The organism is Pseudomonas sp. Q1, from assembly GCF_009935975.1.
GTDB lineage: Bacteria > Pseudomonadota > Gammaproteobacteria > Pseudomonadales > Pseudomonadaceae > Aquipseudomonas > Aquipseudomonas palleroniana.
In genome coordinates, this window is record NZ_QODI01000009.1 from 113176 (window position 1) to 306880 (window position 193705).

Here is a 193705-nt window from a genome sequence, read left to right on the forward strand (position 1 = left end):
CCAGACGTTCCGCGACTTGCTCAAAGCCCAGCTCAACCAGGCCTGAAAATCATGTCCAGACCCCAATGTTCCTGTTGCCTCAGGCCCGTCACCCATTGCCTGTGCCCGTTGATTCCCTGCCTCGACAGTCGCACGCGAGTGTTGCTGTTGCAGCACCCGAGCGAGGTCAACCATGCGCTGAATACCGCACGCTTGGCGGCGTTGGGGTTGAACAATGCGCAGTTCGTAGTGGGCGAGGTGTTTGCAGATTTGCCGACTTTACTGAACCCGCCCGGTTATCGGGCGCGGTTATTGTTCCCGGCGGATGATGCCCAGCCTTTGCAGGCCTATGCGCCGGACGAGCAGCCCTTGTTGTTGGTAGTGCCCGATGGCACCTGGCGCAAGGCGCGTAAACTGTTGCACCTCAATCCGTTGTTGGCGGCGTTGCCGAGGGTGACACTGGCCGAGGGCGGTGTTTCGCGTTACCGGCTGCGCAAGGCGCCGGGGCCGGGGGCGCTGTCGACGCTGGAGGCGATTGTTCAAGCGCTGCAGGTGCTGGAGGCACCGGTATCGTTCGAACCGTTGCTCAAACCCTTTGAAGCGCTGATCGAGGGGCAGATTGCGGCGATGGGTGAGGAGGTGTTTCAGAGAAATCATGGTGATGGGCAGTCGGGTTAGCCCGGAGATCGAGGTGCGGCTATCGGGAGCAAGCCCCCTCCCACAGATGACCGCATTCCAATGGTGTCACTCGATCCTCTGTGGGAGGGGGCTTGCTCCCGATAGCGGTGGCACAGGCGCCCATTAATCCACATATTCCAATAAGTAATAAACACCACACTTTGCGTGATATGGCCCGCCGACCTTTCCCGGTATGATGTTCGCCCCCGCAGTCTGGATTGCGAATACGCCATGACCTTGCAGTACCCAACAATCGCCGATTGCGTCGGCAACACGCCCCTGGTCCGCTTGCAACGCATGGCGGGTGAAACCAGCAATACCCTGTTGCTCAAGCTCGAAGGGAACAACCCGGCCGGCTCGGTCAAAGACCGCCCGGCGCTGTCGATGATCACCCGCGCCGAGTTGCGCGGGCAGATCAAGCCTGGCGACACCCTGATCGAAGCCACCTCCGGCAACACCGGGATCGCCCTGGCCATGGCTGCCGCGATCAAGGGCTACAAGATGATCCTGATCATGCCCGACAACGGCAGCGCCGAACGCAAGGCGGCGATGACCGCCTATGGCGCCCAGTTGATCCTGGTCACCCAGGAAGAAGGCATGGAAGGCGCGCGTGACCTCGCCGAGCGCATGGCCGCCGAAGGTCGTGGCCTGGTACTGGACCAGTTCGCCAATGGCGATAACCCAGAGGCGCACTACACCAGCACCGGCCCGGAAATCTGGCGCCAGACCCAGGGCACCATCAGCCATTTCGTCAGCTCCATGGGCACCACCGGCACCATCATGGGCAACTCGCGTTATCTCAAGGAGCAGAACCCGGCGATCCAGATCGTCGGCCTGCAACCGATGGAGGGCGCGTCGATCCCGGGTATCCGCCGTTGGCCCGAAGAGTACTTGCCGAAGATCTACAGCGCGACGCGCGTAGACCGCATCATCGACATGGCTCAGCGTGAAGCCGAAGACACCACCCGCCGTCTGGCCCGTGAAGAAGGCATCTTCTGCGGCGTGTCTTCCGGTGGCGCGGTGGCGGGCATGCTGCGCTTGTCCAGGGAAGTGGAAAACGCGGTGATCGTCGCGATCATCTGTGACCGAGGCGACCGTTACCTGTCGACCGGCATTTTCGACGAACCCAACTGATGGCCAAGCACGAAAGAGGCCTGCGCTTCCAACCGACGGGCGGTAGTCGGGCCCCGCAGATTCCGGTGGGCAAGAAACAACGCCTGACCATCGAGCGCCTGGCCAATGACGGCCGTGGCATTGTGTACTTTGAAGGCCGTACCTGGTTCGTCAATGGCGCCCTGGCCGGTGAGGACGTGGAAGCGCGGGTGTTGGGCGCTCATGGCAAGATCGTCGAGGCGCGCACCGAGCGCGTATTCACCGCCAGCGAACTGCGGCGCCCGGCACCCTGTGCCCACGTGGGGCGTTGTGGTGGCTGCAGCGTGCAGCACTTGCCCCATGCCGAACAACTTGCCCTGAAACAGCGCATGCTCGCCGAGCAATTGTCGCGTGTGGCCGGTGTTGAGCCGCAGGAATGGGCGGCGCCCTTGAGCGGCCCGGAATTTGGCTACCGTCGCCGCGCCCGCGTGGCCGTGCGCTGGGATGCCAAGGCGAAAAAACTTGAAGTGGGTTTTCGCGCCGTGGCCAGCCAGGACATCGTCGCCATCGATGATTGCCCGGTGCTGGTACAGGCCTTGCAGCCGATCATGCAGCGCTTGCCGAACCTGTTGCGCCGGCTGAGCAAACCGCAGGCCCTGGGGCATGTCGAGTTGTTCAGTGGTACCTCCATCGCCGTGTTGCTGCGGCATATGGCGCCGTTGTCGGAAGCGGACCTGCAGCTCTTGAAAGAATTTTGTGCCTTCCATGAAGCCCAGCTGTGGCTGCATGGCGAAGGACAGCCGGAGCCGGTCGAAGCCGATGCCGTCTTGGGGTTTCGATTGGAACAGTGGGATCTGGAGCTGGCTTACCGGCCTGGCGATTTCGTCCAGGTCAACGCCGCAGTCAACGCGGCGATGGTCGCCCAGGCCCTGGAATGGCTGGCGCCACAACCCGACGAGCGGGTGCTGGACTTGTTTTGCGGGCTTGGCAACTTCGCCCTGCCACTGGCGCGTCAGGTGCGTGAAGTGGTGGCGGTGGAAGGTGTGCAGGCCATGGTGGACCGGGCGGCCGCCAATGCCGTCAGCAATAATTTGCATAACGCACAGTTTTTTCAGGCCGATTTGTCCCAGCCTTTGACTGACACAGAATGGGCCAAACAAGGCTTTTCTGCGGTACTCTTGGACCCACCCCGTGACGGTGCCCTGGAAGTTGTGCGCAAGCTTGCGACCTTCAAGGCCAGGCGTCTGGTGTATGTGTCCTGCAACCCGGCCACGCTGGCGCGGGACACCGTTGAGTTGGTCAAGCAAGGCTACCGGCTAAAGCGTGCCGGGATCCTCGACATGTTTCCGCAAACCGCGCATGTCGAGGCCATGGCGTTATTTGAAGCGGGCTAGGATGCCCGTTTAATCCGACCGGCCTTGTAGTCTCCAGGGCCTGTGACCTGCCGGGGAGAGTGCAGTACAAGGTCGGCGATGATTTTTGACGCATCGAAGGTGCGTCGTAGGGAAGGTAAGCAAGATGGTACAGGTGAGAGCACACCAGCCGATCAACACCGACGGCAGTATCAATCTCGAGGCATGGCTGGATCATGCCGTCAGTGTCGACCCGGCACTGGACCGTGAAGCCTTGAAGGCCGCTTGCGAGTTCGCTCGTGAGTCCGAGCAGCAAAACAATGCGGCCAAGAACCTGTGGGCCGAGGGCACTTCGAGCTTTCGTACCGGGCTTGAGATCGCCGAGATCCTCGCCGATCTCAAGCTCGACCAGGATTCGCTGATCGCCGCCGTGCTCTATCGCGGTGTGCGTGAAGGGCATATCCAACTGGCCACCGTCAGCCAGCGCTTTGGCGCCTTGGTCGCCAAGCTCATCGACGGCGTGGCCCGCATGGCCGCCATCAGTGCCAGCCTCAGCCCGCGCCAATCGATGGTGATGGGCACCCAGGGCCAGGTGGAAAACCTGCGCAAGATGCTGGTGGCGATGGTCGACGACGTGCGCGTCGCCCTGATCAAGCTGGCCGAGCGTACCTGCGCGATCCGGGCGGTGAAGACGGCCGATGATGAAAAGCGCAACCGCGTTGCGCGCGAAGTCTTTGATATCTATGCGCCGCTGGCGCATCGCCTGGGTATCGGCCATATCAAGTGGGAGCTGGAGGACTTGTCCTTCCGCTACCTTGAGCCCGAACAATACAAGCAGATCGCTACGCTGCTGCATGAGCGGCGGCTCGACCGCGAGCGCTTTATCTCCGACGTGATGAATCAGCTGCGCTCGGAGTTGCAGGCCACCGGCGTCGAAGCCGATATCAGCGGCCGCGCCAAGCACATCTATTCGATCTGGCGCAAAATGCAGCGCAAGGGCCTGGCCTTCAGCCAGATCTACGATGTGCGCGCCGTGCGCGTGCTGGTGCCGGAAATGCGCGACTGCTACACCGCGCTGGGCATTGTCCACACCTTGTGGCGGCACATTCCCAAGGAGTTCGACGACTACATCGCCAACCCCAAGGAAAACGGCTACCGCTCGCTGCACACTGCGGTAATCGGCCCCGAGGGCAAGGTGCTGGAAGTGCAGATCCGCACCCACGCCATGCACGAAGAGGCGGAGCTGGGCGTGTGCGCGCACTGGCGCTACAAGGGCACCGACGTCAAGGCCGGGTCCAACCAGTACGAAGAGAAGATCTCCTGGCTGCGCCAAGTGCTGGAGTGGCACGAAGAACTGGGCGACATCGGCGGCCTGGCCGAACAGCTGCGCGTGGATATCGAACCGGACCGGGTCTATATCTTCACCCCCGACGGCCATGCCATCGACTTGCCCAAGGGCGCCACGCCGTTGGACTTCGCCTACCGCGTACACACTGAAATCGGCCACAACTGCCGCGGCGCCAAGATCAATGGGCGGATCGTGCCGCTCAACTACACCCTGCAGACCGGTGAACAGGTCGAGATCATCACCAGCAAGCATGGTACGCCGAGCCGTGACTGGCTGAACCCGAACCTGGGCTACATCACCACGTCGCGGGCGCGGGCGAAGATCGTGCACTGGTTCAAATTGCAGGCGCGCGACCAGAACGTCGCGGCCGGTAAAACCTTGCTTGAACGCGAACTGGCGCGCCTGGGTTTGCCGCAGGTGGACTTCGACAAGCTGGCCGAAAAGGCCAACATGAAGATTGCCGAAGACATGTTTGCCGCCCTGGGCGCTGGCGACCTGCGCCTGGCGCAACTGGTCAACCTGGCCCAGCAGTTGGTCGAGCCGGAGCGCGGCAGCGAACAGCTGGAACTCATTCCACGCAAAGCCGCCGGCTACAAGCCCGGCAAGCGTGGCGATATCCAGATCCAGGGTGTGGGCAACCTGATGACGCAAATGGCCGGCTGCTGCCAGCCGTTGCCGGGGGACGCCATCGTCGGCTACATCACCCAGGGCCGTGGTGTCAGCATTCACCGGCAGGACTGTGCCTCGGTGCTGCAGTTGGCCGGGCGCGAGCCTGAACGGATCATCCAGGTCAGTTGGGGGCCGGTGCCGGTGCTCACCTATCCGGTGGACATCGTGATTCGTGCGTACGACCGTTCCGGCCTGCTGCGTGATGTGTCCCAGGTGCTGCTCAACGAGCGGATCAACGTGTTGGCGGTCAACACCCGTTCGAACAAGGAGGACAACACTGCGTTGATGTCCCTGACGATCGAGATCCCGGGCCTGGATGCGCTGGGGCGGTTGTTGGGGCGTATTTCCCAGTTGCCGAACATCATCGAGACCCGGCGCAACCGCACACCATGAATGGATCAGCACCATCTGAAATGTGGGAGGGGGCTTGCCCCCGATGAGGACAGGTCAGTCGGCATCTATGTTGGCTGACCCACCGCTATCGGGGGCAAGCCCCCTCCCACATTTGATCTTCAGCGGATAGAGATCAATGTATTCACTAGACGACTTGCTGTACCTGATGAACCGCCTGCGGGACCCGCAATACGGGTGCCCTTGGGACATCAGGCAAACCTACGCGACCATTGTCCCGCACACTTTGGAGGAGGCTTATGAAGTCGCCGACGCCATCGAGCGCGGCGACTTCGACCATCTGCAAGGTGAGCTGGGCAACCTGTTGTTCCAGGTGGTGTATTACAGCCAGTTGGCACGGGAGGAGGGGCGTTTCGAATTTGCCGGCGTGATCGACGGCATCACGCGCAAATTGATTCGTCGCCATCCTCACGTGTTCCCGACGGGCGATCTGTATGCGCCGTTGGATGTTCCGCGGTTGAGCGAAGAGCAGGTCAAGGAGCGTTGGGAGCAGATCAAGGCTGAGGAGCGCGCAGAAAAGTCCGATACACCGCTGCAGCTTTCCCTGCTGGACGATGTGCCCACGGCACTGCCATCGTTGTCCCGTGCCGCCAAATTGCAAAAGCGCGCCAGCCAGGTCGGCTTCGACTGGCCCGCCGCCTTGCCGGTGGTGGATAACGTGCGCGAAGAGCTGGATGAAGTGCTTGAAGCCATGGCTGATAACGACTCGGCCGCGATCGCGGATGAAGTCGGCGACCTGCTGTTTGCAGCGGTCAACCTCGCCCGGCATCTCAAGGTTGACCCGGAAACCGCGCTGCGCAGCGCCAATGCCAAGTTTGAACGACGTTTCCGATTTATCGAACAGGCATTGCGCGATACCCAGCGTCCCATAGAAGATTGCACCCTCGAAGAGTTGGACGCCCTGTGGGGCGAAGCCAAACGTCAGGAAAAGAACGTGTCCAACTGCGGTTGAGCAGTTGCCTAAGTGAGTAAGCACCATGAGCCTTTCCCTTCGCGACCAGTTGCTCAAAGCAGGTCTGGTCAACCAAAAGCAGGCCAAGCAGGTCGGCAAAGAGAAACAGAAGCAGCAGCGCCTGGTCCACAAAGGCCAGGCCGAGGCCGATGACACCCAGGCCCGCCTGGCTGCCGAGGCGAAAGCCGAGAAGGTCAAGCGCGACCAGGAATTGAACCGCCAGCAGCAGGAAAAAGCCGAGGCCAAGGCCCGCACCGCGCAGGTCAAGCAGTTGATCGAGACGTCGCGCCTGCCGAAGCTGACCACCGAGGATTACTATAACTTCGTGGATGACAAGAAGGTCAAGCGCCTGTCGGTCAACACCTTGATGCGCAACAAGCTGAGCAACGGCTCCCTGGCGATCGTCCACCACGGTGGCGGTTATGAGGTAATCCCGCGTGAAGCGGCGCTGAAGATCCAGGAGCGCGCACCGGAGCGTATCGTGCAGCTCAACATCCTGACTGAAAGCCAGGTGCCGGATGAGGATGATCCGTACGCCGCCTACCAGATCCCGGATGATCTGATGTGGTAAAGCCCTAGAAACAACAAACCCCGCTCAAAAGGCGGGGTTTGTGTTTTCAGCCAAGCGTATTACCAATCCACGGCGTAACTCACGCTGAAGGTACGACCCTCGGCATTCGGGTACGGCGCACGCGCGTTGGCCTGGGCGAACATGTTCTGGTAGTTGCGGTTGCTGAGGTTATAGATGGCCCCTTCCAGGCGACCCACCGGCAGCCTGACCGAACCCAGCAGGTCGACCAGGGTGTAACCCTGGATATCGCGACCGTTGTTGTCCTTGAACGCGGCATCATAGTCGTCCAGGCGCATGGCTTGCAGGCGCAGGCTGTAATCGTCGTGGTTATAGCCGACAAAGGCGGTGGTCTTGGCCGGGGAGATGCGTGTGGCAGGCAGGTCGATCCATTTACCGTTCTGCTGGGTCTCGCCTTTTGCATAGGCGTACGTGCCGCCGACGGACCACTGATCAGTGACGTTGTAGGTCAGGCTGGTTTCGATACCGCGTACACGTTCTTTCTGGTTGATCAGGCGCAATACGCGGTCATTCGCGTCATAGAACTGGGTGACGTCCGAGGTGTTTTCGTATGCCGTGACGCTGGCCAGCCACTTGTCCCAGTTGCCGCGCCAGCCCAGTTCATAGCTGTCGACCTTGAGCGCTTGGGCATTGAGTTTCTGGATGTCGTACTTGCTGTTGACGTCCCGCAGGAAACGCTGGATATCCGGCAGGGAAAAGCCCTGGCTGAAGTTGACGAACACATCCTGGTTTTCGCTCAGGTGGTACACTGCACCGAGGTTGTAGAGGGTATCGTCATATTTCAGGGTGCCGCCCGGCAAGGTTGCCCGGTTGCCGGTCTGAACGATTTCTCCATAGGCGATGCTGTCGGCAACGTTACTTTCGATCCACTCGCGCCGGACGCCGCCGCGCAGGGTCCAGTCGTCGATGTCGTAGGACAGCTGACCAAAAATCGCCTTGGTGGTGGTCGTGATGTCCGGCCCCAGCTCGAAGGTGGTGCCGGTCTTGGTGTAGGTCAGGCCATTGACCCGGTATTGATCGCCACGCTGGCGTGAGGTTTCGTGGTCATAGTCAGCGCCCCAGACCAGGTTGCCGGTCGCTGGGCCGATGTCGGGCATCTGTGTGTCGATGGCTGCACGCAAGCCGTAGACGTCCTGCACGCTGTTGTTATCGGAAACACCGGCGCGGCCCCGCGACAGGTCCGGGAAGAACAGCGCGTCGGCACGGCGCCAGTAACTTTCGACTTGCAGGCCCTGGCCGTAGAAATCCCTGTCGGTGTAATTGAGGTTGACCGCCTGGTTGTGGGTGAACGGTTGGTCGTCCAGGTCCAGGCCTTTTACTGCAACGGCGGTGTTGCTGTTGCGTGGGTCTTTGGTGTAACGGGTGTCCTGTTCATCTTTATAGTCTTGCAGCGACAGGCTGATCTTCTTGTCGTCATCCAGCTCGTAGCCGAAGCGGCCTTGAAGGTCGTAGGTATCGGTGTCCATGTTGCTGCCCTGGGACGTGTCCTGGGGGATGCGCTTGCCGTTGCCATCGAACTGGTCGTTGCGTTGTACGCCGTTGGCCGACACGTACCAGTCCACGGGACCCTTGCGCCCCGTGGCACTTTGGAACGCCTCGTAGGCGAATCCCTTGTGGCTTAGATTGTTACCGGCGGTCATGCCGATCTTGCTGCTGAACGCGAGGTCTTCACCTTGGTTGCGCTTGGTGATGATATTGATGATGCCGCCCGAAGCTCCGGCCCCGTAGACGCTGCTCGCGCCGGAGATCACTTCGATGCGCTCGATGCTTTCCGGTGCCACGCTGTTGAGTTGGCGGAAGTTGTCGCGTGTCGCGTTCTGGGATACGCCGTCGATCAGGATCAGCGTGTTACGCCCGCGAAGGGTCTGGCCGAAGTTGCTCATACCGCCGCTGGACGGCGAAATGCCGGGTACCAATTGCCCGAGGATATCCGCAACCCGTCGCCCTGCGCCCGCTTGCTGGCGGATCTGGGCTTCATCGATCACCTGCACCGAGCCTGGGATCGCGGCAATGCTGGTTTCACTGCGCGTAGCCGAGACGACGGTGGCCTGTAATTGCAGGTTAGTGGGCGCAGCTTCGGATGAGTCGGCCCAAGCGGGTGTACTGATGGAGCCGATCAGAGGCAACAGTGCTGCCCATTGCGATTTTTTCATTACCATGCCTTTCAATTATTAGAAGTATTGACAGAAAAAACGGATATCACGGGTGTGCGGGTGTACGAGCGGATGGCGCGGATACCCAGGGCGGCCAGCGCGTAGGTGAGCGCGACCAGCCAGAAGCTGTGGGCCAGGCCGACCATTCCCATGCCGATGCCGCCCAGCAAGGCGCCGCACAGGGCACCCGCCTTGGCGGCGCTGTTACCCAGGCCCAGGGCAAAACCTTGTTGCGCGGGCGCGACGGTGTTGGCGATCAATGTGTAGGCAACCGGCAACAGCGCGCCTTGCCACAGGCCCCAGAGCAACCGGCTGGCGAGGAAGCCGAACCATTCGCTGGCGATTGCGGTGCACGCCAGGGTCAAGGCACAGGCCCATGTGACCCATTCGATGATGCGCAGCGTGTATGCCGGTGGGTGCCGGTCAAACAGGCGGCCCCACAGGGGCGCCGACAGCGCCAGGGTCAATGCGCTGGCGGCATAGCTGGCACCAATCAACCAGGCCGGTGCGTGTAAGACATCGGCGACGTACAAGGCATAAAACGGCTGGGGCATCATCTTGGCGGCCTGGATCAGCACGATGATCCCCAGCATCGCCCCAAGCCAGCCTTTGGGCAGGGCGGTGGGCGTGGACTTGTGTTTCGAGCGCACGCGCCGGGTATCGCCGGGCAAGAACAGGCTGACCACCGCACACGACAGGCAAACGGCCGTGGCGCTGTAGCAGAGCAGGGCGAACCCCGAGACATCCATCAGCCAGCCGCCCAATACAGGACCGGCCAATGAACCCACGGCGGTCGCCGACTGCAGGCGCGCCATGATGTGACCGCGCCCGCTGTCGCCACAGCAGGCCAATGCGTAGGCTTGAGCCGCCGCGATAAAGCCGGCCAGCGCGCCCTGCGCCACACGAATGGCCACCAACAGCCAGGGATCGAAGGTGATCGCGGCCAGCGCCTGGCAGGCCGCTAGTGCGAGCAGGGCCCGAATGATCATGGGCTTATGGCCGGTACGGTCACCCAAGCGCCCCCACAGGGGCGTCAGGATCATCGCCGCCATCATCGGCCCGGCATACACCAGCGACGAAAGCAGGCCGGTGTAGTGGGCATTGGCGTCGCCGAGCAACTTCTGGATCTGCAGGGGCCAGAAAGGGCCACTCATTTCCATGGCCCCCATCGATACCAGCTGGATCACTACCAGCAGCCTCAGCGCAGTGCTGTTAGTGGGCATGTGTGTCGGCACTCAGCGGGTTCGGCAGGCGCCCGACGATATCCGCGTGGCTTTCCAGCAAACGCATGCGCATGAAGGACTTGGCGGGCCATGCCTGCTCCAGCAGCGCTTTGCGTTCGGTTTCCCAGCGTTGAGGGGCGACGACGTCGCGCAATTGGTCAAAGCACTGGCTGACTTGGGCCGCCAGTTCGTTCCAGAGCAGCGCCTGGGGCATATCGAAATAACGCGCGCTGAGCAGCACCAGTTCGCCCAAGTGGCACATGAAGACGGTGTGCAACAGTTTGTCGCGTACAAAGCCCGCATCGTCGTACAGGGTCATCTTGGGATCATGCAGCTCGATGTCCAGGCCTTGGGCGTGCAAGGTCTGGCGGTCGATGCGGATATCGCCGAAATCACGCAGTAGCAGGCGGCTCAACTGCCCGTCCGCAGCCATGACCATGAAGGAGTTCTGCTGGTGGGCCTCGAATGCAACGCCATAGCGCAGGTACATGCCGAGCAGGGCTGGCACGGCGATTGAGGCGTAGTCGCGAAAGAACCCGAGCATGGCGTCGGCGTCGTCCCGGCCTTTGCTCAGGCGTACCCACTGCCTCAGCAGTGGCTGCCCGTGTTGGTCGATGGCAAACAGGCTGCCTACCGGAATGGCCAGCTCCCCCGGTTGAAGCTGACTCAGGGGGTTGTCACGGTAGAGCACGGCCAGATGGCGGGAATGTTCGTCATTGGCTGGTTGAGGCTTGAAATGCACACCGATCCGCTCGGGCACGATGCTCAGCACTTTTTGAATCGCGGGCTCGCGTGCCAGGATCGTCAGCAGCAACTGGCTGATGCGCGGGCCCATGCGCGCCGAACGCGGCGACACCGTGCGCTGTACGCTGGTCAGGCGCAGCGAAACAGGAAGCTTGACCATAGGGGCGTCAGGCCGGCCTTCAGGCAAGACCGTCCGGAAGGACATGGTGGGGTGGGCGGCGAACGCGACGATGTCGGTTAGCACCAGCAGACGGTCACCTATCTCGTTGGCGAACAACTGGGGAAGCTCCTGGCGAGCTTGCCAAGGGTGGGCGGGCAGCGGCAGATAGTCGCTGGCTTCAAGGCCCTGGGCGGTGAGTTCGGTCACTAATTGTTGCGCAGCGTGGGGAAACTGGGTTTGCCACCACTGCCAGTAATCCGCGGTACCCGCCAGCGTTTCGACGTGGGCGTACTGGCGGTGCAACGCACAGAGGATGACCGGGAAACGCGCTTCGAACTCGGGTGAGAAATCAATCACTTGATCGGTGCCCAGGCCCAGTTTGGTTTTGTAGTTGGGGTGCCAGGGGTGACCCAGCGTGCCCCACTGTTCAAGCACGGAAGTCGGGTTGGCAACGCTGGGTTCGTCCTTGAGGTAGCGCAGCAGGTTGGCCTGATGGGCCGCGCTCATCGAGGCGTGCAGCCTGAGGCTCCATTGCTCGTGAAACGCTAGGCACAGCGTGTCGTTGACGAAACTGTCGTCGATCTCGGTATTGAGGCGGTTCAGAACCTGCGTGTCGGCAGGCGTCTCGAGGGCGTCGTTAAGCAACGTCAGCAACTGCGAGGGGAATTGGATCTTCTGGTCCGCCAGATTGACTTGGCAAAGCGTGATCGGGCCACGCAGGTCCCAACTGGCCATGCGACCTGGGCGCAAGTGCTCGAAATGCAGATGGGCGTGATCGGACAGTGGTAGTCGGCAGTGACCTTGCTGGTCATAGCTGAGTGCGTTGGAGTCCAGCAACCCTTCACGAAACAGGGCCTGGATCAGGCGTTGAAAGCTGCGTTGCGCTGCGGGTACGAGGGTGTCGATCAGTGTGTCGAGAGTTATACGATGAGCCAGAAATTGCGGAGTAGCCAGGGCTTCCCCCCAGCGTTTAAGCAATGATTGCTCCGGTGCACTGCTGTATTCATTCGACATGATGAACTCCCTTTGGTCATGTGGCGGCTGAAAAGTGCGCGAATATTATCGAGAATCATTACCAGTTGTCTATTTGTTGCTGCATACAACTGAATCGTTATGCGCGATGCCGATGACCAAAACGAAAAACCCCGCTCGAGGGCGGGGTTTTTGGGCGGTAGGGGCCTCAGCTGCGTGGGCTGGGGGCCTACTCGAATTTCAGAGTTTCAGGAGCTTTGTGCCTGGCGTTTCATTTCGAGAATTTCGAGCTCGTTTTTATAATTGTTGGCATCGCTCTCGTTGTGAAACATACCGACCAATACGTCTTGCTGATGGACATCCCAGATGTGAATCCCGTGAGCTACCGCTTCGTGGGACATATGTTCGTCGTCGCGTTCAGTTACTTTTACAGTCATCTGCTTGCTCCAATCTCTGGTTGATCTGCGGCAAGTCGTCGCAGGCCTTTGTTATATGTTTTGTTAGCTTGCTAAGTAAACTGATTTTGCGCGCAACAATTAATTGCAGAAACTGCAACAGTCCTGCAGGCCGCGCAAATAGCGACATTGCGTCGCAGAGGCTGGTGATTTATGACAGAAGTTTCATGTTGGCATCCGCCCATTGGCTAATCGACAGGCGAAAAAAAGCCCCGCATTCGCGAGGCTCTTCGTCTTGTCGTTCGGTCAGTTGCCTTTGACAGGCTTGCCGTCAACGGTGCCGTCCAACAGCATGATGTTGTATTCCTTGCCGTCGGTTTCGACCTGACGCAGGGCAACCAGGATGCCGCCCCAGTCCTTGGCGAACCACATTTGGGTGATGCGTTTGGTCTGCGACGGATCGCGCACGCGCTCAACCTTGATTGCATCAATCGAGCCGGCCTTGGTCTGGACTTTTTCCGGGCCAATCACGCGGAAGTCGTAGGTGTCGGTGTCGGTGCCCTCAGCCACGCGGTAGCTCATGCTTTTTTTGCCGGCAGCCACATCGCGTTGCAAGGCCAACTGATAGGTCGACTTGTCGAGCATGCCGCTTTCGAGGGTGACGTTGACCGGGTCTTTGTTTTCGAAGCCGGTGATTTTGTTGGTCGAGTAGTCGAAGTCCAGGTTGATCTTCTTCGCCTTACCCAGGCCGCCGCGTTCGAAGGTGTAGCTCTTGGGTTGCAGAGCATCCTTCTCAACCTTGATCACGCTGGTTTCGGTGAGACTGGCGATCATCATGGACGCCTTGAAGTTCAAGGTCCAGGTGCCATCGCTGTTGTGGGTCAGGCTGCGTTCAGCCGAACCACTCATGGGCAACTGTTTCCAGTCGGCGGTGTAGCTGGCGGAGAAAGGGTGTAAATCTGCTGCTTGCACGGCTGGCAAAGCAAACAGCGCAAAAGCGAAGAGCAAGGCGCGACGCATAAAATCTCCTAGGTTCGAATCAAGTGGCCGCTGGCCGCAAGTAACTGGCCGTCCAATAATGCACCCTGCGCACCAAGAATCAACCGACCCTCGGCAAACCAGCGAACTGCCAGCGGGTAAATCTTGTGTTCCTGGGCGTGAACCCGTTGCGCAAGCGTCTGCGCTGAGTCTGTCGACTCTACCGGAACCACTGCCTGTACGACCAGAGGTCCGCCATCGAGTTCCTCGGTAACGAAGTGCACGCTGCAGCCATGCTCGGTGTCGCCGGCGTCGAGCGCGCGCTGATGGGTGTGCATGCCTTTGTACTTGGGCAGCAGGGAAGGGTGGATATTGAGCAGGCGCCCTTCATAGTGGCGCACGAAGCCAGCGCTGAGAATGCGCATGAAGCCGGCAAGGACCACGAGTTTGGGGTTGAAGGCGTCGATGAGTTCGATCAAGGCGCTGTCGAAGGCTTCGCGGCCGTCGAAAGCCTTGTGATCCAGGTCTCGGGTTTCAATACCCGCGTCCCTGGCGCGTTGCAGGCCGTAGGCGTCGCTGCGGTTGGAAATCACCGCAGCGATGCGCACCGGGCTGTCGCCGGTGCGCGTGCTGTCGATCAGGGCCTGCAAGTTACTGCCGGTGCCGGAAAGCAGCACCACGACATCACAGGTCTGAGACATCAATGGGCCTTGAGGTTCTTCAGTTCAACCTGAGCCGCGCCTTCCGGGGCGGTTGCGATCTGGCCGATGACCCAAGGCTGCTCGCCGGCTTCGCGCAGTACGTTCAGCGCGGTTTCAACCTGGTCCTGTGCCACGCAGATGACCATGCCGACGCCGCAGTTCAGCACGCGGTGCATCTCGGTTTCGTCGACGTTGCCTTTTTCTTGCAGCCAGTCGAATACCGCAGGACGCTGCCAACTGGCCACGTCGACGATCGCCTGGGCGCCTTTTGGCAGAACGCGTGGAATGTTGTCCAGCAGGCCGCCGCCGGTGATGTGCGCCATGGCCTTGACTGCGCCGGTGTCCTTGATCAGTTTGAGCAGTGGCTTGACGTAGATGCGCGTCGGGGCCATCAGCAGATCGGTCAATGGCTTGCCGTCGAGCTGGGTGTTTTCGATGTCGGCGCCGGACACTTCGATGATCTTGCGGATCAGCGAGTAACCGTTGGAGTGCGGGCCGGACGATGGCAGTGCCAGCAGGGCGTCACCGGCGGCGACTTTGGAGCCGTCGATGATCTCGGCTTTTTCCACGACGCCAACGCAGAAGCCGGCCAGGTCGTAGTCTTCGCCTTCGTACATGCCTGGCATTTCAGCGGTTTCGCCGCCGACCAGGGAGCAACCCGACAGTTCGCAACCGGCGCCGATACCGGTGACAACTTGCGCGGCGGTATCCACGTTCAGCTTGCCGGTGGCGTAGTAGTCGAGGAAGAACAGGGGCTCGGCACCGCAGACCACCAGGTCGTTGACGCACATGGCAACCAGGTCGATGCCGATGCTGTCGTGCTTGTTCAGGTTCAGGGCCAGGCGCAGCTTGGTGCCCACGCCGTCGGTGCCGGAGACCAGCACAGGCTGCTTGTAGCCGGCCGGGATTTCGCAGAGGGCACCAAAACCGCCCAGGCCGCCCATGACTTCAGGGCGCGCAGTGCGCTTGGCGACGCTCTTGATGCGTTCGACCAATGCTTCACCGGCGTCGATGTCTACACCGGCGTCCTTGTAGCTCAGGGAGGGTTGCTTGCTCATGATCCAGGCCTTTAGGGGGGATTCAGGGGTAACGACCGAGCGGCCAGGGGCTTTTGGTAAAAGGCCCAGCCATTGACGGTCTGCGAAGGCGCGCGATTTTATCAGGCTTGAGGGGCAGCGGCCATCCTCGCGCCGACGGGCAGGGCTATAAAGGTTAAAAAACGCGGTTAAAAATGCTAATCGCCGCTCTCGTCGTGTGTATTAAGGTATAGCCTTAACCCGCTATCGTTATGACAGTACGAAAACTTGCCGGGCTCCTGTGAATGTTTTGTCGGTCGGTGTGGTCACAGCCTTGCCGAGCCGAGTTCAGGCGGCCTGTTCTACCCGTTAATTTTGTCGTTCGGGAATCTTCCATGCGTTTGTGTAAATTCTTTTTTGCAGGCTGTTTGTCGTTGGTCAGCCTGGCGAGTCATGCCGAAACCCTCAATGGCCTCTACCAAGTACTTGAACCTGTCAGCAGCCAGTCGCCCCAAGAACGCGACCAGGCGACCCAGCGCGCCGTGCAGACCCTGGTGATCCGCCTGACCGGCGACGCCAAGGCCGCCGATGGCCCGGGCCTGGCGGCGATTCGCAAAGACCCGCAGCAGATCATTACCCAGTACGGCTACGACGCCGGCCCGCCGGAAAGCCTGCAGGTGGATTTCGACCCGGTCAGCACCGATCGCGCGTTGCGACAGGCTGGCTTGGCAATCTGGGGCAGCAACCGGCCGTCGATTCTCGGCTGGTGGCTCAACGATTCCACGGACGGCAGCAGCCTGGTCGGCGATGGTCAAGCCGTTGCCCAGGCCCTGCGCCGGGCCGCGCAGCATCGTGGCTTGCCGTTGCGTCTGCCGCTGGGCGACCTGGATGAGCAGGTGGTCGCCACCGCTCCCAATCTTGAAAGCGCGGATGCCACGCCACTGCGCGCAGCCTCCGAGCGTTACGGCGCCGATGCATTGCTGGCGGTGCACGCCCGCCAGGATGGCAATCAGTGGCAGGCCAAATGGCGCCTGTGGCTGGGTGACAAAAGCGAGCAGGGCACCGCCCAGGGGGCCGATACCGGAGCGGTAGCCGATGCCGTCATGTTGGCCGTCAGCGAAAAGCTGGCGCCACGGTTTGCCGTCAAGCCCGGTGTCAGTACCGAGCAGTTGCTGGAAGTGCAGGGCATGAACCTGGAGCGCTACGCAGCCCTGGGCCATCTTCTGGAGCCCTTTGGGGGCCAGCCGCTGCTCGTGGATGGCAGCCGTATTGTGTATCGAGTCAATGGCAGTGCCGATCAGCTGCGTACTCAGTTGAGCCTGGCCAAGTTGCAGGAAGTGCCTGCCGGTCAGGCGCCGGCCCAGCAACCGGTGGCAGACGGCACCCAGGCGCCCGCAACTCCCGAGCCGCAGGCGCAACTACGTTTTCATTGGTAAATAATCGTCCTTCTTCTATATAGAGGAAGGCAGTCACTGACAGATGGAGTGGTGTATGGCGGATACGCGTCGTTGGGTGTGGCTTGGCGGGATTGTCCTGCTATGCGTTTTTGTATTCCTGCTGCATTCGATCCTGACGCCGTTCCTGGTCGCGTTGCTGCTCGCTTACCTGTTCGATCCCGTGGTGGATCGCCTGGAGAAAGTCGGCATGTCACGCACCTGGGGTGTGGTGACGGTGTTTGTCCTGTTTACCTTGATCATCACCACATTGGTGCTGGTGCTGGTGCCGATGCTGGCCAAGCAGTTGTTTCGCTTGTATGAACTGGCGCCGCAAATGCTCGACTGGTTGCAGCACACGGCGATGCCGTGGGCCCAGGCCAAGTTGGGGCTGGCGGATGGCTTCTGGAAGTTCGACAAGGTCAAGGCGGCAATCAGTGAGCATATGGGGCAGACCACCGATATTGTCGGTGCGGTGCTCAGCCAGGCCACGGCCTCCAGCCTTGCGCTGATTGGTTGGCTGACCAACCTGGTGCTGATCCCGGTGGTGGCGTTTTACTTGCTGCGCGACTGGGACATCATGATGGCCAAGATCCGCAGCCTGCTGCCGCGTGATCGTGAGGAACGCATTGTGTCCCTGGCGAACGAGTGCCATGAGGTGCTTGGCGCGTTCGTGCGCGGTCAGTTGTTGGTGATGCTCGCGCTCGGAATCATCTACGCCGCCGGTTTGATGGCGATTGGTCTGGAGCTCGGCCTGTTGATCGGCTTGATCGCCGGGTTGGCGGCTATCGTGCCGTACATGGGGTTTGTGATCGGAATTGGTTCGGCGCTGGTGGCAGGGCTGTTCCAATTTGGCGGTGACTTGTACCCGATGCTGGGGATTGTCGCGGTGTTCATGGTGGGTCAGGCGTTGGAAGGCATGGTGTTGACGCCATTGCTGGTAGGCGACCGGATCGGCCTGCATCCGGTGGCGGTGATCTTCGCGATCCTGGCGGGCGGTGAGCTGTTCGGCTTCACCGGCATCCTGCTGGCGCTGCCGGTGGCGGCGGTGATCATGGTGCTGGTGCGTCATGTGCACGATCTATACAAGGATTCCGATGTGTACACGGGGGTCGAAGATCCTGAGCTGTAACCTCTACATGACAAACCCGGCCTTGGCCGGGTTTGTCATTTCTGGGAGGCAGGGTGTCAAACAATTTGCGCAAACAGCCCCAGGCTGACGCAAACCTTTGATTTTGCTTGTTGTCTGCTGCATTGTGCGCCTGGCGTCACGGGTATAAACTTTGCAAACTTTACACAGAGGCCACTCACGGTTCGTTTGGAGCCGTTCAGTCAGCATGAAACCGATTCAGCTGCCCCTAGGGGTGCGTCTGCGTGATGACGCCACCTTTATCAACTACTACCCAGGCGCCAATGCCGCTGCACTCGGCTATGTCGAGCGGCTCTGCGAAGCCGACGCCGGGTGGACTGAAAGCCTGATCTATCTGTGGGGCAAGCACGGCGTGGGGCGTACTCACCTGTTGCAGGCCGCGTGCCTGCGTTTCGAGCAGATGGGGGAGCCGGCGGTGTACCTGCCGTTGGCTGAGTTGATGGACCGTGGTATCGGGATCTTCGACCATCTTGAGCAATACGAGCTGGTGTGTCTGGATGATCTGCAAGCGATCGCCGGCAAGGCGGACTGGGAAGAGGCGTTGTTTCACCTGTTCAACCGCTTGCGCGACAGTGGTCGGCGCTTGTTGATTGCCGCCTCTACATCGCCGCGTGAATTGCCGGTCAAGCTGGCCGACCTTAAATCACGCCTGACCCTGGCGCTGATTTTCCAGATGCGCCCCTTGTCCGACGAAGACAAGCTGCGGGCCTTGCAACTGCGTGCATCCCGTCGCGGCCTGCACCTCACCGACGAAGTCGGGCACTTCATCCTCACTCGTGGCACCCGCAGCATGAGCGCGTTGTTCGATTTGCTCGAACAGCTCGATCAAGCCTCTTTGCAAGCCCAGCGCAAGCTGACCATCCCCTTCCTCAAAGAAACCCTTGGCTGGTAGCCAGCCCAGTCATTTCGGTGCTTTCGGCATATTTCAGTCGCCAGAAAACCTGCGTCTTGGCCACTTTGGCCGCGCAAAAGGCAGGTATGGGGTGTTAAGGGCTTAGATGTCATGGTCAAAACAAGAAGTCACATAGAGCACGATTGAATTTGCAAATCGATGTGATAGAAGGCATAGTCTCGACTTCTTTACACATCAGCCACGGTCGTGCCCATGCTAAATCGCTTCGCACCCCTCGTGCCCCTCGCACTTGTTACCCTGTTGTTTGGTTGCGCCTCCCACCCTCAACAAGTGGCTGAGCAGCACAAAACCCAACAGCAGTCCCAGGCAAAATTCGTTGCTTCCCAGTCTTCGACTGTCTATGAAGAAGAAGTGGCAACCGAAAAGGAACTGGCCGACTTCGCCGGCAACAAGCCTTACCAGCTCCCAGTTCTGGCCGACAGCATTCTTGAACGCGGCATGTCCCTGATCGGTACCCGTTACCGTTTCGGCGGTACCTCTGAAGCCGGTTTCGATTGCAGCGGCTTCATCGGCTATCTGTTTCGTGAAGAAGCCGGCATGAACCTGCCACGCTCGACGCGCGAAATGATCAACGTGAATGCACCGTTGGTCGCACGCAACAACCTCAAGCCGGGTGATCTGCTTTTCTTTAGCACAGCGGGTCGTGGTCGTGTCAGCCACGCCGGTATCTACTTGGGCGATAACCAGTTTATTCACTCCAGCAGCCGTCGCAGCGGTGGTGTTCGCGTCGACAGCCTGGGTGACAGCTACTGGAGCAAAACCTTCATCGAAGCCAAGCGCGCACTCGCGATGGCCCCGACTACGGTTACCGCTAGCAAGTAAAGTTAAAGTGATACTTGAAGTTTGACGTGTAAGCGCTAGAATCCCTGGATATTGTTGGAATCCGTTCGCGCAAGCTTTGCTTGCGCGTTCTGGTTTTCAGCGTTCGGCAGCGAAAAGCCGCATCCAGACCAGGATTGTTCTGCCCATGTCGACCTCAGCCCGCCTCATTCTGCTTGTTTGTGCCGCGCTCCTCAGCGCCTGCGCAAGCCGCCCACCACCCGCTCCAGTGGCCGTCAAGCCCAAGCCGGTGTTCAATTACTCCACACAGAGTTTCTCGCCAGCTGCCGAAGACGTGCTCTTCCGTGCGCTGGGCCTGGTCGGCACGCCTTATCGTTGGGGCGGCAACACGCCGGATTCCGGGTTTGATTGCAGTGGCCTGATCGGTTTCGTCTACCGTGATGCGGCGGGCATCTCGTTGCCGCGTACCACCCGCGAATTGATCGTGATGCGTGCGCAGAATGTCAGTGAGGAAAACCTGCAAACCGGTGACCTGCTGTTTTTCGCCACGGGTGGCGGTTCGCAGGTCAGCCACGCCGGCATCTATGTGGGTGAGGGGCGTTTTGTACACGCCCCACAGACTGGCGGTACGGTGAAGCTGGATACGTTGGCCAAAGCGTATTGGCAGAATGCCTACTTGAGTGCCAAGCGCGTGCTGCCGGCAAACCTGGCTCGTAATCCATAAACACCGCCTAACGCTGCAACAAGCGGGTGCAATGCCCGCTTGCCGCTTTGGCTTGTCCGGCCAGCTTTAATTGACGCTCCACCCCCAACCCACTAACCTTCGCGGCTTGTTCCAGGTGCTCTGTGACCTAGGGGTCGACAGGGTGAAACAGGGAAGCCGGTGAGTGAGCGCACTTGTACACAGTGCTGCCGCGATCCCGGCGCTGCCCCCGCAACGGTAAATGAGTCAAGACGCTGCCTTTTGCCACTGTATCGCCCCGCGATATGGGAAGGCGCAACGTCGGCTTGCTCTTTTGTAGAGCGCCACTCATGAGCCCGGAGACCGGCCTGAAACATCCAACAGCATCACGGTGGGCGATGCTTGGCTGTCTGTTTGGTCTTTTTTCTGCCCGCCGTTTTTGTTCAGCCCCAACGGAGAGCTGCCATGACTGATTCCCCTGACCGCGATGAACGCCACCTGGCGCGCATGCTGCGCAAAAAAGCCGTCATCGATGAGCGGATTGCCAATTCCCCCAACGAATGCGGATTGCTGCTGGTGCTGACCGGCAACGGCAAAGGCAAAAGCAGTTCGGCGTTCGGCATGCTCGCTCGCGCCATGGGCCACGGCATGCAATGCGGTGTGGTGCAGTTCATCAAGGGGCGTAACAGCACCGGCGAGGAATTGTTCTTCCGCCGCTTCCCCGAACAAGTGCGTTTTCATGTGATGGGCGAAGGCTTTACCTGGGAAACCCAGGACCGTCAGCGCGACATCGCCGCTGCCGAGGCTGCCTGGGCGGTTTCCCGCGCAATGCTGCAAGACCCGAGCATTGGCCTGGTGGTGCTGGATGAGTTGAACATTGCCCTCAAGCACGGCTACCTCGACCTGGATCAGGTACTGAGCGACCTGCAAGCCCGCCCGCCGATGCAGCATGTGGTCGTGACGGGGCGCGGTGCCAAGCCTGAACTGATCGAAATGGGCGACACCGTCACCGAAATGGGCATGCTCAAGCACGCGTTCCAGGCCGGTATCAAGGCACAGAAGGGCGTCGAACTTTGAATCAGCCCCGTCATTGCCCGGCCGTGTTGATTGCCGCACCGGCGTCCGGCCAGGGCAAAACCACCGTCACCGCCGCGCTCGCCCGTTTGCACCGCAACCTGGGGCGCAAGGTACGCGTGTTCAAGTGCGGGCCGGACTTTCTCGACCCGATGATCCACGAGCGTGCCAGCGGTGCGCCGGTCTATCAGTTGGACATGTGGATGGTCGGCGAGCAGGAAAGTCGTCGTCTACTGTGGGAGGCTGCGGGGGAGGCCGACCTGATCCTGATCGAAGGCGTGATGGGCCTGTTCGACGGCACCCCGTCCAGCGCCGACCTGGCCCGTCACTTCGGCGTGCCTGTCCTGGGCGTGATTGACGGCACCGCCATGGCTCAGACCTTTGGTGCCCTGGCCCTGGGCCTGGCGCGTTACCAGCCGGACTTGCCGTTCGCCGGCGTGCTGGCCAACCGCGTGGGAACCCTGCGCCATGCGCAACTGCTTGAAGGAAGTCTCACTGAGGGCCTGCGCTGGTACGGCGCACTCTCCCGGGAAACCGGGATCGAGTTGCCCAGCCGTCACCTGGGGCTGGTGCAAGCCAGCGAATTGAATGACCTGGATGTACGCCTGGATGCTGCCGCCCAGGCCTTGGGCAGCAGCTGCGAGGTGGCTCTGCCGCCGCCGGTGAGCTTTGCCGCCCCGGAGCTGATCGAGGCCGAACCGCTGCTCGCCGGCGTACGTATTGCCGTGGCGCGCGACGAAGCGTTCGCCTTCACCTATGGCGCCAGCCTTGACGTGCTGCGGGCGATGGGCGCCGAGCTACGCTTCTTTTCGCCGATTCACGATCGTGAATTGCCTGACGTCGACAGCCTCTACTTGCCCGGCGGTTACCCGGAGCTGCACCACCGCGCGCTGTCGGACAACACACCGATGCTCGACGCCATCCGCGCCCACCACGCTGCCGGCAAGCCTTTGCTCGCCGAATGCGGCGGGATGCTCTACCTGCTGGACTCGCTCACGGACGTTGAGGGCACCCGCGCCGAACTGGTCGGCCTGCTGCAGGGTGACGCAGTGATGCAAAAGAAACTCGCCGCCCTGGCCCTGCAAAGTGTCGACTTGCCGGAGGGGGTGCTGCGCGGCCACACCTATCACCATTCCCTGACCAGCACCCAGTGGCAGCCGATTGCCCGAGGCTTGAGCCCCAATGGTGGGCGCGGCGCCGAAGCGGTTTATCGTCAGGGGCGGATGACCGCTTCGTACGTACACTTCTACTTTCCGTCCAACCCCCAAGCCGTTGCCGCGCTGTTTGCGCCCGATGTCGAGGTCGCAACCACACCATGAGTGACAACGCTTTCCCCCAGGCCGATCGCGACGCGGTCTACCGCGTTATCGCCGAACGTCGCGACATGCGTCACTTCAGCGGCGGCACGGTCGCCCCTGAGTTGTTGCACCGCTTGCTCCAGGCCGCGCACCAGGCGCCCAGTGTCGGGCTGATGCAACCTTGGCGGTTTATTCGCATCAGCGACCGCTCCCTGCGTGGGCAGATTCAACAACTGGTGGAGGACGAACGCGTGCGCACCGCCGAAGCCCTCGGTGAGCGCTCCGACGAATTCATGAAGCTCAAGGTCGAAGGCATCCACGACTGCGCCGAAGTCTTGGTGGCAGCGTTGATGGATGACCGCGAGCGGCATATTTTCGGGCGTCGCACCTTGCCGGAAATGGACATGGCGTCGTTGTCCTGCGCGATCCAGAACCTGTGGCTGGCGGCCCGCGTCGAAGGGTTGGGCATGGGCTGGGTCTCGCTGTTCGAGCCCCAGGCCCTGGCCGAGCTGCTGGGCCTGCCGCCCGGCGCGAAACCCTTGGCGGTGCTGTGCCTGGGGCCGGTGACCGAGTTCTACCCGGCGCCGATGTTGCAGCTCGAAGGCTGGACCGAACCACGGCCGCTGAGTGACATGCTGTATGAAAATGTGTGGGGAGTGAGTCAATGAGTGTGGCCTTGCTGTGTGTCGCCGCGGTGGCGCTGGATGCGTTGCTGGGCGAGCCGAGGCGTTGGCATCCGCTGGTGGCGTTCGGCAATTTCGCCGGGCGCATCGAGCAGCGCTTCAATACCGGTGGCCGTGGCTGGCGCAGCCATGGCGTGACCGCGTGGTGTCTCGCAGTGGTGCCGCTGACCGTGCTGGCCACGGCGTTGTCCTGGGCGCCCTACATGGGTTGGGTGCTGGAGATTCTCGCGTTGTACTGTGCACTGGGCATGCGCAGCCTTGGCGAGCATGTGATGCCGGTGGCCCAGGCGTTGCGCAGTGATGACCTGGAACAGGCGCGTACACGCGTGAGTTACCTGGTGAGCCGTCAGACCAGTGAGCTGGACTCCACCGCAGTCGCCCGCGCCGCCACCGAGTCGGTGCTGGAAAACGGCAGTGACGCGGTGTTCGCCGCGTTGTTCTGGTTCGTGGTGGCCGGTGTGCCGGGCGTGGTGCTCTACCGTTTGAGCAATACCCTGGATGCCATGTGGGGCTATCGCAACGAACGCTTCGAGCGCTTCGGCTGGGCGGCCGCAAAGATCGATGATGTACTCAACTATATTCCCGCACGCCTGGTGGCACTGACTTACGCCGCGCTGGGCAAAACCCGTCTGGCGCTGAAATGCTGGCGCACCCAGGGCCGAACCTGGGACAGCCCCAATGCGGGGCCCGTGATGGCGGCCGGTGCGGGGGCATTGGGTGTCGAACTGGGCGGCGCGGCGATTTATCACGGCGAGTTGCATCAGCGTCCACCGTTGGGCGAAGGCCCGGCGGCCGATGCCGATTCCATCGAGCGTGGCTGGCAACTGGTGCAGCGCGGCGTATGGTTATGGCTGCTGATTCTCTGCGCGGGGGCGCAATTCTATGCTTGAGCACGGTGGTCGGCTGCGTAAGGCAGCGATTCAGTACGGAATTGCCGAAGCCGATTGGCTCGACCTGTCCAGTGGCCTGGCGCCCTGGCCGTGGCCGATCCCGGAGATCCCGCTGCGGGCCTGGGCGCGGTTGCCGGAAACCGATGATGGCCTGGAAGCGGCGGCCAGTGAGTACTACGGCACCACGCATGTCCTGCCGGTGGCGGGTTCCCAGGCGGCGATCCAATTGCTGCCGCGCCTGCGTCGCACCGGTAAGGTCGGCGTGCTGTCGCCGTGTTATGCCGAGCACGCCGAAGCCTGGCGCCGCGCCGGGTATGTGGTGCGCGAGGTGCAGGAGCAGGAAGTCGACTTTTTCCTGGATGCCCTCGACGTGCTGGTGGTGGTCAATCCGAACAATCCCACCGGCCTGAGCCTGGCCCCACAACGCTTGCTGGACTGGCATTCACGCCTGGCCCAGCGCGGCGGTTGGCTAGTGGTGGACGAAGCGTTCATGGACGTTACCCCGCAACTGAGCCTGGCGGGGCAGGCCGATCAGGTTGGCCTGATTGTGTTGCGCTCGTTCGGCAAGTTCTTTGGTTTGGCCGGTGTGCGCCTGGGCTTCGTACTGGCCGAACGCAAGTTGCTCAAGTTGTTGGCCGAGCAACTTGGCCCCTGGACGGTCAGCGGGCCCACACGCGTGCTGGGCCAGGTGTGCCTGCGTGACAGCGCCGGGCACGCGCGTCAGCGTCAACGGTGCATCGACGCCGGCCGACGTTTGTATGAGCTGCTTGAGCGTCATGGTTTTCAGCCGCACGGCGGCTGCGCGTTGTTCCAGTGGTTGATCACACCGCACGCAGAACGCCTGCATGCGTTCATGGCTCATCGCGGCATCTTGTTGCGCCTGTTTGTCCACGACAGCAGCCTGCGTTTCGGCCTGCCTGACACCGATGCGGATTGGCTGCGACTCGATGCTGCCCTGACGGCCTACAAGGAAGCCGCATGAGTACGCTGATGGTGCAAGGCACCACTTCCGATGCCGGGAAAAGTACGCTGGTGACCGCGCTGTGCCGCTGGCTGGTACGCCAGGGCGTGGCGGTGGCACCCTTCAAACCACAGAACATGGCGCTCAACAGCGCGGTGACGGCCGAAGGCGGCGAGATCGGTCGCGCGCAGGCAGTGCAGGCCCAGGCCGCCCACCTGGCACCGCACACGGACATGAACCCGGTGCTGCTCAAACCCAATAGCGACACCGGCTCCCAAGTGATCATCCAGGGGCGCGCCGTGACCAGCATGAATGCAGTGGCCTATCACGACTACAAAGCCATCGCGATGCAAGCGGTGCTGGCCTCTCACGCACGGTTGAGCGCCGCCTACCCGGTGGTGATGGTGGAAGGCGCCGGCTCCCCGGCGGAGATCAACCTGCGGGCGAATGACATCGCCAACATGGGCTTTGCCGAAGCGGTGGATTGCCCGGTGCTGTTGATCGCCGACATCAACCGCGGCGGTGTGTTCGCCCATCTGGTCGGCACCCTGGAACTGCTGTCGCCCACCGAGCAGGCCCGGGTCAAGGGTTTTGTCATCAACCGTTTTCGCGGCGACATCGCGTTGTTGCAGCCCGGGCTGGATTGGCTGGAAGCGCGCACCGGCAAGCCGGTCGTGGGCGTGCTGCCCTACGTGATGGACCTGCACCTGGAAGCCGAGGATGGCATTGATTCGCGCCAGATCGACAAGGCGGCCCAAGTGCTCAAGGTGGTGGTGCCGGTATTGCCGCGCATCAGCAACCATACGGATTTCGACCCCCTGCGCCTGCACCCTCAGGTGGACTTGCAATTTGTCGGGCCGGGCCAGCCGATCCCGGCGGCCGACCTGATCATCCTGCCGGGCTCCAAAAGCGTGCGTAGCGACCTGGCGTATCTGCGCGCCAATGGGTGGGACACTGCCGTGGCCCGGCATCTGCGCTACGGCGGCAAGGTGTTGGGGATTTGCGGCGGTCTGCAGATGCTCGGCGAGCAGGTGCATGACCCGCTCGGGCTGGAAGGGCCGGCCGGGTCCAGCGAGGGCTTGGGGCTGTTGGCGTTCAGCACGACGCTGGCAGCCGAGAAGCAATTGCGCAACGTGCGCGGGCGCTTGTTGCTGGAAGACGCCGAGGTCAGTGGTTATGAAATTCATGCGGGGGTGACGTCCGGCGATGCGCTGTCGAAAGCGGCCGTGTTGCTGGACGATGGTCGTCATGACGGTGCCCAGAGTGCGGACGGGCAGATTCTCGGCACCTATCTGCATGGCCTGTTCGAGACGCCCGCCGCGTGTAGTGCCTTGCTGCGCTGGGCCGGTCAGGTCGACGTGCAAGCCGTGGATTACCACGCCCTGCGCGAGCGCGATATCGAGCGTCTGGCGGATTTAGTAGAGCAGCATCTGGATACCGATTTATTGCGCACTTTGTGTGGAGTGGCAGCATGCACCAACTGATTATCGGCGGTGCCCGTTCCGGCAAAAGCCGCCTTGCTGAAAAGCTCGCCACCGACAGTCGATTGTCCGTCATCTATATTGCCACCAGCCAACCGCTGGACGGCGAAATGAGCGAGCGCGTCGCCCAGCATCGCCAGCGGCGGCCCGAGCACTGGGGTTTGATCGAGGAGCCTGTCGAGCTGGCGCGGGTGTTGCGCGAAAACGCCGCGCCCGGGCGTTGCCTGCTGGTGGATTGCCTGACGCTGTGGCTCACCAACCTTTTGATGCTCGAAGATGCCGAGCGCTTGCTGCATGAGCGCGAACAGTTGCTGGAAACCCTGGCGTCTCTGTCGGGGGAAATCATTTTTGTCAGCAACGAGACCGGTCTGGGTGTCGTGCCGCTGGGCGAATTGACTCGCCGCTATGTGGATGAAGCCGGTTGGCTGCATCAAGCCTTGGCCGAGCGGTGTCAGCGCGTTGTCCTGACGGTTGCCGGCTTGCCCCTGACGTTGAAAGGTACTGCGTTATGACTGACACCTGGTGGCTCAACCCCTGCAAGGCCGTCGATGCCTCTGCGCATGAACAAGCGCTGGCGCGCCAGCAGCAATTGACCAAGCCGGCCGGTTCCCTCGGCCAATTGGAGGCTGTGGCGGTGCAGTTGGCCGGCCTGCAAGGCCAGCTCAAACCCTCGGTGGATCACGTGTGGATCGCCATCTTCGCCGGTGACCATGGCGTGGTAGCCGAAGGCGTGTCGGCGTTCCCGCAGGCAGTGACTGGGCAGATGTTGCACAACTTCGTCACCGGCGGCGCGGCAATCAGCGTGCTGGCGCGGCAGTTGGATGCGCAGCTGGAAGTGATCGACCTCGGCACCGTGACGCCCTCGCTGAATTTGCCCGGCGTGCGCCACCTGAACATTGGTGCGGGCACGGCCAATTTCGTCAGCGGCCCGGCGATGACTCAAGCGCAAGGTCGCCTGGCCCTGCAAGCGGGTCGTGACAGCGCCCGGCGTGCCTTGGAAGGCGGTGCACAACTGTTTATCGGTGGCGAAATGGGCATCGGCAATACCACCGCCGCCAGCGCTTTGGCGTGCGCCTTGCTCGATTGCCGGGTGAGTGACCTGACAGGCCCGGGCACCGGTCTGAATGCCCAAGGGGTCAGCCATAAAGTCGCCGTCATCGAGCGTGCACTCGCATTGCATGCCGATCAGCGTGACGATGCATTGCAGACCCTGTTCAACCTCGGCGGGTTTGAAATTGCAGCGTTGGTCGGTGCCTATCTGGCCTGTGCCCAGGAGGGCGTGGCGGTGCTGGTGGATGGGTTTATCTGCACGGTTGCCGCATTGGTCGCCACGCGCCTGAACCCGGCGTGCCGGGAGTGGCTGGTGTTCGGCCATGGGGGGGCGGAGCCGGGCCATCGGCCGGTGCTGCAAAGCCTCGCGGCACAACCGTTGCTGGCGCTGGGTCTGCGCTTGGGCGAAGGCAGCGGCGCGGCGCTGGCGGTGCCGTTGTTGCGCCTGGCTTGCGCGCTGCATGGGCAGATGGCGACCTTCGCCGAAGCGGCTGTGGCAGACCGTCCGGCATGACCTTGTACCTGGACCTGCTGCGCCACGGCGAAACCGAGTTGGGCGGTGGCCTGCGCGGTAGCCTGGACGACGCGCTGACCGCCAAGGGCTGGGAGCAGATGCGCAGCGCCGTGGTGGAGCGGGGCCCATGGGATCGGTTGATCAGTTCCCCATTGCAGCGTTGCGCGCTGTTCGCGCAGGAGCTGGGCGCACGCCTCAATCTGCCGGTGAGTCTGGAAAAGGATCTGCAAGAGTTGCACTTCGGCGCCTGGGAAGGGCAGAGCGCGGCGGCGCTGATGCAAACCGATGCCGAAGGGCTGGGCCTGTTCTGGGCCGACCCGTACCGCTTCACGCCGCCTGAGGGCGAGCCGGTCAGCGACTTTTCCAAGCGGGTGCTCGGCGCCGTCTCACGCCTGCATCAGGCGTATGCCGGCGAACGCGTATTGCTGATCAGCCACGGCGGTGTGATGCGCCTGCTGTTGGCGCGGGCGCGCGGTTTGCCTCGGGAGCAGTTGTTGAATGTCGAGGTCGGCCACGCTGGATTGTTCAGCCTGCAGGTGGCGGCCGATGGCGTGTTGACGGAAGGAGCCTGACGATGCTGCCGTTCTGGATCGCTCTGCAATTTCTGAGCAGCATGCCGATTCGTTTGCCAGGCATGCCGCAGCCTCAGGAGCTGGGGCGTTCGCTGCTGTTTTATCCATTGGTGGGCTTACTGTTCGGGTTGCTGTTGTGGGGCCTGAATATCGCGCTGATGGGCGCGCCGCTGTTACTGCACGCCGCGCTTTTGCTGACGGCCTGGGTGTTGCTCAGTGGCGGCTTGCACTTGGACGGCCTGGCCGACAGCGCAGATGCCTGGCTCGGTGGCTTCGGCGACCGCGAGCGCACGCTGACCATCATGAAGGATCCACGCAGCGGCCCGATTGCTGTGGTGACGCTGGGCCTGGTGCTGCTGCTCAAGTTCACCGCCTTGGTGGCCTTGATTGAGCAGCGCAATGGCGTGGCGCTGATCCTCGCGCCGTTGATCGGGCGGGCTTCGATGCTGGCGTTGTTCCTGACCACGCGTTATGTGCGTGCGGGCGGTCTGGGGCAGGCGCTGGCGGATCATTTACCGCGGATCGTCGGCCAGCAAGTACTTATCCTGAGTGGCTTGGCCTGCCTGCTGATCGGCGGCTTCAGCGGCGGTGTCGCCGTTTTAATCGCTGCGCTGAGCTTTTTCGGCTTGCGCCAATTGATGGTCAACCGGCTGGGCGGCACCACTGGCGACACCGCCGGGGCGCTGCTGGAGCTACTGGAAATGACCGTTCTGATCGCGCTGGTGCTGTAACACTTTCTTGCATTTTCTTAATCCCGGGTATATACACGCTCTATGCTTGCCTCCCAGTGTTTATGCACCAACCTGCGACGTGCCGCCCGTGGCGTCAGCAGGCATTACGACGGCGCTCTCGACGGCTTCGGGATCAACGTCGCCCAGTATTCTTTGCTGTGTAACCTGCAACGTCTCGACCAGCCGAGTATTTCCAGCCTGGCCGAGGCCATGGGGCTGGATCGCAGCACCTTGGGGCGCAATCTCCGAGTGCTGGAAGGGGAAGGGCTGGTGCAGTTGGTCGAGGGCGATGACCTGCGCAACCGCCTGGTGCTGCTGACTGCGGCGGGTGAGGAACGACTGGCCGCCGCCTTGCCGGCCTGGGAGGCGGCGCAGCAGAAACTGATCGATCGACTGGGTGCGCAGAAACGCGAAACCTTGTTGGCCTTGCTGGACGAACTCGCTTGAAAGCGAGTTTGTTCGAATACAAGCGGGTATATACCCGCGAGCGGAGAATAAGAAATGACCACGATGTGGCGCACCAGTGGCTGGGTTTTGTTGGGGAGTGCGCTGATCCTGGCGTTGTCCCTGGGTGTACGGCATGGCTTCGGCCTGTTCCTGGGGCCGATGAGCACCGAATTCGGCTGGGGGCGTGAGACGTTCGCCTTCGCTATCGCCCTGCAAAACCTGATCTGGGGCATTGCGCAACCCTTTACCGGAGCCTTGGCCGACCGTTTTGGGGCGACGAAGGCGGTGTTTGTCGGTGGCGTGTTATACGCCGTCGGCCTGGTGCTGATGGGCATGTCCGATTCGGCGTGGTCGTTGTCCCTGAGTGCGGGGTTGTTGATCGGTATCGGGCTGTCGGGCACTTCGTTCTCGGTGATTCTGGGAGTGGTGGGACGCGCCGTGCCACCGGAAAAACGCAGTATGGCCATGGGCATTGCGAGCGCCGCAGGTTCCTTTGGCCAATTCGCCATGGTGCCGGGCACCTTGGGTTTGATCGGCTGGCTGGGCTGGTCGGCCGCCTTGCTGACGCTGGGCATGATGGTGGCGCTGATCCTGCCGTTGGTCGCGATGCTCAAGGACAAACCGCTGCCCACCCTGGCCGGCCAGCAAACGATGCGCGAAGCCTTGAGTGAAGCCTGCTCCCATTCCGGCTTCTGGCTGCTGGCCTTCGGCTTCTTTGTCTGTGGGTTCCAGGTGGTCTTTATCGGCGTGCACCTGCCGGCCTATCTGGTGGATCAGCACTTGCCGGCGACCGTAGGCACCACGGTGCTGGCGCTGATTGGCCTGTTCAACGTATTTGGCACCTACACCGCCGGTTGGCTAGGTGGGCGCATGTCCAAGCCGCGCTTGCTCACTGGGTTGTATTTGCTGCGTGCGGTGGTCATCGTGCTGTTCCTGTGGGCGCCGGTGACTCAGGTCACGGCTTACCTGTTTGGCATGGCCATGGGCTTCCTGTGGTTGTCGACCGTGCCGCTGACCAATGGCACGGTAGCGACGCTATTTGGTGTGCGAAATCTGTCGATGCTCGGCGGGATTGTGTTCCTGTTCCATCAGCTCGGCTCGTTCCTCGGTGGCTGGTTGGGCGGCGTGGTCTATGATCGGACGGGCAACTACGATTTGATCTGGCAGGTGGCTATCCTGTTGAGCCTGCTCGCTGCGGCCCTGAACTGGCCGGTCCGTGAACGGCCGGTGGCGCGGCTGGAAGCACAAATGGGGACAGCATGAGTGTAACGGCGCGGTGTCTGGCAGTGGCGGCAGGTGTATTCCTGCTGTTGCTGGCCTGGTGGGGCTGGCAGAACGGTGGCTTGGCGTTGATGCAGTTAGGCATGGCGATCTGTTAAGTTCGGTGTCTGAACTGAACAAGGACCTTCGACATGTTGATGCGCTGGCTCGCTATACCCGTTCTGATGGCTGTTGGCAGTGTGGCCATGGCCGCCGATTGCCCGGCGCTGCTTGAGGGGCAATTGCCCAAGTTGCGGGCCAAGGAGTCCATCGATTTGTGCCAGCGCTTTGCTGGTAAACCCCTGGTGATCGTCAATACCGCCAGCTTCTGCGGGTTCGCCCCGCAATTCAAAGGGCTCGAAGCCTTGTACCAACGCTATAAGGGCCAAGGGCTGGAAGTGATTGGCGTGCCCTCCGACGATTTCAAGCAGGAAGCCAAGACCGGCGAAGAGACCGCCAAGGTCTGCTACGTGAACTACGGCGTGACCTTTACCATGACCGAACCGCAGACAGTCAAAGGCCCGGATGCGGTGCACCTGTTCAAGATCCTGGCGCAACAGAGCAGCGCGCCGAAGTGGAATTTCTATAAGTACGTGGTCGACCGGCAAGGCAAGGTGATCGGCAACTTTTCCAGTTTGACCAAGCCGGACAGCTCGGATCTGATCAAGGCGGTTGAGCAGGCGCTGGCGTCCAAACCCTGATCTTCGGCCACGAAAAAGCCCCGCCTCCTTTACGGGAGAGCGGGGCTTTTTTGTATTCAACTGGCGAGCCTGTGAGCTCGCAGTGAATCAGAACTTGTAGGTTGCACCCAAGCCGTAACCCCAAGCGCTGTTTTTATACTCGGAGTTGTAGGCGTTGCCTTTACCGGTACGGTTGACGTTGACTTCTTCTTCCCACAAGTAGGAAAGAGCTGCGTCGATAGTCCAATCTTCGTTAGGGCTGAAGCCCGCACCGAAACTGACGGCCTTACGGTCGCCAGTTGGGATGCGCACCGAGCGGTCAGTATTGTTGGTCGGCGATTGGTCAACCGAGAAGCCGGTACGCAGGACCCACTGTTTGTTGACCTGGAACGAAGCGCCAATGGCCGAAGCCCAGGTGTCATGCCAGTTTTGTGGCTCGTTGATTCGACCAATTGGGCCGGCCGCTCCTCCGAGGGCTGGCGAAACTCCTTGGTTGTTGACGGTGATTTCTTTTAGGCGGCTCCACCGAGTCCATGTGGTACCAGCATACAAGGTCCACTGGTCATCCAGCTTATGTGTGACCGAAAGGTCGTACGATTCTGGCGTGGTAATGTTCAACGATGCATCAAAGCGACCACCGTTGAAAGGACCGAACCCTACACCGGAAATATCGGTGTGGCCTGTGAGGTTATAAGAAACTTTGGAAGTATAGGTCAGGCCGATGTTCGTGCTCGCCCATGGCGTCACCAATATGCCTACCTTATAACCCCACGCAGTGTCATCACCCTTGATGTCGACCAGTCCGTCATTGCGGCCGAAGGTTGGAGCAAAAGGGGTGGCCGAGGTCAGATTGCCGCTGATCTTGTTGAAGGTTGGGCCAACACCTACCGACACGTACTCGTTGAAGGCGTAGCTGACAGTGGGCTGGATGGTGACGACCTTCACATCACTCTTCTTGCCGTAATAGCGGCTGGCAGAGGTGTTTTCGTAGTTGGTGATCAGGCCGAAGGGAGCGTATACACCCAAGCCGAAGGCCAGATCATCGGTCGCTTTTTTCACGGCAAACAGCATCGGGACTTTGGTAAATGGAACCATATCGCCGTCGCTGGTGCCGCCAGGTGGGCCACCGCTGGTATTTTTGATATCGGTTTTGGCGTCGATCGCTGCGACACCGGCAGTGATTTGATCGCGCTTCAAGCGCGACATACCAGCAGGGTTGCCGGCGACAGTACTTGCATCATCGGCAGATGAGGAGCGCCCCGCAAAACCTGTGCCCATCCCACTGATGCTTTGCTCGTTCAAGGCAAAGCCGCTTGCGAACAGTTGGGAAGATGCCATGGTAACGGCGAGGCTAAGTGTGGTCTTGAGCATTACTTTTTTCATTATTAGAACTCCGTGGTGATCACCGCTGCGGAAAGTAGCAATAAATTTGAGTTAGCGCTATAGGCCGTAAATCAGGAGATAGAGCGGTTTTGTAGGACAATCCGACCAGATTCGCCGTTTTTAGCCGAATCTTGCAAAACGCCTGATCAACAAGTCACCTGATTCATGGGTGAAACACAGGTTTGCCACGCACGGGTGAAATCCCGCAGCCGGCCTTGAGGGTGAAATATTTCTTTCCAGATACGCGCCATCGCCAATACATCACCTGGCGGGGGTAGGGCTGGGCTGTGTTGTTCCACCAGTAACCAGGCGATTGCCGTGGCGTAGCGCAAGTTCACCGTCAGCTCCAGCTGCGGGGCGCTCAGGAATGCATGTTGGCTGGCCAGCCCACGCACGAGGCTGGCACGTTCGGGGTCGAGTGCCAGGTAGTCGTCCCAGAGGGCGCGGTGCCGAGGTTCGGTGATGCTGTATAGGCCGTGGCCGCGCCGATCATGCAGGGCGGAACCCAGTTCCGATTGGCTGGCGGCGATGCCCAGCAGCAGGGATTCGGCTGTCGGATCATGGCGGCCGAGGTACATCAAGGTCGGCCGGATCACATAACGACACAATTCGCTGGCGGCGATACCCATACAAGCCTCAATCCATGAAAGTGGATGACGAGGCCTGAGAGAGGAGGGCTTGGCAGCGGTGAATTGGATCTCAGGCCCCGTCGGAAGCGGATCATGCCGCCTGAGTTGAAGTGTAGTGTCATATTTGCGATGTAAAGGACTGTTTTTAAAATATTTCCTTCATTTAGTTATAACGTTTATATCTATTTGAACTTAGTATAAAAGCTCAACTACCGAATTTCAGGCAATAAAAAACCCTGCCGTCAGACAGGGTTTTTGTATTTCAGCGACCTGGGTCGATCAGGCAGTCAATGCCTGACGGGTGCGATCGATCACAGCCTGCAGCGGTTCGGCGCTGGAGTATTGATCGGGGTACAGGCGTTCGCTGTGACGTGCGATGCCGTGTTCGTTGACCAGAGTGAAGCTGAAGCAGCCTTTGCGAGCAGCCATGATCAGGCAGTTCATTGGGGCAAAAGCGTTAGTGAGGGTGCGAATGGCATCCTGAGTGTGGATTTGAGCGTTCATATTATTGGTGTTCCTACAAATGACACGGATAAGAACCGTGCAACGTTAAAACGTTCCAGTAACGCTGATCACCATTGACCAAGCGAAGAACCCGACTGGAACAAAGCAGCCAGTTGAAGCGCTGATAAGTTTGGCGCGCTTGGGCTGGCAGGTAGGTACTTAGGAGGGCAGGCGACACAACAAGGGCAAAGGTTCTGGGCCCGGGGTGAAGATCCTGATCAATTTGCAGGTTGGTTCGGTCAGAGTATTGAAACTTGGCGGCACCCTTTGCTTGTTCAAAGGCAGTGTCGTCGCAAGTGATACCTGGAAACCATCGAGGTGGTCGATCCCGTGCTTTTCAGGGGACTTGTTCGACCAGAATTGACTTTCAGCTTGGTACTAACGCCGCGGATAGTAACGGATTGAAACAAGGAAGGGAAGTGTGCTAGCTGAAAAACTTCAATCAGGCACCGAGCAGGCCACGATAGACCAGTACGGTCAGGGATGCGGCCAGCGCACAGCCCAGGCCGTAAGCCGCGATTGTCAGGCGTAGGGACTGGCCGGCTTCGATCACCTTCATCACGTCGCGCATGTCACTGATCCTGCCTTCGCCCAGTTCGATGCACAGGCTGGTCGCGGTAAAGGCGGCCGATAGCAGGATGGCGCCGGCAAACAGCGCGCCGTCGGGTGAAGGCAGTACTGCATTGATTCCCAACGAGGTCGCGCATACCGCCAGCAACAGCACGGCGAATAACAGAATGCCTTTCATGGATGCTTTCACGGTTGCGTTGTCGGTGGGCAGTGTGGCGAGGCGGGACGGATTTGAAAAGTCCCTGGCTCTGCCTTGTCGGTAACATTTTCAGGCGGTGTGGGACCAAAAAGCTCCCTTGATATAACCATTGGAAGGGGACTTGTGCACATTAGTTGCGGAGTGTGTAACCGGTTTGTCAACCGTCCGCAAGGGGCTTCGTTAGCCTGTATTGGAAATTTAAGTCAATGAAAAATCTCGCTTTTTTTTATTGGTGAAAAAATCGTCAGTTTGACTGCGGCCCCCATTCCATGGGCCTTTGGGAGAGTTAAAGAGAGGTTGTCCACTGAGTTATCCACAGCTTCTGTGGATTGTCCCAAGCGCTTGCTCTAGAACGGGCCGGCAGGTTTTTTTCAGCTTTACCTGTACGAAAAAAAGAGTAGAGTGGCGCGCCCTCCGTTCTGTCCCACAGTGCTTTATGAAGTTTCGCTCAGTATCACCCACTGTTACCGATACCCCTCAAACTGTTACCGCACCCAAGCGCTTCTCCTTGAAGGTCGCTTTGTGGCTGCTCGATAGCCCGCGCCTGGGGCAGAGCACCAACATCAAGCACTTCGCTGGGCGCTTGCTCAAGCAGCCGGCCCGTGAAGGCGTGGTCGCCGCACAAAGCCGCCTGGGGCAATTGATGTGCCGTGAATGCGGCAACGCCCGCGACCGCCGCATCGGCCACGACCTGTTGCGCCTGGCGGCTCGCGCCGGTGACCGGCGTGCTCAACGCGAACTGGGTCAAGTCGAAGACTGAGCTGTCTTCCTGCCCTGTGCTTGGTTAACCTTGCTCTATTTCGGTGAAGGCAGAAATGGCTATGGTTTTAGACTGGACCAGTATTGCCTTGGGTCTTGCTGGTGCAGCAGTGCCGTTATTGGCGCTGTGCTGGCAGATTCAGCGGCGGCTGACGGCGCGCATGGCCGGCTGGGAATTGCTCGAAGAGCGCTTGGCGAACGCACAATTGGCCCAAGAAGGAATTGCCGCCCAGCTGGATGCGAGCCGTGATGAGATCAGTGACCTGAGCCAGGCGAATGCCGCCAAGCAAGCCGAGCTCGCCGCCGTGCGCCGCGAAGTCGAGCTGTTGCAGATCGACCGTGATAATGCCCGCGACGCCGCTCACGCGTGGAACCTCGACCGCAATGCCAAGGACACCGAACTGCGTCGTCTCGACGCACTTTCGGCGGCGCTGCGTGCCGAGCTGCGTGAGCAACAGGACAGCCATCAACAACGCCTCGCGGATCTGCAAGGTTCGCGCGATGAACTGCGCGCGCAATTCGCTGAACTTGCCGGCAAGATTTTCGACGAGCGTGAACAGCGCTTTGCCGAAACCAGCCAGGAGCGCCTGGGTCAATTACTCGACCCCCTCAAGGAGCGCATCCAATCCTTTGAAAAGCGCGTGGAAGAAAGCTACCAGAACGAAGCCCGCGAGCGCTTTTCCCTGGCTAAAGAGCTGGAGCGCCTGCAGCAACTGAACCTGCGCCTGTCGGATGAAGCCACCAACCTGACCCGTGCGCTCAAGGGCCAGAAAACCCAGGGCAACTGGGGCGAACTGATCCTGGAGCGCGTGCTGGAACATGCAGGGCTGGAAAAGGGCCGCGAATACCAGACCCAGGTCAGCCTCAAAGGCCCGGATGGCGAGCGTTTCCAGCCGGACGTGCTGATCATGTTGCCTGGCGACAAACAGGTGGTGGTGGATTCCAAGGTCAGCCTGACCGCCTATCAACAGTATGTGGCGGCAGATGACGAGGTGATCCGCCAAGCGGCGTTGAAGCAGCATGTACTGTCCCTGCGCAATCACGTAAAAGGCTTGGCCGACAAGGACTACAAGCGCCTGGAAGGCTTGCACAGCCTGGATTTCGTGTTGCTGTTCGTGCCCATCGAGGCGGCATTTTCCGCCGCATTGCAGGCCGAACCGAACCTGTTCCAGGAGGCCTTCGACCGTCATATCGTAATTGTCAGCCCCACGACGCTCTTGGCCACCTTGCGCGTGATCGACAGCCTCTGGAAGCAGGAGCGCCAAAGCCAGAACGCACGGGAGATTGCCGAGCGTGCCGGTTGGCTCTACGACAAGTTCGTGCTGTTTATCCAGGACCTGGATGAAGTGGGCAACCGTTTGCAACAGTTGGACAAAGCTTACAGTGCGGCACGAAACAAGCTGACGGATGGACGAGGAAATCTGGTCAGCCGTACCGAGCAATTAAAACTGCTCGGCGCGCGTGCGAGTAAAAGCCTGCCGGCGGATTTGCTCGAGAGGGCGATGACCGATGCCGATGGTGTGGTGCATTTACCTGAGTAAGCGCACGGCCTCTGCCGCCTGATTACAGGGGCAGATGCCGGCTCAGTAGCGCCCGCAACGCCGCCGGCTTGACCGGCTTGGCCAGGTAATCCAAGCCTGCTGCATGCACCTCGGCCACCGTTTCTGGCCGCCCGTCGGCGCTGATCACGACTCCGGAGATGGGCTCTGCCATTTGTGCGCGCAGCCATCTCATCAGTTCGGTGCCGGTTTCGCCGCGGTCCAGGTGGTAATCCACCAGCGCCAGTTGCGGGCGCACACCGTCAGCCAGAAGGGCCGCGCATTGCGCCTGGTCGGTGGCAGTCCACACCTCGCAACCCCATCGCGTCAGCAGGCTGCGCATGCCGATCAGGATGCTTTCTTCGTTGTCCACACACAGGACCTGCGCGCCGCTTAACGGTTGCCCATTGTCTTGCGTGGCCTTGAGCTGCGGGCTGGCCTGGTTGCGCGCCAAGGGCACGCGCACGCTGAATACACTGCCCTTGCCCGGCCACGAACGCACACTCAGGGTATGGCCCAGCACACGGCACAAGCCATCGGCAATCGCCAGGCCCAGGCCCAGCCCCTTTTCGGCACGTGTCTGATGGCTGTCGAGGCGCTTGAACTCTTCGAAGATCACCTTTTGCTTGTCCTGTGGAATGCCGGGGCCGCGGTCCCAGACTTCCAGGCACAGCTCGCCCTGGCGTCTGCGTACGCCAAGCAGCACCGGGCCGTCGGCGTAGCGGAACGCGTTGGTGAGAAAGTTCTGCAAAATCCGCCGTAGCAGCTTGATGTCGCTGTCGATCCGCAACCGGCTTCCGCGCAGCCGGAAACGCAGGCCTTGTTCCTGGGCCAGCGCCTTGAATTCAGCGCCCAGGGCGTCGAACAGTTCGTTGAGGACAAAGGGCTGACGCTGCGGATTGATCTTGCCGTTTTCCAGGCGAGAGATATCCAGCAGGTCGCTGATCAAGTCCTCGGCGGAACGTAGCGAGCTGTCCAGGTGTTGCACCAATTGCCGGGCTTCGGTGGACAGGCCGTCGTGCTGGTGGGAGAGGGCGGCGGAGAACAGTCGTGCCGCGTTCAGCGGCTGCATCAGGTCATGGCTCACCGCAGCCAGGAAGCGGGTCTTCGACTGGCTGGCGGATTCCGCCACACTCTTGGCATCTGTAAGCGCGACATTGAGCTGCGATAGCTCATGGGTGCGCTCGGTCACCCGCTGCTCCAGGCCCTCGTTGGCTTCGGTCAAGGCTTGCTCGGCTTCGCGGAATGCAGTGATGTCGGTGAAACTCATGACAAACCCACCGCCGGGCATCGGATTGCCGATCAGCTCGATCACCCGACCATTGGGGAACAGGCGTTCGGACGTATGCGCGCGGCCCTGGCGCATCCAGTGCAGGCGTCGAGCCACATGCACTTCCGCTTCGCCGGGGCCGCACAGGCCACGTTCGGCGTTGTAGCGAATGATGTCGGCAATGGGCCGGCCGACGCTGATCAAGCCCTCGGGGTAGTTGAACAGCTCCAGGTAACGGCGGTTCCAGGCCACCAGCTTCAGCGACTGGTCGACCACGCTGATGCCCTGGGTGATGTTTTCAATCGCGCCTTGCAGCAATGCCCGGTTGAATTGCAGGACCTCGGAGGCTTCGTCAGCGATGCGTACGACGTCTTCCAGCTGCATTTCTCGGCCTTCAATCGCAGCCTTTACTACGGCGCGCGTCGAAGAGGCGCCGAGCACACCCGCCAACAGGCGTTCGGTATGAGCGATCCAGTCATTGTCGGCGTTCTGGTTAGGGTTGAAGCCTTTGCCCTGACGATAGGCAAAGCGAATAAAACTTTGCTGGGCACGTTCTTCACCGACAAAACGTGCAGCGAGGCTGAGCAGGTCGCTGATCTGCACCGACAACATGGAGCGAGCGCTGGCGCGCTGGTGGATTTCCTGGCCAATAAATCGCCCGGCCTGCCAATGCTCGGAGACCCGTGTGCGCGACAGCATCGAGACCCACACGAACAACGTGAAGTTACCCGCCAGGGAAAACACGGTACCCAGGGTCAGCGACGTGACGGACAAGCCGAGCGGGTGGGAATGCATCCACGTCAGCCCTGGGAAAAGGCTGAGCGACCACCCCAGGCTCTTCGCGGTAACCGGTAGGACCAAGGTGTAAAACCACAGGAATGTGCCCGCTGCCAACCCGGCAAACACGCCACGACGGTTGGCCTGCTTCCAGTACAGCGCGCCGAGCATCGCCGGGGCCAGTTGGGTGACGGCCGCAAAAGCGATCTGGCCGATGGTGGCCAGGCTCGCGGTGGAGCCGAGCAGGCGATAACTCACGTAGGCCAGCAACAGGATGAGCACAATACTGACCCGACGTACCGACAGCATCCAATGACGGAACACTTCGAATGGCCGTTCGGCGCTGGAGCGTCGCAGCAGCCACGGCAGCAGCATGTCGTTGGAAACCATGGTCGACAAGGCGATGCTGGCGACGATCACCATGCCGGTGGCGGCTGATGCACCGCCGATAAACGCCAGTACCGCGAGGGCCGGATGGGCTTCGGCCATGGGCAGGCTGATCACGTAGGAGTCTGGCAATACCGAGCCGGGCAACAGCATTTTGCCGCCCAGGGCGATGGGAATCACGAACAATGCGGCGAGGATCAAGTAAGCCGGAAACACCCACTTGGCCAGGCGCAGATCCTGGGGATCGATATTCTCCACCACCGTGACATGGAACTGCCGGGGCAGGCAGATAATCGCCATCATGGCTACGCCGGTCTGCACCACCATTGACGGCCAGTTGATCGTCTCTTTCCAGTACTCCTCCAGGCGTGGGGCGAGTACCGCCTGGGTGAACAGGTCGCCGAAACCGTCGTACAGGCCGTAGGTTACAAACGCGCCAACCGCGAGAAACGCGAACAGCTTGACCAGGGATTCAAATGCAATCGCCAGCACCATGCCACGGTGGTGCTCGGTGGCATCGAGGTTGCGCGTACCGAACACAATGGTGAACAGCGCCAGCACCAGTGATACGACCAAGGCCGTGTCCTGGGCGCGAGTGCCCGTGGTGTCAGGGCCGGAACCGATCAACAGGTTCACGCCCAGCACAATGCCTTTGAGCTGCAGGGCGATATAGGGCAGTACACCGACCAGGCAAATCAGTGCGACAACCACGGCCAGGGATTGGGACTTGCCGTAGCGGGCGGCGATAAAGTCGGCAATGGAGGTGATGTTTTCCTGCTTGCTGATCAGAATCATCTTCTGCAGCACCCAGGGTGCCAGCACCAGCAGTAGCACTGGCCCCAGATAAATCGCTAAAAACGCCCACAATTGTTCGGCGGCCTGGCCTACGGCGCCGAAGAAGGTCCAACTGGTGCAGTAAACGGCCAGCGACAGGCTGTACACCCAGGCACGCATGCGCGGCGGCAACGGCGCGTGGCGGCGATCGCCGTAAAAAGCGATGGCAAACATAATGGCCATATAGGCCAGGGCAACGGCGGCGATCAGCCCGCTGGACAGCGTCATGGTAACTCCGAAACTGAGAACACCCGGGCATTCCAGGCCCGGCTGGACAGTCTCGCATGATGTTTGGGGTTAGTCAGTGTCGACCAAGGTCTGAGCGCGACTTGGTGTCGCGGGGTGGCAGGGTCTTCTGGCGCAGAATATAGATCGTTACCAGCACCGCGCTGGTCAGCATGAAGCCACGTGCCCAGGGCAAAGGGACGAGGTAGCAGGAAAAACCGATGCTCAGCCACATCAAGCCGATGGCGTAGACCTTGCCCTTGAGCGGAATGCCATTGCCGTCCAGGTAGTCACGAATCCATGGGCTCAGGCGCGGGTGTTCCACCAGCCACTGATAGAAACGCGGGGAGCTTCGGGCGAAGCAGGCGGCGGCGAGGAGCAGGAAGGGGGTGGTCGGCAACACCGGCAGGAAGATACCGATCACTCCCAGCGCTACGCTGAGCCAGCCGATGGCCAGCAGTGCGTAGCGCAGGAGCAGCGAGCGATTGCCCATGGGGGGCATGGGCAAACGACTCAGTGGTGACGTGGCTTGAGGATCGCCGGTTTTTCGTCAGGCGCGTTGCACAGCAGGTACAGGGCGGTCAGGGCTTCCGGGATCTGTACGATCATGTCGTCCATCAGGTTGGCGTCGGCGGCGATATCGGAAAACTCGGCTTCTTCTTCAAACAGCCCGGAACCGACCATGATCGGCAGCAGCATTTCGCTGACTTCTTCCTCGGCGGTCTCGAACCATGCGGCTTCGCGCAGGAACACGCCTTCCATGAACCCGATGCACCAGCCGCGCAGGTCGGAGTCATCCGGCTCATCGCCCAGGTCCAGGTCGCATGGCAGCTCGAACTCTTCGTCGGAGGCCAGTTGGCGGCTGATGTGGGCCTTGAGGGCGATCAGCGTGGATTCGATTTCCTCGCGTTGGGCGGCATCCTTGTAGTGCGGCTCTTCGGCGAACAGCGCGTCGATCCATTCACGGTCAGGCACGACATCGGCGCAGATCGACAGGGCGGTCAGGTAACCGTGGGCGGCCACGTAGTCCAGCGCCTCGTCATGCAGCTCATCGGCGTCGAGGAAGGCTTGCAGGCGGGTTAGTTGCTCAGCGAAGGACATTGAAGGACTACCTTGGGAATAAACGATGCTGAATTCTAGGCCTTCTTGAGCGCCCAGGCCAGCCGCAACACCACATTTACCGGGTTTGGCTGCCGGGGTAGAGCGATGGGACTATTCGTCAGACGCCCCCTTTGCCGGATAACGCTCGGGTATACTGCCGCGTTTTGTGATGCCCCGCAGGCCAAGCGCCCCTCCGAGAAAACTTCGCTTACGGATTATTTTCCGTGAAATCGTCTTTTCTCGGCCAGCCTGTACAGAGGGATTTCGGCACTATTTTGGAGTTTTACATGCTCGAGCAGGCTCAACGCGTCCTCAAGGACATCTTCGGCTACGAAAGTTTTCGTGGCCGCCAGGGTGCGATCATTGAGCGCGTGGCCAGTGGCGGCGACGCCCTGGTGCTGATGCCTACCGGTGGCGGCAAATCATTGTGCTTCCAGGTGCCGGCCTTGTTGCGCAACGGCCTGGCGGTGGTGGTGTCGCCGTTGATCGCCTTGATGGATGACCAGGTCGCCACGCTCGAAGAACTCGGCGTCGCCGCCGCGTCCTTGAACTCCACCCTCAGCGCCGAACAGCAGCGCGACCTGGCGGCTCGTATCCGGCGTGGCGAAGTGAAGATGCTCTACCTGGCTCCCGAGCGGCTGGTGCAGCCGCGCATGCTGGCCTTCCTGCAGAGCCTGGAAATTGCCCTGTTCGCCATCGATGAAGCTCACTGCGTGTCGCAATGGGGTCATGATTTTCGCCGTGAATATTTGCAGTTGGGCCAATTGGCCGAGCTGTTCCCCGACGTGCCGCGTATCGCCCTGACCGCCACCGCCGATAAACGTACCCGCGAAGAAATCGTCGAGCGTCTGCACCTGCAGAACGCCGAGCGTTTCCTGTCGAGTTTCGATCGGCCGAATATTTTCTACCGCATCGTGCCCAAGGAGCAGCCGCGCAAGCAACTGCTGGCATTCCTGTCCGAGCGGCGCAGCGATGCGGGCATTGTCTACTGCCTGTCGCGCAAAAAAGTCGATGAGGTGGCGGCGTTCCTGTGTGAGCAAGGCTACCCGGCGCTGCCGTACCACGCCGGCCTGCCCAACGATTTGCGGGCTTACCACCAGAAGCGCTTCCTCAACGAGGAAGGCCTGATCATGGTGGCAACCATCGCGTTCGGCATGGGCATCGACAAATCCAACGTGCGCTTCGTGGCTCATATGGACCTGCCCAAATCCCTCGAGGCGTATTACCAGGAAACCGGTCGTGCCGGCCGTGATGGCCTGCCGGCGGATGCCTGGATGGCCTACGGTCTGCAAGATGTGGTGATGCTCAAGCAGATGCTGCAGAACTCCGAAGGCGATGAGCGCCACAAGCGCCTGGAGCAGCACAAGCTCGACGCCATGCTGTCGCTGTGTGAAGAGACCCGCTGCCGCCGCCAGACGCTGCTCGCCTATTTCGACGAAGACATGCCGCAGCCGTGCGGCCATTGCGACAATTGCGTGGATGGGGTGCAGACCTGGGATGCTACCGAGCCGGCGCGTCAGGGCCTGTCCGCCATCTACCGAACCGGCCAGCGTTATGGCGTGGGCCATCTGGTGGATGTATTGCTGGGCAAGGACAACGAAAAGATACGCAGCTTCGGGCACGAGAAACTTTCGGTCTACGGTGTCGGCAAGGCGCGTGCCGAAGGCGAGTGGCGTTCGTTGTTTCGTCAGATGGTTGCGCGTGGCCTGGTGGATATCGACATTGAGGGTTTCGGCGGCCTGCGTTTGAACGACAGCTGCCGGCCGTTGCTCAAGGGCGAAGTGAGCCTGGAGCTGCGCCGCGACCTCAAGCCGCAGGCCACTGCCAAGAGCAGTACCAGCCAGGCCAGCCAACTGGTGCGTGGCGAGGAGCGCGAGCAATGGGAAGCCTTGCGCACCCTGCGCCGCAAACTGGCGCAGGAACACAGCGTGCCGCCTTATGTCATTTTCCCCGACTCCACGTTGCTGGAAATGCTGCGTGAGCAACCCACCACCCTGGCCGAAATGGCGAGGGTCAGCGGCGTCGGTGCGCGCAAGCTGGAACGTTATGGCCAGGCTTTCCTGGAAGTGCTCGGTGGCGAGGCCGAAGCACCGAAGGAAGTCACCGATATTCGTCATGAGCTGATCAGCCTGGCCCGTGCCGGGATGACCCCGATTCAGATCGCCGGGCAGTTGCAGTGTTCGGAAAAGAACGTCTATACCTTGCTCGCCGAGTCCATCGGCAAGCAGCAATTGTCGTTGGAGCAGGCCCTTGATTTGCCGGAAGATTTGCTCGGTGAAATCCAGGATGCGTTCCTGGACGGTGAAGGCGAGTTGCCATCGGTTGCTGAAATTGCGCCGCTGTTTATCGGGCGTGTACCGGAGGGTGTTCTGTACTGTGTGCGTGCCGCTTTGCAGTCTGAATTCGAGATTTAGTGTGCCAATTGCGACAATGTAACGAATCAGTACATAGCGAGGCTTGCCTACTGGCATGGCTCATGCTTAGCTGACTAATAATTAGCCACACTTTATTTTCAGTCTAAATTATGAGTTTTTTATGCCGTTAACCGATCAACACCGTTTTGGCATGCAGTTGGCGCAAATGTCCCGAGGTTGGCGCGCCGAACTGGACCGTCGCCTGGCGGGGCTGGGCTTGTCCCAGGCGCGTTGGCTGGTGCTGTTGCACCTGGCCCGTTTTGAAGAAGCTCCCACCCAGCGTGAGCTGGCACAAAGCGTCGGGGTAGAAGGGCCGACCCTGGCGCGCCTGCTCGACAGCCTGGAAAGCCAGGGCCTGGTCCAGCGCCAGGCGGTGCTGGAAGACCGCCGCGCCAAGCGCATCTTGTTGTGCGATAGCGCCCGGCCGCTGATCGATCAGATCGAAACCATCGCCACGGCCTTGCGCCATGAACTGTTTGTGGGCGTGGATGAAGAGGACATGCGCGTGTGCATGCGTGTACATGGGCACATCCTGGCGAACCTGGAAAAGTCCTGACCCGGCTGTAGTGAGCGGGCTTGCTCTATGCCAGTCAGTTAAGCGATAGAACGGACGATGAATAACTTGTGGGAGGGGGCTTGCTCCCGATGAGGGTGTGCCAGTCAGCAGTTTATCGACTGACCCACCGCTATCGGGAGCAAGCCCCCTCCCACAGTGACAGCGTTAAGCCTTAACTGACTGGCATTAGGGCAAGCCCGCTCACTACCAAGCTAGAAGGTCTGCCCCAGGTTCAGGTACACCGCCTGCTGCTTGTCATCATTGAACCCATAGCTGAAATTCAGGGGCCCCAGCGGTGTATCAAACCCGAGGAAAACGCTCGCGGCGTTGATGTACCCGCTGTCGAACTGGTTGTCGTTGTTCCACGCCCGCCCGCGTTCCACTGACGCGCCGAGGTACAGCGGGAAGTCCAGCGGCAGGTACGAACGCGGCGTCAGGCGGCGGAAGTACACTGCCCGCATCAGGGCGATGTTCTGGCCCGAGATAGCATCCTCGCGAAAGCCCGACAGTTGTCGTGCGCCACCGAGCAGGAAGCTGGAAATCACTACATCGGATTTATCCAGGGTGCGTCCATAACGCCCGCCCAGTATCAGCGTGTCCGGGCCGTGGCTCATGGCTTTGTCCAGCTTGAATTCCCATTGGCGGTAGCGTTGGTCCGAACCCAGGCCGGGCTCGAATTCGCGGATGGCCAGGCCGATGTCTTCGCCGGAGTGGGGGAAGTACACGTTATCCAGGGAGTCGAACGAGTACTTCAGTTCATAGAAGCCTTCGCTGAAACTTACGCTCGGCAGGTCCCGGTCACCGATGCGCACGTCCGCCTTGCCCCAGGCTTCCCCGACGCCGAAGCGGATCTCGCCGCTGTTGCCGATCTGCCGCCCTACGTTCAGGCCGAAACCGTAACGCTCCAGGCGATATTCGGAGATGGGGTCGTTGTCCAGAATCAGTTCAACGTTCTGCGCCTGGGCCCTGACATAAGGCGCGATGAAATAGCGTGAGCCGGTGTCCATTGGCTGGTAGAACTCGCTGTACAACTCTTGGCGATCGCCGATCTGTACCCGTGTCAGCCATTCGGCGCCAAGCCGGTTGATGCCATTCATGCGGTAGCTGGCGCCGAGGTTGAAGGCACTGTCACCGCGTAGGTCATCCGACAGGTTCAAGCCCAGGCGCAAGTAGTCGGTGCCGCTGCGCTTGCCCCGTGCGCTGATCACCAGGGTGTTGTCGTGACCTTTCTTGACCACGCGGTATTGCACCTGCTCGAAGTAGTCCAGGCCGTACAAAGTGCCCATGTCCGCTTGCAGGCGACCCAGGTTCAGCGGTTCACCCAAGGCTTGGCGGATGTAGTAGCGAATCACGTCATCGCTGATTTTCGAGTCGTTCTCCACTTGGATCGCGGTGATGATCGGCGTGCGTTCGCCCGGTGTGCGGGCACTCACCAGTTGCGGGTCCACGGGGGCTGCGGGGCGCAGGTGGGCCAGACGGACGTCGAGGGCACGAGTGGCGCGGTAGCCGGCATCGATCATGTCCCTGGCGCGACCGAAATCCGTCACCCCGTAGGCCGCCAGCGGCGGCTGGATCAGTACATCCTTGGGATGCAGGGCCTTGAGTTGCTCTTCGGAGTTTCGCCGAGTCATCAGGGTGATGGATTGGTTGAGTACATCTACCACCGTCGCCAGTTGCTTGCGTGAGCGTAGCGGGGTGCCAATGTCCACCACGATGGCAATGTCGACGCCCATTTCTCGCGCCACATCCAGCGGGATGTTGTCGGTCATGCCGCCGTCCACCAGCAGCCGGCCGTCCAGTTCCACGGGGGCGAACACCGCAGGGATCGACATGCTGGCGCGTATCACCTGAGGCAGGTGGCCTTTGTTGAACACCACTTTCTCGCCGGTGGTGATGTCGGTGGCCACGGCACGGAAAGGAATGGGCAGTTTGTCGAAATTGCGGATGTTGCTGGTGTGGGCAAACATGCTTTCCAGCAACAACGCCAGGTTCTGGCCCTGGATCACGCCCAGTGGCAGGCCAAGGCTGCCGTCGTCGCGAAAACTGAGCTTCTGCTTGACCAGGAAGTCGCGATCATCCTGTTTGCGGCGAAACGGCACATCTTCCCGTGGGGGTGCATCGGACAGTGCCTGTTGCCAATCGATATCGAGCGCGAGTTTTTCCAGCTCATCGATTTTATAGCCTGATGCGTAAAGCCCACCAATCACTGCGCCCATGCTGGTGCCGGCAATCGCATCGATCTGGATACCCTGCTCCTCCAGTGCCTTGAGCACGCCGATATGCGCCAGACCACGGGCGGCACCGCCGGACAACACCAGGCCGATCTTGGGGCGGGGCGTCTCAACGGCGTTGGCGAGGAGGGGGAGCAGACATAGAAACAGACAAGACAGCAGGCGGCGCATCATGAATCTCAAGGCTGGGCGATAAAGGTCGGTATTATAGCCACTCGATCTTCCGAGCCCGTTACGTCAGGAACCTCTCAAATTATGTCTGCAAGCAAACCCGAGATCGTCATCACCTATTGCACCCAGTGTCAGTGGCTGTTGCGCGCGGCATGGCTGGCCCAGGAGTTGTTGAGCACCTTTGCCGACGACCTGGGGCGTGTAGTACTGGAGCCGGCCACCGGCGGCGTTTTTCGCATCACCTGTGAGGGCGTGCAGATCTGGGAGCGCAAGGTGGATGGGGGCTTCCCGGAGGCCAAGGTACTCAAGCAGCGCGTACGCGACCAGATCGACCCACAACGCGACCTGGGCCATAACGATCGGGCATCCTGAATACCGAGGTCACCGCCACCTACGAACGGTGACCCCGCGTGGCGCTGCTATTTGGCAGCCATTTTGTTCTTGATGAAACCGATGATAAACGTCAGCACCAGGCCGCCGAAGCCACTCCCGACGATGTTGCTGCCGAGCGCCGCAACGTTCAGTGCGTCGCCTGCCGGTGCGCCAAGCAGCCAGGAGAGCAACTGGCCTAGTACCAGCCCGCCCAAGCCGCCAACCATTGAGTTGAGCCCGGTACTGCCGAGGCTCTGGTGGGTCATGCCGGCCAGGTTGCCGCCGATGGCACCGCTGATGATCTGAACCAATAAACTGATGAACATTTCCATGGTGAAACCCCTGCATCGCGTAAAGGGAGTGACCACTCGCGTGCAGCAACTTCAGAAACGGCCATGGCTGTCGTCGAGGTGTCTTTTATCCGTTGAACGACTACCGACTGTTGCGGATGTTTGAAGTATAGATCAGGCCGTAGCCGCGGGCTGCTTGGCCTGGCTGGCGCTGCCCATCAAGCCGGAGAGCACGATGGCGGCGATGATCAGCGCACCGCCCAGCAGCATGCGCAGCGTTGGGGTCTCGGCAAACAGCAACCAGGCCACGGTGATGCCGTAGACCGGCTCCATGGCGAATACCACCGAGGCGGTGCGCGCCTTGATGACGGCGAGGCTGGCGACGAACAGGCTGTGGGCCAGGCCGGTACAGAACACGCCCAGCAGTCCGATCCAGAGCCAGTCGATGGCTCGCACATCCGCCAGCCCTGGCGCGGCCACGGGCAACAGGCAGGCGGCTACCACCATGTTTTGGCACAGCGCCGCCTGTACCGCAGGAATCCGCCCGGAACTGGCGCGGTTGTTCAGTGACAACAGGGAAAACAGCAGGCCGGAGGCGATGCCCCACAGCAACCCGCCCGTGGCTTCGCTGGCGAGGTTGAAGTCCGGCGTCACCAGCACCAGGCCAACGCTGACCAGCGCGACCAGCAGCCATTCACTGGGGCGAATGCGCTCGCGGAAGATCAACCCTTCGAGGATCACTGTAAACGCCGGGAATGCGGTAAACCCCAAGGTCGCCACGGCGACCCCCGCCACCTTGACCGCCATGAAAAAGGTCACCCAATGCGCCGCCAGCAGCACGCCGCTGACCAGCAAGCGACGCCAGTCGCGCAGCTCCAGGCTTTTCCAGGCCGTGTTGCTGGCAAGCCGCGCGAAGAGGGCCAGGGCGATCACGGCAAACACGGCACGGCCAAACACGATGATGGCCGGCGAGGCGGCCGCCAGTTTGCCGAAAACACCGGTGAGGCCAAACATCAATGCGCCAATATGCAGGGCGCCGAGGGCTGAGCGGGGAGTCATTGCGATCCTTTGAACCGACGGGTAACAGAAACGCAGTCTAGAGGGTTGCCGAGGGGGGCGTCTGTCGTGCGGCTCGCGATTTTTATCGCAAGGCTCTTCCCTAGGATGAGCGACGCAACCTGCCGGGCGATGCGCCGAACTCCCGCAGCATCGCGGCGGCAAACGCACTTTGTGAGCTGTAGCCGACGCAATCAGCGATTTCTCCGATAGGCAGCACGGTCTCGCGCAGCAGCTTCAACGCCTTCTGCAGGCGGCGGGTGCGAATGTAGTCCATCGGCGTCTGCCCGCATTCGGCCATGAAGCGCGCATGCAGGCGCGCCACCGACAGCTCGGCAATTCGCGCAAGGTCCGCCACTTGCAGGGGATGCGCGACGTGCCGCTCGATATGCGCATTGAACGCTGCATACGGCAGGCGTCGGCCAGGCAAGGGCTGGGCCTGCGGATGATTGAGGCTGGCGAGCAGCAACACGGCGCCTTGCTGGACAATCAACGGGTCTTCCACCGGGCTGTGGGCCAGCCATTGCACCAACTGGTTTTGCCGGGCATCCAGCGCCAGGCGCGTCGGCTGATCCAGCAGGCGGCGGCTGGCATCGGCGTGTTCGCCCAGAGATTGCAGCAGCCAGTGCTCAGTCGGCACATCCAGCACCAGGCAGCGGCTGCCGTCGCGACTGCCGCAGGCATGATGGGCGTTGAAGGGCAGCACCATCACGCTGCTTTCGTGCACCTGGCTGCCACGGCCATCCACCTCCAGGTCCAAATGCCCGGACAGGCCGAACACCAATTGCGCATGGTCATGGCTGTGGGCGAGGGGGGCTTCGACGTAGTGGCGCAGCGTGAGGGACGGTCTCATCGCGGTCTCCAGAGCAACAAGTGCGCAGTCTACAACGCTTCGCAGGTGCCCGGCGCTGTCATCGCACTGACGCAAAGCTGTCATGGGCTATTAATCGCGAGGGCGCAAGCTCGCGAAAACACCGTCGAGGGATGCCCATGACCAGTGCCGAGTTCGCCAGACCCAGCCGCAAACAACGGGTTCGTACCCTATGGATTTCCGACGTGCACCTGGGCACCCGGGATTGCCAGGCCGAACACCTGTCGCAGTTCCTCAAGGGGTACCACGCCGATAAGGTGTACCTGGTCGGCGACATCATCGACGGCTGGAAGATGCGCGGCGGCATGTATTGGCCCCAGGCCCATACCAATGTGATCCGGCGCCTGCTGACCATGGCCAAGCGCGGCACCGAGGTGATTTACGTCACCGGCAACCACGACGAATTCCTGCGCCGCTATTCCAAGCTGATCCTGGGCAATATCCAACTGGTGGATGAAGCGGTGCATGTGACCGCTGATGGTCGCCATCTGCTGGTGATCCACGGCGATCAGTTTGACGTGATCACCCGTTACCACCGCTGGCTGGCGTTCCTCGGCGACTCGGCCTACGAATTTACCCTGACCCTGAACCGCTGGCTCAACCACTGGCGCGCGCGGTATGGCTATGGCTACTGGTCGCTGTCGGCCTACCTCAAGCATAAGGTCAAGACGGCGGTGAGTTTTATCAGCGATTTCGAAGAAGCGATTGCCCACGAAGTGACCCGGCGCGAGCTGCATGGCGTGGTGTGCGGGCATATTCATCATGCCGAAATTCGCAAGGTGGGCGAGGTGGACTACCTCAACTGCGGGGACTGGGTAGAGTCGTGCACGGCGTTGATCGAGCACTGGGATGGGAGTATCGAGTTGTACCGCTTGGCGGATGCGCAGGCGAAAGAGGCGCAGCTCAAAGCCGAGATGGTTGCCGGCTAGTGTTCAACCCTGTCCGAATGTGGGAGGGGGCTTGCCCCCGATAGCTCTGTGTCAGTCAGCACTTCAGTTGCTGAAAGACAGCCATCGGGAGCAAGCCCCACATTTTCAGTCCGGGTTTCTTCAGTTGGAAACGTCGGCGATGGCCTGGGCCAACAGGGTCAGCCGCTTGGCATCAATCCCTGCAACGCTGGCACGCCCCGAACTCACCATGTACACGCTGTGCTTCTCGCGCAGTTGTTTCACCTGTTCGGCATTCAAGCCGGTATAGGAAAACATCCCGCGCTGCGCGCCGATATGCGCAAACCGCTCGGCCAAGCCATGGGGCGCCAATGCCTCGACCAAGCCCGCGCGCAAATGGGCAATCCGCGAGCGCATGGCTTCGACTTCGTCGCTCCACACCTTTTTAAGTTGAGCGTCACCCAGGATAGTCGCGACCACTGCCGCACCATGATCCGGCGGCGTCGACCATAGGTTGCGTGCGATATTCGCCAGTTGGCTGCGCACATCCGTGAGTTTCTCGGCGTCTGCCGTGCACACGATCAAGGCGCCGACACGGTCGCGATACAGGCCGAAGTTCTTCGAGCAGGAACTGGTGATCAGTACCTCAGGCAGCTCGGCGGTAAACAGCCGCACTGCCCAGGCGTCCTGCTCCAGGCCGTCGCCGAAGCCCTGGTAGGCGAAGTCGATCAGTGGCAGCAAGTGGCGCTCGCGCACGATCTGCAGCACCTGGCGCCAATCCTCCTGGGACAGGTCGAACCCGGTCGGGTTATGGCAGCAGGCGTGCAGCAGCACGACGTCGCCCTTGGGCACAGTCGACAGGGTGGCGAGCATCGCCTGCACATCCAGGCGATTGTCAGTGCCCACATAGGGGTAATGGCTGACCTTGATCCCGGCCTTGGCGAAGATCGTTTCGTGGATCGGCCAGGTCGGGTTGCTCAGCCACACGCCGCGACCGGGCAGGCTGTGGGCGATAAAGTCGGCGCTCAAGCGCAGGGCACCGGTGCCACCAGGGGTCTGGGTGGCGCCGGCACGGCGTTCACGGATCAGCGGGGAATCGGCGCCCAGCACCAGCTCGCTGATCAGGCTGCCGAACGCAGGGTTGCCGTGCCCGCCGATGTAGGTCTTGGTGGTCTGCGTGTCCACCAGGCGTTGCTCGGCCAGCTTGACCGAATGAGGGATCGGCGTCAGGCCCTGGTCGTCCTTATAGACGCCCACGCCCAGGTCGAACTTGTTCGGGTGGGTGTCCTGGGCGTACAGGTCCATCAGTCCGAGGATCGGGTCGCCGGGCACGCGGCCAATGGCATCGAAGTGCATTACTTGCGGCCCTCGGCAGTCTTGGCCACTTCGTCAGTGCGTGCGGCCATGATGAAGTCGTTGCGGTGCAGGCCCTTGATGGAGTGGCTCCACCAGGTCACGGTGACTTTGCCCCACTCGGTAAGCAAGCCTGGGTGATGGCCTTCGGCTTCGGAGATTTCACCCATGGCATTGGTGAAGGCGAGGGCGAACTTGAAGTTCTTGAACAGGAAAACCTTTTCCAGCTGCATCACACCGTCGCGGACTTCGATGTTCCAGTCGGGGATCTGCTTGATCAGTACCGGCAGCTCTTCATCGCTGACTTGCGGGGCGTCGGCGCGGCAGGCTTCGCAGTGGGCTTGGTTCAAGTTGGTCATGGGGGTGTCCTGAATTCGAATGTTTGAAGGTCAGTAGCGTCACCCTAAAGCAACGCGGGGCCAGGGAACAGACTCACCTGGCCTTAATCGATGAGGTTCACGCAGCCTTGGGCTTGGGCGGGAATTTCGGCGCATGCAGGCCCAACTGCATCCCGCGCTCGACCATGGCCATGATGTCTTCCTGCGCCACTTCGAACAGGCGCTTGAGCTCAGGCAGTACGAAATACAGCGGTTGCAGGATGTCGATACGGTAGGGGGTGCGCATGGCCTCCAGCGGGTCGAAGGCTTGATGCTCGGGCTCGTCCGACAGGCTGTACACCGTCTCCTTGGGCGAAGACAGAATGCCACCCCCGTAGATGCGTCGGCCTTGCGGCGTGTCTACCAGGCCGAACTCGATGGTCATCCAGTACAGGCGCGCCAGGTATACCCGTTGCTCTTTGGTGGCCGCCAGGCCGAGCTTGCCGTAGGTGTGGGTGAATTCGGCGAACCAGGGGTTGGTCAGCAGCGGGCAGTGGCCGAAGATCTCGTGGAAGATATCCGGCTCTTGCAGGTAGTCCAGTTCTTCACGGGTACGAATAAAGGTCGCCACTGGAAACTGCTTGCTGGCGAGCAGTTCGAAGAAGGTCTGGAAGGGGATCAATGCCGGTACGCGGGCGACTTGCCAGCCGGTGGTTGCGGCCAGCACTTGGTTGATCTCACCCAGTTGCGGGATGCGATCCAGCGGAAGGCCGAGCTTGTCGATGCCGTCCAGGTATTCCTGGCAGGCGCGGCCCTCGATCACTTTCAACTGGCGCGTGATCAGGGTGTTCCACACCGCGTGTTCTTCCGGCGGGTAGTGGATAAAACCTTGCGCATCGGGCTCGCGGGCCACGTATTGCGTCTGCTTCATACGGCTCTCCTGCTAGGCATTCGTTCTTGTTATGTCCTGCGATGAGCTATTGATAACCCGCTGGGCGTTGGATTCCACCTACCTTCAGCGGTGATGCGTAGGAAAATATACCGATTTTCGTAAAATATTCGTTACAGCTGTAGGGCTAATCTTTGCGCTGGGCTGTGAAACGTGCGCAAGGTGTCACATAATCTTGACGAATATCTGCGCACAGTGACAAAAAGACGCGGCGCCTTCCCACTTTTCGAGCCCTTTCATGCGTATCAAAGTGCACTGCCAGAACCGTATCGGCATCCTGCGGGACATTCTCAACCTGCTGGTAGAGTACGGCGTCAACGTCGCCAAGGGCGAAGTCGGCGGTGAGCATGGCAACGCGATCTATCTGTTTTGCCCCAACCTTGTGAACATGCAATTCCAGGCGCTGCGCCCGCAATTCGAGGCGATTGCCGGGGTGTTCGGGGTCAAGCGAGTCGGGCTGATGCCCAGCGAACGGCGGCACATGGAACTCAACGCGCTGCTCGGCGCCCTGGAGTTTCCGGTGTTGTCGATCGACATGGGCGGTTCCATCGTTGCCGCCAACCGTGCCGCCGCGCAGTTGCTCGGGGTGCGGGTGGACGAGGTGCCGGGGATTCCGTTGTCGCGTTATGCCGAAGACTTCGATCTGCCGGAGTTGGTGCGCGCCAGCAAGTCGCGGATCAACGGCCTGCGGGTCAAGGTCAAGGGTGACGTGTTTCTGGCGGACATCGCACCGCTGCAATCGTCCGAGCACGATGACAGCGAGGCCATGGCCGGTGCGGTGCTGACTTTGCACCGTGCCGACCGCGTCGGTGAACGCATCTACAACGTGCGCAAGCAGGAACTGCGCGGCTTCGACAGTATTTTCCAGAGCTCCAAGGTCATGGCTGCGGTGGTGCGTGAAGCCCGGCGCATGGCACCGTTGGATGCGCCGCTATTAATAGAAGGGGAAACCGGCACCGGTAAAGAACTGCTGGCCCGTGCTTGCCACCTCGCGAGCCCGCGTGGGCAGTCGCCGTTGATGGCGCTTAATTGCGCAGGCCTGCCGGAGTCGATGGCCGAGACCGAGCTGTTCGGCTACGGGCCTGGTGCGTTTGAAGGCGCACGGGCCGAAGGTAAGTTGGGGCTGTTGGAGTTGACGGCCGGCGGTACGCTGTTTCTCGACGGGGTGGGGGAAATGAGTGCGCGCTTGCAGGTGAAGTTGCTGCGGTTTTTGCAGGATGGTTGCTTCCGCCGCGTAGGCAGTGACGAGGAGGTGTACCTGGATGTGCGCGTGATCTGCGCCACCCAGGTGGACTTGTCCGAGTTGTGCGCGCGCGGCGAGTTCCGCCAGGACCTTTACCACCGTCTCAACGTGCTGTCCCTGCACATCCCCCCCTTGCGCGAATGCCTTGATGGCCTGGCGCCGTTGGTCGAGCACTTCCTCGATCAGGCCAGCCGGCAAATCGGCTGCGCATTGCCTAAGTTGGCGCCGGCTGCCATGGATCGCCTCAGTCACTACCATTGGCCGGGTAATGTGCGGCAGCTGGAAAACGTGTTGTTCCAGGCGGTGTCGTTGTGTGATGGCGGCACGGTCAAGGCCGAGCACATTCGTTTGCCGGACTACGGCGTGCGTCAACCGCTTGGCGATTTTTCCCTGGACGGCGGCCTGGAAGAGATCGTCGGGCGGTTCGAGAAGGCGGTGCTGGAAAGCCTGTACGCCGAGCACCCCAGCAGCCGGCAATTGGGCAAGCGTCTGGGGGTGTCTCACACCACCATCGCCAATAAGCTGCGTGATTACGAAATCCTGAAGACAGATAAATAACCTGCCTGACTCAGCGCGGTTAAAACTGTGGGAGCGGGCTTGCTCGCGAATGCGGTGGACCAGTTACACATGTGCTGACTGACACTCCGCATTCGCGAGCAAGCCCGCTCCCACATTTGATCTCTATCGCCGATAAGACCGGCGCTTGCCGCAGGCGGCATAAGTCCGCCGTTTTTCCGACTACTCCCTGATCCTGAATTTTAAAGACACCCCCGAAAACCCCCGCCCCGCCTGGACTTCAGGTTCTTTTTAAAAGTTGGTTCGCAAATTGCTTAAGCCTCGTCAGTACAGCGGTGGGCGGCAAGCGTCCGTCAGAAAGAGGAAAGAGCGTGGACAAGTACCTTTATGTGGCAATGACCGGCGCCAGCCAGAATGCACTGGCGCAGAAGGCCCATGCCAACAACCTGGCGAACATTTCCACCAATGGTTTCCAACGTGACCTGGAGCAGGCGCGTTCGATGCCGGTGTTCGGTGACAGCTTTCCCGCACGGGCATTTGCGATGACCGAGCGGCCTGCCACCGACTTTTCCCCGGGCGCCATGATCGAAACCGGCCGCGACCTGGATGTGGCCGTCAGCGGCGACGGCTGGATGGCCGTGCAAACCCCGGATGGCGGCGAAGCCTACGTGCGCAGCGCCAGCATGAATGTGGATGCGCTGGGCGTGCTGCGGGCCGGCAACGGTATGCCGATCATGGGCAACGGTGGCCCGATTGCCGTGCCGCCCCAACAGAAAATCGAAGTGGGCGCCGATGGCACCATCAGTATCCGCGCCATGGGCGAAGGCCCACGGGTGATGGCGGAAGTAGACCGTATCAAGATGGTTCAGCCCGACCTCAAGAACATGACCAAGGCCCTCGATGGCACCATCCACACCAAGGACGGCAAGCCGGCGCAGGCCGACGCGAATGTCAGGCTGACCTCGGGTTTCCTGCAGGCGAGCAACGTCAATGCGGTGGAAGAGATGACCTCGGTGCTGGCGCTTTCCAAACAATTCGAGCTGCACATCAAGATGATGAACAGCGCCAAGGAAGACGACCAGGCCATGACTCGCGTTCTATCGATGAGCTGAAGCCGGCGACGACTGACGACTAATTTTGCAACGCGGCGCCAACAAACAGGCGCACGAAGGAGAACAACATGCTTCCGGCTCTATGGGTTGCCAAAACAGGCCTGTCCGCCCAGGACACCAACCTGACCACCATTTCCAACAACCTGGCCAACGTGTCGACCACGGGTTTCAAGCGTGATCGCGCCGAGTTCCAGGACTTGCTCTACCAGATCAAGCGCCAGCCAGGTGCTCAATCGACCCAGGACAGCGAGCTGCCGTCGGGCCTGCAATTGGGTACCGGTGTGCAGATCGTCGGCACCCAGAAGAACTTCAATGCCGGTAACCTGCAACAAACCGGTCAGCCACTGGATATGGCCATCAATGGCCGTGGGTTCTTCCAGATCCTGCAGCCGGACGGCACTACGTCGTACACCCGTGATGGTACGTTCCACCTCGATTCCAACGGCCAGATCGTCACCGCCAACGGTTTCGCGCTGGAGCCGGCCGTGGTGGTTCCCGCCAACGCCAAGACCTTCACCGTGGGCAATGACGGCACCGTGTCCATCACCGTGGCCGGTAACCCGGCGTCGCAAGTGATCGGCAACCTGCAAACCGCGGACTTCATCAACCCCGCCGGCTTGCAAGCCATGGGTAACAACCTGTTCCTGGAAACCGCTTCCAGCGGCGCGCCGCAAATCGGCACCCCGGGCCTGAACGGTTTTGGTACCACCCTGCAAAGCACTCTGGAAACCTCCAACGTCAGCACGGTTGAGGAGATGGTCAACATGATCACCACCCAGCGCGCCTACGAGATGAACTCCAAGGTGATTTCCACTGCCGACCAGATGCTCTCGTTCGTCACGCAGAATCTGTAATCAAGTCTATGGGGCGCTCTTGAGGGCGCCTGCAACACCGTGAGGTAAGGGTCATGAATCGCTATGTTTCTGTTCTGGCATTGAGTGGGATCGCCGTGCTCGCGGGCTGTGTCGCCCCGACGCCGAAACCCAATGACCCGTACTACGCGCCGGTGTTGCCTCGTACACCGTTGCCGGCGGCGGCCAACAATGGCTCGATCTACCAGGCCGGTTTTGAACAGAACCTGTACAGCGACCGCAAGGCATTCCGGGTGGGGGACATCATCACCATCACCCTGAACGAGAAGACCCAGGCCAGCAAGAACGCCAACTCGCAGGTCGGCAAGACCAGCAAGACCAGCATCGGCCTGACCTCGTTGTTCGGGGGTGTGCCCAATACCAACAACCCACTGGGCAGCGGTGACCTGAGCCTGAACGCTGGTTATTCCGGTGACCGCGCCACCAACGGCAAGAGTGCGGCGGGGCAGGGCAACAGCTTGACCGGTTCGATCACTGTGACCGTGGCCGACGTATTGCCCAACGGCATCATCGCCATACGCGGCGAGAAATGGATGACCCTCAACACCGGTGACGAGCTGGTGCGTATTGCGGGCATGGTGCGGGCCGATGATATTTCCACCGACAACACCGTGTCGTCGACGCGGATTGCCGATGCGCGCATTACCTACTCGGGCACGGGTTCGTTTGCCGATGCGAGTCAGCCGGGCTGGTTCGACCGTTTCTTCCTTAGCCCGCTGTTCCCTTTCTAGGTGGTCATTGTGAAACTCAAACAGCTGATGGCGGCAGCACTGTTGCTGTCCCTGAGCGCAGTCGCCCAGGCCGAGCGACTGAAAGACATCGCCAGTATCTCCGGCGTGCGCTCCAACCAGTTGATCGGTTACGGCCTGGTGGTCGGGCTCAATGGCACGGGTGACCAGACCACCCAGACGCCGTTCACCCTGCAGACCTTCAACAACATGCTCTCGCAGTTCGGCATCAAGGTGCCGCCGGGCTCGGGCAACGTGCAATTGAAGAACGTGGCGGCGGTGTCCATCAGCGCCGACCTGCCGGCGTTTTCCAAGCCGGGGCAGGTGGTCGACATTACCGTATCGTCCATCGGTAACTCGAAAAGCCTGCGCGGCGGCACTTTGCTGATGACGCCGCTCAAGGGTATCGATGGCAACGTCTACGCCATCGCCCAGGGCAACCTGGTGGTGGGCGGCTTTGACGCCGAGGGCCGCGACGGCTCAAAGATCACCGTCAACGTGCCGTCGGCCGGGCGCATCCCTGGCGGCGCCACGGTGGAACGTACCGTGCCGAGCGGCTTCAACCAGGGCAACAGCCTGACCCTGAACCTCAACCGCTCCGACTTCACCACGGCCAAGCGCGTGGTCGACAAGATCAACGACATGCTCGGCCCTGGCGTGGCCCAGGCCATCGACGGTGGTTCGATCCGTGTGACCGCGCCGCTGGACCCGAGCCAGCGCGTGGATTACCTGTCGATCCTGGAAAACCTGGAAGTCGACCCGGGCCAGGCGGTGGCCAAAGTCATCATCAACTCGCGTACCGGCACCATCGTGATCGGTCAGAACGTCAAGGTGTCGCCGGCGGCGGTGACCCATGGCAGCCTGACCGTGACCATCACCGAAGACCCGATCGTCAGCCAGCCTGGGCCGTTGTCCAATGGCCAGACGGCGGTGGTGCCCCGTTCTCGGGTCAATGCCCAGCAAGAAGCCAAGCCGATGTTCAAGTTCGGCCCCGGCACCACCCTGGACGAGATTGTCCGTGCGGTGAACCAGGTGGGCGCAGCGCCCGGCGACTTGATGGCAATCCTTGAAGCTCTGAAACAGGCCGGCGCCCTGCAAGCCGACCTGATCGTGATCTGAGGCCATGGCCATGGATATGCGCAAGAGTGGGATCAGCAGCACGGCGGATTCGGGGGCTTACTCCGACCTGAACCGGCTTAACCAGCTCAAGGTGGGCGATAAGAACAGCGACGGCAACATGCGCAAAGTCGCGCAGGAGTTCGAGTCGCTGTTCTTGAACGAGATGCTCAAGTCCATGCGCTCGGCCACCGACGCCCTGGGCAAGGACAACCCGATGAACACCCCGGCCGCCAAGCAGTATCAGGAAATGTACGACCAGCAACTGGCGGTCTCGCTGTCGCGCGAGGGTGGCGGTATCGGCCTGGCCGACGTGCTCATGCGCCAGATGCAGAAGAACAAACCGGTGGACGCCCAGGCGGCCACCTTGCAAGGCCCGGCAGCGGATGCGCCGGTCAAGAAAGTCGATGTGCCGACTGAAATTGCCGCAGGCACGCAAGCCGAAGGCCCATTGGGGCGTTCCAATGGCCAGCGTCCTTTGTGGGCTTACCGTGTGGCGGTGCCGGAGGGCAGCAATGCCCACGCCAATGATATGGAGCTGATGAACCAGCGCCGTATTGCCTTGCCGAGCAAGCTGACCGATCGCTTGCTGGCGGGCATCGTGCCGAGTACGGAGGTCGCCGCCGTCGCCAAGACTGCGCCGCTGCGCAACAGCGCTGCCGATGACAACGTGGTCAACAGTGCCGCCCATAGCTTCGCCGTACCGAGCGGGCGCATGCAGGTGTATGGCCGTGCCATCGCCCAGCCGCCACTGGCGCCGGCGAAGAAAGCCTTCAGTTCGCAGGATGAGTTCGTCGCCACCATGTTGCCGATGGCCAAGGCGGCGGCGGCGCGTATCGGTATCGATCCGAAGTACCTGGTGGCGCAGGCCGCCCTGGAAACCGGTTGGGGTAAATCGGTGATGCGCGCCGAAGACGGCAGCAGCAGCCATAACCTGTTCGGTATCAAGGCCGGCCAGAGTTGGCAGGGTGGCCAGGCACGCGCGATTACCAGCGAGTTTCGCAATGGCGCGATGGTCAAGGAAACGGCGCAGTTCCGTTCCTATAACTCCTACCAGGACAGCTTCCATGACCTCGTGACATTGCTGCAAAGCAATGATCGCTATAAAGAAGTTGTGAAATCAGCCGACAACCCGGAGCGGTTTGTACGCGAGTTGCAAAAAGCCGGATATGCAACCGACCCGGACTACGCCAGCAAGATTTCGCAGATCGCTAAAACGATGAACAGTTACCAGAATTACGCTGCCGCGGGCGCGACCACACATTTATAAGGTCTGAATCATGAGTTTGCTCAGTATCGGGATGTCAGGGCTTAACGCCTCTCAAGGATCGTTGTCGGTCCTGAGTAACAACATTGCCAACGTCAATACTCCGGGATACTCGCGCCAGCAGACCACCCAGAACGCCAGCGCCAACAACCAGTACGGTGGGGTGTTCATCGGCAGCGGTACGACCCTGGCGGACGTGCGCCGCATTTATAACGATTTTCTGGGAGCCGCCTACCAGAGCAGTACCGCGCTCAACAGCGATGCCACCGCGTACGCGGGCCAGGCCGCGGCGATCGACAAAACCCTGTCGGACAAATCCACGGGTATGTCCGCCGCGCTCAGCGCATTCTTTTCATCCCTGCAAACCGCCGCCGCCACGCCGAGCGATGTTTCCGCGCGGCAACTGCTGGTGACCAGCGCGCAGACCTTGAGCAACCGCTTCAACTCGATTTCCACACAGTTGACCCAGCAGAAAGAAGGCATCAACAGCCAACTGGGTACGCTGAGTGATCAGGTCAACAAGCTGACGTCGTCGATCGCCTCGCTCAACAACCAGATCACAACCGCCCAGGGATCATCGACCAGCGCGCCGGCCAACCTGCTGGATGCACGTAACGAGGCGGTGCGTTCGCTCAATGAGCTGATTGGCGTCACTGCCACCGAGAAGAACGGCCAGTTCAGTATCACCACCGGCACCGGGCAGTCGCTGGTGGAGGGCAATATTGCCAATACCATTTCAGCGGTACCGAGCAAGACCGATAACAGCCAGTACACCATCCAGCTCAACATGGGCGATACGAAGATGGACATCGGCTCGGTGATTTCCGGCGGCAGTATCGGCGGCCTGTTGCGCTATCGCAGTGATGTGCTGATGCCGGCCATCAACGATTTGGGACGCATCGCCATTGCTACCGCCGACAGCGTCAACGCCCAGTTGGGGCAGGGCCTGGACCTGAACAGTGATTTCGGCTCCTCGCTGTTCAGTGATATCAACACTGCGGCCACCATTGCCCAGCGCAGCCAGGCGGCTGCGGGTAACAGTGCAGGCTCCGGCAATCTGAATGTGACGATTACCGACACCAGCAAGCTGTCGACCTTCGACTACAAGGTCACCTTCACCAGCGGCAACCTGTACAACGTGGTGCGTTCGGACGGCAAGGCGATGGGCTCGTTCGACACCACGACCACGCCGCCGCCGGTGATTGATGGTTTTACCCTGGCGTTGAACGGCGCCGGTCCCGTAGCGGCCGGTGACAGTTTCAAAGTCAGCCCGACGGCCACGGGTGCCAGTAATATCGGCGTCCAACTCAAGGATCCGAACAAGCTCGCATTTGCGGCACCCTTGGCTGGTAATGCCAGCAAGACCAACACTGGCGCCGGCACGTTCACACCGCCTACCTTGACCGTGCCCATTGATATCAACGGTGGTGCCGCGACCGCGCAATTGCGCACCGGGATCGAAAACTCGATGCCGGTGAAGATGGTCTTCGGCAAGCCGGCGGCGGACGGTACCCAGCCATATACCGTCAGCGATGCACAAGGCAACCCGATCGGCACCGGCAGCATCATCCCGGGCCAGGGCAACAAGATCAGCATCAATGTGCCCATGCGCGATGCCACCGGGGCGCTGATTCCGGGCAAGAGCTTCAACTTCGATACCACGGTGGCCGGCACGCCGGCCAATGGCGACAGCACGACCTTTTCTTTCAACAGCGGCGCCACCTCCGATGGTCGCAACGCCCAGCAGTTGTTGGGTTTGCAGACCAAGGCGACGGTGGGTGCGGTGGATGGCAACGCGGGCGTGAGCCTGGTCAGCGCCAATAGCCGGCTGGTGTCCCAGGTGGGCTCCAAGGCCGCCCAGGCCAACACCGACACCACCGCCACCGGCGCCTTGCTGGCGGCGAACAAGGCGGCCAGCAACTCGGTGTCCCAGGTCAACCTGGACGAGGAGGCGGGCGACATGATCAAGTTCCAGCAGTACTACACCGCGTCGTCGCAGATCATCAAGGCCGCGCAAGAAACCTTCAGCACGCTGATCAACGCCCTTTAAAGGAGTCTGGAACGATGCGTATCTCTACACAGCAGTATTTCGACACCAGCTCCAGCAAGTACCAGGATAACTATTCGGGCGTGGTGAAGGCTCAGGACCAGGCCAGTTCCGGTATTCGCGTGCAAACTGCCTCGGATGATCCGGTGGCGGCCGCCCAATTGCTGATGTTGCAGCAGCAAAAGGACATGCTGGGCCAGTTCAACGGCAACATCACCACCTTGCAGAACTCGCTCGGTAACGAAGAAACGGTACTGCAGAGCATCAACCTTGCGTTGCAGTCGGCCAGTGAGCTGGCGCTGCAGGCCGGTAACCAGCGCCTCAGCGATGACGACCGCAAGGCGCTGGCCAGCAAGGTCGGCGCGCTTGAAGACCACGTGCTGGGCCTGCTCAACAGCAAGGACTCCAGTGGCAACTACATGTTCTCCGGGTCCAAGACCGACACGCCGCCCTATACGCGCAACAACGACGGCACCTACACCTACCAGGGTGATGAGACGCCGCTGAGCCTGCAGGTATCGAGCAACCTGTCGATCGCCATGGGCGATACCGGCAAGGCACTGCTCGAAAGTTCGTCCAACACCGGTCGTACCCAGACCACGTTGTTGCCGCCGGCGGTCAATGACGGCAAGGTGGCGATTTCGGCGGGCCTGGTCACCTCCAGCACCAATTACATCAAGAGCTTTGCCGACGGCCAGCCGTATAAGCTGACCTTCGCCAGCAGCACCCAATACAGCGTGACCGACAAGGACGGTAACGACGTGACGTCCGAGATCCCCGGTAACGGCACGTTTGACGCGACCAAGGAGGGCGCTTCCAGCGTCAACCTGCGTGGGGTCAAGTTCGACATCTCGCTGAACCTGGGGGCGAGTGTCGCGCCCGGTGCCGCTTCGGATGCGCTGGTAGCGGGCAAGGTGTTCACCCTGGAAAGCAAGCCGGATACGTTCAGTGTCTCGCGCACGGCCAGCAACCCGTCCACGGCGCAGCTGACCGGCGGCAGTGTGACGGACCAGGCGGCGTATGCCAGCACCTTTCCCAACTCGGGTGCGGTGATCAAGTTCACCAGTGGTACCGATTACCAGGTGTTCGCCCAGCCTTACAGCACTGACAGCAAGGCGATTACCAGTGGCACCATCGCCGCCGGTGCCACTTCGGTCACCACGGCCGGGGTGACCTTCGGCATCAGTGGCACGCCGGGTGCCGGCGACCAGTTTTCGGTCGGCGCCACCAGTAACAAGAACATGAATGCCCTGGATACCCTGGGCCAGTTGCGCAAGGCCCTGGAAACGCCGTCGGATGGCAGCCAGGTGGCGATGAATCAGCTCAAGGACGTGGTCAATACCAGCATCGCCAACCTGGCGAATGCGACCGCGCAGATCGACCAGGTACGTGGCTCCATCGGTGCGCGTAACAATGCCCTGGATATCCAGAGCCAGGAAAACACCAGCCTGGGCCTGGCCAACACCACCACCATGTCGTCACTGGCGAACGTGGACATGGGGCAGGCGGCCATTGACCTGACCTTGCAGCAGACCATGTTGCAAGCCTCGCAGCTGGCCTTCGTGAAAATCTCGCAGTTGAGCCTGTTCAGCCGCATGTAATCGGCGTCCAGACCAACGGCCCACCCTGGCAACAGGGTGGGCCGTTGTCGTTTCGGGTGTCAGGAACGTTGCGCGGTTTTGCACAAAGCGAACAAAATTGAGTGACCTGTGAGTCATTAAGCGCATCTTCACTGTATCGTGTGAAAAGGATAAGTCGTCACAGGGTCCTTGCGGGGCGGCTTTCAGCGAGTTTTTTACGGGGTTTTCCCCTTTATTGTCAGCACTCCGGGCGCAGTCCCTGGGGTGTTCTCCAGCTATTTAGTATTGGGAAGCCACAATGATTGGCATAAAAAGCATCGCCAGTTACGTGCCGGCAGACGGGGTGGATAACTACGCCCAGGGCGCCAAATTCGCCAAGGATGAAGATTTCATCATTGGCAAGATCGGTTCGGCGTTCCTGCCGCGCAAGGATGTTGCGCAGGAAACCTCCGACCTGTGCGTCGAGGCGGTCAACGCTCTGTTTGCCAACAACCCGCAGTTGAAGCGCGAATCCATCGACGCGCTGATCGTCGTGACCCAGAACGGCGACGAGGAAGGCTTGCCGCACACGGCTGCCATCGTCCAGGACAAATTGGGCCTGCCGACCCACGTGGCCGCGTTCGATATCTCCCTGGGCTGCTCCGGCTACGTCTACGGCATCTATGCGATGAAGGGCTTCATGGAAGCCACTGGCCTGAAAAACGGCCTGCTGATCACCGCCGACCCGTATTCGAAGATCGTCGACCCGGAAGACCGCAACACCACCATGCTCTTTGGCGATGCTGCCACCGCCACCTGGATGGGCGAAGACGCGCCGTGGTTACTGGGCAAGTCGAAGTTCGGCACCGATGGCTCCGGTGCGCCACACCTGAAGGTCAGCGACGGCGTGTTCTTCATGAATGGTCGCCAGGTGTTCAATTTTGCCTTGCTCAAGGTGCCGGCGCATTTGCACGAGTTGCTCGACGAGTCGAACCTTGCGCCTGACCAGATCGATGCCTTCTGCATTCACCAGGGCAGTGCGGCGATTGTCGACGCGGTGGCCCGGCGTTTCGAAGATGCACCGGTTGAGAAGTTCATCAAGGACATGGTCGAGACCGGTAACACCGTGTCGTCGAGTATTCCGCTGTTGCTGGAAAAGCACATGCTGGACGGTAGCTGGAAACGTGTCGCCATCAGCGGCTTTGGAGTGGGGTTGTCGTGGGGTTCGGCGATTCTCTATCGTTCGTGATGCCCTGATAGCACCGCACACTAAAACGCCCAGGCTTGAAAAAAGCCTGGGCGTTTTTTATTTGACGTCAGAAAACCTGGTAATTACGGGCGATTGGGCTAGCGTAAATGCTTGAATTACAAGGGGTGGCATCGTGCTAGTAAAAAAAATCAAAAAAGTCCTCAAGCAACCTGACTTCACGACGATAACTATTACGAAGGTTCTCTAGGCACACCCGGCGGTTGCCAGGGCCGGAAGCCGCAGTACACCACCCACGAGGATTTCGTCATGGCATTAACAGTAAACACCAACCTTGCGTCGCTGACTGTTCAGAAGAACCTGAACAACGCCTCCACTTCTCTGCAAACCTCCATGCAGCGCCTGTCCTCCGGCCTGCGTATCAACAGCGCCAAAGACGATGCGGCCGGCCTGCAGATCTCCAACCGTCTGACCAGCCAGATCAACGGCCTGGGCGTTGCGATCAAGAACGCCAACGATGGTAGCTCGATTGCCCAGACCGCTGAAGGCGCGATGCAGCAGTCCACCAACATCCTGCAAAGCATGCGTACCCTGGCTCTGCAATCCGCCAACGGCTCGCCAAGCGCTGAAGACCGTAAGTCGAACCAGGCTCAATACGCGGCTCTGACTGCTGAATTGACCCGTATTGCAACCACCACCACCTTCGGTGGCAAGAACCTGCTGGACGGTTCTTTCGGTACCACTTCGTTCCAGGTCGGCGCCAACGCCAACCAGACCATCGACATGACCATCGGTAACGTAGCGGCCAACAACATCGGTTCGCAACAGCTGAAAACCCAGGCCCTGACGCCATCCGCAACCGGCGTCGCTGGTGGTGCTATCACCGTTACCGGTGGTGGCCAGACTGCTAACGTGACCATCGCTGCCGGTGCTTCCGCCAAGCAGATCGCTGCTCAAATGAACGGCGCTGTCGGCGGCCTGAGCGCTACCGCCAGCACTGAAGCCCAGTTCACTGTGAACGCGGCTACCATTGCTGCTGCTACTCCTCCGAACGCCAACTTCACTCTGCAAGTGGGCAGCGGTACCGCAGTTCAGTTCACTGGCGTGACCAGCACTTCCGACCTGGCTGACCAACTGAAGTCCAACGCTGCCAAGCTGGGCATCAGCGTTAACTACGATTCGTCGACCAACGCTCTGTCGGTCAAGTCCGACACCGGTGAGAACCTGACCTTCAACGCTGGTGACGGCGGTGCTGCAGGTATCTCGGTCGCTACCAAAGGTGGTAACGGCACATTCGGTACTGCTACTGCCTTGGCCGCTACCGCGATCATCGCAACTGGCCAGGTTTCGCTGAACTCCTCCAACAGCTACGCCCTGAACGGCGCTGGTGTAACGGGCGTGTTCGCCGCAGCCGGTACTGCTGCCAACTCCGCGAAAACCACCGTCAACAACACTGACGTAACCACCTCTACCAACGCGCAAAACGCGATTGACGTGATCACCCAGGCGATCTCCGACATCGACTCCCAGCGTGCAGGTCTCGGTGCTGTACAAAACCGTTTCGACAACACCGTGGCCAACCTGACCAGCATCGCCGACAACTCCACTGCCGCTCGCGGTCAGATCCAGGACGTTGACTACGCTGCTGAAACCGCTCAGTTGACCAAGCAACAAACCCTGCAACAGGCTTCCACTGCGATCCTGTCCCAGGCCAACCAACTGCCTTCCGCTGTACTGAAGCTGCTTCAGTAATAGCCATGGGTAGATGACTGACGGAAGGGCGCGTTTACGTGCCCTTTTGTCTTTTGCGTGATGAGGTGACTGGACATGGACATGAGCGTCAAGTTGAACCTGTCTTATCCTGCGGCGCCGCCGCAGAGCGCGCCTGCCCCTGTGAGCAACGACTCGCAGACAACCAAGGTCAAGCCTGCGGTTGTCGCGGTCGAAACCCAGCAGGACTCGAAACCGTCCGACCTTAAACAGGCGGTGGCGGATATTCGCAAATTTGTTCAGGATGCCCAGCGCAACCTGGAATTTTCAATCGACGACTCTACCCATCAAGTGGTGGTCAAAGTCATTGCGACCGACAGCGGTGAAGTGATCCGTCAGATCCCTTCGGAAGCCGCATTGAAGCTTGCGCAAAGCCTACACGACGCCAGTAGCGTGCTGTTTGACGCGAAAGTCTGAGCTGGCATGAATTTTGTTGCTGTCGCTACTTGAGGCGTCGTCCGTCAAGAAAGCGCCAGCCCCCGGATCAGGAGAACAGTCATGGGTGATATATCGGTTAGCGGCCCAGTTACGAACATCGATACCCAAGCTATCGTGACGGCATTGGTGAACGCGGAACAGGCACCCAAGCAGTCGCAGATCAACAAGCAGACGCAGACGTCGACTGCCCAGTTGTCCTCGATCGGCAAAATTCAAGCGGCGCTCGATGCTTTTCGTGGTGCCATGGACAACATGGCCAAGGACGCCAGTATTGGCGGCCTGACGGCAACCACATCGGATGCCACTGTTTCCAGCGTTACCTTGGGTGCGGGTGCCTCTGCGGGTAGTTATCAGTTGGTGGTCAACCAATTGGCGACGGCCTCGAAGATTGCGACCCAGACTTACGCTGGCGGTGCGAAGACGGTCGTCAATAAAGGCACCACAGCCACGTCGCTGACGATTTCGCAGTCGGGCCAGAACTACGCTGTCAGCGTGCCACCGGGCGCCACCTTGCAGCAGGTGCGGGACTCGATCAACGCACAACTGAGCAGTTCGGGCTTGAGTGCCAACATCCTGACTGACTCCACCGGCTCTCGTATGGTGCTTACGTCGACCAATACTGGCGTCGGTACTGACATTACAGTAGGGGGCAACTCTGGACTGGAAGCCGGTACGTCGGTCGTCGGTAGCGCTCCACAGAACGCGAAGTACACCATTGACGGTACGGCTCAGGAGTCAAAGAGTAATACCCTGACCGATGCGATCAGTGGTGTGAGCATCAAGTTGACGGCAGTGTCGCCGTTGCCGGCGGGTGTCACGGATCCGAGTACTCCCGGAGTTCAGCGTGTAGCGTCGACCATTACCGTCGCAAGGAGCAACGACACCCTCAAGAGTTCGGTCAAAGGGTTTGTCGATACCTACAACGCGTTGATGACGGCAATCAACACTGAAACCGCCGTGACCACCAACGCCGACGGATCCACAACGTCTTCTGCGTTGACGGGCGATGCCACCATGCGCACTTTGCAGTCGGCCATCCGTACTGAGCTGAACGCAATGGGCGGGACAGGGGCGTTGAAATCCCTGGCCCAGTTCGGTGTGAACACGGATCAGAAAACCGGCAAGCTGAGTATTGATGACAAGATCTTCAACGCGGCAGTGCTGACCAACCCTACCGACATCGGCGGTATCTTCAACGGTGACAAGGGTTTGCTTGCGCGCATGAAGACCGCAACCGACAGCTATGCGCTGAGTGGTACCGGGATTCTGGCTACGCGTTCGACGACGTTGTCGAGCAACATCAAGGATCTGCAGACCCAGCAGGATACTTTGACCGCGCGTATGGCTGCCCTGAAAAAGACCCTGACCGACAAATACACCACCATGAACAACCTGGTGGCTCAGCTTACCAGTCAGCGCTCCAGTGTCATGACCACACTTAACGCACTGAATAATCCGAAGACCAGTTGATCCTCACTGAGGTCGCCCGGCAAGGTGATCACCTTGTTCGGGCGTGCCCTTCGCCAGACCGTCGGCTTAAAGTTTTTTGCAACGCTGTCGACATAATAATCAGAGCCCATTCTTTTTAGCTGTTGCCTGTCACGAGGTAGAAACATGAATCCCATGAGAGCCCTTCGCCAATACCAGAAGGTCAATTCCCATGCCCAAATCTCCGAAGCCAGCCCGCATCGCTTGGTGCAGATGCTGATGGAAGGCGCGTTGGATCGCATGGCTCAGGCCAAAGGCGCCATGGCTCGTGGTGATATCGCGCAAAAAGGCCTGCTGTTGGGCAAGGCGATCGACATTCTGATCGGTTTGCGTGACGGCCTGAACCCGGAGAAAACCGACGATCCGGCCGCGTTGCAGCAACTTGATAATCTGTATGCCTATATGACTACGCGCCTGCTGGAAGCCAACAGCAAGAACGATGTCACCATGATCGACGAAGTAGCCGGCCTGATGATTACGCTCAAGGAAGGCTGGGACGGTATTGCAACACTGTAGGCCCTTGGGCCTGAGGATGATGTCATGAGCCACGCCCTGCAACGGATTGACGAGACCCGCGACGCTTTGGTCGATGCCCTGGCTGAGCGCAACTGGGATGCCATTGGTGAGCTGGATCTGGGTTGCCGTGCGGTAATCGATGAGGCGCTCAACAATGTGCCGGTTGACGAAGATGCCTTGCGGGAAAAGCTGGAAAGCCTGCTGGCGGTTTATCAGCAGTTGCTTGAGGTGACGACTGGCGAACGCCAGGCGATTTTCGAAGAGATGTCGCAGATCAATCGAGCGGAAAGTGCGTCGAAGGTTTACCATCTGTTCGGCTGAACGGGCTCTGTTGGTCCGAACGGTGCGTCATATATTTGACTGTGCCAGCATTTTTGACTTAACTAGTGCTGTTTTCAGATTTCAGACGTCTATAGGGTAAGAAGTCTTACAGCCGTCTAGATTGCCCTCACTTTGGGGCAGGAAGTTTTACTAGGGAAGTTGCTATTGCATGTGGCGTGAAACCAAAATTCTGCTGATTGATGACGATAGCGTCCGTCGCCGCGATTTAGCGGTGATTTTAAATTTTCTTGGTGAAGAAAATTTGCCCTGCGGCAGCCATGATTGGCAGCAGGTGGTCAGCTCGCTGTCGTCGAGCCGTGAAGTCATTTGTGTGCTGATCGGGACGGTAAACGCTCCTGGCGCTGTTTTGGGCTTGTTAAAGACACTGTCAACCTGGGATGAGTTCCTTCCCGTGTTGCTGATGGGCGATATTTCTTCCGTGGACCTGCCGGAAGACCAGCGCCGCCGTGTGCTTTCCAACCTGGAAATGCCGCCCAGCTACAGCAAATTGCTTGATTCCCTGCACCGCGCCCAGGTCTATCGCGAGATGTACGACCAAGCCCGTGAGCGTGGCCGTCACCGCGAACCCAACCTGTTCCGCAGCCTGGTGGGTACCAGCCGTGCGATCCAGCACGTGCGCCAGATGATGCAGCAAGTGGCAGACACCGATGCCAGCGTGCTGATCCTCGGTGAGTCCGGCACCGGCAAGGAAGTGGTCGCACGCAACCTGCACTACCATTCCAAGCGCCGCGACGGGCCCTTCGTGCCGGTCAACTGCGGGGCGATCCCGGCGGAGCTGCTTGAAAGCGAATTGTTCGGCCACGAGAAGGGCGCTTTCACCGGAGCAATCACCAGCCGTGCCGGGCGTTTCGAACTGGCCAATGGCGGCACTCTGTTCCTCGACGAAATCGGCGATATGCCGCTGCCGATGCAGGTCAAATTGCTGCGCGTGTTGCAGGAGCGCACCTTCGAGCGCGTGGGCAGCAACAAGACCCAGAGCGTCGATGTACGCATCATCGCGGCCACCCACAAGAACCTCGAAAGCATGATCGAGGTGGGCAGCTTCCGCGAAGACCTGTACTACCGCCTCAATGTTTTCCCGATCGAGATGGCCCCGCTGCGTGAGCGCGTCGAGGATATCCCGTTGCTGATGAACGAACTGATCTCGCGCATGGAGCACGAAAAGCGCGGTTCGATTCGCTTCAACTCTGCTGCGATCATGTCCCTGTGCCGCCACGGCTGGCCGGGCAACGTGCGTGAACTGGCCAACCTGGTCGAGCGCATGGCGATCATGCACCCCTACGGTGTGATCGGCGTGGTCGAGTTGCCGAAAAAATTCCGCTACGTCGACGACGAAGACGAGCAGTTGGTGGACAGCCTGCGCTGCGACATGGAAGAGCGCGTGGCCATCAATGGCCATACCCCGGACTTCGGCGCCACAGCCATGCTGCCGCCGGAAGGTCTGGACCTGAAGGATTACCTCGGCAACCTCGAGCAAGGCTTGATCCAGCAAGCCCTGGACGACGCCAATGGCATCGTCGCGCGGGCCGCCGAGCGCCTGCGCATTCGTCGTACCACCCTGGTGGAGAAGATGCGCAAGTACGGTATGAGTCGCAAAGAAGGTGACGAACAGGCGGATGATTGACGCCTGTTTTTTAAACTACTGATATTCCAGTAGTTTTTTTTCGGCACGGGTATTGCTACAGCCCTCGCAACGTTCCGTTTAACTGACGGTCAGCCAGCGAGAGAGCATGATGCCCCACGCCGCCCAACTATCTTCGTCCCCCGATCTTGCGGGGGGCGCCCCATCTGTAGAGCAGCAGAGCCGGCAGGGCCTGGAGCAGGCGTTTTCGCTGTTCAGCCAGATGTCCAGCCAACTGACCGACTCCTACAGCCTGCTGGAAGCCCGGGTTTCCGAGCTTAAGGGCGAGCTGGCGGTGGTCAGCGCCCAGCGCATGGAAGAGTTGGCGGAAAAAGAGCGCCTGGCCAACCGTCTGCAAAACCTCCTCGACCTGTTGCCCGGTGGCGTGATCGTCATCGACGACCAAGGGCGTGTGCGCGAAGCCAACCCGGCCGCCTGCGACATGCTCGGCCTGCCGCTGGAAGGCGAGTTGTGGCGAGAAGTCATCACCCGCTGCTTTGCCCCGCGTGAAGATGACGGCCACGAAATTTCCCTGAAAGACGGGCGCCGCCTGTCCATTGCCACCCGCTCCCTGGACGCCGAGCCCGGACAGTTGGTGCTGCTCAACGACCTGACGGAAACCCGTCACCTGCAAGACCAGCTGGCCCGTCATGAACGCTTGTCGTCACTGGGCAGGATGGTCGCTTCTTTGGCGCATCAGATCCGCACGCCCTTGTCGGCGGCGCTGATCTACGCCAGTCATTTGACTGATGAGCAGTTGCCGGCTGCCACCCACCAGCGATTTGCCGGGCGCCTCAAGGAGCGCCTGCATGAGTTGGAGCATCAAGTGCGCGACATGCTGGTGTTTGCCCGTGGCGAATTGCCGCTGACCGACCGCGTCACGCCGGCAGAGCTGATGCAATCGCTGCAATCGGCGGCTGCCACCCATATCCAGGACGTCAATGTGCGCTGGCAGTGCGATAGCCATCTCGGCGAATTGCTGTGCAATCGCGACACCTTGGTGGGTGCCTTGCTCAACCTGATTGAAAACGCCATCCAGGCCAGCGGCGCGGATGCGCGGCTCAAGGTGCATCTCTACCCGCGCGGGCAAAACCTGCGGCTGTGCATCAGCGACAGCGGCAGCGGCATCGACCCTGTGGTGCTGCAACGGATGGGCGAACCGTTTTTTACCACCAAGACCAACGGTACCGGCCTCGGCCTGACCGTAGTCAAGGCGGTGGCACGTGCCCATCAGGGAGAATTGCACCTGCACTCCCGATTGGGGCGTGGCACCTGTGCATTGATGACCTTGCCGCTGTTTACCAGCCCGGCAAGCGCGGAGTAACGAAGCTATGGCTATCAAGGTTTTATTGGTGGAAGACGATCGCGCCCTGCGTGAAGCATTGGCTGACACGCTGCTGTTGGCGGGCCATGACTACCGGGCGGTCGGTTCTGCCGAGGAAGCCTTGGAGGCGGTCGAGCAAGAGGCTTTCAGCCTGGTGGTCAGCGACGTCAACATGCCGGGCATGGACGGTCATCAGTTGCTCGGCCTGCTGCGCGCGCGTCAGCCGCAGTTGCCGGTATTGCTGATGACCGCTCATGGCGCGGTGGAGCGCGCGGTGGACGCCATGCGTCAGGGCGCGGCTGATTACCTGGTCAAGCCCTTCGAGCCCAAAGCCTTGATGGAACTGGTTGCCCGGCATGCCCTGGGGGTGATGCCTGCCGTCGAAAGCGAAGGCCCGATTGCCTTTGAACCGGCCAGTGCTCAATTGCTGGAGCTGGCCGCACGGGTGGCGCGCAGCGACTCCACCGTGTTGATTTCCGGCGAGTCCGGCACCGGCAAGGAGGTGTTGGCGCGTTATATCCACCAGCAGTCCAGTCGTGCCAAGCAACCCTTTATTGCGATCAACTGCGCGGCCATCCCCGACAACATGCTCGAAGCCACCCTGTTCGGTCATGAAAAGGGCTCGTTCACCGGCGCCATCGCGGCCCAGGCCGGCAAGTTCGAACAGGCCGATGGCGGCACTATCTTGCTCGACGAGATTTCCGAAATGCCTCTGGGCCTGCAAGCCAAACTGCTGCGGGTGTTGCAGGAGCGTGAGGTGGAGCGGGTCGGTGCGCGCAAGCCGATCCAGCTGGATATCCGCGTGGTGGCCACGACCAACCGCGACCTGGCGGGCGAAGTGGCGGCGGGGCGGTTCCGGGAAGACTTGTTCTATCGGCTCTCGGTCTTTCCGCTGGCCTGGCGCCCGTTGCGTGAGCGTCCGGCCGATATCATCCCGCTGGCCGAGCGCCTGCTGAATAACCACGTCAAAAAAATGAAGCATGCCCAGGCGCGGCTGTCGGCTGAAGCCCAGGCTTGCCTGATCGGCTATCCATGGCCCGGTAATGTGCGGGAGTTGGACAACGCGATCCAGCGTGCGCTGATTTTGCAGCAGGGCGGGCTGATCCAGCCGCAAGACTTCTGCCTGGCCATGGGCAGTGCGGCGGCACCGTTGCCCACCCTGGCGCTCGCGCCGGTGGTCGCTGAAGCCGAAACCGGCGGTGCCCTGGGGGATGATCTGCGGCGCCGCGAATTCCAGATGATCATCGACACCTTGCGTACCGAGCGTGGCCGTCGCAAAGAGGCCGCCGAGCGCTTGGGCATCAGCCCGCGCACCTTGCGCTACAAGCTGGCACAGATGCGTGACGCCGGCATGGATGTGGAAGCGTATCTTTTCGCTACCTGACAAATACTTGGGCTGACATGGCTTGTCGCCTTTTCTTACGAGTCGCCACGGATCTGGCACCCTTGTTGCTACCACCTGTAGTAACCGCTGCGTAGTGTCAAAAAATTGCGGGTCGTCAGAGAGAGAAGGTCATGAGCCAGGGTATTGAGTTCAATCGGTTGATGTTGGATATGCGCTCCATGCAAATGGATGCCATGGCTCAACCGAAATCCGTCGCGCCCGCGCCGGAATTGGGCCAAAGCAGTTTTGCCGACATGCTCGGTCAGGCAATCAACAAAGTCAGTGATACCCAGCAAGCGTCGAACCAGTTGGCCACCGCCTTTGAAATCGGTAAAAGCGGCGTGGACCTCACCGATGTGATGGTCGCCTCGCAAAAGGCCAGTGTTTCCTTCCAGGCCTTGACCCAAGTGCGTAACAAGCTGGTTCAAGCTTATCAAGACATCATGCAGATGCCGGTTTAAGGACGAGATTTAAGTCATGGCAGAAGCAGTCGTGGACAACGCACCCGCCAAGGCAGACGGCAAGCCGCCGCTGTTTGGCCTGTCGTTCCTGGAAAACCTTTCCGAAATGACCATGTTGCGTCAGGTGGGCCTGTTGGTCGGCCTGGCAGCCAGCGTGGCGATTGGTTTTGCCGTGGTGTTGTGGTCGCAGCAACCCGATTACCGGCCGCTGTACGGCAGCCTGGCGGGCATGGATTCCAAGCAGATCATGGAAACCCTCGCCGCCGCCGACATCGCCTACACCGTGGAACCCAACTCCGGCGCCTTGCTGGTCAAGGCCGACGACGTCGCCCGCGCGCGCATGAAGCTGGCTGCCGCCGGCGTGACGCCGTCTGACGCCAACATCGGTTTTGAGATCCTCGACAAGGACCAGGGCCTGGGCACCAGCCAGTTCATGGAAGCCACTCGCTACCGTCGCGGCCTGGAAGGCGAGCTGGCGCGTACCATCTCCAGCCTGAACAACGTCAAGGGTGCCCGCGTGCACCTGGCGATCCCAAAAAGCTCGGTGTTCGTGCGTGACGAACGCAAGCCAAGCGCCTCGGTACTGGTCGAACTGTTTGCCGGTCGCTCCCTGGAGCCGGGTCAGGTCCTGGCGATCATCAATCTGGTGGCCACCAGCGTTCCAGAATTGAGCAAGTCGCAAATTACCGTGGTGGACCAGAAGGGCAACCTGCTGTCCGACCAGGCCGAGAACTCGGCGTTGACCCAGGCCGGCAAGCAGTTCGACTACAGCCGCCGCATGGAAAGCATGCTCACCCAGCGTGTGCACAATATCCTGCAACCGGTGCTGGGCAATGACCGCTACAAGGCTGAAGTGTCCGCCGATGTGGACTTCAGTGCCGTCGAGTCGACCTCCGAACAGTTCAACCCCGACCAGCCCGCCTTGCGCAGCGAGCAGTCCACCAGCGAACAACGCACCGCCAGCAATGGCCCGCAAGGGGTGCCGGGCGCCTTGAGCAACCAGCCTCCGGCCCCGGCGTCGGCACCGCAAACCACCGGTGGCGCTGCCGCGACTGCCGGCGCGATTCAGCCTGGCCAGCCGCTGCTGGACGCCAATGGTCAGCAGATCATGGACCCGGCCACCGGCCAGCCGATGCTCGCCCCGTACCCGGCGGACAAGCGTAACCAGTCCACCAAGAACTTCGAGCTCGACCGTTCCATCAGCCACACCAAGCAGCAACAGGGCAAAATCAACCGCCTGTCGGTGTCGGTGGTGGTCGATGACCAGGTCAAGGTCAACCCGGCTGACGGCGCGGTGACCCGCGCGCCCTGGAGCGCCGACGAATTGGCGCGCTTTACCCGCCTGGTGCAGGACGCTGTCGGTTTCGACGCCAGCCGCGGTGACAGCGTCAGCGTGATCAATATGCCGTTCTCCGCCGAACGGGGAGAGGTGATCGCCGATCCTGCGTTCTATACTCAGCCGTGGTTCTGGGACATCGTCAAGCAAGTGCTGGGCGTGTTGTTCATCCTGGTGCTGGTGTTTGGCGTGCTGCGTCCGGTGCTCAACAACATTACCGGCAACGGCAAGAAACAACTGGCGGCCTTCGGTGGCAGTGACGTCGAGTTGGGTGGCATGGGCGGCCTGGATGGCGAACTGGCCAACGACCGCGTCAGCCTGGGCGGCCCGCAAAGCATCCTGTTGCCAAGCCCGAGCGAAGGCTATGACGCTCAGTTGAACGCAATCAAAAGTCTGGTGGCAGAAGATCCGGGTCGTGTGGCCCAGGTCGTGAAAGAGTGGATCAACGCAGATGAGTGATAATCGAGCCGCTGTTGCCAAGCTCACCCGGGTCGATAAAGCGGCGGTATTGCTGCTGTCCCTGGGTGAAACCGACGCCGCCCAAGTGCTGCGCCACATGGGGCCCAAAGAGGTTCAGCGCGTCGGCGTGGCCATGGCGCAGATGCGTAACGTGCACCGCGAGCAAGTCGAGCAGGTGATGAGCGAGTTCGTCGAGATCGTCGGCGACCAGACCAGCCTGGGCGTCGGCTCCGACAGCTACATCCGCAAGATGCTGACCTCGGCGCTGGGCGAAGACAAGGCCAACGGCCTGATCGACCGCATCCTGCTCGGCGGCAACACCAGCGGCCTCGACAGCCTGAAATGGATGGAGCCGCGTGCCGTTGCCGACGTGATCCGCTACGAACACCCGCAGATCCAGGCGATTGTCGTGGCTTACCTCGACCCGGACCAGGCCGGTGAAGTCCTCGGCCACTTCGACCATAAAGTGCGCCTGGACATCATCCTGCGCGTGTCGTCGCTGAACACCGTGCAGCCGGCGGCATTGAAAGAACTCAACACGATTCTGGAGAAGCAGTTCTCGGGCAACTCCAACGCCTCGCGCACCACCTTGGGCGGTATCAAGCGTGCGGCCGACATCATGAACTTCCTCGACAGCTCGATGGAAGGCCAGTTGATGGACTCGATCCGCGAGATCGACGACACCCTGTCCGGCCAGATCGAAGACCTCATGTTCGTGTTCAACAACCTCTCCGATGTCGACGACCGTGGCATCCAGGCGTTGCTGCGCGAAGTGTCCTCGGACGTTCTGGTGCTGGCGCTCAAGGGCTCCGACGACAACGTCAAAGAGAAGATCTTCAAGAACATGTCCAAGCGTGCGTCCGAACTGTTGCGCGACGACCTGGAAGCCAAAGGCCCGGTACGCGTCAGCGACGTGGAAACCGCCCAGAAGGAAGTCCTCACCATTGCCCGCCGTATGGCCGAAGCCGGAGAAATCGTTCTCGGCGGGAAGGGCGGCGAAGAAATGATCTAAGGCGCGTCCCATGTCGAGCAAAGATGAGGCGCCCAGCGATCTGATTCGCGCGCGGGACGTCGGCGGGTTCGATATCTGGTCGTTGCCCAGTTTCGATCCGCATGTACCGGAACCCGAGCCTGAGCCGGTCGAAGAGCCCCCAGTGCAAATGGAAGAAGTGCCGCTGGAGGAAGTCCAGCCACTGACGCTCGAAGAGTTGGAGGCCATCCGCCAGGAAGCCTACAACGAGGGCTTCGCGGCGGGGGAAAAAGACGGTTTTCGCAGTACCACTCTCAAAGTCCGCCAGGAAGCCGAGGCGGCGCTGAGCGTCCAGCTCGCCAGCCTGGAGCGCTTGATGAGCAGCCTGTTCGACCCGATCGCCGAGCAGGATTCCCAGCTTGAAAAAGCCATGGTCCGCCTGGTGGAGCACATGACCCGCCAAGTGATCCAGCGCGAACTGGTGCTTGACTCCAGCCATATCGAAAGCGTGATGCGCGAAGCCCTCAAGCTGCTGCCGTTGGGCGTCGGCAATGTGCGGCTGTACATCAACCCGCAGGATTTCGAGCAGGTCAAAGCCTTGCGCGAGCGCCATGAAGAAACCTGGCGCATCGTTGAAGACGCGACGTTGCAGCCTGGCGGTTGCCGGGTCGAGACTGAGCACAGCCGCATCGACGCGACGGTGGAAACCCGTATCACCCAGATCATGGCCAAGCTCTTCGATCAGCTCCATGAGCAGGCTCTGCATCCGGCCGAACCTGACCTGAGCGTAGACCTGGACGCCCCTGATGCGCCTTGATCGCACCAGCTTCGCCAAGCGCCTGGGCAGCTACGCCGAGGCCACCGAGTTGCCCGGCCAGCCGATCCTCGAAGGGCGCCTGTTGCGCATGGTGGGCCTGACCCTCGAAGCCGAGGGCCTGCGCGCCGCCATGGGCAGCCGCTGCATGGTGATCAACGACGACAGCTACCACCCGGTGCAAGTGGAAGCGGAAGTCATGGGGTTCTCCGGCAGCAAGATTTTCCTGATGCCGGTCGGCAGCCTGGCGGGCATTGCCCCGGGCGCCCGCGTGGTGCCTCTGGCTGACACCGGGCGCCTGCCGATGGGTATGGGCATGCTCGGTCGCGTGCTCGATGGCGCCGGACGCGCCCTGGACGGCAAGGGTGGCATGAAGGCCGAAGACTGGGTGCCGATGGATGGCCCCACCATCAACCCGCTCAATCGCAACCCCATCAGCGTGCCGCTGGACGTGGGCATTCGCAGCATCAACGGTTTATTGACGGTCGGCCGCGGCCAGCGTCTGGGCCTGTTCGCCGGTACGGGTGTGGGTAAATCGGTCCTGCTGGGCATGATGACGCGCTTTACCGAGGCCGACATTATCGTGGTCGGGTTGATCGGCGAGCGGGGCCGCGAGGTGAAGGAGTTCATCGAGCACAGCCTGGGTGAAGAGGGCCTCAAGCGCTCGGTGGTCGTGGCGTCTCCAGCGGATGATGCGCCCTTGATGCGTCTGCGTGCCGCCATGTATTGCACGCGCATCGCCGAGTATTTTCGCGACAAGGGCAAGAACGTCCTGTTGCTGATGGATTCGCTCACTCGTTTCGCCCAGGCCCAGCGGGAAATCGCCCTGGCCATCGGCGAGCCGCCAGCCACCAAGGGTTATCCGCCGTCGGTGTTCGCCAAGCTGCCCAAGCTGGTCGAGCGTGCCGGTAACGCCGAGGCGGGCGGTGGTTCGATCACCGCGTTCTATACCGTGTTGTCCGAAGGCGATGACCAGCAGGACCCGATCGCCGACTCGGCGCGAGGCGTGCTCGACGGCCACATCGTGCTGTCGCGGCGCCTGGCGGAGGAGGGGCACTACCCGGCCATCGACATCGAAGCCTCGATCAGCCGGGTGATGCCGGCGGTGGTCACGCCGGAGCACATGGCCCGCGCGCAGCATTTCAAGCAGTTGTGGTCGCGCTATCAACAGAGCCGCGACCTGATCAGCGTCGGCGCCTATGTGGCCGGCGGGGATCGCGAGACCGACCTGGCGATCGCCCTGCAACCGCAGTTGGTGACCTACCTGCGCCAGGGGCTCAACGACAAAATCAGCATGGGTGAAAGCGAAGCGCACCTCGGCTCGATCTTCGCCCCGGCGCCAGGCGGCTAAGCCATGGCGAGCACCCGCTCTTCACGCCTGGCGCCGGTGGTGGACATGGCCGAAAAGGCCGAAAAGACCGCCGCCCAGCGCCTGGGCTATTTTCAAGGCCAGGTCCGCCTGGCGGAAAGCAAGCTGGGCGACCTGGAGCGCTTTCGCGGCGAATACCAGCAACAGTGGATCGAGCGCGGCAGCCAGGGGGTGTCCGGCCAGTGGTTGATGGGCTATCAGGGCTTTCTCAATCAGCTGGAGACGGCGGTCGCCCAGCAGCGCCAGAGCCTGGCCTGGCACCAGAACAACCTTGAGAAGGCCCGCGAAAGCTGGCAGCAGGCGTTTGCCCGGGTCGAGGGCCTGCGCAAGCTGGTGCAGCGCTATATCGACGAAGCACGGGCGATTGAGGACAAGCGCGAGCAAAAGTTGCTGGATGAGCTGTCACAACGTCTGCCCCGTCAGTCGCAGTATTAGGTGTGGGGCTGCTCCTGCATTTGCCGAGATCGGGTTCGCCTGCTAAACCTTGTTACACATGGCCAATGACAAGGAAGCAGTCGTATGTCGGTGACATCAGAAGTATCCCTGGATGGGAAGCAGTTGACGATCGCAATCAAGGGCCGATTCGATTTCGGCAGCCACCAGCATTTTCGTGAGGCTTACGAGCGTTTCTACAAGGTCCCCGACGCCTACACCGTCGATCTGAAAGAAGCCACCTACCTGGACAGTTCGGCCTTGGGCATGCTGCTGTTGTTGCGTGACCACGCAGGCGGTGACGACTCGCAGGTCACGCTGATCAACTGCAGTCCCGACGTGCGCAAGATCCTCGCCATCTCTAACTTCGACAAGCTGTTCGACATCAATTGAGAGTCCTGGCCCCGATGTCCGAGCCGCTGACTGTCCTGATCGCCGAGGACAGCGATACCGACCGGCTGCTGCTGGCGACTATCTTGCGGCGCCAGGGGCATCACGTGCTCACCGCAGCCAATGGTGAGGAAGCCGTTGAGGTGTTTGCGCGTGAGCGACCTCAACTGGTGTTGATGGACGCGATGATGCCGGTGATGGACGGTTTCCTGGCTGCGCGGTGGATCAAGCAATTGGCGGGGGAAGCGCTGGTCCCCGTGATCTTTCTTACGTCCCTCAGCGAAAGCGCCGACCTGGCCGAGTGCCTGGATGCCGGCGGGGATGATTTTCTGCCCAAACCCTACAACCCACTGATCCTGGCCGCCAAGATCAATGCCATGGACCGTTTGCGGCGCCTGCAGGCCACGGTCCTTCAGCAGCGCGATCAGATCGCCCGGCATCACGAGTACCTGCTGCAAGAGCAGCGGGTGGCCAAGGCGGTGTTCGACAAGGTCGCCCATTCGGGATGCATCAACCACGCGCCGAACATTCGCTACCTGCAATCACCCTATGCGCTGTTCAATGGCGACCTGTTGCTGGCGGCGTACACGCCGTCTGGCGACATGCACGTGCTGCTCGGCGATTTTACCGGCCATGGCCTGCCTGCCGCCGTGGGTGCCATGCCCCTGGCGGAAGTGTTCTACGGCATGACTGCCAAGGGTTACGAGTTGGTGCAGATCCTGCGGGAGATGAATGCCAAGCTCAAACGCATCCTGCCGGTGGACATGTTCTGTTGCGCCACCCTGTTGTGCCTGAGCGCACAGCGGCGCGTGGTCGAGGTGTGGAATGGCGGCATGCCGGAAGGTTATGTGCATGAGGTCGCGACGGGCAGGCGCACGCCGTTGATGTCGCGGCACCTGCCGTTGGGTGTGCTGTCGGTGGAGACGTTCGATGACCGCATTGAGGTCTTGCCCATGGCCCTCGGCGACCGGGTGTTTTTGCTCTCCGATGGCGTATTGGATACTGCCGACGCCAACGACCAATTGTTCGGCGCGGAGCGCCTGCAGCAGGTATTCGCCGCCAACCGCGAGCCCGACCGCCTGTTCGAAGAGATTGAACAGGCCCTGGCAGCCTTTCGTGGTGAAGCGCGCGATGATGTCAGCATGGTGGAAATCACCTTGCAGCCCGGCCAGCCGTTGCGTGCGGCCGAGCCCATATACGCCGACAGCAACCAGCCATGCCCCCTGGATTGGTCGGTGAGCTTCGAATTTCGCGTCCAGACCCTCAAATGCTACAACCCCTTGCCTTACCTGTTGCAGCTGCTGCTGGAGATTCAAGGGCTGCGTGAGCAGAGCGGGGCACTCTACAGCGTGATGGCCGAGCTGTATTCCAACGCGTTGGAGCACGGCGTGCTGGGCCTGGACTCGCAGCTCAAGCGCGACGCCCAGGGATTCGCCGACTACTACCGACAGCGCAATGAGCGCCTGGCGCAACTGGACAGCGGTCATGTGCGGGTACATATGCAAGTGATGCCGACCGCCACGGGCGGCAAGCTGATCCTGCGCGTCGAAGACAGTGGCCCAGGCTTCGACGTGGATCAGGTGCTGAAGCGGCCCCTGGATTTGGACCGTCTGTCTGGTCGAGGCTTGAGCCTGGTGCGCCAGCTGAGCAGCGATGTACGCTGGACGGACGGCGGGCGCAGTGTCTGCGTGGAGTTTTGCTGGAAGGCTCTGGCATAATCCGCCGATTCTTGATCAAGGAGCGAGCAAGTGGCTGAGATTCATCTGGACCCTGAAGTGCTGTCGGGTTTGCAGGACGTCATGGAGAGCGAGTACCCCAAGTTGCTCGACACCTTCCTTGACGACTCGCAGAAGCGCGTCGAAGCCCTGCGCAAGGCGCGCGATGACGCCAAGGCGCTGGGGCGAATCGCCCATAGTTTCAAGGGCAGCAGCGGCAACCTCGGGGCGGTACGGTTGGCGCAGCTGTGCCAGCGGCTGGAAGTGGAGTCGGTTGGGGCGACGGCGGACCTGGGGGCGCTGGTGGATCAGATTGACCGTGAGTTTGCTCTGGTTCGGCCTATGTATGAGTCGGAGAAGCAGCGGTTTGGGCTTTAGCTGTTAAAGAAGCGTAAGTCGACGTCCTGCGCACGCACAGACACGAACCTGGCCCGACTCTTGCTCTACCTCCTGGCACAGCATCCCCGACCCCTGTGCAGTGGAGACCTTTACCTATGCCAGTCGCCCCCAACTCGCTCCTCCAGGCTGCCCCCGCAGCCAAGCCTCAAGCGCCCGCCGCTACACCTGTGGCAGCTGCTGCGGCCCCGCAGGACAAGGGCCCTGGCTTTGCTCAAGTGTTCGCCAGCCAAGGTTCGAAGTCGTCGGTGAAGACCGGCGACACCCCGACCCAATCCACCCGTGACAAGCCTTCGGTTAACAGCGCCTCATCGGTGGATAGCAACGACAAGCCTGCCGCCAGCAAGCCAGCGGTTGCCGATAGCGGCAATCCCTTGCCTGCCAACCCGCCGGCCAAGTCCGATGACAGCGCCGGCAGTGACGACGCCAAGCCCACCGACCCGTCCCTGGTCCAGCAACCTCCCGTTGACCCCGTGGTCGACCCGGCGGTGATTGCCGCCGTCACCCCGGTGGTAGCTGTGCCTGTTCCTGTGGAAACCCCGGCCCCTGCTGCCGCGGCCAAGGATGACAAGGCCCAGCCGGTGGTTGCCGCACCCGTCGCGGCGACGGATGACACCCCGCAGCCGGCGTTCGATCCGTCGGCCGACCCACTGGACTCGATGCCGACCGTGCGTTTGGCAATGGAGCAGGGCGGGCACGTGTCGGCCAGCAGCCAGGCGCCGCAGAAAACCCCATCGGCGCCGACCCAGGACCAACCGACCGCTGCGCAGAGTTTCGCGGCCGGCCTGGCGACAATGGTCGATCAACAGGCCACCAAGGACAGCACCGATGGCGGTGAAAAAGCCTTCAGCGGGCTGATAGACAGTGGCCTCAAGGATTTGAAAGAGGCCAGCAGCGATACCCGCGTCGATGACTTCGCCAACCGCCTGGCCGCGCTGACCCAGGCCGCCACGCCGAAAACGGCTAACGCCTTGCCGCCGGTGGCCAATGCGCCGCTGGCCATGCACCAGAGCGGCTGGACCGAAGAAGTGGTCAACCGCGTGATGTACCTGTCCAGCGCCGGCCTCAAGTCGGCCGAGATCCAATTGCAGCCGGCAGAGCTGGGGCGCCTGGATATCAAGGTCAACATGACGCCGGACCAACAGGCTCAGGTCCAGTTCATGAGCGGCCATGCCGTGGTGCGCGAGGCCCTGGAAAGCCAGTCCGGACGTTTGCGGGAGATGTTTGCCCAGCAGGGCATGGGGCAGGTGGACGTCAACGTTTCCGACCAGTCCCGTGGCCAGGAGCAGCAGCAACAAGCTCAGGCTCAGGCCCAGGCCGGCTTGAGTGGCAGTGGCAGGCGCGGGGACAGCGGCGAGAGTAGTGGGCACATCGACGTGGCTGAAACAGCGGCGCCCGTCATTTCCAGCGTGATCGGGTCCAGCGCGGTTGATTACTACGCCTGATTCGTAACCAACTGTGGGAGGGGCTTGCTCCCACTTTGATGTGCTGGGCCTGCATGGCAGACAACTCTGGCATAACACTTGCTCTTGCCTTTCCGTAGATCTATGAATCCCCGAATAGTGACGGATTATTGGCATGGCGAAGAGCGACGACGCAGCAACTCCACCCGCAGGCAAAGGCAAGCTCAAGCTGATCCTGGTGATTGTGCTGGGCCTGCTCCTGGCCATTGGCGCCTCTGTTGGCGGCACGTGGTACATCATGCACAGCAGTGCCAGCAAACCGGCCCCCGCCGCCGAAACCGCCACTAACGTCAAGCAACCGGCAATCTTCGAGCCGATGCTTCCGGCCTTTGTCGCCAACTTCAATCAGAACGGTCATCAACGCTACCTGCAGGTGAGCATCACCTTGCTGGCGCGTAACCAGGCAGATCTGGACGCCCTCAAGGTGCATATGCCGGTGATCCGCAACAACCTGGTGATGCTGTTCTCCGGGCAGAGCTTCGACACCCTGGCCACCCCTGTGGGCCAGGAAATGCTGCGTCAGAAGGTCACTGCCAGTGTGCAGGAAGTGGCCCAGAAAGAGCTCGGCAAAGTCGTGGTCGAGCAGGCGCTCTTCACTAACTTCGTATTGCAGTAGGATCACGACATGGCCGTGCAAGACCTGCTGTCCCAGGATGAAATCGATGCGCTGTTGCATGGCGTCGACGATGGTCTGGTACAGACCGACATGGCTGCCGAGCCCGGCAGCATCAAAAGCTACGACCTGACCAGCCAGGATCGCATCGTCCGTGGACGCATGCCGACCCTGGAAATGATCAATGAGCGTTTTGCCCGCTACACTCGTATCAGCATGTTCAACATGCTGCGCCGCTCGGCGGATGTGGCGGTGGGCGGCGTGCAGGTGATGAAGTTCGGCGAGTACGTGCACTCGCTGTACGTGCCCACCAGCCTCAACCTGGTCAAGATCAAGCCGTTGCGCGGCACCGCGTTGTTCATCCTTGACGCTAAATTGGTGTTCAAGCTGGTGGATAACTTCTTCGGTGGCGACGGCCGTCACGCCAAGATCGAAGGCCGTGAATTCACCCCGACTGAATTGCGTGTGGTGCGCATGGTGCTGGAGCAAGCCTTTATCGACTTGAAGGAAGCCTGGCAGGCGATCATGGAAGTCAATTTCGAGTACATCAACTCGGAAGTGAACCCGGCCATGGCCAACATCGTCGGCCCCAGCGAGGCCATTGTGGTCTCCACTTTCCACATCGAACTCGATGGCGGTGGCGGCGACCTGCACGTGACCATGCCGTATTCGATGATCGAGCCGGTGCGTGAAATGCTCGACGCCGGTTTCCAGTCCGACCTGGACGACCAGGACGAGCGTTGGGTCAAGGCCCTGCGCGAAGACCTGCTGGATGTCGACGTGCCGCTGAACGCCACCGTCGCCCGTCGCCAGTTGCGTCTGCGCGACATTTTGCACATGCAGCCGGGGGACGTCATTCCGGTGGACTTGCCCGAAGAAATGATCATGCGGGCCAATGGTGTGCCATCGTTCAAGGTCAAGCTCGGTTCCCACAAGGGCAACCTGGCGTTGCAAGTGATCGAACCGATCAACCGCCGCTGACCCGCCCTAATTTATTGATGAATGTTTGCTTCGCCGAGGACATGTAATGGCTACCGAACACGAAAACACTTCCGCCGAAGACCAGGCTCTGGCTGACGAATGGGCGGCAGCCCTGGAAGAGACCGGCGATGTAGGCCAGGACGATATCGACGCGCTGCTGGCCGCCGACGCCGCCAGCTCATCCGCCGGCGCTCGCCTGCCCATGGAAGAATTCGGCAGCATGCCGAAAAACAACAACCCGGTGAGCCTCGACGGGCCGAACCTGGACGTGATCCTCGACATCCCGGTGTCGATTTCCATGGAAGTGGGCAGTACCGAAATCAACATCCGCAACCTGCTGCAACTCAACCAGGGTTCGGTGATCGAGCTCGACCGCCTGGCCGGTGAGCCGCTGGACGTGCTGGTCAACGGGACATTGATTGCCCACGGCGAAGTGGTGGTGGTCAACGAGAAGTTCGGTATCCGCCTGACCGACGTGATCAGCCCGAGCGAACGCATCAAGAAGTTGCGCTGATATGAAGTCTTCGATGGCGGGACTGTTACTGGCGCTGCCATTGAGCGCCCTGGCGGCGGAGCCGGTCGCGCAAGTGGCGGCGGCTCCTGTGGTCAGCAGTGGCATCGGCGGCCAGTTGACCCAGCTGGTGCTGGGGTTGTTGCTGGTGGTCGGCTTGATTTTCGTGCTGGCCTGGTTGATGCGTCGTGTGCAGCGCATCGGCCCGGGCAATGGTCAGGTCATCGAGATGATCGGCTCGCGGGCCCTAGGCCCGCGTGATCGCCTGGTGCTGGTGCAGGTCGGCGAGGAGCAGATCCTGCTGGGTATCACACCGGGCCGCATCACTGCGCTGCATGTGCTCAAGACGCCGGTGGAAGCGGCCAAGACCGAGGCCGCCACGCCAGAATTCGCCCAGCGCCTGATGGAGTTGCTGGGCAAGGATCAGAAGGATAAGAAGTAATGCGCGTTTTATTGACGCTCATGCTGTTGCTGGCTGCACCATTGGCGTGGGCCGCCGACCCGTTGTCGATCCCGGCAATCACGCTGGGCACCAATGCCGCCGGGGCGCAGGAGTATTCGGTCAGCCTGCAGATCCTGTTGATCATGACCGCGCTGAGTTTTATCCCGGCGTTTGTCATGCTGATGACCAGCTTCACGCGGATCATCATTGTCTTCTCGATCCTGCGCCAGGCCCTGGGCCTGCAGCAGACGCCGTCGAACCAGATCCTCACCGGCATGGCCTTGTTCCTGACGCTGTTCATCATGGCGCCGGTGTTCGACAAGGTGAACCAGCAAGCCCTGCAACCGTACCTGGCGGAAAAGCTCACCGCCCAGGACGCGATCGACAAGGCCCAGGGGCCGATCAAGGACTTCATGCTCTCGCAGACGCGCTCCAGCGACCTTGAGCTGTTCATGCGTTTGTCCAAGCGTACCGACATCGCCACCCCGGATCAGGCCCCGTTGACCATCCTGGTGCCGGCGTTCGTCACGTCCGAATTGAAGACCGCGTTCCAGATCGGCTTCATGATCTTCATCCCGTTCCTGATCATCGACCTGGTGGTAGCGAGTGTGTTGATGGCCATGGGGATGATGATGTTGTCGCCGCTGATCATCTCGTTGCCGTTCAAGATCATGCTGTTTGTGCTGGTGGACGGCTGGGCGCTGATTATCGGCACCTTGGCCGGCAGTTTCGGAGGGGTATAGCGCGATGACTCCAGAAGTTGCGGTCGACCTGTTCCGTGAAGCGCTGTGGCTGACCACCATGATGGTCGCCGTGCTGGTGGTGCCGAGCCTGTTGGTCGGCCTGCTGGTGGCGATGTTCCAGGCCGCGACCCAGATCAACGAACAGACCTTGAGCTTCTTGCCACGCCTGCTGGTGATGCTGGTCACCCTGATTGTCGCCGGCCCGTGGCTGGTGCGCACTTTCATGGAATACATCCTGCAGTTGTACGGCAGTATTCCGCAGTTGATCGGCTGACCCGCCCATGCAATCCGTGTTGGCTTTGACCGACACCCAGATCAGTACCTGGGTGGCGTCTTTCATCTTGCCGATGTTTCGCGTGACGGCGGTGCTGATGACCATGCCGGTGTTCGGCACCACCTTGGTCCCGCGACGTATCCGCCTGTATTTCGCCGTTGCCATTACCGTGGTGATTGTCCCCGGGCTGCCGCCGATGCCGCCGGTGAATGCCCTGGACCTCAGCGCGTTGTTGCTGATTGCCGAGCAGATCCTGATCGGCGCATTGCTGGGCTTTTCGCTGACCCTGTTCTTCCAGGCGTTTGTGATCGCCGGGCAAATTATCTCGATCCAGATGGGCATGGGCTTCGCGTCCATGGTCGACCCCACCAACGGCGTGTCGGCAGCGGTGATCGGGCAGTTCCTGACCATGCTGGTGACGTTGCTGTTCCTGTCGATGAATGGCCATCTGGTGGTGTTCGAGGTCATGACTGAGAGCTTCACCACCTTGCCGGTGGGCTCGGGGTTGGTGGTCAACCATTTCTGGGAGTTGGTCGGTCGCCTGACTTGGGTGCTGGGCGCTTCGCTGTTGCTGGTGCTGCCGGCAATCACCGCGCTGCTGGTGGTCAACATCGCGTTTGGGGTGATGACCCGTGCGGCGCCGCAGTTGAATATCTTCTCGATCGGTTTCCCCCTGACCCTGGTGCTGGGCATGGGGATTTTCTGGGTCGGCATGGCTGACATTCTCAATCAGTATCAACCGCTGGCGACCGACGCCTTGCAGTTTTTACGTGATCTGGCACGGGCGCGCTGAGCCATGGCCGAGAGCGAGAGTGGTCAGGACAAAACAGAAGACCCCACGGAGAAACGTAAGAAGGAGTCCCGGGAAAAGGGCGAGATTGCCCGCTCCAAAGAGCTCAACACACTCGCCGTGATGCTGGCCGGCGCCGGTGGCCTGTTGATCTACGGCGGCGGCCTGGCGCTGGACCTGATGGAGCTGATGAAGCTCAACTTCGCCTTGCCCCGTGAGGTGTTGCTGAGTCCCGGCGCCATGGGCCTGTACCTGCTGCACTCGGGCAAGATCGCCCTGCTGGCGGTGCAGCCGGTGCTGATCACGCTGCTGCTGGCGGCGTTGATCGGCCCGGTGTCCTTGGGGGGCTGGTTGTTTGCCGCCGGCAGCATGGCGCCCAAGTTCAGCCGGATGAACCCGGGGCCGGGGCTCAAGCGTATGTTTTCCGGCAAGGCACTGGTTGAGTTGCTCAAGGCGCTGGCCAAATTCATCCTGATTCTGTTCGTGGCGCTGACGGTATTGTCGTCCGATATCGACGACTTGCTGCGCATCGCCCACGAGCCGTTGGAGTCAGCCATCATCCACAGCGTACAAGTGGTGGGCTGGAGTGCGCTGTGGATGGCCTGCGGGCTGATCATCATTGCGGCGGTGGATGCGCCGATCCAGCTGTGGGAAAGCCACAAGAAACTGCTGATGACCAAGCAGGAAGTGCGCGACGAGCACAAGGACCAGGAAGGACGCCCCGAGGTCAAGCAGCGTATCCGGCAACTGCAACGCGAAATGTCCCAGCGCAAGATGATGGCGGCGGTGCCCGATGCCGATGTGGTCATCACCAACCCGACTCACTACGCCGTGGCGCTCAAGTACGACCCGGAGAAGGGCGGCGCGCCGATGCTGCTGGCCAAGGGCAGCGACTTCACGGCCCTGAAAATCCGCGAAATCGCCGTGGCCAACGACATCCTGCTGCTTGAGTCGCCGGCGCTTGCGCGGTCGATCTTCTATTCCACCGATCTCGATCAAGAGATTCCCGCCGGGTTGTACCTGGCCGTGGCCCAGGTGCTGGCGTATGTCTATCAGATCCGCCAATACCGAGCGGGCAAGGGCAAGCGTCCGGACCCGCTGAAGGATCTGCCGATTCCGCCGGAATTGCGTCGGGATTCCTGAAAGCCACGCTAATGCGCCAAATCATGTAGGAGCGAGCTTGCTCGCGAAAAACTCAAAGACCCCTCGTATTTCCAGCTTTCCCGCGTCTTCGTTGACGTCCTTCGCGAGCAAGCTTGCTCCTACAGAGAGAGCGGGCTCATACCACTCGTCGTGAATGCCCGCCACCTGTCAACTTTGACAGTAGTCAGCAAAGCCCCCTCGCGGTTCTATTGCCTCAAGCACTGCGCGCAGGCTGTAAACGAGATGCAGGGAGAATGGTTTTGAAACTACTCAGAGGCAAGGTCAAATCTTATGACCCGCACTCCGGAAAAGGTTTGATTGCCCTGAAAGGTGAGGACGACGTGAAAGTGGATCTCATCGGTTCGCGCTGCATTCGGCTCGCGGTGGGCCAGCACGTGGAGTTTCAGGGGATACACCGACCCGATGGTATTTATGCAGTCGGCGTCAGGGTTATCCCGCGAGTTCTTGAGTGATAAGTCAGGAGAACGGCGATGGCAACAGGCACTGTGAAATGGTTTAACGCGGAAAAAGGCTTCGGCTTTATCACTCCGGAGGGTGGCGGGGCTGACGTTTTTGTCCACTATTCCGCGATTCGAGGTGAAGGATTCAAAACCGTTGGCGAAGGTGAAAAAGTGGAGTTTGAAATAACCCAGGGGCAAAAAGGTCCTCAGGCGGAAGACGTGCGTCCCGCGTAAATCCGGCAACATGCCCTTGCTGAGGGCGATCTGTCCCTTGGAGCAAAAGTTGGAAGGCTTCTTGCAACCCGGCCTGCAGGACGCCTCCCGGCGTCAAAACTTTGCTTCAAGGGACACGAGGAATACCGGTGGATCGCTCTCAAATGCTCAGCACGGCCCGTGGCACCCTGACTGACCTCTCGCGGGGCAATCTGGGTGTGCCATTGTTGTTGCTGGTGATGCTGGCAATGATGATGTTGCCGATGCCGCCGTTCTTGCTGGACGTGTTCTTCACTTTCAACATTGCCCTGTCGGTCGTGGTGCTGCTGGTGTGCGTCTACGCCCTGCGGCCCCTGGACTTCGCGGTTTTCCCCACCATCCTGCTGGTTGCCACGCTGTTGCGCCTGGCACTGAACGTGGCGTCTACCCGGGTGGTGATGCTGCACGGCCAGGACGGCCACGCCGCCGCCGGTAAGGTGATTCAGGCCTTCGGTGAGGTGGTGATCGGCGGTAACTACGTGGTCGGTATCGTCGTGTTCGCGATCCTGATGATCATCAACTTCGTGGTGGTGACCAAGGGTGCCGGACGAATTTCCGAGGTAAGCGCGCGGTTTACCCTCGATGCAATGCCTGGCAAACAGATGGCTATCGACGCCGACCTCAACGCTGGTCTGATCGACCAGGGCCAGGCCAAGGCGCGGCGTGCGGAAGTCGCCCAGGAAGCCGAGTTTTACGGTTCCATGGACGGTGCCAGCAAATTCGTGCGCGGTGACGCCATTGCCGGCTTGCTGATTCTGTTCATCAACCTGATCGGCGGCATGGCGGTCGGTATCTTCCAGCACGGCATGACGTTCGGTGATGCGGGCAAGGTCTACGCCTTGCTGACCATTGGTGACGGTTTAGTGGCGCAATTGCCATCACTGTTGTTATCCACAGCCGCAGCCATCATGGTGACCCGTGCTTCGGGTTCCGAAGACATGGGCAAGCAGATCAGCCGCCAGATGTTCGCCTCGCCGAAGGCGCTGGCGGTGGCGGCAGCGATTATGGCGATCATGGGCATTGTGCCGGGTATGCCGCATGTGTCGTTCCTCAGCATGGCGGCCATGGCGGCCGGCGCTGCCTACCTGTTCTGGCGCAAGCAAAACCAGGTGAAAGTGCTGGCTCAGCAGGAAATCGCCCGTCAGCAGGAACTGTTGCCATCGCCGGCCCGCGCCCAGGAAACCAAGGAGCTTGGCTGGGACGACGTGACCCCGATCGACATGATCGGCCTGGAAGTGGGCTACCGCCTGATCCCTCTGGTGGACCGTAACCAGGGCGGCCAGTTGCTTGCGCGCATCAAGGGGGTCCGCAAGAAGTTGTCCCAGGACCTGGGCTTCCTGATGCCGACCGTACACATCCGCGACAACCTCGACCTGGCCCCCAGTGCCTACCGCCTGACCCTGATGGGTGTGATCCTGGCCGAAGCCGAGATCTACCCGGACCGCGAACTGGCGATCAACCCCGGCCAGGTGTTCGGTACGCTCAATGGCATTACCGCCAAAGATCCGGCTTTCGGCCTGGATGCGGTGTGGGTCGAAGTCAGCCAGCGCAGCCAGGCGCAATCCCTCGGATATACGGTGGTGGACGCCAGCACGGTGGTTGCCACCCACCTTAACCAGATTCTGTACAAGCACTCCCATGAGCTGATCGGCCATGAGGAAGTCCAGCAATTGATGGGGTTGCTGGCCAAAGCCTCGCCAAAACTGGCCGAAGAGCTGGTGCCGGGGGTGCTGTCGCTGTCGCAGTTGCTCAAAGTGCTGCAGGCGTTGCTCGCCGAGCAAGTGCCGGTGCGCGACATTCGCAGCATCGCGGAAGCCATCGCCAACAATGCCGCCAAGAGTCAAGATACTGCCGCTCTGGTGGCCGCCGTGCGCGTCGGCTTGTCCCGTGCCATCGTGCAAAGCATTGTAGGCATTGAGTCTGAGCTGCCTGTGATCACCTTGGAGCCCAGGTTGGAACAAATATTGCTCAATAGTATCCAGAAGGCCGGACAAGGCCAGGAAGAGGGCGTTCTGCTGGAGCCGAGCATGGCTGAAAAACTCCAGCGTTCGTTGATCGAAGCGGCGCAGCGCCAGGAAATGGCGGGCCATCCGGTGATTCTGCTGGTGGCGGGGCCGGTTCGAGCGATGTTGTCGCGGTTCGGACGCCTGGCAGTACCGAATTTGCACGTTTTGGCTTATCAGGAAATTCCTGACAACAAGCAAGTGACTATCGTCGCGACAGTAGGGCCCAACGGCTGAGGGTAGTGGGTTATGCAAGTTAAGCGTTTTTTCGCCGCCGATATGCGTCAGGCCATGAAACTGGTCCGTGATGAGCTGGGCGCCGATGCCGCGATTATCGGTAACCGTCGCATTGCCGGCGGTGTCGAGCTGACGGCTGCCCTGGATTACACCCCCCAGGCGTTGGCGCCGCGCGTGCCGAACATGGAACTCGAAGACGAGTTGCGCAAGACCGCCTCGCGCATTGTGTCGGCCCAGGCCGAGCTGAGCATGCGTGGCGACAGCGACGCTACCACCAATCGCCAATTGTTCGCCGGCCTGCCGCTGACGGCCGCCGAGCCGCTGGTCGAGCCGACCTTCGTTGAACCGCCACGTCCCGCAGCGCCGGCCCCGGCGGCTGCGGTCGACCAGCGCGTGTTCGACTCGATGCGCTCTGAACTCAATGGCCTGCGTGAACTGCTCGAAGTGCAGTTGGGTTCGTTGGCCTGGACACAGTTGCAAGGCAGCAAGCCGCACCAGGCCAACCTGTGGCGTCGCTTGCAGCGTATCGGCCTGTCCGGCCCGCTGTCCCGCGACCTGCTGGCGCTGACCACCGAGGTCGAAGAGCCCCGCCAGGCGTGGCGTATGTTGCTGGCCCACTTGGCCCGCATGATCGTCACCCCGGAGCTCGAACCGCTGGAAGAGGGCGGCGTGATCGCCATGGTCGGCCCGGCCGGCATGGGCAAGACCACCACCCTGGCCAAGCTGGCCGCCCGGTATGTGCTCAAGTACGGCGCGTCGAGTATCGCGCTGGTGAGCATGGACAGTTATCGTATCGGCGCCCAGGAACAGCTCAAGACCCTGGGGCGCATCCTCAATGTGCCGGTGACCCACGTCGACCCGGGCCAGTCCCTGGCCAATGCCCTTGACCCGCTGTTGCGCAAGCGCGTGGTGTTGATCGACACCGCCGGCCTGCAAGCCAGCGATCCGGCGCTGCGCATGCAGTTGGAAAGCCTGGCCGGGCGTGGCATCAAGGCGAAAAATTACCTGGTGCTTGCAACCACCAGCCAGAAACAGGTTCTTACCGCTGCGTACCACAGCTACAAACGTTGCGGCCTGGCGGGTTGCATCCTCACCAAACTAGACGAAACTGCAAACTTGGGTGAGGTGTTGAGCCTGGCTATCGGTCATGAATTACCGGTTGCCTACCTGACCGATGGCCCGCGGATTCCAGATGATTTGCATCTGCCGCGTCGTCATCAGTTGGTCAGCCGTGCTGTCAGCGTGCAAATGCAAGAAGAGCCTAGCGAGGAAGCGATGGCTGATATGTTCGCCGACCTTTACCACAACCCGGCAAAACGGGTGGGGTGAGGCAGGATGAGCACTGTGAAATGTATCTACATTGATGGTCTGCAAGCGATTCACGCGACCAAGCCGTGTAGCCTGCGTCTAAGCAAGACAAGGTAAAGAAATAAAATGGGCAGCATGCATCCTGTACAGGTGATCGCGGTGACCGGCGGCAAAGGTGGCGTCGGGAAAACTAACGTGTCGGTGAATTTGTCCCTGGCCCTGGCAGAACTTGGCCGTCGCGTCATGCTGCTGGATGCTGACCTGGGCCTGGCGAACGTGGACGTTCTGCTGGGGCTGACACCCAAACACACCCTCGCCGATGTGATCGAGGGCCGTTGCGAGCTGCGCGATGTGCTGCTGCAAGGCCCCGGAGGCATTCGTATCGTGCCTGCCGCCTCGGGCACCCAGAGCATGGTGCACCTGAGCCCGGCGCAGCACGCCGGCCTGATCCAGGCGTTCAGCGATATCGGCGACAACCTCGATGTGCTGGTGATCGACACCGCCGCCGGGATCGGCGAATCCGTGGTCAGCTTCGTGCGCGCCGCGCAAGAAGTGTTGCTGGTGGTCTGCGACGAACCCACCTCGATCACCGACGCCTATGCTCTGATCAAACTGCTTAACCGTGACTACGGCATGAACCGCTTCCGCGTGCTGGCCAACATGGCCCAAAGTCCGCAGGAAGGCCGGAATCTGTTCGCCAAGTTGACCAAGGTCACGGACCGTTTTCTCGATGTCGCCTTACAATACGTTGGCGCAGTTCCCTATGACGAGTGTGTGCGCAAGGCCGTGCAAAAGCAGCGCGCGGTCTATGAAGCGTTCCCTCGTTCCAAATGCGCGTTGGCGTTCAAGGCTATTGCCCAGAAGGTCGATACCTGGCCGTTGCCTGCCAACCCGCGGGGGCATCTGGAGTTTTTCGTCGAGCGATTGGTGCATCAGACGAGCGCAGGACCGGTGCTATGACAGCCAGCGGCTATAACCTTTACAAGAAATCGGCACGTGACAGCCAGGGCGAATTGATCGAGCGTTATGCGCCCTTGGTCAAGCGCATTGCCTACCACTTGCTGGCGCGCCTGCCGGCCAGTGTGCAGGTGGAAGACCTGATCCAGGCCGGCATGATCGGCTTGCTCGAAGTGTCGACCAAATATGACGCGAGCAAGGGTGCGAGTTTCGAGACGTATGCGGGTATCCGTATCCGTGGCGCGATGCTCGATGAGGTCCGTAAAGGGGATTGGGCGCCGCGTTCGGTACACCGCAACACGCGAATGGTCAGTGATGCCATTCGCGCAATTGAAGCAAAAACCGGTCGTGACGCTAAAGATCATGAAGTTGCGGCCGAACTCCAATTGAGTCTCGATGATTATTACGGGATTTTGAACGATACCTTGGGCAGCCGCCTGTTCAGTTTCGACGACCTGTTGCAGGACGGCGAACACGAAGGGCTGCACGAGGACGGCGCGAGTGCACATCTCGAACCGTCGCGTGACCTGGAAGATGAGCGTTTCCAGAGGGCGTTGGCGGACGCGATTGCCAATTTGCCGGAGCGTGAGCGACTGGTGTTGGCGCTGTACTACGACGAAGAGCTGAACCTCAAGGAAATTGGTGAGGTCCTGGGGGTCAGCGAATCGCGTGTCAGCCAGCTGCATAGCCAGTGCGCAGCCCGCTTGCGGGGGCGGTTGGGGGAGTGGCGCGCGCGCTGACAGGCAGTGTGGGGACACTGTAGACGCGCCGCGAAAGTCGAAGGCTTTTGCGGGGTCGTGCCGTGGTGCCCTGGGCAGTCCTTTGTTGTGTAACGCCTGTTGATTGAAATGGCGCGTCCAGGTGCTGGGCGCGTTTAAGACTGCTTGGAGGTCGAATTGGACAAGAACATGAAAATCCTCATCGTTGATGACTTCTCAACGATGCGGCGGATCATAAAAAATCTGTTGCGTGACCTTGGGTTCACCAACACGGTCGAGGCGGATGACGGCCTTACGGCGATCCCGATCCTCAACAGTGGGAGCATCGACTTCCTGGTAACAGACTGGAACATGCCGGGCATGACCGGTATCGACTTGTTGCGCCACGTGCGCGCCGACGAAAAATTGCGCAGCCTTCCCGTGTTGATGGTGACCGCCGAAGCCAAGCGTGAACAGATCATCGAAGCCGCCCAGGCTGGGGTCAACGGTTACGTGGTCAAGCCATTCACTGCACAGGCGTTGAAAGAGAAGATCGAAAAAATCTTCGAGCGCATCCACGGCTAACGCCATCGCAGGGGGAGCTATGGAGCATACAGAATCATCACAGAAAGACTTTGAGTCGACTCTGAAAAAACATGCCCACCAGTTGGTCGAAAGCCTGGAAAAAGGTCAGTTCGGCGACGCGGTGCAGTTGATCCATGAGCTCAATCAGACGCGTGACCGCGGCCTGTATCAGGAAGTGGGCAAGCTGACACGTGAGCTGCACAGTGCGATCGTCAATTTTCAGATTGACCCGCACATGCCCCAGGCCGAAGAAATTTCGCAAATCACCGATGCCACCGAACGCTTGTCCTATGTGGTCAGGCTGACTGAGGCGGCGGCCAACCGCACCATGGACCTGGTGGAAAACGCCACGCCGCTGGTCAACGGCATGGCCAACGAAGCCCAGGCCCTCAGCGTTGACTGGGGCCGCTTCATGCGCCGCGAAGTGGGCGCCGAAGAGTTTCGTGAATTGGCGCGTCGGGTTGAAGGTTTCCTGTCGCGCAGTGAGCAGGACAACCGTACGGTTTCCAGCAACCTCAACGACATTTTGCTGGCCCAGGATTACCAGGACCTCACCGGTCAAGTGATCAAGCGTGTGACCCAGTTGGTCACCGAAGTGGAAAGCAACCTGCTCAAATTGGTGCTGATGGCCGGCCAGGTCGACCGCTTTGCCGGTATCGAACATGACCGCGCAGCGATCCTTTCGGAAAAAGATCCACAAAAACATCTCGCCAAGGGTGAAGGTCCGCAGATTCATGCCGATAAACGTGAAGACGTCGTATCCGGTCAAGATGACGTAGACGATTTGCTGTCCAGTTTAGGCTTCTAAGGAGCACCCACATGAGCTTCGGCGCCGATGAAGAGATCCTTCAGGATTTCCTTGTAGAGGCCGGCGAAATTTTAGAGCAACTGTCCGAGCAACTGGTCGAGCTGGAAAGCCGCCCGGATGATGCGAACCTGCTCAATGCAATTTTTCGCGGTTTTCACACTGTAAAAGGGGGCGCCGGCTTCCTCCAGCTCCATGAGCTGGTGGAGTGCTGCCACATCGCCGAGAACGTGTTCGACATCCTGCGCAAGGGTGAGCGTCACGTTGATTCGGAATTGATGGACGTGATTCTCGAAGCCCTGGATGCGGTCAATGGCATGTTCAGCCAGGTCCGTGAACGCGCGCCGATCACGGCCGCCACGCCCGAGCTGCTGGCCGCCCTGGCGCGCTACGCAGAGCCTGCCGATACCTCGGCCGCGCCGGCGGTGGAAGCCGCCCCGGAACCGGAACCGGTTGCCGAACCTGAGCCGGATGTGACCGATAGCGAGTTCGAGCAACTGCTCAACTCCCTCAGTGCGGCGAAGGCCGAAGCCGAAGCTCCGGCGGCACCTGCTGCCGTGCCGACCAGCGAAGACATCACCGACGCCGAATTTGAATCCTTGCTCGACCAGTTGCATGGCAAGGGCCAGTTCGCCGCCGATGCCGTGGCGCCTGCTGCAGCTTCCGAAGCGCCTGCGGCCCCGGCCAGCACCGACATTACCGACGACGAATTCGAAGCGTTGCTCGACCAACTGCACGGCAAAGGCACGTTCGCGGCCGAAGCCCTGCCGGAAGTTGCCGCGACAGCGGCTGCGCCGACGGCTGCCAAGCCGCCTGTTACGCCGCCTGCCAGTGCGCAGCCAGCCGGCGACGGGCTGATTTCCGAGCACGAATTCGAAGCCTTGCTCGACGAATTGCACGGCAAGGGCAAGTTCAGTGAAGTACCCCCGGCGGCGGCTGCGACCGCTACCCCGGTAGCGGCGAAACCTGCACCTGCACCTGCTGCTGCACCTGCTGCCGCCAAGCCGGCTCCTGCTGCTGCGCCGGCCGCTGCAGCGCCTGCACCGGCGCGTGCCGCCGCTGCACCAGTGGCCGAAAAGCCGGCCAGCGAAGCTGAAACCACGGTGCGCGTGGACACGGCGCGGCTGGACGACATCATGAACATGGTCGGCGAGCTGGTGTTGGTGCGTAACCGCCTGGTACGCCTGGGCCTGAGCAGTGGCGACGAGTCGATGCAGAAGGCCGTGTCGAACCTCGACGTGGTCACCGCCGACCTGCAGACCGCTGTGATGAAAACGCGGATGCAGCCGATCAAGAAAGTCTTCGGCCGCTTCCCGCGCCTGGTTCGTGACCTGGCGCGCCAGCTCAAGAAAGAGATCAACCTGGAGCTGGTGGGGGAAGAAACCGACCTCGACAAAAACCTGGTCGAGGCCCTGGCTGACCCGCTGGTCCACTTGGTGCGCAACGCAGTCGACCACGGCGTCGAAACCCCTGAAGAACGTGAAGCCTCGGGCAAGTCCCGCGGCGGCAAGGTGATTCTGGCGGCCGAGCAAGAAGGCGACCATATCCTGTTGTCGATCACCGATGACGGCAAGGGCATGGACCCGACCATCCTGCGCAACATTGCAGTCAAGCGCGGTGTGATGGACAAGGATGCCGCCGACCGTCTGACCGACACCGAGTGCTACAACCTGATCTTCGCCCCGGGCTTCTCGACCAAGACCGAGATTTCCGACGTGTCTGGTCGTGGCGTCGGCATGGACGTGGTGAAGACCAAGATCAGCCAGCTCAACGGCTCGATCAATATCTACTCGACCAAGGGCCAGGGCTCGAAGATCGTGATCAAGGTGCCGTTGACCTTGGCGATCATGCCGACCCTGATGGTGATGCTGGGCAACCAGGCGTTCGCGTTCCCGCTGGTCAACGTCAACGAGATCTTCCACCTCGACCTGTCGCGCACCAATGTGGTGGATGGCCAGGAAGTGGTGATCGTGCGTGACAAGGCGCTGCCGCTGTTCTACCTCAAGCGCTGGCTGGTTGCGTCTGCTGCCCATGAAGAGCAGCGCGAAGGCCACGTGGTGATCCTGTCCGTGGGCACCCAGCGTATCGGCTTTGTGGTCGATCAACTGGTGGGCCAGGAAGAAGTGGTCATCAAGCCTTTGGGCAAAATGCTGCAGGGAACCCCGGGCATGTCGGGTGCGACCATCACCGGTGACGGTCGGATCGCGCTGATTCTCGATGTTCCGAGCATGCTCAAGCGTTACGCCGCTCGGCGTATTTGATTCTGGTGGGGGTTGGGCAATCGTGCCCGCCCCACCTAACGGAGTGTTTATGGCAGTCAAGGTCCTGGTGGTGGACGATTCGGGTTTCTTCCGCCGCCGCGTCTCGGAAATTCTTTCCGCCGATCCGACCATTCAGGTGGTCGGCACGGCCACCAACGGTAAAGAGGCGATTGATCAGGCCATTGCGTTGAAGCCGGACGTGATCACCATGGACTACGAGATGCCGATGATGGATGGCATCACGGCAGTTCGCCACATCATGCAACGCTGCCCGACCCCGGTATTGATGTTCTCGTCGCTGACCCATGAAGGTGCCCGGGTAACCCTGGATGCGCTGGACGCGGGTGCGGTGGACTTCCTGCCGAAGAATTTCGAAGACATCTCGCGCAACCCCGAGAAGGTCAAGCAGATGCTGTGCGAGAAGGTGCACAGCATTTCCCGCAGCAACCGCCGCAGCCTGTTCAGCACGCCTGCACCTGCACCTGCACCTGCGCCAGTGGCGGCACCTGCGCCGACCAGTTCCTCATTCGCGCGTCCGGCGCCTGCGCCAGTGGCGCGGCCCGCCGTGGCTCCCGTCCGTGCTTCGGCGCCGAGCGCTCATTCGCCCGCGCCCAAGCGCAAAGCCTACAAGCTAGTGGCTATCGGTACCTCAACCGGCGGCCCGGTCGCCCTGCAACGCGTATTGACCCAACTGCCGGCCAACTTTCCGGCGCCGATAGTGCTGGTGCAGCATATGCCCGCCGCGTTTACCAAAGCCTTCGCCGAACGTCTGGACAAGCTGTGCCGCATCAGCGTCAAGGAAGCCGAAGACGGCGACATCCTGCGTCCTGGCCTGGCGTTGCTGGCGCCGGGTGGCAAGCAGATGATGGTGGATGGCCGTGGCGCGGTGAAAATCCTGCCGGGCGATGAACGCCTTAACTACAAGCCGTGCGTGGATATCACCTTCGGTTCGGCGGCCAAGTCCTACGGCGACAAAGTTCTGGCGGTGGTGCTCACCGGCATGGGCGCCGACGGCCGTGAAGGTGCACGCCTGCTCAAGCAGGGGGGCAGCACGGTCTGGGCCCAGGATGAGGCCAGCTGCGTGATCTATGGCATGCCCATGGCCATCGTCAAGGCCGACCTGGCCGACGCCGTGTACAGCCTGGACGACATCGGCAAGCATCTGGCGGAGGCCTGCCTCTGATGGATGTGTTGAGCTTGATCGGTATCACCCTGGCGTTTGTCGCGATCATCGGCGGCAACTTCCTCGAAGGCGGCCACCTCGGCGCCTTGGCCAACGGCCCGGCGGCGTTGATCGTGATCGGCGGCACCGTGGGCGCAGCCTTGCTGCAATCGCCCCTGAGCTCGTTCAAGCGTGCCATGCAGATTCTGGTGTGGATCATTTTTCCACCGCGTATCGACCTGCTCGGTGGCATCGATCGTGTGGTCAACTGGAGCCTCACCGCGCGCAAGGAGGGCCTGCTGGGTCTGGAAGGCGTGGCCGATGCCGAGCCCGACAGCTACGCACGCAAAGGCTTGCAGCTGCTGGTGGACGGCGCCGAGCCGGAAGCGATCCGCAGCATCCTCGAAGTGGATTTCTACACACAGGAAAGCCGTGACATCAACGCGGCCAAAGTCTTTGAAAGCATGGGCGGCTACGCGCCGACCATTGGCATCATCGGTGCGGTGATGGGCCTGATTCACGTCATGGGCAACCTGGCCGATCCGTCGCAATTGGGCAGCGGCATTGCCGTGGCATTTGTCGCCACCATCTATGGCGTGGCCAGTGCCAACCTGGTGCTGTTGCCGGTGGCCAGCAAGCTCAAGTTGATCGCCATGCGTCAGTCACGTTACCGGGAGATGCTGCTGGAAGGTTTGCTGTCGATTGCCGAGGGCGAGAACCCGCGCTCCATCGAATTGAAGCTCCAGGGCTTCATGGATTGATGGCGATGGCTATCAACCTGTGGCGAGCGAGCTTGCTCGCGCTGGGCTGCGAAGCAGCCCCAATACAGCCTACCTATTTCTTCAGATGGAGCGCGTCGCCTGGTTTTGGGGCCGCTTCGCGTCCCAGCGCGAGCAAGCTCGCTCGCCACAATCACAATGAAGCGGTCAATCTTGGTCAGAGAGGTGTCTGCCTGTGAGCCGTCGCCGTCGCGAGCCTGAAGAACACGTCAATCATGAGCGCTGGCTGGTGTCCTACGCGGACTTCATCACCTTGCTGTTCGCGTTTTTCGTGGTGATGTATTCCATCTCGTCGATCAACGAAGGCAAGTACAAGGTCATTTCCCAGGCGCTGATCGGGGTGTTCAACGACACTGATCGCTCGATCAAGCCGATTCCCATCGGTGATGAACGACCCAAGACCGTGACCCCGGCCAAGCCGCTGGTCAACGACAGCGATGAAGTCGCCGCCGGTATCGGCGGCACCAGCGACCCGCTCAAAAGCATCGCCGACGATATCAGCGCCGCGTTCGGTGACCTGATCAAGTCCAACCAGATGACCGTGCGCGGCAATGAGCTGTGGGTGGAGATCGAGCTTAATTCCAGCCTGCTGTTCGCCAGTGCCGATGCCATGCCCAGCGATCAGGCGTTCACCATCATCGACAAGGTGGCGGCGATTCTCAAACCGTTTGAAAACCCGATCCATGTCGAAGGCTTTACCGACAATTTCCCCATCAACACCGCGCAGTACCCGACCAACTGGGAGCTCTCATCCGCCCGCGCCGCCAGTATCGTGCGCATGCTGGCGATGCAGGGTGTGAACCCTGAGCGCTTGGCGTCGGTGGGCTATGGTGAGTTCCAGCCGGTGGCCAATAATGCGACCGCCGAAGGCCGCGCACGTAACCGCCGTGTGGTATTGGTGGTGTCGCGCAACCTCGATGTACGCCGTAGCCTGACGGGTACGGGAACGGCTAATGCAACACCGGATGCGGCATTGAGGCGGGCTGGCACACAAACTGCACCGCCTGTGGTCAAGCCGCCGGTTCGGCAGGGGAGCGTCAATTCCCCGTCACTGGCTCAATAACTGATGCAATGTCTCGGTCGCGCTTTTGCCCACCGGGAGGAACCAACCGAATGAGAGTCTGGGCAGTTGCCAATCAAAAGGGTGGAGTCGGCAAGACCACCACCTCCATCGCCTTAGCCGGCTTGCTGGCCGAAGCGGGCAAGCGTGTGGTCGTGGTCGACCTCGACCCCCATGGCTCCATGACCAGCTATTTCGGCTACGACCCGGATGCGCTGGAGCACAGTTGCTACGACCTGTTCCTGCACAAGGGCAGCGTACCCAGCGACTTGCCGGGGCAATTGCTGCTGCCCACCAGTAACGAAAGCATTTCCCTGCTGCCCTCCAGCACCGCGCTGGCGACCCTTGAGCGCCAGTCGCCGGGGCAGAGCGGGCTGGGCCTGGTGATCGCCAAGACCCTGGCGCAGCTGTGGCAGGACTTCGACTACGCCATTATCGACAGCCCGCCGTTGCTCGGCGTGCTGATGGTCAACGCCTTGGCGGCCAGCCAGCAACTGGTGATCCCGGTGCAGACCGAGCACTTGGCCGTCAAAGGCCTGGAGCGCATGGTCAGCACCCTGGCGATGATCAACCGCTCGCGTAAACAGGCGCTGCCGTTCTGCATTGTGCCGACCTTGTTCGACCGCCGTACCCAAGCGTCCCTCGGCACCTTGCGGGTATTACGCGATGCCTACCCGGACACCATCTGGAATGGCTACATCCCGGTCGACACGCGCTTGCGTGACGCCAGCCGCGCGGGCCTGACGCCCTCGCAGTTCGATGGCAAAAGCCGTGGCGTGCTGGCTTATCGTGCGTTGCTCAAGCACCTGCTGGCCCAGCAGCTTGTAGCGCAGGTGGCTTGATGAACCGTCCTGTCAAACTCAAGACCCGGCCGCAATTGGCACTGGAGTCCTACCTGGACGCCTTGCTGCAGGATGCGACCGAGGAACCCTTGCCGGAGCCGGTGCTGGAACTTGAACCGGCCATCGCCGCAGACACTATGCTGGATGAATTCCAGCTGGCCGTATTGGAAGAGCAGGCGCGTGACGCCCATGTCGTGGTCGCCCCTGTGGTGGTGCCGGTCGTGGCGGCAGTGCCGGTTGTGGCGCCGGTCGAGCCGGTCGTGGTTGAGCCCGTTGCAGACGTGCACCTGCCACCGAGCATCACACCGCCGCCGGACACCGGTGACGGCCGCCCATCCTGGGCCGCCGAGCCCTTCGAATGCCTGTTATTCGATGTCGCCGGGCTGACCCTGGCGGTGCCGTTGGTGTGCCTGGGTTCGATCTATTCTCTGGAAGGCCAGGAACTGACACCGTTGTTCGGGCAACCGGATTGGTTCCTCGGCATCCTGCCCAGCCAGGCCGGTAATCTTAAAGTGCTGGATACCGCCCGTTGGGTGATGCCCGACCGCTACCGCGACGATTTTCGCCAGGGCTTGCAATACGTGATCTCGGTGCAGGGCTACGAATGGGGGTTGGCGGTGCATCAAGTCAGCCGCTCGTTGCGCCTGGACCCGAACGAAATCAAATGGCGCAGCCACCGTGGCCAACGACCCTGGCTGGCAGGCACCGTGATCGAACATATGTGCGCATTGCTCGACGTCGCCGAACTGGCCGAATTGATCGCCAGCGGTGCCGTCAAGTCGATGCCTGCGCACCCGCGCAGTTGATTGAACAATAAGGCCCGCATGCGAATGCGGTTAGCGAAGCACACACGCCGGTTGAGCCGGCATTGAAGGGGTTCTAAGCATGAACAAATCAGCGTCCGCACAAGGTTCGGAAGATCCAATCCTGCAATGGGTTACCTTCAAACTGGACAACGAAACCTACGGTATCAACGTGATGCGCGTGCAGGAAGTGCTGCGCTACACCGAGATCGCTCCGGTTCCGGGGGCGCCAAGCTATGTGCTGGGCATCATCAACCTGCGCGGCAACGTGGTGACGGTGATCGACACCCGCCAGCGTTTTGGCCTGGACACGGTCGAAGTCAGCGACAACACGCGTATCGTGATCATCGAAGCCGACAAGCAAGTGGTCGGGATCATGGTCGACAGCGTGGCGGAAGTGGTTTACCTGCGCCAGTCGGAAGTGGAAACCGCGCCGAACGTGGGCAATGAAGAATCCGCCAAGTTTATCCAGGGCGTATGCAACAAGAACAACGAGCTGCTGATTCTGGTTGAGCTGGACAAGATGATGAGCGAAGAAGAATGGTCGGAACTGGAGAGCATCTGATTGTTCTTCGAGGCGGCGGTGATTGTCCTGGCCCTGTTGTGGGCCGGGACTTTGGCTTTCCTGCTGCGCTACCTGCGCCAGCAACGGGAATTGGCCCAGCAGCAGGCTGAGCGCGATGCCTTGCGTGACCGACGCATCATCGATCTGGTCAAGCGTGTTGATCACTTCCAGCAAACGACGGTGAAGGTGGGGGATGAGGTGCATGAACTGCGCGCCATCCTCGGGCCATTGCCGGACAAGCTGGCGCAGATTGAACAGCGTGACCCGACGAGCTTGTCGTTCGCCCAGGCGGCGAAGTTGGTCGGCATGGGCGCTACGGTGGATGAGCTGACGCAGTCGTGTGGGTTGACCCAGGCGGAGGCGCAGTTGATGAGCAAGCTTCACAAGAGCTGAGTGGGTCCTTACCTGTGGGAGGGGGCTTGCTCCCGATTGCAGTGGGTCAGGCACCCGATTCATCCACTGGCCCACCCTCATCGGCAGCCCCCTCGTACAGTGTCGTTGTTCGGGCCCAACGAATTAATTTCCCTCACCCAATGACTTTTTCCCCCTCACCGAATGTCCACATCCTTCAGGAACCCTCAACCCCTGGAGTCACCCACCCATGACCAGCCCCAAAGCTCTATTGATCCTTCACGGCAAACAAGCCTTGAACGAGGACGTGCGCGCGGCCGTACAGGCTCGGCGCGAGCAGGGTGATGAGTTGGCCGTGCGGGTCACATGGGAAGGCGGCGACGCCCAACGCCTGGTCAATGAAGCCCTGGCTGACGGCTACACCCACATCATCGCCGGTGGCGGCGACGGTACGCTGCGTGACGTCGCCGAAGCCATGGCCCGGGCCAAGACCGACGCCAGCCTGGTCCTGATGCCCCTGGGCACCGCCAACGACTTTGCCCGCGCCGCCGGCGTGCCGCTGGAACCTGCACAGGCATTGGCACTGCTGGACGTGCCACCTCGGGCCATCGACCTCGGCCAGGCCGGCGGGCAAATCTTCCTCAACATGGCCACTGGCGGCTTCGGCAGCCAGGTCACCGCCAATACCTCGGAAGACCTGAAAAAGGTCCTGGGCGGCGCCGCCTACCTGTTCACCGGCCTGACCCGATTCAGCGAATTGAAGGCGGCCTATGGTGAGCTGGAAGGCCCCGGCTTTCACTGGAAAGGTGATCTGCTCGCGCTCGGTATCGGCAACGGTCGCCAAGCGGGCGGTGGGCATGTGTTGTGCCCGGGCGCGTTGGCCGATGATGGCTTGCTGGATATCAGCATTCTGCCGGCGCCCCAGGAAGTGGTCGGCACTTTGCTGACCCTGATGAGTGACGGCTGGGGCCTGGACAATATGTTTGTGCGGGCACGCTTGCCCTGGGTCGAAATCAAGGTGGCCGAAGGGTTGTATATCAACCTGGATGGCGAACCGCTGCAGGGCGACGATTTGCGTTTCAGTGCGTTGCCCAAGGCCTTGCGCGTGCACTTGCCGCTGGGCTCGCCCCTAGTCGTCCAGGCTGATGATCTGCTCGCGAACGGCGAATAACACCAGGCCGGCGACGTCATAGATCTGCAGGCGCTTCATGATCTGCGAGCGATGGGCTTCCACCGTCTTGATGCTCAAGCCCAGCCCCTGGGCGATTTCCCGGGTGGATTTGCCGCGCACGATCAAGCGCAGGATCTCCAGCTGGCGTGCCGTGAGGGTGTGGTTGTGGGCGACGGGGGAGGCCGGCCCCTGGCTGCGGATCAATGCCTGGTTGATCACGGTGTGGGCAATGGCGGGACTCAGGTAGCGCTCATTGTTGCGCAGGGCCAGCAAGGCGTGTTCCAGCTCGTTGGCCGTGGTGTCCTTGAGCAGGTAGCCGTGGGCGCCGGACTCCAGCGCGCGCATGATCAACTCGGGGTCGGTGTGCATCGACAGGATCAGCACCTTGCTCTTGGGGTAGGCCGCTTTGAGCTGCTGCAAGGCATCCAGGCCACCGGTGTGTTTCATCGACAGGTCCAGCAGCACGATGTCCGGCTGCAAGGTGCTGAAGGCCTCCAGCACTTGCGCGCCATCGTCGGCTTCGCCAATCACGGTGTAGCCGGGGATATCCTGGATCAGCGCGCGCACGCCGGCCCGGATCAGAGCGTGGTCATCCACCAGGAGTAGTGTGCAAGTCACTCAAGAGCCTTAGGGGCGCTGGCCCGTTCGAGGGCGCGGGGCGCCCAGGGGAAAAGTGCGTCGATCCGTGTGCCCTGGCCGGGTTGGCTGTTGACGGACAAAGAGCCTCCCAGTTGATCGATCCGTTCGACCATGCCGGCCATGCCCCGCTGGCCCATCAGGCCCGGGTTGGGCGCGGGTGAAAAGCCACGGCCGTCATCGCAGATCATCAGCGACAAGCCTTCGGGCAGGCGCTGCAGGCGCACCCGCAGGTTCTGCGCCTGGGCGTGGCGGAGCATGTTGGTCACCGCTTCCTGGGTGATGCGAAAGGCGGCAACGGCCATTTCTTCGGGGATGCCGGTCAACCGTTGCTGGCATTCCAGGCTCCAGTGGATCGGGGTGTTTTCCAGGGTCTTGAGCAGGTGCGCGCGCAGGCTGGCTTCCAGGCCCAGGCTGGCCAACTGGCGCGGGTTGAGAATCGCCGATACGTCACGCACTTTGGCCAGGGTCTCATTCAGGGTATTGCATAGCACCGTGCATTGGCTTTGCAGGTCGTCCGGCAGTCGGCGCTTGAGCCATTCGCTTTGCAGTTTGGCGGCGGTCAGCAATTGGCCGATGTCATCGTGCAGGTCGCGGCTGAGCCGGTGGCGTTCGTTTTCCTGGACTTGCAGCAGGCGGTCGGCCAGTTCCTGGGGCTGGAACTTGATGGATTTGCGCGAGTGCCATTGCTGAACGCCCACCACGATCAAGGTGATGAGGTTGAGCAGAAGGATCGAGAGCGGCAGGGGGGCGTTGTGGCTATAGGCCCACAGGCTGACCAGCAACGAGCACAGGCACAAGGCGAGGACCAGGCGGCGGGCATTGCTGCGGGACACGGACCTTGTGATGAGTGACTTGAGGCTGGCGTACATAGCGGATGGAGCCAATGAAGGTTCGCTGCGGGAAAGCCGGTCATGGGGGGTGACAGGCCTTTGTTTGGAATACGGTGCCGAATCGTTTTTGGACATGATGAAGTTGAGTCACTTCGAGCGGGGCATAGTACCACCACTATTACCGTCGGTCGCCTGGCGCCTCGCTCGATTGGCTTATTAACCAAGCCAATACCCTGAGTGGTAATCCCAGAGTTCAAAGTGAGTGAGTAGTTGTATTAATGAACCGGGTTGCAGACATGGCTAATTGATATATCGGCCGCGCAAGATCGCCTCGACCGACTAACCCAAGGTCGTTTTTAGATAACTAACCGATTAAATACGACCTGGTCATTGCTCAAACCGTGTGGTGCGAACGTGATTGTGGCTTATTGCCGAAGTCTTTTTGTGGGATTTGCAAGGTGACCGTCGCAATCAGCGTTGTTTGTTCGCTTTCATCCAGCGCCAGTTCGCCGGTGCGCGTGTCGATCAACTCCAGTTGCCAGGCCAGCAGCGTCAGGCAGTCGTGCAGGGCGTCAAGTGCCTGATCATGCAATTGCATGGGGTTCACGGCGTTGGCAATCAGGCATTGCAGATGCCTGGAGAATTCACTGATCGCCTGCAATGCCAGACCTTCGGCTTTTTCCGCCAGCTTGGCGAGGCTGGCTTTCATGCAGTCGATGGCATCGCTGTCGTTGCGAATCAAATGCAGGTGGCTCAAGCACTCTTCCGATTTGGCCAGCAGCATTTCGGCTTCCAGCAGGAACTCGGGAAGTGTGGTTTGCCATTCGTTTGCGCTATTCATCATGTAAGTCTCCGCAACATAAGGTCGGGTGATGAGATGTCGCACCGGGTGAATGGCGTAAAACTACTGCTGAAATATGACTGGAATCTGTAGGTCGGTTCTGAGATTGCAGTAGGAACGTTATTGAATTGACCACAAAAGCCGCGCGTGGCCCTCGCTGTCCGGGGCGATTGCACAACTTTAGTTGCCGCCGACAGAGTGCCTGGAAGACCCGTGGGATGTGGGCTTGGTGTGGCAAACAAAAGCCTGACTCCATTCATGCAATGAGAATGGCGTCACATTAATGGCTATTAGATATCGCGAATATCAGGTTGGACCTGATTGTGTATAGGGGAATCCCTTATACGATGGAACCCTACGTCGATTCGGGTGTCGCGCGACGTTGCGGCAATGCCGGATGAAGGCGCAATTCAGTAAACCATGATGTCAGTGTGACATCAACTGATTTACGTGGCATTTTACTGGGGTCAAGGTCTGGCGATTGCCGCCGATAACTAGTCTTAACTGAGTTGCACAATTTCTCAGCGTGAATTCAACGCGCACATCAGGAGCTTTTAATGGCCGGCATTCTCGACACCGTAGATCAACGCACGCAGCTGGTGGGTGAGAATCGCCTGGAGATTCTCATGTTTCGCCTGGCCGGGCGGCAGTTGTTCGCGATCAATGTGTTCAAGGTGCAGGAAGTCCTGCAACTGCCCAAGCTGACCCTGATGCCCCAGCGCCATCCATTCGTGTGTGGCGTGGTCAACCTGCGGGGCCAGACCCTGCCGGTGATCGACCTGTCCCAGGCCATCGGCATGCGCCCGCTGGTGCCGGGGCCCGACAGCACCATTATCGTCACCGAGTACAACCGCTCGGTACAGGCGTTCCTGGTGGGGGGCGTGGACCGCATCGTCAACATGAACTGGGAAGCCATCCTGCCACCGCCGACCAGCGCCGGGCGTCAGCATTACCTGACCGCCATCAGCAAGGTCGATGATCAGTTGGTGGAAATCATCGACGTGGAAAAAGTCCTCGCCGAGATCGTGCCGTATAACGCCAAGGTCTCCCGGGAAAAACTCGAAGACCCGGTGCTGGAGCGCGCCCGTGGCCGCGAAGTACTGCTGGTGGATGACTCCAATGTCGCCCTGGCGCAACTGCGCGACACCCTCGGGCAGCTCGGCGTGAAGATGCACATCGCCAGCGACGGCCTCAAGGCCCTGAATATGCTCAAGACCTGGGCCGACAGCGGCCAGGTGATGACCGACAAACTGCTGATGATCTTCACCGACGCCGAAATGCCTGAGATGGACGGCTATCGCCTGACCACCGAGATCCGCAACGATCCACGCTTGCGCGGGCTCTATGTGGTGCTGCACACCTCGCTGTCGGGCAGCTTCAACGAGTCGATGGTCAAGAAGGTCGGCTGCGACAACTTCCTGTCCAAGTTCCAGCCGGACAAACTGGTGGACGTAGTCCGCCAACGCCTGACGCTGGATCTGTAGTGAGCGGGCTTGCCCCGCGCTGGGGGGCGCAGCCGCCCCAACAGGGACGCCGCGGTGTATCAGAAAAACCGAGGTGCCTGGATTTGGGGCGGCTGCGCCCCCCAGCGCGGGGCGAGCCCGCTCACTACAAGGGTGGTTTTGATTCTGGGGGGCGGCTCGTATAGGGTGGCGCTTTATCCTCCAGGAAAGCAGGCTCATGCTTCGTCTCAGCGCGTTGTACCGTTACCCTTTGAAGTCCGGCAAGGCCGAGGTCTTGCAGCGGATCGGCCTGGATAAACTGGGGCTGGAAGGGGACCGACGCTGGATGCTGGTGGACGAGGCCAGTGGGCGTTTCCTGACGCAACGAGCGGTGGCGAAGATGAGCCAGCTATCGGCGCTGTGGAACGCAGCCGGTGGCTTGACCCTCAGCACCCCAGGCGTTGCGTCGCTGGAAGTGGCCTTGCCTGGCAGTGACGCCGAGCTGCGCGGCGTGACCATCTGGCGCGACACCTTGCGCGTGCCGGATGCCGGGGATGCGGCCGCCGCCTGGGTCAGTGAGTTTATCGGCAAGCCCACGCGGCTGGTGCAGATGCCGCTGGCCCGCGCCCGTACCACCGAGGCGGGGTTCGGCAACGACGACGATCAAGTGGCGTTTGCCGACGGCTACCCGTTGTTGCTGATCGGCCAGGGCTCTCTGGACGATCTTTCGCGGCACGTTGGCCGCCCGATGGAGATGCTGCGTTTTCGTCCCAACCTGGTGATCGAAGGGGGGGAAGCCTTTGCCGAAGACGGCTGGAAGCGCCTGCGCATTGGCGACGTCGAGTTGCGCGTGGTCAAGCCGTGTTCACGCTGCATTCTCACCACGATCGACCCCGCCACCGGCGAGCGTAGTGCCGATCGCGAACCTTTCGCCACGCTCGATAGCTATCGCAAGACGGAAAGTGGCGCGATGTTCGGCCAGAACCTGGTCAACGATGGCATCGGCCATCTCGAAGTCGGCATGCCGGTCACGATCCTGGAATAAAAAATGCCCGTCTCCTGCGAGACGGGCATTTTTTTGTCGGGCTGAAACTCAGCCGCGGTATTCGCACAGGTAAGCGGTGTCCACCGCGACCTTCAGCTGGAACTTGCTGTTGGCCGGTACGTTGAACTGGCTGCCGGCGGCGAAGGTTTCCCACTCGCTGGCTTCCGGCAGTTTGACGGTCAGTGCGCCGGATACCACGTGCATGATTTCACGCTGGGCGGTGCCGAACTCGTATTCACCCGGGGCCATCACGCCGATAGTCGCCGGACCCTCTGCGGTGCCGAAAGCGATCGACTTGACGGTGCCGTCGAAGTACTCATTGACTTTAAACATGGGTGAATCCTCGGAAAAGGGTCTGGAAAGGTCGGCCAGTATGCCCAAGCCCGGAGGAGCTGCCTAGACCGGCAAAATCAACGGCAGCAGGCGCGCGGTGTTGCGTGCATCTTCCAGCGCGCGATGTTGCTGGCCATGGAACTGCATCCCCGCCAATTGCAGGGCGCCATTGAGCCCCAGCGGCTTGTCCAGGCGCCGGGCCTTGGCGAAGCGCTGCTTGAGATTGACGTGGGTCGTTTGCGCCAGGACGCTGGTCAGGTCATTGCGCTGCCATTCCAGTTCCAGTTGCACACGATCGTAGTCGCCCCAGCTGGCCCAGCCTTCCAGGCGTGTCTGATGCTGGCCCAGCCAGCGCTCGAACAGTGGCCACACCTCGCTGAGCGGGGCGGCAGCATCGATATTGGCCTGGGTGATATGGGTCAGTTGGCGGCAGAAGGGCGTCAGCAAGGGGCGACGCAGCGGCCGCACAAAGCGCTGGAAATGATCCAGTTCACGGCCCTGGCGGTTGACCAGGCTGGCGCCGATCTCGATGACTTCCATCTCCGTCACGGGCCAGCCGCCTTCATCCGTTGTGGCTTCAAGGTCAATAATCAGCCAATGAGGCATCGCGCAGGTTCCCGTACTCTTTGTTTCCTGATGGGGATAGAGCGTAGCGTGACCTTGTAGTTCCGCGCTGTTTTTTCATCGAGGCCCGAGGCCGCCGCTATTCGATCTCCAGCAGCACCTGGCGATTGCGCACCTGATCGCCGGTCATCACCTGCACGCCTTTGATGACCCCATCGATGCCGGCGGTGAGCGGATGCTCCATTTTCATCGCTTCGAGCACCAGCAGCAGTTGGCCTTTGGTGACGGTTTGCCCGGCGCTCACGCGGATGTCGACAATGGCACCGTCCATCGGCGCTTTGACCGTGCCGCTGCCGGCGCTCGTCTGGCGGCCGGCGACTGGCTGGGTGCAGTGGGTAATGCTGAGACCCGGCAGCCATAACCGGGTGCCCTCAAGGTGGTAGGCGACACGTCGGCGAATGCCGTCGAGTTCCAGGGTGGCATACCGGCCATTGGTGCTGAGTTGCAGGGGGGTGGCACTGACGTTGTGGATTTCACCGTTGACCTCCAGGCGGCAGGCCCAAGGCGCACTGGCGCTGGGATTGTTGCTCCAGCCCGCCAGAGCCGGTGCATGCGCACTGGCGCTGTGTTGATAAAACAGCGCGGCGGCCAGGGCGAGTTGTTCTTTTGTCGCGGCCTGAGGCGGGACTTCGCTGAAGTGTTCGGCGATAAAGCCGGTACTGAAATCGCCTGCGATAAAATCCGGATGCTTGAGCAGGTCGGCCAGCAACCGTTGGTTGGTGGTCACGCCCAGCAGAAGGGTGTCTTGCACTGCGCGCAGCAGCTTGCGTCGGGCCTCTTCACGGGTAGTGCCGTGGGCGATGATCTTGCCGAGCATCGCGTCATAGAACGGGCTGATGCGCTGGCCTTGCAGTACGCCGTGGTCAGTCCGCACACCGGCGGCCGGCTCCCAGCGCAGCACCTCGCCGGTTTGCGGCACAAAGCCCTGGGCCGGGTCTTCGGCATACAGGCGCACTTCCATGGCGTGGCCGCTCAGGCGCACATCGGCCTGTTCCAGCGGCAGCGGGTCGCCGGCGGCGATTTTCAACTGCCAGTCCACCAGATCCAGGCCTGTGATCAGTTCAGTGACCGGGTGTTCCACCTGCAGGCGGGTGTTCATTTCGAGGAAGTAGAACCGGCCGTCGCGGTCGAGCAAGAACTCCACGGTGCCCGCACCTACGTAATTCACCGCGCGCCCGGCCTTGAGGGCGGCTTCGCCCATGGCCAGGCGCAACGCGGGCGTCATGATGGGGCAGGGGGCTTCTTCGATGACTTTCTGGTGACGGCGTTGGATCGAGCAGTCGCGCTCGCCCAGGTAGATGAGGTTGCCGTGTTGGTCGCCGAACAGTTGGATCTCGACGTGGCGTGGGTCGATCAACGCTTGTTCGAGGATCAGTTCGTCGCTGCCAAACGCGTTTTTGGCTTCGGAGCGGGCGGTGTGCAGATTCTCCAGCAGGGCGTCGGCATCCTGCACAAGGCGCATGCCGCGCCCGCCGCCGCCGGCGCTGGCTTTGATCATCAGCGGGTAGCCGATGCGGTTGGCTTGCTGTTGTAGCGTGGCGTTGTCTTGTTGCTCGCCTTGGTAGCCCGCAACACAGGGCACACCGGCGTCGAGCATGGCGAGTTTGGACAGGCGTTTGCTGCCCATCAGTTCGATGGCCTCGACGCTGGGGCCGATGAAGGTCAAGCCGGCCTCCAGGCAGGCTTTGGCGAATCGGGCGTTTTCGGAGAGGAAGCCGTAGCCGGGGTGGATGGCGTCGGCGCCGGTTTTCCTGGCGGCATCGAGAATGGCCGGGATGTTCAGGTAAGACTGTTGTACGGGAGCGGGGCCGATGTTGACGGCTTCGTCGGCCATCTGGACATGCAGCGCCTCGGCGTCGGCGTCGCTGTAGACGGCCACGGTGCGGTAGCCCAGGGCTTGGGCGGTGCGCTGGATACGGCAGGCGATCTCACCGCGGTTGGCGATCAGGATTTTGCTGAATGGCATCATTTGCACCACCCTGGCTGACGCTTTTGTACAAAGGCCTGAGTCCCCTCAATCCCTTCCTCCCCCCTGACGGCCTCGGCAAACCACTGCGCCCCGCGATCCAACACACTCTCAAGCGGCTCATCGACACTGGCCAGCAACAGCGCCTTGGTCCGTCCATTCGCCCCGGGGGCGCACTTGAGCACCTCGCCCAACACCTCATCCAGACGCTGCGCCAGGGCCTGCGGATCCGTCTCGACAAAATGCACCACGCCCAACCGCTCAGCTTGCACCCCGTCAAACCGCGCCGCCGTCAGCGCCAACCGGCGTGCCTGGGTCAGCCCGATTCGCTTGACCACAAACGGCGCTATCTGCGCCGGCAGCAGGCCCAGGCGGGTCTCCGGCAAGCCGAACTGCGCCTGATGATCGGCAATCGCAATATCACTGACACACGCCAAGCCAAACCCGCCGCCCAGCACTGCGCCTTGCAACACCACGATCACCACCTGCGGCAGCGCTTCGACTTGCTGCAACAGCGTGCCGAACGCCCGATTCAACGCCTGTAACTGATCGCCGGCGTGGAGCATGTCCTTCACATCCGCGCCGGCACAGAAATGCCCGCCGACGCCCGTGATCACCAACGCCCGTATCTGGCTGTCCAGCCCTGCCAGCACCGTGCGCAGTTCATTGACCATTTCCAGGCTCATCGCATTGCGGCATTCGGGGCGGTTGAGGGTGATGTGCAGCACGCCGTGATGCGCTTCGAGCAACAGGGTGTTCATGACTTTTTACCGGGCAAGGTACCCATCAGTTTGCAGAGGATGCCCAGCATGATTTCATCGGCCCCGCCGCCGATCGACACCAGGCGCACGTCGCGGTAGGCGCGGGCCACCGGGTTGTCCCACATGTAGCCCATGCCGCCCCAGTATTGCAGGCAACTGTCGCTGACCTCGCGGCCCAGGCGCCCGGCCTTGAGCTTGGCCATGGAGGCCAGGCGCGTGACGTCCTGGCCTTTGATGTATTGCTCGGTGGCCTGGTACACCAGGGCGCGCAGGCATTCGATTTCGGTGGCCAATTCAGCCAGGCGAAAGTGGATCACCTGGTTGTCGATCAAAGCCTTGCCGAACGTCTGGCGCTTCTTGCAGTAGTCGATCGTGCTGTCAATGCAGTACTCCAGGCCCTTGATCATATTGGCCGCGCCAAACAGGCGTTCTTCCTGGAATTGCAGCATCTGCATCATGAAGCCCGCGCCTTCGTGGCCGATACGGTTGCGCTGGGGCACGCGCACGTCATCGAAGAACACCTGCGCGGTCTCGGAACTGTGCATGCCGAGTTTTTCCAGGGGCGGGCTGACACGGATGCCGGGCGTGTTCATCGGCACCATGATCAGCGACTTGTTGATGTGCGGTTTGTCGTCGGAGGTGTTGGCCAGCAGGCAGATAAAGTCGGCGCTGGAGGAGTTGGTGATCCACATTTTGCTGCCGTTGATCACGTAGTCGCCACCGTCCTTGCGCGCATGGGTTTTCAACCCGGCCACATCGGAGCCGGCGCCGGTTTCCGAGACGCCGATACAGCCCACTTGTTCGCCGCTGATGGCTGGCCGGAGGAACTCGTCGCGCAATTCATCGGAGCCGAAGCGGGCGAGGGCCGGGGTGCACATATCGGTTTGCACGCCAATGGACATGGGAATGCCGCCGCAACGAATAGTGCCGAATTCTTCGGCGGCGACAATCGAATAGCTGTAGTCCAGGCCCATGCCGCCGAATGCCTCAGGCTTGGAAATGCCCAGCAGGCCCAGCTCGCCGGCCTTGCGGAAGATGTGGTGGATGGGAAAGCGCCCGGCTTTTTCCCATTCATCCACATGCGGGTTGATCTCGCGGTCGACAAAGGCACGGACGGTGCGGCGCAGTTCCTGGTGTTCCTGGGTGAAGATCATTGTTGTTGTTCTCCTGTTAGAAACGCGCCACGCCAAAACTGTTGGGCTGCAACTGCCTGACCTCGGCTTCGTGGCAGATATCCAGCAGCAACCCCAGCAACGTGCGCGTATCGCGGGGGTCTATCAGCCCGTCATCCCACAGGTTGGCACTGCCATACAGCGCAGTGGACTGGCTGTCGAGTTTCTGTGCGGTGACCTGTTCCAGCATGTCGAGCACCTTGGGGTCGGGCACCAGGCCGTCTTTCAGTTGCTTGGCTTCGGTGACGATGCGCAGCACCTTGCCGGCCTGCGCGCCGCCCATCACCGCCGTGCGGCTGTTGGGCCAGGCGAAGATGAACCGTGGGTCCAGGCCGCGGCCGCACATCGCGTAGTTGCCGGCACCGTAGGAGCCGCCGACCACAATCGTGAGTTTAGGCACCCGCGCCGTCGCCACGGCCTGAATCATCTTCGCGCCATGCTTGATCACGCCTTGCTGCTCCGATTCGGTGCCGACCATGAAACCGGTGGTGTTGTGCAGGAACAGCAGCGGCGTGCGGCTCTGGTCGCATAGCTGGATAAACTGCGCGGCTTTGCTGGCCCCCTTGGGTGTGATCGGGCCGTTGTTGCCGATCACGCCCAGCGCACGGCCCTGGATGTGCAAGTGGCCGCACACGGTGTGGGCATCGAACTCGCCCTTGAATTCGAGGAAGGCGGAGCCGTCCGCCAGGCGCGCGAGGATTTCACGCACGTCGTAGGGCTTTTTCGGGTCATCGGGGATCAACCCCAGCAGTTCGTCGATGGGATACAACGGTTCTGTGTAAGACCGCTTCGGGGCGGGCGGCAGTCGGTCATTCCAGGGCAGCAGGGCGACGATTTCGCGCACGATACGCACGCCGTTCGCATCATTTTCCGCCAGGTACTCCGCGGTGCCGGCGGTTTGCGCATGCATTTCAGCGCCACCCAAGGCTTCATCGGTCGCCACTTCGCCGGTGGCGGCCTTGAGCAGAGGCGGCCCGGCGAGGAACAGCTTGGCGTTGCCGCGCACGACCACCACGTAATCCGACAGCCCGGGCTGATAGGCCCCACCCGCCGTGGCGGAGCCATGCACCACGGTAATCTGCGGCAAGCCCATGGCCGACATGCGTGCCTGATTGGCAAAGCTGCGGGCGCCTTCGACAAAAATCTCGGCGGCATAGTTGAGGTTCGCGCCGCCACTTTCCGCCAGGGTCACCACCGGCAGTTTGTTCTCCATGGCGATCTGTTGCAGGCGCAGGGATTTCTTCAGGCCCGTGGGGGAAATAGTCCCGCCCTTGATCGCACTGTTATTGGCCACCACCAGCATGCGTACGCCACTGACGTAGCCGATGCCGGCGATCAAGCCACCGCCGGCGGCGCTGCCGTCCTTGTCATCGTGGAGTTTGTAGCCGGCCAGGCTCGCCAGTTCAAGGAACGGTGCGCCGGGGTCCAGCAGCAGGTTGAGGCGTTCGCGGGGCAGCAGTTGGTTGCGCCGTTCGAACTTGGGTTTGGCCTCCTGCGCTTTGCTCAGCAAGTGCTGTTGCAGTTGGTGCAGTTGTTCAAGGCTGGCCAACAGCGCTTCGCGGTTTTGCGCGAATTGCGGGCTATGGACGTCGATCCGGGTTTCGATCACCGGCATGGTGTTATTGCTCCGCCTTGAGCACATCGGGCACAGACGCACGATGGAAACCATTGAACGACGCGCTGGGTGGCTGCGCCTTGTGCAGCGGCCAGGCGCGGCTGCCCAGGCTGGCGGCGCCGTCGATGCGCAGGGTGCTGCCGCTGATAAAGGCCGCGGCGGGGCTGAGCAGGAACACAATGGCGGCGCTGACCTCCGACTCGGTGCCGATGCGCTTGAGCGGCACCTGTTCGCGCAACGTCGGGATCACCGCCTTGAACGCGCCTTCGTAAGTGTCCATGCCGCTGGAGGCAATCCAGCCCGGTGCCACGGCATTGACCCGCACACCGGCGTAACCCCATTCGAACGCGGCGGTCTTGGTGAAGTTGTCCATGCCCGAGCGGGCCGCTCCGGAATGACCCATGCCAGGCATGCCGCCCCACATGTCGGCGAGCATGTTGACGATGGCGCCGCCGTGCTGGCTCATGGATTGGTTGAACACTTCACGGGCCATCAGGAAGCCGCCGACCAGGTTGGTACGCAGTACGGTTTCAAAGCCTTTCTGGTTGATCGAGGCGAGTGGCGATGGGTACTGGCCGCCGGCGTTATTCACCAGCCCGTGGATCGGCCCGTGCTCGCCGATGAGCTGGCTGACGAGTGCTTTTACCGCCGCTTCATCGCGAATATCGCAAGCCTGCCAGTGGGCGTTGCCACCGTCCTGGGCTATTTCCGCCGCTACTGCCTGGAGTTTTTCCGGTTTGCGCCCCACGATTATTACCTGGGCGCCCAGGGCCGCCAGTTCATGGGCGGTGCAGCGGCCAATACCGCTGCCGCCTCCCGTGACAATCAGGGTTTGCCCTTGGAACAGGTTGGCTTTGAAGATCGAGTCGAAGGCCACGGCAACGGTCCTTTAGCGAAGTTGATCGGCAATGTGCTGCGGCACGGCGATAGGGATTTCCAGCAGTTGCTGGGCAAACGCCTTGCCTTGCGGGTCGATGCGCAGGCTGGCGATACCACCGCCGCCCAGGGCGTTTTCCAGCAGGAAATTCAGGCTGTGGCTGCCGGGCAAATACCAGCGCTCGACGCGGCCATGCAGGGGGTCGAGTACATGGCTCATCCAATCGACGATCACTTCCGGGGTCAGCGCTTCGGCGATCCACGGCAGGTACTCGGGTGCGCGGGCGATCACGCCGATGTTGCTGTGGTTGCCCTTGTCCCCGGAGCGCGCCACGGCCAGTTTCACCAGCGGTACGCTGGCATCTGCGCGGCCTTGAGGCTTGGGTGGATCAAGCGGTGCGGCCGGCGTGGCGAGCGCATGCACGGGCGGCAACGCGCAGGCGTGGCGATGGCCTTGGCACTCGACCAGCGGCTCACACGCGGTTTTGTCGACCAGGAACGAAAACAGTCGGATCAACGGGTAGACCGAAGGTCGCCCACCGACGATGCCGGTCAGGCCCGGTGCCATGCCGGTCGCCGCCTGGGCGATTTCACGGGCGAACAGCACCAGTGCCTGCTTGTTCGGGTGGCGCACGGCGAGCTTCACCACCACTTCGCGGCTGTCGTGGCGTCGGGCGTGGGCGCCGTAGGTGGCTTCGCTGCCCAGCAGTTCGATATTCACTTCGGTGTAGGGGCCCCAACCGCGCTGGCTGAACAACTCCGACGTCTTGTTGATGATTGCCTGGCTGACGCGCTCGGCCTTGGCCACCGCATCGATCCCGGCCAGCAGGCAACTGGCGGTACAGCGAAAGCCATCCAGGTAAGTGGCACTGACTTTGTACTGTGCAGTCGGCGGCAAGCCCATGGCGCCGTGCAGGCGTACGCAGTTTTTGCCCTGTTGCTGCAAGCGCACCTGGCTGAAATCGCAGATCACATCGGGCAACAGGTACGCACGCGGGTCGCCGATTTCATACAGCAGTTGCTCGGCCACGCTGAGTTCACTGATCAATCCGCCCGTCCCCTCGACTTTGTTCACGGTGAACTGGCCGTCGGCGCTCACCTCGACGATGGGGAAGCCGATGTGTTCGTAGTCCGGCACGTCGCGCCAATCGGTGAAGTTGCCGCCGGTGCACTGTGCGCCGCATTCGATAATGTGCCCGGCCAGGGCGGCTTGGGCCAGGCGGTCATAGTCCTGCCAGGACCAGCCGAACTCATGCACCAGTGCGGCACTGACCACGGCGCTGTCGACCACCCGGCCGGTGATGACGATATCGGCGCCCAGCGCCAGCGCCTGGACGATGCCGGGCGCGCCGAGATAAGCGTTGGCGGACACGCAGGCCGGCGGCAGCGGCGCGCCGTTGAACAGGTCGGTGACGCCGTGCAGTTGCTTGAGCCGGGGTTGCAGGTCGTCGCCCAGCAGCACGGCGATTTTCAGCGGCAGCCGGGCTTTATCGCAGGCCGCTTGCAGCGCCGCAGCGCAGGCTTGTGGATGGATGCCGCCGGCGTTGCTGATCACGCGGATGCCCTGGCGCTGGATCTCGGCCAACAGTGGCGTGAGCACCTCGACGAAGTCGGTGGCGTAGCCGGCCTGGGGATCTTTCAAGCGCGCCCCGGCGAGGATCGACATTGTGACTTCCGCCAGGTAGTCGAACACCAGGTAGTCCAGCGCGCCGCCCTGCACCAACTGGGCGGCTGCCGTGCTGGTATCGCCCCAGAAAGCGCTGGCGCAGCCGATACGAACCGTCTTGCTCATGAGAAATCCTTCCTCGAATGGCTGGGTCGAGACTACCAAGCAAGCGCTTGGTTTGTAAACTCCCGACACAAGTTCTGCCCAAGCGCTTGCTTGGGTGGCAGTCACAGCCTAAATTGCCGCCCAAGACGTTAGTAGAAATAAAGGAGAGCAGCATGGATGAGCACAAAGCCCAGCGGGTGATGCGCACCATGGTCGATGGCGGCCAATTGACCGACCCCGACAGCGCCCGGGGCAAATTGCTGCAAACCGCGGCTCACCTGTTTCGCAACAAGGGCTTTGAACGCACCACGGTGCGCGATCTGGCCGGCGCCGTGGGCATTCAGTCCGGCAGCATCTTTCATCACTTCAAAAGCAAGGACGAGATCCTGCGTGCGGTGATGGAGGAAACCATTCACTACAACACCGCGATGATGCGTGCTTCCCTCGAGGAGGCGAGCAACGTGCGCGAACGGGTGCTGGCGCTGATCCGCTGCGAATTGCAATCGATCATGGGCGGCAGTGGCGAGGCCATGGCGGTGCTGGTCTACGAATGGCGCTCGCTGTCGGCCGAAGGCCAGGCGCGGGTATTGGCGCTGCGCGATGTGTACGAAAATATCTGGCTGCAAGTGCTGGAGGAGGCGAAGGCCGCCGGGTACATCAAGGGGGATGTGTTTATTACGCGGCGCTTCCTGACCGGTGCCTTGTCCTGGACCACCACCTGGTTTCGTGCCCAGGGCAGCCTGACGCTTGAGCAATTGGCTGACGAAGCCCTGCTGATGGTGCTGAAGGCCGATTGAGGCGCAAGCTGTTAATTTGGCGACGAAAGTTGTCTCGCCTGAGAAAAACGCCTAGCTTACTGATATCAGAGTTTAAACGGTGTGTGCCTTGATGTTATCGCCATGGCGGCTGGCTGCAGGACTTACATTATGGGCCGTGGGCACCGGAGGCTGGATGCCGGCTTCTGCTGCGCAACTGGTGAGGATCGGTGCCGCGCATTTTCCGCCCTACACCGTGCGTCCCGAACAAGGGGCCGACACCGGGATACTGCCGCAATTGGTCGAAGCCCTGAACACGTTGCAAAGCGACTACCAGTTTGTCCTGGTGCCGACCTCGATCCCCCGGCGTTTCAGGGACTTCGAGCAGGGCCGGGTTGATATGGCTATCTTCGAAAACCCTGCTTGGGGTTGGAAGGATATTCCTCACACCAGTGTCGACATGGGCCTGGAGGATGCGGAAATTTTCGTCGCCCAGCGTGAGCCCGAGCGCGACCAGCGTTATTTCGCCGACCTGACCGGCAAGCGCCTCGCGGTGTTCAGCGGTTATCACTACGCCTTCGCCAACTTCAACGCCGACCCCAAATACCTGGCCGAACACTTCAACGCCACGCTGACCTATTCCCATGACAGCAACCTGCTGATGGTCGTGCGCGGGCGTGCCGATATCGCGCTGGTGACGCGTTCGTACCTGAGTGACTTCATGGTGCGCAATGCGGACATGGCGGGGAAATTCCTGGTCTCGGAGCGCATCGACCAGGTGTATCACCACTACGCCTTGCTGCGGCCGAAAGCGCCGATCACCGGAGAGGCGTTCGCCGCGTTGCTCAAGCATTTGCGCGATAACGGCCAGATGCTGAAGATTTTCGAGCCGTATCGCATCGATGTGATGCCGGTGCCCTGAACCTACACCCGCCGCGCAAACGTATCGCTGTGGCTGCCCGACACCTTGCGGCAATGCACCAGCGCATCCCGGATCATGAAGTTCACCAGAGTCGGCGATACGCCCAGCTCCTTGGCGATGTCCTTTTGCGGCACGCCGTGCAGGCGGTACATCTCGAACGCATAGCGGGTGCGCTGGGGCAACTCCGTCAGGGCGTCGGCGATGTTTTCCAGGGTGTTGAAATTAATGTGCGAGGTTTCCGGTGATGCACCGTGAATCACCACATTCAGACCTTCCTCTTCCGGTCCCGAATACTTGAGTTCCAGCGCCTGCTTGCGGTAGTGGTCGATCGCCAGGTTGCGCACGATCTGGAACAGATAACTCAGTTGGGCCTTGAACGAAGAAGTGATCGTCGGCGCTGACTGCAAGCGAAAGAAGGCGTCTTGCACGACGTCTTCAGCGCGGGAGCGACACCCGGTAATTCTGGCCGCAATCTTCACCAGGATCAGTCGATTGTCGACGAATGCCTGGAGAAGCGGTGAGTCGCACCTGCCTGTGGATACTGGTTCCGTCATGGAAATTCACCTTGTCGCAAAAGAGGTTAGGGGAGGGCGTCCGTGCTGAAGCCTCCTACACATCGGGCAACAAATTATGCTTAATGATAATTATTGTCAAATGAGAGAAAGAACTAATCCTATGCCTTTCTGCAAGGTGTGAACCGCGTCTCGCGCGTCCCGGGCGACTAATTATTTACCGGCTCCGTCCGTTCTCATGGGTGACAGGTCCGTTAGCGAAACGGCCAAGGATCAGCACCCGCAGGAGGGCGAAATGGGTTTTTACCGTGCAAACAGCGTGTTTCAGTGGGGAGTCCTCAAACCATGAGCACACCCACCCGACTGCGCCTGTTCTGCCTGCCCCATTCGGGCGCCAGCGCCTCGGTTTACGCCCGCTGGCGCCGTGCCTTGCCGGACTGGCTGCAAGTGTGCCCGCTGGAGTTGCCAGGGCGCGGCATGCGCATGGACGAGCCCTTGCAGCGTGATATCAAGGCATTGGCGGCCCAGCTAGCCGATGAAATCAGCCACCACCTGGATGGCCCCTACGCGCTGTTCGGTCATAGCCTCGGTGGCCTGCTGGCCTTTGAGTTGGCCCATGCGCTAAGCCTGCGCGATGCGCCCGCGCCACTGGCGTTGTTCGCCTCCGGCACGGCTGGCCCGGCCCGTCGCGATGTCAGTGAATACGCTATCGAAAAGACCGACGAACAATTGCTCGCCCGCCTGCGTGAGCTGCAGGGCACCGCCGAAGAAGCCCTGGCCAACCCTGAATTGATGCAGTTGATGCTGCCGATCCTGCGCGCCGATTTCCTGCTGTGCGGCAGCTTCAAGTATGGCGAGCGCGAGCCGCTGGGCATGCCCATCCATGTGTTCGGCGGCAAGCAAGACAGCGTGCGTGCCGACCAGTTGCTGGACTGGCAGATCGATGCCGCCAGTGGCTTCTCCCTGGACATGTTCGACGGCCATCACTTCTTTCTCGTGCAGCACGAAAGCGCCGTGCTGCGCTGCCTGCGTCGTTATGCCGATGAGCACCTGAGCCGTTGGCGCACTGGCACGACGCGGCAGCGAATCGCCGGCTGAACGCTTTCCAATTTTCGATTTTCCCGTAAGCCGATTTCAGGCAGGAACCCCATGATGGACGCCTTCGAACTTCCCCGCACCCTGGTCCAGTCCCTTCAACGTCGCGCCGCGCAGACCCCGGACCAGGTCGCCCTGCGCTTCCTCGCCGAATCCGCCGAGCACAACGTAGTGCTCAGTTACCGTGACCTGGACCAACGTGCCCGCACCATCGCCGCCGCCTTGCAAGCCAATGCGGCACTGGGTGAACGTGCGGTGCTGTTGTTCCCCAGCGGCCCGGATTACGTCGCGGCGTTCTTCGGTTGCCTGTACGCCGGGGTGATCGCGGTGCCGGCCTACCCGCCGGAGTCCACGCGCCGGCATCACCAGGAACGCTTGCTGTCGATCATCAAGGATGCCGAGCCGCGCCTGCTGCTGACCATCGCCAGCCTCGCCGATGGCCTGGCCCGGATCGAGAATGCGCCGCCGGTGTTGAGCGTCGACAACCTGGATAGCACGATCGCCGACGGCTGGATCGAACCCGAACTGCAGGCTGACGACATCGCCTTCCTGCAATACACCTCCGGCTCCACGGCGCTGCCCAAGGGCGTGCAAGTCAGCCATGGCAACCTGGTGGCCAACGAAGTGCTGATCCGGCGCGGGTTTGGTATCGACCTGAACCCGGATGACGTGATTGTCAGCTGGCTGCCGCTGTACCACGACATGGGCCTGATCGGTGGGCTGCTGCAACCGATTTTCAGCGGCGTGCCCTGTGTATTGATGGCGCCGGCCTATTTCCTCGCGCGGCCATTGCGCTGGCTGGAAGCGATCAGCGAATACGGCGGCACCATCAGTGGCGGGCCGGATTTCGCCTATCGACTGTGCAGCGAGCGGGTCAGCGAGTCAGCCCTGGAACGCCTCGATTTGAGCCGCTGGCGCGTGGCGTACTCGGGTTCCGAGCCGATCCGCCTCGACACCTTGGAGCGCTTTGCCGAGAAGTTCGCGGCGTGCGGTTTCTCTTCAAACCATTTCTTTGCTTCTTACGGCTTGGCCGAGGCGACCTTGTTTGTCGCCGGCGGCACGCGAGGGCAGGGCATCCCGGCCATGCGCATGGACGAACAGGCCCTCGCCGCCAACCGCGCTGAGCCTGGGCAGGGCAGTGCGATCATGAGTTGCGGCACCAGCCAACCGGAACATGCGGTGCTGATCGCTGACCCGCACACGCTCAAGGCGCTAGCCGATAACCACGTCGGCGAACTCTGGGCCACCGGGCCGAGCATCGCCCACGGTTACTGGCGCAACCCCGAAGCCACCGCCAAGACGTTTGTGCAACAGGCCGGCCGTACCTGGCTGCGCACCGGCGACCTAGGCTTTATCCGCGACGGCGAGGTGTACATCACCGGTCGCCTCAAGGATCTGCTGATCGTGCGCGGCCACAACCTGTATCCCCAGGACATCGAGCAAACCCTCGAGCGCGAGGTGCAAGGCATACGCAAGGGCCGGGTCGCCGCATTTGCGGTGCATGATCAGGGCCTGGAGGGCATCGGTATCGCCGCCGAAATCAGCCGCAGCGTGCAGAAAATCCTGGCGCCCGAGGCGCTGATCAAGGCCATCCGCCAAGCCGTGGCCGAGGCCTGCCAGGAAGCCCCGAGCGTGGTGCTGCTGCTCAACCCCGGCGCCTTGCCAAAGACCTCCAGCGGCAAGCTGCAGCGTGCGGCGTGCGCGCTTCGCCACGCCGATGGCAGCCTCGACAGCTATGCGCAGTTCCCCGAGGTGCAAGCCAAGGCTAGGGATGCGGCGCTGGAGTCGGCGCTGCAACAGCAGATCGCAGCGATCTGGTGCGAGCAGTTGCAGGTCGACACGGTCGCGGCGGATGACCATTTCTTTCTGCTCGGCGGCAACTCCATTACCGCGACCCAGGTGGTGGCGCGCTTGCGTGAAGCGCTGGGCCTGGAACTGAACCTGCGCCTGCTGTTCGAAGCGCCGACCCTGTCGGCGTTTGCCGCCGACGTAGCGCAATTGCAACAGGACGGTGGCGTTGCCCAAGGCGCGATTCACGCTCTGTCACGTCAGGACGAGTTGCCTCAATCGCTGGCGCAAAACCGCCTGTGGATCACCTGGCAGTTGGACCCCCACAGCAGCGCCTACACCATTCCCGGTGGGCTGCGCTTGCGTGGCGAGCTGGATGAAGACGCGGTGCGCAGCAGTTTTGCGCAACTGGCCCAGCGCCACGAAGCCCTGCGTACACGCTTTTACGAGCGTGACGGCCAGGCGTTCCAGCGTATCGATAAAAGCACCGAGTTCGACCTGCAACGGATCGACCTCAGCGACCTGCCGGTTGCCGAGCGTGAATCCCGTGCCCAACAGATCCGTGAAGACCAGGCGCGCGCGCCGTTCGACCTGGAGAAAGGCCCGCTGCTGCGGGTGACCCTGGTGCGCCTGGACGATGAAGATCACCACTTGCTGGTGACCTTGCACCACATCATCGCCGACGGTTGGTCACTGAACATCCTGATCGACGAATTCTCCCGCTTGTATGCCGCCGCCACTCAGGGCCAACCCCTGGAACTACCGCCGCTGGCCCTGCAATACGCCGACTACGGCAGTTGGCAGCGCCAATGGTTGGCCGAGGGCGAAGGCCAGCGGCAACTGGCGTACTGGCGGGCGCAGTTGGGCGAGGAGCACCCGGCCCTGAGCCTGGCCACCGACCATCCGCGCTCCGCGCAGCAGCGTCACAGCGCCTCGCGCCATAGCGTGCGCCTGAGCGCGGGCCTCAGCGAAGCGATTCGCCAGACCGCCCAGGCCCATGAGTCGACGCCGTTCATGCTGTTGCTGGCGGCGTTCCAAAGCCTGTTGCACCGCTACAGCGGCCAGCGCGATATCCGTATCGGTGTGCCGAATGCCAACCGCCCACGCCAGGAAACCCAGGGCTTGATCGGCTTTTTCATCAACACCCTGGTGCTGCGCGCCGAGCTGGAGGCGCGCCTGCCGTTCGATCAGCTGTTGGCCGCCACTCGCGACACCATGCTGGGAGCCCAGGCCCATCAGGATCTGCCCTTCGAGCAGTTGCTCGAAGCCTTCCCGCAAGCCCGTGAGCAAGGGCTGTTTCAAGTGATGTTCAACCATCAGCAACGTGACCTGAGCGCTTTGCGCCGCTTGCCGGGGATGTTGGCCGATGAGTTGCCGTGGCACAGTCGCGAAGCCAAGTTCGACCTGCAACTGCATAGCGAAGAAGACCGCAACGGGCGCCTGAGCCTGTCGTTCGACTACGCCGATGAGCTGTTCGAAAGCCGCACCGTCCAGCGCCTGGCCGAGCACTTCATCAACCTGCTGCACGCGGTGTGCGAGCAGCCGCAGCAGGCCATCGGCGAGCTGACGCTGATGCACACCAATGAGCAGGCTCCCTGGAGTGAGGCGCCGTGCGCGCCGGCCACCCGCTGGCTGCCCGAGTTGTTCAGCCAGCAGGCTTCGGACAACCCCGCGCTGGTCTGGCAGGACGGCAGCCTGAGCTTCGCCCAACTGCACAACCAGGCCAACCGCCTGGCGCATTACCTGCGTGACAAAGGCGTTGGCCCGGATGTGTGCGTGGCCATCGCCGCCGAGCGTTCGCCGCAGTTGCTGATCGGCCTGTTGGCGATCATCAAGGCGGGCGGCGCCTATGTGCCGCTGGACCCGGATTACCCCGCCGAGCGCCTGGCCTACATGCTCAACGACAGCGGCGTCGAACTGCTGCTGACCCAGACCGCCTTGCTCGAGCAACTCCCGGCGGCCGACGGCGTGTGCGTGATCGCCATGGACAGCCTGCACCTCGACAGCTGGCCGAGCCAGGCGCCGGGCTTGCACCTCAACGGCGACAACCTCGCCTATGTGATCTACACCTCCGGCTCTACCGGCCAGCCCAAAGGCGTGGGCAATACCCATGCGGCCCTGGCCGAGCGCTTGCAGTGGATGCAGGCCACCTATTGCCTGGATGAAACCGACGTGCTGATGCAAAAGGCGCCGATCAGTTTCGACGTGTCGGTGTGGGAATGCTTCTGGCCGTTGATCACCGGTTGCCGGCTGGTGTTGGCCGGCCCCGGCGAACATCGCGACCCGCAGCGCATCGCACAATTGGTGCAAGCGCACGGCGTGACCACGCTGCACTTTGTGCCGGCGCTGTTGCAGCTGTTTATCGACGAGCCCCTGGCGCGTGAATGCACCAGCCTGCGTCGCGTGTTCTCCGGGGGCGAGGCGTTGTCTGCCGAACTGCGCAACCGGGTGCTGGCGCAATGGCCGGCCGTGCAATTGCACAACCGTTATGGCCCGACAGAAACCGCGATCAACGTCACCCATTGGCACTGCGATGTGGCAGACGGCGAGCGCTCGCCGATCGGCCGACCCTTGGGCAACGTGATCTGCCGCGTGTTGGACGAGCAGTTCAACCCGGTGCCATTGGGTGTGCCGGGTGAGCTGTGCATCGGCGGTATCGGCCTGGCGCGGGGTTACCTCGGTCGCGCCGGGTTGACGGCTGAGCGTTTTGTCGCGGACCAGCACGGCACCCGCCTGTATCGCACCGGTGACCGCGCCCGCTGGAGCGCCGACGGTGTGCTGGAATACCTGGGGCGTCTTGATCAGCAGGTCAAACTGCGCGGCTTCCGTGTCGAGCCTGAAGAAATCGAAGCGCGCCTGCTGGCCCAAGAGGGCATTGCCCAGGCCGTGGTGCTGGTGCGTGAGGCCAAGCTGATCGGTTACTACACCGCCCCGGCCGGGCTGGACGAGCAGGCCGTGAAAACCGCCCTGGCCGCCGAGCTGCCGGAATACATGGTGCCCGCGCTGCTGATGCGCCTGGATGCCCTGCCGCTGAGCCCCAGCGGCAAAGTCGACCGGCGTGCGCTGCCGGAGCCCGTGTGGCAGCTGCGTGAACATGTCGAGCCCGAGACCCCGTTGCAGCAGCAGATCGCAGCGATCTGGCGCGAGGTGCTGGGCCTGCCCCGTGTCGGCCTGCGCGATGACTTTTTCGCCCTCGGCGGCCATTCGTTGCTGGCCACGCAAATCATTTCCCGCACCCGCCAGGCGTGTGACGTCGAACTGCCGCTGCGCACCTTGTTCGAAGCCAGCGAGTTGGGTGCTTTCGCCGAGCAGGTCGGGCTGATCCAGGCGGCGGGCCATCGCAACCAGCAAGCCCCCATCGCCCGGGTCGACCGCAGCGTGCCGGTGCCGTTGTCCTATTCCCAGCAACGCATGTGGTTCCTCTGGCAGATGGAACCGGACAGCCCGGCCTACAACGTCGGCGGCATGGCGCGCCTGCGCGGCGTGCTGGATGTGGGGCGTTTTGAGGCGGCGTTGCAAGCCCTGATCATGCGCCATGAAACCCTGCGCACCACCTTCCCGAGTGTCGATGGCGTGGCGTATCAGAAGGTCTCGCGCCAGACCGAACTGCGCATGGACTGGCGGGATTTCTCGGCACTCGCTCCAGCCGATTGCCAGCAACGCCTGCAACAACTGGCCGAGCATGAAGCCCACACGCCCTTCAACCTGGAAACCGGGCCGTTGCTGCGTGCATGCCTGGTCAAGGCCGGTGAGCAGGAACACTACCTGGTGCTGACCCTGCACCACATCGTCACCGAAGGCTGGGCCATGGACATCTTCGCCCGTGAACTCAGCGCGCTCTATGAAGCCTTCATCGACGAGCGCGATTCGCCGCTGGCGCCGTTGCCGGTGCAATACCTGGACTACAGCGTGTGGCAGCGCCAGTGGCTGGAGTCCGGTGAGCGCCAGCGTCAACTGGATTACTGGACGGCGCAACTGGGCCATGAGCACCCCTTGCTCGAACTGCCCGCCGACCGTCCACGGCCACCGGTGCAAAGCCACCAGGGCGAGTTGTACCGCTTCGACCTGAGCGATACGTTGGCCGCCCGCGTGCGTGCCTTCAATGCCGAGCGCGGCCTGACCCTGTTCATGACCATGACCGCCACCCTGGCCGTGCTGCTTTACCGCTACAGCGGCCAGACCGACCTGCGCATCGGCGCGCCGGTGGCCAACCGTATCCGCCCGGAAAGCGAAGGGCTGATCGGTGCGTTCCTCAACACCCAAGTCTTGCGTTGCCAACTCGACGGGCAGATGCGTGTCGGCGAGTTGTTCGAGCAGGTGCGCCATACGGTGATCGAGGGCCAGTCCCACCAGGACCTGCCGTTCGACCATCTGGTGGAAGCCCTGCAACCTACGCGTAGCGCGGCGTACAACCCGTTGTTCCAGGTGATGTGCAACGTGCAGCGCTGGGAGTTCCAGCAAAGCCGCCAGCTGGCCGGCATGACCGTCGAGTACCTGGCCAACGATGCCCGCGCCACCAAGTTTGACTTGAACCTGGAAGTCACCGACCTCGACCAGCGCCTGGGTTGCTGCCTGACCTACAGCACCGACCTGTTCGACGAGCCGCGTATCGCACGCATGGCCGAGCATTGGCGCAACCTGCTGGAAGCCTTGATCGGCGATCCGCAACAACGCCTCAGCGAGCTGCCGCTGCTCAGCGCTGCTGAGCAACGTGCATTGCAGGACAGCCTGGGCGTTGCGGCGGGCGAACATCGTCTCGACCAATGCCTCCACACGCTGTTCAGCCAGCAAGCGGCGAAGCGGGGCGATGCGCCCGCGTTGACCTTTGCCGGGGTGACCCTCAGCTACCGCGAACTGGACGAACGCGCCAATCGCCTGGCCTGGATGCTGCGCGAGCGCGGTGTCGGCCCACAGGTGCGCGTGGGCCTGGCGCTGCCGCGCTCGCTGGAAATGGTCATTGGCCTGCTGGCGATTCTCAAGGCCGGCGGCGCCTATGTGCCGCTGGACCCGGAGTACCCGCTCGACCGTTTGCACTACATGATCGAAGACAGCGGCATTGGCCTGTTGCTCAGCGATGCGGCGATGTTCGAAGCCCTTGGCGAGTTGCCGGCCACGCTGGCGTGCTGGTGCCTGGAAGAGGATCTGCCGGTATTGGCCAACTATCCGGCGACCGAGCCGCCATTGCTCAACCTGCCACAGCATCAGGCGTACCTGATCTACACCTCCGGCTCCACCGGCAAGCCCAAAGGCGTGGTGGTGTGCCATGGTGAAATCGCCATGCATTGCCGGGCGGTGATCGAGCGTTTCGGGATGCGCGCGGATGACTGTGAGCTGCACTTCTATTCGATCAACTTCGACGCCGCCACCGAGCGTCTGCTGGTGCCGCTGCTCAGCGGTGCACAGGTGGTGTTGCGCGCCCAGGGCCAGTGGGACGCCGAGGAAATCTGCGCGCTGATCCGCACCCATCGCATCAACATCCTGGGCTTCACGCCGAGTTACGGCAGCCAGTTGGCGCAATGGTTGGCCACCCAGCAGCAGACCTTGCCAGTGCGCATGTGCATCACCGGAGGCGAGGCGCTCACTGGCGAGCATTTGCAGCGCATTCGGGCGGCCTTCCAGCCGCAGGTGTTCTTCAACGCCTATGGCCCGACCGAAACCGTGGTGATGCCGCTGGCCAGCCTGGCGCCGCAGCAGTTGGAGGCGGGCGCCGGCAGTGTGCCGATCGGCAGCATCATCGGTGACCGCCTGGCGTACATTCTCGACGCCGACCTGGCCCTGGTGCCGCAAGGTGCGACGGGCGAGTTGTACGTCGGCGGTGCCGGCCTGGCCCTGGGGTACCACCAGCGCGCAGGCATGACGGCGGAGCGGTTTGTGGCCGATCCGTTTGCTGGCCGTGGTGGCCGCCTGTATCGCACGGGTGACCTGGTACGCCAACGCGCCGATGGCGAGGTGGAGTATCTGGGGCGTATCGACCATCAGGTCAAGGTGCGAGGCTTTCGCATCGAGCTGGGCGAGATCGAAACCCGCCTGCTGGAACACGAAGCCGTGCGCGAAGCCGTGGTGCTGGCGCTGGATTCGCCGAGCGGCAAGCAACTGGTGGCGTATCTGGTCAGCGACGCCGAGCACGCCAGCTTGCGTGATGCGCTCAAGGCTCACCTCAAGGCGCAATTGCCGGACTACATGGTGCCCGCGCACCTGATCGTGCTCGACAGCATGCCGTTGACCGCCAATGGCAAGCTCGACCGTCGGGCCTTGCCGCAACCGGACCCGGAGGCCAACCGCCAACAGTATGTCGCGCCGCGCAGCGAGCTGGAGCAAACCCTGGCGGCGATCTGGTGCGCGGTATTGAACGTGCAACAGGTCGGGCTGGACGATAACTTCTTCGAGCTGGGCGGCGATTCGATCCTGTCGATCCAGGTGGTCAGCCGTGCGCGGCAGGCGGGCATTCATTTCAGCCCTCGCGACCTGTTCCAGCATCAGACGGTCCGCACCCTGGCCGCCATCGCTACGCGTTCGCAGCAGGTCAAGGCGGAGCAGGGCGTATTGACCGGCAGTTCCGGGCTCACGCCGATCCAGCACTGGTTCTTCGATACCGATATCCCCAATCGCCAGCACTGGAACCAGGCGTTGTTGCTTGCGCCGCAGCAATTGCTCGATCCGCACCGCCTGGAGCAAGCGCTGTTGGCGGTACTGGAACACCACGATGCCCTGCGCCTGAGCTTCACCGAGCGCGATGCCCAATGGCACGCCGAGCACTTGGCGGTGCCCGAAGGCGGCGTACTGATGCAGGCGCACGTGCGTGATATGGACCAATGCACGGCGCTGTTCACCGACACCCAGCGCAGCCTCGACCTGGTCCATGGGCCGCTGCTGCGTGCCTTGCTGGTGGATGGTCCGCAAGGTCAACAACGCTTGCTGATCGCGATCCACCACCTGGTGGTGGATGGCGTGTCGTGGCGCGTCGTGCTTGAAGACCTGCAAACGGTCTATCGCCAACTGAGCGATGGCCAGTCCGTCAGCCTGCCGGCCAAGACCAGTGCGCTAAGGGATTGGGCGGCACGCCTGCAAGCGTATGCCGGCAGCGAATCGTTGCGTGAAGAACTGGGCACCTGGCAGGCCCGACTGGCAGGCCCGGCGGTGGGGTTGCCGGTGGACCGTGCACACGGCTCGCTGCGCAATCGCGATGCCGATACCGTCAGTGTGCGTCTGGATGCCGAACACACGCTTCAATTGCTGCAACAGGCCCCGAGCGCCTACCGCACCCAGGTCAACGACCTGTTGCTGACCGCCCTGGCCCGCGTGCTGTGCCGCTGGAGCGGCCACGCCTCGGCGCTGATCCAGCTGGAGGGCCACGGCCGCGAAAGCCTGTTCGATGAGATCGACCTGACCCGCAGTGTCGGTTGGTTCACCAGTGCCTATCCGTTGCGCCTGACGCCACTTGAGGAGCCGGGTGCTTCGATCAAGGCCATCAAAGAGCAACTGCGCGGTGTGCCGCACAAAGGTCTGGGTTACGGCGTGCTGCGCTACCTGGCGGACGACCTGTGCAAGCAGGCCATGGCTGCGCTGCCGAGCGCCGAGATCACTTTCAACTACCTCGGCCAGTTCGACCAGAGCTTTGGTGCCGATGCACTGTTCCACCCGCTGGACGAGTCGGCAGGTGTTGCCCATGACCCGGATGCGCCGCTGCCCAACCTGTTGAGCGTCGACAGCCAGGTGTATGGCGGGGAACTGGTGCTGCGCTGGACCTTCAGCCGCGAGCGTCACGACCGCCAGACCATCCGCGAATTGGCCGAGGGCTACCTGGCCGAATTGCAACGCCTGATCGTGCACTGCCTCAAGGACGATGCCGGTGGCTTCACGCCGTCCGACTTCCCCCTGGCGCACCTGACCCAGGCGCAACTGGATGGCTTGCCGGTGCCAGCCAACGCCATCGAGGATGTCTACCCGCTGACGCCGATGCAGGAGGGCCTGTTGCTGCACACCCTACTGGAGCCGGGCACCGGTCTCTACTACATGCAGGACCGCTACCGTATCAACAGCGCCCTGGACCCGCAGCGTTTCGCCCAGGCCTGGCAGGCGGTGATCGCCCGTCACGAAGCCTTGCGCGCGTCGTTCTGCTGGAACGTCGGCGAAGACATGCTGCAAGTGATCCACAAGCCGGGTAGCACACCGATTGAATACCTGGACTGGAGCCACGATGCCGAAGAGCAACAGGAACCGCGCCTGCAAACCTTGCTCAAGGCCGAACGCGAAGCCGGTTTCGATCTGCTCAACCAGGCGCCGTTCCACCTGCGCCTGATCCGCGTGGGTGAAGCGCACTACTGGTTCATGATGAGCAACCACCACATCCTCATCGATGCCTGGTGCCGTTCGCTATTGATGAATGACTTCTTCGAGATCTATACGGCCTTGGGCGAGCACCGCGACGCGCAACTGGCGACGCCACCGCGCTACCGCGACTACATTGCCTGGCTGCAACGCCAGAACCTCAACCAGGCGCGCCAGTGGTGGCAGCAGAACCTTAAGGGGTTTGAACGCACCACGCCGATCCCTAGCGACCGCCCCTTCCTGCGTGAACACGCGGGCCACAGCGGCGGCATGGTGGTCGGCGATTGCTACACCCGCCTGGAGGCTCGCGACGGCGCGCAATTGCGCGAACTGGCCCAGGCCCACCAGCTCACCGTCAATACCTTCGCCCAGGCGGCATGGGCCTTGGTGTTGCGGCGTCTGAGCGGTGAGCGTGACGTGCTGTTCGGCGTCACCGTGGCCGGCCGCCCGGTGGCAATGCCCGAGATGCAACGCACTGTCGGCCTGTTCATCAACAGCATTGCGTTGCGCGTGAAACTGCCCGAGGACGACCAGCCTTGCAGCGTGCGCCAATGGTTGACCGGCCTGCTCGACAGCAACATGCAACTGCGTGAGTACGAGTACTTGCCGCTGGTGACGATCCAGGAACACAGCGAGCTGCCCAAGGGCCAACCGCTGTTCGACAGCCTGTTCGTGTTCGAAAACGCCCCGGTGGAAGTCTCGGTGCTCGACCATGCGCAAAGCCTGAACGCCACGTCGGACTCCGGCCGCACCCACACCAACTTCCCGCTGACCGCCGTGTGCTACCCCGGCGATGACCTCGGTCTGCACCTGTCCTATGACCAGCGTTATTTCGATGAAAGCACCGTGCAAGGCATGCTTGGCGAGTTCAAGCGCCTGCTGCTGGCGCTGGTGCAGGGCTTCCATGGCGACATGGCCGAGTTGCCCCTGATCGGCGCGCAAGAGCGCGAGTTCCTGGTGGAAGGCTGCAACCAGAGCGAGCAGGTTTACCCGTTGGAACGCAGCTATATCGAGCTGTTCGAAGAACAGGTGGCAGCCCATCCCCAACGCATTGTCGCCAGTTGCCTGGCGCAGCGCTGGAACTATGCCGAGTTGAACCGTCGCGGCAATGGCTTGGGGCACGCGCTGATCGCGGCGGGTGTCGGCCTGGATCAACCGGTGGCGTTGCTGGCCGAACGCAGCCTCGACCTGCTGGGCATGATCATCGGCAGCTTCAAGGCCGGTGCCGGTTACCTGCCGCTGGACCCCGGGCTGCCGGGCCAGCGTCTGCGCAGCATTATCGACTTGAGCCGCACACCGCTGCTGGTGTGCACCGAGGCGTGTCGCGAACTGGCCATCGAACTGCTGGAGGGCACCGATTGCGCGTTGCTGGTATGGGAGGACGTTCCGGGCCGTGGAGAAAACCCAGGTGTCTACAGCGGCCCGGACAACCTCGCGTATGTGATCTACACCTCAGGTTCCACTGGCCTGCCCAAAGGGGTGATGGTCGAACAGCGCGGCATGCTCAATAACCAATTGAGCAAGGTGCCCTATCTGCAACTGAGTGAGGCGGACGTGATCGCCCAAACCGCCTCGCAAAGCTTCGATATTTCTGTATGGCAGTTCCTCACCGCGCCGCTGTTTGGCGCACGGGTGGACATCGTGCCGAACGCGCTGGCCCATGATCCGCAAGGTTTGCTGGAGCATGTCCAGGCGCAAGGCATCACAGTGCTGGAGAGCGTGCCGTCACTGATCCAGGGCATGCTCGCCCAGGATCGCATCAGCCTCGACGGCCTGCGCTGGATGCTGCCGACCGGCGAAGCGATGCCACCGGAGCTGGCGCACCAGTGGTTGCAGCGTTATCCCGAGATTGGGCTGGTGAACGCCTATGGCCCGGCGGAGTGTTCGGATGACGTCGCGTTTTTCCGCGTCGACCTGGCGTCGACCCGTGGCACCTATCTACCGATAGGCACGCCGACCGACAACAATCGTTTGTACGTTCTGGATGGTGCGCTGGAGTTGGTGCCGCAGGGCGCGGTCGGTGAGTTGTGCGTGGCCGGTACCGGCGTTGGCCGCGGTTATGTCAGCGATCCGCTGCGTACGGCCCCGGTGTTCGTGCCGAACCCCTTCGGCGCACCGGGCGAGCGTCTGTACCGCACCGGCGACCTGGCGCGCCGTCGCAGTGACGGCGTGCTGGAGTACGTCGGGCGTATCGACCATCAAGTGAAAATTCGCGGCTACCGCATCGAACTGGGTGAAATCGAAGCCCGCCTGCATGAGCAACCCGAAGTGCGCGACGCGGCCGTCGGCGTGCAGGAAGGGGTCAACGGCAAGCATCTGGTCGGCTATCTGGTGGCGGCTGACGAAAGCCTCAACCCCAGCGAACGCCTGGACCGTATCAAGCAGCGCCTGCGCGCCGAACTGCCGGAATACATGGTGCCGCTGCACTGGCTCTGGCTCGACCGCCTGCCGCTCAACGCCAACGGCAAACTCGACCGCAAGGCCCTGCCGGCGCTGGACATCGGCCAGCTGCACAGCCAGGACTACCTGGCACCGCGCAACGCACTGGAAACCACCCTGGCCGGGATCTGGGCCGAGGTCCTCAAGGTTGAGCGGGTGGGGGTGCAGGACAACTTCTTCGAACTGGGCGGGCATTCATTGCTGGCCACGCAAATTGCCTCGCGGGTGCAGAAGACCTTGCAGCGCGATGTGCCGCTGCGGGCGATGTTCGAGTGCAGTACGGTGGCGGAGTTGGCTGAATATATCGACGGGTTGGCGGCCAATGAGATCAGTGCCGAGAAGGTGGATCGGTTGAGTGACCTGATGGCGGAATTGGAGGGATTGTGAGGCGGCCGTTAGTCGGATATAGCGTGACGTTGTGTCGGAACTGTCAATTCTGACAGTAGGCAGGCGGATGTCAAAAGGGCTCACTTGAGGAAACCCCTCGGTCTCTGACTTGAGGGGATTTCCCATGGAACAAGGAGTTCTTGTCATGACAAAAGAAAAAACAACGCACGAAGTCCCTTCAGATCCGGTCGTTGTGAAAACGTCCAAATCGGTCAAACCCAAGGCTCTGGAAGTGGATGCCCCACTCATTTCCAGTGAGGTGGATAGCACCGTTACGCCCCCCAATATGCCGGGTTCATATCTGACCGTTGATTCGCGAATGGACAGTTCGACTATCACCGTCAAGTTCCGCGCAAAGGAGGCGCCTGAGTTGGTGCTGGAGGATCTTGTAGATTCAAGCGGTGAGGCGGGCGCCAGGAAGATAGACATCCCTCTAGATTACCTGACGCCACTCATGGGGTTCACGGCTCTCATTTCCTATGAAGGGAAGTCGCAAGGGCAGGCGGCTACATCGTCGGTTAAAGAAGTAGGAATATCGTTTTACTCAGCCAGTGAAAGTGAGGCACTCGCTCCATATTTGCTACACGAAAAAAATGTAAATAACACGCCTACCTATGACATGCACGATCACCCAGACGATGAAACCGTCCTCGTGCCGGTGCCCCCTCTTGCCAAAGCGGGCGATAGAGTTTACTGCACCGCTGCCACCGAGCAGGACGCCCTCAAGCACGTTTTCTACACTGTGACTAATGGCCATGAATTGACTCCTGAAGAGGCAACTCCGGGCTACATACTCCAATTTCCCATAGCGCGTGGCTGGCTGGCACGACGTAAGCCATGGCGGTCGCTAACCCTCCAGTGTGGCTGGCTCACCAGTAAACTTGCGGCCAAGCCTCCTGCTCCTGTTCCTCCTCACTTGGAGACGCTCCTGCCCGAAAACGCTCTCGAAATCCAAAAGCGCCGAACTGCTGCTTTCATTGTGGATAATGTGCTTAAAAACTTGCCGCCTCCACATCTTCGGCAGTCGGTGCCCTACAACGAAGAATGGTGCCTTAACCCCGAACTCACCAAGGGGGGTGGTGATATAGACGCCGCTAACCTGGATACATATGCGCAGGATAAGGTTTGTTTCTATGCGAGTGGGGTCGGTTACGGACCGGAGCCGCTCGGCTGTGTCACGATTGATGAAGGTGGGGAGCTGGCGTCCGCCAAGTTGCCATCCTGTGTTGTCGCCTGTTTCTTCAACAAACCGATGACGCTGTCCTACACCATTCAGTTCCCCAATAGTGAGTCAGTACAATCATCACCTGAAAGGGTGGTCAACGTAATGGTCCCTCTGCTATCTGCGGCGGAGATTGAAGACGCAACCCTTGCCACGTTGGATCTGAATACCTTCGCGGGTGACGCGACAGCTTTTGTACCTGTCTGGGGCTACGCTGCATGCTCGGAATGCTGCTGGATGTGGATCACAGGTGAAGATGAAGACGGCAACGACCATCGTATCGACATACTGATGGGAGCGCCTGTCACGGATGATTGGAAGATGCATGGGGTTGATACACCCATCCTGAGGGAAGCGCTACAAGAGCTGGCAGATTGCAGCGATTTTAAATTGCACTTTGCGGCGAGCTTTTGTGGTGTCACTGATCGCGCACAGGCCATCGACGCGCCGACGACAACGTTCAATATTACTCAAGAGGACCTGCAATTAGGCAAGCCCAAAGTCGTGCAGGCGGTGGAGGATGACCTGGAACCCTACAATGGCCGCGAAGGTGTAGATGTCGTCGTCGATTTTCAGCGTATGAGCCACCGGCAGGAAATCAGCCTTTGCTGGTTGAAAAAGGATGGCAGCTGTTGGCCAGTGGTGCCCAAGCCGGGCACCAGACCAGGGCCTGTAAACTTCCCTTTACCGCGTGAAGCAGTGATTGAAGCTATCGGTACCACGGTCACAATCAATTACACGGTTAGCAGTGCCTGCAAGTTGGCCACTTCGGAAGATTTGCGGCTGAAAGTCGGTATTCCCCACCGGTTACCGACTCCCGTGGTACGACAGGCAGTACCCGTTGCGACTCAGGACGGCATCCTGAGCTTGGGTACGTTCGTCGGGAACGCAGATATTGAGGTAGAGAAATGGTGGTTCATTCTGCTTGGTCAAAAAGGCTGGATGCGCGGTGTCGGGACACGCCAAAATGGCAGTCCTTACGCTTTCAATGTGTATCTGGCAAAAGCAGTGACAAACGTCAGTGAGGGGATGAAAGATATAGTGCCAAGATCGCACTTGGCGGTCTTGAAGCACGGCTCTCGATTAACCTTCACGTTCAATAGCACTCCAGACGGTGGTGCGAGTGAAAGTAACACGGTAATTTTCCCGTCGTTGAGTTTGATATTCCAATCGTCGTACTACGATTTCACGCCGTTCAGCAACGGCCGCAATGGCTGGCTTGACGGGCCTGCGAGTCAAGGCGAAAACCAACTCTCATACCAACTTGGTAAGTATTGCATAGCCAACGGCACACTCAGTTCAGGCAGTTCTGGCGTCGTTTTATATAAAAACTTCACTGGACTTGAGGTCGGGCGCAGTTACCGTTTCAGCATGCTCGGCTGTTCCTATAACGGGGCAGCGCCACTGCCAGTATTGGCACTGGTGGTTAATGGAAACTACCTTGCGTCAAGTACCTTCTCAATGTCTTGGAAAAAAATAGAGGGGACCTTTGTAGCCACTGGCTCATCAATGGTATTGCAAGTTCATACGTTGGTTGCCTCAGGGGCGGACGGTAACGACTTTGGTATGACGGAACTCAAGGTGGAGCACCTATAGGGCTGCGATCAAGTACTGAAGGAGAAAACGCTCCTGTCATTGGCAGGAGCGTTTTGCATTGGGGGGATGGGACGATTATTTGCTACCCAAAATCTTCCCCAACTTCTCCGGCGAAGGTGCCCCTTGCTGTTGTTGCAACCCGCCCTTGTCATCCAGATAAAAAATCGCCGGAGTGGCCGACAACTCCAACTCATCCATCAATTTCATATTGGCATCCAGCTTGGCCTCGATCGCCGCCGGGATCTTGTCCAGCGCCTGCAACTTGCTGCCCTTGCCGGCGGCTTCGTGTTCGGCCAGGGCTTTTTGCGGGTCCTGGGCGGCGAACAGGGCGGCCGACTTGCCGGGGCTGTCTTCGCGGATGATGCCGACCATGATGTGGCGCAGCTGCACCTTGCCGGCTTTTACCCACGGGCGGGCCTGTTCCCAGAACATGTTGCAGTAGGGGCAGTTGGGGTCGCTGAACAGGTAGACAATACGCGGCGCGTTTTTATCGCCGTCCTGAATCCAGTTGCTGTGTTCCATCTTGGCCCAGACTTCCTTGGCCATCGGCGCGTATACGAGTTTTTCCAAGGGCGCGCTGCTCAGGTCGTTGCCTTGGGCGTCGTACAGGTTGCCGGCGAGCACGCTTTTGCCGTCGGCGGTCAGGTACAGCGCCATGCCGCGGTTCTGGTATTGCGCGGCGTAGCCGGTGAGCCCGCTGGGGGCGTCGAACTTGCCGAGGATCTTGGCGCCCTTGGCTTCGATCTGTTTGATCGGCGCCGGCCAGTCTTCGGCCTGGGCCATGGCGGCGGCCAGGGTCAATGGCAGCAGGGTCAGCAGGTGGCGGAGGCTTGGCATGTCGGTTTCCTTGTGGCGGCAGGGGCTGAGTCGAAGGGTTCCATGGCGCGGGCCAGGCTGGCCTGGGACAGCTCGCCCAGGTGGCTGTTGATCAGCCGCCCATCGGCCTGGTAGAACAGGGTGGTCGGCAACGCCATGGAGCCTACGGCTTGGCCGAGGCGGCCACTGGCGTCAAACAACACGTTGTCGAGGGTCAGGCCCTGGGTGGCGAGGAAAGTGCTGACGCTTTGCATGCTTTCGGCCTGGTTGACGAACAGGAAGGTCACGTCGGGCCGTTGGTGTTGGGCGCGTTCCAGCACCGGCATTTCGCGGCGGCACGGCGGGCACCAGGTGGCCCACAGGTTGATCACCAGCGGGCCGCCTTTGTAATCAGCCAGTTGCACCACATCGCCATTGGCATTGCGCAAGGTGATGTCCGGCAACTGCGCGCCTTTGTCGTACAGGCTCAAGGACATACTGCCCATGCCCCAGAACACCAGCCCGGTGATAACCCCGGCGCTCAGTGGTTTACGCAGGGGCGGGCGACGCCAACCGTAGGCCAGCGCGCCGAGCACCAGCGCGATCACGCCGGGCCAGGCGAGAAAGCCACCATCGCGCAGGTCGACCATCTGCAACCAATCGTTGCGGTACTCGTTCCAGTACATCAGCACAAAGCTGGCGCGTGCCACCAGCATGCCCAGCAGGAACAGGCTGAACAGCACGGATTCCGGGTTTTCCCCGCCACGCTTGGCCACGCGCCAACCCACCAAAGTGGCGAGAATCAGCGCGCTGATCAACAGGATGTGATTCAGGGCGATGGCGAAGGTGCCGATGGTCAGGGTCAGCATCAGAGCGCGTCCCGGGTGTGTGTCCAACGTTGCAGGAAGCCGGCGGCATCCACTTCGCCGGTGATGCGTTGGGCGCGGCGTTCTTCACCGTCCGGGCCGATCCACACGAAGCTGGGTGGCCCCGGCACCTGGTAGCGGCCGAGCAGGGCGCGGCTGGCCGCGTTATCGGCGGTGACGTCCAGGCGCAGCAGGCGTACGTCTTTCAGGGCATCCATGACTTCAGGTTTGCCGAACACCTGTTTTTCCATGATCTTGCACGACACGCACCAGTCGGCGTAGTAGTCCACCAGCACCCATTGGCCTTGAGCCTTGGCGGCGTCGAGCTGGCTTTGCAGCACGGCCGGGTCGTTAATGGTCATGAACGCATCATGGCCAGTCGTTGCGGCGGCGACACGCGAGCCGCTATAGACCTTCAGCGGTTGCCACAGGTCATCGCTGCCACCGGCCGCGCCGACCACCAGCACCGCGCCCCACAGGCCCAGCACCAGCGAGCCTGCACCCAATACCTTGGCGGCCAGCCCGTATTCGCGGGCCAATATCCAGCCGCAGTAGGCCATGACCAGCGCCAGTGCGCCCCACAGGCCGAGCCACAGGCTTTCGTTGATGACCGGGCGGATCATCAGCACGGCGGTGCCCAGGAACAGGAAGCCGAAGATGCCCTTGAGCACATTCATCCAGGTGCCTGGCTTGGGCAGGAAGCGGTTACCCACCGTCACCAGCAGCAACAGCGGCACGCCGATGCCGATGCCCATGGCGAACAGAATCAGGCCACCGTGCAGCGCATTGCCGCTCTGGGCGATATACAGCAGGGCGCCGGCCAGCGGCGCGGTCATGCACGGCCCCACCAGCAGGCCGGACAGCGCACCGAGCATGCCCGCGCCCACCAGGCTGCCACCGCTTTGCTGGCGGCTGACGTTGTCCAGGCGGTCACGCAGGAAGGCCGGCAGTTGCAGCTCGAAGAAACCGAACATCGGCAGGGCGAGGATCACAAACAGCGCGGCAAAACTGCCCAGGATCCACGGGGTTTGCAGCAACGCGGCAAGGTTGCCGCCAAGCAGCGCAGCCAACACGCCGAGCGCTGCATACACCAGGGCCATGCACACCACATAACTGCTGGCCAGGGCAAAACCCCGGCGCGGGCTGGCGCCGCTGCCGACGACCAGGCCGGCGAGGATCGGCAACATCGGCAACGAACACGGCGCGAACGCCAGCAGCAGGCCCAAGCCAAAGAACACCAGCAGGCTCCAGCCCAGGCTGCGTTGTTGCAGGCCGTTGGCCAGGCTCTGGTCCTGGGCCTGGGTGGTGGCGGCAACGGCAGGGTTACCGCCCAGGTCCACGGTGATCGACTGCGGCGGATAGCACAGGCCGGCATCGGCACAGCCCTGCCAACCGAGTTTGACCTGGCCGGTGACACCCGCCGGGATCTTCACTTCCAGGCCTTGGCGATACACTTCCTGCTCGCCAAAAAACTCATCGCTATGGGCTTCACCCTGCGGCAGCGCGGGCTTGTCGGCCAGGCCGTCGAACTTCATGCGCTGCTTGTACAGGTAATAACCGTCGGCAATCTGCCAATATAGCTGGGTCTCGCCAGTTTCCAGGCGCTCGGAGGTAAACGTGAAGGCTTTGCCCACCGGGAGGAAGTCGGGTTTGGTCTCGAAAGGATTACTGCCCGGCGCAGCCTGGGCGAACCCCGCGAACAACACCAGCAAAAAGGTAAACAGATGCCGCATGGTCAAGCCTTAGTTCGATGCAAGTGAGGCACACAATGTGTGGCGTTGATTAACCGATGATTAACCGGCGCTATTCTAGAGTGTAGGGAAAGTCTGAGCGCGCCTCTTTTCACGGCATAATCTGCGCTTAATCCGCCCAGACTTTAATCTCCCCATCTTTTATGAAGGGTTCAGCATGCACGTACTGGTCTGTGAAGACGACGAACTGATCGCCAGCGGTATCGTGGCCGGCCTGACCGCCCAGGGTTTCACCGTCGAGCGCGTCGCTTCGGCCGCGGCGGCGCGGGCGATGCTCAAGGCGGCGACGTTCGACATCATGGTGCTCGACCTCGGCCTGCCCGATGAAGACGGCCTCAAGCTGTTGCAGCAACAGCGCAGCCAGGGCCTGGAAATCCCGGTGCTGATCCTCACCGCGCGCGATTCGGTGACCAACCGCGTCGACGGCCTGCAAGCCGGCGCCGATGATTACCTGCTCAAGCCCTTCGACCTGCGCGAACTCGCCGCCCGCCTGCAAACCCTGCTGCGGCGTGTGGCGGGGCGCAGCGTCAACCTGATCGAACATGGCCGGCTGGCGTATGACCCGAGCAGTCGCGAGACCTTCCTGGGCGGCCAGCCGGTGGACCTGTCCCGTCGCGAACAGGCGCTGTTGCAAGCCTTGTTGCACAACAAGGGCCGCGTGCTCTCCAGCGAACAGCTCAAGGACAGCGTCTACGGCTTCAACGATGAACTGGAAAGCAACGCGTTGAACGTGCACATCCATCACCTGCGGCGCAAATTGGGTAACGGTATCGTCGAGACCGTGCGCGGCCTGGGCTATCGCCTGGGCACGGCGGATGACGGCCCGGCGGCGGGAGACAACGCTTCGTGATGAGCCTGCGTTTGCGCCTGACGTTCAAGCTGGGCGCCGCTTTTGTGTTGATCTGGGCCTTGGCGGCCGCCTGGATGCTCAACGATCTGCGCAACCAGATGATGTTCTCTCTCGACCAACGCCTGGTGGCATCGGCCCGCATGGTGGCGGGGCTGACCGAGCAGATGCCGGGCCTGGCCAGTGTGAGTGGCGGTGCACATTTGCGCACCGAACAACTGAATGTCCCGGGCGGCATGGCTTGCCAGGTCAGCTCGTTGCGGGGCGAGATCCTCGCACGCAGCCATACCACCCCGGATGAAGGGCTGGAGTCGCGCCAGAGCGGCTTTCGCGACCAGGTCATCGACGGTGTGAGCTGGCGCAGTTTCACCCTGTCCCGTGGCGACTTGCTGATCACCACCGCCGACCGCCAGGTGGAGCGCGAGGCGTTGAACCTGTCGATCCTGCTGGCGGCGTCCGTGCCGGTCGGTGTGGCCTTGCTGGGTTGCCTGTGCCTGCTGTGGCTGGGCATCGGCCAGAGCCTGGTGCCGCTCAATCGCATGCGTGATGCCTTGATGCGCCGCAGTGTCGACTCCCTTGAACCGCTGCAGATCCACCCGTTGCCCAGCGAACTCAAGCCGCTGCTCGACACCCAGAACCAACTGCTGCAACGCATCGCCAAGACCATCGAGCGCGAACGTCGCCTGACCGGCGACGCCGCCCATGAGCTGCGCAGCCCGCTCACGGCGATCAAGACCCACCTGCAGGTGGCGCGCATGACCGAAGGCGCGGCCCGCGACCAGTCCCTGGCCCATGCCGAGGAAGGCGCTGACCGCCTGCACCGTACCCTGGAGCAACTGCTGCTGTTGGCGCGGGTGGAGGGCAACCTGTCGTTCGATGACGGCATGCACTCCAGTGCCGAGGAAGTCGCACGCCTGGCGATCCAGGACGCCAATGCGGGTGACAACCGGCGCATTGACCTGATCCTGCCCGACAACCTCTCGGCCACCCCGGTTGAAATGCCGGTGGGCCTGGCGGTCGCGGCGCTGCGCAACCTGCTGGACAACGCCCTGCGTCACACGCCTGCGGATACGCGGGTGGAGCTGAGCGTGCTGACCGCGACCGATAACGTGATCTTCCGGGTGCGTGACCATGGCAAACAGATCTCCAGCGAGGACCTGCAATACCTGACGCAACGTTTCTGGCGCAACGGCAACAGCGAGGGCTGCGGCCTGGGCCTGGCAATTGTGCAGGCCATCGTCCAGCGTTGTTCCTGCTCGTTGAAGTTCGACAGCCGGCCGGACGGCCTGCGCGTAGATTTGGGGATGCCATTGCGGCGCTGAGCGTTGTTTTTCAAGTGCCAAATAGTTACCGCCTGCCTGAGCTTGAGCGCTTCAGGATGGCGGTAATTTTTTTGTGCTCGAACGGGCTGAATGATTCGGCCTGTAGTGAAAAAGGACGGTCCTTATGTTGATCATCGATAGCAGTTTCCCTTCCAAGGATTTCAATGAACGTCACGGCGAGCCCGTGCGGCAGGTGGTGCTGCATTACACCGCGGCGCCGTTCGGCTCATCCCTGAATACGCTGACCCAGGGCGGCGTCAGCGCGCACTATTTGTTGCCCGACCCGAATGAGCTCGGCTATCGCGCCAGCGGTTATGACGAGTTGCGCGTATTTCGCCTGGTACCCGAAGACAAGCGCGCCTGGCATGCCGGTGCAAGTCACTGGGAAGGGCGGGACAATCTCAACAGCCGGGCGATTGGCATCGAGATCGTCAACCTGGCGCGCGATGACGGCGGCGTGTTTACTTTTCCTGCGTACCCGGCGGCGCAGGTCGATATGTTGATTGCCTTGTTGAGCGACATTCTGGGGCGCTACCCACAGATCGGGCCGGCCGACGTGCTGGGCCATTCGGATGTGGCGTATTGGCGCAAGCGTGACCCGGGGCCGCAACTGCCTTGGCGGTGCTTGTATGAAGCGGGGATCGGCGCCTGGTTCGACGAGGCGACGCGGGCCATGTACCAACGCCGGTTTTGCCTCGGGCTGCCGCCGGAGGTCGAGGTGGAGCGGGCTTTCCAGCGCTATGGCTATGCGCCGGCGAAGAATCGCCAGGCATTTGAACAGCGCACCCGGGCATTTCAGATGCACTTTCGGTCGCGGGATTATCGCGGGGTGCTGGATGGGGAAACGTGTGCGGTGCTGTATGCGTTGAATGAGCGGTACCGGGGGATCTGATGGTCAGGACGGGCGTTACCGAAAAACGGATAAGCACTGCGTTCCCCTAAATCCCCCCGCCGCTGGTGCGTCTTCAGAACATGCCATCCGTAGACCCACGGATCACCCGTCTGCTCACCCCACCCGCGTATTGAGGGATCGAGAAATGTCCGTCGCCACCATTCGCACCGAAGACACCCAACTGCACGAAACCCTCTACCACTTCGAGGAAACGCCACTGCTGGCCCGCCAACGCCAACAGGAATCCAACGCCCGCAGTTACCCACGCCGTATCCCGCTGGCACTCAAGCGCGCCAAGGGCATCTATGTGGAGGACGTGGAGGGGCGGCGTTTCATCGATTGCCTGGCCGGTGCCGGTACCCTGGCACTGGGCCATAACCACCCGGTGGTGATCGAGGCCATTCAACAGGTACTCAGCGATGAACTGCCGCTGCACACCCTCGACCTGACCACCCCGGTCAAAGACCAATTCGTGCAGGACCTGTTCGGCCTGCTGCCGCCGGCGCTGGCGCGGGAAGCGAAAATCCAGTTCTGCGGGCCGACCGGCACGGATGCGGTGGAAGCCGCGCTGAAACTGGTACGCACCGCCACCGGCCGCAGTACGGTGTTGTCATTCCAGGGCGGTTATCACGGCATGAGCCAGGGCGCACTGAGCCTGATGGGCAGCCTGGGGCCGAAGAAACCGTTGAGCGCCCTGTTGGCCAATGGCGTGCAATTTCTGCCGTACCCCTACGATTACCGCTGCCCGTTCGGCCTGGGCGGTGCGCAAGGCGTGCGGGTCAACCTGCATTACCTGGAAAACCTGCTCAATGACCCGGAAGCCGGCGTAACGCTGCCGGCCGCGGTGATTGTCGAAGTGGTGCAGGGTGAAGGCGGGGTGATTCCCGCCGATCTCGACTGGCTGCGCGGCCTGCGGCGCATCACCGAACGGGCCGGGGTGGCCCTGATCGTCGATGAGATCCAGAGCGGCTTCGGCCGTACCGGCAAGATGTTCGCCTTCGAGCACGCCGGCATCATCCCGGACGTGGTGGTGATGTCCAAGGCCATCGGTGGCAGCCTGCCGTTGGCGGTGGTGGTGTATCGCGACTGGCTCGACACGTGGCTGCCGGGCGCCCATGCCGGGACCTTCCGTGGCAACCAGATGGCGATGGCGGCAGGTTCGGCAGTGATGCGCCATCTCAAGCAAAACGACCTGGCCGGCCACGCCGCCGCCATGGGCGAACGCCTGGCTGAACACCTGCGCATCCTGCAACGGGATGTGCCGCAATTGGGTGACATTCGTGGGCGTGGGTTGATGCTCGGGGTGGAACTGGTGGACCCGAACGGCACACTCGATATCCAGGGCCATCCACCGGTACACCGTCAATTGGCACCGCTGGTACAACGCGAGTGCCTCAAGCGCGGTCTGATCCTGGAGCTGGGTGGCCGTCATGGCGGCGTGGTGCGTTTCCTGCCACCCCTGGTGATCACCGCTGCCGAGATCGACCGTGTGGCCGAGATCTTCGGGCGTGCCGTGGTGGCAGCGCTCGCCAGCCTCTAATTTTTCGTACACCTGGTACGTTTCTACAAATATCAGCGCTGCGCGTGGTGCGCAGCCAGCCTTTGAGCGATGGAGAACAGCAATGACCTCAGTATTCGACCGCGACGACATCCTCTTCCAGGTTGTGGTCAACCATGAAGAGCAGTATTCCATCTGGCCCGACTACAAGGCCGTGCCGGAAGGCTGGCGCACCGTGGGCAAGAGCGGCATGAAGAAAGAGTGCCTGGCCTACATCGAGGAGGTCTGGACCGACATGCGCCCGCTGAGCCTGCGCCAGAAGATGGACGGTGCGGCGCTGGCCGGCTGATCCAGCGCATCCCCTGTGGGAAGTGGCTTTTGTGGCAAGGGAGCAAGCTCCCTTGCCACAGCAGTGTTTCAGCGGGTGTACAGGTAGTCTGTTGCCAACGACGCCAGCGTCCTCACGCCCACCACCAACGCTGATTCATCCACAAAGAACCCCGGGTTATGGTTCGGCGCAGCCTTGCTCATGTCCTGATCCCGTGGCGTCACTCCCAGGAACACAAACAGCCCCGGTGCCTCCTTGGCATAAAACGAGAAGTCTTCGGCACCGCCCACCAACGGGCCTTGCACCACATCATCCTTGGCCGCCCAGCGCAGGCTTGGCAGCATCTTTTCGGTCAGGGCCGGGTTGTTGATGGTGGGGTCGTATTTCTCGATGATCGTGACTTCGGCCTTGGCGCCCCCGCTTTCAGCGATTTTCTCCACCGTCTGACGCACATCCGCGTGCAGCTTCCGGCGAATGCCGTAGTCGTAGGAGCGAATCGTGCCGCTCATGTCCACCGATTCGGGAATGATGTTATAGCGCGTCCCCCCATTGATGGTGCCGATGCTGACCACCGACGGGAATGACGAGATGTCGGTACGGCGGCTGACCACGGTTTGCAGGCCGACGATGGTCTGCGCGCCGACGGTGATCGGGTCGATGCCGTCCCACGGGCGGCCGGCGTGGGTCTGTTTGCCGAGGATCTTGATGCGCAGGTCATCGGAACTGGCCAGGGTCGGGCCGGGACGGTAGGCGATCTGCCCGGCGGGCACGCCGGCCCACACGTGCAGGCCGAACACCGCGTCCGGCTTGGGGGCCTTCATCACGCCTTCCTGCACCATCATCTTCGCGCCCCAGGTGTTTTTGCCGTCGGGGATGAAGTCGCTTGGGCCTTCTTCAGCGGGTTGGAAATAGAACACAACGGTGCCGGGCAGGCGGTCGCGCATACCGCTGAGGATTTTCGCCGTGCTCAGCAAGATGGCGGTGTGGGCGTCGTGGCCGCAGGCGTGCATCACGTCGACTTCCTTGCCCAGGTAGGTGCCCTTGGCCTTGGAGGCGAACGGCAGGTCGGCGACTTCCTTGACCGGCAACGCATCCATGTCGGCGCGCAACGCCACGGTCGGGCCGGGCAGGGCGCCTTTCAAGATGCCGACGACACCGGTGCGCGCCACGCCCGTCTTGACCTCAAGGCCCAAGTCGCGCAGTTGCCCGGCGACGAGTTCGGCGGTGCGCTGTTCAGTATTGCCCAGCTCGGGATGGGCGTGGAGATCGCGGCGGGTTTCCAGCAACACCGGTTCGAGTATTTTGGCTTGGGCGGCGATTTCTTCCCGGGCACTTTCCTGGCCGCCGCTGGCGGCAATCACCGCACTGCTGGCGACCCCGCACAACACGCCGAAAACCCATGGGTGTGTCAGACCGGTTAAACGCATAAGGACCTCTCCCTCTTTATTGTTGTGGATCTTTCTCCTGCACGCTGCCGGCAGTGACCACCTGCACACTCAGGCGCGGTGTCGCCAGATCGAGCCCGGCTTCATCCAGATGACGCTTGAGCGACAGGTTGAACGCCCGCGACACTTCCCACTGCTTGATTGGCGCGGTTTTGAAGCGTGCCCGCAGGATGGCGCTGCCGGATTCGAAGCTTTCCACCCCCTGAATCTCCAGCGGTGACCAGATATTGCGGCGTTGCAGCGGGTCGTTGCGCATTTTTTGGCCGACGTCGCGCATCAGTTTGATCGCGTCGTCGATTTCCATGTTGTAGGGGATCGCCACCCGGAAAATCGCATAGCCGAACTCCCGCGAGTAGTTCTTGATGCTCTTGATTTCACTGAACGGGATGGTGTGCACGATGCCGTCGATATCGCGCAGGCGCACGGTACGAATAGTCAGGCCCTCGACGGTGCCGAGGTGGCCGCCGACGTCCACGTAGTCATCGATGGCCAGGGAGTCTTCGATGATGATGAACAGGCCGGTGATCAAGTCCGCCACCAGCGACTGAGCACCAAAACCGATGGCCAGACCGATCACACCGGCACCTGCCAACAGTGGCGTGACGTTCATGCCCATGTTCGCCAGGGCGACGATAGCGGCGATGATGAAGATGGTCACGAACAGCACGTTGCGGATCAACGGCATCATGGTTTGCGCACGGGCGTTGGCCAGGCCTTTGCGCGAGCGGGTCAGGGCGTGGTGAATGGCCGTGTCGCTGAGGATCCAGATCAGCCAGGCAAACAGCAGTGTGCCGCCCAGGCCGAACAGCTTGACGCTGATCTCATGGCCGTCGCCTTCGGTAAAGCGGATCAGCGACAGGCCCCACACACGAAGGCCCAGTTCAATGAACACCAGCCACACCAGCAGGTGGGCCAGGGTGTAGACGAAGCTTTTCAGGCGTTCGGAGTACAAGGCATGACGCTTGTGCCCGCGTTGCGGCTTGAGGGCGTGGCGGCGTACCAGGCCGTTGATCACCATGCACAGCACCAGCAACACCGTGCACAACAGTGACTGGCGCAGCGCCGTGCTGGTGTCGCCCGCCGACAGGAAGGTGGCGAACAGCGAAATGCCCACCAGCAGCAGCGCCGGCAAATACCAGAAGGTGCCGATGATGGACAGGGTATCGGTGAGGGCGCGGCGGGTGAGGCGGCGCGAGAGCGGTTGGTTGCGAATCAGGTGCGCGATGGGGCGACGGAAACGCAGGATAAACACGCCGGTGGAGAGCGCCGCCATCACATTGGCGACGGTCGCGGCGGTATGAGCCAGGTGCTGCCCCAGGGCCTGGACCAGCCGTGGGTCGCTCAAGGCTTCGCCGAACGCGGCAAAGCTGCCGATCCACCACAGCGGGCGGAAAGCCTGGTGGCGCAGGATATACAGGGCGCGGTGGCGGTGCGGACCGTCGAGCACGGAGAACGCAATCACACAGATCGCCGAGAAACAGGTGCCGACCACCAGCGCATAGGCCAGCACCATCGCCAGGGATTTGCCCAGGGACGAGGGCAGGGCGTAGCTGAGGTAAACCGTGATGATCAAGGCGATCATCCAGGGGCCCAGCTTGCGCAGGGCGAAACGCACCATGTCCCAGGTGCGCGGGTGTTGCGGCAGTTCTTCCGGCAGGCCGAAACGTTCGCGTACGCGGTGGCTGAGCCAGATGAGCGCCGCCGCCAGCAGGCTCCAGACCGCCAGGATCACGGCAAAGCCGAAAATGATCGGCAGCCACTCGCTGGCCGGCAGCATCAGGGCGCCGAGTTCATCCTTGGCCTGGTCGACTTCATTGGACCAGCGCCCCAACGGGCTGTCGGCCCCGGAAAACTGCGATTCAAGACCCGCCAGGGTGCCGCCGATCAGCCCGAGTACGCCTTGTTCGGCGGCGGGTTGAGCCTTTTGGGTGGCTTCGCGCAGCTTCTTCAGGTCGCTCAGCAGCTGAGTGCGCTGCTGGTCGTTTTCCAGGGTCTTGATCACCTCATCCAGCGACTGCCCCAGGGGCACTTCGGCCTGGGGTTGCGGTTTGGTGGTGCTGCCCAGCAGGCCGGGCAAGCTCACGGCTTGGGCAGGCGCCAGCGGCAACAGCGTGAGCAGGGCGATCAGGATAGAGCAGGGCAGGGCGAACAGACGGGAGAACACGAGGCGGTCAACCTTGGAAACGACGAATTGACCGAGTGTACGAGGCCGCTATGCCCAATGCGAGTGCATTTGTCATTCCGCCAGTTTGGCGAGGATCTTGTACACCACGGTACCCAGGATCAGCAGCATGCCGATCCACATGCCGAATACGCCGAGGGGCTTGTCACGAAAGTTGAAACCCACGGCCAGCATGATCATGCCGATCAGAATCGGGATAAGCATGGCGTGGAAAGAGGACATGGAGATCATGGGGCGACGGCCTTGTCGGAGTGGGAATACTGACAAGTCTAGGTCGGATTGCAGAAAGTGCAGATGATGCAGGTCAGGTTCACCCAAATCAAAATGTGGGAGGGGGCTTGCTCCCGATGGCCTGCATAGCAGGCCCATTTTTGAGGCCGCTGCGCGGCCTATCGGGAGCAAGCCCCCTCCCACAGTGACCGCGCCCCCTCCCACATTTCCCCAGTATCAGGCATCAGGGCAAGTCGTGGCTCGCATAGAACGCACCCAGCACTTTCACTAGATGCGCCAGGTCGTGGCTGCCGCACAGCTCGCGAATGGAATGCATGGCAAACGTCGGCAGGCCGATGTCCACGGTACGCACACCCAGGTGGCTGGCGGTGATCGGGCCGATGGTCGAGCCGCAGCCCATGTCGCTGCGCACCACAAAGCTTTGCACCGGGACTTCCTGGGCCATGCACAGATGGCGGAAGAAGCCGGCGGTTTCGCTGTTGGTGGCGTAGCGCTGGTTGCTGTTGACCTTGATTACCGGGCCGGCGTTGAGTTTCGGGCCATGGTTGGCGTCGTGTTTCTCGGCGTAGTTCGGGTGCACGCCGTGGGCGTTGTCTGCCGACACCAACAGTGATTTCTGAATAGTGCGTACGAATTCATCACCTTCGGGTAACAGGCGGCGCAAGGTCTGTTCCAGCATCGGGCCATCGGCGCCGCACGCGGAGCAGGAACCGACTTCTTCGTGGTCGTTGCACACCAGCACGCAGGTTTCTTCGCTGTCACTGGTGAGCAAGGCTTGCAGGCCGGCGTAGCACGACAGCAGGTTGTCGAGGCGTGCGCCGGCGATGAAGTCGCCATTGAGGCCGATCACCGCTGCACTTTGCGTGTCGTAGAAACTCAGCTCGTAGTCGAGCACCACATCGGCATTCAACCCATGTTCCCGTGCCAGTTGCTCGGTGAGCACGGCGCGGAAGTCCACGCGCTCGTCACCGGCGAATTGCGCGAGGATCGGCGGCAGCTCGGTCTGGGCATTGATCGCCCAGCCCTGGTTGGCTTCACGGTTCAGGTGAATGGCCAGGTTGGGAATGATGGCGATGGGCAGCTTGAAGTCGATCAACTGGCTTTCGACTTTGCCGTCACGGCGGAAGGTGACGCGGCCGGCCAGGGACAGGTCGCGGTCGAACCACGGTGCGAGAAGGGCGCCGCCATAGACTTCCACGCCCAGCTGCCAGAAGCCCTGGCGCTGCAGCTCCGGCTGGGGCTTGACCCGCAGGCACGGGCTGTCGGTGTGGGCGCCGACCAGGCGGATCCCGCCCTGCAGCGGCGAATGACGGCCGAGCTTGAAGGCAATGATCGAGGAGTCGTTACGGGTGACGTAATAGCGGCCGTTGGCTTCGGTAGCCCAGGTTTCGCGCTCGTCGAGACGCTGATAGCCGGCCGCTTCCAGACGCTGGGCGAGAGCGGCAGTGGCATGAAAAGGAGTAGGGGAGGCCTTGAGGAAGTCGATCAGGCCTTGATTCAACGCTTCGCGCATAAATAGCTCCAGACAGCAATGCGCGGAGTTTACCGTTGGTGGCGAAAAGTGCACAGAACAAATGTGGGAGGGGGCTTGCTCCCGATAACAGAGTGTCAGTCACTGAATCCATGGACTGGCACACCGCCATCGGGAGCAAGCCCCCTCCCACATTTTGAGCGCATTGCCGGCTTAGAACGGGGCCGGGCACTCAAAGCGCAACCGCTCGCCGCTTTGCGGATGCGTGAAGCTGAGCATGCTTGCGTGCAGACACAACCGCGGCCAGGCAGCCAGGGCCTGTTCATGGGCGTACAGGCCGTCACCGAGCAGCGGGTGGCCGATCGACAGCATGTGCACGCGCAGCTGGTGCGAGCGTCCGGTGATTGGCGTCAGTTCCACACGGCACCAGTCGCCGCAGCGCTCCAGCACCTTCCAGAACGTCAGCGCATGCTTGCCGAACTCGTGGTCCACGACATGCCGGGGTTTGGTCGGCGGGTCGTAGCGCAAGGGCAGGTCGATGCTGCCGCTGTCCAGCTCAGGCTGGCCCCAAGCCAATGCGGTGTAGGCTTTTTCGGTTTCGCGGTCGTGAAACTGACGAGACAATTCGCGGTGGGTGTCGGCGTCCCGAGCCAGCAGGATGATCCCGGAGGTTTCCCAATCCAGGCGATGGACAATGCGGGCTTCGGGGTAGCCGTTTTCCTGCAGGCGGGTGATCAGGCAGTCCTTGTTGTCATCGGCCCGGCCGGGCACGGAGAGCAACAGGGTCGGCTTGTTCACCACCAGGACGGCGGCGTCCTGATGCAGGATGTGAATATTGGACAGCGGCATCAAACAGCCTCTTAACAAACGCCAACGGCGGCTCGCCCACCCCGTTCCCCAACAGGGATCAAGGTGACCGAGCCGCCGTGGCGACCGCCCTTTCGATCAACGATCGGGCAGGGTGATATTGAGTTCCAGAATCGAGCAGCTGCCGTCATTTTCCAGGGCGACATGCACGTCATCGTTGCCGATATTGACGTACTTGCGGATCACCTCGACCAGTTCCTTCTGCAAGGCTGGCAGGTAGTCCGGTGTACTGCGTTGGCCGCGTTCGTGCGCCACGATGATCTGTAGACGCTCTTTCGCGACCGATGCGGTCGTTGGCTTCTTGTTGGCGCGAAAGAAGTCGAGAAATTTCATTGTTTAGTTGCCTCCAAAGATACGCTCGAAGAATCCCTTCTTCTTGACATCGAGGAAGCGATGTTCCACGGATTTGCCCAGCAGGCGATCGACGGCATCGCTGTACGCCTGGCCGGCGTCGCTCTGGTCGTCGAGAATCACCGGGACACCCTGGTTGGAAGCCTTCAGCACGGCCTGGGATTCCGGGATCACGCCCAGCAGGGTCACTGCGAGGATTTCCTTCACGTCTTCAACGCCGAGCATTTCGCCATTGCTGACGCGCTCAGGGTTGTAGCGGGTGAGCAGCAAGTGCTCCCTGATCGGGTCTTCGCCTTTTTCGGCACGCTGCGACTTGCTGGCCAACAGGCCCAGCATGCGGTCCGAGTCACGTACGGAAGACACTTCGGGGTTGGTTACCACGATGGCTTCGTCGGCGAAGTACATCGCCAGGTGAGCACCGGTTTCGATACCCGCCGGGGAGTCGCATACCACGTATTCGAAGGTTTCTTTCAGCTCGGCCAGGACTTTGCCTACGCCTTCTTTGGTCAGCGCGTCTTTGTCACGGGTCTGGCTGGCGGCCAGCACGTACAGGTTTTCAAGGCGCTTGTCCTTGATCAGGGCCTGTTGCAGGTTGGCTTCGCCGTTGACGACGTTGACGAAGTCGTACACCACGCGGCGTTCGCAGCCCATGATCAGGTCAAGGTTACGCAGGCCGACGTCGAAGTCGACGATAACTGTTTTATGGCCGCGCAGAGCGAGCCCGGTACCGATAGCGGCGCTGGTGGTGGTCTTACCCACACCACCCTTGCCGGATGTAACCACGAGAATCTTGGCCAAGGTGTTTCACCCCTAAGGAAAAAGGACTTTTCAGCCCCTGAAAAACATCTCTTGAAACTCGCCGCAGGCGGACAGCCTTTGTAGGAAAAAACCGTTGTTTCCGCAGGGGAAGCGCCAGTCTTAACTTATTCCTACGCAAATCTTGCCGGTTTCGCTGTGCTATCAGAGTCTAGAGATGCTTGGAAAATGCGGCAGTATCCGTTAAAGCCGGATGATGTTCAACACGTCGCCCGACAGGCTGACCTGCACCCCGGCCCCCCACAGCGGATCACGGCGCAAATCTTCTGAAACCTTGTACTGGCCTGCGATGGAAACTAGCTCAGCGGTCAACTGCTGGCAAAAAATACGGGCCTTGGTATCACCCTTGATGCCGGCGAGGGCACGTCCGCGCATTGGGCCGTATACATGGATGTTGCCATCGGCCAGAAGTTCCGCCCCCGGGCTGACCGAGGCGACCACTACCAGGTCGCCGCCCTGGGCGTAAATCTGCTGCCCACCGCGTACGGGCGAGGTGATGATCTTTGTAGGCTTGATCGTCGGCTCAGGTGGTTTTTCCGGTTTTTTCTTCACTTCGCCTTCGGTTGGGTCAAGCGGACGCTCGCGGGCACCGGACGGCGGCAGTACTGGCAGTTCAATGGCGATGGCTGCGGCAATGTCTTCGATACGGCTGGCACGAATGGCCAGGGTCCGCAAACCATGGGAGCGGCACACGCGCATCAGCCCGGGCAGGTCGATGGCACCCTGGCCGGCCGGCAGTTTGTCGAGGGCCAGTACCAATGGGGCATTATTGAAAAAGTTCGGTGCCAGGGCGACCTTGGCGGCCAGTTGGCGGTCCAGGGCGTCGAGGTCGTTGCGGGCGAGTTCCAGTACGGTGATGGCGAGCATGCTGCCTTTCAGCTGGAACACGGGATCTTGGTCTAGCGGTTCGGTTTGGCTCATGGTCGGCAAAAGCGGCTTGTCACGAAAAGTGTCGAGACTTATAACGAGAACATCCGCGGGCCGCAAGCCGGGTCGAACCGTTGTAGAATGCGCGGCCCATGTCTTTACCGGAATCTGTAATGGATCGCCCGCGTTTTCGAGCTGCATTTTTTCACCCGCGTTTTTGGCTGTTATGGCTGGGACTCGGCCTGCTATGGCTGATCACTCAGTTGCCGTATCGGGCGTTGTTGACCATTGGTCGTTTACTCGGCGCCGGCATGTATCGCGTGGCCGGCGATCGTCGCCGTATTGCCGAGCGCAATCTGGAACTGTGCTTCCCGGAAAAGTCCGCCAAGGAACGCCAGCGACTGCTCAAGGAAAACTTTGCGTCCACCGGTATCGCCTTCTTTGAAATGGCCATGAGCTGGTGGTGGCCCAAGTCGCGCCTGGCACGGCTGGCCCATGTCGAAGGGTTGCAGCATCTCAAGCAGGCGCAACTGGAAGGCAAGGGCGTGATCCTGATGGCCCTGCACTTTACTACCCTGGAAATCGGCGCCGCCCTGCTCGGGCAGAAGCACACCATTGATGGCATGTACCGCGAGCACGGGAACCCGCTGTTCGATTTTATCCAGCGGCGGGGGCGCGAGCGGCACAACCTCGATTCCTTGGCCGTCGAGCGCGACGACGTGCGCGGCATGCTCAAGTTGCTGCGCGCCGGCCGCGCGATCTGGTACGCACCGGATCAGGACTACGGCGCCAAGCAGAGCATCTTCGTGCCGCTGTTCGGCATCCAGGCCGCCACCGTCACCGCCACCAGCAAATTCGCGCGCCTGGGCAAGGCACTGGTGGTGCCGTTCACCCAGGAGCGCCTGGCCGATGGCAGTGGCTATCGCCTGGTGATCCACCCACCGTTGACGGACTTCCCCGGCGAAACCGATGAAATCGACTGCCTGCGCATCAACCAGTGGGTCGAAGCCTCGGTACGCGAATGCCCCGAGCAGTACCTGTGGACGCATCGCCGCTTCAAGAGCCGGCCGCCGGGTGAACCCAAGCTCTACGAAAAACGCCGTCGGTAAACCCTGACTTCCCCCATGGAGTGAAGCAATGCGCCCAGCTGAACCGGTCACAGGTTTGATTCTTTCCGGCGGCGGGGCGCGAGCGGCGTATCAGGTGGGGGTGTTGGCGGCGATTGCCGAGCTGTTGCCGCCGGGAGCGCCGAACCCTTTTCCGGTGATTGTCGGCACCTCCGCCGGGGCGATCAACGCGGTGAGCCTGGCCAGCGGCGCTACGGACTTTACCGCCGCAATCCAACGCCTTACCGCCTTCTGGCAGGGTTTTCGCAGCCATCTGGTGCTGCGCAGCGACTGGCCGGGTGTGATCCGCCAGGCCAGTCGCTTTTTCATTCACAGCCTGCTGGGCCTGGGAGCGCAGGTGCCGGTGGCGCTGCTCAACAGCACGCCACTGCGCGAGCTGCTTAACGACAAACTGCACCTGCACGGTATTGACGAGGCCATCCGCAAACAGCATTTGCATGCCGTGGCGGTGACGGCTTTCGGCTACGAGTCCGGGCAGGCGACGACGTTCTACCAGGGCGGTCGTACCATCGACGCCTGGTTGCGCCATCGGCGTATCGGTGTGCCCGCCCGGTTGACGGTGGAGCACCTGTTGGCCAGTTCGGCGATCCCCTTGCTGTTCGCGCCGGTCAAGCTCGACGAAGAATATTTCGGTGATGGCGCGGTGCGCCAGTCGGCGCCGATCAGTCCGGCCTTGCACCTGGGCGCGAGCCGGGTGCTGGTGGTGGGCGTGAGCGGCAACCCACGGGGCAATGAGCCTGCCACGCAACGCACCTACACCGGTCAACAGCCGACGCTGGCGCAGATTGGGGGGCACATGCTCAACAGCACCTTCATCGACAGCCTGGAGAGTGATATCGAGCTGCTGGAGCGCTTGAACCAATTCAGCCAGGTCGCCCCCGGAGTGGCGCCGGTGGAAGTGTTGGTGATTGCACCCAGCCAGCCGATCGATGAAATCGCGGCGCGGCATCGCCAGGAATTGCCGGCGGCGTTGCGCCTGTTCCTGCGTGGGCCGGGGGCGACCAGGACGAGCGGGGCGGGGGTATTGAGTTACTTGCTGTTCGAGGCCGGTTATTGCAGCGAGTTGATCGAGCTGGGGCGGCGCGATGCGTTGGCCAAGCGCGCGGAAATCACTCGGTTCCTGGGGTTGTCCCCAAGCTGAATGTGGGAGCGAGCAGCCCGCTCCCACAGGTTCAGTTAAAAGTGATACTTGACCAGCAGGCTCGCCGTGTCCTGGTTGGTCTTGAATGCGCCGCTGTCTTCAACCCCGTACTTGTTCTTCCAGTAGTCGTATTCGATACCGACATACAGCTGTTTTTCACCCCAGTGCAGCGCCTTGCCCAAGTCATATTTGATCTGTGGGTTGAAGTGCAGGTTGGCGTGGTAGGTGCCACGGGAGGTCTTGTCGTTATCCACCACCCAATCCATGAAACCATCGATCAGCACATTCGAGTCGCCAACCGGGATGGTGTACGACCAGACCGGTGTGATCTGCCAGATGTTGTCGCCCGGGCGATTGCCTTCGGTCTGGCGCTGGTAGAAGTTCAACTGGAAGTAGTCGAAACCCGGGATGTTCAGGTCAAAGCCCGGGCCGAACAGGTATGACTCGTTATCGCCTTCGCCGAACTCATACGTGAAAGCCAGCAATACATCTTTGATCGGGCCGAAAGACAGGTCCTTGTCGAAGATCTTGCCGAATGACAGCCGTGGGCTGAACTCGCCGTAATAAGTGTCCGGGCCGACGTTGCCGTCTTCCTTGCCGTTGTAAAAGATACGGTCGACGAACAGGAAGTTATCGCCGTACTTCCAGGCATCGGCATGTTCGAACGTGACGGTTTGCTGGATCTGCGGGTTGATGGTGAAGTTCTTGCCCCACAGGTAGGTCAGGCTGTTGTTCTGCCACTGCAACAAATCGCCGGCTACGGCTTGGCCGCCGGCCAGCAGGGAACCTGCCAGCATCAGGCCTTTCAACATAGGTTTCATTCGGTGCTCCCGAGTCAAAGTTTTAGGTTTTTTGTTCTACGCAGGCGCTCTGGTGTGGCGCCTTTGGTTCGCTGCAAAAATCGTCTGTTTGGTCAGCTTTAATGCTTTTAGCAAGAGCTGCGCCAAGCTGTTTAAAAAACCAATAAAACGCCTTCGGCTGCAGTTGATGCAGTCGAGTCCAGTGGTTTTCAGTGCACGTTGGCCGCAGACATTAGGCCCGGATAAGTTGGCCTTGCAGTCAGCTTTTACATTCGCTGTTTTTTTTTGAGTCGATTCGAGCGGGCGCGGAGAATACTGGCTCTCTGGCCTTGGCTCAAGTGCGCCGTAACAGAGCGCGTGGGGCGAGAATGGGGCGCGGCTTGTGGCCGGCCCCAGGTGAATGGCGTGCATGGGAGGTTCCCTGTTCGTTATTGTTTTTATTGTTAACGAAGGAATCAGTGGGTAGGGGCGACAGCGGGTCGTTCGGCCCCCCCGAGGATGTTGAACAGTATGTTCAGCGACAATGCGCTGAGGGTGGCCATGGCAATCCCACTGTGGGTAATCGGGCTCATCCACAGCGGCAGCTGGGCGAAGAACTCCGGGCGCACCACCGGGATCAGGCCCATGCCGATGCTCACCGCCACCAGCAGTTGGTTGCGACGATCGGCGATGTCGGTTTCCTGCAGGATCTTGATGCCGGTCGCCGCCACCATCCCGAACATCGCAATCGCTGCACCGCCCAACACTGCCGGTGGAATCGATGCCACCAGAAACGCCGCTTTGGGCAGCAGGCTCAGCACCAGCAGAAAGACCCCGGCCATGATCGTCACCGAGCGGCAGCGCACGCCGGTCATCTGTACCAGGCCGATGTTCTGGGCGAAGGAGGAATGCGTGAAGGTGTTGAAGAAGCCGGCGAAGAATGATGCGCCGGCATCACACAGCAAACCACGGCGCAGCATTTTCGGCGTGACTTCCTGGCCGGTGATCTTGCCCAGGGCGAGGAACATCCCGGTGGACTCGACGAAGATGATCACCACCACCAGGCACATCGACAGGATCGGCGCCAATTCGAACTTGGGCATGCCGAAATGCAGCGGCGTCACCACTTGCACCCACGGTGCCAGCGCCAGGCCGCTGAGGTCGACCATGCCGAGCATGCCGCACAAGCCATAGCCGAGCGCCATGCCGATCAGCACTGAGATGTTCACCCAGAAACCGCGCATGAAGCGGTTGATCAGCAGGATAGTGGCCAGTACCAGCGCGGCAATCGCCAGGTAAATCGGCGAGCCGAACGTGGCGGCGGCGCTGCCGCCACCGGCCCAGTTCACGGCCACCGGAAACAACGACAGGCCGATGGCGGTAATGACCGTACCGGTCACCAGCGGCGGGAAAAAGCGCACCACCTTGGACATGAACGGTGCGATCAGCATGCCGAAGAACCCAGCGGCAATGGTTGCACCGAAGATCCCTTGCAAGCCGATCCCGGGCATGCCGGCCATGGCGACCATGCTGCCGACCGCCGCGAAACTGGCGCCCATCATCACCGGCATACGAATGCCCACCGGGCCGATGCCGAACGACTGCACCAGGGTGGCGATACCAGCCACCAGCAGGTCGGCGTTGATCAGGAAGGCGATTTCTTCACGGCTGAGGCCTGCGGCCTGGCCAATGATCAGCGGCACGGCGACGGCGCCGCCATACATGAGCAAGACGTGTTGCAGGCCGACCAGCAGCAGTTGCAAGAGGGGCAGGCGCACCATCGCGGGCGCGGCAGGGGGCTGCGTTTCTAACTGGGACATGCAACACCTCGAATCTTTTTATTGTTGTGTTGTTTGGAGCGCAATCTGTGGGAGGGGGCTTGCCCCCTCCCACATTGGAACTGTGTGAACCAATCAGTTGGTGCGGGCCCCCTGGTTGATCCAGGTGCCAATCAGATCCCGCTCCTGCTGGGTCATCTGGGTGATGTTGCCCAGCGGCATGATCTGGCTCGCCACGGCCTGCGCTTGAATGCGCGCCGCCTGCTGCTGGATCTGCGCCGGGGTGTCGAACATCACGCCGGCCGGGGCCGTGCTGAACAGGGGGCTGGTGGGCTTGGCCGAATGGCACACGGCGCAGCGTTCCTGGATCACCCCGTGCACCTTGTCGAAATCAATCGTGGCCTGGGCGGGTGCAGCCGCCGGTTCAGCTGCGGGTGCCGTCGGCGCAGCAGGTTTCAGGCCGCCACCCAACGCTGTTTCCGGCAACGGCTGGTACTCGATGGCGGCGGGGGCCTTGGCTACGTCCGGGGTGGTGGTCAGCGGTTTCGGGCCGGTCACGTAGGCCAGGCAAATCATCGCCAGCGCACCGACCGGTAAGGTCCACGCGTACTTCTGGCTGTTGTGCCGGGTGTTGAAGTAGTGCCGTACCAACACCGCCGCCACTGCGATACCGGCCAGGATCAGCCAGTTGTATTGGCTGCCGTAGGTGCTCGGGAAGTGGTTGCTGATCATGATGAACAGCACCGGCAAGGTGAAGTAGTTGTTGTGTCGCGAACGCAGCAGCCCTTTGGCCGGCAAGGCCGGGTCAGGCGTGCGGTTTTGCGCGATGGCCGCCACCAATGCGCGCTGGGCGGGCATGATGATGCGGAACACGTTACCGACCATGATGGTGCCGATCACGGCACCCACGTGCAGGTAGGCGCCGCGGCCGCTGAACACCTTGCTGAAACCGTACGCGGCGGCAATCAACAGCACGAACAGGATCAAGCCGAGCAGGGCAGGGCGCTTGCCCAGGGCCGAGTCGCAGAGGAAGGAGTAGACGAACCAGCCGACGAACAGCGAACCGATGCCCAGCAGTACACCTTCCGGGCCGCTGAGGCTGCTGCCGGGGGCGAGCAGGTACAAGGTCGGGTTGGAATAGAACACCACGCACAGCAGCGCAATGCCCGACATCCAGGTGAAATAGGCTTCCCATTTGAACCAGTGCAGGTTGTCCGGCATGGTCGGTGGGGCCAGTTTGTATTTTTCCAGGTGGTAGATACCGCCTCCGTGGATCGCCCACAAGTCACCGGCCAGGCCGTCCTTGGGGTTGACGCGGTTGAGGTTGTTTTCCAGCCAGACGAAATAGAAGGATGCGCCGATCCAGGCGACGCCGGTGATCATGTGAACCCAGCGCACGCTCAGGTTCAGCCATTCCAACAGATGTGCTTCCACAGTCTTTACCTCTCGCCTGTCACCCTTGTTGTCGGGTGATCAGACCTTCTCTTATTGGTGGGGGGCGAGGATCAAACGCTCATCCTCTTTGAAAAAATGCTCATCGCAGTTATTGCCTGTGCCACTGCGATCAACCACCAGGAAGTCATCCCGCTTTTCGATCGTCAGCACCGGGTGGTGCCAGACGCCGCGATGGTAATTGATGCCCTGCCTGCCGTTGGTGACGAAGGCGCGGACCAAGCCTGATACAGGTGCATCGCCAAGTGGCGCGACCACGATCAGAAAGGGGTTGCCGAGCAGCGGAATGAAAGCCTGGCTGCCCAGCGGGTGTCTCTCCAGCATGCACACGGTCAGCGGCATCGGCAGCGCGTCGGCGCGGAAGATGCTGATGATCGCGTTGTCTTCTGGCGTGGCGGTTTCTACCGTCGCCAGCTTGTGAAAGCGCATGGTCGACCCGTTGTTGATCATGAAGTGATCGCTGCCATCGGTTTCGATAACGTCTCCGAAAGGGGCAAAGGCTTCTTTGGTCAGGGGTTCGATCATCAGTGTGCGCATGGCTGTCTTCTTAATCTTGTCTATTGATCGCTCCCACGCTCTGCGTGGGAACGTTGCCCTGGACGCTCCGCGTCCGCTCAGGCGTTACTTGGCGACTTTGCCGAGGACACGCAGGCGACTCACACCGCCATCCGGGAACACGTTCAGGCGGATGTGGGTAATCGGCCCGAGTGCCTTGATCTGTTCGGCGAAGGTGTGTTCGGCATGCATTTCCAGCTTCTGCGCCGGCAGCAGTTCGCGCCAGAACAGCGACTGGGTTTCGATCTGGCTGTCGGTGCCGCCTTTCACGAATGCGCCCTGGATCGAGCAGGTGTCCGGGTAGTTGCCCTTGAAGTGCAGGGTGTCGACGATGATCTTCTCGATCTCGCCCGGATGGCCCAGGGCGACGATCACCCAGTCATTGCCCGGTGTACGACGACGCGCGGTTTCCCAGCCGTCGCCCATGTTGATGCCACGGCCCGGGTTCAGAATGTTGCTCATGCGGCCGAAGTGTTCATCGGAGCAGGCCAGGGCGCGACCGCCGTTCAGTGCGGCAGCCAGGTCGACCTGTTCGTTGTCACCCACCGACGACCAGTCGCGGAACGGCACACCGTACACACGCAGACGGGCCACGCCGCCGTCCGGGTAGATGTTGAAGCGCAGGTGGCTGAACGCCTGGTCGTTGTTGATTTCATGGTAGTGGTGGCTGTTGCCTTGCAGCTCGACGGCTGACAGCACTTCCACCCACTGGGTGTTTTCGTCAGGGTCGCCCGAGGCCAGGAAGCAAGCTTCCAGGGACGCCGACGGCGGGTAGTTGCCGGTGAAGAATGAAGTGTCGATGTCCACGCCCTTGATCGAGCCCGGTACGCCCAGGCGGATCACGGCACTGTCGTAGCCTTCGAAGCGCTTGCGGCGTGATTCCCAGCCGTCCATCCACTTGCCGTTGTCATCGAAAACGCCCTCCTTCCACACGGCCGGGGTCGGCTGGAACAGGCGGTTGGCGTCGGCGAACCAGTCATCGGTCACCGAGAGGATCTTGGTGCCCAGGCGGGCATCGGCCAGGTTGACGAACTTTTCGAAAGGTACGGCGTAAGCTTTCATTCTTCTTGTCTGCCTTGGATTGAGTGGCTGGGGATGGTCGTTTAGAGGGTCAGTAATCGGAACAACGCGATCTTGTTGATCTCGGCCAGGGCGCATTTGAACTCGGTGTCCACCGGGTTGTGAATGCGCGTTTCGAACGCGGCCAGGATCTGGTGCCGGTTGCTGCCTTTTACCGCCATGATGAAGGGAAACTTGAACTTGGCCTTATAGGCTTCGTTCAGCTCGGTGAAGCGAGAAAACTCTTCGGCCGTGCACTGGTGAATCCCCGCGCCGGCCTGTTCATCAGTGCTGGCTGCGGTCAGTTGGCCCTGGACGGCGGCTTTGCCGGCCAGGTCCGGGTGAGCGTTGATCAGGGCCAGTTGGCTGGCGTGATCGGCGCTCAACAGGATATCGCTCATGCGTTGGTGCAGGGTCTCGATCTGGTCGATCGACGCATCCTGGCCCAGGTCGAAGGCCTTTTCGGCCACCCATGGCGAATGTTCGTAGATGTCGGCGAAGGCGTTGACGAATTCGTCGCGGCCCAGGGTCGAGGGTTTCAGGCTCTGGAATGCAGTCATTTCGCCGCTCCCGCATAGGGATGGGTCGCTTGCCAGTGACGCGCAATGTCCACCCGGCGAGTGAACCAGACGTGCTCGTGACCCTTGACGTATTCAATGAACCGCTTCAACGAAGCCAGGCGCGCAGGACGGCCGATCAGGCGGCAATGCAGGCCGATCGAAAGCATCTTCGGGGCCTCGGCGCCTTCGGCGTAAAGCACGTCGAACGCATCTTTGAGGTACTCGAAAAAGTCATCGCCCTTGTTGAACCCCTGCACCTGGGTAAAGCGCATGTCGTTGGTGTCCAGGGTGTAGGGGATCACCAGGTGCGGCTTGCCGGTGGGGTTGTTGGGTTCCCAGTAGGGCAGGTCATCGTCGTAGGTGTCGCTGTCGTAGAGGAAACCGCCTTCCTCCATCACCAGACGCCGCGTGTTGGGGCCGGTGCGCCCGGTGTACCAGCCCAGTGGGCGCTCGCCGGTCAATTCGGTAAGGATGCGGATAGCTTCGAGCATGTGCTCGCGTTCCTGGGCCTCATCCATGTACTGGTAGTCGATCCAGCGATAGCCATGGCTGCAGATCTCATGGCCGGCGTCGACCATGGCGCGGATCACATCCGGATGGCGTTGGGCTGCCATGGCTACGGCGAAGATGGTCAGCGGAATATCGAATGCCTTGAACAGCTTGAGAATGCGCCACACACCGGCCCGGCTGCCGTATTCGTACAGCGACTCCATGCTCATGTTGCGTGCGCCCTGCAGCGGCTGGGCCGAGACCATTTCCGAGAGGAAGGCTTCGGACTCTTTGTCACCATGCAAGATATTGCGCTCACCACCTTCTTCGTAGTTGAGTACGAAAGACAGCGCAATGCGCGCCTTGCCCGGCCAATGGGGGTGAGGAGGGTTACTGCCGTAACCGATCAGGTCGCGTGGGTAGTCAGCGCTCACTGCAGTCTTCCTTCTTGTTCGTCGTGTTGGCGATGAGTGATTGTATACAACTTATCAGCCACTTTGTAAGCCCGCATTTCTGCATTTTTTCTGCGGGACGCTGTGTGAATGGTGTAGCAAGAAACTTGCCTGGTTGGTCAGCTAATGGACAAAAGGTCGTTTAAAAGCAAGGATTACGTATGAATCGCCTGTTTGAGTACCAGGCGCGGACTGATGCAAAGGTTTGTGATTTTTATTGTGTACAATTTTTTTAAAAAGTGTCTTAATCAGCCATCGCCGGCTTTTTCGCTGCCCTGAAAAAGTGCGGCTCACTCTTTAACTGACCACGGGAGGCGCGCCGACGCCATGGGACGTTTGACTACACACGTTTTGGATGCCGCACACGGCTGCCCCGGCAGCGCGATCAAGATAGAGCTGTATCGCGTCGAAGGCGCGCAGCTTGAACGCGTCGCCACCGCACACACCAACAGTGATGGCCGCTGCGATGCGCCCCTGCTGCAAGGCGATGCCTACCGCAGCGGCGTGTACCAACTGCAATTCAGCGCCGGTGACTACTACCGCGCTCGTGGCGTGCAACTGCCGGAGCCGGCTTTTCTGGATGTGGTGGTGTTGCGCTTCGGGATCAACGCCGAACAGGAGCATTACCATGTGCCGTTACTGATTTCGCCTTACAGCTACTCCACCTATCGCGGTAGCTAGCGTCACCTCGCTTCACACCCCCAAAGCTCTTCGTTGGTTTTCGCCCGCCCACACTGCGGGCTTTTTTATGGGTCATGGGCTCAATTATCTAGCGCCCCTGGGCCATCTGCGCTGCCTAGGCTGGATGTTTTCCTCATTGAGAAGAAAGCACCATGGGTCCGCTCCTCGACACCGATGATTCAGCAGTGGCCGCCGAAGCCACACTCCAGGGCATCCGCGATCAATTGCGCTGGCGAATCAACACCCATCCACACCCCAGCCGCCTGATCAATCAGATCGCCCTGGCCGACCTGCGGTGCAGCGAATCGACCCAAGCGCTGGTTCATCTACTGGGTCGTTCACCCAAAGTGCTGAATGTGCTGCGAGCCGAGCTGCGCAAAGCGTTCGAGATGGATCCGGACAGCCTGATTTTTACCGAACCGAAGCCACCCCGGGCAGCGCAGAAGGTCGATACCTTGACTGATCGGGCCTTGTTCTCGCTGGTGCAGCCGTCGGTGGCGATCAACGTCAACGCGTTTACCGCGTTGAGCATCAAGGGCCGCCCGCGCCGGCGCTTGCCCTACACCGCATTGCAAGCCTTGCAACGGCTGTGTGCGATGGGGCTGCTCGAGGTCTTGGCGCGTGCGCAACAAGCCTACTGGGACACGCTGGTGCAGGGTTCCTGGTTGACGCGGCGGGAACGTTGGGCTGCGTTGCACGCACAGCTCTTCGCCGATCGCGCCTTTATTGCGCGCCAGCTCGACGAGTTATCGAGCGCGGGAATGCTGGTGGTCCAGGCGGTCATCGATGCCCCGAGCGCCGAAGCCCGGCAGCGTGCCGGCGGTAGTTGGGCCGGTGTGCAAGTGGGCCGGTTGCTGTGGCCCGGCGCACCTGCGCTGGCGATTCCCGGTGCCTTGCATCTATACCGCGAAGGCGAGCCCGTTGATGCGCCCCATGTCCTCTACCTGCCGGGCGGAGGGCGCAATTTTCATGAATACCCCAGCTTCGACGTCCTTCAATGCGGCTTGCTGGAGTTGGGCCGCGAGCGCTTTCACGAACTGTGGCAGTGTTTACCCCTGGATCAGCGCAACGGAGCCTGCCCGCCGGCGGACTTGTCCCCGACAACCCGCTTCGTGCGTGGCCACGCGGTGACCGGCGACGCCCTGGCGCAAGGGGCCGAGGCGTTATTGAGTGGGCAATGGGCCAATGAATTGGCCTGTGCGATGCAGGTCAATCTCGCGCAGGTGTTTTCAACCGCTCGGCCTCAACCGCTGCAGGCCAGGGCTTTTCTTGCCTATGTGGAAGGCGCGCGCAAACAACAGGTCGGCGGCGCTCGGCTGGGTCTGCTGCGTGATCAATTACTGCGCTGGGACCGCCAACGCCGGCAGGCAGAAATTGTGTTTGCCAGCACGGCGCCCACGTTGGCGATGCTGTCGGTGGAGCGGCAGGTCAAACGCTACGAAAAAGGCCTGGTTACGCTGTTGGCTGCGGATGATCCCAGTGCACAGACACCAGCCTATCAGGCGTTGCTGTCGCTGATGAGCCAGCGCGAAGTCCATGCACAAGTGTTGAAAGCGTTGATGCAGGATGCACAGCAACGTGCACTTGACCTGGTTTTTTGGGCCGAGCGGCCCGGCGGGGCAGGCACGCCCAGGCGTGTTTCGTTGTTCCTGAATGCTCAAGCCGAGGCGCTGCGCTCTGAGGTTGAGCTGCAGCACCGGCTCAGGTTGCTGGGTAGCGCGCATCGGGCGCTGATGATTGAAGTCATAGACCAGCCTCTGGCCTCCCGACGTCCGGGCAGTCAGACCCGGGTGATGTCCATCGCCATCGGCAACGAGCCTGATGCGTATTACCCCCTGCACAACGTCTGGGTCATCACGACCGCCGCCGCCGTGAGGGTCCCGACCCGCCAGCGACCTGTGGTGTTGTACGCGTTCGGTGCAACTGGTGGCCTGCTTGCATTTTCCGGGCTGGATGCCTTGACTCAGAGCCTCAAGGTGAGTTTGAGCAGCCGTGACGATTCGGTGCTATGGGGTTGCGTGGAGCACGATAAGCGCCGCGACCTGCGCGCCCACGCTGCGCGTGAAAGCCTGAACGTGCGTTACCTCGACATCCCCGGCAAGCCTGCCCTCACCGGCCTCAAGAAACTGCTTGGGACCTACGACCGTTTGCACAGCAGCACTGAGGACATCGCGCGTATTTTCAGTGAAGTGACGGATGCCGGGTTGAGCCGCTCGCTGTTGATGTTCGAGCTGCAAGGCCAATTGATGGTCCCGGCGAACAGCGCGCTGAACCAGGCGCATACCCATGTTGAACTGATGCGCAAGGTCGCGTCTGAGTCGAAGAAAATACCGGCCTGGTTGGCCGCTGCATCCCGTGCCCAGCGCAAGCATTTCAGGCGCTTGTGGCGTTTGCAGTTGAGCAGCGCCTTCGCCTTCGCCCGTCACCTGCAAGACTGCCTGCCTGACCTCGGCTCGTTTGCCCGCCGTGCGCTGACGGACCGCCTGCGCCAGGATGGCATGCCGGCGCAGCTGGATATCGAGCAACCGTTGATTGATCTGCCCGATGATGTGCAGGACAGCTTTTGCGGGTGGGAAAGCCGCTGCTCAGTCGGGGACCGCAAACCCATATTGACCGCTACCCTTGAGCGCACGACGTTCAGCCTGCTGCAATTGGCGCTGCATAACCTGGACCCGTTGGCGCCCTGGACACACTGGCGATTCAACCGCGCCCGCTATCTGCAACCCCAGTGGCAAGAACGCCTGAACGCCGCCTACCTGATCCCCATGGTGGCTTCACTGGATATCGGTGGCGAGTACGACAGGTTGATCCAGTCAGTGTTTTATCCGCCTGCCGGTGCTGCCCCTACAGCGACTGAGGGGCGTATTCCCGCGTTATTGAATCGTACGTTGCAAGCGGGTGCTGCACAGCATCTCTACTCGGCGGCTCAGCAGGGGCTGACGGCGAGTGCACAGGCGTTGTTGCGCAGCGCCATGGCGACGCGAACGCCCCAGCCTGCGCTGCAATTGCATGTGGTGCACCTGGTGGGGCACACCATGCAGCATGATCGCTACATTGCAGGGCTGGTGGTGGTGCAAGACCTGCTCACTGATCAGTGTGTGGTCTATTGGCCCGAAGCTCCGCAAGGGTGGGTACTCACTGAGCATGGCAGCCTGGAACAGGCCCGAGCGCAGTTGAATCGAGTCGGCGCACTGCCTGGCAACGTCAGGCTGCTGGCGCGGCAGGTTGCACCCGGCTGGGCGTTTGAGGCGCTCACTCATCATCCGGCTCGGGCCGCTACGCCTGCTGGGGTGTTCGATATTCCCTATCCCTTGCCGGGCGTTTCCATGGTCAAGGGGATCCTGCGGGGGATCGAGTTCATTCGCTCATTCAACATCAAGCACCTGGAGCCCACGGTGCAACTGAGTGAGATAGAAAGCATCATCCATGAACAGATCGCCAGTGATCCGCAGGACTGGCTGGCGATTGTCGCCACCTCCCACAGCGATGCCCGGGCCTTGCTGTATCAAGCCAACGTGCTCGAGCTGCAACGCCAGGCTCAGGCATCCAGCCGTTCCGGCAAAGAGCTGGAACAGTACCGAGCCCGGCGGCAGGGTGAGCAAGGCGAGACCCGCATTCGCCGGATCGTCGCGTTTTTTTCGCAGTTTTTCTTTCCCTTGTTCGGTGTGTCCAATGATGTTTATGAGCTGCTGCTTGCGGCGCGCCATTACCATCGCTTTGGCGATGCGCACGATGCTGTCGATGTGGGTTTCATGAGCAGTTTTTTGATCGTCGACCTGCTAGTGAATGTCATGCCCGGGCCGAAGCCGGCGGGGCAGGTGGCATCGCGTGCCGCTCGCCCCATCGCAAGGGCTGCGCTGGGGCGAATTCATCGTCTGCGCATGTCCGCGCAGGGCGGCCCAGCCCGTTTTGCGCCGCCCGCCGTGATGCAGCTCAAAGCCTTGGAAAATTTCAGAATTCAGGGCGTGCCCAAAGGCGCCGTGGCATTGAAGGGGCCGGATCAGCTCGGCATCCATGTGAAGGAGGGCGCGCTATTTGTGGCCGACGACACGCACCATTATCCGGTCTATCGACGCGACAACGAGTCAGTGTTTCGCCTGAAGAACCCTCAGGTCGAGGGCCAGAATGAACTGATTTTGAACATTCATCGGCAGGGCGAGCGGTTACTCGGCGCAGACGCCCCTCAACCGGTGGCCGGGACGAGTTCGGGCGTGCTCAACCCTTGGCGCGCGCCGGCGTCAGCACCGTCTGACTGGTGGCCCCCGGTTTTACGCAGCGCGACGGAGGACTCCATCCTGCACTCATCCAACCCGGCGACCCATTGGTTGGATTGGCGTATGCAGATTCCGATTACCGAGCAATTGAGTTCCCCGGCGCCCGGGGTGTTTCATGTGCCTCTGGCCAGCCCAGGCATTTCCTACAACGCCCTGCGAGTGGCGCCTGCGAATACCAGCCTGGCGGATCCGTTGAGCGGTTATTACCGGCTGCTTCCCCAAGGCGATCAGGCACCGTTGAACCGCATCGTGTTTATTACAAGGGATGAACCGCTGGTGTCCTTGGCCAGTGCCGACATCGAGCGGTGGACACGCACGGCGCCGAGTGAACAACCTATTCCGGCGTCGCGCACATCAGCCCAGGGTTGGCAGCTTCATCTGCCGCTGTTCGATAAGCCGCTGACGCAGTCTGTGGGGGAGGCGTTTCCCTCCATGACCAGCAAAAGCCAAGACTTCACGGTTGCAAGAATGATTGAGTTGTCAGGCCCACGGCGCCCTGCAACGGCCACCCACCTGCTCAATATCCGTGCGACCTTGGACAGTTGGTTGCCTGCTGCCCCCGCACGGCCTGGCCAGACGGATGATTTGCTGAGAATGCTGCGGCCCACTGAAAGGCGCGGGGTGTCTCTATTTGTCGGTTACAACGACAAGACCCCAGGCTTTACTCGTGTCGACTTTCGCGTGACTGGATTAGACCCCGCGTTACGGCCCGCCCGCAGTCAGCTCGCCCTCGCACGAAACAATGCGCAGATCCCGGCAGTCAGGCGCGTGCTGCAACAGCAGGGCTTCGACGTCGAAGAGATGCGCGTCATGCATGGCAGAAAGCCTACGAGTGAATTGATCGCCACTCACCCGCTTTCAAACAAGCTGTACTACATCGCCATTCATTGGGTTGAGCGAGCGTCCATCATCTTGCGCGGTGGGCTGACGGATGATTGGTTCAATAAAGCCATCAACCGTCACCCGAGCTCGATGATATTCGCGCGAGTCAAGCGTGCTCTGGAAGAGGGGCGCCTGGTGCGGATCGTGGCGGGTATTCAATGGCCTGTGTCAGGCAAGCTCCCACCCAGCGTTTATTTCGTCAAAGTGGCCCCGTCGCCTTGACCAGCGACACCATCCCGGCACCGCCGAACAGGCCGGCGCTGACGCGGTTGAACCAGCTCTGGCCTTTGCCGCTGCGCAAGTAACGCGCCGCGCCATGGGCACTCAACCCGTAGGCCAGCTTGCACAGCAGATCGAGCAGGGTCCAGGTGGCGATCATGATCAGCAGTTGCGGCAGGAACGGCTGCTGGCTGCTGAGAAATTGCGGCAGGAAGGCGGCGAAGAACAGGATGTCCTTGGGGTTGCTGGCGCCGAGCACAAACGCTCGGCCAAACAGCGCACGAAAGCGTGGCGTCGCTACCGCCTGCGGCACCACGGTAGCCTGGCTTGGCTGGCGAGATTGCTGCCAGCTTTGCCAGGCGAGGTAGAACAGGTAGGCCGCGCCGAGGATCTTCAAAGCGCTGAACAATTGTTCCGATGCCAGCAACAGGGCGCCCAGGCCCAGGGCCGAGGCACTCAACAGGCAGATCGAGGCAAACACCCCACCGAGAAACGCTGGATACGAACGGCGCAGGCCGTAGTTGAGACTGTTGCTGATCATCAACAGTGACAGTGGCCCCGGGATCAGGATCACCACCAACGCTGCGCCGCTGAACAGTAGCCAGGTTTCCAGGTTCATCAGTCACTCCCTTTTTATAGAAATATGAATTTGGCGATAAAGATCGCGCACAGCACCCACAGGCTCACGGAAATTTCGCGGTACTTGCCGGTGCCTGCCTTGAGCGCCACATAGGTGATAAAGCCCAGGGCGATACCGTCGGCGACCGAGAACGTCAGGGGCATCATGATCGCAGTGACAATGGCTGGAATGCTGTCGGTGGCTTCATCCCAATGGATATGCGCCATGCTCGCCATCATCAGCATTGCCACGTAGATCAGCGCACCGGCCGTGGCGTAGGCCGGAATCATCCCGGCCAGCGGCGCAAAAAACATCGCCGCCACAAACAGCACGCCCACCGTCACTGCCGTCAACCCAGTGCGGCCGCCGGCGGCGACACCGGCAGCGCTTTCCACGTAGCTCGTCACTGGCGGCACGCCGACCATGGCACCGAACACGCTGGAAGCACTGTCGGCCTTCAGCGCGCGGGACAGGTTATCGATCTTGCCATCGGCATTGACCAGCCCGGCGCGCTGCGCGACGCCCATCAGTGTACCTGCGGTGTCGAACATGTGTACAAAAAGAAAAGCGAATACCACGCTGATCATGCTGACATTGAATACACCCTTCACATCCATGGCCATCCAGGTCGGTGCCAGGCTCGGCGGCGTGGAGAGAATACCGTTGTAGTGCACCAGGCCCAGGCCCCAACCGGCCAGGGTCACGGCGATGATGCTGATGAGGATCGCACCGAACACGCGGTGGTAGCTGAGGATGGCAATCAGCAGGAAACACACGGCCGCCAGCAACGGTGCCGGTTCGTGCAGCGAGCCGAGCTTGATCAGCGTGGCGGGGCTGTCGACGATGATGCCGGCGGTTTTCAAGCCAATCACCCCGAGGAACAGGCCCACGCCCGCGCCCATGGCATGACGCAGGCTGACCGGGATGCTGTTGAGCAGCCATTCGCGCACGCGGGACAATGTCAGGCCCATGAACAGCACGCCGGAAATAAACACGGCACCCAACGCGGTTTCCCAGTGGTAGCCCATGGTGCCGACCACGGTGTAGGTGAAAAACGCATTCAAGCCCATGCCCGGCGCCAGACCCACGGGCCAGTTGGCGTACAGGCCCATCAACAGGCAACCCAGCGCGGCGGCTATGCAGGTGGCGACGAATGCCGCGCCGTGATCGATACCGGCGTCGGCCATGATGTTCGGGTTGACGAAGATGATGTAAGCCATGGTGATGAAGGTGGTGAGGCCGGCGATCAGTTCGGTCTTCACTGTGGTGCCATGCAAGCTGAGTTTGAACAGGCGTTCCAGCCAACTGTTGCCAGGCGGGGCGATTTCCAGCGTAGGGGCTTCGGATTTGCGGCTATCCACAGCGAGTACTCCTCAAGAGTTTTATTGTTATTTCCCGCGCCGGTCACGAATGTGGGCAACAGCGCTTTGAGGTACTGGCGGGTTTTGTTGACCAATAGGTCAGGAACTCGCACGCAGAGGATTATGCTTTTGTATACAAATAAAGCAAATAATGTTTTCGATCAGCTGCGCAAAAGATGATGAAAGGCTAATTCGCCGCACTCAGTGCCTGATTCACCGCCAGCCAGCCCGTCACAGCCTCTTCCCCGGCTTCGTTGAAGGCGCGTTGCAACAACTTCACTTGCTCACGGCGCAATGACTGCTCGAAACGCTGGCCTTCTTCGGTCAGTTCCAGCAGGCGTTTGCGCTTGTCGGTCTCGGACGCAACGCTATTGACCAGGTGCATTTCCTGCAATTGGCGCAGGGGCATGTTCAGCGCCTGTTTGCTCACGCCGAGCAATTCCAGCAGTTGTTTCACGCTGATTGCCGGGTAGCGTGCGATAAAAAACACGATGCGCTGATGCACACGGCTCAGGCCGCGGCGTCCGAGCATCTCGTCGGCCTTGGCGGTAAAGGCCTGGTAGCCGAAGAAGAACGCTTCCATGGCCGCTTGCTGGGCGGTGGGGTTTTTAAGGTCAAGCATATTGACGTATCCGTGCAAGTCGTCGTAATTTCGGTCAACCAGTTTGACGTATTTCCCACAGGCTTCGCTAGCGGTGACCTTATGGCCTTCTCTGAACGTGTTACGCGCCTCAAAAGCTCCTTGATCCGTGAAATCCTCGCGGCGGCCCAGCGCCCGGAGGTGATGTCCTTCGCCGGTGGCCTGCCTGCCGAAGCGATGTTGCCCGCGTTGAATTGGGACGATATGCCGCTGAACATGGGCCAATACGGCATGAGCGAAGGCGAGCCTGCGCTGCGCGAATTGCTGGCGGCCGAGGCCCGTGCGTTGGGCGTGGCGTGCCAGGCCAGCCAGGTGCTGGTGGTCAGCGGGTCCCAGCAAACCCTGGACCTGGCGGCCAAGCTGTATGTCGACAAGGGCACGCCGATTATGCTGGAAGGCCCGACCTACCTGGCCGCGCTGCAGATCTTCCAACTGTTCGGCGCCGACTGCCTCACCGTGCCACTGGAAGCCGACGGCCCCAACCTGGCGCAATTGCGCGCCAGCCTTGAACACCATCAACCGGCGTTCATCTATCTGATCCCGACCTTTCAAAACCCGTCGGCCGTGCGTTACAGCGAGGCCAAGCGCGAAGCCGTAGCCGCCTTGCTCGATGAGTTCGGTGTGACCCTGATCGAAGACGAGCCCTACCGCGAACTGACCTTTGATGGCGGCAGCGCACAGCCCATCGTCGGGCGCCTGAAAAAAGCCAGCTGGATCTACACCGGCACGGTTTCCAAGACACTGTTGCCCGGCCTGCGCGTGGGTTATCTGATCGCCAGCCCGGATTTGTTCCCGCACCTGCTCAAGCTCAAGCAGTCAGCGGACCTGCATACCAATCGCGTCGGCCAGTGGCAGGCGATGCAATGGATCGGCACCGAAAAATACCAGCAGCACCTGGTGCAGTTACGCAGTTTTTACCGTGAGCGCCGCGACGCATTCCAGGCCGCGTTGGTGCGTCATTTCAACGAACTGGCCGACTGGCAAGTGCCCCAGGGCGGATTATTCTTCTGGCTGACCTTGAAACAACCCCTCGATACCCGCACCTTGTTGGCGCAAGCATTGGCGCAGGGCGTCGCGTTCATGCCCGGTGAACCGTTCTTTTCCGAGCCGGATCAGCATCCGGGCTCGTTGCGACTCAATTTCAGCCATATTGACCCGGCCCGCCTGGACGAAGGTCTCAAGCGCCTGGCCGCGGTGGTCCGTCAAGCACAGCACGCGCAAGCGGCATAAGGGGAGCCCCATGTACAAGGTTTATGGCGATTACAAGTCGGGCAACTGCTACAAGATCAAGTTGATGCTCAACCTACTGGGCATTGCGTACCAATGGGTCGATGTCGATATCCTCAACGGCGACACCCAGACCGCCGAATTCCTGGCCAAGAACCCGAATGGCAAGATTCCGGTATTGGAACTGGAAGACGGCACCTGCCTGTGGGAATCCAATGCGATCCTCAACTTCCTGGCCGATGGCAGCGAGTTCCTGCCCTCCGAACCGCGCCTGCGCACCCAGGTGCTGCAATGGCAGTTCTTCGAGCAGTACAGCCATGAGCCGTACATTGCCGTGGCGCGGTTTATCCAGTTTTACCTGGGCCTGCCGCAAGAGCGCCTGGAGGAATACCAGAAGCTGCACAAGGGCGGCTACAAGGCGCTCAGAGTCATGGAGCGTCAACTGCAACTCACGCCGTATCTGGTGGGAGAGCAGTTCTCGATTGCCGACGTAGCCTTGTATGCCTACACCCATGTGGCCCATGAAGGTGGTTTTGACCTGGGCGCTTATCCGGGGGTGCAGGCCTGGTTGGCTCGCGTTGCCAGCCATCCCAGGCATGTGCCGATGCTGGGCTGAGGTGCGCGATTGCGGCGTGCGGGCAGTGACTCACCAGCATCGCGTTGCCGGGCGTGGCGCTAGGGAGCGAGTTGTTCGCCCAGCAGGTCAAAACAGCGTTGCGCAGCCGGGCTCAAGCCCAGGCCGCTACGTCTGATCAAGCCGATCTCCCGGCTCACCCCGGGATGATCGATACGGATACGGCTCAGGCCTTCCAGGCTGTCCGCCGCCGACTCCGGCAGTACGCTGATCCCCAGCCCTTGGCGTACCAGTGCCAGCACTGTCGACATGTAGTTGGCTTCCATGCCGGCATTCATCGTCAAGCGTGTTTGATCGAATAGCTCATCCACTTGCTCGCGCACGCTGCTGTCTCGGCCGGTCAGGATGATCGGCTGGTCCGCCAGTTGCTCCAGGGTCAGTTGGCGATGGCGGGTGAGGGGATGATCCACCGGCACGAAGGCACACAGGCGGTCATTGAGCACCGGTACGAAGTCCAGGCCATGGCTGAGCCTTGCGCGTACGCCAATCCCGAAGTCCACTTCACCTGCACGCACCTGCGCGTGAATGCGATGGGCCACCAAGTCCTGCAGGCGTACTTCAATCCCGGCAAAACGCTCGCGAAACAGCCGCAACGCCGGCGGCAGGGCACCGGCACACACCGAAGGCAGGGCGGCGATGGTGACCACGCCTCGGCGCAGGGCCGCCAGATCGCGCGAGCCGGTGACGATGTTGTCCAGGTCCAGCAGCAGTTTTTCCATGGGGCCGCGCGCGTCCCGGCCAGCGGCGGTGATGCTGACGTGGCGCGGGCTGCGGTCGAGCAGGGCGACGCCGAGCCAGTCCTCCAGTTGTTGCACCTGCACGGTCAGGGCCGAAGGTGACAGGTGCAGCTCGTTGGCCGCCTTGGTGAAACTGCCGGTGCGGGCCACGGCAAGGAAAGCCTGGATGTGTTGGATTGAATTCTTCATTGGGATTGCTTCATTTTGTTTTTCCGAACGATGGTCGGTGAATATTCCAATTTACAAAGACTAACCCGCTTCCAATACTCCAGGGAAAACAATAACCGGCCAACCAGGCCGCTCTGGAGTCCCCCATGCTCGCAACCCTGGGTGTCATTACCATCCTGTGCCTGCTCGCTGCCGTCATGAGCAAACGCCTCTCACCGCTGGTGGCCCTGATCGCCTTGCCGATCATCGCCGCGCTGCTCGGCGGGTTCGGCCTGCAAACCAGCGCCTTCATCATCACCGGTATCAAGAACGTCGCCCCGGTGGTGGGCATGTTTGTCTTTGCCATCCTGTTTTTCGGGATCATGACCGATGCCGGCATGCTCGACCCCATCATTGATCGCATCCTGCGTACGGTAGGGACGCGTCCTACGCGAATTGTTGTAGGCACCGCGACCCTGGCGCTGCTCGTGCATCTGGATGGCTCCGGCGCGGTGACCTTTCTGGTCACGGTGCCGGCGATGCTGCCGCTGTATACGCGGCTGGGCATCGACAAGCGCATCCTGGCCTGTGTATGTGCCATGGCGGCCGGGGTCAACTTCCTGCCGTGGACCGGGCCGGTACTGCGCTCGTCAGCCGCGCTGCATGTGCCGGTGGCGGACTTATTCCAGCCGCTGATTCCGGTGCAGGTCGTCGGCCTGGTATTTGTCTTCGCGTGTGCCTGGTGGCTGGGCCGGCGTGAGGAAAAGCGCCTGGGCCTGGGCGCCGGCTCGACGGTGGATGCGGTGCCGCAGCGGGTGCTCAGTGACGCGGATATCCAGCTGCGCCGCCCGCGGCTGTTCTGGGCCAACCTGATTCTCACCGTGCTGGTGATGGTGGTGATGATTGCCGGCTGGGTCGATCCGGTGGTGATGTTCATGCTCGGCACCGTGGTGGCGCTGTGCATCAACTACCCGAACGTGGACGCCCAGCGTGCGCGCATCGACGCCCACGCCAAGACCGCGCTGACCATGGCCAGTATCCTGCTCGCCGCCGGCGTGTTCACCGGCATCATGCAGGGCACCGGCATGCTCAAGGCGATGGCCGAGGTGGCGGTGGCGCAGATTCCTGCGGGCCACGGCAAGCTGATCCCGGCGGTGGTGGGTTTTATCTCCATGCCGTTGAGCCTGCTGTTTGACCCCGATTCCTACTATTTCGGCGTAATGCCGGTGATCGCCGAAGTCGGCAAGGCACTGGGTGTCGACCCACTGCAAGTGGCCCAGGCTTCGTTGCTGGGGGTACACACCACCGGCTTCCCGGTCAGCCCGCTGACCCCGGCGACCTTCCTGCTGGTGGGCTTATGCAAGATCGAACTGGCCGATCACCAGCGCTTTACCATCCCTTTTCTGTTTGCCGCGTCGGTGTTGATGACCCTGACCGCGTTGCTCCTGGGAGTGATTTGAGATGAAAACCTTGCGCATCGGTTCCGGCGCCGGCTATTCCGGTGACCGTATCGAACCTGCCGTGGAACTGGCCGAACAGGGTGACCTGGACTACCTGGTGTTCGAATGCCTGGCTGAACGCACCATTGCGCTGGCGCAGCAGGCACGCATCAGCGACCCGCAGGGCGGTTATGACCCGTTGTTGAGTGAGCGCATGCGCCGTGTGTTGCCATTTGTGGGGCGGTACGCGGGGCGTCGTCGCCTGCGGGTGATCACCAACATGGGCGCAGCCAACCCGGTCGCGGCGGCGATTGAAGTGCGGCGAATGGTCGATGAACTGGGGTTGAACCTCAGGGTAGTGGCTGCAATCGGCGACGATGTCTTGGCGACCCTGCGGCCCGAACAACGGCTGGATAACGGCCAGACCCTGGGCTCCTTGGGCAAGCGGCTGATTTCGGCAAATGCCTACTTGGGGGTCGAGGCTATTTTGCAGGCGCTGCACGCGGATGCCGACGTGGTGATTACCGGGCGCGTGGCTGACCCTTCGTTGTTTCTGGCGCCGCAGATGTTTGAGTTCGGCTGGGCGGCGGATGATTGGCAGCGCTTGGGGCGCGGCACGCTGGTGGGGCATTTGCTGGAGTGCGCGGGGCAGGTCAGTGGTGGGTATTTTGCCGACCCCGGTGTGAAGGATGTGGCAGACCTCGCCCGTCTGGGGTTTCCCTTGGCCGAGGTGGATGCCGAGGGGGAGGCGGTGATTACCAAAGTCTCAGGTTCCGGCGGGCGGGTCAGCCGCGCCACCTGTACCGAACAATTGATCTACGAAGTGCATGACCCGGCGGCGTACTTGACCCCGGACGTGACGGCGGACTTCTCTCGGGTGGCGTTCGTGGAGGAGGGGATTGATCGCGTTCGCGCCCAGGGTGCCGCTGGACATGCACGGCCCGAGCAGTTGAAGGTCAGCGTCGGTTATCTGGACGGTTGGATTGGCGAGGGGCAGATGTCCTACGGCGGGCCGGGTGCGGTCGCACGGGCGCAGTTGGCCCGGGATATCGTGCTCAAACGCCTTGAGTGGGCGGGCGTGAAGATGCAGGACGTGCGCGCCGAACTGATCGGCATGGATTCACTGCACGGCCCGCGCAGCAGCGTCGAACCCTGGGAAGTCCGCCTGCGCGTCGCTGCCCGTTGCGAAGATCGCGACGAGGCGGTGCGGGTCGGCAATGAAGTGGAAACCCTCTACACCAACGGCCCGTCAGGCGGCGGCGGTGCGAGCAAGAGCGTACGCCAGGTAGTGGCGGTGGCATCGTTGATGGTGCCGCGTAGTGTGGTCAACCCGAGGATCCAGGCATGAAGTTGCATACCTTGGCCCATTCCCGCACCGGGGATAAAGGCGATACGTCGAATATCTCGATCATTGCCTACCGCGCCGAAGACTACCCATGGCTATGTGAACAGCTGACAGCCGAACGCGTGGCCGAGTATTTTGCCGGTCTGCGCGAGCCGGGTGCAGCGCCGGTACGCCGTTATGAATTGCCGAACGTGCAGGCGCTGAACTTCGTGTTGCCCGGGATTCTGCGCGGTGGCGTCACCCGTTCGCTGGCGCTGGATGCGCATGGCAAGTGCCTGGGTTCGGCGTTATTGGATCTGGATTTGGCGACACGCTGACTGTGGGAGGGGGCAAGTAAGCGATAGAGCGGGCGATGGATAAACTGTGGGAGGGGGCTTGCTCCCGATAGCGGTGTGTCAGGTTCAGAAACCGTGACTGACACACCGCCATCGGGAGCAAGCCCCCTCCCACAGTGACAGCGCTAAGCCTTAACTGACTGGCGTTAGGGCAAGCCCTCTCCCACTATTTGATCGGTATCGGTCAGTCAGATCGCGGCGAAACGCTTGTCCAGGTAATCGATGATCACCTTGGAGTCATACATCCAGGTGGTCTCGCCGTTTTCTTCAATGCGCAGGCACGGCACTTTGATCTTGCCCCCTTGTTCCAGCAGGGTCTGGCGGTCGTGCTCGTTATTCTTCGCGTCCTTCAACGCCACCGGTACATTCAGGCGGTGCAGGGTGCGACGGGTTTTCACGCAGAACGGGCAGGCATGGAACTGATACAGGGTCAGGTCCTTGGCGGCGGCGTTGACCTTGGCCTGTTGTTCGGCAGGGCGCTGCTTTTTGCGCGGACGGGTAAGCAAGTCACCCGCGATGATGACGTGGCCGAGGCCCACTCGAAGTGCTTTGACGAACATGGCTTAAACCTCTTGCCCGATACAGAAGGGGCCGCAGCTTACCTGAATTTTGCGGGCGAAAAAAAACCGGCGATGAATGCCGGTTTTTTCTTACCCTACCTGTTATTTGATCAGGCTGAGGAATTCGCTGCGGGTGGCCGCGTTTTCGCGGAATTCACCGAGCATCACCGAAGTGATCATCGACGAATTCTGTTTCTCCACACCGCGCATCATCATGCACATGTGCTTGGCCTCGATCACCACCGCCACGCCCAGGGCGCCTGTGACTTGCAACACGGCATCGGCGATCTGGCGGCTGAGGTTTTCCTGGATCTGCAGGCGACGCGCATACATGTCGACAATCCGCGCGACCTTCGACAGGCCCAGCACTTTGCCGCTCGGGATGTAGGCAACATGGGCCTTGCCGATAAACGGCAACAGGTGGTGTTCGCACAGCGAGTACAACTCGATGTCCTTGACCAGCACCATTTCGCTGTTGTCAGAGCTGAACAAGGCACCGTTGGTGACTTCTTCCAGGGTCTGTTCATAGCCGCGGCAAAGGTACTGCATCGCCTTGGCGGCACGCTTTGGCGTGTCGAGCAGGCCCTCGCGGGAAACGTCCTCGCCGAGCTGGCCGAGGATCGCGGTGTAATTCTGTTCCAATGTCACAGAGCTTTATTCCGTATGGGTTCTAGAAGGGTACGGTTTCTGCCTGTACCAAAAATGTTTACCAATCAAGCGTTGGTTCATACCTGCCATTGGGCACATGGTAGCGTAAGTGTGGCGGCAGTTGTATTGCCCTTCAATGCGACGAGCGCCGCGTGCAGGGTTTGTCGGTCCGAAAACCCCTTCTGCATGCGTCCGGATGCCCGTTTTTCGGTGCGGTAGCGTGACGCACCTGCTGCTCGTGACCAGCCAGTTTGCAGTTGAAAAAAAGCCCGCAATCGCGGGCTTTTCAGATGACTCAGGGCTTACTTGAAAAGGCCGCCGATGGCATTGATCGCATCGGCGGCCTTATTCACGTTTTGCTGTCGCTGTGGGTCGGTGTTCACTTGGGCTTGGGCGTTATAGCCGGTATTGCTGCAGGTTTTGTTTGTCTGCGTCAGCGCGGCTTGAAACGCGCTGGCGCGCAACGTATCGCCCTTGGCATTCGCCGCGTTGAGGTTTGCCTGCAGGTCGCGGATCTGTTGCTGGCAGGAGGCGATACTGGCGTTGTTGGTGTTGCTGTTGGAGTTTGCTCCACCCAGAGCAGACGAGAGCGCGCCCGTCAGTGCGGTCAAGTCAGCGGCATGGATGGGGAGGCAGATCAGACTCAGCAGTGCTGCGGATGGAGCGAGCTTGGAAAGACGCATGGCAAACCTCAATGTTTAATCGTCCGCACAAACCTGGGCACCGAGCGGGTGCAGGACGATATCCATAAGGTGAGCGCTCGGTTGGAGCGAAATACTATTTGGTCAATTTTTGAGCTTCAATATTCGATTTTCGTAAATGTGCGGCCTTTCACGTTATCCGGCCGCTACGAAAAACGGACAACTCAGGGTTTTCGCCTTATTCCGGTTACTCGTCGCGCCCTTCCATCATGGTGCGCTTGAGCATTACATACACCGCGCCGGCGCCGCCGTGGCGGGCCTGGCATGAGGTAAAACCGAGTACCTGGGGGTGCTGGCGCAGCCAGGTGTTGACGTGGCTCTTGATCATCGGACGCTTGCCGTCGAGCCGCACCGCCTTGCCGTGGGTGACGCGCACGCAACGGATTTCGAATTTCGTCGCTTCGGCCAGGAAGGCCCAGAGGGTTTCGCGGGCTTTTTCGACGTTCATGCCGTGCAGGTCAAGGCTGCCTTCGAACGGGATCTGCCCGACCTTGAGCTTGCGCATCTGGCTTTCCTGCACGCCGTCGCGGGCCCACATCAACTCGTCTTCGGGGCCGACATCGATCACGAACTGGTCAGACAGACCGTCGACGGTAGTGGCATCGGTGCGCACGGTCGCGGCCTGGCGCAACTTGGCAATCTGCGCCCGGTCGGTCTTGGGTTTGCCGGTGTCGGCGCGGTCGTGCTTGATCGGCTTGACGCCGCGCAGCTCGTTTTTGAACAGGGAAAAATCGTCGTCTTGCATGTCGGCCTCCGCGAAGGGCGGGCAGTTTACCTAAATCGCGGCGGCCAGGGCGCAGGAAACGCTATCCAAGCGCCATCAGTCGTGCTTTTTCATCAGGTGTGCAGCGATGTTCAGAGACAAGGGTTGGCGCATCCGTCGACGGCTGCGACGCCACAACCACACGCCCAACCACAGCACCAACAGGCCGGTGACCAACAAAATGGCCGAACCGCCAGGGCTGGTATTCAGCTCACCCAGGGCGGGTGAGTGCCCCGACAAACCGGCACCACCAGCGCCGGCCAACAGCAGACCTACTATCGCCAAGAGCGCGGCAAAGCCGGCGACCAGGCGCAGACGCCAGTTGCTCGGGCCCTTGGGGCGCAAGCGACGAGCATCAAAACCATCGGATATCTTCATTCCGACCTTTCCTCCAGGGTATCGGCCCTTCGACCGGAAGATACACAACTTGTTCCTGGGAGAGAGGTAAATGCGCCAAATGAGAGGGCATTGCGGATGAGCGGGGCGATTAATACGCCACGCCGCTCATCAGATGTCGATCAGATCAGATCTTTGGTCAACGCCAAGGTCGCAAAGTTGTCGGCCATGATGGCCATTTCGGTCTGTTGCACGTGCTCGGCACTCAGGACGCCACCTTTGTAAGGCAGGTCGCGGGTGGCGCAGGCGTCTTCCACCAGGGTGCAGCGAAAGCCCAGGTTCTTGGCGGCGCGCACGGTGGTGCTGACGCTGGAGTGGCTCATGAAACCGCAGACGATCAAGTCCAGGGAGCCGAGGTCCTGCAGGTGTTTTTCCAGGCCGGTCCCGTGGAAGGCGCTGGGCAACAGCTTGCCGATAACGGTTTCGTCACCGAGCGGTTCCAGGCCCGGAATGAATTCGCCGCGCTCGCCTTGCGGGTCAAAGAGGCCGCCGACTGTACCCAGGTGGCGCACATGCACGATCGGGCGCCCGGCGTTGCGGGCTGATGACACCAGTTGCTTGATATGACTGACGGCTGCATCCATGCCGGAGAGGGCAAGCGGACCGCTGAGGTATTCCTTTTGGGCGTCGATGATCACGAGGGTCGCATGATTCAGGTTGGCTGCTGCATAACCACGACCGCTGAGTTGAAACATCGTCTTTGGAACGGACATTCTGGGGCTCCTGTGAGGGGGGCTTTTGTGACATTGTCCACTGGCTGAGCGGTTCTGTGAATCGCTACCATCGTAAGGTACGCCGTTGTTGACGTGCAGCGATGTCAAGAGGGTGGCTTGTTGAGTCCAATGATGGCAAATGGGATGAAATCCGACGGGTGGTGAGGTGTTTTCGTACATCGAAGGGACAGGCGAAGGCTGTTAGAATCGCCAGTCGTTTTTTCCAGGAGTCTGCCCCGTGATTACATCCCGCCTGCGCACTTTGCGCGACCATATCCGTTGGGCTGTCAGCCGTTTCCATGGGGAAGATCTGTTTTTCGGTCATGGCACCGACAATGCCTGGGACGAAGCCCGGCAATTGGTGCTCGGCGCCTTGCACCTGCCCTGGGAAATTGCCGACAGCTACCTGGACTGCAACCTCGAAGAAGAGGAAATCTCCCATGTGCAGCGTTTGTTGCATCGCCGCATCCACGAGCGTCTACCCACGGCTTACCTGCTGAAAGAGGCTTGGTTCTGTGGCCTGTCGTTTATCGTCGACGAGCGCGTGTTGATCCCGCGCTCGCCGATCGGCGAACTGATCGAAAACCGCTTCGAACCCTGGTTAGCCCAGCCACCGGCGCGCATTCTCGACCTGTGTACGGGCTCCGGCTGCATTGGTATTGCTTGTGCTTATGAATTCCAGGAGGCCGAGGTGGTGTTGGCCGACTTGTCTTTTGAGGCATTGGAAGTCGCCAACCAGAACATCGAGCGCCATGGCGTCGATGAGCGTGTCTACACCGTGCAAGGGGATGGTTTTGACGGCCTGCCGGGTCAGCGGTTCGACCTGATCGTGTCCAACCCACCGTATGTGGATGCTGAAGATTTTGCCGACATGCCGGAGGAATACCAGCACGAGCCGGAGCTGGGCCTGGCTTGCGGTGATGATGGCTTGAACCTGGTGCGGCGCATGCTGGCCGAGGCGGCGGACCACTTGACCGAGAAGGGCTTGCTGATCGTCGAGGTCGGCAACAGCCAGGTGCACGTCGAGGCGTTGTACCCGGAAGTGGACTTCGCCTGGCTGGATTTCCAGCGCGGTGGCCACGGCGTATTCATGCTCACGGCAGAACAGTGCCGGGCGCATCAGGCAGTGTTTGCTGCCAGGGTCTAAGCCGGTCAGTGTGAACCCGATCAATGTGGGAGGGGGAAAGCCCCCTCCCACTGTTTATTGCATTTCATCCCGCTGTCAGCGGTGCGTGGCAATCCAGATCAGCAAGCCCGCCTGAAACACGGTAAACGCAACCAGGCAAGTGATGGTGAAGCGCAACCCGCTGTCCTCACGCTTGAACTTGGTGACCTTTTCCTCTTCCTTGCGCAACTTCACTTCATGCTCGGCCAGGTTGTGCTCGGCCTGTTGCAGCATCTGTGCGGCCTCGAGAATCTCGACGAACTGCACCTTCTCGGTGTTCCAGCTGTCGAGCACTTCGCTGACTTTGCCCGGCTGCACGTTGCCTTTGAGGTGCTGTACGTCGGCGTAGGCCACGTCAAAACCCTGGATGCGCAGGAAATGATCACGGCGCAGGCGCGTGGCTTCATTCAGGGCGTCTTTGTTGGCCAGGTCCACGCCGTCGACGCGGTAGTGTGACCACTTCTTTTTGGCCCATGCCGCGCCCTGGGCGACCAGGAAACGGCCGAGGCCACGGTTGGCCGGTTCGATTTCCAGGCTGTTGCCCGGGCCGAAGTGCACGCGGTGGGTATCGTGATCGACCCAGATATCCAGGTGGTTCTGCTCACGGCGCACGCGTTGCGCCGGCAACTGGATGACCATGCGCAACAGGCTGCGATGTTTGTCGTGGCGCTCGGCATAACCGAACTGCACAAAGCGCAAGGGCCGTGCGCCGGTCGCGCGGTCCGTGGTCAGCGGCGCCAGGCGCAGCATCTTGAAATGTTCGGCCTGTACGTCCGCCCACGGCAGCGCCGCCGCCTCGACGGCCTCGGTTTTTTCAGCCGGGGTGTCGGCGGTAGGTTCTGGTGTAGCTTCGGTGGTTGTCATGCGGTGCGATCCTGTCCAAGCCTTGCGAGTCGGCAGTCTTTTTACTGTCGACTCTGGGCTTATCGGCCGCGTTCTTCAGGACTGGAGGCAAATAGTCGCTTAACGGGGCCCAAGTCCGTCGATAAAGCGCACGATGCGCTGGCCCAGCTCGGCCGCGAGGGGCAGTTGCGGGTCGTTGTAGGACTCCAGTTGTTCCTTCACATCCTTGGGGATGATGCGCATCACGTGGTTCATCCCCTCGATTACCGTGAGTTGCGCGTCCGGCTTGGCTTTTTTCAACAGTTGGGCATCGGCGACGCCGACCTGAATGTCGTGGGTGCCCTGGATGATCAGCGCCGGCATCTTCAATCTGGCGAACGCGGCCGAAGGATCGGCGCGGAACAGGCTGATCAGGTAAGGCTGCACGCTGGGTCGGAAAATACCTTCCAGCGGGCGAGGCACATCGGCATCCACTTGACCGGCCTTGAGGTGATCGAGGATCTCATTACTGCGCAGCAGCAGGGCCGGAGGTAGATGGTCGGCCAGTTGCTGGCGAATCACCTGGTCTACCGGCCGGGCGCTGCCGGAGAGGGAAATGACGCCCGCCGGGTCAAGTTGCGGCGCGGCGAGGGCGGCCACCAGCGCGCCTTCGCTATGGCCCAGCACGATCAGCGGGCCCAGGCGGGTGTCGTGCTTGAGCAGCTTGCCCCAGGCCACGGCGTCGGCCACATAGGCGTCGAGGGTCAGGTTGCGCTCGTCCGGGGTTGCGGCGAGGCTGGCGGCCACCCCGCGCTTGTCGTAGCGCACGCTGGCAATGTTATTGCGGGCCAGCACCCAGGCCAGGCGCTTGAGGCTGTCGTTGCGTGCGCCGTCGGCGCTGTTGCCGTTGCGGTCAGTGGGGCCGGAGCCGGCGATGATCAGTACCACCGGCACCGGCTTGTCGGATTTGGGCAGCAGGAGCGAACCGAATAACTCGCCGCTGCCGGTGTCCAGGCTGATAGGCCGTTGCAGCACGACAGGGGAGGCGGCGAAGCCAAGGCTGGAAAACAGGGTGAGGGTCAAAAGCAAAACTCGTAGCATCATCGCGCCATTATCAGGAAGGTGCCGGTTGGACCAACGTCTACCGGTAAGGTTTCGAGGATGAACTAGTCCGATAGCCTGCGTATACTGGCCGCCTTAAGTTATTACGGTTGACTTGATTCAACTGATTTCACGGAGCGCCCTGCATGTCCGGCAATACCTTCGGCAAGCTGTTCACTGTCACCACCGCGGGCGAAAGCCATGGTCCGGCGTTGGTCGCCATTGTCGACGGCTGCCCGCCTGGCCTCGAGCTGTCCCTGGAGGACTTGCAGCGTGACCTGGACCGTCGCAAGCCCGGCACCAGCCGTCACACCACCCAGCGTCAAGAGCCCGACGAAGTCGAAATCCTTTCCGGCGTCTTCGAAGGCCGCACCACCGGTTGCGCCATCGGCCTGTTGATCCGCAACACCGACCAGAAGTCCAAGGACTACTCGGCGATCAAGGATCTGTTCCGCCCGGCCCACGCCGACTACACCTACCATCACAAATACGGCGAACGCGACTACCGCGGCGGTGGCCGCAGCTCGGCCCGCGAAACCGCAATGCGCGTGGCGGCCGGTGCCATCGCCAAGAAATACCTGGCCACCCAGGGCATCGTCATCCGTGGCTACATGAGCCAACTGGGCCCGATCGAAATCCCGTTCAAGACCTGGGACAGCGTTGAAGACAACGCCTTCTTCAGCCCCGACCCGGACAAGGTGCCGGAACTGGAAGCCTACATGGACCAGTTGCGCCGCGATCAGGACTCCGTCGGCGCCCGGATCACCGTGGTCGCCGAGGGCGTCAAGCCGGGCCTGGGCGAGCCGATCTTCGACCGCCTGGACGCTGAGCTGGCCCACGCCCTGATGAGCATCAACGCGGTGAAGGGCGTGGAAATCGGCGCCGGTTTCGCCTGCGTATCCCAGCGCGGCACCGAGCATCGTGATGAACTGACGCCGCAAGGTTTCCTGAGCAACAACGCAGGCGGCATCCTGGGCGGTATTTCTTCCGGCCAGCCGATTGTTGCGCACCTGGCGCTCAAGGCCACATCGAGCATCACCACGCCTGGCCGTTCGATCGACGTGCACGGCAACCCGGTGGACGTGATCACCAAGGGCCGTCATGACCCGTGCGTGGGTATCCGCGCCACACCGATCGCCGAGGCGATGATGGCCATCGTGCTGATGGACCACCTGCTGCGCAATCGTGGGCAGAACGCCGATGTACAGGTGAGTACCCCGGTGCTGGGCCAGCTGTGACGTCCAGTGCTGTTGAGCGAGCTTCCTGTGGCGAGCGAGCTTGCTCGCGCTGGGCCGCGAAGCAGCCCTACGCATGAGTCCCGTCCTCCCATACTGGCGCCTCTCCAGCTTCTACCTGTTCTATTTCGCCCTGCTTGGGGCAACGGCGCCATTCCTGGCGTTGTACTTCGATCACCTGGGGTTCCCCAGCGCACGGATCGGCGAATTGGTGGCCATCCCCATGTTGATGCGCTGCGTGGCGCCGAACCTGTGGGGCTGGCTCGGCGACTACAGTGGCCGGCGGCTGGCCATCGTGCGGTTTGGCGCGGTGTGCACCCTGGCGAGCTTTTCACTGATATTCGTCAGCAAGACCTACGCCTGGCTGGCCATGGTGATGGCGCTGCATGCGTTCTTCTGGCACGCGGTACTGCCGCAGTTTGAAGTGATCACCCTGGCCCACCTGCAAAAACAGACCTCGCGTTACAGTCAGATCCGCCTGTGGGGCTCCATCGGCTTCATCTTGACCGTGGTCATCATGGGGCGCCTGTTCGACTGGCTGAGCCTGGATATTTACCCGGTGGTGGTCGTGGTGATCATGGCCGGCATCATCGGCGCCAGCCTGTGGGTGCCCAACGCGCAGCCAGCCGCCCAGGGCAACCGCCTGGCCGGTGACGGGTTTCTCAGGCAATTGCGCAGTCCCGGGGTGCTGGCGTTTTATCTCTGCGTGGCCTTGATGCAAATGAGCCACGGGCCGTATTACACCTTCCTCACGCTGCACCTTGAACACTTGGGCTACAGCCGAGGTGTGATCGGCCTGCTGTGGGCGATGGGGGTGGTCGCCGAAGTACTGATGTTCCTGGCCATGAGCCGCATCCTCGCGCGCTTTTCGGTACGCCGGGTGCTGCTGGCCAGTTTCCTGTTGGCAGCGCTGCGCTGGTTGCTGCTGGGGACACTGGCTGAGTTTTTCTGGGTGCTGTTGCTGGCGCAAGTGATGCACGCCGCCACGTTCGGCAGTTTTCATGCCGCGGCGATTGCCTTTGTGCAACGCAGCTTCGGCGACCGCCAGCAAGGCCAGGGCCAGGCATTGTACGCAGCCTTGGCCGGCACGGGCGGGGCGGTCGGCGCCCTGTACTCCGGTTACAGCTGGAACCTGTTGGGGCCGACTTTCACCTTTAGTATTGCCAGCGTCGCGGCCCTGGCCGCTGCCGTTATCATGGGCCTTCGATTGCAAGAGCCGAACCAAGGAACCGTGCAATGAGTTATGTAGCCGTCTACCCCGTCGCCACACCCGATACCCCGAACAAGGTGCTGACCCACTTTGACGATATCCGCTCGACCCTGGCTGAACACGGCGTGCGGTTTGAGCGCTGGCAGCCTGGCGTCATTGAAAAGGGCGCCAGCGACACGGCCATGATCGCGGCCTATCAGCCCCAGATCGACACCTTGGGCTATGCGGCCGCAGAGGTGGCCAGCGTGACCCGTGACCACCCACAGAAGGATGAGTTGCGCGCCCAGTTCCTTGACGAGCGCCGTTACAGCGAAGATGAAGCGCGTTTCTTCATCGCGGGCCAAGGCCTGTTCAGCCTGCACATTGGCGACTACGTGTACGGCGTGCGCTGTGAAAAAAATGACCTGCTGGTGATCCCCGCCGGCCTGCCCCATTGGTTCGACATGGGGGACAACCCGCACTGTGTGACGCTGCGCTTGTTCAACACGGTTGAAGGGCAAGTGCCTGATTTTACCGGTGACACCCTTGCACGTCTTTTTCCAGGGTTGGATGACTAACCACCAGTATTTGAATGTTCAACCCCGGTAAGTTTGAAATTGCTGTGGGAACAAGCTTAATTGCTTGTAAGGTTTGACTGTTTATTTTGTGTTCTGCGCTTTCATTCCATTCGTTATGTAACTCTCTCCAGATTCGATGTTTATGTCGCCTGTCAATAGGAGGAATCCGAAGGGTGACAAGGATTCTGTAAACCAAAGGAGAGAGCAATGAGTGGCCCCGTCAAGTCAGGTCACCCGCTGGTCAGCCTGCCGACGGCGGTCAGAAAGCGCATGAGTTTGTCCGGCAAACCTTTGACCCCAGCGGAACTGGAGATCCTGCGCTGGGCCTCGGAGGGTAAGACGGTGTGGGAGATCAGCCAGATCCGCGCCACTTCCGAAGCGACGGTGAAATTCCACCTGCGCAACATCTATGGCAAGTTGGACGTGACCAACCGGGTACAGGCGATGAACGAAGCCGCCCGCCAGGGCTTATGCTGACGCACAGCAAAAAGGGCCGCGACGCTGGGTGGCGTCGCGGCCCTTTTTTATACGTGGGGTTTATGCCGAATGGTAAGTCGGCAGGGCAAAGCGGTTCTGGCTTTGCAGCATCGAAATCTGCGGTAGCTCACTGGCTTGTTCGGCCAGGTCACGGCGAATAGCGCTGATCACCCAGGTCAGTTGATCGGCGGTGTGCAGTTGCTGATAGGAAATCGAACGCTTGACCTGTTTACCTTCGCTGTTGCGCAGGGTCAACAGGATACCGCCATCGGGACGCGGCTGAGTGGTGACTTCGTATTGGGAGAATACAGAGGCGAATTTGTCTTGGATCAGGCTCATGTCTATCAGCTCCGTTGGCTCAAGTGGGCAAGCATGGAGTGATAGGTGCAGTGATTGTGCCAGTATTGCGATGATTAAAAAGTCTTTATAAATCAATGATTTATAAAATTTCTAGATTTTCGGTTTCGTGCAATTTGCATGAATGGCCATCGTGCATCCTGCATTTTGCGTTATCGAGGCCGAACATTTCGTACTGCGCTTACGGTTAATGACTGCTGGCTCGCCGCAAAATTCCGTTTTTGTGTCTTGCCTGGCCGGGATACAAAACTTTTCAAATCCTGCGTGTACACCCACAGAATCGCTGGCGTATTTTCCTGCAAGACGTTTGGGCTCCTGCCTACAGGAGCAGCGTTGTTGTGGGTCAGACCAAGAATAAGAAAAAGGACGTCCGCCATGAGCCATCAGCAAGACGACATGATCACCTGGGGCATGATGCTGCGTAAGGTGCCTGCCATCGTTCGAGCCCTGCCACGGGTGGTGCGGGGCATGCGTGCGGCGAATGTCACTGACCCCCGACAGCCTTGCGGGCTCGGTTGGCATTTCGAACAGGCGGTGCTGCGCAATCCACACGGCGCCGCACTGTTGTACGGCGACAGTGTGCTCAGTTACAGCGAAACCAACCGGCGAGCCAACCGTATTGCGCACCATCTGCGCGCCCAGGGCGTCGCCAAGGGTGATGTGGTTGCCGTGTTTATCGAAAACCGTCCCGAATTGCTCCTGACCGTGCTGGCCGTGGCCAAGCTGGGCGGGGTTTGCGCCATGCTCAATACGTCCCAAACCCAGGCGACGCTGGTGCACAGCCTGAACCTGGTAAGCCCGGTGGCGATCGTCGTGGGCGCAGAGTTGGTGGCCGCTCACACGGCGGTGCGTGATCAGGTAGCGATCGAAGCGGCCAGGACCTGGTTTGTCGCGGATCAAGCCACGAGCGCGGTACCGGATGGCTATGTTGACCTGATGGCCGCCAGCGTCGGCTGTTCGGTGGACAACCCCGACAGCACCGGGCACATCTTCTGCAACGATCCCTGCTTCTATATCTACACCTCCGGGACCACCGGTTTACCCAAGGCCGGGATCATGAAACACGGGCGCTGGACCAAAACCGCCGTCAGCTTCGGCAGCATTGCCCTGGACATGGGCACGGACGACGTCCTGTATTGCACCTTGCCGCTGTATCACGGCACCGGCTTGTGTGTGTGCTGGGGTTCGGCGATCGTCGGGGCGTCGGGGTTCGCCATTCGCCGCAAATTCAGCGCCAGCCAGTTCTGGGACGATGCGCGCAAATTCAACGCGACCACCCTGGGCTATGTCGGTGAGCTGTGCCGTTACCTGCTCGACCAGCCGCCCAGCGCGCAAGATCGCGACAATCGGGTGACCAAGATGGTTGGCAACGGTTTGCGTCCGGGGGTGTGGGCGCAGTTCAAGCAACGCTACGGGGTTGAGCACGTCTGTGAACTCTATGCCGCCAGTGATGGCAACATCGGCTTCACCAATGTCTTGAATTTCGACAATACCATCGGTTTTTGCCTGCAGCACTGGGCGCTGGTGGACTACGCCCACGACTCGGGCGAGCCGCTGCGTGGCCACGACGGCTTGATGCGCAAGGTGCAAACGGGCGGGCAGGGGTTGCTGCTGGCCAGGATCGATGAAAAGTCGCCCTTCGACGGCTACACCGACCCGGAGAAGAACCGCAAGGTGGTGCTCACCGACGTGTTCGAGAAGGGTGACCGCTATTTCAACACGGGTGACTTGTTGCGCAGTATCGGCTTCGGCCATGCGCAATTCGTCGACCGCCTCGGCGATACCTATCGCTGGAAGGGCGAAAATGTGTCGACCACCGAAGTGGAGAACGTGCTGCTGCAGCACCCGCAGATCGCCGAAGTGGTGGCCTACGGCGTCGAGATCGAAAACACCAATGGCCGTGCGGGCATGGTCGCGATCACGCCCAGCGAGTCCTTGGCGTCATTGGATATGCGTGAGTTGCTGCAATTCGCCCACGGCCAGTTGCCACACTATGCAGTACCGTTGTTCCTGCGGATCAAGGTGCAGATGGAAACCACCGGCACTTTCAAATACCAGAAGGTCAAGCTCAAGGAAGAGGCCTTCGACCCTGGCAAGTCGGGCAATGATCCTGTCTACGCGTGGCTGCCGGGTTCGGACTGCTACGTGCCGATGACCGGGCAATTGCTGGCGCAGATTCAGGGTGGCCAGTTCCGCTATTGATTCTGCCTATGAGGGCTTTTGACAAAAAAGCCATGACCGTGAGGAACTCAGCCGCCACACTGGCACCCTATACAGCACCCCTTATGGAGCCCTCGCATGTCAGACCACGCCAAACAAATGACCGAAGACGAAGCCGCCGAATTTGCCGAACAGGTCTTCGATGTGGCCCGCAAAGGCGATGCCGCCATGCTCGCGGCGTTGCTGGCGAAAGGCTTGCCGGCCAACTTTCGCAACCATAACGGCGACACGTTGCTGATGCTCGCGGCCTACCATGGTCATGCCGAGGCGGTTAAGGTGCTGCTGGAATTCAAGGCTGACCCGCAGATCGCCAATGACAAGAACCAACTGCCGATCGCCGGCGCAGCGTTCAAGGGCAACCTGCCGGTGGTCAAGGCGCTGATCGAAGGCGGCACGCCAGTGGACGCCGCGTCCTCGGACGGCCGCACGGCGTTGATGATGGCGGCGATGTTCAATCGCGTTGAAATGGTCGATTACCTGCTCGGCCAGGGCGCTGACCCCAAGGCTGTCGATGCCCAGGGCGCGACCGCGCTGGCGGCGGCGCAGACCATGGGGGCGGTGGATACGGCGGCGCAGTTGCAGAAACTGGTGTAGGCTACGCGCCCTCGAAAACCCGCCCGCCACAGGATCCGCCCATGAAAACCGCCCTCGTCGAACTCATCAGCAAAATCAGCGCCGGCGTCATGGGCGAGGACGAAGTGGCGCGCATCGCCAACGAGGCGGCCCAGGCCTACGCCGACCCTGTGGCTTTTCTGGCCGCCAACCCGGATATCAACTACGACGATACGTTTCCTATCCCGTTGGGTGAGTGGGTGGTGGTCGGCAGCTTGCCGGAGACTGCACTGTTCCAGGCCGACACCTACGGCGACCTGTTTGCGCAGATCGTTGCCTCGTTCGGTCCGGGCGTGGCGTTCAACCTCAAACCCAAGCAACTGGCCAAGACCGACGATCTCACCGCGCTGAACCGCATTCAGATCCAGATGAGTGCCCTCAGCCAGGAAGAGGGCGGTTACGTGCTGATGAATTTCAGCCAATTGCTCGATGACGAAATCCAGGCGGTGCTGGTGTACGGCAACGACCTGCCACGGGTGCTGGAACTGTGCGCGCAAGTGGGGATCAAGGCCGAGCCGTCCCTGGAAGCCCTGCGCGTTGCCGTACACGTCTGAAATAAAACGGAACCCCTGCCAGGGCTGACTATCCTACAAGTGCATGCCCTCACTTAGGAGCGACACCATGGGTTCCACTTTTAATGGCCTGATCGGCCTGATCATTCTGGCGCTGGATATCTGGGCGATCATCAACGTGTTCAAAAGCGGCGCGAGCACGGGCGCCAAAGTGTTGTGGATCTTGTTGATCCTTCTGCTGCCGGTATTGGGCCTGATCATCTGGGCAATTGCCGGGCCGCGCGGCAACGTGCGGATCTGACAAGTCACTCCATTGGAGTGGCCACAGTCCATATATGGCTACAGTGAATAATGTGGGAGGGGGCTTGCTCCCGATGGCGGTGTTTCAGTTAACACATTCGTTGACTGTTACACCGCCATCGGGAGCAAG

177 protein-coding genes and 1 riboswitch (1 of these 178 cut by a window edge) are annotated in these 193705 nt (G+C 61.3%); of the genes, 113 read left to right on the forward strand and 64 right to left on the reverse strand.

All coding sequences use genetic code 11. The annotated features are described in order from the left end of the window. From DK870_RS15840 to DK870_RS15870, 7 genes are all read left to right on the forward strand, one after another. On the forward strand, window positions 1–46 hold the 3' end of the coding sequence (locus DK870_RS15840; protein ID WP_060756107.1) for a LysR family transcriptional regulator. The gene continues 848 nt to the left of window position 1, outside the view; the window shows 46 of its 894 coding nt (coding positions 849–894); the start codon falls outside the window, past its left edge; its stop codon occupies window positions 44–46. A gap of 5 nt (window positions 47–51) precedes the next feature. Beyond that, window positions 52–657 carry a tRNA-uridine aminocarboxypropyltransferase gene (locus DK870_RS15845; RefSeq protein WP_161549102.1) on the forward strand — a complete coding sequence of 202 codons (606 nt, stop codon included), beginning with the start codon at window positions 52–54 and terminating at the stop codon, window positions 655–657. A 231-nt stretch (window positions 658–888) separates the two neighbouring features. Next, window positions 889–1791, forward strand: a complete 903-nt coding sequence (gene cysM / locus DK870_RS15850) for a cysteine synthase CysM (RefSeq protein ID WP_161549103.1) — start codon at window positions 889–891, stop codon at window positions 1789–1791. Beyond that, entirely contained in the window at window positions 1791–3143 is a 1353-nt protein-coding gene (rlmD, locus tag DK870_RS15855; protein ID WP_090369441.1) for a 23S rRNA (uracil(1939)-C(5))-methyltransferase RlmD, read from the forward strand. The genes cysM and rlmD overlap by 1 nt, the downstream gene beginning before the upstream one ends. A 124-nt stretch (window positions 3144–3267) precedes the next feature. Continuing rightward, window positions 3268–5511, forward strand: a complete 2244-nt coding sequence (gene relA / locus DK870_RS15860) for a GTP diphosphokinase (RefSeq protein WP_161549104.1) — start codon at window positions 3268–3270, stop codon at window positions 5509–5511. Between the two features lie 136 nt (window positions 5512–5647). Continuing rightward, window positions 5648–6481 (forward strand): nucleoside triphosphate pyrophosphohydrolase, encoded by an 834-nt coding sequence (mazG, locus tag DK870_RS15865; protein WP_161549105.1) that lies wholly within the window; start codon window positions 5648–5650, stop codon window positions 6479–6481. Window positions 6482–6506: 25 nt separating this feature from the next. Further along, window positions 6507–7052, forward strand: a complete 546-nt coding sequence (locus tag DK870_RS15870; protein WP_060756101.1) for a DUF2058 domain-containing protein — start codon at window positions 6507–6509, stop codon at window positions 7050–7052. 59 nt (window positions 7053–7111) lie between these two features. Here the strand turns inward: DK870_RS15870 and DK870_RS15875 are convergent, their stop codons facing one another. The 7 genes from DK870_RS15875 to purM all read right to left on the reverse strand — a co-directional run bounded on the left by DK870_RS15875 (window position 7112) and on the right by purM (window position 15454). Further along, window positions 7112–9223 carry a TonB-dependent receptor gene (locus DK870_RS15875; RefSeq protein WP_104994458.1) on the reverse strand — a complete coding sequence of 704 codons (2112 nt, stop codon included), beginning with the start codon at window positions 9221–9223 and terminating at the stop codon, window positions 7112–7114. Window positions 9224–9234: 11 nt separating this feature from the next. Then, the gene (locus DK870_RS15880; RefSeq protein WP_161549106.1) at window positions 9235–10446 is read right to left on the reverse strand and encodes an MFS transporter; all 1212 of its coding nucleotides are present in this window, start codon (window positions 10444–10446) and stop codon (window positions 9235–9237) included. After that, a complete protein-coding gene (locus DK870_RS15885) occupies window positions 10436–12364 on the reverse strand; it encodes an IucA/IucC family siderophore biosynthesis protein (RefSeq protein ID WP_161549107.1) in 1929 nt (642 codons plus the stop codon). Before DK870_RS15885 ends, DK870_RS15880 begins: the two co-directional genes overlap by 11 nt. 206 nt (window positions 12365–12570) lie before the next feature. Next, the gene (locus tag DK870_RS15890) at window positions 12571–12759 is read right to left on the reverse strand and encodes a hypothetical protein (RefSeq protein WP_060756097.1); all 189 of its coding nucleotides are present in this window, start codon (window positions 12757–12759) and stop codon (window positions 12571–12573) included. A gap of 264 nt (window positions 12760–13023) precedes the next feature. Continuing rightward, on the reverse strand, window positions 13024–13737 hold the full coding sequence (locus DK870_RS15895) for a DUF3108 domain-containing protein (protein WP_060756096.1): 714 nt from the start codon (window positions 13735–13737) through the stop codon (window positions 13024–13026). Between the two features lie 8 nt (window positions 13738–13745). Then, the gene (gene purN / locus DK870_RS15900) at window positions 13746–14396 is read right to left on the reverse strand and encodes a phosphoribosylglycinamide formyltransferase (RefSeq protein ID WP_060756095.1); all 651 of its coding nucleotides are present in this window, start codon (window positions 14394–14396) and stop codon (window positions 13746–13748) included. Beyond that, complete coding sequence (gene purM / locus DK870_RS15905; protein WP_060756094.1) at window positions 14396–15454, reverse strand: phosphoribosylformylglycinamidine cyclo-ligase; 1059 nt, start codon at window positions 15452–15454, stop codon at window positions 14396–14398. Before purM ends, purN begins: the two co-directional genes overlap by 1 nt. Before the next feature lie 353 nt (window positions 15455–15807). Here purM and DK870_RS15910 point away from each other — a divergent pair, with 353 nt between their 5' ends. The 18 genes from DK870_RS15910 (at window position 15808) to DK870_RS15995 (ending at window position 32032) form a co-directional block, all read left to right on the forward strand. Beyond that, window positions 15808–16848: a DUF2066 domain-containing protein gene (locus DK870_RS15910; protein ID WP_161549108.1), complete on the forward strand. Its 1041-nt coding sequence runs from the start codon at window positions 15808–15810 to the stop codon at window positions 16846–16848. Between the two features lie 55 nt (window positions 16849–16903). Beyond that, window positions 16904–17977 (forward strand): AI-2E family transporter, encoded by a 1074-nt coding sequence (locus tag DK870_RS15915; protein ID WP_060756092.1) that lies wholly within the window; start codon window positions 16904–16906, stop codon window positions 17975–17977. Between the two features lie 205 nt (window positions 17978–18182). Next, window positions 18183–18887 (forward strand): DnaA regulatory inactivator Hda, encoded by a 705-nt coding sequence (gene hda, locus DK870_RS15920; RefSeq protein WP_017134884.1) that lies wholly within the window; start codon window positions 18183–18185, stop codon window positions 18885–18887. Window positions 18888–19100: 213 nt separating this feature from the next. After that, complete coding sequence (locus DK870_RS15925) at window positions 19101–19730, forward strand: C40 family peptidase (protein ID WP_090369459.1); 630 nt, start codon at window positions 19101–19103, stop codon at window positions 19728–19730. Window positions 19731–19875: 145 nt separating this feature from the next. Continuing rightward, window positions 19876–20412 (forward strand): C40 family peptidase, encoded by a 537-nt coding sequence (locus tag DK870_RS15930; RefSeq protein WP_060756090.1) that lies wholly within the window; start codon window positions 19876–19878, stop codon window positions 20410–20412. A 96-nt stretch (window positions 20413–20508) separates the two neighbouring features. After that, a riboswitch (cobalamin riboswitch) is annotated at window positions 20509–20757 on the forward strand. A 78-nt stretch (window positions 20758–20835) separates the two neighbouring features. Continuing rightward, complete coding sequence (cobO, locus tag DK870_RS15935; protein ID WP_060756089.1) at window positions 20836–21447, forward strand: cob(I)yrinic acid a,c-diamide adenosyltransferase; 612 nt, start codon at window positions 20836–20838, stop codon at window positions 21445–21447. Continuing rightward, entirely contained in the window at window positions 21444–22763 is a 1320-nt protein-coding gene (locus tag DK870_RS15940; RefSeq protein ID WP_060756088.1) for a cobyrinate a,c-diamide synthase, read from the forward strand. Before cobO ends, DK870_RS15940 begins: the two co-directional genes overlap by 4 nt. Then, window positions 22760–23410, forward strand: a complete 651-nt coding sequence (bluB, locus tag DK870_RS15945; RefSeq protein WP_060756087.1) for a 5,6-dimethylbenzimidazole synthase — start codon at window positions 22760–22762, stop codon at window positions 23408–23410. Before DK870_RS15940 ends, bluB begins: the two co-directional genes overlap by 4 nt. Further along, window positions 23407–24315, forward strand: coding sequence for an adenosylcobinamide-phosphate synthase CbiB (gene cbiB / locus DK870_RS15950; protein ID WP_161549109.1), 909 nt, complete (start codon window positions 23407–23409; stop codon window positions 24313–24315). The genes bluB and cbiB overlap by 4 nt, the downstream gene beginning before the upstream one ends. After that, window positions 24308–25297: a threonine-phosphate decarboxylase CobD gene (gene cobD, locus DK870_RS15955; RefSeq protein WP_161549110.1), complete on the forward strand. Its 990-nt coding sequence runs from the start codon at window positions 24308–24310 to the stop codon at window positions 25295–25297. Before cbiB ends, cobD begins: the two co-directional genes overlap by 8 nt. After that, window positions 25294–26760: a cobyric acid synthase gene (locus DK870_RS15960; protein WP_161549111.1), complete on the forward strand. Its 1467-nt coding sequence runs from the start codon at window positions 25294–25296 to the stop codon at window positions 26758–26760. The genes cobD and DK870_RS15960 overlap by 4 nt, the downstream gene beginning before the upstream one ends. Beyond that, window positions 26748–27269 (forward strand): bifunctional adenosylcobinamide kinase/adenosylcobinamide-phosphate guanylyltransferase, encoded by a 522-nt coding sequence (cobU, locus tag DK870_RS15965; RefSeq protein WP_161549112.1) that lies wholly within the window; start codon window positions 26748–26750, stop codon window positions 27267–27269. Before DK870_RS15960 ends, cobU begins: the two co-directional genes overlap by 13 nt. Then, on the forward strand, window positions 27266–28321 hold the full coding sequence (gene cobT / locus DK870_RS15970) for a nicotinate-nucleotide--dimethylbenzimidazole phosphoribosyltransferase (RefSeq protein WP_161549113.1): 1056 nt from the start codon (window positions 27266–27268) through the stop codon (window positions 28319–28321). The genes cobU and cobT overlap by 4 nt, the downstream gene beginning before the upstream one ends. Continuing rightward, window positions 28318–28893, forward strand: coding sequence for an alpha-ribazole phosphatase family protein (cobC, locus tag DK870_RS15975; protein ID WP_161549114.1), 576 nt, complete (start codon window positions 28318–28320; stop codon window positions 28891–28893). The genes cobT and cobC overlap by 4 nt, the downstream gene beginning before the upstream one ends. A gap of 2 nt (window positions 28894–28895) precedes the next feature. Then, window positions 28896–29624 (forward strand): adenosylcobinamide-GDP ribazoletransferase, encoded by a 729-nt coding sequence (locus DK870_RS15980; protein ID WP_161549115.1) that lies wholly within the window; start codon window positions 28896–28898, stop codon window positions 29622–29624. Between the two features lie 42 nt (window positions 29625–29666). After that, complete coding sequence (locus DK870_RS15985) at window positions 29667–30071, forward strand: MarR family winged helix-turn-helix transcriptional regulator (RefSeq protein ID WP_060756079.1); 405 nt, start codon at window positions 29667–29669, stop codon at window positions 30069–30071. 54 nt (window positions 30072–30125) lie between these two features. Then, window positions 30126–31334 (forward strand): MFS transporter, encoded by a 1209-nt coding sequence (locus tag DK870_RS15990; protein ID WP_060756078.1) that lies wholly within the window; start codon window positions 30126–30128, stop codon window positions 31332–31334. 149 nt (window positions 31335–31483) lie between these two features. Then, complete coding sequence (locus DK870_RS15995) at window positions 31484–32032, forward strand: glutathione peroxidase (RefSeq protein WP_161549116.1); 549 nt, start codon at window positions 31484–31486, stop codon at window positions 32030–32032. Window positions 32033–32119: 87 nt separating this feature from the next. Here DK870_RS15995 and DK870_RS16000 read toward each other — a convergent pair whose 3' ends face one another. The 4 genes from DK870_RS16000 to DK870_RS16015 all read right to left on the reverse strand — a co-directional run bounded on the left by DK870_RS16000 (window position 32120) and on the right by DK870_RS16015 (window position 35275). Next, window positions 32120–33394 (reverse strand): OmpP1/FadL family transporter, encoded by a 1275-nt coding sequence (locus DK870_RS16000; protein ID WP_161549117.1) that lies wholly within the window; start codon window positions 33392–33394, stop codon window positions 32120–32122. A 146-nt stretch (window positions 33395–33540) separates the two neighbouring features. Continuing rightward, complete coding sequence (locus DK870_RS16005) at window positions 33541–34023, reverse strand: hypothetical protein (protein WP_060756075.1); 483 nt, start codon at window positions 34021–34023, stop codon at window positions 33541–33543. A 279-nt stretch (window positions 34024–34302) separates the two neighbouring features. Continuing rightward, complete coding sequence (locus DK870_RS16010) at window positions 34303–34527, reverse strand: hypothetical protein (RefSeq protein ID WP_003193022.1); 225 nt, start codon at window positions 34525–34527, stop codon at window positions 34303–34305. A gap of 442 nt (window positions 34528–34969) precedes the next feature. Next, window positions 34970–35275: a hypothetical protein gene (locus DK870_RS16015; RefSeq protein WP_104994444.1), complete on the reverse strand. Its 306-nt coding sequence runs from the start codon at window positions 35273–35275 to the stop codon at window positions 34970–34972. 457 nt (window positions 35276–35732) lie between these two features. On the opposite strand from DK870_RS16015, the gene DK870_RS16020 reads away from it, so the two are divergent. Both DK870_RS16020 and rmuC read left to right on the forward strand, forming a co-directional pair. After that, entirely contained in the window at window positions 35733–36056 is a 324-nt protein-coding gene (locus tag DK870_RS16020) for a hypothetical protein (RefSeq protein WP_060756072.1), read from the forward strand. 61 nt (window positions 36057–36117) lie between these two features. Then, on the forward strand, window positions 36118–37596 hold the full coding sequence (gene rmuC, locus DK870_RS16025; RefSeq protein ID WP_161549166.1) for a DNA recombination protein RmuC: 1479 nt from the start codon (window positions 36118–36120) through the stop codon (window positions 37594–37596). Window positions 37597–37618: 22 nt separating this feature from the next. On the opposite strand, the gene DK870_RS16030 is transcribed toward rmuC, so the two are convergent. The 3 genes from DK870_RS16030 to DK870_RS16040 all read right to left on the reverse strand — a co-directional run bounded on the left by DK870_RS16030 (window position 37619) and on the right by DK870_RS16040 (window position 42187). Continuing rightward, window positions 37619–41089, reverse strand: coding sequence for a PAS domain-containing hybrid sensor histidine kinase/response regulator (locus tag DK870_RS16030; protein ID WP_161549118.1), 3471 nt, complete (start codon window positions 41087–41089; stop codon window positions 37619–37621). A 73-nt stretch (window positions 41090–41162) separates the two neighbouring features. Then, window positions 41163–41588: a YbaN family protein gene (locus DK870_RS16035; RefSeq protein ID WP_178126873.1), complete on the reverse strand. Its 426-nt coding sequence runs from the start codon at window positions 41586–41588 to the stop codon at window positions 41163–41165. Between the two features lie 11 nt (window positions 41589–41599). Then, window positions 41600–42187 (reverse strand): YecA family protein, encoded by a 588-nt coding sequence (locus tag DK870_RS16040; protein WP_090369491.1) that lies wholly within the window; start codon window positions 42185–42187, stop codon window positions 41600–41602. Window positions 42188–42474: 287 nt separating this feature from the next. Here DK870_RS16040 and recQ point away from each other — a divergent pair, with 287 nt between their 5' ends. Further along, window positions 42475–44601 carry a DNA helicase RecQ gene (gene recQ, locus DK870_RS16045; RefSeq protein ID WP_090369493.1) on the forward strand — a complete coding sequence of 709 codons (2127 nt, stop codon included), beginning with the start codon at window positions 42475–42477 and terminating at the stop codon, window positions 44599–44601. A gap of 121 nt (window positions 44602–44722) precedes the next feature. Beyond that, window positions 44723–45157: a MarR family transcriptional regulator gene (locus DK870_RS16050; protein WP_060756066.1), complete on the forward strand. Its 435-nt coding sequence runs from the start codon at window positions 44723–44725 to the stop codon at window positions 45155–45157. Window positions 45158–45369: 212 nt separating this feature from the next. On the opposite strand, the gene DK870_RS16055 is transcribed toward DK870_RS16050, so the two are convergent. Further along, window positions 45370–47559, reverse strand: coding sequence for a patatin-like phospholipase family protein (locus tag DK870_RS16055; RefSeq protein ID WP_060756065.1), 2190 nt, complete (start codon window positions 47557–47559; stop codon window positions 45370–45372). An 84-nt stretch (window positions 47560–47643) separates the two neighbouring features. On the opposite strand from DK870_RS16055, the gene DK870_RS16060 reads away from it, so the two are divergent. Beyond that, window positions 47644–47931, forward strand: a complete 288-nt coding sequence (locus tag DK870_RS16060; protein ID WP_060756064.1) for a SelT/SelW/SelH family protein — start codon at window positions 47644–47646, stop codon at window positions 47929–47931. A 47-nt stretch (window positions 47932–47978) separates the two neighbouring features. On the opposite strand, the gene DK870_RS16065 is transcribed toward DK870_RS16060, so the two are convergent. From DK870_RS16065 to DK870_RS16075, 3 genes are all read right to left on the reverse strand, one after another. After that, window positions 47979–48263 (reverse strand): hypothetical protein, encoded by a 285-nt coding sequence (locus tag DK870_RS16065; RefSeq protein ID WP_060756063.1) that lies wholly within the window; start codon window positions 48261–48263, stop codon window positions 47979–47981. A 132-nt stretch (window positions 48264–48395) separates the two neighbouring features. Beyond that, window positions 48396–49280: a DMT family transporter gene (locus DK870_RS16070; protein WP_060756062.1), complete on the reverse strand. Its 885-nt coding sequence runs from the start codon at window positions 49278–49280 to the stop codon at window positions 48396–48398. A 100-nt stretch (window positions 49281–49380) separates the two neighbouring features. Continuing rightward, window positions 49381–50130 (reverse strand): AraC family transcriptional regulator, encoded by a 750-nt coding sequence (locus DK870_RS16075; protein WP_104994440.1) that lies wholly within the window; start codon window positions 50128–50130, stop codon window positions 49381–49383. Window positions 50131–50267: 137 nt separating this feature from the next. On the opposite strand from DK870_RS16075, the gene DK870_RS16080 reads away from it, so the two are divergent. Further along, window positions 50268–51077 carry a UDP-2,3-diacylglucosamine diphosphatase gene (locus tag DK870_RS16080; protein WP_060756060.1) on the forward strand — a complete coding sequence of 270 codons (810 nt, stop codon included), beginning with the start codon at window positions 50268–50270 and terminating at the stop codon, window positions 51075–51077. A gap of 120 nt (window positions 51078–51197) precedes the next feature. Here the strand turns inward: DK870_RS16080 and DK870_RS16085 are convergent, their stop codons facing one another. The 3 genes from DK870_RS16085 to phhA all read right to left on the reverse strand — a co-directional run bounded on the left by DK870_RS16085 (window position 51198) and on the right by phhA (window position 53636). Further along, a complete protein-coding gene (locus tag DK870_RS16085; RefSeq protein ID WP_161549119.1) occupies window positions 51198–52391 on the reverse strand; it encodes an amino acid aminotransferase in 1194 nt (397 codons plus the stop codon). Further along, window positions 52391–52747, reverse strand: a complete 357-nt coding sequence (locus DK870_RS16090) for a 4a-hydroxytetrahydrobiopterin dehydratase (RefSeq protein ID WP_060756058.1) — start codon at window positions 52745–52747, stop codon at window positions 52391–52393. The genes DK870_RS16085 and DK870_RS16090 overlap by 1 nt, the downstream gene beginning before the upstream one ends. A gap of 97 nt (window positions 52748–52844) precedes the next feature. Further along, window positions 52845–53636, reverse strand: a complete 792-nt coding sequence (phhA, locus tag DK870_RS16095) for a phenylalanine 4-monooxygenase (RefSeq protein ID WP_060756057.1) — start codon at window positions 53634–53636, stop codon at window positions 52845–52847. A gap of 256 nt (window positions 53637–53892) precedes the next feature. Between phhA and DK870_RS16100 the strand changes: the two genes are divergently transcribed. The 52 genes from DK870_RS16100 (at window position 53893) to yegS (ending at window position 105806) form a co-directional block, all read left to right on the forward strand. Next, window positions 53893–55455 (forward strand): sigma-54-dependent transcriptional regulator, encoded by a 1563-nt coding sequence (locus DK870_RS16100; RefSeq protein ID WP_060756056.1) that lies wholly within the window; start codon window positions 53893–53895, stop codon window positions 55453–55455. Between the two features lie 329 nt (window positions 55456–55784). Further along, window positions 55785–56525 carry a flagellar basal body rod protein FlgF gene (locus tag DK870_RS16105; RefSeq protein ID WP_060756055.1) on the forward strand — a complete coding sequence of 247 codons (741 nt, stop codon included), beginning with the start codon at window positions 55785–55787 and terminating at the stop codon, window positions 56523–56525. A gap of 68 nt (window positions 56526–56593) precedes the next feature. Further along, window positions 56594–57379 (forward strand): flagellar basal-body rod protein FlgG, encoded by a 786-nt coding sequence (flgG, locus tag DK870_RS16110; RefSeq protein WP_060756054.1) that lies wholly within the window; start codon window positions 56594–56596, stop codon window positions 57377–57379. A 53-nt stretch (window positions 57380–57432) separates the two neighbouring features. Continuing rightward, window positions 57433–58128: a flagellar basal body L-ring protein FlgH gene (flgH, locus tag DK870_RS16115; RefSeq protein WP_060756053.1), complete on the forward strand. Its 696-nt coding sequence runs from the start codon at window positions 57433–57435 to the stop codon at window positions 58126–58128. Between the two features lie 6 nt (window positions 58129–58134). Continuing rightward, complete coding sequence (locus tag DK870_RS16120) at window positions 58135–59244, forward strand: flagellar basal body P-ring protein FlgI (RefSeq protein ID WP_161549168.1); 1110 nt, start codon at window positions 58135–58137, stop codon at window positions 59242–59244. Window positions 59245–59248: 4 nt separating this feature from the next. Next, window positions 59249–60511, forward strand: a complete 1263-nt coding sequence (flgJ, locus tag DK870_RS16125; RefSeq protein WP_104994435.1) for a flagellar assembly peptidoglycan hydrolase FlgJ — start codon at window positions 59249–59251, stop codon at window positions 60509–60511. A 10-nt stretch (window positions 60512–60521) separates the two neighbouring features. Next, window positions 60522–62558, forward strand: coding sequence for a flagellar hook-associated protein FlgK (flgK, locus tag DK870_RS16130; RefSeq protein ID WP_161549120.1), 2037 nt, complete (start codon window positions 60522–60524; stop codon window positions 62556–62558). A 14-nt stretch (window positions 62559–62572) separates the two neighbouring features. Further along, window positions 62573–64156, forward strand: a complete 1584-nt coding sequence (locus DK870_RS16135; RefSeq protein WP_161549121.1) for a flagellar hook-associated protein 3 — start codon at window positions 62573–62575, stop codon at window positions 64154–64156. A gap of 277 nt (window positions 64157–64433) precedes the next feature. Continuing rightward, complete coding sequence (locus tag DK870_RS16140; RefSeq protein ID WP_161549122.1) at window positions 64434–65363, forward strand: ketoacyl-ACP synthase III; 930 nt, start codon at window positions 64434–64436, stop codon at window positions 65361–65363. 267 nt (window positions 65364–65630) lie between these two features. Further along, window positions 65631–67073 carry a flagellin gene (locus DK870_RS16145; protein ID WP_161549123.1) on the forward strand — a complete coding sequence of 481 codons (1443 nt, stop codon included), beginning with the start codon at window positions 65631–65633 and terminating at the stop codon, window positions 67071–67073. 75 nt (window positions 67074–67148) lie between these two features. Continuing rightward, complete coding sequence (locus DK870_RS16150) at window positions 67149–67508, forward strand: flagellar protein FlaG (RefSeq protein ID WP_161549124.1); 360 nt, start codon at window positions 67149–67151, stop codon at window positions 67506–67508. A gap of 81 nt (window positions 67509–67589) precedes the next feature. Continuing rightward, the gene (gene fliD, locus DK870_RS16155; protein ID WP_161549125.1) at window positions 67590–68999 is read left to right on the forward strand and encodes a flagellar filament capping protein FliD; all 1410 of its coding nucleotides are present in this window, start codon (window positions 67590–67592) and stop codon (window positions 68997–68999) included. A gap of 144 nt (window positions 69000–69143) precedes the next feature. Then, window positions 69144–69533 carry a flagellar export chaperone FliS gene (gene fliS, locus DK870_RS16160; protein WP_060756045.1) on the forward strand — a complete coding sequence of 130 codons (390 nt, stop codon included), beginning with the start codon at window positions 69144–69146 and terminating at the stop codon, window positions 69531–69533. A gap of 24 nt (window positions 69534–69557) precedes the next feature. Then, window positions 69558–69854 carry a hypothetical protein gene (locus tag DK870_RS16165; protein WP_060756044.1) on the forward strand — a complete coding sequence of 99 codons (297 nt, stop codon included), beginning with the start codon at window positions 69558–69560 and terminating at the stop codon, window positions 69852–69854. A gap of 169 nt (window positions 69855–70023) precedes the next feature. Then, complete coding sequence (locus DK870_RS16170; RefSeq protein WP_161549126.1) at window positions 70024–71499, forward strand: sigma-54 dependent transcriptional regulator; 1476 nt, start codon at window positions 70024–70026, stop codon at window positions 71497–71499. Window positions 71500–71608: 109 nt separating this feature from the next. Continuing rightward, window positions 71609–72820, forward strand: a complete 1212-nt coding sequence (locus DK870_RS16175; protein WP_161549169.1) for a PAS domain-containing sensor histidine kinase — start codon at window positions 71609–71611, stop codon at window positions 72818–72820. Between the two features lie 7 nt (window positions 72821–72827). Continuing rightward, on the forward strand, window positions 72828–74204 hold the full coding sequence (locus DK870_RS16180; RefSeq protein ID WP_161549127.1) for a sigma-54 dependent transcriptional regulator: 1377 nt from the start codon (window positions 72828–72830) through the stop codon (window positions 74202–74204). 131 nt (window positions 74205–74335) lie between these two features. Then, window positions 74336–74665 (forward strand): flagellar hook-basal body complex protein FliE, encoded by a 330-nt coding sequence (gene fliE, locus DK870_RS16185; RefSeq protein ID WP_016972029.1) that lies wholly within the window; start codon window positions 74336–74338, stop codon window positions 74663–74665. Between the two features lie 16 nt (window positions 74666–74681). Then, on the forward strand, window positions 74682–76460 hold the full coding sequence (gene fliF / locus DK870_RS16190; protein ID WP_060756040.1) for a flagellar basal-body MS-ring/collar protein FliF: 1779 nt from the start codon (window positions 74682–74684) through the stop codon (window positions 76458–76460). Next, the gene (gene fliG, locus DK870_RS16195; protein WP_060756039.1) at window positions 76453–77472 is read left to right on the forward strand and encodes a flagellar motor switch protein FliG; all 1020 of its coding nucleotides are present in this window, start codon (window positions 76453–76455) and stop codon (window positions 77470–77472) included. Before fliF ends, fliG begins: the two co-directional genes overlap by 8 nt. 10 nt (window positions 77473–77482) lie before the next feature. Then, on the forward strand, window positions 77483–78247 hold the full coding sequence (gene fliH / locus DK870_RS16200; RefSeq protein WP_060756038.1) for a flagellar assembly protein FliH: 765 nt from the start codon (window positions 77483–77485) through the stop codon (window positions 78245–78247). Further along, a complete protein-coding gene (fliI, locus tag DK870_RS16205; RefSeq protein ID WP_060756037.1) occupies window positions 78237–79595 on the forward strand; it encodes a flagellar protein export ATPase FliI in 1359 nt (452 codons plus the stop codon). The genes fliH and fliI overlap by 11 nt, the downstream gene beginning before the upstream one ends. Before the next feature lie 3 nt (window positions 79596–79598). Then, on the forward strand, window positions 79599–80048 hold the full coding sequence (gene fliJ / locus DK870_RS16210; RefSeq protein ID WP_060756036.1) for a flagellar export protein FliJ: 450 nt from the start codon (window positions 79599–79601) through the stop codon (window positions 80046–80048). A gap of 84 nt (window positions 80049–80132) precedes the next feature. Next, the gene (locus tag DK870_RS16215) at window positions 80133–80438 is read left to right on the forward strand and encodes an STAS domain-containing protein (protein WP_060756035.1); all 306 of its coding nucleotides are present in this window, start codon (window positions 80133–80135) and stop codon (window positions 80436–80438) included. Beyond that, window positions 80435–82153, forward strand: a complete 1719-nt coding sequence (locus DK870_RS16220; RefSeq protein WP_161549128.1) for a fused response regulator/phosphatase — start codon at window positions 80435–80437, stop codon at window positions 82151–82153. The genes DK870_RS16215 and DK870_RS16220 overlap by 4 nt, the downstream gene beginning before the upstream one ends. Window positions 82154–82183: 30 nt before the next feature. Continuing rightward, window positions 82184–82528, forward strand: a complete 345-nt coding sequence (locus DK870_RS16225; protein ID WP_060756033.1) for an Hpt domain-containing protein — start codon at window positions 82184–82186, stop codon at window positions 82526–82528. Between the two features lie 116 nt (window positions 82529–82644). Next, entirely contained in the window at window positions 82645–83991 is a 1347-nt protein-coding gene (locus DK870_RS16230) for a flagellar hook-length control protein FliK (RefSeq protein ID WP_161549129.1), read from the forward strand. A gap of 133 nt (window positions 83992–84124) precedes the next feature. Continuing rightward, window positions 84125–84625, forward strand: a complete 501-nt coding sequence (fliL, locus tag DK870_RS16235; protein WP_060756031.1) for a flagellar basal body-associated protein FliL — start codon at window positions 84125–84127, stop codon at window positions 84623–84625. Between the two features lie 9 nt (window positions 84626–84634). After that, window positions 84635–85603 (forward strand): flagellar motor switch protein FliM, encoded by a 969-nt coding sequence (gene fliM / locus DK870_RS16240; RefSeq protein ID WP_090369530.1) that lies wholly within the window; start codon window positions 84635–84637, stop codon window positions 85601–85603. A gap of 46 nt (window positions 85604–85649) precedes the next feature. Further along, window positions 85650–86117 (forward strand): flagellar motor switch protein FliN, encoded by a 468-nt coding sequence (fliN, locus tag DK870_RS16245; RefSeq protein ID WP_161549130.1) that lies wholly within the window; start codon window positions 85650–85652, stop codon window positions 86115–86117. A gap of 1 nt (window position 86118) precedes the next feature. After that, entirely contained in the window at window positions 86119–86556 is a 438-nt protein-coding gene (fliO, locus tag DK870_RS16250) for a flagellar biosynthetic protein FliO (RefSeq protein WP_161549131.1), read from the forward strand. Continuing rightward, window positions 86556–87299: a flagellar type III secretion system pore protein FliP gene (gene fliP / locus DK870_RS16255; RefSeq protein ID WP_060756027.1), complete on the forward strand. Its 744-nt coding sequence runs from the start codon at window positions 86556–86558 to the stop codon at window positions 87297–87299. Before fliO ends, fliP begins: the two co-directional genes overlap by 1 nt. A gap of 4 nt (window positions 87300–87303) precedes the next feature. Continuing rightward, on the forward strand, window positions 87304–87573 hold the full coding sequence (gene fliQ, locus DK870_RS16260) for a flagellar biosynthesis protein FliQ (RefSeq protein WP_060756026.1): 270 nt from the start codon (window positions 87304–87306) through the stop codon (window positions 87571–87573). A 7-nt stretch (window positions 87574–87580) separates the two neighbouring features. Then, a complete protein-coding gene (gene fliR / locus DK870_RS16265; protein ID WP_060756025.1) occupies window positions 87581–88366 on the forward strand; it encodes a flagellar biosynthetic protein FliR in 786 nt (261 codons plus the stop codon). 3 nt (window positions 88367–88369) lie between these two features. Then, complete coding sequence (gene flhB / locus DK870_RS16270; RefSeq protein WP_060756024.1) at window positions 88370–89506, forward strand: flagellar biosynthesis protein FlhB; 1137 nt, start codon at window positions 88370–88372, stop codon at window positions 89504–89506. A gap of 260 nt (window positions 89507–89766) precedes the next feature. After that, window positions 89767–89979, forward strand: coding sequence for a cold-shock protein (locus tag DK870_RS16275; RefSeq protein ID WP_372241678.1), 213 nt, complete (start codon window positions 89767–89769; stop codon window positions 89977–89979). Window positions 89980–89997: 18 nt separating this feature from the next. After that, the gene (locus DK870_RS16280) at window positions 89998–90201 is read left to right on the forward strand and encodes a cold-shock protein (protein ID WP_060756022.1); all 204 of its coding nucleotides are present in this window, start codon (window positions 89998–90000) and stop codon (window positions 90199–90201) included. Window positions 90202–90344: 143 nt separating this feature from the next. Next, window positions 90345–92459 carry a flagellar biosynthesis protein FlhA gene (gene flhA, locus DK870_RS16285; RefSeq protein WP_218580543.1) on the forward strand — a complete coding sequence of 705 codons (2115 nt, stop codon included), beginning with the start codon at window positions 90345–90347 and terminating at the stop codon, window positions 92457–92459. Between the two features lie 12 nt (window positions 92460–92471). Further along, entirely contained in the window at window positions 92472–93788 is a 1317-nt protein-coding gene (gene flhF, locus DK870_RS16290) for a flagellar biosynthesis protein FlhF (RefSeq protein WP_161549132.1), read from the forward strand. A 105-nt stretch (window positions 93789–93893) separates the two neighbouring features. After that, window positions 93894–94727: a flagellar synthesis regulator FleN gene (gene fleN / locus DK870_RS16295; RefSeq protein ID WP_003192912.1), complete on the forward strand. Its 834-nt coding sequence runs from the start codon at window positions 93894–93896 to the stop codon at window positions 94725–94727. Then, on the forward strand, window positions 94724–95464 hold the full coding sequence (gene fliA, locus DK870_RS16300; protein ID WP_060756019.1) for an RNA polymerase sigma factor FliA: 741 nt from the start codon (window positions 94724–94726) through the stop codon (window positions 95462–95464). Before fleN ends, fliA begins: the two co-directional genes overlap by 4 nt. 168 nt (window positions 95465–95632) lie before the next feature. After that, window positions 95633–96007: a chemotaxis response regulator CheY gene (locus DK870_RS16305; RefSeq protein ID WP_160385018.1), complete on the forward strand. Its 375-nt coding sequence runs from the start codon at window positions 95633–95635 to the stop codon at window positions 96005–96007. Window positions 96008–96026: 19 nt separating this feature from the next. After that, on the forward strand, window positions 96027–96815 hold the full coding sequence (locus tag DK870_RS16310) for a protein phosphatase CheZ (protein WP_060756018.1): 789 nt from the start codon (window positions 96027–96029) through the stop codon (window positions 96813–96815). An 11-nt stretch (window positions 96816–96826) separates the two neighbouring features. After that, window positions 96827–99073: a chemotaxis protein CheA gene (locus tag DK870_RS16315; protein ID WP_161549133.1), complete on the forward strand. Its 2247-nt coding sequence runs from the start codon at window positions 96827–96829 to the stop codon at window positions 99071–99073. 49 nt (window positions 99074–99122) lie between these two features. Next, the gene (locus tag DK870_RS16320; protein WP_161549134.1) at window positions 99123–100256 is read left to right on the forward strand and encodes a chemotaxis response regulator protein-glutamate methylesterase; all 1134 of its coding nucleotides are present in this window, start codon (window positions 99123–99125) and stop codon (window positions 100254–100256) included. Continuing rightward, window positions 100256–100996 (forward strand): flagellar motor protein, encoded by a 741-nt coding sequence (locus DK870_RS16325; RefSeq protein WP_161549135.1) that lies wholly within the window; start codon window positions 100256–100258, stop codon window positions 100994–100996. Before DK870_RS16320 ends, DK870_RS16325 begins: the two co-directional genes overlap by 1 nt. A 193-nt stretch (window positions 100997–101189) precedes the next feature. Beyond that, window positions 101190–102077, forward strand: a complete 888-nt coding sequence (motD, locus tag DK870_RS16330) for a flagellar motor protein MotD (protein ID WP_060756014.1) — start codon at window positions 101190–101192, stop codon at window positions 102075–102077. A 50-nt stretch (window positions 102078–102127) separates the two neighbouring features. After that, a complete protein-coding gene (locus DK870_RS16335; RefSeq protein WP_060756013.1) occupies window positions 102128–102916 on the forward strand; it encodes a ParA family protein in 789 nt (262 codons plus the stop codon). Next, window positions 102916–103722 carry a CheW domain-containing protein gene (locus DK870_RS16340; protein WP_060756012.1) on the forward strand — a complete coding sequence of 269 codons (807 nt, stop codon included), beginning with the start codon at window positions 102916–102918 and terminating at the stop codon, window positions 103720–103722. The genes DK870_RS16335 and DK870_RS16340 overlap by 1 nt, the downstream gene beginning before the upstream one ends. 79 nt (window positions 103723–103801) lie before the next feature. Continuing rightward, window positions 103802–104284, forward strand: coding sequence for a chemotaxis protein CheW (locus tag DK870_RS16345; RefSeq protein WP_060756011.1), 483 nt, complete (start codon window positions 103802–103804; stop codon window positions 104282–104284). After that, window positions 104285–104677, forward strand: a complete 393-nt coding sequence (locus tag DK870_RS16350; RefSeq protein ID WP_060756010.1) for a DUF2802 domain-containing protein — start codon at window positions 104285–104287, stop codon at window positions 104675–104677. Window positions 104678–104885: 208 nt separating this feature from the next. Further along, window positions 104886–105806: a lipid kinase YegS gene (gene yegS / locus DK870_RS16355; RefSeq protein WP_090369542.1), complete on the forward strand. Its 921-nt coding sequence runs from the start codon at window positions 104886–104888 to the stop codon at window positions 105804–105806. Here the strand turns inward: yegS and DK870_RS16360 are convergent. From DK870_RS16360 to DK870_RS16370, 3 genes are all read right to left on the reverse strand, one after another. Beyond that, entirely contained in the window at window positions 105765–106424 is a 660-nt protein-coding gene (locus tag DK870_RS16360; protein ID WP_060756008.1) for a response regulator transcription factor, read from the reverse strand. The two genes, yegS and DK870_RS16360, sit on opposite strands and share 42 nt — an antisense overlap. After that, window positions 106421–107314 carry a sensor histidine kinase gene (locus DK870_RS16365; protein ID WP_060756007.1) on the reverse strand — a complete coding sequence of 298 codons (894 nt, stop codon included), beginning with the start codon at window positions 107312–107314 and terminating at the stop codon, window positions 106421–106423. The genes DK870_RS16360 and DK870_RS16365 overlap by 4 nt, the downstream gene beginning before the upstream one ends. A gap of 355 nt (window positions 107315–107669) precedes the next feature. After that, a complete protein-coding gene (locus DK870_RS16370) occupies window positions 107670–108119 on the reverse strand; it encodes a hypothetical protein (protein WP_178126874.1) in 450 nt (149 codons plus the stop codon). A 554-nt stretch (window positions 108120–108673) separates the two neighbouring features. On the opposite strand from DK870_RS16370, the gene DK870_RS16375 reads away from it, so the two are divergent. Further along, on the forward strand, window positions 108674–109600 hold the full coding sequence (locus DK870_RS16375) for a chemotaxis protein CheV (protein WP_060756006.1): 927 nt from the start codon (window positions 108674–108676) through the stop codon (window positions 109598–109600). Between the two features lie 196 nt (window positions 109601–109796). Beyond that, window positions 109797–110603, forward strand: coding sequence for an MOSC domain-containing protein (locus DK870_RS16380; protein ID WP_161549136.1), 807 nt, complete (start codon window positions 109797–109799; stop codon window positions 110601–110603). Window positions 110604–110651: 48 nt separating this feature from the next. On the opposite strand, the gene DK870_RS16385 is transcribed toward DK870_RS16380, so the two are convergent. The 8 genes from DK870_RS16385 to DK870_RS16420 form a co-directional block, all read right to left on the reverse strand. Then, window positions 110652–110936 (reverse strand): pyrimidine/purine nucleoside phosphorylase, encoded by a 285-nt coding sequence (locus tag DK870_RS16385; RefSeq protein ID WP_060756004.1) that lies wholly within the window; start codon window positions 110934–110936, stop codon window positions 110652–110654. A gap of 63 nt (window positions 110937–110999) precedes the next feature. Continuing rightward, window positions 111000–111542: an exonuclease domain-containing protein gene (locus tag DK870_RS16390; RefSeq protein ID WP_060756003.1), complete on the reverse strand. Its 543-nt coding sequence runs from the start codon at window positions 111540–111542 to the stop codon at window positions 111000–111002. A gap of 97 nt (window positions 111543–111639) precedes the next feature. Further along, a complete protein-coding gene (locus DK870_RS16395; protein WP_161549137.1) occupies window positions 111640–113529 on the reverse strand; it encodes an acetyl/propionyl/methylcrotonyl-CoA carboxylase subunit alpha in 1890 nt (629 codons plus the stop codon). Beyond that, window positions 113526–114287, reverse strand: a complete 762-nt coding sequence (locus DK870_RS16400) for an enoyl-CoA hydratase/isomerase family protein (protein WP_161549138.1) — start codon at window positions 114285–114287, stop codon at window positions 113526–113528. The genes DK870_RS16395 and DK870_RS16400 overlap by 4 nt, the downstream gene beginning before the upstream one ends. Continuing rightward, complete coding sequence (atuD, locus tag DK870_RS16405) at window positions 114284–115441, reverse strand: citronellyl-CoA dehydrogenase (protein WP_161549139.1); 1158 nt, start codon at window positions 115439–115441, stop codon at window positions 114284–114286. The genes DK870_RS16400 and atuD overlap by 4 nt, the downstream gene beginning before the upstream one ends. A gap of 16 nt (window positions 115442–115457) precedes the next feature. Continuing rightward, window positions 115458–117074: an acyl-CoA carboxylase subunit beta gene (locus tag DK870_RS16410; protein WP_161549140.1), complete on the reverse strand. Its 1617-nt coding sequence runs from the start codon at window positions 117072–117074 to the stop codon at window positions 115458–115460. A gap of 4 nt (window positions 117075–117078) precedes the next feature. Further along, window positions 117079–117951, reverse strand: a complete 873-nt coding sequence (locus DK870_RS16415) for an SDR family oxidoreductase (RefSeq protein ID WP_161549141.1) — start codon at window positions 117949–117951, stop codon at window positions 117079–117081. 12 nt (window positions 117952–117963) lie between these two features. Further along, window positions 117964–119742 (reverse strand): acyclic terpene utilization AtuA family protein, encoded by a 1779-nt coding sequence (locus tag DK870_RS16420; protein ID WP_161549142.1) that lies wholly within the window; start codon window positions 119740–119742, stop codon window positions 117964–117966. A 152-nt stretch (window positions 119743–119894) separates the two neighbouring features. Between DK870_RS16420 and DK870_RS16425 the strand changes: the two genes are divergently transcribed. After that, complete coding sequence (locus tag DK870_RS16425) at window positions 119895–120518, forward strand: TetR/AcrR family transcriptional regulator (protein WP_161549143.1); 624 nt, start codon at window positions 119895–119897, stop codon at window positions 120516–120518. 91 nt (window positions 120519–120609) lie between these two features. Then, window positions 120610–121398, forward strand: a complete 789-nt coding sequence (locus DK870_RS16430) for an ABC transporter substrate-binding protein (RefSeq protein WP_090369562.1) — start codon at window positions 120610–120612, stop codon at window positions 121396–121398. 2 nt (window positions 121399–121400) lie between these two features. Here the strand turns inward: DK870_RS16430 and DK870_RS16435 are convergent, their stop codons facing one another. Continuing rightward, on the reverse strand, window positions 121401–121952 hold the full coding sequence (locus tag DK870_RS16435; protein ID WP_060755994.1) for an RNA polymerase factor sigma-70: 552 nt from the start codon (window positions 121950–121952) through the stop codon (window positions 121401–121403). A gap of 303 nt (window positions 121953–122255) precedes the next feature. On the opposite strand from DK870_RS16435, the gene DK870_RS16440 reads away from it, so the two are divergent. From DK870_RS16440 to DK870_RS16450, 3 genes are all read left to right on the forward strand, one after another. Next, window positions 122256–123008: a thioesterase II family protein gene (locus tag DK870_RS16440; RefSeq protein WP_161549144.1), complete on the forward strand. Its 753-nt coding sequence runs from the start codon at window positions 122256–122258 to the stop codon at window positions 123006–123008. 51 nt (window positions 123009–123059) lie between these two features. Beyond that, complete coding sequence (locus tag DK870_RS16445; protein ID WP_161549145.1) at window positions 123060–135947, forward strand: non-ribosomal peptide synthetase; 12888 nt, start codon at window positions 123060–123062, stop codon at window positions 135945–135947. Between the two features lie 145 nt (window positions 135948–136092). Further along, window positions 136093–138765 (forward strand): hypothetical protein, encoded by a 2673-nt coding sequence (locus tag DK870_RS16450; RefSeq protein ID WP_161549146.1) that lies wholly within the window; start codon window positions 136093–136095, stop codon window positions 138763–138765. A gap of 75 nt (window positions 138766–138840) precedes the next feature. Here DK870_RS16450 and dsbG read toward each other — a convergent pair whose 3' ends face one another. The 3 genes from dsbG to dsbD are packed head-to-tail and all read right to left on the reverse strand — an operon-like array spanning window position 138841 to window position 142159. Then, on the reverse strand, window positions 138841–139602 hold the full coding sequence (gene dsbG / locus DK870_RS16455) for a thiol:disulfide interchange protein DsbG (protein WP_161549147.1): 762 nt from the start codon (window positions 139600–139602) through the stop codon (window positions 138841–138843). Next, window positions 139578–140429 (reverse strand): TlpA disulfide reductase family protein, encoded by an 852-nt coding sequence (locus DK870_RS16460; RefSeq protein WP_060755989.1) that lies wholly within the window; start codon window positions 140427–140429, stop codon window positions 139578–139580. Before DK870_RS16460 ends, dsbG begins: the two co-directional genes overlap by 25 nt. Continuing rightward, the gene (gene dsbD / locus DK870_RS16465) at window positions 140429–142159 is read right to left on the reverse strand and encodes a protein-disulfide reductase DsbD (protein ID WP_161549148.1); all 1731 of its coding nucleotides are present in this window, start codon (window positions 142157–142159) and stop codon (window positions 140429–140431) included. The genes DK870_RS16460 and dsbD overlap by 1 nt, the downstream gene beginning before the upstream one ends. A gap of 175 nt (window positions 142160–142334) precedes the next feature. On the opposite strand from dsbD, the gene DK870_RS16470 reads away from it, so the two are divergent. The 5 genes from DK870_RS16470 to DK870_RS16490 all read left to right on the forward strand — a co-directional run bounded on the left by DK870_RS16470 (window position 142335) and on the right by DK870_RS16490 (window position 147085). Beyond that, window positions 142335–143027 carry a response regulator gene (locus DK870_RS16470; RefSeq protein WP_060755987.1) on the forward strand — a complete coding sequence of 231 codons (693 nt, stop codon included), beginning with the start codon at window positions 142335–142337 and terminating at the stop codon, window positions 143025–143027. Continuing rightward, window positions 143027–144346, forward strand: coding sequence for an ATP-binding protein (locus DK870_RS16475; protein ID WP_060755986.1), 1320 nt, complete (start codon window positions 143027–143029; stop codon window positions 144344–144346). Before DK870_RS16470 ends, DK870_RS16475 begins: the two co-directional genes overlap by 1 nt. Window positions 144347–144470: 124 nt before the next feature. Next, window positions 144471–145238, forward strand: coding sequence for an N-acetylmuramoyl-L-alanine amidase (locus DK870_RS16480; protein WP_161549149.1), 768 nt, complete (start codon window positions 144471–144473; stop codon window positions 145236–145238). A 145-nt stretch (window positions 145239–145383) separates the two neighbouring features. Next, window positions 145384–146778 carry an aspartate aminotransferase family protein gene (locus DK870_RS16485; RefSeq protein ID WP_161549150.1) on the forward strand — a complete coding sequence of 465 codons (1395 nt, stop codon included), beginning with the start codon at window positions 145384–145386 and terminating at the stop codon, window positions 146776–146778. Window positions 146779–146860: 82 nt separating this feature from the next. Continuing rightward, entirely contained in the window at window positions 146861–147085 is a 225-nt protein-coding gene (locus tag DK870_RS16490; RefSeq protein ID WP_028617283.1) for an MbtH family protein, read from the forward strand. 68 nt (window positions 147086–147153) lie between these two features. Here DK870_RS16490 and DK870_RS16495 read toward each other — a convergent pair whose 3' ends face one another. The 8 genes from DK870_RS16495 to minC all read right to left on the reverse strand — a co-directional run bounded on the left by DK870_RS16495 (window position 147154) and on the right by minC (window position 155348). Next, window positions 147154–148491: an amidohydrolase gene (locus tag DK870_RS16495; protein ID WP_161549151.1), complete on the reverse strand. Its 1338-nt coding sequence runs from the start codon at window positions 148489–148491 to the stop codon at window positions 147154–147156. A 16-nt stretch (window positions 148492–148507) separates the two neighbouring features. After that, window positions 148508–150673, reverse strand: coding sequence for a mechanosensitive ion channel family protein (locus DK870_RS16500; protein WP_161549152.1), 2166 nt, complete (start codon window positions 150671–150673; stop codon window positions 148508–148510). A 72-nt stretch (window positions 150674–150745) separates the two neighbouring features. Continuing rightward, complete coding sequence (locus DK870_RS29360; protein WP_162492707.1) at window positions 150746–150913, reverse strand: hypothetical protein; 168 nt, start codon at window positions 150911–150913, stop codon at window positions 150746–150748. A 232-nt stretch (window positions 150914–151145) separates the two neighbouring features. Next, entirely contained in the window at window positions 151146–152435 is a 1290-nt protein-coding gene (locus DK870_RS16505) for a M18 family aminopeptidase (RefSeq protein WP_161549153.1), read from the reverse strand. 171 nt (window positions 152436–152606) lie between these two features. Beyond that, the gene (locus DK870_RS16510) at window positions 152607–153242 is read right to left on the reverse strand and encodes an RluA family pseudouridine synthase (protein ID WP_161549154.1); all 636 of its coding nucleotides are present in this window, start codon (window positions 153240–153242) and stop codon (window positions 152607–152609) included. Between the two features lie 96 nt (window positions 153243–153338). Beyond that, on the reverse strand, window positions 153339–153593 hold the full coding sequence (minE, locus tag DK870_RS16515; RefSeq protein ID WP_010208824.1) for a cell division topological specificity factor MinE: 255 nt from the start codon (window positions 153591–153593) through the stop codon (window positions 153339–153341). A gap of 3 nt (window positions 153594–153596) precedes the next feature. After that, window positions 153597–154409: a septum site-determining protein MinD gene (minD, locus tag DK870_RS16520; protein WP_060755981.1), complete on the reverse strand. Its 813-nt coding sequence runs from the start codon at window positions 154407–154409 to the stop codon at window positions 153597–153599. A gap of 201 nt (window positions 154410–154610) precedes the next feature. After that, window positions 154611–155348, reverse strand: a complete 738-nt coding sequence (minC, locus tag DK870_RS16525; RefSeq protein ID WP_060755980.1) for a septum site-determining protein MinC — start codon at window positions 155346–155348, stop codon at window positions 154611–154613. Window positions 155349–155467: 119 nt separating this feature from the next. Between minC and DK870_RS16530 the strand changes: the two genes are divergently transcribed. After that, window positions 155468–156403 carry a lipid A biosynthesis lauroyl acyltransferase gene (locus tag DK870_RS16530; RefSeq protein WP_060755979.1) on the forward strand — a complete coding sequence of 312 codons (936 nt, stop codon included), beginning with the start codon at window positions 155468–155470 and terminating at the stop codon, window positions 156401–156403. A gap of 28 nt (window positions 156404–156431) precedes the next feature. Continuing rightward, the gene (locus DK870_RS16535; protein WP_161549155.1) at window positions 156432–157562 is read left to right on the forward strand and encodes a patatin-like phospholipase family protein; all 1131 of its coding nucleotides are present in this window, start codon (window positions 156432–156434) and stop codon (window positions 157560–157562) included. Window positions 157563–157597: 35 nt separating this feature from the next. Here DK870_RS16535 and DK870_RS16540 read toward each other — a convergent pair whose 3' ends face one another. The 7 genes from DK870_RS16540 to puuE form a co-directional block, all read right to left on the reverse strand. After that, entirely contained in the window at window positions 157598–158383 is a 786-nt protein-coding gene (locus tag DK870_RS16540) for an outer membrane protein OmpK (RefSeq protein WP_090369585.1), read from the reverse strand. A 434-nt stretch (window positions 158384–158817) separates the two neighbouring features. Beyond that, on the reverse strand, window positions 158818–160161 hold the full coding sequence (locus tag DK870_RS16545; RefSeq protein WP_060755976.1) for a nucleobase:cation symporter-2 family protein: 1344 nt from the start codon (window positions 160159–160161) through the stop codon (window positions 158818–158820). Between the two features lie 93 nt (window positions 160162–160254). After that, window positions 160255–161553: a urate hydroxylase PuuD gene (locus tag DK870_RS16550; protein WP_161549156.1), complete on the reverse strand. Its 1299-nt coding sequence runs from the start codon at window positions 161551–161553 to the stop codon at window positions 160255–160257. Between the two features lie 51 nt (window positions 161554–161604). After that, window positions 161605–162108 (reverse strand): ureidoglycolate lyase, encoded by a 504-nt coding sequence (locus tag DK870_RS16555; RefSeq protein WP_090369593.1) that lies wholly within the window; start codon window positions 162106–162108, stop codon window positions 161605–161607. Between the two features lie 84 nt (window positions 162109–162192). Beyond that, on the reverse strand, window positions 162193–163188 hold the full coding sequence (gene alc / locus DK870_RS16560) for an allantoicase (RefSeq protein ID WP_060755973.1): 996 nt from the start codon (window positions 163186–163188) through the stop codon (window positions 162193–162195). Between the two features lie 41 nt (window positions 163189–163229). After that, a complete protein-coding gene (uraD, locus tag DK870_RS16565; protein ID WP_060755972.1) occupies window positions 163230–163745 on the reverse strand; it encodes a 2-oxo-4-hydroxy-4-carboxy-5-ureidoimidazoline decarboxylase in 516 nt (171 codons plus the stop codon). Then, window positions 163742–164668, reverse strand: a complete 927-nt coding sequence (gene puuE / locus DK870_RS16570; RefSeq protein WP_060755971.1) for an allantoinase PuuE — start codon at window positions 164666–164668, stop codon at window positions 163742–163744. Before puuE ends, uraD begins: the two co-directional genes overlap by 4 nt. Before the next feature lie 345 nt (window positions 164669–165013). Here puuE and uraH point away from each other — a divergent pair, with 345 nt between their 5' ends. Further along, window positions 165014–165367, forward strand: a complete 354-nt coding sequence (gene uraH, locus DK870_RS16575) for a hydroxyisourate hydrolase (RefSeq protein ID WP_060755970.1) — start codon at window positions 165014–165016, stop codon at window positions 165365–165367. 152 nt (window positions 165368–165519) lie between these two features. Further along, on the forward strand, window positions 165520–170745 hold the full coding sequence (locus tag DK870_RS16580; RefSeq protein WP_161549157.1) for a dermonecrotic toxin domain-containing protein: 5226 nt from the start codon (window positions 165520–165522) through the stop codon (window positions 170743–170745). Here DK870_RS16580 and DK870_RS16585 read toward each other — a convergent pair. The 3 genes from DK870_RS16585 to DK870_RS16595 form a co-directional block, all read right to left on the reverse strand. Beyond that, entirely contained in the window at window positions 170723–171361 is a 639-nt protein-coding gene (locus DK870_RS16585) for a LysE family translocator (protein ID WP_161549158.1), read from the reverse strand. The two genes, DK870_RS16580 and DK870_RS16585, sit on opposite strands and share 23 nt — an antisense overlap. 14 nt (window positions 171362–171375) lie before the next feature. Further along, window positions 171376–172722, reverse strand: coding sequence for an NCS2 family permease (locus DK870_RS16590; protein ID WP_060755967.1), 1347 nt, complete (start codon window positions 172720–172722; stop codon window positions 171376–171378). A 187-nt stretch (window positions 172723–172909) separates the two neighbouring features. After that, a complete protein-coding gene (locus DK870_RS16595; RefSeq protein ID WP_126855259.1) occupies window positions 172910–173344 on the reverse strand; it encodes a MarR family winged helix-turn-helix transcriptional regulator in 435 nt (144 codons plus the stop codon). Between the two features lie 81 nt (window positions 173345–173425). Here DK870_RS16595 and DK870_RS16600 point away from each other — a divergent pair, with 81 nt between their 5' ends. Beyond that, on the forward strand, window positions 173426–174592 hold the full coding sequence (locus DK870_RS16600; protein ID WP_161549159.1) for a PLP-dependent aminotransferase family protein: 1167 nt from the start codon (window positions 173426–173428) through the stop codon (window positions 174590–174592). 10 nt (window positions 174593–174602) lie between these two features. Beyond that, on the forward strand, window positions 174603–175205 hold the full coding sequence (locus DK870_RS16605; RefSeq protein WP_090369609.1) for a glutathione S-transferase family protein: 603 nt from the start codon (window positions 174603–174605) through the stop codon (window positions 175203–175205). Between the two features lie 59 nt (window positions 175206–175264). Here DK870_RS16605 and DK870_RS16610 read toward each other — a convergent pair whose 3' ends face one another. After that, window positions 175265–176149, reverse strand: coding sequence for a LysR family transcriptional regulator (locus DK870_RS16610; protein ID WP_090369611.1), 885 nt, complete (start codon window positions 176147–176149; stop codon window positions 175265–175267). 125 nt (window positions 176150–176274) lie between these two features. Between DK870_RS16610 and DK870_RS16615 the strand changes: the two genes are divergently transcribed. From DK870_RS16615 to DK870_RS16625, 3 genes are read left to right on the forward strand one after another with little or no spacing between them, the layout of a single operon-like run. Next, the gene (locus DK870_RS16615; protein ID WP_060755962.1) at window positions 176275–177567 is read left to right on the forward strand and encodes a CitMHS family transporter; all 1293 of its coding nucleotides are present in this window, start codon (window positions 176275–176277) and stop codon (window positions 177565–177567) included. Between the two features lies 1 nt (window position 177568). Next, the gene (locus DK870_RS16620; protein ID WP_161549160.1) at window positions 177569–178894 is read left to right on the forward strand and encodes an acyclic terpene utilization AtuA family protein; all 1326 of its coding nucleotides are present in this window, start codon (window positions 177569–177571) and stop codon (window positions 178892–178894) included. Further along, window positions 178891–179208, forward strand: a complete 318-nt coding sequence (locus DK870_RS16625) for a hypothetical protein (RefSeq protein ID WP_060755960.1) — start codon at window positions 178891–178893, stop codon at window positions 179206–179208. Before DK870_RS16620 ends, DK870_RS16625 begins: the two co-directional genes overlap by 4 nt. Window positions 179209–179414: 206 nt before the next feature. Here DK870_RS16625 and DK870_RS16630 read toward each other — a convergent pair whose 3' ends face one another. The 6 genes from DK870_RS16630 to DK870_RS16655 form a co-directional block, all read right to left on the reverse strand. Beyond that, complete coding sequence (locus tag DK870_RS16630; RefSeq protein ID WP_060755959.1) at window positions 179415–179786, reverse strand: glutathione S-transferase N-terminal domain-containing protein; 372 nt, start codon at window positions 179784–179786, stop codon at window positions 179415–179417. 102 nt (window positions 179787–179888) lie between these two features. Further along, window positions 179889–180434 (reverse strand): GTP cyclohydrolase I FolE, encoded by a 546-nt coding sequence (gene folE / locus DK870_RS16635; RefSeq protein ID WP_003175229.1) that lies wholly within the window; start codon window positions 180432–180434, stop codon window positions 179889–179891. A gap of 302 nt (window positions 180435–180736) precedes the next feature. Then, window positions 180737–181117, reverse strand: coding sequence for a DUF1090 family protein (locus tag DK870_RS16640; protein ID WP_161549161.1), 381 nt, complete (start codon window positions 181115–181117; stop codon window positions 180737–180739). 205 nt (window positions 181118–181322) lie between these two features. Next, on the reverse strand, window positions 181323–181880 hold the full coding sequence (locus DK870_RS16645) for a Smr/MutS family protein (protein WP_090369615.1): 558 nt from the start codon (window positions 181878–181880) through the stop codon (window positions 181323–181325). Window positions 181881–181955: 75 nt separating this feature from the next. After that, on the reverse strand, window positions 181956–182276 hold the full coding sequence (locus DK870_RS16650; RefSeq protein ID WP_060755956.1) for a hypothetical protein: 321 nt from the start codon (window positions 182274–182276) through the stop codon (window positions 181956–181958). 140 nt (window positions 182277–182416) lie between these two features. After that, entirely contained in the window at window positions 182417–183007 is a 591-nt protein-coding gene (locus DK870_RS16655) for a cysteine hydrolase family protein (RefSeq protein WP_060755955.1), read from the reverse strand. A 238-nt stretch (window positions 183008–183245) separates the two neighbouring features. Between DK870_RS16655 and prmB the strand changes: the two genes are divergently transcribed. After that, window positions 183246–184154 carry a 50S ribosomal protein L3 N(5)-glutamine methyltransferase gene (gene prmB, locus DK870_RS16660; protein WP_060755954.1) on the forward strand — a complete coding sequence of 303 codons (909 nt, stop codon included), beginning with the start codon at window positions 183246–183248 and terminating at the stop codon, window positions 184152–184154. A gap of 75 nt (window positions 184155–184229) precedes the next feature. Here the strand turns inward: prmB and DK870_RS16665 are convergent, their stop codons facing one another. Next, window positions 184230–185036 (reverse strand): hypothetical protein, encoded by an 807-nt coding sequence (locus DK870_RS16665; protein WP_060755953.1) that lies wholly within the window; start codon window positions 185034–185036, stop codon window positions 184230–184232. A 99-nt stretch (window positions 185037–185135) separates the two neighbouring features. Next, entirely contained in the window at window positions 185136–186098 is a 963-nt protein-coding gene (locus DK870_RS16670) for an alpha/beta hydrolase (protein ID WP_104994385.1), read from the reverse strand. Between the two features lie 143 nt (window positions 186099–186241). On the opposite strand from DK870_RS16670, the gene aroC reads away from it, so the two are divergent. From aroC to DK870_RS16690, 4 genes are all read left to right on the forward strand, one after another. Next, window positions 186242–187333, forward strand: coding sequence for a chorismate synthase (gene aroC, locus DK870_RS16675; protein WP_060755951.1), 1092 nt, complete (start codon window positions 186242–186244; stop codon window positions 187331–187333). 73 nt (window positions 187334–187406) lie between these two features. Then, window positions 187407–188570 (forward strand): MFS transporter, encoded by a 1164-nt coding sequence (locus tag DK870_RS16680; protein WP_104994384.1) that lies wholly within the window; start codon window positions 187407–187409, stop codon window positions 188568–188570. Then, the gene (locus tag DK870_RS16685; protein WP_090369628.1) at window positions 188567–189097 is read left to right on the forward strand and encodes an acireductone dioxygenase; all 531 of its coding nucleotides are present in this window, start codon (window positions 188567–188569) and stop codon (window positions 189095–189097) included. Before DK870_RS16680 ends, DK870_RS16685 begins: the two co-directional genes overlap by 4 nt. Window positions 189098–189304: 207 nt before the next feature. Further along, window positions 189305–189574 (forward strand): response regulator transcription factor, encoded by a 270-nt coding sequence (locus DK870_RS16690; RefSeq protein ID WP_104994383.1) that lies wholly within the window; start codon window positions 189305–189307, stop codon window positions 189572–189574. A 60-nt stretch (window positions 189575–189634) separates the two neighbouring features. Here the strand turns inward: DK870_RS16690 and DK870_RS16695 are convergent, their stop codons facing one another. Beyond that, window positions 189635–189913: a DUF3509 domain-containing protein gene (locus DK870_RS16695; protein WP_060755947.1), complete on the reverse strand. Its 279-nt coding sequence runs from the start codon at window positions 189911–189913 to the stop codon at window positions 189635–189637. A gap of 393 nt (window positions 189914–190306) precedes the next feature. On the opposite strand from DK870_RS16695, the gene DK870_RS16700 reads away from it, so the two are divergent. The 4 genes from DK870_RS16700 to DK870_RS16715 all read left to right on the forward strand — a co-directional run bounded on the left by DK870_RS16700 (window position 190307) and on the right by DK870_RS16715 (window position 193576). Then, a complete protein-coding gene (locus DK870_RS16700) occupies window positions 190307–192133 on the forward strand; it encodes a long-chain-acyl-CoA synthetase (RefSeq protein ID WP_161549162.1) in 1827 nt (608 codons plus the stop codon). Window positions 192134–192229: 96 nt separating this feature from the next. Next, window positions 192230–192745, forward strand: coding sequence for an ankyrin repeat domain-containing protein (locus DK870_RS16705; protein ID WP_060755945.1), 516 nt, complete (start codon window positions 192230–192232; stop codon window positions 192743–192745). Window positions 192746–192786: 41 nt separating this feature from the next. Beyond that, window positions 192787–193317, forward strand: a complete 531-nt coding sequence (locus DK870_RS16710; RefSeq protein WP_060755944.1) for a hypothetical protein — start codon at window positions 192787–192789, stop codon at window positions 193315–193317. A 67-nt stretch (window positions 193318–193384) separates the two neighbouring features. Next, window positions 193385–193576, forward strand: a complete 192-nt coding sequence (locus DK870_RS16715) for a PLDc N-terminal domain-containing protein (RefSeq protein WP_003172956.1) — start codon at window positions 193385–193387, stop codon at window positions 193574–193576. Window positions 193577–193705: the final 129 nt, after the last annotated feature.

Bases quoted from the DNA above. Each gene is read 5' to 3' on its own strand.
- DK870_RS16470 (WP_060755987.1), top strand. From the start codon at position 142,335: ATGCACGTACTGGTCTGTGAAGACGACGAACTGATCGCCAGCGGTATC.
- fliG (WP_060756039.1), top strand. From the start codon at position 76,453: ATGAGTGATAATCGAGCCGCTGTTGCCAAGCTCACCCGGGTCGATAAA.
- DK870_RS16710 (WP_060755944.1), top strand. From the start codon at position 192,787: ATGAAAACCGCCCTCGTCGAACTCATCAGCAAAATCAGCGCCGGCGTC.
- DK870_RS16650 (WP_060755956.1), bottom strand. From the start codon at position 182,276: ATGAAGATATCCGATGGTTTTGATGCTCGTCGCTTGCGCCCCAAGGGC.
- DK870_RS16010 (WP_003193022.1), bottom strand. From the start codon at position 34,527: ATGAACGCTCAAATCCACACTCAGGATGCCATTCGCACCCTCACTAAC.
- DK870_RS16320 (WP_161549134.1), top strand. From the start codon at position 99,123: ATGGCAGTCAAGGTCCTGGTGGTGGACGATTCGGGTTTCTTCCGCCGC.
- DK870_RS16050 (WP_060756066.1), top strand. From the start codon at position 44,723: ATGCCGTTAACCGATCAACACCGTTTTGGCATGCAGTTGGCGCAAATG.
- DK870_RS15885 (WP_161549107.1), bottom strand. From the start codon at position 12,364: ATGTCGAATGAATACAGCAGTGCACCGGAGCAATCATTGCTTAAACGC.
- DK870_RS29360 (WP_162492707.1), bottom strand. From the start codon at position 150,913: ATGTCCTCTTTCCACGCCATGCTTATCCCGATTCTGATCGGCATGATC.
- DK870_RS16070 (WP_060756062.1), bottom strand. From the start codon at position 49,280: ATGACTCCCCGCTCAGCCCTCGGCGCCCTGCATATTGGCGCATTGATG.
- yegS (WP_090369542.1), top strand. From the start codon at position 104,886: ATGACCAGCCCCAAAGCTCTATTGATCCTTCACGGCAAACAAGCCTTG.
- DK870_RS16030 (WP_161549118.1), bottom strand. From the start codon at position 41,089: ATGACGCTGTCCAGCGGGCTGATCGCCGCCGTTGCCCTGGCCTATATG.
- DK870_RS16135 (WP_161549121.1), top strand. From the start codon at position 62,573: ATGCGTATCTCTACACAGCAGTATTTCGACACCAGCTCCAGCAAGTAC.
- DK870_RS16100 (WP_060756056.1), top strand. From the start codon at position 53,893: ATGCGTATCAAAGTGCACTGCCAGAACCGTATCGGCATCCTGCGGGAC.
- DK870_RS16340 (WP_060756012.1), top strand. From the start codon at position 102,916: ATGAACCGTCCTGTCAAACTCAAGACCCGGCCGCAATTGGCACTGGAG.
- DK870_RS16000 (WP_161549117.1), bottom strand. From the start codon at position 33,394: ATGAAAAAAGTAATGCTCAAGACCACACTTAGCCTCGCCGTTACCATG.
- rlmD (WP_090369441.1), top strand. From the start codon at position 1,791: ATGGCCAAGCACGAAAGAGGCCTGCGCTTCCAACCGACGGGCGGTAGT.
- DK870_RS16015 (WP_104994444.1), bottom strand. From the start codon at position 35,275: ATGAAAGGCATTCTGTTATTCGCCGTGCTGTTGCTGGCGGTATGCGCG.
- DK870_RS16620 (WP_161549160.1), top strand. From the start codon at position 177,569: ATGAAAACCTTGCGCATCGGTTCCGGCGCCGGCTATTCCGGTGACCGT.
- DK870_RS16060 (WP_060756064.1), top strand. From the start codon at position 47,644: ATGTCTGCAAGCAAACCCGAGATCGTCATCACCTATTGCACCCAGTGT.
- flhB (WP_060756024.1), top strand. From the start codon at position 88,370: ATGGCCGAGAGCGAGAGTGGTCAGGACAAAACAGAAGACCCCACGGAG.
- DK870_RS16075 (WP_104994440.1), bottom strand. From the start codon at position 50,130: ATGAGACCGTCCCTCACGCTGCGCCACTACGTCGAAGCCCCCCTCGCC.
- cobU (WP_161549112.1), top strand. From the start codon at position 26,748: ATGCACCAACTGATTATCGGCGGTGCCCGTTCCGGCAAAAGCCGCCTT.
- DK870_RS16480 (WP_161549149.1), top strand. From the start codon at position 144,471: ATGTTGATCATCGATAGCAGTTTCCCTTCCAAGGATTTCAATGAACGT.
- DK870_RS16545 (WP_060755976.1), bottom strand. From the start codon at position 160,161: ATGTCCCAGTTAGAAACGCAGCCCCCTGCCGCGCCCGCGATGGTGCGC.
- DK870_RS15870 (WP_060756101.1), top strand. From the start codon at position 6,507: ATGAGCCTTTCCCTTCGCGACCAGTTGCTCAAAGCAGGTCTGGTCAAC.
- DK870_RS16170 (WP_161549126.1), top strand. From the start codon at position 70,024: ATGTGGCGTGAAACCAAAATTCTGCTGATTGATGACGATAGCGTCCGT.
- DK870_RS16335 (WP_060756013.1), top strand. From the start codon at position 102,128: ATGAGAGTCTGGGCAGTTGCCAATCAAAAGGGTGGAGTCGGCAAGACC.
- fliD (WP_161549125.1), top strand. From the start codon at position 67,590: ATGGGTGATATATCGGTTAGCGGCCCAGTTACGAACATCGATACCCAA.
- DK870_RS16395 (WP_161549137.1), bottom strand. From the start codon at position 113,529: ATGATGCCATTCAGCAAAATCCTGATCGCCAACCGCGGTGAGATCGCC.
- DK870_RS16475 (WP_060755986.1), top strand. From the start codon at position 143,027: ATGAGCCTGCGTTTGCGCCTGACGTTCAAGCTGGGCGCCGCTTTTGTG.
- DK870_RS16040 (WP_090369491.1), bottom strand. From the start codon at position 42,187: ATGTCCTTCGCTGAGCAACTAACCCGCCTGCAAGCCTTCCTCGACGCC.
- DK870_RS16695 (WP_060755947.1), bottom strand. From the start codon at position 189,913: ATGAGCCTGATCCAAGACAAATTCGCCTCTGTATTCTCCCAATACGAA.
- flhA (WP_218580543.1), top strand. From the start codon at position 90,345: ATGCTCAGCACGGCCCGTGGCACCCTGACTGACCTCTCGCGGGGCAAT.
- DK870_RS16370 (WP_178126874.1), bottom strand. From the start codon at position 108,119: ATGATGAATAGCGCAAACGAATGGCAAACCACACTTCCCGAGTTCCTG.
- DK870_RS16700 (WP_161549162.1), top strand. From the start codon at position 190,307: ATGAGCCATCAGCAAGACGACATGATCACCTGGGGCATGATGCTGCGT.
- DK870_RS15880 (WP_161549106.1), bottom strand. From the start codon at position 10,446: ATGCCCACTAACAGCACTGCGCTGAGGCTGCTGGTAGTGATCCAGCTG.
- DK870_RS16445 (WP_161549145.1), top strand. From the start codon at position 123,060: ATGATGGACGCCTTCGAACTTCCCCGCACCCTGGTCCAGTCCCTTCAA.
- DK870_RS16670 (WP_104994385.1), bottom strand. From the start codon at position 186,098: ATGATGCTACGAGTTTTGCTTTTGACCCTCACCCTGTTTTCCAGCCTT.
- DK870_RS15845 (WP_161549102.1), top strand. From the start codon at position 52: ATGTCCAGACCCCAATGTTCCTGTTGCCTCAGGCCCGTCACCCATTGC.
- flhF (WP_161549132.1), top strand. From the start codon at position 92,472: ATGCAAGTTAAGCGTTTTTTCGCCGCCGATATGCGTCAGGCCATGAAA.
- DK870_RS16005 (WP_060756075.1), bottom strand. From the start codon at position 34,023: ATGGGTATCGCCGCCAGCGAATTGTGTCGTTATGTGATCCGGCCGACC.
- DK870_RS16230 (WP_161549129.1), top strand. From the start codon at position 82,645: ATGCCAGTCGCCCCCAACTCGCTCCTCCAGGCTGCCCCCGCAGCCAAG.
- DK870_RS15980 (WP_161549115.1), top strand. From the start codon at position 28,896: ATGCTGCCGTTCTGGATCGCTCTGCAATTTCTGAGCAGCATGCCGATT.
- DK870_RS16690 (WP_104994383.1), top strand. From the start codon at position 189,305: ATGAGTGGCCCCGTCAAGTCAGGTCACCCGCTGGTCAGCCTGCCGACG.
- DK870_RS16540 (WP_090369585.1), bottom strand. From the start codon at position 158,383: ATGAAACCTATGTTGAAAGGCCTGATGCTGGCAGGTTCCCTGCTGGCC.
- DK870_RS16020 (WP_060756072.1), top strand. From the start codon at position 35,733: ATGAAGTTTCGCTCAGTATCACCCACTGTTACCGATACCCCTCAAACT.
- DK870_RS16145 (WP_161549123.1), top strand. From the start codon at position 65,631: ATGGCATTAACAGTAAACACCAACCTTGCGTCGCTGACTGTTCAGAAG.
- DK870_RS16430 (WP_090369562.1), top strand. From the start codon at position 120,610: ATGTTATCGCCATGGCGGCTGGCTGCAGGACTTACATTATGGGCCGTG.
- DK870_RS16315 (WP_161549133.1), top strand. From the start codon at position 96,827: ATGAGCTTCGGCGCCGATGAAGAGATCCTTCAGGATTTCCTTGTAGAG.
- DK870_RS15930 (WP_060756090.1), top strand. From the start codon at position 19,876: ATGTCGACCTCAGCCCGCCTCATTCTGCTTGTTTGTGCCGCGCTCCTC.
- cbiB (WP_161549109.1), top strand. From the start codon at position 23,407: ATGAGTGTGGCCTTGCTGTGTGTCGCCGCGGTGGCGCTGGATGCGTTG.
- DK870_RS16180 (WP_161549127.1), top strand. From the start codon at position 72,828: ATGGCTATCAAGGTTTTATTGGTGGAAGACGATCGCGCCCTGCGTGAA.
- flgG (WP_060756054.1), top strand. From the start codon at position 56,594: ATGCTTCCGGCTCTATGGGTTGCCAAAACAGGCCTGTCCGCCCAGGAC.
- DK870_RS16065 (WP_060756063.1), bottom strand. From the start codon at position 48,263: ATGGAAATGTTCATCAGTTTATTGGTTCAGATCATCAGCGGTGCCATC.
- DK870_RS16280 (WP_060756022.1), top strand. From the start codon at position 89,998: ATGGCAACAGGCACTGTGAAATGGTTTAACGCGGAAAAAGGCTTCGGC.
- DK870_RS16310 (WP_060756018.1), top strand. From the start codon at position 96,027: ATGGAGCATACAGAATCATCACAGAAAGACTTTGAGTCGACTCTGAAA.
- DK870_RS15915 (WP_060756092.1), top strand. From the start codon at position 16,904: ATGGCGGATACGCGTCGTTGGGTGTGGCTTGGCGGGATTGTCCTGCTA.
- DK870_RS16625 (WP_060755960.1), top strand. From the start codon at position 178,891: ATGAAGTTGCATACCTTGGCCCATTCCCGCACCGGGGATAAAGGCGAT.
- relA (WP_161549104.1), top strand. From the start codon at position 3,268: ATGGTACAGGTGAGAGCACACCAGCCGATCAACACCGACGGCAGTATC.
- DK870_RS16580 (WP_161549157.1), top strand. From the start codon at position 165,520: ATGGGTCCGCTCCTCGACACCGATGATTCAGCAGTGGCCGCCGAAGCC.
- fliQ (WP_060756026.1), top strand. From the start codon at position 87,304: ATGACTCCAGAAGTTGCGGTCGACCTGTTCCGTGAAGCGCTGTGGCTG.
- DK870_RS16530 (WP_060755979.1), top strand. From the start codon at position 155,468: ATGGATCGCCCGCGTTTTCGAGCTGCATTTTTTCACCCGCGTTTTTGG.
- fliA (WP_060756019.1), top strand. From the start codon at position 94,724: ATGACAGCCAGCGGCTATAACCTTTACAAGAAATCGGCACGTGACAGC.
- fliO (WP_161549131.1), top strand. From the start codon at position 86,119: ATGAAGTCTTCGATGGCGGGACTGTTACTGGCGCTGCCATTGAGCGCC.
- DK870_RS16630 (WP_060755959.1), bottom strand. From the start codon at position 179,786: ATGTTCGTCAAAGCACTTCGAGTGGGCCTCGGCCACGTCATCATCGCG.
- cobT (WP_161549113.1), top strand. From the start codon at position 27,266: ATGACTGACACCTGGTGGCTCAACCCCTGCAAGGCCGTCGATGCCTCT.
- DK870_RS16655 (WP_060755955.1), bottom strand. From the start codon at position 183,007: ATGTCCGTTCCAAAGACGATGTTTCAACTCAGCGGTCGTGGTTATGCA.
- fliN (WP_161549130.1), top strand. From the start codon at position 85,650: ATGGCTACCGAACACGAAAACACTTCCGCCGAAGACCAGGCTCTGGCT.
- DK870_RS16610 (WP_090369611.1), bottom strand. From the start codon at position 176,149: ATGAAGAATTCAATCCAACACATCCAGGCTTTCCTTGCCGTGGCCCGC.
- DK870_RS16365 (WP_060756007.1), bottom strand. From the start codon at position 107,314: ATGTACGCCAGCCTCAAGTCACTCATCACAAGGTCCGTGTCCCGCAGC.
- DK870_RS15890 (WP_060756097.1), bottom strand. From the start codon at position 12,759: ATGACTGTAAAAGTAACTGAACGCGACGACGAACATATGTCCCACGAA.
- DK870_RS16325 (WP_161549135.1), top strand. From the start codon at position 100,256: ATGGATGTGTTGAGCTTGATCGGTATCACCCTGGCGTTTGTCGCGATC.
- DK870_RS16380 (WP_161549136.1), top strand. From the start codon at position 109,797: ATGCTTCGTCTCAGCGCGTTGTACCGTTACCCTTTGAAGTCCGGCAAG.
- fliE (WP_016972029.1), top strand. From the start codon at position 74,336: ATGAGCCAGGGTATTGAGTTCAATCGGTTGATGTTGGATATGCGCTCC.
- DK870_RS16460 (WP_060755989.1), bottom strand. From the start codon at position 140,429: ATGCTGACCCTGACCATCGGCACCTTCGCCATCGCCCTGAATCACATC.
- DK870_RS16600 (WP_161549159.1), top strand. From the start codon at position 173,426: ATGGCCTTCTCTGAACGTGTTACGCGCCTCAAAAGCTCCTTGATCCGT.
- DK870_RS16510 (WP_161549154.1), bottom strand. From the start codon at position 153,242: ATGCCGCTGTCCAATATTCACATCCTGCATCAGGACGCCGCCGTCCTG.
- DK870_RS16555 (WP_090369593.1), bottom strand. From the start codon at position 162,108: ATGCGCACACTGATGATCGAACCCCTGACCAAAGAAGCCTTTGCCCCT.
- DK870_RS15985 (WP_060756079.1), top strand. From the start codon at position 29,667: ATGCTTGCCTCCCAGTGTTTATGCACCAACCTGCGACGTGCCGCCCGT.
- DK870_RS16715 (WP_003172956.1), top strand. From the start codon at position 193,385: ATGGGTTCCACTTTTAATGGCCTGATCGGCCTGATCATTCTGGCGCTG.
- DK870_RS16085 (WP_161549119.1), bottom strand. From the start codon at position 52,391: ATGCACTTCGATGCCATTGGCCGCGTGCCCGGCGACCCGATCCTCGGA.
- DK870_RS15990 (WP_060756078.1), top strand. From the start codon at position 30,126: ATGACCACGATGTGGCGCACCAGTGGCTGGGTTTTGTTGGGGAGTGCG.
- DK870_RS16535 (WP_161549155.1), top strand. From the start codon at position 156,432: ATGCGCCCAGCTGAACCGGTCACAGGTTTGATTCTTTCCGGCGGCGGG.
- DK870_RS16410 (WP_161549140.1), bottom strand. From the start codon at position 117,074: ATGCCGGTGATCGAAACCCGGATCGACGTCCATAGCCCGCAATTCGCG.
- DK870_RS16165 (WP_060756044.1), top strand. From the start codon at position 69,558: ATGAGCCACGCCCTGCAACGGATTGACGAGACCCGCGACGCTTTGGTC.
- minE (WP_010208824.1), bottom strand. From the start codon at position 153,593: ATGAAATTTCTCGACTTCTTTCGCGCCAACAAGAAGCCAACGACCGCA.
- DK870_RS16305 (WP_160385018.1), top strand. From the start codon at position 95,633: ATGAAAATCCTCATCGTTGATGACTTCTCAACGATGCGGCGGATCATA.
- uraH (WP_060755970.1), top strand. From the start codon at position 165,014: ATGGGACGTTTGACTACACACGTTTTGGATGCCGCACACGGCTGCCCC.
- DK870_RS16645 (WP_090369615.1), bottom strand. From the start codon at position 181,880: ATGCAAGACGACGATTTTTCCCTGTTCAAAAACGAGCTGCGCGGCGTC.
- DK870_RS16685 (WP_090369628.1), top strand. From the start codon at position 188,567: ATGAGTTATGTAGCCGTCTACCCCGTCGCCACACCCGATACCCCGAAC.
- DK870_RS16375 (WP_060756006.1), top strand. From the start codon at position 108,674: ATGGCCGGCATTCTCGACACCGTAGATCAACGCACGCAGCTGGTGGGT.
- hda (WP_017134884.1), top strand. From the start codon at position 18,183: ATGAAACCGATTCAGCTGCCCCTAGGGGTGCGTCTGCGTGATGACGCC.
- DK870_RS16595 (WP_126855259.1), bottom strand. From the start codon at position 173,344: ATGCTTGACCTTAAAAACCCCACCGCCCAGCAAGCGGCCATGGAAGCG.
- DK870_RS16080 (WP_060756060.1), top strand. From the start codon at position 50,268: ATGACCAGTGCCGAGTTCGCCAGACCCAGCCGCAAACAACGGGTTCGT.
- atuD (WP_161549139.1), bottom strand. From the start codon at position 115,441: ATGATCTTCACCCAGGAACACCAGGAACTGCGCCGCACCGTCCGTGCC.
- fliM (WP_090369530.1), top strand. From the start codon at position 84,635: ATGGCCGTGCAAGACCTGCTGTCCCAGGATGAAATCGATGCGCTGTTG.
- flgJ (WP_104994435.1), top strand. From the start codon at position 59,249: ATGGCCATGGATATGCGCAAGAGTGGGATCAGCAGCACGGCGGATTCG.
- DK870_RS16035 (WP_178126873.1), bottom strand. From the start codon at position 41,588: ATGCCCCCCATGGGCAATCGCTCGCTGCTCCTGCGCTACGCACTGCTG.
- DK870_RS15910 (WP_161549108.1), top strand. From the start codon at position 15,808: ATGCGTTTGTGTAAATTCTTTTTTGCAGGCTGTTTGTCGTTGGTCAGC.
- cobC (WP_161549114.1), top strand. From the start codon at position 28,318: ATGACCTTGTACCTGGACCTGCTGCGCCACGGCGAAACCGAGTTGGGC.
- DK870_RS16665 (WP_060755953.1), bottom strand. From the start codon at position 185,036: ATGACAACCACCGAAGCTACACCAGAACCTACCGCCGACACCCCGGCT.
- recQ (WP_090369493.1), top strand. From the start codon at position 42,475: ATGCTCGAGCAGGCTCAACGCGTCCTCAAGGACATCTTCGGCTACGAA.
- DK870_RS16175 (WP_161549169.1), top strand. From the start codon at position 71,609: ATGCCCCACGCCGCCCAACTATCTTCGTCCCCCGATCTTGCGGGGGGC.
- DK870_RS16345 (WP_060756011.1), top strand. From the start codon at position 103,802: ATGAACAAATCAGCGTCCGCACAAGGTTCGGAAGATCCAATCCTGCAA.
- bluB (WP_060756087.1), top strand. From the start codon at position 22,760: ATGAGTGACAACGCTTTCCCCCAGGCCGATCGCGACGCGGTCTACCGC.
- alc (WP_060755973.1), bottom strand. From the start codon at position 163,188: ATGAAAGCTTACGCCGTACCTTTCGAAAAGTTCGTCAACCTGGCCGAT.
- cobD (WP_161549110.1), top strand. From the start codon at position 24,308: ATGCTTGAGCACGGTGGTCGGCTGCGTAAGGCAGCGATTCAGTACGGA.
- DK870_RS15960 (WP_161549111.1), top strand. From the start codon at position 25,294: ATGAGTACGCTGATGGTGCAAGGCACCACTTCCGATGCCGGGAAAAGT.
- fleN (WP_003192912.1), top strand. From the start codon at position 93,894: ATGGGCAGCATGCATCCTGTACAGGTGATCGCGGTGACCGGCGGCAAA.
- DK870_RS15895 (WP_060756096.1), bottom strand. From the start codon at position 13,737: ATGCGTCGCGCCTTGCTCTTCGCTTTTGCGCTGTTTGCTTTGCCAGCC.
- DK870_RS16150 (WP_161549124.1), top strand. From the start codon at position 67,149: ATGGACATGAGCGTCAAGTTGAACCTGTCTTATCCTGCGGCGCCGCCG.
- cysM (WP_161549103.1), top strand. From the start codon at position 889: ATGACCTTGCAGTACCCAACAATCGCCGATTGCGTCGGCAACACGCCC.
- DK870_RS16640 (WP_161549161.1), bottom strand. From the start codon at position 181,117: ATGCGTCTTTCCAAGCTCGCTCCATCCGCAGCACTGCTGAGTCTGATC.
- fliF (WP_060756040.1), top strand. From the start codon at position 74,682: ATGGCAGAAGCAGTCGTGGACAACGCACCCGCCAAGGCAGACGGCAAG.
- DK870_RS16390 (WP_060756003.1), bottom strand. From the start codon at position 111,542: ATGCCTCATTGGCTGATTATTGACCTTGAAGCCACAACGGATGAAGGC.
- DK870_RS15925 (WP_090369459.1), top strand. From the start codon at position 19,101: ATGCTAAATCGCTTCGCACCCCTCGTGCCCCTCGCACTTGTTACCCTG.
- flgH (WP_060756053.1), top strand. From the start codon at position 57,433: ATGAATCGCTATGTTTCTGTTCTGGCATTGAGTGGGATCGCCGTGCTC.
- DK870_RS16705 (WP_060755945.1), top strand. From the start codon at position 192,230: ATGTCAGACCACGCCAAACAAATGACCGAAGACGAAGCCGCCGAATTT.
- DK870_RS16615 (WP_060755962.1), top strand. From the start codon at position 176,275: ATGCTCGCAACCCTGGGTGTCATTACCATCCTGTGCCTGCTCGCTGCC.
- DK870_RS16450 (WP_161549146.1), top strand. From the start codon at position 136,093: ATGACAAAAGAAAAAACAACGCACGAAGTCCCTTCAGATCCGGTCGTT.
- DK870_RS16385 (WP_060756004.1), bottom strand. From the start codon at position 110,936: ATGTTTAAAGTCAATGAGTACTTCGACGGCACCGTCAAGTCGATCGCT.
- DK870_RS15995 (WP_161549116.1), top strand. From the start codon at position 31,484: ATGTTGATGCGCTGGCTCGCTATACCCGTTCTGATGGCTGTTGGCAGT.
- fliS (WP_060756045.1), top strand. From the start codon at position 69,144: ATGAATCCCATGAGAGCCCTTCGCCAATACCAGAAGGTCAATTCCCAT.
- fliP (WP_060756027.1), top strand. From the start codon at position 86,556: ATGCGCGTTTTATTGACGCTCATGCTGTTGCTGGCTGCACCATTGGCG.
- fliH (WP_060756038.1), top strand. From the start codon at position 77,483: ATGTCGAGCAAAGATGAGGCGCCCAGCGATCTGATTCGCGCGCGGGAC.
- phhA (WP_060756057.1), bottom strand. From the start codon at position 53,636: ATGAAGCAGACGCAATACGTGGCCCGCGAGCCCGATGCGCAAGGTTTT.
- DK870_RS16140 (WP_161549122.1), top strand. From the start codon at position 64,434: ATGATTGGCATAAAAAGCATCGCCAGTTACGTGCCGGCAGACGGGGTG.
- DK870_RS16420 (WP_161549142.1), bottom strand. From the start codon at position 119,742: ATGAGCAAGACGGTTCGTATCGGCTGCGCCAGCGCTTTCTGGGGCGAT.
- DK870_RS16505 (WP_161549153.1), bottom strand. From the start codon at position 152,435: ATGCGCGAAGCGTTGAATCAAGGCCTGATCGACTTCCTCAAGGCCTCC.
- DK870_RS15875 (WP_104994458.1), bottom strand. From the start codon at position 9,223: ATGAAAAAATCGCAATGGGCAGCACTGTTGCCTCTGATCGGCTCCATC.
- cobO (WP_060756089.1), top strand. From the start codon at position 20,836: ATGACTGATTCCCCTGACCGCGATGAACGCCACCTGGCGCGCATGCTG.
- dsbD (WP_161549148.1), bottom strand. From the start codon at position 142,159: ATGCGGCATCTGTTTACCTTTTTGCTGGTGTTGTTCGCGGGGTTCGCC.
- DK870_RS16485 (WP_161549150.1), top strand. From the start codon at position 145,384: ATGTCCGTCGCCACCATTCGCACCGAAGACACCCAACTGCACGAAACC.
- DK870_RS16490 (WP_028617283.1), top strand. From the start codon at position 146,861: ATGACCTCAGTATTCGACCGCGACGACATCCTCTTCCAGGTTGTGGTC.
- DK870_RS16400 (WP_161549138.1), bottom strand. From the start codon at position 114,287: ATGAACACCCTGTTGCTCGAAGCGCATCACGGCGTGCTGCACATCACC.
- DK870_RS16605 (WP_090369609.1), top strand. From the start codon at position 174,603: ATGTACAAGGTTTATGGCGATTACAAGTCGGGCAACTGCTACAAGATC.
- DK870_RS16680 (WP_104994384.1), top strand. From the start codon at position 187,407: ATGAGTCCCGTCCTCCCATACTGGCGCCTCTCCAGCTTCTACCTGTTC.
- DK870_RS16215 (WP_060756035.1), top strand. From the start codon at position 80,133: ATGTCGGTGACATCAGAAGTATCCCTGGATGGGAAGCAGTTGACGATC.
- purM (WP_060756094.1), bottom strand. From the start codon at position 15,454: ATGAGCAAGCAACCCTCCCTGAGCTACAAGGACGCCGGTGTAGACATC.
- uraD (WP_060755972.1), bottom strand. From the start codon at position 163,745: ATGACTGCATTCCAGAGCCTGAAACCCTCGACCCTGGGCCGCGACGAA.
- DK870_RS16495 (WP_161549151.1), bottom strand. From the start codon at position 148,491: ATGCGTTTAACCGGTCTGACACACCCATGGGTTTTCGGCGTGTTGTGC.
- DK870_RS16440 (WP_161549144.1), top strand. From the start codon at position 122,256: ATGAGCACACCCACCCGACTGCGCCTGTTCTGCCTGCCCCATTCGGGC.
- rmuC (WP_161549166.1), top strand. From the start codon at position 36,118: ATGGTTTTAGACTGGACCAGTATTGCCTTGGGTCTTGCTGGTGCAGCA.
- DK870_RS16585 (WP_161549158.1), bottom strand. From the start codon at position 171,361: ATGAACCTGGAAACCTGGCTACTGTTCAGCGGCGCAGCGTTGGTGGTG.
- DK870_RS16435 (WP_060755994.1), bottom strand. From the start codon at position 121,952: ATGACGGAACCAGTATCCACAGGCAGGTGCGACTCACCGCTTCTCCAG.
- mazG (WP_161549105.1), top strand. From the start codon at position 5,648: ATGTATTCACTAGACGACTTGCTGTACCTGATGAACCGCCTGCGGGAC.
- DK870_RS16425 (WP_161549143.1), top strand. From the start codon at position 119,895: ATGGATGAGCACAAAGCCCAGCGGGTGATGCGCACCATGGTCGATGGC.
- aroC (WP_060755951.1), top strand. From the start codon at position 186,242: ATGTCCGGCAATACCTTCGGCAAGCTGTTCACTGTCACCACCGCGGGC.
- fliL (WP_060756031.1), top strand. From the start codon at position 84,125: ATGGCGAAGAGCGACGACGCAGCAACTCCACCCGCAGGCAAAGGCAAG.
- DK870_RS16090 (WP_060756058.1), bottom strand. From the start codon at position 52,747: ATGACCAACTTGAACCAAGCCCACTGCGAAGCCTGCCGCGCCGACGCC.
- DK870_RS16055 (WP_060756065.1), bottom strand. From the start codon at position 47,559: ATGCGCCGCCTGCTGTCTTGTCTGTTTCTATGTCTGCTCCCCCTCCTC.
- purN (WP_060756095.1), bottom strand. From the start codon at position 14,396: ATGTCTCAGACCTGTGATGTCGTGGTGCTGCTTTCCGGCACCGGCAGT.
- dsbG (WP_161549147.1), bottom strand. From the start codon at position 139,602: ATGCCAAGCCTCCGCCACCTGCTGACCCTGCTGCCATTGACCCTGGCC.
- fliJ (WP_060756036.1), top strand. From the start codon at position 79,599: ATGGCGAGCACCCGCTCTTCACGCCTGGCGCCGGTGGTGGACATGGCC.
- minC (WP_060755980.1), bottom strand. From the start codon at position 155,348: ATGAGCCAAACCGAACCGCTAGACCAAGATCCCGTGTTCCAGCTGAAA.
- fliI (WP_060756037.1), top strand. From the start codon at position 78,237: ATGCGCCTTGATCGCACCAGCTTCGCCAAGCGCCTGGGCAGCTACGCC.
- fliR (WP_060756025.1), top strand. From the start codon at position 87,581: ATGCAATCCGTGTTGGCTTTGACCGACACCCAGATCAGTACCTGGGTG.
- flgK (WP_161549120.1), top strand. From the start codon at position 60,522: ATGAGTTTGCTCAGTATCGGGATGTCAGGGCTTAACGCCTCTCAAGGA.